Genomic DNA, 230,686 nt, shown 5'->3' on the forward strand with positions numbered 1-230,686 from the left:
GTTGTGCTGACCGATCAGGACGGCCAGAGCGCCAATGATGTCCTGTCGGTGAAGATCGTCGATGACGTCCCCGAGGCCATGGCCGATACGGACAGTGCCATCGAAGGTGGCATTGCGGACGGCAATGTACTGACAGGCTCGGGCGGTTCGGACGCGAACGCGACGGATGGTTCCGCCGACATTCAGGGTGCGGATGGCGCGGTGGTAACATCCATCGTGGCCACCACGGCGGGCGGCAGTGCAACGAATGTGGGCACCAACACCCTGATCAACGGCCAGTATGGCACGCTTACGATCTCCTCTGACGGCTCATACAGCTACCAGTCCATACCGGGCGCTGTTGCGAGCGGTACGGTTCAGGACGTCTTCACTTACACGATCACCGATGCCGACGGTGATCCGTCCACCACAACGCTGACAATCAATGTCAACGACAGTGGTCTGGCGACGCCCGACTACACGGTCACGGTCAATGAAGCGGCGCTGGATCTCAACAAGGACGGTGACGATCTTGTCCCGGGAACGGTGACCGGTTCACTGCCGGGCTCCACCGACGAGACCTCCGGCGACACGGCCTCCGCGACCAGTGGTACCGGGCCCTATACCTACGCCCTGCAGACCGGCGGCAATGCGGTGACGGCAGGCACCTATGGGTCGATCCAGGTCAACAGCGACGGCACCTATACCTACACGCTGAGTTCGAACTATCTGAACGCGACCGCTGATGACGGGGTTCAGACCATCAGCGGAGCCGAGAGCTTCACTTATGTTGCCACCGATGCATTCGGCAACACAACGACCGGCACGATCACCATCGACATCATTGATGATGTGCCGAAGGCCGAGGCCGCAGCCGGCGAGGCAGCATCGGTTGTACTCGATGAATCCGATGGCAGCGGCTCTGGCACGGACGGGATCAACCCCGGTCAGATTCAGGCCGGTGTCATCCAGAGCCTGTTCGCCACTCCGGAATTCGGGGCAGATGGTGCCGGCTCGGTGGCCTATTCGCTATCCGCGACCGACAATGCGCTGACCGGCCTTTGGCTGACAGGCCAGTCGGGTGCGGCGAATGAGATCAGGATGGTGAAACTCTCCGACACCGTCTACGAAGGTCGCGCCGGCGGGACCGGCGGCACGCTCGCCTTCACGGTCTCCATCAATGGCGCGACGGGCGCAGTCACGGTAACCCAGCACGAGACCCTTGAGCACAATGTCGATGGCGGCCCCGGTGCTGCGCATGACGATGCGCTCTTCATCGGTGGTGCTGCAGCCATTTCGGTTGTCCAGACGGTGACGGATGCCGATGGCGACACGGCCACGGCGACAAGCGCCAGTGCGCTTTCGATCCGGTTCGATGACGATGGGCCGACGGTTATCGTCCCCGAAGATGCGGTTCTGAGCAACTCGGCCGGGACACCACAGGTCTTCGACCTGGATCTGGACGGGTCTGTCATCGACAATTACGGAGCCGACGGTGCCGGCACGGTGCGGTTCACGGTCACCGAGGGGCAGGACAGCGGCCTGACCTCCGGCGGTCAGCCCATCACCTACCATCTTTCCGGAGACGGCACGGTTCTCACTGGCAAGATCGGCGGCGCGGGCGGAACCACCGTTTTCACGGTCACGCTTGACCCGGCAAACGGCACCTATTCGGTGGACATGAATGGGTCGGTCGACAGCCAGTCCTTCGTTGATTTCAATGACGGCGGTTACGATTTCAAAGGCGGAAACGAGCCATGGGCCGGCTTCTTTACCTCTGCCGATGACGCAAGCTCCGATCTACTTCTGACGCCGATTCCGGCGACTTCGTTCAATCCGGGAAACAGCGGCGGGACGATGAACACCAACGCCAACAACGGGGGTGTTGGAACAGGAGGCAGCGTCGGCAACGGGGAGGGAGTCCGTCTGGACTTCGTGACCGACCTTGGCGGCAACAATGCGGGTACGGGCGATTATTCGGTTCCCGGAAACCAAGACCATACCTTCGATGGGCATTACACGACCAACGGCGCATCCATCGACTTCACTGGAATAAGTGGTGGCTCCGGCCAGTCCACCGTCCTTTTCCGTGCGTTTGACGACGACGACACCGGTCCGGTCGCCACTCAGGTTGGCGATGGCAGCCCGGACGACATCACCGCGGTTGCAATATCGTACGGTGGTCAAACCGTGTTTGTCACGCCCGGCACTGCCCAACCGGTCACGGTGGGCGGGCACAACTTCATGGTCAATTTCGTCAACAATGGCGGGGTCCAGGAGGTGACGGTTGCTGGCGTCGTCAACAACACCTCGATCGCGACCTACACGGCAGATGGCTATAACAGTCTCGAAGCGCACTGGAGCGGCGGGCAACCGTTCAAGGTGGGCAATTTTGGCACCTCTGTCGTCAGCACCGACCCGGTCGACTTCAGCCTCCCGATCGAAATCGTAGATGGTGACGGCGATACGGCGGCAGCCCAGATCGACATTCACCTCGAGCCGGACGCACCCCCGACGGTGAGCGTGACGGATGGTGAAGTCGATGAAGCGGGGCTTCCTGCGGGGTCTGAGGCCGGGACCGCGAGCATCACGGATACAGGTAGCATTTCCATAGCGCTTGGCAGTGGCGACGCTCTCTCCGTGCTTGAGGTTCAAAACGCAAATGGCGACTGGATCGACGTCACGGCCGCAACGACCGGCAGCCCGGTGGATGTGGTCGGAGCCAATGGGACGTTGACGGTAACGTCTGATGGAGCGGGAAACTACTCCTGGGCCTATGAACTCGACCAGAACTCGCTCGACCATCCACAGAACCCGAACACCGGTACATCTGAAGGTGTCTCCGATGATTTCCGTATACGGGCGACGGACGACGATGGCGATGTTTCCGCCGTTGACACCCTGAACGTATCGATCCTTGACGACGGACCGACGGCGAAGCCTGACACGGCCAGTCTGACCCTCGGAACCGAGAGCTTCAACATCGCTTTCGTGCTCGATTTCAGCGGCAGCGTGAGCAACAGTGAACTGGATCAGATGCTCGATGCCGTGAAGGCCGCCGGACAGGCATTTTTCAGCGGCACGACGGGTGACGTACAGATCGAGCTGGTTGCCTTTTCGTCGAGCGCGTTGTCCGCCCCGGGACCTTTCACCGACTATGCATCGTTTGCTGCGCAGATTGACGACTGGAATCCTGCTGAAGGCGGGTCGCGGCCCTATAATGGCGGCACCGATTTCACCGCGGCCATTCAGGAAACGATGGCGACCTATACGCCACTGGACGACTACAACAATCAGGTCTTCTTCCTCAGTGATGGCAATCCGAACGAGCAGATCGGCGCCGGCGGACATTCTCTGCTTGGCAGCACTCAGACCGACTGGAACAACTTTGTCCAGGACAATGACGTGACGGTTCAGACGGTCGGTATTGGCAACAATATCGATGTCGAGCAGCTCCAGGATGTGGATGAAGCGGACGGTGACAACACGGTCGTTTCGGTCTCCAATTTCGACGATCTTGTCGACGCGCTTCTCGACCTGGCCAATCAGGTGAGCGTTTCCGGCAATGTCCTTTTGGGTGATGACAATGCCGCCGGCGGAAGCGACGATGACGGTTTCGGAGCGGATGGCGGGCGCATCCATTCGATCACGGTTGATGGAGTGACTTACACCTATGATCCCGGCACCGATCAGATCGCGAATGATGGTGGTGAACCGGTTCAGACGGGCAGTGACCTGCAGGTCGATACGCCGCTGGGCGGGGTACTTGAATTCGATTTTGATACAGGAGCGTGGGATTATCAGGCTGGGTCGGGCACGACGACTGGAACCGACGTTTTTAACTATGTGATCATCGACGGTGATGGTGATACGTCGACCACCCAATTGACGGTGAACGTCTTGCCCCCACCCGAAATTGTTAGTGATCTCGTCTTGACGAACATCACCGACTATTCCGCGATCAGCATTCCGACCCAGGCGTTGCTCTACAACGATGACGGCAAAGGCGCGCCGCTCCATGTTGCGGCGGTCGACAATGCGCAGGATGGAAGCGTGAGTTTGCCGGATGACGTGGTCTTCACACCCTCGAATACACCGGCTTCGTTTGTTGATGAAGATTTCAGCGCCGGGCTGGGCGGGTTCACATATGAGGACAATCACTACGCGGACCAATATTATCAGGCGACTGGGAGCGACGCGTCTGGCCAGAGGGAGACGGGCGGCATAGCCAACAACGGTGCGTTGGCCCTGTCCCTTGGTGGGAACAGTGGCACTGACCGCAACAATATGAACGGTGCATTTGTACGTACTTTCGATCTCGCCAACACGACAACGGTGACGGTCACGTTCGATTATTATGCCCTTCTATCGCGGCAGACAGACAGCGGGAATGATGTCTGGGTTCTCGCTGATATTGATGGCACAGCGTTCGGCACGGGTGGAAAAGTCAATGAACTGACCGGCTCTGGTTCGGATAACACTCACCAGTCTACGGGTTGGCAAACCTTCTCAACGACAATAACCCTGTCGCCCGGCCAACACACACTCTCTCTCGGCGGGCTGATGACGTCGAAGGAACGAAGCAATGAGTATGCCGATGTCTACTTCGATAACGTCAGTGTTGAATACGACCCGACTCCGGCCTTCTCCAGCGGCGGGTTCGATTATACCGCCTCAACGGGAGAGGTCTCGGTTGATGGCCATGTAACGGTCACGGGGGTATCGGGCAGCGTCATCACCGGAACCAGTGCAGATGAGGTTCTTGTCGGCAATGACAGCGGTTCGACGCTGCTCGGCATGGGGGGTGACGACGCCCTTATCGGTGGTGCCGGAGACGACGAACTCATCGGCGGCGAAGGTGCGGACCTGCTTATCGGCGGGGAAGGACAGGACACCTATCTGCTCGCAGACATCGACGACGCCGAGGACACGGTCGTGATCGATCAGTCGGCGCTGGCTGCGCTCGATCCGGATGCGATCATCGGCTTCGGATCGGAGGATGTCGTGGACCTGACAGAGCTTGTCGCGATTGGTCCGGGGGAAAATGTCGCCGACTATGTGAGGCTCAACCCCGGCAACACAACCGAGCTGCAGGTGGATGCCGACGGAACGGCCGGGTCGGAAAACTGGGTGACGGTCGCCACATTCGATGTGCCGCAGACACCCTCTACGATCAAGATCCTCTATGAGGATGATGGCAGTGACAATTCGGGTACGGTCTGAGGCAATGCGCTTGTTTGATAAGCCGGCGGGAAAGGTGTAGTTTTCCGGCTAAAGCAATTTCATGAAGGTGGAATCCGGTTTTCCGTTTGGAATTGCGTGAAAGCCGGCAGTTGGACCGCTTCAGCTGGCTCGTTAGACGCTGAAGGATCCGGGTAACACACCACAGGCGAGAATCGCCGAGGGGGACCTATGAGAAAGCTTACTTTGGGATTTGCCGTGATTGCAGTAACTGTTCTGGCTGGGCCGGCGCAGGCCGCTGATCTTTCAGTCGGCGGGTATTGCCCGGTGGCCCAAAACGCCCGGCTCCTTTCCATTCAGAGCAATGCTTCACTGACGGATGAGGTCATCCGCCTGATGGATGAGGCCGTGGCCGTTGCAGATAGCCCGCAATGGATCAATTCGGGACGCCCCGCCTTCGTCTGGGCATCCGAAGCCAAGGTCGCCTGTGGCAAGGCTTATGGCTATCTGCAATCCGAATATCGGGACGGGGATTATCTGAACAAATGCGAGTGCTTTCATGCCCGCATGGTTCGCTACATGTATTGATCCTGTTGATCCGGCTCCTAGATGAATTTGACACGAGACCTGCGCTCTGAGCACCATGCAAACGGGCACTTTTCCATGAGACTGGCGCGGGCAGTGGCGGCCCTGAGTGTCGCGCTTGCCTTTGCAGCCTGCCAGTCTTCGGGAGTTGATGACGCGCTGAAGGTGGAAGACGCCAGCGTCTCTCCTTCCGCCGCGGGCGTCGAAACGGTCGGCTCCGGACCAGTGACTATCGGCCTGGTGACAAACCTTGCCGGCGCGGCCCGCGCCTCGGAGCGTGACTACCGAGACGGCGCCAAGCTTGCCGCCGAGCAGCTTGGCGGTGATCAGGTTACACTTGCTGTTTACACGGCCCGGCCCAATGCTGCCGATACGAAGAAGGCCGTCGAGACCCTGATTGAACGCGGCGCCAGGATCATTATCGGCCCCTCTCAGGCGAACCTCCTGAGTGCTGTCCCGGCGGGCGGCACCACTCCACCGGTTATTGCGCTGGTGTCAAACGGGATGCCGCGCAAGACGGGTTTTTTTGCGTTCATGTCGGATGAAGTGGATAGCAGCATCGAAGCCGCAGCTTACGCAATCGGGGCCGGCCGCAGAAACATCGCTGTCGTGCACCCAGCCAACGCGGACCGGGCAACGCTGGAAAGGCTGCAGGCAGGCATCAAGGCGGAAGGCGGCAACATTGTCGCAAATGTGCCTGTCGCAACGAACTCCACGAGTGAATTGGCGGGCAAAGCTGCACGGCTTCAGGCAGCCGATGCTCTTGTCCTTGCACCCGGTTTGAAGGCACCGGCAGCCACTTTGGCCGCGCTGCGAGCAACTGGCGCTCTGCGAGAGAACGCGCTTGTCCTTTCAACGCCGCAACTGCCGCCTGGCCCCGCGGTCGCGGGTGTACTCATGTGCCGCGTCGATCAGCTCGCGGTCGGGAACCTCACGGAGAGTTTCAGAAGCAGGTATGGCAGGGCGATGAGCAGGGACGCGGCCTATGGGTTCGATGCCGCAGCCCTCGCCATCGGCATTGCCAGAGCCAGAGGCGCTGCTGGTTTGACGGTTTCCACCCTGACCGCAAAATCCGGTTTTCGTGGTCTGCTCGGTTCATTCCGCTTCACCGCCTCCGGAGCGGTGGAGCGCAATTGCTCCATTTATCGCGTCGAGGGCAGTGCTTTCAAATTGCAGGATCCTGCTCCCGAAGGCTTCTGATCTTGCATTCTTCTTGGTCTATACCTGAATGGGCCTTGGCTTTCGCCGAAAACCCCGCTTAAATGACCTTTGGGAGTGAACTGGTTGAAGCTTTCGGCTGGCTGGCGCGGTCGCAGGCTAACGCGGGAGGCGTGGCTTGGCGGTTTCTGTTCTCGTTGTCGGCAAATGCGCTGCGCCGGGTGCGCGGACGCGGCGCCTCATCGGGTGCCTCAACTGGCGTAGGCGCCATCCAACTTCATACAGCCTATCAGATCTTTTCGTGTTGACGCTGTCTCTGCTTCGTCAACCCACGACCGGATTGTCGTGCACCTTCGCTCATTCATCTGAAGGAGCAGGACGCATCGCAACCTAGGACGCTGTTTCGCATCCGCGGAATGAGCCCGAGGCAAGGGAGGAATACATGACCGAAATCTCGATGACCGTGAACGGCAGGGCGGCGCGCGCCTCTGTGCCGGACAATACGCTTTTGGTGGATTTCCTGCGCGAGCATCTTCGCCTGACCGGCACGCATGTGGGCTGTGACACGAGCCAGTGCGGGGCCTGTGTGGTTCACGTCAACGGGCGGGCGGTGAAGAGTTGCACAATGCTTGCGGCTTCCGCCGAAGGCGCGGATGTCACGACCATCGAGGGGCTGGCCAATGGCGAACTCCATCCCATGCAGGCGGCGTTCAAGGAGAATCACGGCCTGCAATGCGGCTTCTGCACGCCGGGCATGATCATGTCGGCGACCGATATGGTGGCCCGGTACCGGGCAGCCGGAAAGGAGCTCACCGAAGAAGCGATCCGTCACGAGCTGGAAGGCAATATCTGCCGCTGCACCGGCTATCACAATATCGTCAGGGCCATTCAGGATGGCGCGGCGAAGATGACTGCGAGCTAAGGGAGGAAACGAGATGAGCGAACAAGGCATCGGCGCCCGGGTCCTCCGAAAGGAAGACAAGCGCTTCATCACCGGCAAGGGCCGGTACACCGACGACATCCGCAACGAACGGCAGGCCTATGCGGCCTTCGTGCGCAGCCCGCACGCGCACGCAAAGGTCAAGTCCATCGACAGCGCGGAAGCGGAGAAGATGGACGGTGTGATTGCTGTCCTCAACGGTAAGCAATTGACGGATGATGGTATTGGCAATCTCATCTGCGGCTGGGCGGTGAACTCGAAGGACGGCAGCCCCATGAACATGGGAGCGTGGTCCGCACTCGCCACCGACAAGGTGCGCTATGTGGGCGATGCCGTGGTTCTCGTCGTGGCCGAAACGCAGGCCCAGGCACGCGCTGCTGCCGAAGCCGTGGAGGTCGATTATGAAGAACTCCCGGCAGTCGTGCATGCGGTCGATGCGCTGAAAGGTGGTGCACCGCAGGTTCATGAGAATGCGCCCGGAAACCTCATCTTCGACTGGGGTCTGGGCGAAGAGGCAGCCGTCGACAAGGCGCTTGCCGGTGCCGCGCACGTTACCGAGATGAAGATCGTCAACAACCGCCTGTCGCCAAATCCGATGGAACCGCGTTCGGCGATTGCCACCTATGACGAGGCGGAAGACCACTATACGCTCTACACCACCAGCCAGAACCCGCATGTGGCGAGACTGGTGCTCTCCGCCTTTTATCAGGTCGCGCCAGAGCACAAGCTGCGCGTCATCGCCCCCGATGTCGGCGGCGGCTTCGGCTCCAAGATCTACATCTACCCTGAAGAGATCGCCTGTCTCTGGGCCTCCATGAAAGCCAGGCGTTCGGTCAAATGGACATCGACGAGGTCAGAGGCTTTCCTCACCGATGCGCATGGCCGCGATCACGTCTCCACGGCCAAGATCGGCTTTGATGCACAAAACCGCATCGTCGGTCTGAAGGTCGACACCATCGCCAATCTCGGCGCCTATATGTCGCTCTTTTCTTCGGCGGTGCCGACCTATCTCTATGCGACCCTGCTCTCGGGCCAGTACGACATCGCCAACATCTACTGCAATGTGCGCACGGTCTACACCAACACCGCGCCCGTCGATGCCTATCGCGGCGCAGGCCGTCCCGAAGCATGCTACCTTGTCGAGCGCATCATGGAGACGGCGGCACGCGAACTGGGTGTCGATCCGGCCGAGCTGCGCCGCATCAACTTCATCCGCCAGTTCCCGCATGAGACCCCTGTCATCATGACCTATGATGCAGGCGACTTTGCCGGCAATCTCGATCAGGCGCTGGAGGCGGCTGATTACAAGGGCTTCCCCGCCCGGCGCGCGGAAGCCGCCAAACGTGGAAAGCTGCGCGGCATCGGGCTTGCCTCCTATATCGAGGCCTGCGGCATCGCGCCTTCAGCAGCCGTCGGTTCGCTGGGCGCGGGCGTCGGCCTGTGGGAGAGCGCGGAGGTGCGGGTCAATCCTGTCGGTACGATCGAGGTCCTGACCGGCAGCCACAGTCACGGGCAGGGGCACGAAACCACCTTCGCCCAGGTGGTGGCGGAGCGGTTCGGTTTGCCCATCGACAACATCCAGATCGTGCATGGCGACACCGACAAGGTGCAATTCGGCATGGGCACTTACGGCTCGCGTTCCGGCCCGGTGGGCATGTCGGCCATCGTCAAGGCGCTCGACAAGGTGGAGGCCAAGGTCAGGAAAATCGCAGCCCACGTACTTGAGGTCTCCGAAGACGATCTCGTCATCGAGAATGGCGAGGTGAAGGTGGCAGGCACTGACCGGGCGATGGCCTGGCACGAGGTTGGCCTCGCGGCCTACACCGCCCACAATCTGCCCGCCGGGATGGAGCCGGGGCTGAAAGAGGGCGCGTTCTACGATCCCGCGAACTTCACCTTCCCTGCCGGCACCTATGTCTGCGAGGTGGAGGTGGACCCCGAAACGGGCGAGACGAAAATCGTCCAGTTCGTCGCCTCGGATGATTTCGGCACCATCATCAACCCGATGATCGTGGAGGGGCAGGTTCATGGTGGCATTGCACAGGGTGTCGGCCAGGCGATGCTTGAAAACGTGGTCTATGACGACGACGGCCAGCTCCTGTCGGCGAGTTACATGGACTACACCATGCCGCGCGCCGACAATGTGCCGAGCTTCGCCATTCACCACCATTCCACCAAGAGCCCGTCAAACCCGCTAGGCATGAAAGGCTGCGGCGAGGCGGGTGCCATTGGCACACCGCCGGCGGTCATCAACGCCATCACGGATGCGATCGGCAACAACGATCTCCAGATGCCGGCCACGCCGCCGCGCGTATGGGCCGCGTTGCAGGCCGCTTCGGCAAAGATCGCGGCAGAATAGGGAGGCCCACCATGTATGATGTAACCTATCACCGTGCCGCAAGCGTCGACGATGCGGCGGCTAAATTCTCTGCCGCCTCCGACGGGCAGTTGCTTGCCGGCGGTCAGACCCTGCTTCCGACCATGAAGCACCGGCTTGCGGCGCCTTCGGATCTCATCGACCTGCGTGGCATTGCCGATCTTGTCGGGGTGAAGGTCTCGGGCCACAAGGTCACCATCGGTGCCATGACCACCCATGCGGCGGTTGCCGAAAATGCCGAACTTGCAAAGGTCTGTCCGGCTATCGTCAAGCTGGCCGGCGGCATCGGCGATCCGGCGGTTCGCCATCAGGGAACCATTGGCGGCTCCATCGCCAACAACGATCCGGCGGCAGACTATCCGGCGGGTCTTCTGGCGCTCGCAGCCACGATCCACACAAACCGGCGCGAGATTGCCGCGGGTGATTTCTTCACCGGGCTTTTCTCCACGGCGCTAGATGAGGGCGAGATCATCACCGCTGTCAGCTTCGAGGCACCAGAGGCCTGCGGCTACGCAAAGTTCCCCAACCCTGCCTCGCGCTACGCGATGACCGGGGTCTTCGTCTCCAAAGGCGGCGGCGCTGTGCGCGTTGCAGTCACGGGAGCCGGATCGGATGGCGTGTTTCGCCATGAAGGGCTGGAACAGGCGCTGTCGAAGGACTGGTCGGCCGCGGCGGTGGACGGGGTGAAAATCTCGGCTGAGGGACTCATGTCCGACATCCATTGCGATGCTGCCTATCGCGCCAATCTGATCCGGGCGATGGCCAAACGCGCGCTCGCCTGAACAGTGAGCGAGCACATCAAAGCCCGGGCGCAATCCGCCCGGGCTTTGTCCTGGGAAGCAGGGATTGTTGAGCTCGGTTCAGCGCTTCATCAGGTCGATGGCCGCTGCCGCGATGGTCTTCACCGCCGTTGGAATACACGCCTCGTCCAGGTCGAAATCGCTACGATGGAGCATCGTCTTTCGGTCCTTGAGACGCGAGCCGATTCTCAGATGCGCGCTCGGCACACGGGTCGAAAACTCCGCGTAATCCTCACTGCCCATGGAGCCCTGTGGCAGTTCGATCACCTTATCGTCGCCGATCATGCCGCGCGTGGTTTCAAGCACGGGGTGCAGGATGTCGGGATCGTTAACCACAGGTGGAACACCGATCAGGAAAGTCGGCTCGCAGGTCACGCGATGGGTTAGCGCAATGCCTGCACAGACCCGCTCGATGGCGGCTTTCACTGCCTCGCGCACGGCGGGGTTCTGACTGCGTGTCGTGCCTTCAAGCGTCACACTGTCGGGAATCTGGTTGCGCGCCGATCCGCCCTTGATCGAGCCGATGGTCACTACCGCCGCTTCCAGCGGGGCGATCTCCCGGGCAACAATCGTCTGAAGTGAAGAGACGAAATAGCCGGCGGCAACGATGGGGTCGACCGCCAGATGCGGGTGCGCACCATGGCCCGACTGGCCGGTAATGGTGATGTCGAACGGGTCCGTGGAAGCGAAGGCCGTCTTGGGATGATAGCCGATCGTGCCGCCGTCGATCAGCGGCCAGTTGTGGTAGCCGAGCATGATGTCGGGTTCGACCCACTCGAACAGGCCGTCCTCCAGCATGGCGCGCGCGCCGCCCAGCCCTTCCTCCGCCGGCTGAAACACCATCAGAGCCCGGCCCGGCAGAGCATCTGAAAGGCGTGCCAGCACTTCGCTCACACCAAGCGCAATGGCCGTGTGCGCGTCGTGCCCACAGGCGTGCATCTTGCCGGGGTTGCGCGATTTGTATTCAGGCGAAGCGGTTTCCTCAATCGGCAGCGCGTCCATGTCGCCACGAATTCCGATCGTCTTGCCGTTGCCCTGTCCGATGGTGGCTGCAACACCGGTCTTGCCGAAGCCGGAGCGATGATCGACCCCCAGACGCGTCAGTTCCCGCATCACCAGTGCCGAGGTTTCGTATTCCTCAAAGCCGAGCTCCGGGTTGGCATGGAGCTGCCGGCGGATTTCGATCAGGCGCGGTGTGATCTCGGCTGTGATCTCTTCAATGCGCGCGCGCAGGTTTTGCTCTTCACTCATGGCTGGGCAGCAGTCCTCGATAAGTAAAAAATGGCCGGCGCAGCCTGTCAGGGCCACGCCGGCAGTTGTCGTCAGGGGATCGGCTATTCCTTGCCGATTGCGACGATCTGCTTGTAGACGTCTTCGCCCCAGACACCCTTGCCCAGGTTGTCACGCACGGACTGCGTGGCTTCCATGAAAGGCGTCTTGTCGGGATGGGTGACCGTCACGCCGGCCGCTTCCATCTCGGCGATGTACTTCTTGGTCTGGTCCGGCATCAGCTCGTTGATTTTGGCGGTCGAGGCGTCATTGGCCTTCTGGAGAAGTGCCTGGTCTTCCTCCGAAAGTCCCTGCCAGAACTGATCGCTGATGACCACATAAGCGGGCTTGTTGATGTAATCGACCATCGCCACGCCCTTCTGCACCTCGAAGAACTTCTGTGCGTAGATCGTTTCGATCGGGTTTTCCTGCCCGTCCACGATGCCGGTCTGCAGGGCGGTATAAACTTCTGCGAAGGCCATCGGGGTGGGGTTCGCGCCAAGAGCCCGCAGCGATTCCACATAGTAGTCGCGTTCCGGCGCGCGCAGTTTCAGGCCGCTCAGATCGTCCATGGAGTTGATGACCACATTGGCGCTGATCTGGCGCGGGCTGCGGGGCATGAAGCCGAGCATCCGCACCTGACGTTCGGCAGTTAGACGCTCGTTCCATTCCTTGCCGAAATCCGTATCGAGCACTTTCTTGTAGTTGTCGATACCGTTCATCAGATAGGGCAGGGCGAGGTATTCGATTTCCTTGAGACCGGGGTCTCCGCTTGCCAGCATCTGCGTCGAGCCAAGCGCCATCTGTGCATAAACCTCACGCGGGGTGCCGAGCTGGTCCCCGGGGAAGATCGTCACCGTGTGGTCGGAGTTTTCCTCCACCACACGCTTGAACTCCATGGCGCCTTCATACTGCGCTTCGCCCGGTTGGGCCCAGAGCGCATAGCGGATTTCGTCCGCCTCTGCGCTGGCTGTCGCCAGAAGAACGGCGCTGAGTGCGAGTGCTTTCATCTTCATGCTGCATACTCCCCTTTTGATTTCGCTTTTGTGGATGAAGAAACGGACCGCATGTGCTCGACAAAGTCCGAGCAAAACGTCACCAGGTGATCGACGAAACGGGCGCCCTTGTCAGCCGAAGAGCGAGAGGCGTCACCGCCGGCAATCCCGTTGGAGCAGTGATCGTCCACATTGACCGGCAGGCCGATCTCCGTGCCCTGAAAGCGCACCGCGGCAAGCCCGGCAGTGGGCAGGTCGATCATCTTTCCGAACTGGGCATCGATCTCCACGGCATCCATGCGGGTCAGATCCGGGAAAAGGTGCAGATAGACCGAGGTGATGGGGTCGCCGCCATGGGCAAACGCCTTCTTTCCGAACTCGCCATGCACCTCTTTCCAGAGGGAATCGGGAATCGAACGCCACAGATTGATGCAGGGAACCAGAACGTCATGCTCTCGGCGGACCGCGCGCGTTACCTGATCGATCAGCGGCGCATTACCACTGTGGCCGTTGACGATCACAAGCTTCGTGAGCCCATGGTCGAGAAAATTGTCGAGCATGTCGCGTAGCGTGGCACGGAATGCATCGGCTGAAAGCGCGATGCCGCCCGGTACCGAGCGGAAATACTCCGCATATCCAAAGGGCATGGTGGGTGCCGCAATGGCTCCGCTTTTTTCCGCCACGCGACTGGCGATTTCACGCGTCAGCATGAAGTCGCCCATCGGCACCATCGGCCCCTGGATTTCCTGCGAGCCGAGCGGGATGAGGATCACCGGATCCTCGCCCATACGCTCCTGGAATTCCAGAAAGGTCATGTCCTCCAGGAGGTGCTTGTTCGCGGTACTCATTGATGTATGGACTCCAAAGTCATTGAACGCTCAGTTTCCGAACACGAGGTTGGGAATGAAAAGGCTGATCTGCGGGAACAGGACCAGCAGCACGACCGCGGTGAAAAGCGGGATGTAGAAGGGCAACATCGCCTTCACCATCTGGCCGTGGGAGATCTTCGCGATGTCCTGTGCGATGAACATCAGCACACCCACGGGCGGCGTCGCGCCACCGATGATAAGGCTGAAGACCATCAGCACGCCGAAATGCACCGGATCGATGCCGAACTGCAGGATCACCGGAACGAGGATCGGCGTCAGCACGATCTCGGCGGAGGAGGCGACCATGAGAAGCCCGACGCCGAGAAGCATGGCAACGATCACGAAAAGCGCGATCACCGGATTCTCCGAGATGGTGGAGATGCCGTCGGCGATGGCCAGCGGCACCTGCTCGCGCACCATGATCCACGAGAAGGCCGAAGCCACGGCGATGATGGAGAGAATGCGTGCCGTTCCAAGCGCCGTGTTCTGAATGGCGCCCCAGATGTCGGCGGCCTTCACATTGCGGTAGAAGAGGCTGAGAAGCAGGCCGTAAAGCACGGCAACTGCCGCCGCCTCGGTGGGCGAGAATATGCCGAACAGAATGCCCGCCACGATGATGACCGGGAAGAGTATGGCCGGTCCGCCGCCCTTGATGGCGGTTGCCAGCTCCGGCAACGTCGCCCGCTCATAACGGGGGAATTCCCGTTTGCGCGCATAAAAATATGTGAACAGCATCTGCGTTCCGATGATCACGAAACCCGGCAGGATTCCGGCGAGAAGCAATCGCCCGATCGAGACATTGGCGAGAGTGCCGTAGATCACGAGTGCGACGCTGGGCGGGATCATCGGCCCGACCATGGAGGAGGCAACGGTCACCGCGGCGGAGAACGGCGCGGGATAGCCTTCCTTCTTCATGGCCGGAATCAGCACGGAGCCGAGCGCTGTCGTGTCGGCGGTTGGAGAACCCGACATTCCCGAAAAGATCAGGCTGGCAAAGATGTTGACCTGGGCAAGACCGCCATGGATGTGCCCGACCAGCGCCTTCGCCATGGCAATGATGCGGTCGGTCAGCTTGCAGGCATTCATCAGTTCCCCGGCGAGAAAGAAGAACGGGATCGCCAGAATGAGGAAGGAATTGATGGAGGCCGTCATGCGCTGGGTCAGAAGCGCCAGATTGATGTCGGCAAAGAAGAAATACACCATGGAGGATATGCCGATGGAAAACACCAGCGGCAGCCCCATGAACAGAAGGACCAGAAGAAGTCCGATAATCGAGATGGTCAGCATTGTGGGGTCCGCGGATCACATGGGGTCTTCATGGCCATAGGCCGGGTCGGTCTGGCGATGCATCGGCCGGACATAGACGATGCGCCCGATGATCGCCGCGATCATCAACACGGCGCCCACCGTTGCAGCCAGTCGCACCACGCCCGCAGGAAGCGGCAGGGCGGAGAGGTCCTGCATATTCTCAAGGATCACCAGCTTCACGCTGGTCCATCCCAGAATTGCAAGAAAGCCAATGGAGAGGATCGCGTTGATGTAGCGCACGATCGTGCGCAACCCTTTGGGCAACATCAGATAAAACACATCTACATTGAGATGCCGGCCATCCCAGCAAACGGCCGCCGCTCCGATGAACGCGATCCACACGATCAGCAGTTTCGCGAGTTCTTCGCTCCACACGAGTGGTGCGTTGAAGAAATACCGCAGGAAGATCTGAAGCAGCGTCACGCTCACGACGATGATGAGCAGAACGCCAACAGCGATCCTCAGCGGACGCACCAGGTCCATTGGTTTATGGTCTTTCACAGGGGTCCCCATTCTCTTTTTCAGTTACGGAAGCATGGGCAAATATTGGTTGTCCAATATATTTATCGACGCTATTTTTCTGTTTTGAATATTAATCGGGCATTGTGATGCAGTCACTCGGCGCAATCGAGTTTCGCCATCTACGCTATTTCATGCGGGTCGCGCAGGAACTGCATTTCGGCAGAGCAGCCGAAATGCTGGGCGTTTCGCAGGCACCTCTCAGCCAGCAGATTCGCCAACTGGAAGAGCGTCTTGGTGTCAGGCTGTTCGACCGCACCACCCGCAGCGTGACGCTCACACCGGCCGGCCGGGTTCTGTTTGAAAAGGCGCAACAGGTTTTGGTCTCGCTGGAAGAGGGGATCCGCGAAACGCAGGCAGCGGGCGGCCTTTCCTCCGGTCGCCTGCGCATCGCCGCCGTTTATGTAGGCCTCTACAATTTCATGTCGAAAGCGATGCGTGAGTTCAGCCGGCGCAATCCTTCTGTCCTTCTTGACATGCAGATCCACACCACGGAAGAGCAGCTCGCCCTTTTGAAGGACCGCAAAATCGACGTGGCTTTTGTGCGTCCTCCGCGCACGGCCTCCGGCATCGCCTATCGGGAGATTTACCGGGAGGGTTTCGTCGCCGTGCTTCCGGCGGAATCCCACCTTGCCTCCCGCGAGAACCTCGAAGTCGAGGATCTGCGCAACGAGAATTTCATTACCTATTCTTCGATTGTCGGCGTCAGTTATCAGGATGTGGTTCTGCAGCACTGCCGAAAGGCGGGATTCGTACCGAAAGTGGTGCAGGAGGTCAGCCACACCATGACGGTCGTTGCCATGGCGTCAGCCGGCATCGGTGTCGGGATCGTTCCGGCCTGGGTGGTTATGACGCCAATGGAGAATGTGGTTTACCGGGAGCTTCCGAAACTGCCCAGGGCCGTCTCACTCGTCATCGCATGGCGCGAAGACAGCATGAACCCCTTCGTGCGGGATTTCGTGCAATGCACACTTGCCGCCGTGGGTGAAATTGGCCACTGACGTCGCCCGTGCGCTCATATGCCCGGCGCAGGGCTGGATGGAACAGAGCCTGTGTTGTCGACGTATGAAGAAGCTTGCACAGGGTCGGACATGATCCGATTGCGGCCCGCCTGCTTGGCACCATAAAGATGACGATCCGCCCGCATGAGAAGCGTTGCAAGATCGTCGTCGGGATTCTTCAGGGCGATGCCGAAACTTGCCGAAAGCCGGACATCCTGCCGGTGGATCGAATGCACATCGGACGAAAGTGCGCTGCGCAATCGCTCGGCCAGATCTCGCGCGCCGGCGATGTCCGTATGCGGCAGAAGCAGCGCAAACTCCTCGCCGCCGATCCGGCCGACAATGTCGCTTGCGCGCGCGCATTTCCGCAGCATCCCTCCAAACGCCTTGAGGGCTGCATCCCCGACATGATGGCCGAGCGTGTCATTGATCTGCTTGAAATGATCCAGGTCGCAGACGATGAGGGCAAGCGGCGCCCTGCGCCGTGACTTCACGTGGCAGTCTGCCTGCTCTTCAAAACCGCGGCGGTTCAACACGCCCGTCAGCCCGTCCAAATCCCGGTCCTGCCGCAATTCGTTCATCACGTCGGTCAGGATTGTGGCGAGGACCGTCAGGGCAAGCGCTGCCCCCATGACGGAAAGCGAAAGTTGCAGCGTCTGCCAGAACAGTGAGTCGCCCGGAGCCATGGCCAGCGTAGGCAGAGAGCGTTTTGCCGTCAGCAGCGTTCGCGGAAAGAAATGCAAAGCAAATGCGAGCAGCACCCAAAAGAGAATATGATCGGCTCTTCCGGTGTTGCGGGTTGGCAGGATGCGCAGCGCAACCACGAGGAGAACGGCACCGTAGCTGAAGTTTTGCACATAGATCCGCGCCAGCAGATTGGGCTGAACATAGGCGAAATACCACAACGAAATCATGATTGCGGCGGTCAGGGCGATTCCTGCCACGAACCCGAGCCGCTTGCTGGCGCGGCGTAACATGCCTTCGCTCGCCAGTACCACGGCCAGCGTGTAGAGAACCCCGGAGAAGAGCGCATTCGGCCCGATTCCCGACGGCCATTGCAGGACCTGGGAAAGCATGGCGACACCGAACAGAGCGCAGGCGGCGGCGAGAATGACTGAGTGCAGGTGACGTCTGTCCACCCACCACACCCATATGAAACCGATTGCAAACACGAGCATGATTGTCGGACCGATCAGTCCGTTCATGCTGATCGCGGGGCTATTTTCCATGGGGATATCCAGCATGCTGCGAAGCGCCTCGCCATGGGCTCTGCGCTTAAAGTCCCTTCACGGTTTCCCTAATGTCAGATTCACAACAAAGGTTGAAGAGCTGTCGGTGACGCACCTCAGTGTTGTTGCCAAGGCGCGCAAACCACCTGCACCAACGGCTGATTTCCTGAGGCCATTGGCCTGTCAGCCCTGTTGGGTTAGTGCAGCTTTGCCAAATACGTCGGGGCAGGAAGTGGCATGGTAGATTATTTGATTCTTGCAGTTGCCGCGTTCTTCGCCGGTACGCTGAACACGGTGGCCGGCGGTGGAACGTTCCTCACTTTCCCGGCACTCGTCTATGCCGGTGTTCCGGTTGTGGCCGCGAATGCCACCAGCGCCGTAGCCGTGTTCCCGGGCTATCTGGGCGGCGCACTCGGGTTTCGATCCGAAATCGCTGCTTTCGAGCGTTCGCGCCTTTTGCGCATCGCAGGGCTAACGGCCCTCGGTGGGCTGGTCGGCTCGCTTCTGCTTCTTGTGTCCTCCAATGAGGCGTTCTCGCTTGTGGTGCCATTCCTGCTGGCGATCGCCACGCTCACCTTCGCCTTCGGCAATAATATTCAAAGCGTCGCCCGCCGTTTCGGCAGCGGAACGGGGGAGGGCCGGTTCAGCGCGATCCTCGTTGCGATCTATGGCGGCTATTTCAATGGCGGTCTGGGCATCGTTCTTCTGGCGCTGTTCTCGCTTTGGGGCATGCGCGATCTAAATACGATGAACGGACTGAAAAACGGTTTGTCCTTCATCCTCTCGGCCATTTCCGTGGCAACATTCGCGCTTGCCGGCATCGTCGCCTGGCCGCAGGCGCTGGTCATGATGGTTGGGGCCACGATCGGCGGCTATGCGGGCGCACCACTTGCCCGCGCGCTGCCGGCCTCCGTGGTCCGCGCGGTGGTCATCATCGTCGGAACGGTGATGAGCCTGATCTTCTTTGCAAGGTTGTTTTAGGGCTTGCAGCAGCGGCCGGTTTATTTATTCAACCAAGCCTTGCTTTTGACGCAATCTGCATCTATATCTTGCTCATCGAAATTGCTGTTGAACTTTGTTTTGCGCTGCCAAGCGCCCCTACGATCTTCCCTCAAATTCGAACTCTCTGGTGCACGGCCGCTGCCGGCATCAATTCCCTATGACGATTTGAAAGGAAAATCGTATGACTATTGGTACCGTAAAGTTCTTCAATGCCACCAAAGGTTTTGGTTTCATTGCTCCTGACAATGGCGACAATGATGTTTTCGTCCATATCTCTGCCGTCGAACGCGCCGGGATGCAGAACATCGTTGAAGGTCAGAAGCTGAGCTTCGACGTTGTGCAGGACCGCAAGTCCGGCAAGAGCGCTGCAGACAATCTGCAGGCAGCATAGTTTTCATCTCTGCGACGTGACCACGGATGTACTGGCACGGCGCATCGAGATGATCAGGAAGGTCGGGTTAGCGCCCGGCCTTTTTTTGTCGGATGCGCGAAAGACATCCATTCAGATCCGGCCCGCTGAGCCGGAGGTGTTTATTTCCTTGCGGTCACCCCAGACCATGTGCCCGCCGCCAATGTCGTACGGGGTATGCCGCGGCGGAACATAGTCCAGCCCATGCACGGGGCTCGGCAGATCCTCGGCCTTTTCCATAAAGGCGCGGCGGGGGCGTGACGGGTCGGCCACCGGCACCGCCGCCATCAGCTTCTTCGTGTAATCATGCTGCGGGTTCTCAAATATCTGCGACCGGCTGCCCATCTCCACAAAGCGCCCCATATACATCACCGCCACACGGTGGCTGATCTGTTCCACCACGGCCATATCGTGCGAGATGAAGAGATAGGACATTCCCGTCTCGTTCTGGATATCCTGCAAAAGATCGAGCACCTGCGCCTGGATCGAAACGTCCAGGGCGGCCACCGATTCATCCGCCACGATCAGTTTTGGCGAGAGGGATAGCGCCCGGGCGATGCAAATGCGCTGGCGCTGACCACCGGAGAATTCATGCGGATAGCGCCGCATCTGATCGGTCGAAAGCCCGACGCGCTTGAAGAGATAGGCAACCCGGTCTTCCAGCTCACTGCCGCTTGCCAGTCCGTGAATTTGCAGCGGTTCAGCCACCAGATCGCCGACGCGCATACGCGGATCGAGCGAGGCATAGGGATCCTGAAAGATCATCTGCACGTCACGCAGCACCGGTCGCATGGCGCGTGGTCCAAGCCCGTACGTCGGTCGGCCACCAACGCGGATATCGCCCTGCCAGGGGATCAGGTTCAAAAGAGCCTTCCCGGTGGTTGACTTGCCGCAGCCCGATTCCCCCACCAGAGAAAGCGTCTCGCCCGGCATGATGTCGAAGGAGACACCCTCCACCGCATGCACGCGCTGCACCGGGCGTTGCAGGATGCCGCCCTTGATATCGAAGCGTACGGTAAGGTCTTTCACGGAAACCAGCGGTTCGGCGGTAAGCGGCTTTTCTGGCCCTGTTCCGGGGCGGGCCGCCACGCGTTTTGGCTCCGTGGTGCCGGTCATCTCTCCCAACCGAGGCACGGCAGCAAGAAGCTCACTTGTATAAGCGTGCTCGGGCTTTGAGAAAATCACACTGGCGGGGCTGTGCTCCACCATGCGCCCATGCTGCATCACCAGCACGTCGTCGGCCATCTCCGCCACCACGCCCATATCATGCGTGATCATGATCACGGAGATGCCGAGATCCGCCTGAAGCTTGCGGATCAGCGCCAGTATCTGCGCCTGCACGGTCACGTCCAGCGCCGTGGTTGGTTCGTCGGCAATCAGGATCTGCGGGCTTTGCGCCAGCGCCATGGCGATCACGACGCGCTGGCGCATGCCACCCGAAAGCTCGTGCGGATATTGCTTGAGCCGCCGCTCCGGCTCGGGAATCTGCACCTGGTCGAGCAATTCAAGCGCGCGGGACCGGATGGTACTGTCCGAAAGCCCGCCATGAGCGGAAATCGCTCCCGAAAGTTGCTTTCCCACGGAGAGCACAGGGTTGAGTGAGGTCATCGGCTCCTGAAAGATCATGCCGATATGACGACCGCGCACCTGCCGCATTTCGGCTTCGGAGAGGGCGAGGATGTCGCGCCCTGCCAGACTGGCCGTCCCTGCCGAGACGCGCGCCATGGGCTTTGGCAGAAGCTGCATCAGCGAGAGCGCGGTCATGGATTTGCCCGACCCGCTTTCGCCTGCGATACAGAGTGTCTTACCGCTTTCCAGCGTGAAGGACAGGTCGTCGACGACCGTGCGCGCGCCGCTCGGTGTGGCCACCTGCACGGTGAGCCCGCTTACCTCCAGAAGTCCTGTGCCTGCTGTCATGTTCATGGCGCGCGCTTTGGTCATTCGGTCCTTCTCACGAAAAGACAACACGTGGGAAGTAGAACGAGACCACCCAGTTGGGCTGGTCGACGATCTCGCTGATGCGCAGGTCGCCGCAGACCGAACACAGCATGTAAGCGTCTTCGGGCGAGAGCCCGCGCGTGGCGCACAGAAGGTCGATCATGCCGGAAAGGGCGGCCCGCGCCCCCTCCATGAGGTCGGAGCCGATGCCGGTCGTCACCTCATAGCCTTCCGCATCCAGATGCCGCGTCACTGGCCCCGGCGTGGTGAAGCGCGGCATGGCAAGGTTTGCGCCCTTCACCACGTCCAGCTTCACCGCCACGTTCATCTGGCTTTCGATGGCCGTGCCGCACACTTCGCCATCGCCCTGTGCGGCGTGGGTATCGCCGATGGAGAACAGCGCCCCCTCCACCTCGACCGGCAGATAGAGCGTGGTGCCCGCTGCCAGATCGCGAATGTCGAGATTGCCTCCCATGCGCCGGGGCGGCACCACCGAGTGCAGACCCGGCTCCGCCGGTGCCAGCCCGATGGTTCCGGCAAAGGGTTTCAGCGGCACACGGCCATGCTTGCCAAAGGCCGCCGGCTCAAGGCTTGCCGCGTCATAGTTCCACAGCGTTAGCGCCGGGTCCTTGAACTGGTCCGCCAGGAGCCCGAAACCCGGAATGTTCGCCGTCCAGCCGAAGCCGGACGGTTTGAACGAGAGGATTTCCACTTTTAGTGCATCGCCCGGCTTGGCCCCTTCCACATAGATGGGGCCGTTGACCGGGTTGACCTTGGAGAAATCCAGCGTGGCGATATCGTCCACGGTGCTGTCGGGCGAAAAGTGGCCGGAGCCGGAATCGAGACACTCGAATTCCAGCGTCGAGCCCGGCGTCACCCTTTCGGCGGGCGGGATCGAATGATCCCACCCAAAATGGTGATGGCGCCCGTGAATGGTGTAGTCGCAGTTACTGCACATCTTTGGCAAAAACCTCGTCATAGTGGACGGGAATGTGCACCGGATCGACGAACAGCTTGTCGTCGCCGCCGATGCGTTCAGAGCGGATAGTGAAGCGCTCTTCGTTGAAGATCGGCGCCCAGGGGGCGTCTTCCATCACCTTCAGATAGATGTCGCGCCACATGGCCTCGCGCTCGCCGGCCTTTTCCGGGTCGACCATGGCATCGGCGTCCTTCGCCATGGCATCGAGATCCTCGTTGCAATACCAGGCCCAGTTCCAGCCGCCCGGCACCGCGCCGTCGCAGCCGAGGATTGGACCGTAGAAGTTGGACGGATCAGGGAAGTCGGCAATCCACGCCATGCCGCCCGACCAGATCATCGGGGCCTGGTCTTCTTCGCCGCCAGCGGCAATCACATTGGCCTGCGCCAGCGACTTGATGGAGGCATTGATGCCGATGGCCTTCAGATCCTGCTGGATCGCCTGCGCGATACGCGGCTGCGGGTCGGTGTTCATGACGTAGAGTTCGGTCTCGAACCCGTCGGCAAGCCCGGCCTCGGCCAGAAGCGCCTTTGCCGCTTCCGGATCATAGGCATAGCCCTCATAATCCTTGGCATAGCCCGGCATGGAGGGCGGCAGAGGCTGGTTGGCGGCAACGGCGCGGCCATTGATGATGCGCAGGATGCGGTCCTTGTTGATGGCCATGTTCACGGCCTTGCGCACTTCCGGCTTGTCGAAGGGCTCCATCTTCACATTCATGGTCACATAGCCGGTGTGAAGCTGGCCGCCCTGAATGATCAGATCCTTGAATTTGGGGTCGTTCTTCACCTCGATGAACTTTGCCGGCGGAATGCCGTCGCCCGGCACGTCCACTTCACCGTTCTGCAGGCGCAGGAGGGCCACAACCGGCTCCTGACCCACCTCAAAAATAATCTGGTCGAGCTTCGGCACGCCGGGGTTCCAGTAGTCTTCGAAGCGCTCGAAGACGAGGCGCTGGCCGAGCGTCCATTCCGCCAGCCTGAACGCGCCGGAGCCGACGGGATGCTTGCCGAAGTCCGCACCGTGTTTTTCGACTTCTTCCTTCGGCACCACATGGGCGAAGTTGAGCGCCAGCACATGCAGGAAGGTCGCATCAGGCCGCGAGAGCTCGAACTTGATGGTGTGATCGTCCACCACGGTGATGCCCGATAGCCCGTCCGCATCGCCGCTGGAGGCTTCTTCAAAGCCCTTGATGGAACCGAAGAAGCCGGCACCGGGGCTCTGGGTCTTAGGGTTCACCGTGCGCTCAATGGAGTATTTCACATCCTCGGCGGTCAGGTCGCGGCCATTGTGGAATTTCACGCCGTCACGCAGCTTGAAGGTGAAGACCGTTCCGTCGTCGGAAATCTCATAGGATTCGGCGATCTCCGGGCGCAGCTCGGTGGTGCCGGGCACATAATCCATCAGCCCGTCGAACAGCGATTTGATCATCGACCAGTTCTGCCAGTCATAGCCGATGGCCGGATCGAGCGTGGAGACGTCATCCTTGTAGGTCACGGTCATGGAGCCGCCCTGCTTGATATCCTGCGCAAAAGCAGGGGCCAGCATGGCGGAGGTGGAAAGGGCAGCGGCGGCAACGCCGGCCAGAAGCAGATTTCTCATCTCAAGTGTTCCTTTCTCTGGTGCTGCACATTTTGTTGGTCCTGCATCAGCGCAGCTTGATGCGCGGGTCGATCAACGGAGTGATCAGATCGGCAAGCAGATTGCCGAGCACGATGGCGCAGGCCGAAACCAGCGTGACGCCCATGATGATCGGTATGTCGACGCGCTGGATTGCCTGCCAGGCGAGCTGGCCGATGCCCGGCCAGCCAAACACGCTTTCCACCACCACAATGCCCGACATGAAGAGCCCGATGTCGATGCCGATCATGGCGATGATGGGCAGGATGGCGTTGGGCAGCGCATGGCCGAAAAGAACTCTTGCGCGGGTCAGACCGGTGGCGCGCGCAGTGCGAATATAGTCCTGGCGCAGAACGTCGATCAGCGACGAACGCATCATGCGCGAATACCAGCCGGCCCCCAGAAAGCCGAGCGTGATGGAGGGCAGGATGAGATGTGCGAAGGTGCCGTAGCCGCCGATGGGGAACCAGCCGAGTTTCACCGCAAACACGTAGAGCAGCAGAATGCCGATCACGAATTGCGGGGCCGAAACACCCACGAAAGAGGCGATCATTAGCGTGTCGTCGGTGCGCGAGCCGCGCTTCAGCGCTGCCACCACGCCCATGGTCAGGCCCAGAACGAGTTCGCAGAAGATCGCACCCACCATCAAAAGAAGGCTTGCGGGCAGGCGGGAAGCAATGAGTTCGGAAACTTCTGTCTTTTGCAGATAGGAGCGGCCGAGATCCCCGTTCAAAAGTCCGCCGAGATAGCGCAGATATTGCTCATAAAAGGGGAGGTTCAGCCCAAGCTGTTCGCGGATGTTCTCCACCGTCGCAGCGGTCGCGCTGCGGCCGGCGATCTGGCGCGCGGGGTCGGCTGGCACGAGATAGAGCAGCACGAAGGTCACGAAGCTGATGCCGAGCAGGATCAGCGCGGTCTGGATCAGGCGGCGGGCGACATAGGCAAGCATCAGTGGCGCCCCTGCTGTGTCGGGTCGAGAATGTCGCGCAGCGCGTCACCCACAAGGTTGAAGGCCAGTGCCAGCGCGAGGATGGCAACGCCCGGAATGAAGACGAGCCAGGGCGCGGAGGTGAAATAGGTCTGGTTCTCGAAGATGATGTTGCCCCAGGAGGGAATGGGCGGCTGAACGCCGATGCCGAGGAAGGAAAGCGTTGCCTCCAGAAGCACGGTGGTGGCGATCCCGAGCGTCGCCCACACGATGATCGTGGAGAGCAGGTGCGGCAGGATATGGCGGAACAGGATGCGGCCTGCGCCTGCACCCATAGCGCGTTCGGCCACCACGAAATCGCGTTCGGCGATGGAGCGTGTCTCGGTATAGGTCACGCGTGCGATCTGCACCCAGTTCACCATGGCGATCACCATTGCGACAATCCACAGGCTTGGGCTGAAAATCGCCGCCAGAACGATAGCCAGAAGCAGCGCCGGAAAAGCCATCATCAGATCGGTGAAGCGCATCAGCACCGTGTCGACCCAGCCGCGAAAATAGCCGGCCGATATGCCCACCGCGGAGCCGATCACCACGGCGATGCCATTGGCCACCACGCCGATGATCAGCGATGTCTGCGCGCCATAGATCAGGCGGCTGAAGAGATCGCGTCCCACGAGATCGGTGCCGAACCAGAACTGCGCATTGGGGGGCAGCGGTGCACCCTCGATGGTCAGCCCTTCGAAAAATTGCTCATAGGGATTGTAGGGTGCAAGCCACGGCGCAAAGACTGCGGCCAGAACCACCACCGCGATGATGATGAGCCCTGTCAGCGCCAGAGGCCGGCGCAGGAGACGCATCACTACCGAAGGCGTTTCGGCCCCGGTGTTCTTTTCAGCGAGTGTTTGTGACATTCGTCCGTCCGTCTGTGTCGAAGCCGGCCACCACGCCACCGGCGGCTTTCTCGATCGAACGTCGCTCTGCCATGGCGGTCCTGCGAAGATGGTTGTAGGCGGTTTCGGCATCGCAATTGTGCTTCAGCATCAGTATGGCCGTCGCCTCGGCCACAACCTGCCTTTGGGCGAGCTGCTCCTTCAGTCGGGCAATCTCTTCCGTCTGTGCGGTGCGCCGCAGAAACCCCTGGCTTGCCACCACAAGCGCGCTGTAAAGTCCGGCGCTGCCGATGGGCTTCAAGAGCTGAGCATCCGCGCCCTGGCCAATCGTCCATGCGATGCGGCCCGGGGCTTCGGAGCCGATCAGTGCAATGATCGGCATGGGCGCCAGCCCCGGTGCCCAGGGAAACTGCTCGTCATAACCCATATCGGCATCGATCAGGAGCACATTGAAATCGCGCATCGCCCCGCTCTCTTCCAGCGTCGGCCAGGCCTGTTCGGCCGCGATGCCGATACGGGCGCATTGGGCGGACAGCGCGTCCACATTCTGGTGCGGCCGGTGCAGGATCAGCGCCCGCCAGCCGACGAAATTGGGCGTATGTGCAAGGGCCGGGCTCATCGCACCACCCTTAGCTGCCGCGCATCGGCGGCGGTGCCCGCATAGAGCCGGTCAAGCGGCGTTGCGGTCAGGAACGGGTCGGGCGCAATGGCCTCTGGGCAATAGTGAACGATTTCGAAATCGCCGTCGGTGCGTGTGCGGCCTATATGGGCGAAAAGGCTCACATGATTGGTTGCGCGGTCGACGCGCAAAGACCCCAGCGGTGTTATGGTCTGGTGGTTTCTTGCTGCTTCCAGAACACCCTGTGCGTCGTCGCTGCCTGTCTTGCGGATCGCCTCGGCGATCGTTACCACGGCCGCATAGGCCTGCACGAAAAATGCGTCTGCCACCTGTGTCGGATTTTCGGCCTTCATGCGGGCGGCAAACCGATCATTTTCCTCGCTTGCCAGCGCCCGGAAATAGCTTGAAACCGTATAGTGCCCGGCGGCATCGACTCCCAGCCGCACTGTTTCGTTTTCACACAGATTGCAGCTCACCACAGGGCAGTTTTCCGGCAGGAAAGCCGGATCCTCCTGTCCGAGCGCCCGATAGGCGGCGAGGAAGGCATAGGAGGAATTGCCAATCAGATTGTTGAGAATGAAGTCCGGACGTTTCTCGCGGATTTCATCGATGAGATGTCCAATGTCATCATCGCCAATCGGCACGTAGCGCTCGCCCAATACGCTGCCGCCCGAACGGGTCAGAACGTCACGGGCAATGCGGTTGGTTTCCCATCCCCAGATATAATTCGCGCCTGTCAGGAAGCCGCGACCGCCGAAGCGTGGAACAATGTAATCGAGCAGTGGCACGAGCTGCTGGTTGGCGCAGGCTGCGATGTAGACAAGGTTTTCCGAGACCTCGAAACCCTCATAGACACAAGGGTACCAGAGCAGCGCGTCGAGCTTTTCGACGACGGGGATCACCTCCTTGCGGCTCCATGATGTGGTGCAGCCGACAATGTGCTGCGCGCCCGTCTGACGGATGAGATCGCGGCAAAGCTCCGCGTAGCGGTCAGCATTCCCCTTCGGGTCTGCGTGGTGGGCTTCGAGCTGGAAAGGGTAGGTGTCATCGGCGTTGATGTCGGCCACAGCCGCCAGAGCGCCAAAATAGCCCTGCTCGGCCGGGCGGCTGTAGCCACCGGAACGCGAAAACAGGACGCCGATCGGATAAGTTTTCACACTCGTTCCCCAAAACGCAAAGGGCCCCGACGGGAACAACAATATTCCCGGCGAGGCCCAGATGCCAAAATCTTATTATCGCTCAAGCCTAGCTGGCGAAACGAAACTGTCAAGCCATCCGGCATGATCATTTTATCTCCCGTCATGAACGCGCTCAGAGCGGGACTGCACGGCAGCAAGAACCTATTTCACGCTTCTCAATGATAATTTATTGACAAAATGTCTGGAAATGTTTTCTTTTACTGGCAGGGCCGCTCACGAAAGCGCGGAATTCATGCGACTGCCACCCATCTGGTCTAAAGACTAGGGCCAGGCGCAACCGGGTTCAATGGGTTTTTCGGCCTGTCCTTCAGATGGGAGTATCTATGCCGCAGCTCGGACAGGACACGTTACTGGATATTCGTTCGCTGGCCGTGGCCTTCGGCTCGAACCGCGTTGTCGATGATCTGAGCTTCAGGGTTGCTCCCGGTCGCACGCTTGCCATTGTGGGCGAATCCGGTTCCGGAAAATCGGTCACCTCGCTCTCCATCATGCGGCTGATCGACCACATGAACGGCACCATCGTCAACGGAGAGATCCTGTTCGACGGCGGCAACGGCCCGGTCGATCTTGCGAAGGCCTCGATCGACACCATGCGCCGGGTACGGGGCAAGGACATCGCCATGATTTTCCAGGAGCCGATGACCTCGCTCAACCCGGTTTTCACCATTGGCGATCAGATCGCCGAAGTGTTGATGCTGCACGAGGGCGTTTCGAGGAAAGAGGCGCTGCGGCAGGCGGGTGACCTTCTGGAAATGGTCCGCCTGCCCGATGCTCGCGCGCTTCTGTCGCGTTATCCGCACCAGCTTTCGGGCGGTATGCGCCAGCGCGTGATGATCGCCATGGCGCTCGCCTGCAAGCCCAAACTCCTGATCGCGGACGAGCCCACCACCGCACTCGATGTCACCATTCAGGCGCAGATCCTCTCGATCATCCGCGACCTTCAGGAAAAGCTCGGCATGGCCGTCATCTTCATCACGCACGACATGGGCGTGGTGGCCGAGGTCGCCGATGATGTGGTTGTCATGTGGCGCGGCAACAAGGTCGAGGAAGGCCCGGTCGAGCAGGTATTTGCCAGCCCGCAGCATGCCTATACGCAGACCCTTCTCTCCGCTGTTCCAACACTCGGTTCGATGAAGGGCGAGAAATATCCCAAGCGTCTGCCTGTTGCCGTCATGGATGGCGAAACGCCCCGCCTCGTGGGCGAGGAGCACCTGCAGGATACCGCCCGCTACGACCAGTCCCCGATCCTGAGTCTGAAGAACCTTGAAACCCGCTTCGATATAAAGAGGGGCTTCTTCGGCGGGGTCTCCCACCGCGTCCACGCGGTCGAAAAGGTCAGTCTCGATATCTGGCCCGGCGAGACCCTTTCGCTGGTAGGCGAATCCGGCTCCGGCAAATCCACCATCGGGCGCACCATCCAGCAGCTACAGGCGGCCACTGGCGGTGAAATCTATTTCGAGGGCAGGGCCATTTCCGCCATGTCGTCGGCCGAGCGCCATAGCCTGCGCCAGAAGGTGCAGTATGTCTTTCAGGACCCTTTCGCTTCGCTTGATCCGCGCCGCACTGCCGGCTTTTCAATTGCCGAGCCCATCCTCACGCATGGTTTGATCGACGGTGCCGCGGCCCGTCAGAAGCGCGTTGAGGAACTGCTTGAACGCGTCGGCCTCAGGCCCGAACACGCCCGTCGCTACCCGCATGAGTTCTCCGGCGGCCAGCGCCAGCGCATCTGTATCGCCCGCGCGCTCGCCTCGCGTCCGAAACTCATCATCGCCGATGAGGCGCTTTCAGCGCTCGATGTTTCGGTTCAGGCGCAGATCATCAACCTGATGATGGAGCTTCAGGCCGATGAGGGGCTCTCCTATCTCTTCATCAGCCATGACATGGCGGTGGTGGAAAAGGTCAGCCATCGCGTTGCCGTGCTCTATCTCGGCCAGATCGTCGAAGCGGGCTCGCGCGAGGCCGTTTTCGAGCGCGCCACGCACCCCTACACGAAGAAACTGCTCTCGGCCGTTCCCGTCGCCGACCCGACAAAGCGGCCCGACCGGCCCATGCTCGAAGGCGAAATTCCAAGCCCGGTTCGCCGGGTGGGCGACGAGCCGGAAATCAAACCTCTGGTGGAGATCGCGCCCGACCATCTGGTCGCACGTGACGCCACAGGCTGATCACTGGAACACAAACGCAAAAGAAACGGAGGACTTTTCATGACATTCGGCAAAACACGCGGCGCATTGCTGGCCGCCGTGCTGGCGGCGCTGCCGTTCGGCGCGATGCCGGCGCAGGCCGCAGGCACGCTCACCATTTCTTCCCCGCAGGATCCGGGAAGCTGGGATCCGATCGACACCTTCCTGGTGAACTGGTCGTCCGTCGCCACCAACATCTATGACGGTCTGGTCTATCGCGGTCCCGACACAAAGATCGTGCCTGCACTGGCCACCGAGTGGGACGTGCTCGACGAGGGCAAGCGCATCCGCTTCAAGCTGCGTGAAGGCGTCAAGTTTCACAATGGCGAGGATTTCAACGCCGAGGCCGTGAAATTCACCTTCGACCGCCTGCTCGGCGAAGAAGGCAAAAAGGGCCCGCAGCGCTCCAACTACGCCGTGATCGAAAAGGTCGAGATCGTTGACGATTTCACGGTCGATCTGGTTCTGACCCAGCCCGATCCGGTTCTCATTACGAAGCTCGCCGGCTACGGCGCAATGATCGTGCCGCCAAAATACGTCACCGAGAACGAAGAAGACTTCGTCAACGCAAATCCCGTTGGCACCGGCCCGTTCAAGATGACCTCCTATGAGCCGAAGGTCGGCGTGAAGCTTGAGGCCTTCGCCGATCACTGGGGCGGCGCACCGAAGCTCGACGCCGTCGAGTACCGCTTCATCTCGGAGCCGGCCACCGCCGTTGCCGAGCTGCAGGCCGGCCGTGTCGACATCGTCATCCCGCCGACCATCCCGATCTCCATGGTTCCCACCATCGAGGCTGACGACAAGCTCGAAATCGTTTCCGTCACCAGCCCGACGGTCTATGCCCTGCGCTTCAACACCGGTAACGGCATCACCGCCGATGAGCGAGTGCGCAAGGCCATGATCATGGCGGTCGACCGCAAGGCCATCATCGACGCCGTTCTCGGCGGTCAGGCCAAGCAGATCGCATCCTTCCAGTCGGAACTGTCCTTCGGCTATGACCCGGAAATGGAGCCGCTGCCGTTCGATCAGGCAAAGGCCAGGGAGCTTTTGAAGGAAGCAGGCGTTGCTGCCGGCGCACCGGTCCAGATCGACATTCGCGGCAATGACGCCACCTTCGGTGAAGTCACGCAGGCGGTTGCGAGCTACCTGCAGATGGTTGGTCTCAACGCCACTATCAAGCCGTATGAGACCAACGTCCTGCTCAACGACATCATCCCGCAGGGCAAGACCGGCGAGATGTTCCAGCAGAGCTGGGGCGGCTGGACGCTCGATTACGACAACACCGCTTACCTGATGTACCACACGGGCGAGCGCTGGAACCCGTATGACAGCGACAAGGAGCTCGATGCGCTTCTGGAATCGCAGCGCCCGATGATCGACGCTGAAAAGCGCGAGAAAGTGCTGCAGGAGATCGCCCGTTACGCGGCCGATCGCGCGCTCGAAATGCCGCTCTACAACCTCAATGCGATTTACGGCGTCAACAAGCGGGTGAAGAACTTCATCGCACCGCCGGACAGCCGCATGCGCCTCAACGAGGTTGAAGTCGAATAGTCCTCCCAGGACGTGAATGTCGGGGGCGGCCCGTGCCGCCCCCGAGCCCGTGAACTTTGCGCGAGCGCGCAGAACCTATCCCGGAGGCTCTGGTGGCCAGTTTTCTTCTCAAACGCATCCTGCAGGCGGTGTTCGTCGTTTTCGTCGTCACCCTTACGGTGTCGTTCGCCATCCGGCTGACCGGTGATCCGGCGCTCATGCTCTCCCAGGGTGCGGGCAGCGTCACGGAAGAAGATCTGGCGAATATCCGTCAGGCGCTCGGCCTCAACGAGCCATTCATCGCCCAGTACTGGGATTTCATCAAAGGTCTGTTCGTCGGCGATTTCGGCCGCAGCTTCCTCGGAGGCACCTCGGTATCCCTGCTCATTTCCAAGGCTTTGCCGGCCACGCTGGCACTGGCCTTTTCCTCCTTGCTGGTGTCCATCGCGATTTCCATCCCGCTCGGCATCCACGCGGCGGTCAACAAGGGCAGGACCGCCGATCAGGTGATCCGCATCCTGTCTCTGGTCGGGCTTTCCTTTCCGAATTTCTGGCTCGCCATCATGCTCGTCCTGGTGTTCTCGATTATGCTGCAATGGCTGCCGCCATCAGGCATGAGCGGGTTTGCCAGCTTCATCATGCCGGCAGTCACCATGGGTGTCATTCTCACCGCCACCAATGTGCGCCTGGTGCGCACGGCCATGCTTGAGACGCTGCGTTCGCAGTATATCCAGGTCGCCCGTGCAAAAGGCCTGAGCGAGAGCAAGGTGCTCTACAAGCATGCGCTCAGAAACTGCGCCATTCCGCTGATCACCTATTTCGGCCTCCAGTTCGGCGGCCTTCTGGGCGGCATTGTCGTCATTGAGCGCGTGTTCAACTGGCCGGGCCTCGGCACGCTCGCCTTCGATGCGGTGGCCGGACGTGACTATCCGGTCCTGCAGGCGGTCATCACCGTGCTTTCGCTGCTCATCATCGGCGTCAACCTTTTGGTCGACATCGCCTATGGGCTGGTCGATCCGCGCATCCGCAACCGATAGGAAAGGACGCAATCATGGCACAGGCTGTTTCGCGTTTGCGTCACTTCAAGAACATCGAGTTTATTCTCGGCATCCTTCTTGCCGGAACGATGACGCTTTTGGTCCTGCTTTCACCGCTGCTCTTTCCGGATGGCGGCGAGCAGATCAACCTGACGGCACGTCTCACAAAACCCTTCACCGACTGGGCGCACATTCTGGGCACCGATCCGCTGGGCCGCGATGTGCTGGCGCGTGTGATAACCGGCGGCAAGATTTCGCTTCTGGTCGGCTTCACCTCCGTTGCCGGCGCCGTGGTAATCGGCGTCGTCATGGGGCTGATCTCGGGCTACTACCGCGGCTTCTGGGACATGCTTGTCATGCGCTTTGCCGATGTGCAGCTGGCGCTCCCCTTCATCCTTCTTGCAATCACCTTCATTGCCATTGTCGGCGGCGGCATCACCAACACGATCATCCTGCTCATCGTGTCGCAGTGGGTGCAGTATGCCCGCCTTGTGCGCGGCTCCGTCCTGTCGCTCAACGACCGTGAGTTCATCCATGCCGCCAAGGCCATCGGCGTGCCGGATTTCAAGATACTGTTCCAGCACCTTCTGCCGAACCTCGCCGGGCCCGTCATCGTTCTGATGACGCTCAACGTCGCCACCAACATTCTTCTGGAAAGCTCGCTAACCTTCCTTGGCCTCGGTGTCGATCCGACGATCCCTAGCTGGGGGGGCATGCTGGCCGATGGCCGCACCTATCTGCAGAACGCCTGGTGGGTCAGCGTCTTTCCGGGGCTTGCAATCCTCTTCACCGTGCTCGGCCTGAACCTTCTTGGCGACTGGCTGCGCGATCTTCTCGATCCAACAGGACGCACAGAAACATGACCGCGATCTTCGAAAAGACCTTCGACCGCACGCTCGACCGTCTGCTCGCCGACTACGCCACAGAAGCATGGCGCGGCGCCGAGCTGGAGGCATGGCTTTTCGAGGATGAGGCCGCGCGCCGCGCCGCCGAAAAGCGTTTCGAGGCAGCGGGCGTCACCGCCCGGCTGCACAGCGCCTACAAGCCTCTCGTCCACTTCTTTCTCGAAGAAGCGCCAGCCTCCCATACACGCATCGCCATCACCTATCCGGTCAGCTCTGCCGCGCCCGCGCAGCGTTTCCTTTTGGAAGCCTATCCGCTGGCCGGCATGGTGGACGAAGCGGAGATCGCTTTCACCCCGGCTCCGGTCGATGGCCCGCACGAATATGGCGTCGAGATCACGGCCGTGGATGGAACCGTTTCCCATCACAAGGTCTTCGCGCCGAACCGGTTTGCCGAAGATCACATTGGCGAAAAGCTTCTCTCGCCCTGTGGCTGGCTGCGCCTGCGCCATCCCGATGGTCGCGTCGTTGACGAGGCGCTCGCAACCGATTTCGAGCGCCTCTTTCACGAAACGATTGCCGCCATCGATGCGTATCCATGGGGTGAGGACGAGCCATTTTTCGACGCGCTTCACATCAGTGTTTCCATGCCGGGTGCGGACCGGCGGTTGCCGGTCGGCGAAGAGGCGATCAGCCTGCACGAAGCGCTGCACGAGGACTTCTATTTCTCGCTGCTTGAACTCTTCCAGAAGAAGTCGGGCCGCAAGCTTGGTTCGCGCGGGCTTCAGCCCGGCCAGATCATCCCTGTGATTGCTACTGGCGAAGGCGCGATCACCGTCAAGGTCGAAACCCGGCCGCTCACCACCGAACCCGCCCTTTGGCCGGCGCAGCCGCTGCACCAGGCCGTGGGGCCGTTCTCCGTCTCGATGGTCGCCGAGACGCTTGAAAAGATTGGCGGCGAGGCGTTCGAGGTGGCTTCGCGGTCCGGCCGCGCTGTTCCGGCGCGCCATGTGCGCGGAACCGATCACCCGATCATGCTGAGCGGTGGGCAGCATCCCAACGAGATTTCCGGCGTTGCCGGCGCGCTGCGCGGCGCATCGCTCTTGGCCGAGCGCGAGGAAGCGCATTTCACGGTGTCGCCGCTGGAAAACCCGGACGGCTATGCGCTTCATTATGCGCTGTGTCAGAGCCAGCCGCACCACATGCACCACGCCGCCCGCTACACCGCGCTTGGCGATGATCTGGAGTATCGCGAAGCCGAACCCCTTTATGAAAAAGCCATTCGCCGCGAAGCTTTTTCACGCACGAAGGCGGCGCTCCACGTCAATCTGCACGGCTATCCCTCGCATGAGTGGACACGACCGCTGACGGGCTACATTCCGCGTGGTTTCGAGATGTGGACGGTGCCGAAGGGCTTTTTTCTGGTCGCCCGTCACAAGCCCGGGTGGGCCGAGCGCACGCGTCGACTGATTGAAAAGGTGACGGCTGAACTGGCGAAGGTGCCGGGGCTGGCTGCTTTCAACGCGGCGCAGATAAGGCTTTATGAGATCCACGCCGGAACGCTTCAGTTCGAGGTCTTGAACGGCTTCCCGATCACCATCACGGAGGTCGACCGCCACGACGCGCCGATGACGCTCATCACCGAATATCCGGATGAGACGGTCTATGGTGATGCGTTTCGGCTGGCCCATGAAGCGCAGACCCAAACGGTGATCGCCGCCTATGACGCGCTTCAGGAAATGATGGCGGAGAGCCTGATAGTTTAGAGCATCGGACCGAAAAGTGGAATCCGGTTTTCGGATTATTCCGATGCTCCAACTATAGACTACCTAGATCGTCCTTTGTGCGTCCGGATGGACGCATGGCGATCTAGGCCTGATCGGCCTTCTTGGCCGCCGCCTCGCTGTGCCAGGCGTGGTCGATGGAGCCTTCCTCGGCCTTGTGGAAATATTGCGAGCAGACGAGCCAGCCCTTGAGCGGGCGCAAAAGCGCCATGCAGCTCAGGATCGTCAATGGCACGGTCGTGAAAACGTGGACCCAAAGCGGCAGTTCGAATGCCATCTGGAACCACACCCCGAAGGCGAGCGCGGGAACGGCGGCTATGGTCATGGCGAAGAAGGCTGGACCGTCGGCCGGATCGGCGAAGGAGTAGTCGAGCCCGCAGACCTCGCAGCTTTTCGCCAGCTGGAGATAGCCTTTGAAGATGTGACCCTGCTGGCATTGCGGGCAGCGGCCAAGGGTCCCCGTCAGCATCGGGTTGTCGGTGGGTGTATACTGGGCGTTCTTCATCGCGGCCTCTCCATTTCAGGGTGCAGTCTCATCGAAAGAAGACTGCGTGGCCATGTGACAATTCAGCTTGCGACAAAATTGCCGAAAAGTCCCGGAAATTCCGGAATTTTAGGTAAAACGCTTTCGTTTTCCGGAAAACGACGTGTTTTTACGTCAAAAGATTTTGCCCGTGAAAATCGTCCTTCGCGGCCTCCGCTTCGGTCTTGATGAAGTCCGTCAGCATCCGAATGCGCGGTGTGTGCGCGACGTCCTGATGGGCGATGCACCAGTAGTAGCGTTCGAGATGAATCTCTTTTGGTATGACCGGAACAAGATCGGGGTAGTGGCGTGCCATGAAGTTCGGCATCACGCACAGCCCCAGCCCTTTTCGCGTGGCGGCAAGCTGCGCGTGAATGCTGGAGCTTTGGTAAAAGGCACGAACGCCCGGCAATATCTCCCGATGGTAATCGAGGCCCGGCGTGAAAATCATGTCTTCGATGTAGCCGATGATGCGGTGGGAGGCCAGATCGGATTTGCGCCGCACCGGCGGGTGCTTTTCCAGATAGTCGCGGGTGCCATACAGAAACAGGCGGTACATGGTGATTTTTTCATAGTGATGTGAGCCCGCCCGATTGGTGGACAGGGTCACCGACATGTCCGCCTCGCGGCGTGACAGTGAGACGATCTGCTGGATGATGAGGAGCTCGATCGACAGGGAGGGCAGGGAGCGCGCCAGATCGGGCAGGCGGTCGGCAAGAAAGAAATTGCCGAACCCTTCCAGCGTGCTGATGCGCACGACACCGCTGACGGAGGTTGCGTCACCGGCAAGTTCGCTCTGCACATAAGACGCCTCGCGCTCGATCACCTCGGCCCGCTCGACCATCTTTTCGCCGGCCGCTGTCAGGAGGTAACCGCGGGGGTTGCGCTCGAAGAGCCGTGTCCCCAGCGCCTGCTCAAGCCTGTCGATGCGACGTGAAACCGTAGCGTGATTGGTTCTGAGCTTGCGCGCCGCCGCAGAAAGCTGGCCCGTCCGCGCGACAGCAAGGAAATATTGGAGGTCGTCCCAGGAAAATGGTCGCATCGATCTGTACGTTTTTGCACCGTGTTTGTGCAAAAATAGAGAGTTGTGTGCGGAAAGGTCAATGCTATGACTATAGGCATGGTCGTGCATGAGGGAAGGGAGGCCCGGTTCGCACCGGCTTCACCATCCAGATTGATCATGCCGATTTTCCTGCAGGGTGGCGTGCGGAGGAGCACGAACGCGCCTTGCGGATCTGGATAGCCGCTGCCACGCGTCTCGTGCTGGCCAGGGTTCACCGTTTTGGGAGGAAAGATCGATTATGAAAATTCTTGCGCTTGCATCCATGGCCCTCATGACGGCCACCGCCATTCCCGCCATGGCCCAGGTTTCCGATGAAAAGGTGAAGATCGGCATCCTGAACGACCAGTCGGGCGTCTATGCCGACTTTGGCGGAAAATGGTCCTACGAGGCCGCGTTGATGGCGGTTGAGGACTTCGGCGGCACCGTTCTCGACAAGCCCATTGAGGTGATCACCGCCGATCATCAGAACAAGCCCGATATCGCCTCCAACATCGCCCGTCAGTGGTATGACACTGAAGAGGTGGACGCGATCATGGAGCTGACCACCTCTTCGGTGGCGCTGGCCGTGCAGGGGATCTCGAAAGAGAAGAAGAAAATCAACATGGTCACCGGCGCGGCGACCACGGAACTGACCGGCGCGCAGTGCTCGCCCTACGGTTTCCACTGGGCCTATGACACGCATGCGCTGGCCGTCGGCACAGGCGGCGCGCTGGTGGAACAGGGTGGTGACACCTGGTTCTTCCTGACCGCGGACTATGCCTTCGGTTACTCTCTGGAAGAGCAGACCGGCAATTTCGCCAAGTCCAAGGGCGGTGAAATCCTTGGAGCCGTGCGGCATCCGCTTGCCACCACCGACTTCTCCTCCTTCCTGCTTCAGGCGCAGGCCTCGGGCGCGAAGGTGATCGGTCTGGCCAATGCCGGTCTCGACACGGCAAATGCGATCAAGCAGGCCGCCGAATTCGGCATCGTGGCTGGCGGGCAGCGCCTTGCGGCTCTTCTGTTCACACTGGCTGAAGTTCATGGTCTTGGCCTTGAAGCCGCGCAGGGACTGACGCTGACGGAAGGCTTCTACTGGGATCGCGACGATGAATCGCGCGAGTTCGCCCGCCGTTACTACGAACGCACCGAGCGGATGCCCAACATGATCCAGGCCGGCACTTATTCCGCAGTGATGCAGTATCTTAAGGCCATCAAGGAAGCCGGTACGGACGAGACGGAAGCGGTCGCTGCAAAGCTGCATGAGATGAAGGTCAACGACCTCTTCGCCCGCGACGCGACGGTGGGTGCCAATGGGCGTCTGCTCAACGACATGTATCTGATGGAAGTCAAGGCGCCTGCCGACAGCAAGGAACCGTGGGACTATTACAACGTCCTTGCCACCATTCCTGGCGAGGAAGCCTATATCAAACCGTCTGAAAGCGGCTGCTCCCTGGTCAGCCAGTGACGGGGGCTGTCATGACGAAAGCGCCGGTTTCCGGCGCCGCCAATGATGCAGAGCCGCGGGTGGTGCTTACCGCCCGCGGTCTGCGGCGCGATTTTGCCGGGTTCGTTGCCGTCAAGAATGTCGATCTCGACGTGCACCATGCGAAAATTCATGCGCTGATCGGCCCGAATGGGGCCGGCAAGACGACGGTTTTCAATCTTCTGACCAAGTTTCTGGCACCCAGTGCGGGCCGCATCGAGCTCATGGGGCGCGACATAACCCACACTCCGCCGGCCAAGGTGGCGCGGATGGGGCTGGTGCGGTCGTTCCAGATCTCGGCGATCTTCCCGCATCTGAGTGTGCTCGACAATGTGCGGGTCGCGTTGCAGCGTCCGGGCGGGCTTGGCTATCAGTTCTGGCGCTCGCTGGGCAGCCTTGACCTCCTGACGCCCCGCGCGGAACAATTGCTGGAGACAGTCGGGCTTCAAAACGAACGCAACAGGATGGCGGGCGATCTCTCCTATGGCCGCAAGCGCGTTCTGGAAATCGCCACCACGCTGGCGCTCGACCCGAAAGTGCTTCTGCTCGACGAGCCAATGGCGGGCATGGGCCATGAGGATGTGGAGACGGTCGCCGACATCATTCGCGATGTTGCGAAGGATCGGGCGGTTCTCATGGTCGAGCACAATCTCAAGGTTGTCGCCGATCTATGCGACTGGATCACGGTTCTCCAGCGTGGCGAGATCATCGCTGCCGGCGATTATGCCACGGTGAGCCAGGATGAACAGGTGAAGGTGGCCTATATGGGGACTGCCCATGACGCATGAGCATGGCAAAAAGCCGCTTCTTTCCGTCCGCGATCTGCATGCCTGGTATGGCGAGAGTCATGCGTTGCACGGCGTGAACCTCGACGTGGCGGAGGGCGAAACCGTTACATTGCTTGGCCGCAACGGCGTCGGCAAGACGACGACGCTGCGCGCGATCATGGGCATTATCCGCAAGCGCAAGGGCATGATCGACTTTGCCGGTCAGGACCTGATGAACACACCGCTTCACCGCACGGCGCATGCGGGGCTCGGCTTCGTGCCTGAGGAGCGCGGCATCTTTGCTACGCTTTCGGTGGACGAGAACCTGCTTCTGCCGCCTGTTGTCTCTGACGGGGGCATGAGCATTGACGAAATCTTCGAGCTCTTCCCCAATCTGAAGGAACGGCGCAACAGCCAGGGCACAAAGCTTTCCGGCGGCGAACAGCAGATGCTGGCCATTGCCCGCATGCTGCGCACCGGCGTGAAGCTGCTTCTGCTCGATGAACCGACCGAAGGCCTCGCACCGGTGATCGTGGAGCGCATCGGCGAGGTGTTGGCAACGCTCAAGGCGCGCGGCATGACGATCCTGCTGGTTGAACAGAATTTCCGTTTTGCCAGCCGCGTCGCCGACCGTTTCTACCTGATGGAGCACGGCCAGATAACGGCCGATTTCCCGGCATCCGAGCTGGAACAGCGCATGGAGGAATTGCACGAGGTGATTGGAGTTTGATGACATGACCATGATCTTCGGAATCCCGATCCAGGCCTTTCTCGGCCAATTGCTGGTCGGTCTCATCAACGGCTCGTTCTATGCGATGCTGAGCCTCGGGCTCGCCATCATCTTCGGCCTTTTGCGGGTGATCAATTTTGCCCATGGCGCGCAGTACATGCTGGGTGCCTTTGTCGGCTATCTGCTTCTGGCGCATCTGGGCATCGGCTATTGGCCGGCGCTCATCCTCGTGCCTCTGCTCGTGGGGCTGAGCGGCATGGCAATCGAGAAGGTTGCGCTGTCGCGGCTCTACAATGTGGATCCGCTTTACGGTCTACTCTTCACCTTCGGGCTGGCGCTGGTTCTGGAAGGCGCGTTCCGCTATTTCTATGGCGTTTCGGGGCAATCCTACACACCGCCGCCGCAGCTTTCCGGCGGCACCAATCTTGGCTTCATGTTCCTGCCCAATTATCGCGGCTGGGTGGTGGTGGCGTCGCTCATTATCTGTATCGGCACCTGGCTCCTGATCGAAAAGACCAAGCTTGGCGCCTATCTGCGCGCGGCGACCGAAAACCCGACCCTTGTTCAGGCCTTCGGCGTCAACGTTCCGCTGCTTCTGACGCTGACCTATGGCATCGGCTCGGCACTCGCGGGCCTCGCCGGCATCATGGCCGCGCCGGTCTATCAGGTGAGCCCGCTGATGGGGTCGAACCTGATCATCGTGGTGTTTGCCGTTGTGGTGGTGGGCGGCATGGGCTCGATTCTGGGCGCCATCGTGACCGGCTACATGCTCGGGCTCGCCGAAGGGCTCACAAAGGTGTTTTATCCGGAAGCCTCAAACATCGTGATCTTCGTGATCATGGCGATCGTGCTTCTGGTGCGGCCTGCCGGACTGTTCGGGAAGGATGCGTGACATGGCGGACATGACAACCACCGGCATTGATCGGCAGACCCGCGCCCGCACCGAATGGCTTCTTGTGGGGCTGGGGATTGCCGCGCTGATCGCAGCACCCTTCTTCCTCTATCCTGTCTTTCTGATGAAGATGCTGTGCTTTGCGCTCTTTGCGGCAGCCTTCAACCTGCTGCTTGGCTATACGGGCCTGCTTTCCTTTGGCCATGCGGCCTTCTTCGGCGGGGCGGCCTATTTTACTGCCCATGCCGTGAAGGAGTGGGGCTGGACGCCGGAATTCGGCGTGTTGCTCGGCGTGTTTGGCGCGGCGGTACTGGGGCTGATCATCGGCTTTTTCGCCATCCGGCGGCAGGGCATCTATTTTGCCATGATCACGCTGGCGCTGGCGCAGATGTTCTATTTCTTCTGCGTTCAGGCCCCCTTCACCAAGGGCGAAGACGGCATTCAGGGCGTTCCGCGCGGCCATCTCTTCGGCTTCATCGATCTCAGCGTGCCGCTCAACATGTATTTCTTCGTGCTGGGCGGGTTCCTGATCGGCGTGTTTGCCGTCTGGCGCATCGTGCATTCGCCCTTCGGCATGATCCTGAAATCGATCCGCGAGAACGAAAACCGCGCGACCTCGCTCGGCTACAGTGTGGCCCGCTACAAGCTGGCGGCGTTCGTGATGTCGGCAACGCTGGCGGGGCTGGCCGGCGCGATGAAGGCGCTGGTGTTCCAGTTTGCAACGCTGACGGATGTAACCTGGCAGATGTCTGGCGAGGTGATCCTGATGACGCTTCTGGGCGGCATCGGCACTATGCTCGGGCCGATTGTCGGTGCGGGGCTGGTGGTGACGCTTCAGAACTATCTCGCCACGTCGGAGTTTCCGGTGACGGTGATAACCGGCGCGATCTTCATGATCTGCGTGCTTCTGTTCCGTCGCGGCATTGTCGGTGAAATCCTCGCGCGGTTTTCGCGCGGGGAGGACGATGCCCGCTGACCGCCATGACGGAGACATATGACTATATTGTCGTCGGCGCTGGCACGGCGGGGTGCCTTCTGGCCAACCGCCTGTCCGCCGATCCCACGATCTCGGTGCTGCTTCTGGAGGCAGGGGGCAAGGACAATTACGCCTGGGTGCATATTCCGGTCGGCTATCTTTATTGCATTTCCAACCCGCGCACGGACTGGTGTTTCACGACAGAGAACGAACCGGGACTGGGCGGGCGCTCTCTCGCCTATCCGCGCGGAAAGCTGCTGGGCGGCTGCTCCTCCATCAATGGCATGATCTACATGCGGGGGCAGGCGCGTGATTATGACCGCTGGCGGCAAATGGGCTGCACCGGCTGGGCCTGGGACGACGTACTGCCCTTCTTCAAGAAGCCCGAAGACTACTACCGGGGCGCCGACGACATGCATGGCGCCGGCGGCGAGTGGCGTGTGGAAGAGGCGCGCGTGCGCTGGGACATTCTGGATGCGTTTCAGGATGCGGCCGAAGCGCTCGGCATTCCAAAGGTTGACGATTTCAACCGCGGTGACAATGAGGGGTCGTCCTATTTTCGTGTGAACCAGCGCAGCGGCATACGCTGGAATGCCTCGAAAGCCTTTCTCAAGCCAGTGCGGCACCGGCAGAACCTGCGGGTTGAGACAGGTGCACATGTGCGCCGGCTCATCGTTGAGGAGGGGCGTGTCACGGGCGTCGCCTATGAGCAGAACGGCGCGGCGCGCGAGGCGCATTGCCGGGCCGAGGTCGTTCTGTCGGCGGGCGCAATCGGCTCGCCGCACATTCTCGAACTGTCGGGCATCGGGCGCGGGGATGTCTTGCAGGCAGCCGGCATCCCGGTTGTTTTCGAGCAGAGTTCGGTGGGCGAAAACCTGCAGGACCATCTGCAATTGCGGTGCGCCTACAGGGTTTCGGGCATTCGTACGCTCAACGAACAGGCAAGCAGGCTGACCGGCAAGGCAGCGATTGCGCTGGAATATCTGCTGAAACGGTCGGGGCCCATGTCCATGGCGCCAAGTCAGCTTGGCCTTTTCACACGCTCCGACGAGACACGCGAAACGGCCAATCTGCAATATCACGTGCAGCCGCTCTCGCTCGACAAGTTTGGCGATCCGGTTCACCCCTTTCCGGCGTTCACGGCAAGCGTGTGCAACCTGCGGCCCGACAGCCGGGGCTCGGTGCATCTGACCTCGAAGGATTTCCGGAAACAGCCGGCCATCCGGCCCAATTATCTAGCGACCGAGAGCGACAGGCAGGTGGCTGTCGATGCGATCCGTTTGACGCGGCGTATTGTTGCGCAGCCGGCCCTGCAGCGCTATCGGCCCGAAGAGTTCAAGCCGGGTCCAAACTACCAGAGCGAGGAAGAACTCGTGGAGGCGGCGGGCCAGATCGGCACGACGATCTTCCATCCCGTCGGCACCTGCCGGATGGGGGCGGATGAGGAGGCGGTGGTCGATCCACGGCTTCGAATGCGTGGCCTGAGAGGCTTACGGATCGCCGATGCGTCTGTGATGCCTGCCATCGTTTCTGGCAACACGAATTCGCCGACGCTCATGATTGCGGAGAAGGCGGCGTCGATGATCCTTGAGGATGCGGGTAGGCGAAGGTTGTGATCTGGCCAGGACGATTGCCTGTTGACTCGGTGAGAGCTGACGATTATTGAAAATCGTCAGGATTAAAATGATGAAACAGACCGCCCGTACCCGCACCGATCCGGAAGAGACCCGCAGCCGCATTCTGGAAGTGGCCGAGAATTTCTTCCGCAGCATCGGTTATCAGAAGACTTCCGTTGCCGATATCGCGGCGGAAGTGGGCATGAGTCCGGCCAATGTCTACCGGTTCTTTCCCTCAAAAGGTGCGATCAATGAATGCATATGCGGGCGGATCGTCGAGGAAGTGGCGGAAATCGCCTTTTCCATCGCGCGGACCAGTGCACCCGCGCCGGAGAAGCTGTCGCGGCTTCTGACGGCGATCCACGAGCATCACAAGGTGACGCTGATCAAGGAAAAGCGGACGCATGAGATGGTCGCGGTGGCGATGCAGGAAAACTGGGCGATCATCAAGGCGCATATCGAGCGCGTCACCACGATTATCGAGGGAATCATCCGCGAGGGAGTCGAGGTCGGAGAGTTCGAAGTTGAAGACCCGGCAGAGGCGGCGCGCTGTGTGAAGACAGCGTTTGTGCCGTTCTTCCATCCTCTGTTGATCGAACATTGCATACAGCACGGCGAAGACACCGAGCTGGGGCTGCGCGAGCAGTTGCGTTTTATCCTGAAGGCACTGGGCAAGCGTACTTAGGCTGACGTTGCATGGCGAACCACGCTTGCTGCGCGCAAATTGTGATGAATATTGAGAATCATCAGTTAACAATATTTACAAGGTAGGGCGCCATGCCGCTTACGACGATGAATAGGGTTGTTCTTCTGGGCGCGGTGGCGCTCTCGCTCGCAGCCTGTCAGGATCAGGAAGTGGCCGAGCGTCCCGACCCGGTCGTGCGGGTGGCGACGGTGCATCTTTCTCCGCTTGCCGAAACACGCACCTACACGGGCACGATCGTGCCGCGCACAGAAGTGGCCGAGGCCTTTCGTGTCGGCGGCAAGGTGGCGGACCGGCGTGTGGATGTGGGAGACGTGGTGAAGGCCGGCGAGGTTCTGGCGCGGCTCGATCCGCTGGACCTCAACCTGCAACTGGAACAACAACGCGCCGCGCTGACGGCAGCGCGCGCAAGCCTCACAAAGGCCGAGACCGATCTCGAACGGGCGCGCAAACTTTTCAAGCGCGGGCATGTGACCCAGGCGGCGCTCGATGCACAGGCGCTGGTGGTCGACGAAACGCGATCGCGCTTTGAGCAGGCCCAGCGCGCTGTCGCCCTTGCTGAAAACCAGATGGGCTATGCCGAGCTCACCGCATCCGCCGACGGTGTGGTGAGCGCCGTGGGCGTGGAGGCAGGCCAGGTGATCTCACCGGGGCAGATGGTGGTGAGCGTGGCACAGCTCGACGAGAAGGAGGTCGAGGTATCGATCCCCGAAAGCCGGCTTTCCGATCTGGAAGGTTCCACCGCTGAAGTGTCGCTGTGGGCCGGCGGCGGGGTTTATGCCGCAAAGGTGCGCGAGATCGCGCCGGAGGCCAACGGCACGAGCCGGACCTATCCGGTGCGTTTTTCCGTGCCGGAGGCGGACGAGACTGTCCGGCTCGGGATGACCGCCACCGTTTCACTCACCAAAGGAGATCCGTCACCGGTCGCTCGCATACCGATGACGGCGGTTCTCGACGATGGCCGGGGTCCGGTCGTGTTCGTAGTCGATCCCCCCTCGAACGAACTCAAACGCCGCCCGGTCGTCGTCGGGGCCTATCAGTCGCGCAACGCGATCATTGCCGAGGGCCTCGAGGATGGCGACAGGATCGTCACGCTCGGTGTTCAGAAACTGCAGGAAGGCGAGCGCGTGAGGCTCGCCGAAATCCAGTCTGCCAGCGCCGACTGACCGGGGGCCATCATGCAGCGTTTCAACCTTTCGCAGTGGGCCGTCACCCACCAGACGCTCGTCCTGTTTCTGATAATCGTTCTCTCTCTGGGTGGGGCCTATTCCTATGCGCGGCTTGGTCGCGCGGAGGATCCGAGCTTTACGATCAAGGTCATGGTGGTGAATGCCATCTGGCCGGGCGCAACAGCCGAGGAGGTGCAGCGGCAGGTCGCCGACCCGATCGAGAAGACGCTGCAGGAAGTGCCCTATTTCGACAAGGTGCGCACCTATTCCAAACCCGGTTCCACCTTCATGCAGGTGCAGCTGGAGGACACGACGCCGCCGGGCGAGGTGGCCGATATCTGGTATCAGATCCGCAAGCGCGTCGGCGATATTCGTGCCTCTCTGCCGCAGGGCGTGATCGGCCCGTTCTTCAATGATGAATTCGGCGATGTGGACAGCGCGCTCTACATGCTGACCGGCGATGGCGCGACGATGCGCGATCTGAAGGACGCGGCCGAAGACATCCGCCAGCGGCTTTTGCGGGTGCCGGATGTGGAGAAGGTTCGCTTCTACGGCGATCAGGATGAGCGCATCTTTGTCGAATTTTCCCATTCCAAGCTTGCTACGCTGGGCATCGACCCGCAGGTGATCTTTAATTCCATCGCGGCACAGAATGCGGTGACGCCCTCGGGCGAGATCGAGACGGCGTCCGACCGGGTCTTCCTGCGTGTGGAAGGCGCGCTCAAGGGTGTGGAGGCCGTGGCCTCGGTGCCTGTTGCCGTAAACGGCACCGTCTTCCGCCTTGGCGATATCGCCGATGTGCGGCGCGGCTATGAAGACCCGCCGAGCTTTACCGCGCGCCACGAAGGGCAGCAGGCACTCGCCATCGGTGTGGTTATGGCCGAGGGCGCAAACATCCTCACGCTGGGTGAAAATCTCGATCAGGCCATGAGCGGGATCAGGGCCGATCTTCCGGTCGGTCTGGAACTCGACATGATCGCCAACCAGCCGGAGGTGGTTCAGGATTCGGTCGGTGAGTTCATCAAGGTGTTTCTGGAAGCGCTTGCCGTGGTTCTGGCAGTGAGTTTTCTCTCGCTCGGTTGGCGCACCGGTATCGTTGTGGCGTTGGCGGTGCCGCTGGTGCTGGCCATCGTCATGATTGTGCTCGACATTCTGGGCATGAGCCTGGAGCGCATCACACTTGGCGCGCTCATCATCGCGCTCGGTCTCATGGTGGATGACGCGATCATCGCCGTCGAAATGATGGTGGTGAAGATGGAGCAGGGCTATGACCGGCTGAAAGCGGCGACCTTCGCCTGGACGTCGACGGCCTTTCCCATGCTGACGGGAACGCTGGTGACGGCGGCGGGCTTTCTGCCTGTCGGCTTTGCGCAGTCGACAGCGGGCGAATATGCCGGCGGCATCTTCTGGGTTGTCGGCATTGCGCTGGTGGCGTCGTGGTTCGTGGCGGTGATCTTCACGCCCTATATCGGCGTCAAGCTGCTGCCCGACTTCCACAAGCACGGTACTGCGGTGGCCGAGGGTGGGCAACACCATGATATCTATGACACACGCCTCTACAATGGGCTTCGCCGGATCGTGGAATGGTGTGTGTCCTGGCGCTGGGTGGTCATTGCAGCGGTGGTCGGGCTTTTTGCGGTCTCGATCTGGTCTTTCGGATTTGTCCAGCAACAGTTCTTCCCGACCTCGCCACGCCCCGAACTGATGGTGGAAATCCGCCTCCCGGAAGGCGCGCCGATCAAGGCCACCGAAGCCTCTGCCCGCGTGATGGAAGAGGTGATTGCGGCGGACGAGGAAGTGCTGACCTACTCCACCTATACGGGCGCCGGCGCGCCGCGCTGGTTCCTTGCCTCGAACCCGGAGCTGCCAAAGCCGAACTATGCAATCATCGTGATGTACACGGAAGACGCGGCGGCGCGCGACCGGGTCAAGGAACGGCTTCAGACCTATATCGACGAAGGCGGCCTGCCCGAAGCGCGGGTGCGTGTCACGGAACTCGTGTTCGGTCCGCCCGTGGGCTTCCCCGTTCAGTTCCGTGTCATCGGCCCGGACCCACTGGAAGTGCGTCGCATCGCCTACGAGGTGCGCGACGTGATGGCGCAGAACCCCAATGCGCTTGATCCCAATCTGGACTGGAACGAGCAGGCGAAATCCATCCGGCTCGAGGTCGATCAGGATCGTGCGCGGGCTCTTGGCCTGACGCCGCAGGATATCGGCCGCACGCTTCAGACACTGCTTTCAGGCCTGACGGTGACATCGGTTCGCGATGGCATCGAACAGGTGGATGTGGTGGCGCGCGCAGTGGAGAGCGAAAGGCTCGATATCGAGCATCTGGGCGACCTGACGATTGCCACGCGCGGCGGAGCGCCGGTGCCTCTGTCGCAGGTGGCCAGGGTGGTTTATGGGCATGAGGAGCCGATCCTCTGGCGGCAGAACCGTGACATGATGATCACGGTGCGTGCGGATGTGCCTGCCGGGGTGCAGCCGCCGGATGTTTCCTCGCAGATCTGGCCGACCTTGAAGCCGCTGATGGAAAACCTGCCGGTGGGCTACCGCATCGAAATGGGGGGCGCCATCGAGGAGAGCGCCAAGGCCAATGCAGCTCTGTTCGAGGTGTTTCCGGTCATGGTGCTGGCCATGCTTACGATCCTGATGATCCAGTTGCAGAGCTTTTCACGGCTCGCCCTCGTCTTTGCTACGGCACCACTCGGTCTCATCGGTGCGGCGTTCGGGCTGTTGATTTTTAATCAGCCCTTCGGCTTCGTTGCCCTGCTTGGGCTGATCGCGCTCGCCGGGATGATCATGCGCAACACGGTCATTCTGGTCGACCAGATCAAGGCGGATCTTGAAGACGGGTCGCCAGAATGGACGGCAATCATCGAAGCGACGGTGCGCCGCACACGCCCGGTGGTTCTGACGGCGTTGGCCGCCATCCTCGCCATGGTGCCGCTTTCGAGCAATGTGTTCTGGGGGCCGATGGCATTTGCCATCATGGGCGGCCTCACGGCTGCAACGGTCCTGACTATCCTGTTCGTGCCGGCGCTTTACGCCGCATTCTACCGGGTGAGGCGACCGGAGGAGGAACAGGATTCCGATATCGGTGCGTCACTTCAGGACACAGAACGACTCGCGCTGCCTCAGGCCGCCGAGTAACGAAAGGCGGCGGAATTCACTGCTCGCGTTCCGCCGCCTTTCGAATTTTCGCTCAGTCTTCGCCCGGCTTTTCACGCCTGCCAGGAGATTTCCGGTTTTTCGCGCCATGCGAAGCGCGTCAGATGATCGTCGATCACGTTCTGGGCGCGGGCGAGCTCTTCGTCCGTTTTGGCGTTGCACTCGATGGTGAGTGCTGCTTCATCTGCACGCATGATGCAGTCACCGAACGGGAAATCCACCTTGCCCCGCGATGTATCAAAGTCGACGCTCACCTTGTGAGCGAAATGCTTGCAAAGCTGCTGCAGATATTTTGACGCATTTTCCGTCGTCACGACGGCTTTGGATTGCAGCATGAGAAATGTCTCCGGAAAAATGTTGCCGAAACTGTCTGGTCGATTGCCCATACAGATAAGTTGATTAAGATAATCATATTTGCTAACCGACATGCTGACAAGGGTGTTGTCGACCGGCCAGACGATGGGCGTCAGGCACCTCCTTGCATTTTCTGGGACATTTGGAGCGTGTCGATGATTTCAAACTTACCGTCACTTGCCGGGCGTTTCCTGGCTTCCGCCATCGCGGTTGCGGCCTTCCTGCCGGGTTATGCCAATTCAGGAGAGGTCACTGTTCAACATGCTCAAGGTGAAACCGTTTTGCAGGACACGCCCAGGAAGGTCCTGACATTCGATCTCGCCGCGCTGGATACGCTCGATGCGCTGGGCGTTGAGGTGGCGGGCGTTCCAAGCGCGCTGATCCCCGCCTATCTGTCCAGATATGAGGGTGAAGATTACGCAAAGATCGGTTCCCTCTTCGAACCTGACTTCGAGGCGGTGAATGCGGCGAGCCCGGATCTCATCATTGTGGCAGGCCGGTCCGCCCCGCAATACGAGGCGCTGTCGAAGATCGCTCCGACCATCGACCTGACCATCAAGCCCGACAACTTTCTGAAAGGGGCTCAGGAGAATGCACGTAAACTGGGCACGATTTTCGAGAAGGAAGAAGCGGCGGAGGCGCTGATCGGCAAGCTCGACACATCGGTCGCTGCGTTGCAGCAGACCGCAAAAGATGCCGGAAAAGGCCTGATCATTCTTACCAATGGAGGCAAGGTTTCGGCCTATGGCCCCGGCTCGCGTTTCGGCTGGCTGCATGACGATCTCGGTATTGCGCCTGCCGTTGAGGATGTGGAGGCGGCCACGCACGGCGAAGCTGTTTCGTTTGAATTCATCCTCAAGACAAATCCGGACTGGCTTTTCGTGGTCGACCGCGATTCGGCGGTCGGAAATGACGGCCAGTCGGCGAAACAAACGCTCGACAACGAACTCGTTGCCGCAACCACCGCCGCAAAGGAAGGCAATATCTATTACGCCGACGCGGTTCGCTGGTATCTCGTTGGCGGCGGCATGACTGCCCTCCAGGCAGAAGTCGACGCGATCACCAGGGCACTGAGCGCAGCCGACTGACCGGACCATGCAAGCCGCCGCCAGCATGACCGTTCGAGTTCGCCCCGCCGCCGGCCTGATGCTGGCGGTGGGATGCGTTCTTGTTCTGGCAGCCATCAGCCTGTTCGTCGGGGTGGCCGACATGCCGCTCGGTGACCTCATTTCCGGTGATGGCAGCGCGCAGGCCATCCAGCTGCTTCTCGTAAGCCGCATACCCCGCACGGTGGCGCTGGTGCTTTCAGGCATGTCGATGGGCGTCGCCGCACTCATCATGCAGATGCTGTTTCGCAATCGCTTCGTGGAGCCCACGACCACCGGCACGGTTGAAGCTGCAAGTCTTGGCCTGCTGGTGGTGGCGCTGCTCGCGCCGGGCCTGCCAGTATTCTACAAGATGGTTGTGGCTTCGGGCTTTGCGCTGGGCACGACTTTCCTGTTTCTGCGCCTGGTCTCGAAAATCCCGGCTGGTTCCAGTTTGGTCGTGCCGCTTCTGGGATTGATGTTCGGCGGTGTCATCAATGCAGTCACGACCTTTTTTGCCTACCGCTACGACCTGCTTCAATCACTCGCGACATGGACAAATGGCGATTTCTCCGGTGTGCTGCGCGGGCGTTATGAACTGCTTTTCATCGCCGGGGGGCTCGCAGTCCTGTCCTATCTGGCGGCAGACCGGTTCACCGTGGCAGGGCTGGGCGAGAGCTTTACCCGCAATCTCGGCCTGAATTACGGGCGCATAGTTGCGTCAGGCCTGGCGATCGTTTCGATGGTATCGGCCGCCGCGGTTGTGACGGCGGGAACCGTACCGTTTCTGGGGCTCATCGTAGCCAATCTCGTCAGCATGGCGGTGGGCGATAATCTGCGCCGCGCCCTGCCATGGGTTGCCGTCTCAGGGGCGGGGTTTCTTCTCGCATGTGACATCATCGGGCGCGTGGTGCGTTTTCCCTATGAAATCCCGGTCGGTACGGTCGCGGGCGTTCTCGGCTCCGGCATTTTCCTGTTCCTCCTCCTTCGCCGGCGGGCGCGCTTTGGCTAAAACTCCCCCATGGCAAAGGCCTCGTCTGGCGCTCGCTCTCCTCGGTTTCACCGCTGCTGCAGCGATGGCAGCCTTCATGACCGTCGGCGCAAAAGGCAACTGGGACTTCGTGCTGCCGTTTCGCGGCGGAAAGCTGCTTGGCCTCGTTCTGGTCGCCTACGCGGTGGCGACGGCGACCGTACTGTTTCAGACCATCACACAGAACCGGATACTGACACCGGCGGTGATGGGGTTCGATTCGCTCTATGTGGCGCTCCAGACAGCACTCGTTTTTTTTCTCGGTACACGGGATCTGGCGATCATAGACATGCGCCCCCGTTTCGTTCTGGAGACGATGCTCATGGTGGCCATGTCGATGGCGCTGTTTCACTGGCTTTTTCTTTCCCGTCGGCGCAGCCTGCATCTTGTGGTGCTGGCGGGTCTGGTGTTCGGCGTGTTCTTCCGCAGCCTCTCACACATGATGCAGCGCATTCTCGATCCCAATGAGTTCATAGCCCTGCAGGACATGTTGTTCGCCAGCTTCAACACGATCGATACGCAGTTGCTGGCGGTCTCTTCGGTGATCGTGCTGGTGACAGCCTGGGTGAGCCGCCGGCTGCTGGCGAAGCTCGATGTTTTGATGCTGGGACGTGATACGGCGGTCAACCTGGGCATCGATTACCAGCGCGTGGTGATGATGCTGTTCGCGGTGATCGCCGTTCTGGTTTCCGTTTCCACTGCGCTGGTCGGGCCGGTTACTTTCTTCGGGCTTCTGGTGGCAAGCCTTGCCTATCAGGCGGTGGGCACGGACCGGCATGAATACACGCTGCCAGCGGCAACGCTGATCGCCATCATCGCGCTGGTGGGCGGGCAAACCGTGATGGAGCGCGTGTTCGGTTTCGACACTGCGCTGAGCGTCATTATCGAGTTTACCGGCGGCATTGCCTTCATGCTGTTGCTCTACCGGAATCTGAACCGATGATCGAAATCCACAATCTCACCAAGTGCTATGATGAAGCGACGGTTGTCGACGATGTCAGCCTGAAGCTGCCGGAGAGCGGCATCACCGCGATTGTCGGCCCGAACGGAGCCGGAAAATCGACGCTTCTGTCCATGATGGCGCGGCTGATCGCGCCCACGGCGGGGCGGGTTCTTGTCGATGGGCTCGACGTGCAGGAAACACCAGGCGCGGTGCTTGCCAAGCGGCTGGCAATCCTCAAGCAGAACAATCAGGTCAACATGCGTCTGACGGTGAGCGAGCTTGTCGCCTTCGGGCGGTTTCCGCATTCAGGTGGCCGCCCGACGGTGGAGGACAAGCGGCATATCGACGAGGCGATCGCCTATCTGGGGCTCAATGAGTTGCGAGACCGGTTTCTGGACGAGTTATCGGGGGGGCAGCGCCAGCGCGCCTTCGTGGCCATGGTGCTGGCGCAGGACACGAAATATGTGCTGCTCGACGAACCGCTAAACAGCCTCGACATGAAGCACGCGGCCGCGATGATGAAGCTGCTGCGGCGGACCGCCGACGAGCTCGCGAAATCGATCACCGTGGTGATCCACGACATCAATTTTGCCTCCATCTATGCCGACCATGTGGTGGCGATGCGCGACGGGCGCGTGATGCTTGAGGGCGGGGCGGTCGATCTCATGCAGGAACTGGTTCTCAAGGACATTTACGACACGGTCGTGAAGGTGCGAGAGGTCGACGGGCACCGGTTGGGGCTGCACTATCTCTGAGGGAAGCCGCTATCTGGCATTGCTGCCGCGAACGGATTTGCGCCAGGACATGGGCGCTGCCAAACGGATGACGCGCGTTTCGCCATCTCCTTCGTCTTCGGCCAGCCAGTCCACGGCGGAAGAGGCAATTTCCCCTATCGGTTGCCGGAAGGTGGTGAGCTGATAGCTGTCCCAGCTGGACTGCGGAATATCGTCAAAGCCGATCACCGAGAGATCGTCCGGTATCGAAAGAGAAAAGCGGTGACGGGCAGCGTCCATCACCCCGCAGGCGATCAGGTCTGTTGTGCAGAAAATGGCGTCCGGCCTGTCCGGCAGCACGAGCAGGCGTTCGCCCAGTGCCAGACCGCTCTCATATCCGGTCGGGCCGAAACGCTCGCAGGTCACAGACAGTCCGCGTCGGTGTGCTTCAGCGAGAAACCCTTCCTCCCGTGCGACAAGACTGGGTGTGCCGGCATTGGATGTCGCCACCGCCAGCGTTCGGCAGCCGGCTCTGAGAAACGAGGTGAGCGCCAGGCGGGCTGCGTCGGCGTCGTTGAGGCGTATCTGGATAGATCGCGAATGTGCGTCGTCACGGTTAATGAGGACGAGGCGAAGCCCGTTACGATGGCACAGGTCGCTGATGGATTTGTCGGGCATGCCTGACAGAACGATCGCTGCCTCCGCGCGATAGCGGATCGCCTGTTGCAGGGCCATGTCCACGCTTCTGTCCGAGCGATCCGTGTTGATGAGGATGGCGACCCGGCCAACGGCCTGAAGGCGCTCGGTCAGGGCGCGGAGAAGCTCGGAGCGGTAGGGTGTGGCCAGATCCGCCCCCACCACGGCGACGATCCCTGTCTTCTGGCTTATGAGGCCTCTGGCAAGGTGATTGACCTGATACCCGAGCGCCTCGGCGGCAGCGATGACCTTGCTGCGCGTCTCCTCTGAAACGCTCGCACCAGGTGTGAAGGTGCGTGAAACGGCAGCGCGGGAAACCCCGGCCCGGGCCGCAACATCCTTGGCACTGACGGAAGCCTTTCGAACCGGCACGTTTGCTCCTGACGGTGTGTTTGTTGCTCGGATCATAAACGGATTGCACAGCTGTTCAATCAGAACGTTAGTATCAAATTACCTTGCCTTATGAAATTTTTATATCACGACCATTGACAGCTCCTTCAAGTCGGAAGAACATTGCACACGTGTGCAAAATAAATCCGATAAGCACCAAGGGAGGGTTTCATGAAGAAAAACTATCTGGCGACGGTGGCGCTGGCGGCAGGTTCCGTTCTGGCGTCGCAGGCCGTGGCGAATGCGGACGAGTTGAATCTGATCTGCTCGGCTGATGTGGTCATCTGTGAACTGCTCGTCGAAAAGTTCGAGGCCGAGCACGATATCGACGTTTCCATGGTGCGGCTGTCTTCCGGCGAGGCCTATGCGAAAGTGCGCGCGGAAGCGCGCAATCCGAAGACGGATATCTGGTGGGGAGGAACCGGCGATCCGCATCTTCAGGCGGCGGCCGACGGGCTAACCATGGCCTACAAGTCGCCAATGCTGGATGAGCTCCTGCCGTGGGCGGTCAAGCAGGCCGAGAGTGCCGACTACAAGACCGTTGGCGTTTATTCCGGCGCGCTTGGCTGGGGCTACAACAAGGAATTTCTGGCCGACAAGGGCATCGAGCCGCCCAAATGCTGGGCGGATCTGCTGAACCCGGCGCTGAAGGGTGAAATCCAGGTGGCGAACCCGAACTCCTCGGGCACGGCCTACACTGCGCTTGCCACGCTCGTCCAGCTCATGGGCGAAGACGAGGCATTCGAGTTCCTCAAGAAGATGAACGATAATGTGTCGCAATACACCAAGTCGGGCTCTGCGCCGGTGAAGGCGGCTGCTCGCGGCGAAACCGGGATCGGCATCGTCTTCATGCATGATGCGGTCGCCCAGGCGGTCGAGGGCTTTCCCATCGGTGTGGTCGCGCCCTGCGAGGGAACGGGTTACGAGATCGGCTCCATGTCGATCGTCAACCGTGCACGCAACGAAGAGGCTGCCAAGACATGGTATGACTGGGTGCTGAAGGCGGATGTGCAGTCGCTCCTGAAGGATGCCAAGTCGTTCCAGATCCCGTCAAATGCCTCTGCAGAGGTTCCGGAGGAATCGCCGAGCCTCGATGAGGTCAAGCTGATCGACTACGACTTCGTGACCTATGGCAGCTCGGACAAGCGAAAAGCGCTGCTTGAGCGTTGGGATCGCGAGATTGGTGCCATTGCCAACTGATCCAGCGCTCGCAAGCCTCGGGTTTCATCGGGGGTGAAGCCCGAGGCGCCCCTCACGGACAGGACTGCACATGATGACGCGCGAAAACCGTCGGCTCGACGTGACGTTCGGGCTTGGCCTTGCCGCTATTTGTCTTCTGCCATGGTATCGGGTTGAGGGCGGGTTTTTCTCACTGCAGTGGGTGGGGGAGATGGCAGGCGAGCCGGACCTCTATCCCGGCCTGTTGCAACTCTTTACGGGTCGTTCCTGGCTCCTGATCGCTTTCATCCTGTTCGCGGCAGCAATTGCAACACGGATTGCCATGCCCGCCGGAAAGCTGCGCGGCGGGCGACTGGCGCTGATCGGTGCAGTCGGTACCGGATTCATGATCCTGCAGGGGCTTGCCATCACGCTGTGGGGGTGGGCCTGGGGCGTGAGCGAAACGCTGTTCGGGCCCCTTGATCCGGGGCAACCGGCCTTTGGCGCGGGCGCGGTCATTCTCTCGCTGGGCTTTCTGGCCCTCATCGCCTACGGACTGGCCGAACGCGGCGCGATGAAGGGAGACGCCTTCACGGTCGGCTCCATCATCCTGCTGATCGCACTGGTGGGCGTTTTCGTCTTCTATCCGATCATCTCCATGCTTGTCGGCTCCTTCCAGGATTTCGACGGCTCCTTCAACCCGAACGGCTTCATCCGAAACATGCAGGATCCGGCTATCTGGAGCCTTGACTGCGTGGTCGGCGGGGCGCGGTGCGGCGTGGCCTGGCGAACGCTCTTTCTGGCGGTGATGACGGCAACCGCCTCAACAGCGCTTGGCCTTGCCTTCGCGCTGGTGGCAACCCGCACGGGCTTTCCCGCAAAGAAGGGCCTCAGGCTTCTCACGGTTTTGCCCATCATCACGCCGCCCTTCGTCATCGGTCTTGCTCTGACCATGATGCTCGGCCGTTCGGGGCTCGTGACCGGATGGATCGAGGCGTTTACGGGCATCGAGCTGGGGCGCTGGCTTTATGGCCTGACCGGCATCTGGATCGCGCAGGTGCTTTCCTTCACGCCCATTTCCTTCCTCGTTCTCATCGGTGTGGTGGAAGGCGTGAGCCCCTCCATGGAGGAGGCCTCGCAGACATTGCGGGCAGGGCGCTGGCGCACCTTCCGCAAGGTCTCTCTGCCGCTGATGGCGCCGGGGCTCGCCAACGCCTTCCTGATCGGCTTCATCGAGAGCATGGCGGATTTCGGCAATCCGCTGGTGCTGGGCGGAAGCCACGGGGTTCTCTCGACCGAGATATTCTTCGCCGTGGTCGGCGCGCAGACAGATCCGTCGCGCGCGGCGGTGCTCGCGATCATTCTTCTGACCTTCACGCTTTCCGCCTTCCTCTTGCAGAGGGTCTGGCTCGCCGGGCGCAATTTCGCAACGGTGACGGGCAAGGGAGATTCAGGCAAACACGCCGCCTTGCCCGGTCCACTCGTCGCCCTGCTTTATGCAATCGTGGTGCCGTGGATTATCTTCACGCTTGCGGTCTATGGCATGATCATTTTCGGCGGCTTCGTTACCACCTGGGGCCTCGATCACACGCTGACGCTGGAGCATTATGCGCGCGGCTTCTCGGTTGAGTGGCGCGAAGGGGCGCTGGCCTGGACCGGCGTTGCCTGGGACAGTTTCTGGACAACGATGGAAATCGCACTGATCGCCGCACCTTTGACGGCAGCCGTCGGGCTGCTGACGGCCTATCTCATCGTGCGGCAGAACTTCTTTGGCAGAAACGCCTTCGAGTTCGCGCTGATGATGAGTTTCGCCATTCCCGGAACCGTCATCGGCATCAGCTACATCATGGCGTTTAACCTGCCACCCATCGAAATGACGGGCACGGCGCTGATCCTGATTGCCTGCTTTGTGTTCCGCAACATGCCCGTGGGCGTGCGCGGCGGTGTGGCGGCGATGAGCCAGCTCGACAAAAGCCTCGATGAGGCCTCGATCACGCTGGGAGCAGGGAGCCCGCGCACGATCCGCCGGGTGATCCTGCCACTGCTTCGCCCGGCGATCATGGCGGCACTGGTTTACTCCTTTGTGCGCGCCATCACCTCGATCAGCGCCGTCATCTTCCTGGTGAGCGCCAAATACAACATGGCAACGGCCTATATCGTGGGGCTGGTGGAGAATGGCGAATACGGCATCGCCATCGCTTACTCCTCGGTTCTCATCCTTGTCATGATCACCGTGATAGGCGGGTTCCAGCTTCTTGTCGGCGAGCGCCGGTTGAGACGGGAAAACGCAGTCAGTCGCCCGGCCGCGAAGAAACGCGCCCAATCCAGCCTGGAGGCAAAGGCATGAGCAATTCGCAACGCGGTTCCGTCCGTTTTCGCAATGTGCGCAAGACTTTCGGTTCGTTCACGGCCATCCACGATCTCGATCTGGTGATCGAGCCGGGCACACTGGTGACGCTTCTGGGCCCCTCTGGCTGTGGCAAGACAACGACGCTACGCATGCTGGCCGGGCTGGAGACGCCAAGTGCCGGCACGATCGAGATCGGCGGGCATGATGTGACGCGTCTGCCGGCCAATGAGCGCGATGTGGCCATGGTGTTTCAGTCCTATGCGCTGTTCCCGCATATGAGCGTGCTCGACAATGTGGCCTACGGGCTGGAGGCCGGCGGCCAGTCGAAGGCCGAAGCGCGGGAGAATGCGCATGCGGGGCTTGCGCTCGTCGGTCTCGAAGGGTTTGGCGCACGCCTGCCGGCGGAGCTTTCCGGCGGGCAGCAGCAGCGCGTCGCCGTTGCCCGCGCGCTGGTGCTGGAGCCGCAGGTGCTTCTGCTCGACGAGCCCTTGTCCAACCTCGACGCCAGGCTTCGCCGCCGTGTCCGCACCGAAATCCGCGAGCTGCAGCAGCGGCTCGGCTTCACCGCCGTCTATGTGACGCATGATCAGGAAGAGGCGCTGGCCGTTTCCGACCGGATTGTGGTTATGGAGGGCGGGCGCATCGCGCAGGAAGGGCCGCCGCGCGAACTTTATGAGGAGCCGGCCTCCGAGTTCATTGCCGACTTCATGGGCGAGGCCAATGTGCTCGCCTGCGAGGTGCTGGACATTGCGGAGGGCCGCGCGACGGTTCAGGTGGGCGGCCTGCAGCACACGCTGCCGACACGGAAGGCGGCACGTCCCGGCCCGGCAAAACTGGCCGTCAGGGCAAATGCCATTCGCCTTGAGGCGGGCGGGGATGCCAGCCTGCCCGGCCGGATTCAGAGCTCGGCCTATCTCGGCGACCATGTCGAATATGAGGTGGAACTCGCATCCGGAACAATCTTCGTCGTCGACAATGCGACCACCGACCCCTTGCCGCCTGCGACCGAGGTTTCCATCGGCTTTCGCGATCGTGGCATAGCCTTGATAACAGCATGACAACGACCATTCAGGAGAACCGCGTGTCCCTTTCCGATACCGACCTTGCCGAACGGCTGGGTTTTGCCGAAACCATGGCAAAGGCTGCGGGGGCAGCCGCCCTCGACTATTTCACACGGCGCGATGAACTGGTCATCGAGACCAAGCGCAACCCGCAGGACCTGGTTTCCGAGGCCGACAAGAAGGTCGAAGAGCTGATCCGCGCCGAGATTGCGAAGCACTTTTCCAGTGATGGCGTGCTTGGCGAGGAGTACGGGCTGACCGAAGGCACAAGCGGCCTGACCTGGGTGATCGATCCGATCGACGGCACGAGCGCCTTCCTGAACGGCATGCCGAACTGGTGTGTTTCGGTCGGTGCCGCGATTGATGGCGAACCGGTGCTCGGCGTCATTGTCGCGCCCTGCTTCGACGAGTGCTACAGCGCCCGCCGTGGCGGTGGGGCGACGCTCAACGGAAAGCCGATCCGTGTTGCGGACCAGCTCAATCTTCGCAACGGCGTGGTGGGGCTTGGCTCCAATGATCGCGTCGAGCCGGCTGCTGCCGCGCGCATTGTGGAAAACCTTTTCGAGATCGGCGGAACGTTCATCCGCAACGGTTCGGGTGCGTTGATGCTTGCCTATGTGGCCGCGGGGCGGCTGGTCGGCTATGCGGAGCCGAGCATGAATGCCTGGGACTGCATGGCAGGTTACTGCCTTGTCAGCGAGGCCGGCGGCACGGTTCTGCCATTTCCGCGCGATGGCTTCCACGCACCGGCGCGCGTGCTCGCGGCCACCGGCGGCAGCTATGCCGAACTGGAGCAGATCTCGGCTATCGCCCAGAGCTGACGCACTTACCAGCCGGCAAAGCGTTCCAGCAATTGCGGGTCCACCTTGCCGGCTTCCACGTCGCTCAGAGCCTGATCCAGAATGGCGATCCCGCGCAGGGCTTCATCCTCGCTCATGTTCAGGGGCGGGGTGAATTCCAGAACGTTGGAATTGAGGCCCACATAGTAGATGACGAGGCCGAGCTGGAAGGCGCGGTAGACGGTGAGCGCCGTCTGCTCGATGGCGGGCGTGCGGGCTTCGCGGTCACTGACAAGCTCGACGCCGATGGCAAGCCCGTGGCCGCGCACATGGCCGATGAGGGGGTGCTTTTCCTGCAACGCGCGCAGGGCGGAAAGCATCGTGTCGCCGACCTTTGCGGCGTTGGCGACCAGATTTTCGCGCTCGATGGTTTCCAGCACGGCGAGGCCCGCGGCGGCACAGACCGGATTGCCATGCAGGGTCTGGAAGGAAAAGGTCGAGGCGTGGTTCATGATGGCTTCGGGGCCGACGACCGCCGAGATGGGCAGCCCGCCGCCAAGCCCCTTGCCGAACACGACGATGTCGGGCTCGATGCCGCTGTGTTCGAACGCGTGAAGGCGTCCGGTGCGGGCGAGGCCCACCTTCACCTCGTCGCAGACAAGCAGAATGCCATGCTTGCGGCAGAGCCTCTCGATTTCCCTGAAATAACCCGGCGGCGGCACCAGCATTCCGCCATCCGACTGGATCGGCTCGATGAAGAAGGCCGCCACTTCCTGCGGTGAGACGGAGGTGGCGAAAAGCTCTTCAATATGGGCGAGCGCTGCCTTCGATGCGGCTTCCGGGCTGCCCGAGGCATAGGAATCCGGATAGGGGACGAGGCTGAGGCCAGCAGCCTTTTCGATACCGCCCTGTGCGGGGTGCCCGGAAATAGCCACCGACCCGACCGTGCCACCGTGATAGGCACCCTTGAAGGAGATGATGCGCGGCCGGCCGGTTGCCGCAACCACCGCGCGGGCGACGGTTTCGTTCGCGTCCGAGCCCGAATGGCCGAACCAGACACGGCCGGCGGCGCGCTTCGGCACCAGCGAGAGCAGCTTCTCGGCAAGGAGGACGCTGGGCTCGTTGGCGGTGGAGAGATAGCTGGCTCCGGCCTGGTCGGACAGCGCCCGGTTGACGGCCTCGGCGAGTGCGGGGTGGCCGTGGCCGAGGCTGGCCGCCCCCCAGGAGGCGGCGAAATCGAGAAGGTTGCGTCCATCATCGCCGCGCAGCATCGAGCCCTTGCCGCCCGTCACCGCCTGCGGGAAAAAGCGCAGATGAGCGAGCGTGGAAACGCTGCGGCTTTCGCGTTCGTAGAGACCGGTCATTCTGGTTCTCCCCCCTGGGCGGCTGATCAGTAGACGGCTTCGTAGCGCGCGCAGCGTTCCGCCTCGGAGAGATCGGCGGTTTGTGCAAGCTCGCCGCGCTTGTGCTTGAGGTAGACGTCGAGCGCTTCCGCGCCAATCCACTCGGCCACGCGCGGGTTTCGTTCGAGGCGATCCAGCGCTTCACCGAGCGACTGCGGCAGACGTACCAAGCCGCGCTCGGCAAGCGTTGCTGCCGGCAGTTCGGAGAGGTCTTCTTCCGTGACCTGCGGTGCGGCAAGGCCTTCTTCAATGCCCTGTGCACCGGCGTGGGCAAGCGCTGCGAGAACCAGATAGGGGGAGGCTGTTGCATCGGCTGCCCGATACTCGAAATTATACTGTTTTGCGGCACTTTCCGCACTGGCGCTCGTCACCGGGCAGATGCGCACGGCGGCCTCGCGGTCGTGATAGCCCAGATTGTTGAAGGCTGCGCTCCAGCGGTGCGGCGTGAGGCGTGTGTACGAAATGGCCGAAGGTGCGGTCAGCGCGACAATGCTGTCCATATATTTTAGGATGCCAGCGATGAAGGAGCCGGTTTTTTCAGCCATGCCCCACGGTACGTCCGGGTCGTAGGTGGCGGGTGCGCCGTTTTCATCGACGAAGCTCATATGCACATGGACGCCATTGCCGACGCCGGCGGGATCGCGGATGGGCACGAAGGTTACAGGCTCGCCCATGCGCTCGCCGACAAGCTTTGTGACCGCACGCACCTTGACGGCGGTGTCCGCGGCGGTAACGCCGAGATCGGGCCCGTTGGTGACCTCGAACTGGTCGGCGCCATATTCTTTCAGGAAGGTGTCCGGCTTTACACCGGCCACTTCCAGCGCGGCCATGACCGTTTCGCCGAACGCGCGGTGCTTGCCGAAGCTGGCCAGACCGAAGGCTTCGCCAGGGCCCTGTGATGGATTGCGGGACTGAAATTCGTGCTCGAAGGCCGCGACAAGACGCAGGCCGGAGACATCTTCGAGCCGCTTCAGCGCGGTTTTCAGAATGGAGCGTGTGCAGCAGCTCCATGGATCGCCCTCAAGATGGAGGATGTCGCCGAGCACGAAGCGCTCGACGGGGCCCCCATCTTCGAGATCGAGCGTGACGGCCGTGTCGGCATCCGGCACGAGGATCAGATCGCCAAAGGAGCCGAAGGGGCTCTCGGCAATTGTGTCGAAGCAGGTGATCTGTACATTGGTGGGCGTCCAGCCGACGCCCTGGCGGAAGCGCTTTTCCAATTCCTTCAATGGAAAGGCCTTGCCGCGCGTCACGCCGGAAAAGTCCGAAGTGGCGGCAAACATCAAGGGATTACTGATCATCGTCGCGTGCTCCATGATCGAAGCGGAGCGAGTCCCAGGCTTCGATGCGTTTGCGGGTTTTGTCCCAGTTCGTTTCGGCAATGCGGGTCAGCATCGCCTCCATCAGCACCATGGCGCCGGAATAGCTGTCCCAGACGGTGCCGCTTTCGATGGGGGTGGCGAAGACCTCATTGGCGTGATTGGCGGCGGGCGACATCCACTTGTCGGTCAGGACAACGATCTGGACGCCGCTCTGCGCCTTGGCGCGCCGGGCAAGCTCGGCCAGATTGCGCTGGTAACGGCGATAATCCACCATGAACAGCACGTCTTTCGAACGCATGCGCAGCATGTATTCCGGCCAGATTTCCGGGTCCGCCGGCAGGTGGAAGACACCGCTGCGCACCTGGCGCAGATGGCGCGAGACGTAGAGCGCGATGGCATCGCTGATGCGCCCGCCGATCAGATAGATGTTGCGCTTTTCATCGCCAAGAAGATCGCAGACGCGCTCGAACTGCGCGCTGGTGATTGCGGATGCCGATGCCGAGATAAGGTTGACGGCGCGGGAGACGAAGTCTTCGAGAAAGTCTCCCTGAATGGGGCGGTCGCCCACATGGAGATCGAGCGGAGAGCGGTTCGCCTGCCGTATCTCGTCGATCAGATGACGCTGGAAATCCTGATAGCCCTGAAAGCCGAGCTTGGTGACGAAACGCGAGATCGAGGGCGGCGAGGTGCCGGTCTTGTTCGCGAGATCCTGGATCGTGTCCAGGCCCGCATAGGGATAGTCAAGCAACAGCGCGGTGCACAGCTTCCTTTCGGTCGCCGTGAGCTCGCTCGACAGGTTCTCCAGCCTTTGTCTGACTTGCATCGAAATCCCCTCCCAACGAAACAGACGATTTTGAAAATCATAAGTCAATATGAAAATTTCTGGTTGACTATGAAAAAATAATATCAAAGCTAGAGGAGGGGAGCAAAAGGGGAATTCATGTTCACGTCATCGCGCCAGCATTTCATTGCCGCCGCTCTCGCCATTATCGTTCTGGCGGTGGCGGGGGTTGTCGTTGCCGGTCTCTTCGGCGCTGCCGCCGAGCGCGTGCTGACGGTTTTCTTCATTTCGCTGATCGCGGTGACAGGCATCGGCGTCTATAGCGGCAATAGCGGTATCCTGAGTTTCGGTCATGTGGCCTTCATGGGCATCGGCGCCTATGTGTCGGGCCTTCTGACACTGCCGGCGGGATTGAAGATGGCGACGCTGCGGGGGCTGCCGGACTGGCTTGCGGCCACTGAGCTCTCGCTCATTCCCGCCATTGTCGTCGCGGTTCTGGTGACGGCGGTGATTGCGCTTCTGATCGGCATTGCCATCGGCAGGCTGGAAGGGTCGGCGGCGTCGATTGCGACGCTCGGCCTTCTGGTGATCGTGCATGGCGTGATCATCGGCTGGCGCGACGTGACGCGCGGCGCGCAGTCCTTTTTCGGCGTTCCGCGCGACACGACGCTGATCATCGCCGCGGTGGCCTGCGTGATCGCGCTGATCGCGGCGCGCTGGTATCGCGATTCCCTTTCGGGTCTACGCTTGAGGGCGGGCCGTGAGAACGCCATCGCGGCCAAGGCCGTGGGCATCAATGTGCAGCGCGAACGCCTCGTGTCATGGGTTCTGAGTGCCGCCATCATGGCGCTCTCGGGCGCGCTGATCGCCCATTTTCTGGGCGCTTTCAGTCCCAAAAAGTTCTATTTCCACGACACGTTCCTGCTTCTGGCGATGCTGATCGTCGGTGGTATGACCACCGTGACGGGCGCCATCTCTGGCACGATCCTGATCACGGTTATCACCGAAATCCTGCGCCGCTTTGAAAGCGGTCTTTCCATTGGCGGTTTCGAGCTGCCTGCCGTGTTCGGCACGACACAGATCGGTATTGGCCTGCTCATCCTGTTTGCCATGTTCCGCATGTCGGAAGGCGTGATGGGGCTCAAGGAATGGGAAGAGCGCGCTTTCCCGTTCAGGCCGAAGCGAGGTCGGGCCGAAGCGCTCGGCAAACGCACGAGCGACGACCTTCTGAAGGTCGAGCATGTTTCGATGCAGTTTGGCGGTCTGCGAGCGGTGGACGATGTGAGCATCTCCGTCAATCCGGGCGAAATTCTGGGCCTCATCGGCCCCAACGGCTCTGGCAAGACGACGCTTCTGAACATCATCTCCGGCGTACTGAAGCCGACCGAAGGCGATGTGGTGCTGGGTTCGAAATCGCTCACCGGCGTGGCATCGGAGAAGATTGCCGACGCCGGCATTGCCCGCACATTCCAGAACATTCGCCTATTCCCGACGCTGACCGTCTATCAGAACGTTCTGGCGGCGGCCCTTTCCACCCATGGCGGAAAGAATGCGGAGGAGCGGGCCGGTGCCGCACTCGCGCGCCTCGGCATCGAGGAACGCGCCGGCGAGGATGCTGGAACACTCTCCTATGGTGAGCAGCGCCGGGTGGAGATTGCGCGCGCACTTGCCTGCGAACCGACGCTGCTTCTGCTCGATGAACCGGCTGCCGGCATGAACCGCGAAGAGACCGACGATCTGATCGAACGGCTGAAGGTGCTATCGGCCGATCTGGGACTGGGCGTCGTGCTTGTCGACCACGATCTGAAGCTGATCAACGAACTGTGCGACCGCATTGTCGTGCTCAACGAAGGAAAGCTCATTGCGGATGGCGCCCCGGCTGCCATTCGGGAGAACCCGGCGGTCATCGAGGCATATCTCGGGCCGGGCAAGGCCGCCTGACAAACGAACAAACAAGAAAGAGGGAACTGACATGAACAAACTGCTCATATCCACACTTCTCGCCAGTGCGATGGCGTTTCCGGCTGCGGCAGAAACGCTGCGCGTCGGTGTCGCAACCGCACAGACCGGCGCACTCGCACCCTTTGATACGCCCGTGATCGATGGCATCCACATCGCCGTCGACGAGATCAACGAAGCCGGCGGCATCGACGGCAAGATCAAGATCGAGCTTCTGGAAAAGGATGTGCGTTCCGACGCGGCGCAGACCTCCATTGCCACCCAGGAACTGGTGGATGAGGGCGTTTCCGTGATCGTGCTGCCTTGCGATGCCGATCCGGCGCTTGCCGCCATTGGCGTTGTAACCGAAGCGCAGATCCCGGCCATTTCCACCTGCGCCTCCTCACCCACCCTGCCGCAGATCGGCGGCGACTACATGTTCGCCAACTTCCCCGGCGACAATGTGCAGGCAACGGTTTCGGCCAAATGGGCCTATGACGAGGGCCACCGCAGCGCCTACATCATCTATTCGCCCGACACGCAATACACGACCATGCCGCTCTACTTCGCCGAAGTGTTCGAGAAGCTTGGCGGCAAGATGCTGGGCGAGGACACGCACACGATCGGCCAGCAGGATTTCTCGGCCATCGCGACCCGCATCGCTGCGCTCGACCCGCAGCCCGACGTGATCATGACCTCGACCTATGAGCCGGATTTCCCCTCCATGCTGAAGGCGCTGCGCGCAGCCGGTGTGGAAAGCCAGATCATCGGTTCCGACGGCATCGACAGCCCGACCACCTTCTCGCTGGGTGCGGTGGCCGAAGGTCTCGTCTTCACCACGGCAGGTCATCCGACCGAGGGCAGCCCGCTTGAAGCCTTCAACAAGACATTCGAAGAGGTGAACGGCAAGGCACCGGAAACCGTGTTCAACGCGGTTGGCTACGACCTCATCAAAGTCATCGAGGCAGCGGTGATCGCGGCAGACGGTTCCACCGACGCACAGACGCTGCGCGACGCGATCGCCAATCTGGAGAACGTGCAGGGCGCAACGAGCATGATCACCTACAAGGGTACGGATGGCATGCCGCTGCGCGAGGTGAGCCTGATCCGCGTGAAGGATGGCGGACGTGAGCTGATCGGCCAGCCGACGCCGGACGCCTCGCTCATCCCCGAACCCCGCGTTCAGTGAGGTAGGACACGTGTCTGCGCTACTGACAGTCCAGTCGCTTCAGGTTCAATACGGTGCCGTCAATGCGGTGCGCGGTATCGATCTGGAGGTGCGTGAAGGCGAAATCATCGCGCTTCTGGGCGCCAATGGCGCGGGCAAGTCCTCGACGCTCAATGCGCTGGTCGGTCTGGCACCGGCCAGCGCCGGAAAAATCACCTTCAAGGGGCAGGACGTGACCGGCAGCGCGCCGGAACGTTTCGCCTCCCTTGGCATGACGTTGTCGCCCGAAGGGCGGCGGGTCTTTGGAACGCTCAGCGTGCAGGAAAACCTGCTCATGGGCGCTTATTCCATGCGGGACAAGGGCGAGATCAAGACAGCCTGGGAACGGGTCTTCGACCTTTTTCCGATCCTGCGGGAACGCCGTGAGCAGTTTGCTGGAACGCTTTCGGGCGGCCAGCAACAGATGCTGGCCGTTGGCCGCGCATTGATGAGCAATCCGCGTCTTCTCCTACTTGACGAACCGTCGCTGGGGCTCGCGCCGAAAATCGTCGAGCAGGTTTTCGAGCTGATCAGCGTTCTGCGCAAGCAGGGCGTCACGCTAATGGTCGTCGAGCAGAATGTATCGATGGCGCTCGAAATCGCGGATCGCGGATACGTGATGGCCAGCGGCCGCATCGCGGCTTCCGGTACGGCGGCCGAACTGCGCAACTCCGACACGCTGCAAGCTGCCTATCTGGGGGCCGATTAATGGATCTGTTTCTACAGCAAACCGTCAATGCCTTCGCATTGGGCGGCACTTATGCGCTGCTTGCGCTGGGCCTTGCCATGGTCTTTTCCACCATGGGGCTGATCAACTTCGCCCATGGCGAGTTGATGACGATTGCCGGCTACATTCTGATGGCCTGCGGGCTGGCGGGCGTCCCATTTGCGTTCTCCATTCTTTTGGCGATTGCGGCTGCGGTTCTGGCGGCAATTGTGATGGAACGTATTGCCTTCAGGCCTGTCAGAAACGCGTCCGGTGCGACCATGCTGGTGACGAGTTTCGCGGTCTCGATGATCTTGCAGGTTCTGTTTCAGAACTTCATTTCCGCGCGCTCGCAGGCCGTTCTGGTGCCGGAAATCCTGTCGGAAAGCGTGCGCTTCGGTGGGCTGGTGATCGGCGTCAACAAGATTGCTGCCATCGTCACCACAATCGTGATGCTGATCTTCCTCGATCGCTTCATGAAGCATCATCGCATCGGCATCGCCATGCGGGCGGCAGCGGAAGATTTTTCGGTTGCGCGCCTCATGGGTATACGCGCCAACACGGTGATTGCCGGTGCGTTCGCGCTGTCGGGCTTTCTGGCCGGCGTTGCTGCCGTGCTCTGGGTCAGCCAGCGCGCCTCGGTCGATCCGCTGATGGGATTCACACCGGTTCTCAAAGCTTTCATCGCCGCGATTCTGGGTGGTCTCGGATCGCTGCGCGGCGCCGTGGCCGGCGGCTTCCTGCTTGGTTTCATTGAAATCTATCTGGCCGCCTACCTGCCGTCCGGCATGCAGGAGTTCCGCGATCCCATCGCCCTTTGCCTGGTCGTTCTCGTGCTGATCTTCCGCCCGAACGGCCTTATCCCGTCGCCAGCCCTCAAGGCGGAGAAAGTATGAGCCTTCAAACATCTGTCGGGGAGAGCGCGCGACTCCTGTCGCCGCTCGACCCGGATCCAGTCACCATCATGCATGGCGAGAGCCGTTTTCCGGTTCTGCTGGTCTGCGAACATGCGGGCCAGATCGTCCCGCAGGCATTGCAAGGTCTGGGAATGCAGGCTGACGCGCTTAATGCGCATATCGGCTGGGATATCGGTGCAGCCGAGGTTACCCGGCTGCTCGCCGACAGGATTGGCGCAACTGCCGTGCTGCAAAGCTACAGCCGGCTGGTAATTGACTGCAACCGCCCGCCGCAAGCCCCGGACGCGATGCCGGAGGTGAGCGATGGCGTGCCGGTGCCGGGAAACCGGGGCGTGACGCAAGAAGAGCGCGCGATGCGCAGGCGGGAGATTTTCGACCCTTTCAACGCTGCCGTGAAAGAACTCCGCAGCCAGCCGCATTGCCGGGCGATCCTTTCGATCCACAGTTTCAACCCGCAGCTTCGCGATGGGGTGAACCGGCCCTGGGAAATCAGTTTCCTTTACCGCAAGGACACCGCGACATCCGAGCGCCTGCGGCAACTCGTGCTGGAGAATGCGCCGAACCTGACCATTGGCATGAACGAGCCCTACCAGATAGACGATGAGTCGGACTGGTTTGTGCCGCGCCATGGGGAAGAAAGCGGCCTGCCGCACAGCCTCATTGAAATTCGCAACGACCTCATTGCAGATGCCGCCGGACAGGCAGAATGGGCAAAGCTCATGGCCGCCGTCGTGCATCGCTTCGTAACGGAGTTATAGACATGGAACTCACGCGCAACGTTCCCATCGAGCCTGCTCAGGCCGCGATCCTTTATGTGGATGTGCAGAATTTCAGCGCCAAGAAGAAGGGCGCGGAGTTTGTCGATCTCGACGAAAAGACGCTGAGCGAGAAATATGGCTGGTATTTCGACCGGCTTGAGGGTGAGGTGATCCCGCGCATGCAGAAGCTGCAAGCGGCATGCCGCAAGGCAGGCGTGGAGGTGATGTACACCACAATCGAAAGCCTGACGCTCGATGGGCGCGACCGCAGCCTCGATTACAAGATCACCGGTTTCAATGTGCCGAAGGGCTCCTGGGACGGCAAGGTGATCGACGAGATTGCGCCGGGCGAAGACGAGATCGTGTTGCCGAAATCCTCTTCGTCCGTCTTCGTCTCCACCCATATCGACTACATTCTTCGAAACCTTGGTGTGAAGCAGCTCATCATCTGCGGGCTGATCACCGATCAATGCGTGGAGAGCGCCATTCGCGATGCCTGCGATCTGGGCTATCTGGTGACGCAGGTGACGGATGCCTGCCTCACCTACAGCCAGGAGCGTCACGACAACTCGCTGCGCACCATCAAGGGCTATTGTCGGCAGGTGACGACGGAAGAGCTGATCGCGGAGCTATCCTAGATCAGGAGTTCCCAACGACCCCGGAAGTGGTCTAGATCGCTTCATGAATGACACGGCCGGAAACGGCACGCGGGAGGGTTATGCATGACCGCAATTCTCGATACGGTTCCGCGCTTTTCTGTGGAAGAGGCGGCAGGGCTCCTCAAAGATGTCTATGGCATTGATGGCGCGTTCTCGGCTTTGGCGAGCGAACGGGACCAGAATTTCAAGGTGAAAACGCCGGAAGGCGCGTTCATCTTCAAGATCGTCAATGCGGCGGAGCCGGTCGAGGAGAGCGATTTCCAGACAGCGCTTCTAAAGCACATTCAATCCGCTGCGCCTGACCTGCCGGTGCCGCAGCTTCTTCCGACGCTGAAGGGCGATGCTCTGGGGTATGTCGAAGCCGCAGCCGGTGCGACGCACCGGCTGCGGCTCGTGAGCTGGATCGAGGGCACGCCGCTTGCCGAAGTGCCGCGCAGCGAAGCGGCCATGGAAAGCCTCGGCGAACTGCTTGGCCGGTTCAACAACGCGCTTTCCGGCTTCATGCACCCCGGCGCTGTGCGGGCGCTCGACTGGGATCTGCGCCTTGCCGGCAACAGCCGCGCGCGGCTTGACCATATCCGCGATGCGGACGATCGGGCGCTTGCGGAGCGTTTCATCGCGCGGTTTGAGACCGATGTGCTGCCTCGGCTTTCGCGCCTGCGCGGCGGGGTGATCCACAATGACGCCAATGACTGGAACGTGCTGGTCGACCCGGAGGATCACACGAAGATCTGCGGCCTGATCGATTTCGGCGATGCGCTTTACAGCGTGCTGATCTGCGAGGTGGCGATTGCCGGCGCCTATGGCGCGCTCGACTGCGACGATCCGCTGGGCGCCATCGGCGCGCTGGCGGCGGGTTTCCATGCGCAATATCCGCTGCTGGAAGACGAAATCGACCTCCTGTTCGATCTCGTTGCCATGCGGCTTGTGACTTCGGTGACGATCTCGGCGAGCCGCCAGTCGGAAGTGGCCGACAATCCCTATCTTGCTGTCAGCGAGAAGCCGGCCTGGGATCTTCTGCGCCGGCTGGGGGCGATGGACCCGCGCTTTGCGACGGCCATCCTCCGAAATGCCTGCGGCTTTGAGGCCATGCCGGGTGCGCGGGCGGTGACAAGCTGGCTTGCGAAAAACCGTCGCCGTTTTGCGCCGGTGCTTTCGCGACCGGCTGCGAGCTATCCGACTGCCCATGTGCCGCTTGGCGACCGGAACGATCCAATCGCCATCGCCTCCGCCGAGGAGCGGCCAGACGAGGCGCAGGCGCTCTGGGAAGAGGCGGTGGGCGATGCGAGACGCATTCTGGGCATCGGCCCGTGGGGCGAAGATCGCGGGGTCTATACGAGCGAGATTTTCGAATCCCGACTGATCAGCGGCACCCGCCGCACGCGCCATCTGGGGCTCGACCTCTTCCTGCCGGCTGGCACCGCCCTTTATGTGCCGCTTGAGGCAACCGTGCGCGAGGTGAGCATAGAGCCGGCGCGGCTTGGCTATGGCGCGGTGATGGTTCTGGAGCATGCGCCGGAGAATGGTCCGCCCTTCCTGTCGCTGTGGGGGCACCTTGCCCATGAGGTGGTGGACCGGCTGAAGGTGGGCGACCGGGTCGAGGCCGGCGCGTTCCTGGCGCATATGGGCGGGCCGAAGGAGAATGGCGGCTGGATGCCGCATCTGCATCTGCAGATTGCCTGCGACACGACGATGAGCGCCGACGACATTCTGGGCGTCGGCGAGACGCGCTATCTGGAAACATGGGGCGAGCTTTTCCCCGACGCCAGCGATTTTGCCGGGCTCGTGGCGGTTGATGCGGGCCGGCTTTCCAAGGCCGAGATCGTGGAAAAACGGCAGTCTCTGCTCCTGCCAAACCTGTCGATTTCCTATGAGGAGCCGATCAAGTTCGTGAAGGGCGAGGGCGTCTGGCTCATCGACGACCGGGGCCGCGCCTATCTCGACTGCTTCAACAATGTCTGCCATCTCGGCCACTGTCACCCGGCGGTTGTGGAGGCGCTGGCTCGGCAGGCGGCGACGCTCAACACCAACACGCGTTATCTGCACGACAACATCGTCGCCTATGCGGAGCGGCTGACGGCGACCATGCCGGAAGAACTGGGCATCGCGGCCTTCGTGAATTCGGGTTCGGAGGCAAACAGCCTGGCGCTGCGCATGATGCGGGCACATACGGGCCGGGAGAACGCCATCGTTCTCGACTGGTCCTATCACGGCACCACGCAGGAACTGGTGGATCTCAGTCCCTACAAGTTTCGCCGCAAGGGCGGGCAGGGACCGAAGCCGCATGTGCATGTGGCCGAATTGCCGGATGCCTACCGCGCACCGTCCGACTGGCCACAGGAGGAACTGGCGAAGCGCTTCGCGGCAAGCGTTGCCGGCCAGATCGACGCCATGGCGGCGAAGGGTGAGGCGCCGGGCTTCTTCATCGCTGAATCCATCCCCAGCGTTGCCGGGCAGGTATTCATGCCCGAAGGCTATCTGGAGGAAGTCTACCGCATGGTGCGGGCCGCAGGCGGCATCTGCATCGCCGACGAGGTGCAGGTGGGCTTTGGCCGCGTCGGCAACCACTGGTGGGCGTTTGAAACACAGGGCGTGGTGCCCGACATCGCCACGGTGGGCAAGCCCATCGGCAACGGCCATCCGATGGGTGCGCTGGTGGTGCGGCGCGAGATCGCCGAAAGCTTCCACAATGGCATGGAGTATTTCAACACGTTCGGCGGCAATCCTGTCTCCTGCGCGGTGGGTCTTGCAGTGATCGACACGATTGAGCGCGACGGTCTCAGGCAGAATGCGGCGGAAATCGGTGCCTATCTCAAGGCAGGCTTCATTGAGCTTCAGCATCGCTATCCCGTGATCGGCGATGTGCGCGGCATGGGTCTGTTCCTCGGCATCGAGCTTGTCGAAGACCGCGAGACGAAGATGCCGGCCACGGCAGCAGCACGCGCCATCTGCAACGAGGCGCGGGCGCGCGGCGTGTTGATGGGCACGGAAGGCCCCTATGACAACGTGCTGAAGATGCGCCCATCGATGATCTTCTCAAGAGCCAATGCGGACCACCTTCTGGGAGTTCTGGAAGAGAGTTTCGAGGCGGTGGCGAGGGCAGGCTGAGTCCCTCGGACGCCGGGTGAAACGCTGCGTGAACGCAAGGCTGATCCGTGATATGGTCAGGGTGTGCATGTTGACATAAAGATATCTTTATGTGATGCACCCTGTAATTCTATCAAGGATGAAAAGCGTCGCCCATGTCGTCTATCGATGAACTGTTTGGTCCCGTTGGCGAAAAGCCGGATGGATCGGAAATCTTCGCCGCGCTGCACAAGGCTGCGGGCGAGCGCATCCTCATCCTTGACGGTGCGATGGGCACGCAGATCCAGGGGCTGGGCTTCGACGAGGACCACTTCCGCGGTGACCGCTTCATCGGCTGCGCCTGCCACCAGCAGGGCAACAACGACCTGCTGAACCTGACGCAGCCAAAGGCGATCGAGGAAGAACACTTCCGCTATGCGATGGCGGGCGCGGACATTCTTGAAACCAACACATTCTCCTCAACGACCATTGCCCAGGCCGATTACGGCATGGAGGAGATGGTCTATGAGCTCAACCGCGACGGTGCGCGCCTTGCCCGCCGTGCAGCCAGGCGCGCCGAAGAGAAGGACGGTGTGCGCCGCTTCGTGGCAGGCGCACTCGGACCAACCAACCGCACCGCTTCCATCTCGCCGGATGTGAACAATCCCGGCTACCGCGCCGTCACCTTCGATGATCTGCGCACCGCCTATGGCGAACAGCTTCGCGGGTTACTCGATGGCGGCGCGGACATCGTGCTGATCGAGACCATCTTCGACACGCTCAATGCAAAAGCGGCGATCTTTGCCTGTGAGGAAATCTTTGCCGAGCGCGGTGTGCGCCTTCCGGTGATGATCTCCGGCACGATCACCGATCTTTCGGGCCGTACGCTTTCCGGCCAGACGCCGACGGCCTTCTGGCATTCGGTGCGCCACGCCAAGCCGATTACCATCGGTCTGAACTGTGCGCTGGGGGCCGCTGCCATGCGCCCGCATCTGGCAGAGCTTTCGGGCGTGGCCGACACGCTGATCTGCGCATATCCGAATGCTGGCCTCCCAAACGCCTTCGGCCAGTATGACGAAAGCCCGGAGATGATGGCCGAGCAGGTCGAGGAGTTTGCGCGCGAAGGGCTGATCAATGTGGTTGGCGGCTGCTGCGGCTCGACGCCCGAGCACATTGCCGCGATCCGCGACGCGGTGGCGAACCATCCGCCGCGCGAAATTCCCGAGCGTGCACCCTTGATGCGCCTTTCGGGGCTGGAGCCCTTCACGCTCACCGACGACATTCCCTTCGTCAATGTGGGTGAGCGCACCAATGTCACGGGTTCGGCGAAATTCCGAAAGCTCATCACTGCCGGTGATTACGCGACCGCGCTCGACGTGGCGCGCAACCAGGTGGAAGGCGGCGCGCAGATTATCGACGTCAACATGGACGAGGGGCTGATCGACTCCACGAAGGCCATGGTCGAGTTCCTGAACCTCGTGGCGGCGGAGCCGGATATTGCGCGTGTTCCGGTGATGATCGACTCCTCCAAATGGGAGGTGATCGAGGCTGGTCTGAAATGCGTGCAGGGCAAGGCCGTGGTCAACTCCATCTCGCTCAAGGAAGGTGAGGAGGCGTTCCTGCATCAGGCCAATCTGTGCCGCATGTATGGTGCGGCGATGGTCGTGATGGCTTTTGATGAAACCGGCCAGGCCGACACCAGGGCCCGCAAGGTGGAGATCTGCACCCGCGCCTACAAGCTCCTGACTGAGAAGGCCGGTGTTGCCCCCGAAGACATCATCTTCGATCCGAACGTGTTCGCGGTCGCCACCGGCATCGAGGAGCACGACAATTACGGCGTCGACTTCATCGAGGCAACGCGGGAGATCACTCAGACCCTGCCGCATGTCCATATCTCGGGCGGCGTGTCGAACCTCTCCTTCTCGTTCCGCGGCAATGAGCCCGTACGCGAAGCGATGCACGCGGTTTTCCTCTATCACGCCATTCAGGCGGGCATGGACATGGGCATCGTCAATGCCGGCCAGCTTGCCGTCTATGACACCATTGATCCAGAGCTGCGCGAGGCCTGTGAGGACGTGGTGCTCAACCGCGAGCCGAAGGCGGGCGGCACGGCGACGGAGCGGATGCTCGATATCGCTGAACGCTATCGTGGCACTGGAGGCCGCGAAGCGAAGGAAAAGGATCTTTCCTGGCGCGAGCTGCCGGTTGATAAGCGGCTGGAACATGCACTGGTAAACGGCATCACCGAGTATATCGACGCGGACACAGAAGAAGCGCGGCAGAAAGCAGAGCGCCCGCTCCATGTGATCGAAGGTCCGCTGATGGCGGGCATGAACGTGGTCGGCGACCTGTTCGGCGCAGGCAAGATGTTCCTGCCGCAGGTTGTGAAGTCCGCGCGGGTGATGAAACAGGCCGTCGCTCTTCTGCTTCCCTATATGGAAGAGGAGAAACGGGCCAATGGCGGGGGCGAGCGCGAGAGCGCCGGCAGGATCCTGATGGCGACGGTGAAGGGCGATGTGCACGACATCGGCAAGAACATCGTCGGCGTCGTTTTGGCCTGCAACAACTACGAGATTATCGATCTGGGCGTGATGGTGCCGGCTGCAAAGATCCTGGAGACCGCACGCGAAGAGAAGGTCGACATCATCGGTCTGTCTGGTCTCATCACCCCGTCGCTCGACGAGATGGTGCATGTGGCGGCCGAAATGGAGCGCCAGGGGTTCGATATCCCGCTTCTGATCGGTGGCGCGACGACCAGTCGGGTGCACACGGCGGTGAAGATCCACCCGAGCTATGAGCGCGGGCAGGCGGTTCATGTAAACGATGCGAGCCGTGCGGTGGGCGTCGTCTCAAACCTGCTTTCGGCGGAGACGCGCGACGGTTTTGTTGCAAATCTGCGCGAGGAATATCGCAAGGTGACGGAAGCGCATGAACGCTCCGAGCGTGACAAGCAGCGCCTGCCGATCGACAAGGCCCGCGCCAATCCGCACAGGATCGACTGGGCGGCGTACACGCCGCCGAAGCCGAGCTTCACCGGCACGAAGGTTTTCGAAAACTGGGATCTGGAAGAGCTTGCGCGCTATATCGACTGGACACCCTTCTTCCAGACCTGGGAGATGAAGGGACGGTACCCGAAAATTCTCGAAGACGAGAAGCAGGGTGAGGCCGCGCGGCAGCTCTTCGCCGACGCGCAGGCCATGCTGAAGAAGATCATCGACGAAAAGTGGTTCGTGCCGCGCGCCGTGATCGGGTTCTGGCCGGCCAATGCCGTGGGCGATGACGTGCGCCTCTTCACCGACGAGACGCGGGAAGAGGAGCTTGCTTCTTTCTTCACCTTGCGCCAGCAGCTCACCAAGCGTGGCAACAAGCCGAATGTTGCCTTGTCGGATTTCGTCGCTCCGGTAGACAGCGGGAAGTCTGACTGGATCGGCGGTTTTGTGGTGACGGCGGGCATCGAGGAAGTGGCGATTGCCGAGCGTTTCGAGCGGGCGAATGACGACTACAACTCGATCCTCGTAAAGGCTCTGGCCGACCGGTTCGCGGAAGCCTTTGCCGAACGCATGCATGAGAAAGTGCGCAAGGAGTTCTGGGCTTATGCGGGTGATGAAACCTTCACGCCCGAGGACCTGATCGCCGAACCCTATGCGGGTATTCGCCCGGCACCGGGCTATCCGGCGCAGCCGGATCACACGGAGAAGGTGACGCTCTTCAAGCTTCTCGATGCGGAGAAGAATGCGGGCGTGAAGCTGACCGAAAGCATGGCCATGTGGCCGGGTTCATCTGTTTCGGGGCTCTATTTCTCGCATCCGGAAAGCTATTATTTCGGGGTTGCCAAGGTCGAGCGCGATCAGGTGGAAGACTATGCGGCCCGCAAGGGCATGGAGGTCGCGGAGGTGGAGCGCTGGCTTGGGCCGGTGCTGAATTATCTCCCATCTTCTTATTCGGAAGCTGCCGAATAAACCCGCACTACCGGCATGGGTGCGCAAAAGGGACCACAGAGAGGCACACACACGCTTGCGCGTGGCTGCATTCATTCACGCGGGTGAGTGAGACGGCGCGTTCCCGGCCGGGCATGATTTCCTGCGATCTGCTCTGCTTCTGAAACAAAAGGAGCAGGCGGGGGCTTTTAGCTGGCGGCTGAGCCTCCCGCCTGCCGGGGCAGCCCCTTCCAAAAATATGAGAAGAGGCAAGGTGTAGCGTCTGGCTCGAGAAAATCGCTCAGACACGTTCAAAGTGATCTGAGGTCGTACGGCCCAACTCTGGAAGCCGTTGCGATCTCAGACCGCATTCTTATGCATTTTGCGGGGATGGTAGATTGATACCACGCTGCGGGGCAGTGGGGGTGTGGCTTCTGTGGCTACGACCTGTCTCAAATCTGAAACAGGTCGGGTCTGAAATTGTCAGTTGCCACGACCTATTCCCAGCCGTGCCATTTTGCGATGCATGGTTGCACGGGATATTCCGAGCTGACGTGCTGCTTCCGAAACATTGCCTCCGGTGCTGAGAAGCGTTCGCTGCAACGCACTCCGCTCCGCGTCCGCCAGGGCAGGAACAGCAGGCCGCTCCGGGGCATCGTAGAGGTCGCGTGCGAAAATTGGTCTCGAGATGGGGCCGGGCGGCAGGTCGAGCATGGCCCGGGCGGTCCGCGTCGCACCGATAACCAGATCGTGGCGATCAACCGCGATAAGCGCTGTCGTGTCTGCTACGGGCAAAAGCATGATCCGTGCCTGCGGATAGGCCAGCCGAAAGGCTTCTGCCTCGATGCGGCGTGCCGCGTCTCCAACGGCCGTCGCGATCAGATGAAGAACTCCTTCCGTCAAGTCAGCGCGGCACGAAGAGACATCAAGCGCACCCGCAAGTTGTCCTTCATGATCGTAGACAGGCGCCGTGGTGCAGGAGAGGAGCGTATTGCGCGAATGGAAATGCTGGTCGAGGTGTATAGTCAGCGCCCGGCGTTCCGCCAGGCATGTGCCGATGCCGTTAGTTCCCTCGACCTGCTCGCTCCAGACATTGCCTGTCCACAGCCCCCATCGCTGAAACGTGTCATCATCGCCTGCCGCGCTGCGCCGCTCGACGGGAATGCCTTTCTGGTTGGCGAGTAGCACACAATAGCCGGAACTGCCCACGGCGAGAAAGAGCTGATCCAATGAGGCCTGCGCGGACCGGATCAACGGTTCGCATCGAGCGCGGGCCGCAGCAAGTTCGAAATCCGAAATCCGTTCTGGCCCGCGCCTTTGAGCCGGATCTAGCCGGTGTAGGCGAAACGAGCGCTGCCACGAGGCGACCAGAGCAGATTTTGCTGCATGGTCCGAATCCACCGCGGCCAGCACCCGGTCTGCATGAAAAATCACGCCCCGTCCATTCATGGTATTCCTCCCCATGACCCGTCGGCGCCCTCCACGCCATTTCAGTTGCCGGGCCCGCTGCTGATCATGGTTGAAGTTTCGTTGCTGGAGCCGATCTGTCAATACGACCTTTAGAGAGAATGAGTAAGCGACTTTGTGGAGGCAGCGGATGTAGGGCCGTGCAGAGCGCTCGCCGGTGTTCTCGCCCGCACGCCCGAATGTTTTTTCTTCCGTGCATTTGGTGTGTTGGATGCTTGCGCGGGAGCGACTATTCTGCCTGAGGCATTCCAGTTCCTGCCCCTCTCAGACAAACGGATCTCCTATGCATGATATCGGACTGAAAATCGCGCTAATCGGCGTGATGGGCATGGGCGCGCAATGGCTCGCCTGGCGACTACGTTTGCCCGCTATCGTGCTTTTGCTGCTTGCCGGTGTTCTCGCTGGTCCAGCCACCGGATTTGTGAATCCGGCGGAGGATTTCGGCACGATTTACCGTCCGCTCGTCTCGCTCGCCGTCGCAATCATTCTATTCGAGGGCGGGCTCACGCTGAATTTCAAGGAGATCAGCGAAACCTCCACGGCGGTGCGGCGCATCATCATTTTCGGCGGTCCGCTCGTCTGGGTGATGACCGCGCTTTCCGCTCACTATATTGGTGGCCTCTCATGGCCGACGGCTGTGGTGCTCGGTGCCATCCTGGTGGTGACGGGGCCGACCGTTATCACACCGCTCCTGCGCCAGGCGCAGCTTGCTGCGCGACCGGCATCGCTGCTCAAGTGGGAGGCTATCGTCAACGACCCGATCGGAGCTCTTTTCGCGGTTGTTGCTTTTGAGGTCATTCTGGTTCTGATCGGGCAGCATCAGGGCGGTAGCCTCGCCTATGTGGTGGTGGCTGCATTTGCTGTTGCGGTTGTCGGCGGCTATGTGGCGGCGCGGGCCATTCACTGGGCGTTCGTGCGCGGCGTTGTGCCGGAATTCCTGAAAGCGCCCATCCTGCTCGCCACAGTGCTGTTGGCCTATGCGCTGACCAATCTGGTTCTTGAGGAGGCGGGCCTCCTGACGGTGACGGTCATGGGCATCGTGCTCGCAAACACGCGCATTGCCAGCCTTGCCGAAATGCGGCGGTTCAAGGAGACCATCACTGTCTTCCTCGTCTCGGGCATATTTATCCTTCTGACCGCCTCGCTCACGATCGATGACTTCAAAAGTCTCGACTGGCGGGCAGCGATGTTTGTGGCGTCGCTCCTCTTTGTCGTGCGCCCACTGGCAATCATGACCGCTACGACTGGGTCCGGCGCGACACTTGCGGAGCGCACGCTTTCAAGCTGGATTGCGCCGCGCGGTGTGGTGGCTGTCGCCGTGTCTGGCCTGTTCGGCGGGGCACTCGCAGATGCGGGCATTGCCGATGCGAACCGCATGGTGGCATTCACCTTCGCCGTGGTTGTCACCACAATCGTGCTGCATGGTTTCACGCTCGGCCCGTTGGCCTCGCTGCTGAAACTGAAAAGCGCCGAAAAGCCCGGTCTGCTCATCGCCGGCGGACCGAGATGGGCCATTGATCTGGCGCGAAAGCTGCGCGAGATGGACGTGCCGGTCATGATTGCTGATCCCAACTGGAACCATATTGCTGAGGCGCGCCTATCCGAGGTCCCCGTATTCTACGGGGATATCCTGTCGGAAGAAGCGCATCACAGTATTGATCCGAAACGATTTTCCACCCTGATCGCGGTGACCGACAACGATGCTTACAATTCACTCGTCTGCACGGATTTCGCACCGGAACTTGGCCGGTCGCATGTCTATCAGCTCGGGCGCGGGGCCGATCAGTCGAAACGGATGTCGCTCAATTTCACCCTTGGCGGCCGCCCGCTCACAGACGAGGGCGTGGATTTCCGCACCCTGCGTGAGCGGCATTGGCAGGGCTGGACCTTCCAGGCCACGAAGCTGACCGACGAGTTTGATTATGATGCCTATCTGAAAAGCCGAGCGGATGACACGATCGTGCTTCTGTGGGTGAAACCGTCGGGTAAACTGGTTTTTGCCGCCGGTACCACTGGGGCGCCATCGACCGACGATCGTGTGGTCAGTTTCACGCCGGCAAAGGACCGCCGGGCAGGCGGTAACGGCGGAGTGTCCCCTGAGGAAAAAGGGTGAGCACAATGTGGGCGGCACCGCAGTAAAATCGCGTGCCGCATCAGAAAACGGATCAGGCTTCGGGTCTTGAAGCGATCCAGACTGCCACTGCCCCCATAGCCGCTGCAAGTGCCAGCGCGAGCAGCGGGCTGGGGCTGTAGAGAAGGACGAACAGTCCAAGACCGATGGCCATGCCGGCTGCAGCGAGGATTTTCGCGCGTCGCGGGATAACGCCCCGGTCGCGCCAGTCGCGCAGAACAGGTCCGAACCTGGGGTGTTCAAGCAATCTGCGTTCGAGTGACGGTGAAGAGCGAGCAAAAAACCATGCGGCAAGAATGAGGAAGATCGTGGTCGGCATGATCGGTACGAACGCGCCGACGAAAGCAAGGCCCAGCATCATGAACCCCAACGCCATCAGGATGATCCGCTTTGCACTCCGGAATGCCGGCGCGATCTTCAAGATTTGAGCTCCATCCAACATCATGATGCGGTTAGTGGTGTTTGTGCCTGCACGGACCGTATTCATTGAAACACGCGCACGGAAACACGCGCACGACAAGAGCCCGCCGCTCTGAAATCTCGTCGTCTCAGGAATGCAGTATGGAATAGAATGCGGCGGTCAACGGATTGATTTGTGAAGAAGTGGTGCCCAGGGGCGGAATCGAACCACCGACACGCGGATTTTCAGTCCGCTGCTCTACCAACTGAGCTACCTGGGCAAACCCTGCTTCACGATGCCGGGGCAGAGATTTCTGCGAGCAGTGGCGGGGTTGGTTCTCCGCCGGAAGCGCGTGGGTTATAGCACGAGATTTTCCGCTGACAAGCGCCCTTCGGTCGATTTGCAGGGACTTTTTTCAAAACCCGCGCGAACCCTCATGTTCGCCACGAAAGAAGGCGCTTTTCAAGCTTGCCGATCAGCCACGCAATGATAAGGCCGATGACGGAGAGAAGTGCCACGCCGGCAATGAGCTGATCGAGCGCAAAAAGCGCTCCGGCCATCAGGATATAGGCCCCGACGCCGAATTCAGCGCCAATCATCTCCGCCGCCACAAGCAGAACAATGGCGATGGAAGCCGAGATGCGAAAGCCCGACAGGATGGCGGGCATCGCGCCCGGCACGATGATCTTGCGCACGATGGACAGCCACGACATGCCGAAGGACTGGCCCATTCGGATGAGAGTCCGGTCCACATTGTCGACCCCACCATAGGTGGCGATCACGGTGGGGAAGAAGGTGCCGAACAGGATGGTCGCGACCTTGGAACCTTCGCCAATGCCGAACCAGATGATGAAGAGCGGCAGAAGCGCAATCTTTGGAATCGGGAAAAGCGCGGAGACCAGCGGCAGAAGCCCGGCGCGGGCAAGCGAAAAGAGGCCGATGAAAAGGCCGACGGCAATGCCAAGCAGGCTGCCCAGCGTCCAGCCGACGATCAGTCGGTAAAGGCTCGCGCCCAGATGCTTCCACAACATGCCGGTCTGGAAGAGATCGATCAGCGCACCGAACGCTTCGGATGGAGCCGGCAGCGCAATCGGGCTGATGAAGCCTGAACGCGAGCCGAGTTCCCAGACCGCCAGAATGACGAGGAAAACAATTGGCGCGACGGGGCCGAGCGAGCGATGAACGAAACCGCCGCCCCGGAATGGAACCGGACGCTGACCACCTGTTTCAGGCGCTGCGGCATGGCTGGCAGGCACGTCGCGCGTTGCATCATGCGACATCGGAAATCTCCCGGTCGGCTTCGCGTGCTTCCTCGCGCATGATCTCCCAGACGCGGCGCTGGAGGGTTTCGAGCTCTGCCAGCCGGTCGGCACGTTCAGCGAGCGGCATGTCGATTTCGACCACGTCGCGGATACGCCCCGGCCGACGAGACAGAACGATGATGCGGCGGCCCAGACGCACGGCCTCGTTGAGGTTGTGCGTCACGTAGCAGGCGGAAAACCGCTCGCGGGTCCACAACGCTACGAGATCGTCCATCAGGAGTTCGCGTGTCTGGCTGTCGAGCGCGGAAAGCGGTTCGTCCATCAGCATGATGGCCGGCTTGACGGCGAGCGCCCGGGCAATCGCCACCCGCTGCTTCATGCCGCCGGAAAGCTGGCGCGGTAGCGCCTTTGCGAAGTCGGAAAGACTGGTGCGCGCGAGCACATCGGCGATTATGGCCTGCCGCTCGGCTGCGGCGATGCCATGATCTTCCAGTACGAGGCTGACATTGCCTTCCACGCTGCGCCAGGGAAGAAGGGCGAAATCCTGAAAGATGTAGGTCAGCGGATTGAGCGAGCCTTCCGGCTCCGGGCCGGAAAGAAGCGCTTCGCCCGCATCCGGCTTTTCCAGTCCACCGGCGATGCGCAGAAGCGTGGACTTGCCGCAGCCCGAGGGACCGACAATGCAGACGATCTCTCCATCATCCACCGTAAGCGAGATGTCGTCGAGGACGGTCCTGCCGCCATAGTGATGGGTAATGTTCCTGAGAAGAAGCTGCATCGGCTCAAAGAATGCCGCCCCGGGCGGGCCGGGGCGGTTTCGCTGTTAGCGGGTTTCCACGAAGCTGGTGTCAACCAGCTTTTCCATCGTCACGCCTTCGGGCACGAGGCCTTCGGACTTGAACCACTCAAGCTGATCCTCGACGCTGGCGACGCTGAGGGCTGCCCCTTCATTGATGCGCATCGCGCCGGCACGAATGCGCGGATCGGCCTTTTCGAGCGGCTGGTCGGAATAGACGTATTTGTGGATCATCGCGACGATGGCAGCCGTGTCTTCCTCGCTCATGGTCTTGTCGACGAGGGCGGCGTTATAGTCGCTGATCCCCTCGGAAAGGCCGGCGAGGAAGCGCTCGACCAGATCCTTCTTTTCGGTTGCATTTTTTGTCGAGGTGAAGACCGTGGTGACCTGATAATTGTCGATGTAATCAGACACTTTGCCGATCTCCACCACTTCCGGCCCCTTGGTGAGTGCGCCGGCGATGTTGGGAACGATGGACCATGCATCGATCTGGCCGCTCTTGAGCGAGGCGATGATGGCCGGCACTTTCTGCAGCGGCTTCACCTGGATTTCCGCACGGTCAAAGCCTTCCTTGTCGGCGATCTTGTGCGCCATGTAGTGGAAGGAGGAGCCGGGGGTGGTGATGCCGTAGGTGTGGCCCTTCAGATCGGCGGGCGTCTTCACGCCGGCGTCATATGCGGCCCTGGAAGCGAGGATCTTCTGGCCTTCGACATCCGGCGTTTCCTGCAAGGCACCGCCGATGACCTTGATTACGCCCTTGTCGGCAAGGCTGATCAGGCCACCGGAAATGGCTGTCATGCCGAAATCGACATCGCCTGAAGCGATGGCAACAGCCATGGGCTGCGCGGCCTGGAAGGACACGAACTCGACATCGAGATCCTGCGCTTCGAAATAGCCTTTCGCCTCGGCAATGATGCTGGGGGAATGGGATGTGAGCGAAAGAATGCCGACATTGATCTTGTCTGCCGCCTGCGACGGCAGCGCAAATCCGGCAATTGCGGTGGAAAGGGCAAGTGCGCCGAGCGCACGGCGGGTGATGGCAGTCATGGGGACCTCTCGGAATGTCTTCGACCAATGCTATTTGCACAGGCGGCGGACCGGAGCAAGCAAATGGGACGACAAGAAGGCCTAAAGATTTTGTGAAATTGTTTTATATCAGAGCCTTACGAGGGGTTGGCGCAGAGTGAGGGGCCGGACGCAAAGCGCGTTTCACGAGCGTTTGCACCGCACGCCCTCTGGTTGACATGCAAGGTGCCCGTCCTCTCCCTCGTGATCTTATAGCTTGACCATAGGATCCATGCCGTAGCTGTGGCGACGGCAAAGGCGTGGAAAATGAAGCGCTTCTTTTTGAGAGGCTGCGATTTAACCTTGGCGTTTTGGCATGGATCCTCGGGTCGCGCCCGAGGAAAACGAAGGAGCGGGGAGGGAGGGGGGATTATCGGGCTGTGCCTAAAGACGCGCATCCATCTCTGCGCGGATGCGCTTTGCGGCTTCCTCTTTCACCGGGCCGTAGCCGCGGATCTGCATCGGCAATGCGAGGGTCTCGGCGAGTTCTGCCGCATTGCCGGCGTCGAGTTTTGAAAGCGCATTTTCCACATGCGCCTCGTACCAGTCGATCAGCTCGCGCTCCATGCGTCGCTCGGCGGTGTAGCCGAACGGATCGAAGGCTGTGCCGCGCAGACGTTTCATGCGGGCGAGGATGCGGAAAGGCAGACGCACCCAGGGGCCGAATTCGCGCTTGAGCGGCCGTCCGCGCGCGTCATTGCCGGAAGCAAGAAAGGGCGGGGCGAGATGGTGAACGATGCGATAGTCGCCTTCGAACTCGTCTGCGATGCGGGCAGAAAACCCCGTTTCCGTGTGCAGGCGCGCGACCTCGTATTCATCCTTGTAGGCCATCAGCTTGAAGAGAGAGCGGGCGACGGCCCGGCTGACGGCATCGCTGCCCAGCGGAGCCTCGACATTACGCACGCGATCCACGAAACGGCGGTAGCGCGTGGCATAGGCGACATCCTGATAGTCAGTCAGGAAGGCCTCGCGGCGGGTGATGATCTCATCGAGCGTTCCGTCAGTCTGCGGCTTGGGGTCGAATAGCTCCTTCAGCGCGTCCGGCCTGTCGGCGGCGAGCCGACCGATGAGGAAGGCGCGGTGGTTTTTCTCGATGGCGACGCCGTTGAGCACGATGGCCTGGGTGAGCGCATTGAGCGAGACCGGCACGAGGCCCTTCTGCCAGGCGAAGCCAAGCATCATCACATTGGCGAACACCGTGTCGCCCATGAGCTTTTCGGAAAGACGGTTGGCGTCCATGGCTGCGAGCGCACCCTTGCCCGTCACGCCTTCGATGGCGGCGAGCCGCTGGTCGACGCGAAGGCTTGCATCGCGCTTGCGCACGATGTCGCCGGTGGGCATTTCGGCAAGGTTCACCACCGCGCGCATGCCGGGACGGTAGCTGGCCGATGCCTTGGGGGAGGACGACACGACAATGTCGCAGCCGATCAGGGCGTCGGCAGCGCCCCGGTCGATGCGCACCTGATGAATGGCGTCGGGTGATGACGCCAGCCGGACATAGGAGAGCACCGGCCCGAATTTTTGCGCAAAGCCGGTGAAATCAAGCACGCTGGAACCGCGTCCTTCCAGATGCGCAGCCATGGTGATGAGCGCGCCGACGGTGACGACACCGGTGCCGCCAACACCGGTGATCATCAGGTCGAAGGGAGTGTCGAGTGCCGGAAGTTCCGGATCGGGGAGGTCGGCGGCAAGCCGTGTCAGGTCGATCTCCATGCCGGAGCGCTTTTTGCGGGTAGCACCCTCGACGGTGACGAAGCTCGGGCAGAAGCCGTTCACGCAGGAGAAGTCCTTGTTGCAGGACGACTGGTTGATCTTGCGCTTGGTGCCGAACTCGGTTTCGAGCGGTTCGACGGAGAGGCAGTTGGATTCCACCGAACAGTCGCCGCAACCCTCGCAGACGAGGTCGTTGATGACGACGAATTTTTTCGGGTCTTCCATCTGGCCGCGCTTGCGGCGGCGGCGCTTTTCGGTTGCGCAGGTCTGCTCATAGATGAGGACCGAGACGCCCTTCACCTCGCGCAGCTCACGCTGGACGGCGTCCATCTCGCGGCGGTGATGGATGGTGGTGCCGGCGGGCAACTCGCCGGGCTGGAACTTTTCCGGCGTGTCGGAGACGAGCGCGATGCGCTCCACACCTTCGGCGCGTGAGGAATGCGCGATGGCCTGCACGCTGACGGGACCGTCGACCGGCTGACCGCCGGTCATGGCAACGGCGTCGTTGTAGAGGATCTTGAAGGTAATGTTGGCCTTTGCTGCAATCGCCTGCCTGACGGCCATCGAACCCGAATGATACCACGTGCCTTCGCCGAGATTCTGGAAGACGTGGTTCTTGCCGGTAAAGAGCGAGGAAGCTGCCCAGTTCACGCCCTCGCCACCCATCTGGATCAGCGAGGTGGTTTCGCGGTCCATCCAGCTTGCCATGAAATGACAGCCGATGCCGGCCAGCGCCTGTGAACCCTCTGGCACCTTGGTCGAGGTGTTGTGCGGGCAGCCGGAGCAGAAATAGGGGGTGCGGGTCGCACCTTCCACCTGAAGCGAGATGGCGGGTGTGGCGAGGATCTTTTCGGCGCGGGCGATGAAGCCGCTGCCGGGGAAGATGCCTTCGAGCCGCCTTGCGACGATGGGCAGAAGCAGGCGCGGCGAGAGCTCGCCGGTCCATGGCACGAGCCGTTCGCCATTCTCATCGCGCTTGCCCACCATGGCGTGCGGCTTGTGGCCGGGCCAGTCGTAGAAATATTCCTTGAACTGGCTTTCGACGATGCCGCGCTTTTCCTCGATGACGAGGACTTCCTGCTTGTCTTTCACGAAGTCGAGTGCTGCGCGGCGGGCGAGCGGCCACACCATGCCGACCTTGTAAATGTCGATGCCGAGCTGCCGGCATTCGCCCTCGCCGATGCCCAGAAGGCGTAGCGCCTCCATCAGGTCGAGATGCGCCTTGCCGGTGGTGACGATGCCGAAGCGGGCATCCTTTACGTCGTATATGTGGCGGTCGATGGGATTGGCTTCGGCAAACGCCAGAACGGCGTGCTTCTTCGCCTCCATGCGCTCCTCGATCTGCGGCCCGGGAAGGTCCGGCCAGCGATAGTGGAGCCCGCCGGGCGGCGGGGTAAAATCGGGTGTGGCAAATACGCGAGGGGTGGGAATGTCGACGGAGGCTGCCGATTCCACGGTTTCCGAAATGGCCTTGAAACCGACCCACATGCCCGAGAAGCGCGACAGCGCGTAGCCATATTCGGCAAAGGCCAGATATTCCGAAACGTTCGCCGGATTGAGCGTGGGCATGAACCATGCCATGAAAGCCACGTCTGACTGGTGCGGCATGGAGGAAGAAACGCAGCCATGATCGTCGCCGGCAACCACCAGAACGCCGCCGTGGGGCGATGAGCCATAGGCGTTGCCGTGCTTCAGCGCATCGCCCGAGCGGTCGACGCCGGGGCCCTTGCCGTACCAGAGGCCGAAGACGCCCTCGACTTCGCGCTTCGGATTGGTTTCCACCTGCTGGCTGCCGAGAACGGCGGTGGCTGCGAGATCCTCATTGACGGCGGGGAGGAATTCGATCCGGGCGGCGTCGAGCCGGTCCTTCGCCCTCCATAACTCCAGATCGAGCGCGCCGAGCGGCGATCCGCGATAGCCGGAGATGAAACCTGCCGTGTTGAGGCCGCTCGCGCGGTCGCGGCGTGCCTGATCGAGCACGGCGCGCACGAGCGCCTGCGTGCCGGTCATGAAGACGCGGCCCTTTTCCTGGGTATAGCGGTCCTCGAGCTGATAGCGCGCGAGTTCGCCGGCCTTGGGTTGGACGGTCATGCAATTCCTCCGGTGCAGACTGGAAGAATTCTAAACCGGGGGCGATGGAAAATTGTGCCAGATTTGGCGTTTGAAATATGGTTTCTGGTGGAATTATCCGATAACGTCGGATTAAACGAATAATTATTCGGGATTTCAGATAATGGCTGAAAAGCTGACCGAGCAGGACAAGCGGCTTCTGGACGCCCTGCAGGAGAACTGCCGGCTCTCCAACCAGGAGCTCGCGGAACGGGCGGGCATGTCGGCTTCTGCCTGCTGGCGGCGGGTGAAGGCGCTGGAGGAGGCGGGGCTGGTCTCGCAATATGCAGCTCTGCTCGACATCGAGAAGGCGGGGCTCGGGTTTCAGGCCATCGTGCATGTCTCGCTGACGCGGCATGACCACCGGCATGTGGATACGTTCATCGCCGAAACGCGGCGGCGGCCCGAGGTGCTTGACTGTTATTCCACCACGGGTGAGGCGGATTATCATCTGCGCGTCGTGTGCCGCGACCTGGCTGCCTACAATCGCTTCCTGGAGGATTTTCTGTTTCGCCTGCCGGGCATCGCCAATGTACGGACCAATCTGATCCTGAAGGACATCAAGAAGAACAGTCCTGTTCCGGTGCAGCTTAAGGCCAATTGACAATCGGCGTTCGGTCACCTCCTTTTCGGTCGCCAAACGAGGAGGACATCGGATGACGAATGTGGCGCTTACCGGGCTTGCGCGCGATCTGGAACAGCGGGCGGAGGACGGTCGGCCAGTGCGTATCGGCCTGATCGGCTGCGGCGAGATGGGCACCGACATCGTCACGCAGGTGGCGCGCATGAAGGGCATCGAGGTGGCGGCAATCGCCGACACGCGGCCTGAACGCGCGGCAAGGGCCATCGAGATTGCCGGACGTGCTGCCGAAAGCGCTGTCGAGGCGACGACGTCTGGCGCGATCGCCGACGCGATCCGGGCAGGTAAGACGGCGCTTTGCGGCGATTCGCTGATGGTGGCGCAGAACGATCTGGTGGACGTGGTGATCGACGCCACCGGCAAGCCGGCGGTGGGCGCGGAGATCGGGCTTTCGGCGATGGAGGCCGGCAAGCATCTCGTCATGATGAATGTCGAGGCCGACGTGACCATCGGCGCTTATCTTAAGCGTGAGGCGGCGCGGCTGGGCGTGACCTATTCGCTGGGCGCGGGCGACGAGCCGTCTTCCTGCATGGAGCTGATCGAGTTCGTCTCGGCCATGGGGCATGACATCGTTGCCGCCGGCAAGGGCAAGAACAACCCGCTCAATGTGGATGCCGTGCCGGACGACTATGCCGAGGAAGCGGAACGGCGCAACATGAATGTGCGCATGCTGGTCGAGTTCGTCGACGGTTCCAAGACGATGGTGGAGATGGCGGCCATCGCCAACGCCACGGGTCTTGTGCCGGACAGGCCGGGCATGCATGGCCCGGCGGCAAGCCGCGAGGAGCTTTCAAGCGTTCTCTGCCCGATTGCCGATGGCGGCGTGCTCTCGAAAAAGGGCTGTGTCGACTTCACGGTTGGCAAGGGTGTCGCGCCGGGCGTGTTCGTGGTGGCGGAGATGGATCATCCGCGCCTGCGCGAGCGCATGAACGATCTGAAGCTGGGCGCAGGGCCGTATTACACCTTTTTCCGGCCCTATCATCTGACCTCGCTGGAAGTGCCGCTCACCTGCGCCCGCGCCGTGCTCTACAACAAGGCGGACATGGTGCCGCTCGACAGGCCGGTTGCGGAAGTCTGTGCCGTGGCGAAGAAGGATCTCGCCCCGGGCGACCGGCTCGACGCGATCGGCGAATACAGCTACCGGGCGTGGATCATGAGGACCGATGAAGCGCGCGCGGCAAAGGCGGTGCCCTGTGGGCTGCTTGAGGGCGGCACGGTGACCGCCCCGGTGAAGAAGGGCGCGCTTCTCACCCATGCGAATGTCGCGCCCGACGCGGCTTCGCGGCTGGTGGCGCTCAGGGCGCGGCAGGATGCGATGGTGTTCGGCGAAGAGTGATGCGTGGCGAGCGCCAGAGCCTGCGTCGATCCTCTACTTCCCCAGTTCGATTGAGCGCTTTTTCGCAGCGTCGACGGCGTTGCTCACAAGATCAAGCAGCCGGTTTTCATCCATGAAAACGGAGAGCGCGGCGGCGGTGGTGCCGTTGGGGCTCGTCACCTGCTCGCGCAATTTGCCGGGCTCATCGTCGCTTTCCTTCGCAAGCGAGGCCGCACCATAGACGGTCTGCATGGCGAGAAGCTTCGCGGTTTCCTTCGGCAGGCCGGCCTTCTCACCGGCGGCAGTCAGGCATTCGATGAAGTGGAAGATGTAAGCCGGGCCGGAGCCGGAAACGGCGGTGACGGCGTCCATCAGCTCTTCATTGTCGATGGTGGTGACCGCGCCGCTGGTTGCAAGCAGTTCCTCGGCGAAGGTTTTCGCCTCGGCGGTCACATTGCGGTTGGAGAAGAGCGCCATCATGCCCTTGCCGATGGCGGCGGGCGTGTTGGGCATGCAGCGCATGATTGCGGCGTGGCGGCCGAGAATTTCCTCGAACGTGGCTGTTCCCGTGCCGGCAAGAACGCTGACGAATGTGGCCTTGTCGGCAAAGCGGGCATAGGCCGGAGCGACATCGCGGATGACCTGCGGCTTGACGGCAAAGACGATCATGTCGGCACCTGCGTCAAGCTCTTCCACGCTTTCTGCGACCGTGACACCCAGCGCCGCGGCGCGGGCGCGCAGTCCCTCGTTCGGCTCTATGACGGTGGCGTCTTTCGAGGCCAGCTTGCCCGCAGCGATCCAGCCCTTCAGCATGGCATAACCCATATTGCCGCAGCCGACGAGGATGACCGATTTGCCCATGAAACTTCTCCCTTGATGACGGCAAAGGAATGCCGCGTGAAGGCAGGGAATGCAATGGGGAAGCGTGCCTAGGTGCCGAACCTGCGGCCTGCGTCCAGCGCGAGACCGCGTCCGACGGAGCCGAACATGTCGCCTTCGACAACGGACGCAGCGGGCAGCATGCGCAGGACATTCTCGCGCAGGAGCGGGATGGCCGAGGAACCGCCGGTGAGGAAGAGGGCGGTGATCTGTTCGGACGCGATGCCGGCATGGACAAGGGTTTCCGAAACCGCTTTCTGAACCCGATCGACGGTGGTGGAGATGGCGTCGTTCAACTGGTCGCGGGTGACCGGCAGGTCGAGTGTCTCGTCGGTCAGTTGCAGGTTGATGGCGCTTTCGGTTTCGTCCGTGAGCGCAATCTTTGCCCGTTCCACCGCGCCGACCGCTGCATGGCCCTGCCGGTTGGCGACCACGTCGATCATCCGCTCGACCAGATCGGGCCGCGCCGCCTCATAGCGGATCTGCTTCAGATCGGTCATGGACCTGTTGGTGTAGAGCATGTGAATGCGTTGCCAGGTGGCGAGATCGTTGAAATAGCCCGCGGGCAGAAAGCGTTTGCCGTCTTTTGTCTGCGTGCGATAGCCGAATTCCGGCATCAGGCGGGCGAGGCTTAAAAGCCGGTCGAAATCCGTACCGCCGATATGAACGCCATGGTTTGCGAGAATATCATCCTTGCGGTCGGCCCGTTTCGCACGGTCGGAGGAGACGCGAACGATGGAAAAGTCGGACGTGCCACCGCCGATATCGACGATCAGCGCCAGTTCCTCGCCCGTAACCTGCTGCTCATAGTCGAGGGCAGCGGCAATAGGCTCGAACTGAAACTCGATATGGGCGAAGCCGCGGCGCTGCGCGGCCTTTTCCAGTTCGTCCTGCGCGTGGCGGTCGGCTTCCGGATTGTCATCGACAAACTGAACCGGGCGCCCGAGCACGATGTTGTCCACCGGTCCGCCGAGATGGTTTTCCAGATTGTCTTTCAGGAAATGCAGAAACGAGCCGATAATGTCGGAAAAGGCGATGGAATGGGCCTTTATGCGCGTTTTCTCGTGAATGAGGGATGAGCCCAGAACGCTCTTGAGCGCGCGCAGGAGGCGGCCTTCCACGTTCTCCGTATAGCGGCTGACGGCGCCGCGCCCGAAATAGGTGCGGTCGTCCTCGAAACTGAAGAATACCGCGCTCGGCATAGTGACCTCGCCCGCTTCGAGCGCGACGAGGCGGGGTTCGCCGTTCTCCATGAAACCGACTGTGGAATTCGACGTGCCGAAGTCGATGCCGCCGCTGAGCGCTCGCATGGGACTATCCTTGCCGGAATGTGGATCGATTGGGGGAGGGGAGCGATACACAATCGGCGGCGGGAAGTCGACCGTCTGATGCGTTAATTCTTCTCCGGTTCGCGATACTGCTCATTGGCATAGCCGAATTCGGCCATCACGCGGCCGAGCCCCACATAGACGGGGTACATGGCGGTCGAGACGGAGCCTGTTGCAGCAAGGCGAAGCGCGCCGCGAAATGGCGCGGCGGCAAGCAGCGCGAGGCTCTTTGCAAAGACGCGCAGCTTTCCGAACACCTGGTCCCTCCGCTTCTTTTTCTCTACCAGGGTGGAGATGACGCCGTTTCTCAGGGCCCGGGCGCGGATCCAGTCCCGCTCAACGCGGCGTTCGGGCACGATCTCCTGTGTCTCGGCCTCGGCAGACCAGGCAAGGCGGAAGCCTTTCTGGCGCGCTCGGCTGAGAAAATCCGAATCCCCGCCACCCATGAAATTGAACCGAAGATCGAGAAAGGGCCGCGGCATCGCCTCCAGAACCCGTCGCGACACGAGCAGATTGCCGGATGAGAAAAGCGCCGGAACGGGGCCAGTCTCATCATAGGGTGGGGCGAAGACCGGGTGAGTCGCCCAGCGTTCATGCGCGGGCTTTGCGAAGACCGGCACCTGAGGGCCGCCGACGACGTCCGCCTCGAAGCGCTCGGCGGTAGAACAGAGATTTTCCAGCCAGTGCGGAGAGGCCAGTTCGTCATCGTCGATGACGGCGAGATGACGGAAATTCGGGAACTCGGTCAGAGCCGTTTCCCAGCCGGCATTGTAGGCACAGCAATTGCCACGTTCATGTGCGATGATCACGAGGCCATTGAAGGTTCCATCGGCAAAAAGCGGTGTCGCGGCCTCGGCGCCGGCTCGTTCCTCAGCCTCATTCTCCATGACAATCACGGCAAACGGGCGCTCCGTTGCCTGCGAGGCCAGCGAGTGGAGCGTGTTCAGAAGCTGGTCCGGCCGCTTGAAGGTGGGAACTGTGACGACGCACGCTATGGATTGCGCGTCAAGCGAGGGCGTACGCGCCACGATTGAAACCGCTCTGCCTGTTTTTTCCTGCGCCACAATCCCGCCACGCGCTGCTGATTCGTGCTCTATAAGCGGTGGAGGCAATTAAGGCGGCGTTAAATACGGCGGGTTTTTGCGGTGGGGAACTGTTGATTTGCCAGCGAAAATCGACTGGCGATGCCATTCCTTAATCAAGAGTTCATTGCTCTTTGAAAAAAACGTCCCAAACAGGAATAGTGCATGCATCTGGTCTTTGCGACATCCATCGTTCCCGACGGGACACCGAAAAGTGGATATGAGATTGCCAACGCGGCCATTCTCGATGCACTCGCGCGCGCAGGTTGCCGGATGTCGGTGATGGGATTTGCCTGGAAGGGACGTGCGGGGCAGACCACGACCGAAGAGACATCGGTGCTTGGAGAACTGGACCCGCGCACGGAAGCGGCCAGTGGAATGACCAAGCTCGGCTGGCTCATCAAAGCGATGATGAAAGGCATGACATTTTCATCCGCCAAGATGCTGCTCGTCTCACCCGGAGAGGTCCGCGCAGCATTGGACAAGCTTGGGCCGGTCGATGGCGTGATCTTCAACTCCGTACAGTTTGCCGGAGCGTTTCGCCAGGTCTTTGGCGATTTGCCGTCCATTTATGTGGCGCACAATGTGGAGCATCTCTCCGCACAGCAAAGTGCGGCCGCCGCGCGGGGCTTCGTTGGAGGCTTCATGTTTCGCCGTGAGGCACGCCTTCTCAAAACGCTGGAAGCGGAACTGTGCGCACAGGCGCGTTTCGTCTATACGCTGTCGGAAGAGGACCGCCAGCTTCTGGGAGTGGCCGACGAGAATCGCTCAGCAGTGCTGCCGCTGGTGGCCCATGAGCCGGCGGCTTTTTCCGCGGGTCCACGCCAGACGAGCTATGATGCTGCCTTGATCGGCACCTGGAGCTGGGCGCCGAACCGGATCGGTCTCGACTGGTTCCTGGAAGAGGTGGTGCCGCATCTTCCCGAGAGCTTTCGCATCGCCGTCGCGGGCGATGCACCGGCAGAGCTCGCGCAGAGACACCAGCGGGTGACGTTTGTCGGGCGTGTCCCCGACGCGGTGGAATTCGTACGCAGCGGCAAGGTGGTGCCTTTGATCAGCCGCGCCGGCACGGGGGTCCAGCTCAAGACCATCGAGACGTTCGAGCTCGGCCTGCCAAGCGTGGCGACGCAGAGTGCGCTGCGGGGTATCTCCCATAAACCTCAGAACTGCATTGTGGCCGATGATCCCCGCACCTTCGCGGAAGCGCTGGTGCGCGCGGTAGGCGACCCGGTCGATCTTGACGGGGGAAGATTTCATGACGCACAGCGCAAGGCACTGGACACGGCCATTCTTCGTGGGCTTGATGAAGCTGGCTTCAACCGGCGGGATGCAGCCGCATGAATGTGGCGACGACGAAAACCGTGCACGCAACCCATTCGCGGCGCGATATACTGGGTACGGAAGTGGCAGTCATCGGCCGTGAAGGCGCGATGGCTTTGCTGTCGGAAAAGATCGCGACCCGTCAATTTATGCCCGTCACCTTTCTCAACGCACACAATGCGAATGTGACCATCGCGGATGCGGGCTTTCGTGCGATCCTGCCGAGGTTTCTCGTGCTGGCGGATGGCATCGGTGTCGATCTGGCCTCGAGAATTCTTTTCGGTGAGCCGTTCCCCGACAATCTTAACGGCACCGATTTCGTTCCTGCGTTTTTCCGCAGTCACAAGGACAGGCTCAAGATCGCCCTGCTCGGTGCGCGACGTGAAAACGCGCTCGCGGCTGTCGGGAAACTGGCTGAACAGGCGCCACAGCACGATTTCGTGTTCCTGCATGATGGCTACTTCAACGCCCAGCAGGAAGAGGCCATTCTTGCCCAACTCGAAGAGATGCGCCCGGACGTGCTGCTTGTGGCCATGGGCGTGCCGCGCCAGGAGTTGTGGATCGCCGGTCATATCCGGCCAGAACACTGCACGGTGCCGATTGCCGTCGGTGCATTGTTCGATTTTCTGAGCGGAGCCGTGCCGCGCGCGCCGCTCTGGATGCGGCGACTGAGGCTGGAATGGCTCTTTCGTCTCGGGCTGGAGCCGCGCCGTCTGTGGCGCCGCTACGTGGTGGGCAACCCCATCTTTCTTCTAAGGGTCTTCCGACAGAAGTTCCGGAGCAAGCGGGGCGGAGCATAACCATGGCCGGTGGGCGCAGCGCGGCGATCGTGACGCCAAGTTATGCAGGCGACTTCGATCGTTGTCGGCTTCTCTGCGAATCGATGGATCGTTTTGTTACCGGATATGACCGCCACTATCTGCTTGTGGCGGGACACGATGTCAGGCGTTTTCGAGCGTTTGAATCGGAACGGCGGGTGGTGGTGGACGAGCGCGATCTCCTGCCTCCCTGGCTTCACGCGGTGCGCGACCCCACGGTGCTCTTCAAGCGTCATATATGGCTGAGCACACGGCTGGCGCCCCTTCGTGGCTGGCACGTGCAGCAATTGCGGCGGATCGCCTTTGCCGAAAAAGCGGAACATGAGGTGCTGGTTTACTGCGATTCCGATGTCGTGTTCCTCAAACCTTTCGATTGCAGCACGTTCTGGCGGGGTGAACAGGTGCGGCTTTACCGTCGCGACGGGGGGATGAACGCGCTGGTCGATCTTGGCCATCGCCAATGGTCGGCAAATGCGGGGCAGGCGCTCGGTTTGCCTGCGGGTCAAAAGACAGAGCACGACTACATCACAACGCTGATCTCGTGGCGACGTGACAGTGTTGTGAGCATGCTGCGCCATATCGAAACCCTGCATGACAAGCCCTGGATCCGTGCGGTGGCTGCGGATCGGCGCTTCTCCGAATGCATTCTCTACGGTCGCTATGTAGACGAGGTGCTTGCAGGCAGCGGGCATTTTCACGACGACCGCGCGCTGTGTCATGTGCTCTGGTTCGGGCGTGAACTCGACACTGGTGGCCTGGAGGATCTTGTCGCCGAGATGAAGTCCTATCAGGTAGCGATCGGCATTCAGTCTTTCATCGAGACCGATCTCGAGCCACTGCGCCGGATGATCGGCTGAAGCCAATCAGACACGCTTGGCCGGCCTTGCCAGTGCGCGATAGGTCAGCACCATCGACAACAGATAGAGAACGGCAAAAACCGCGTTCAGCGACAGGATGATGTCGCCGGTTTCGGAGCACGACTTCAGCACCATCGAGAGCAGGGCGGCCTTGGCAGCTGCCAGCACGCCGAGATTGACCGCGCGAAGGAAAGTCTGTCCGCGGGCGAAAAGAAGATCGGCCTGATATTCGGTCAGGTTTCGCAGGCCCGGAACCGCGAGCGCCAGGATGACAAGAGGCGCGGCCTCAGCCACATTGTTGCCGAGCAGGGTCGGGTAGAATGCGAGGATCGTCGCCATCGTCGCGAGGGCAAGGACCGACACCGCGAAGACGCCACCCTCTATGCCCAGACGCAACGCCCAGCTCCTCAGCATCTCCGGGGACCGCATCATGCGCTGCACGAGCAGCATGGAGAAGGAGCGGACCGGGATTGCAGTGAGATCGACCAGTCGCATGATGATCGCATAAATGCCCGCAAGCGTTGGGTTGCCCAGCGCCAGAACGAGGAGCTTGTCGAGTTCCATCTGAAGATAGAAAAGCACCTCCGCTCCGGCGACATAAAGCGCGTCGGGAAGTCGGCGCAGATAGAGCGCGGTTTGCAGCCGCAGACGTTGCCGGGGACAGTAGAACAGCAAGGCAAAGACGAGTGCGGCGCCGTTGGCGGCCAGATAGAACACGGTCCAGCTCAACAGGTCGTGGCTTGCATGAAATGTGAACAGAAAGGCGGCAAGCGCGCGAATGGCGATACTGACAATGAGGATCGTTGCGGCGCGGCCGAAGCGGTTGAGACCATTGTTGACGACGATCACGGTCTCCGTCAGTCGCCAGGCGACGGCCTCGGAGACGATGACCAGTGCGAAGGGAAGTACCCGCAGGTCGCCGGCGAAGAACACCAGATACAGTGCCGTGCTGGCGAGCCCGATGAGCGGCAGCGATGCAAGCGCCAGCACAAGGAAACCTGCGGCGTAGGTTCCCAGAAGCCGAGGCTTCACGGTGGCGATGCGATAAAGCGTGGCGGTGAAGCCCAGTGCAAGGATCCGCCCCACCATCACACCGGCAGCGGATGCCGTGGCGAAGAGGCCGAAATCGGCAATCGTCAGACTGTTTGCCAGAATGACAAAATAGGCGAGAGAAAAGACCAACCGCCCCGCCGACCCGCTGATCGCCGCAAGATAGTCGCGCAGAACCTGTCGCTGGCTGGATATGATGTTACGGAATGAAATGAGAGGACCCCGGATCGCCTGGTTTCGACATGCGGTTTTCGGCGACACTATCCAACAAAACTTAATGCGCTGTTCCGTGGTTTCCCACGCCGGCAAAAAACCTGTTTCGAAATGCTTACCGTTAACTCTTTGTTACCCGTGCCTCTTTAGCTTGGGTTAACATAATCGCGGGCTTATGCGCCCGCTCCCCGTTCATGAGCGAGAGCTGCGCGTACAATGTTCGACGCCGACAATCCAAGCAAGAAAAGGCCTCGGAGCGGTGGGCAGGTGCGTTCGCTGCTGTCGATACAGGCTCCGGAGGATGAGCCGGTGGAACCGAAGCGGCAGAAGCAGATTTCGGCGCGCAGGGATCGCGGCGGCGGATCGCTCCTCTCTCGCTCACAGGAGCCCCATGATGCTCAGGAGACACGGCGGGAAAGAGCAGCTTCAGCGGACGCGTATCTGCGCCGGGCTGAAGCACACAGACACGCGACGGACCCTGAGGCGCGCGCGGAAGTAAAACGGCAGCCTGCGGCGCGTACTGAAGCAGCGCAGCCGCGAAAGCCATCCCTGCGCAAGCGGCTGCTCGACCGGTTTTTCCCACTGCCTGAGGTGGAGCCTTCTCCGCCAGAGCGCCCACGGGCCGAGAGCAGGCGCCATCCGCTGTCAGGACCGGCGACACGAAGCTTCACGCCCGGGAATGAGGAGCCTCTCCGCGCGCAGGAGCACCGCCGGCGGGCACCCCGAGCGCATCGCCGACCATCAGATGAACAGGTGTGGCGGCCATTGATTGATCCCGTGCAGGTGATCGGCGGGATCCTGCGCGCCAAATGGCTGATCCTCCTGACCACGATCATCGGCGCGGTGATTGGTGTGATGATCGCCCTTTCAACGCCGAAAATGTACTATGCCGCCACGCAGCTTCTGCTCGACCCGCGCGATCTGCAGATCGTTGAGCGCGAACTCACGCGCGGAGGTCTACCCTCCGATGCAACACTGGCGCTCATCGAAAACCAGGTCGCAGTCATTACCTCCGGCAATGTTCTTTCCAGGGTGGTGGATGAGCTCGACCTGGCTGATGATCCGGAATTCAACGGCGCGGGCAGTGGCAGTGTTCTGAGCCTGTTGTTGAGCCCGCGCGCGCTGATCTCGGCACTGATCAACGGCAACGATGATGATGGAGGGTCGGCGCGGCATACGATTGCAGTCGAAAATCTCTTCGAGGCTCTTGATGTTGGCCGCAACGCAAAAACATTCATCATCACCATCGGCGCGACCACAAAGGACGCCGAAAAATCTGCGTTGATCGCATCGACCACGCGGGATGTTTTCCTCTCCACCTATGGCGAATTGCAGTCGGCCACGGCAGGCCGCGCCAACCGCGATATTACCGATCAGCTCCAGTCATTGCGCAGGGAAGTCGAACAAGCCGAGCGCGAAGTCGCAGAATTCAAGGCCAAGAACGACATAGTCGATGCGCAGGGGCGTCTGATCACCGATGAAGAGATCCTGCGTCTCAACGAGCAACTCTCGGCCGCGCGGGCGCGTACATCCGAGTTGAATGCGCGTGCCGCGGCTGCCCGGTCGCTGGATGTGGAGACGGTGCTCGGCGGCGCTCTGCCGGAGCAGGTGGCCTCGCCGGTGATGACGGAACTGCTTGCTCAGTACGCGAGCCTGAAGCAACAGGCGGGTCGGCTGGCGGTGCGGTTCGGTCCTCGCCATCCCGACCGGCAGGCCGTCGACGCGGAACTGGCCGGCGCACGCGATGAGATCGCACGCGAGCTGCGCCGTGTGGTGGCCTCCAATCAGGTGGAATTGCAGCGTGCGGTCCAGCTCGAACAGGATCTCTCCGGTCAGTTGGCGCGGCTCAAGGTGCAGAAGGGAAACCTGGAATCAGAGCGGGTGACGCTTCGCGAACTCGAACGCGAGGCGAATGCCAAGCGATCAGTTTACGAAGCTCTGCTGTTGAGAGCGCGTGAGACCGGCCAGCAGGAGCGCCTGAACACGGCGAATGTGAGCGTGATTTCGCAGGCCGTTCCGCCGCTCGACCCGACCGGTCCCTCCCGTTCCTCGATCGCGATGGCAGGCATGATCCTGGGTTTCATGTTCGGCGTCGGGCTTGGCGCGATGGGAGGCGCAATTCGCAGCCTGCGTGAGAACATGGCTGAAAGGCAGGCATATGATCATGGCGGCTGGAGCGGCAACCAGGATGTCGACGAAGGCGATCCTGAGCCTGACCCCAATCCGCCGGGAGGTGGCACACGCCGGCGCGATATTGAAGAACGCAGCCGTCGAAACACCGCCTCACAGGAAAATCCGCAGGATTGGCGCGCGCGTTCGAACGAACGCTATGCGAAGGCGCAGGCGAGCCATGATTGGGAGGACGACGAGGCGTTTGTTGACGCGTTCGATACCGATGACGGCGAGAAACTCGTCGAGCGGATGAAGGACCGGTCGCGGAAGCGTGCTCAGCCCGAGCCCGAGCCCCAGTCCGAGCCCCAGTCCGAGCCCGCGTCGAAAGTTCAGACCGTGGCCGCATCTGCTTTCCATCCCGCATGGCCGGCAGCGCAGATGGCCATGCACCCCGGCATGATGGTCCCCGGGCCGATGCCGATGATGCAGCCGATGCAGCAGATGCCGCAGGTGGTGGGAATGCCGATGATGCAGCCCTATCCGGTGTGGCATCAGGCTCCTGTTCCGTTTCATCCCGGCTTCGGGCTCATGCCTCAGCAAGCGCCGGAACGGGTCAACGACGAGGATGAAGGCAGTGAGCGCTTCGATGAAATCCACGACCGTCTCAAGGCTGTACGCCGCGAAGTGGATGCGCTGACAGCACGGCGGTCAAACAGGCATCGTTACTGACCTGAAAACACCGCCTTTCCCAATAACGTCAGGGAACGGCGCTGTGACGGGATTGCGGTTCTGTCTTTTCCCCATTATGCGGGCTCATATGCGTTCCTCGTCGCTTGATGAGGCAAACCGTATCCCTTGAAATCTGCACCGGGGAATGACATGGCCGAAATCATCGACGGAAAAGCCCTCGCAGAAGATGTGGTGGCGAAGGTCAAGACCGAGACCGCCAGGCTCGCTGAGACCGGGGTGACGCCGGGGCTCGCCGTGGTGATCGTCGGTGAGGATCCGGCCAGCCAGGTCTATGTCGCCTCCAAATCGCGCCGCGCGAAGGAATGCGGGTTTCATTCGGTACAGCATTCGCTGCCGGAAGAGACCAGCGAGGAAGAGCTGGTGGCGCTGGTCGAGGATCTCAATGCCGATCCGGCGATCCATGGCATTCTGGTGCAGCTCCCCCTGCCGAAGCATATCGATGAGGGTCGCATCATCCAGACCATCGACCCCGATAAGGATGTTGATGGCTTCCATTTCATCAATGTGGGTCGCCTTGGCACGGGCGCGCTCGGCAGTGCCTTTGTGCCCTGCACACCGGCCGGTGCGATGCTGATGCTGGAACGGGTCCGTGGCCGGGATCTTTCCGGGCTGTCGGCGGTGGTGATCGGACGCTCCAACATCGTTGGCAAGCCGATGGCGAACCTGCTTCTGGCCGCCAACGCCACGGTGACGATCGCCCATAGCCGAACGAAGGACCTTCCCGCGCTTGCAAGGACCGCCGACATTCTGGTGGCAGCGGTCGGACGCCCTGAAATGGTCAGGGGGGACTGGGTGAAACCCGGCGCCACGGTGATCGACGTGGGCATCAACCGCATCCCCGCTCCGGAAAAGGGCGAGGGGAAGACCCGGCTTGTCGGCGATGTTGCCTTTGCCGAGGCGAAGGAAAATGCCGGCACCATAACGCCGGTGCCCGGTGGCGTCGGGCCAATGACAATCGCCATGCTGATGGCCAACACGCTGACCTCGGCATTCCGCAAGGCGGGGCTTGAGCCTCCTGCTTTCTAGGGTCGGGACCCAAATCTGGATCATCAGCCATGTCTTTCCTGCCGGACCAGCCTGCTTTACAACAAGTGCTCATGGGTGAGGCGCGGCAGGATACCCGGCAGTTTGCCTTTCTGCTGGTGGACAGGTTTTCGATGTTTTCGCTGGCGGCGGCCATCGACACGGTCCGCTCGGCCAATCGTCTCCTGGGACGCGATGTCTATAGCTGGGTCACCGTTTCCGCTGACGGCGAAGCGGTGATGGCCTCCAACGGACTTCCGATCAAGATCGACTATGCGATCGCCGATCTGCCACCAGTCGACATTCTGTTTGTGTGTGTGGGGCTGACGACGGAGTTTCCAGGCAAGAGCACGGTGCTGGCGGGCTTGCGTTCGCTCGGACGGCGCGGTGCAGCACTTGGCGCGCTGGCGGCCGGCTCCTACCTTCTGGCCGAGGCCGGGCAGCTTGAGGGACATCGCTGCACGATCCACTGGGAAAACCGGGCTTCCTTCATGGAGCGGTTTCCGGAGATCGAATGCACCGGAAATGTCTACGAGATCGATCGCAAACGCTATACCTGTGCCGGGGTGACGACATCGATCGACCTGATGCTGGAAATCGTTCGCAACGATCTGGGTGTGGAACTGGCCAACGAGGTGGCCAACCAGTTTCAGCACGAGCGCATCCGCTCGCCGGGCGATCGCCAGCGGACCGGACCGGAGCGCGACCTCACCGGCAAGTCGGAAAAGCTGAAGAAGATTGTCGAACTGATGGCCGACAATCTGGACGAGCCTTATTCTGCGGTTCAGCTCGCAAGAGCTGCCAGCCTTTCGGTGCGGCAGGTGGAACGGCTTTTTCTGCGGCATCTGGGCATGACGCCGGGTCGCTATTACATGCGGCTGAGGCTGGAGCGGGCGCGCGAACTTCTGCGCCAGACCAACATGGCGATCCTCGACGTGGCGATTGCCACGGGTTTCACCTCGCACTCCTATTTTGCGCAAAGCTACCGCCAGCAGTTCGGGCGACCGCCCTCCGAAGAGCGGCGCACCACCTATTGAGTGCGTTTGGCGGCTGGATTTGATGATTGTGCCTGGCGCTCGGTGCCTTCGGTCAAGCCGGCTGCCAACTTTCGCAGAGCTACAATGTCGGGCTCGTGCGAACCTTCAGAGTCGGCGCGGGCCATGAAATCCTCCGCAAGGGCTGCCGCGGGTGTTGCGAAAACGTCCGGAGCGATGCTGGCAAGCGAGGCAAGGCCTCGCAGCAATGCCTGTTGAACATCAGGTGCTGCAGTAGCCGCTTCGTAGGAAATCGGCCGAAAGGCCTCGTCCAGCAAATGCTCCGGGCCGACCGATACAAAGCGAATGCGCGGATAGGGTGGATCCGTCCTTTCCTTCCCTCTCTCCTTGAGCGCCCAGTCGGCCAGAAGGCGTGTCTGCACGGTAAGCACGTGGTTGGCGGTGGAGGGATCGTTGACCCCGGGCGAAAGGGCTCGCCGCGCCACATCGGCCAGAACGAGAAAGCCGAAACCGGGATCGGAATCGAACGTGCGCTCCTCACCGATGATGAAATCGCCACGGATGGCTTTCAGCACTGCCTCATCCCCTTCACCGACGACCACGGCAATGACTGCAGCATGGTCGACATAGTCTCCGGGCCGGACACGCACATGGATGACAAGGCCCTTGTCTTCCGCCAGATCCTGAAGCGCATGGGGATCAAAATGCTGCACGAAACCGACACCCCCCGCTTGAACCTCATGCCCGACGGGTGAGCCTTCGCCCTCACTGCAGCCATAGAGCCCATCCCGGCCAAGTCGATTGAGAGCCTGGCGGGTGGCATCTTCGAGACGGCTCGTCATTTCCACCACGCGGCCCACGACCGAGATTTCGCGCACCCAGCGGATCAGCGCCCAGACAACGGCGAAGACGACAAGGAGGGTGGCGATGAACAGGATCAGGCGCCCGCCCAGCGTGTAGATGCCGCTCGACAGGCCGATAATGCCGATGATGGAGAAGAGAAAAGCGCCGATGAACACGGAAATCGTGGTGCGCGCGGCGCGGTTGCCCGAGAAAAGGGGGACGGCGCGCGGCGAGCCGGTCTGCGCGGCGCTTGTCAGCAGATTGACCAGCGTGGACAGCGCAAACACGGCCACCGTGAGCATGCTCGACGCGACGATGCCGAGAATGTTGCGCAGGGCATCGGCCGAAACGGTGATCGGGATCGCGCTTTCTTCAAGGCCATCAGGGAAGAAACCGGCGGAAAGATAGGCGAGTGCAACCACGATCAATGCCGTCACGCAAAAAAGTGCCGGCAGGAACCACAGGGCCCGCGAAAATCGTCTGAATAGAAACCAGTATCCGTTCACCGCCCCCTCCGATCAAAGAAAAAATGCACGGCCATAGCGGTTGGTTCCAGATCAGAAAACCGCGGCCCCCTGATCGGCGCGCCCTGCAAGCTGGCGGAAGCCGGCGAAAAGCTCGCGCCCCATGCCGAACCCGTTGGCCGAAAGGTCCGGGTTGGCACTTTCGCGCGCGGCGAGTTCGTCCGCGTCGATAAGCACTTCGATCGTGCCCTTCTCGGCATCGAGGCGCATCGGGTCGCCGTCACGCAGCTTGCCGATCATGCCGCCGTCGAGCGCTTCAGGCGTGACGTGGATGGCTGCCGGCACCTTGCCGGAGGCGCCAGACATGCGGCCATCGGTGACAAGCGCGATGCGCCGGCCACGATCTTGCAACACGCCAAGGGCCGGTGTGAGCTTGTGGAGCTCGGGCATGCCATTGGCCTTGGGTCCCTGGAAGCGGATGACGGCGATGAAATCGCGGTCGAGCTTGCCGGCCTTGAACGCCTCCTGCATCTCGTCCTGCGAATGGAAGATGATGGCCGGCGCCTCAATGAGACGGTGCTCGGGTTTCACGGCGGAAATCTTGATGATGGATTTGCCGAGATTGCCAGACAGGACCCGGATGCCACCGGTCTGCTGGAAAGGTTTGGCCGCAGTGGCGAGCACCTTTTCGTTGCCGCTGGTGGCGGGCGCGGGAATGCGCGCGACAGTGCCATCATTGGCAAGCTTCGCCTCGACCGTGTAAGGCCGCAGACCTTCGCCCCAGATGGTGCGCACATCTTCATGCAAATAGCCGTCGTCGAGCAGCTCGCGGATCAGAAAGCCCATGCCGCCCGCGGCGTTGAAATGGTTCACGTCGGCCAGCCCATTGGGATAGACGCGCGCAAGAAGCGGCACGTGGTCGGAGATTTCGGCGATGTCGTCCCAGGTGAGCCTGATGCCGGCTGCCGCCGCCATGGCGACCAGATGCATGGTGTGGTTGGTGGAGCCGCCGGTGGCATTGAGCCCCACCACGCCATTGACGATGGAGCGCTCGTCGATCATGCGGCCAACGGGGGTGAATTCGTTTCCGAGCGCTGTGATGGCGAGCGCCCGTTTGGCCGCTTCCTTCGTCAGGGCGTCGCGCAGGGGCGTGTTGGGGTTGATGAAGGAGGAGCCGGGCGTGTGCAGGCCCATGATCTCCATCAGCATCTGGTTGGAGTTGGCGGTGCCGTAGAAGGTGCAGGTGCCGGGTCCATGATAGGATTTGGATTCCGCTTCAAGCAGGGCCGCGCGGTCGACCTTGCCCTCGGCATAAAGCTGGCGGATACGGGCCTTTTCGTCATTGGGCAGACCGGAGGTCATGGGCCCGGCGGGGATGAAGACTGCGGGCAGATGGCCGAAGGTGAGCGCGGCGATAACCAGGCCCGGCACGATCTTGTCGCAGACGCCGAGATAGACGGCGGCATCGAACATGTTGTGCGACAGGCCGACTGCGGCAGCCATGGCGATGACATCGCGCGAAAAGAGCGAGAGCTCCATGCCCGGCTGGCCCTGCGTGACGCCGTCGCACATCGCCGGCACCCCGCCAGCCACCTGCGCCACACCGCCGGCGGCCCGCGCGGCTTCCTTGATCATGTTGGGATAGGGCTCGAAAGGCTGATGCGCCGAGAGCATGTCGTTATAGGCGGTGATGATGCCGAGATTGGGGACCCGGTCGCCGGAAAGCGCCGCCTTGTCGGTCGGGCCGCAGGCCGCGAACCCATGGGCGAGGTTTCCGCAGGAGAGAACGGAGCGATGAACTGCCTGTTCGCTCGCCTGGTCCAGACGCTCCAGATAGGCTTCGCGGCTGGCGCGCGAACGCTCGCGGATGCGGGCTGTGACGGCTTCGATTTCGGGTCTGGCGGTCATGGCGTTGCGTCCTGTTCTTGAAGTGGTTCCGCGCCTCAGCTCTGGCTGGCGGGCGCCCAGAAAATCCGGGCAGGGTGTTTTGCAGCAGCGAGCACCGCGCTGATGGGTGAAGCCGGGCCGGGTTGCATTGCGAGCGCTCCTTCAAGCGTCTCGCGCTTGTCGTCACCCTCGATATGGAGAGCAACGAAACGCGCACCGGCAATGCGATTCATGGAGAGGGTCAGGCGCGGCTCCCCGGCACTTTCGGAAGAGACGGGGAGCACATCCGCCCCTTCCGCCGGTTTGAGCAGCGTCTCAATGGTGGTGGCATCAGGGAAGAATGACGCAGTGTGCCGGTCATTGCCCATGCCGAGCACCACGACATCAAGCGGTGCCGGAATTTCCGCGATCGCGCCTGCCGCTTTCTCTGCCGCCGCGGCAATGCTCTCTGCCTCATGGTAGAGGCCAATAAAGGCGGCGCGAGCGGCCTTGTTCTGCAAAAGATGCTGGGCGACCAGCCGGGCATTGGAACGCGGCGAATCCGCTGGAACGAAGCGTTCGTCCACGAGGGTGACTGTGACCTTGTCCCACGGGATGTCGCGTCGCGACAGATGATCGAAAAAGAGCGCCGGTGTGCGTCCTCCGGAGACGGCGATGGTGGCGTCCCCCCGCTCCCTGACGGCAGCGGCGAGCTTTTCGGCAACAGTGGACGAAAGATCTTCCGCCAGCGCTTCGGGCGAGGCGAATTCATGCCATTTGCAGTCCACCATGGTCAGGTGCTCTCATGCCAGGTGCGGCCATCGCGCTCGATCAGCGCAATGGAGGAGGACGGTCCCCATGTGCCTGCCGTGTATCCCTGCGCGGGCTGCTCGTTGTCTTCCCATGCGGCGATGATCGGGTCGATCCAGCGCCATGCCGCTTCCACCTCGTCGCGGCGCATGAACAGGGTCTGGTTGCCACGGATCACATCCATGATGAGCCGCTCATAGGCATCCGGATTCCGCACGCTGAAGGATTCGGCAAAGCTCATGTCGAGTGGCACATGGCGCAGGCGCATGCCGCCGGGACCGGGATCCTTGATCATGATCCACTGTTTCACGCCCTCATCCGGCTGCAGGCGGATGACGAGCTGATTGGCAAAGACCTTGCCGGCGCCATCCTCGAAGATGGAATGCGGGATCGGCTTGAACTCAATGACGATTTCCGAAACGCGGGTGGCGAGCCGCTTGCCGGTGCGCAGATAGAAAGGCACGCCCGCCCAGCGCCAGTTCTCGATCTCGGCCTTGATGGCGACGAAGGTTTCGGTGTTGCTCTCACCGCTCTCAAGCTCTTCCGTATAGCCTTTTACCGCGCCGCCATTCGAAGCCCCGGCGCGATACTGTCCTCGCACGGTCGCCTTTTCCGCGCTTGCGGTGGTGATGGGCTTCAGCGCCCGCAGCACTTTCAGCTTTTCGTCGCGCACCGTATCGGCGTCCATCGAGGCGGGGGCTTCCATGGCGACGAGGCAGAGAAGCTGGAGGATGTGGTTCTGCACCATGTCGCGCAGCGCGCCGGCCTTGTCGTAATAGCCCGCGCGGCCTTCGAGGCCGACGGATTCGGCCACCGTGATCTGCACATGGTCGATATGGGCGGAGTTCCAGAGCGGTTCGTAGAGCGCATTCGCAAAGCGCAGCGCCATCAGGTTCTGCACCGTCTCCTTGCCGAGATAATGGTCGATGCGGAAGACGTTCTGCTCGTCGAAGACGCGGGCGATGGCGTCGTTCAGTTCGTGCGCGGAGGCGAGCGAGCGGCCGATCGGCTTTTCAACGATCACGCGAGCCGTGTCTGTCGACAGGCCATGCTTGTCCACCTGTCCGACAATGTCGTCAAAAAGGCTTGGCGCGACAGCCATGTAGAAGGCGCGCACGCTCTTGCTGTCACCGACTTCGGTTTTGAGGTCGGCAAAGCCTTCTCCCGATTTCGCATCCGCCGGCACATAGGAAAGCCGAGCCAGAAAATGCTTGAGCTCCTTCGGCTCGATATCGTCCTTGGCGACATGCTCGCGGATCGCCTTTTCGGCAAAGGTGCGAAACTCTTCATCGGAGAGTCTGGTGCGCGAGGAACCGATGATGCGGGTCGGATCGGTGAACTGTCCCGCCCGCTGGCGCTGATAGAGCGCCGGCAGCAGCTTGCGTTCGGAGAGGTCGCCCGTGGCGCCGAACACCACGAGATCGAAAGGTTCGACCGGAATTGTCTGGCTGGTCATGGTTTCTCCGTCTGCGTCCGAACAGGTTGCCGTTGCTATAGTCTAATCGATTTAAGAAAGCCAGATGGGATTCCGTCGCACGCGCGTATCGAGGCTGAGCCAAGCCTGCATAACCATTTGTGCCTTGACATGTCTTCGCATGGCGGGTTTCCCATGGTTCCCTTCGCGAGCATAGGCTTGCGCACTGACATTACAAACCGGAGCGGCACGGATGGGAACCCATTTTTCGCGCAGCGTGGCCGAGGGCCGCGCATTCATGCAGTTCATCGACGGGCGTGCGGTTGATTCGCTCTCGGGTGAGCGCATCGACGTTCGCTGCCCGTCCGACGGCAAGGTTTTCGCATCCATTCCCGCATCGAATGAGGCGGATGTCGATCTTGCGGTGAAAGCGGCCCGCAAGGCCTTTGACGAGGGGCCATGGAGCCGCATGCCGGCGGTGGAGCGCGGGCGCTGCCTGACACGGCTTTTCCATCTGGTTGAGAAGCACGGCGAGGAACTGGCAGCACTCGAATCGCGCGACACCGGCAAGCCGATCCGCCAGGGCAAGGCCGATGTGACGGCCACCATGCGCTATTACGAGTTTTACGGCGGCGCGGCCGACAAGATCCACGGCGACACAATCCCGTTTCTCGACGGCTACACGGCGCTGACCCTGCGCGAGCCGCATGGCGTGGTGGTGGGCATCACGCCGTGGAACTACCCGATGCAGATTCTCGCCCGCGTTGTGGGCGCGGCCCTTGCCATGGGCAATACGCTGGTGGTGAAGCCCGCCGAGGATGCCTCGCTGACCACGATCCGCATTGCCGAGCTGGCGCATGAAGCGGGCATTCCCGAAGGCGTGTTCAACGTCATCACCGGCTACGGCCGCAGCGCTGGTGCCGCCCTTTCCGCGCATCCGCTGGTGGACTATGTGACCTTCACCGGATCGCCGATGACCGGTACGGCAATCCAGCAGGCAGCCGCCGTGAACAATCGCGGCGTGACCATGGAACTCGGCGGCAAATCTCCGCAGATCGTGTTCGCGGATGCAGATATCGAGGCGGCGCTTCCGGTGCTCGTCAACGCCATTGTCCAGAATGGCGGGCAGACCTGCTCGGCCGGCAGTCGCGTGCTGATCGAAAAGCCGGTCTATGAGAAGGTTGCTTCGGCACTGGCCGAGCGCTTCTCAAAGCTGGTCGCCGGCCCGCATGATGCTGATCTCGACATCGGCCCGCTGGTTAACCCGGCGCAGCGCGACAAGGTTTCCGGTTTCATCGCGGCAGCAAAGGAAGCCGGCATCCCGCTTCTGGCAGAGGGCACGGTGCATCCCGACGCTCCTGAAGGCGGCTATTATCAGGCGCCGGCACTCTTCGGCGCGGTCGACCCGAAGGCTGCACTTGCGCAGGAGGAGGTGTTCGGCCCGGTTCTTTCGCTCTTCCCGTTCGAGGACGAGGCGGAAGCGGTCCGCCTTGCCAACGACACGGAATTCGGCCTCGTGGCCGGCGTATGGACCCGCGACGGCGCGCGCCAGCACCGCGTGGCCAAGCGCGTGCGCGCCGGGCAGGTCTTCGTCAATGGCTATGGCGCGGGCGGTGGCATCGAGCTGCCCTTTGGCGGGTTCAAGAAATCCGGCCATGGACGCGAGAAGGGTTTTGAAGCCCTGTTCGACATGTCCGCCACAAAGACAATCGTTTTCAACCACGGCTAACACTGACAGGAAATTTCGAAATGGCACGACTTGAAGGCAAGGTCGCCGTCATCACCGGCGCGGCGTCCGGTTTTGGCGCTGGAATGGCAAAGCGTTTCGCCGAGGAAGGCGCGAAGGTCATCGTTGCCGATCTGAACGCGAAGGGCGCTGAGAAAATCGCCAGCGAGATTGGCGACGCTGCGCTGCCAGTTACCGCCGATGTTTCCATGAAGGCCGATGTGGACGCGATGGTGGATGCCGCCATGCAGGCCCATGGCCGACTCGACATCATGGTCAACAATGCGGGCTACACCCATCGCAATGGTCCGATGCTCGAGGTCGATGAGGAGACCTTCGATCTCATCACCGCCGTCAACATGAAGGCGATCTATCACGCCGCACAGGCCGTGGTGCCGATCATGGACAGGCAGGGCGGCGGCTCGATCATCACCACCGCTTCGACGGCGGGGCTGCGCCCGCGTCCGGGTCTCACCTGGTACAATGCCTCGAAGGGCTGGGCAATCACCGCGACCAAGTCGATGGCCGTGGAGCTCGCTCCGCAGAACATCCGTGTGAACTGTCTTTGCCCGGTTGCGGGCGAAACCGGGATGCTCGATCAGTTCATGGGTGAAGACACGCCGGAAAAGCGTGCGCAGTTCCGTGCATCCATTCCGCTTGGCCGGCTTTCCACACCGCTCGACATCGCCAATGCTGCACTATGGCTTGCTTCCGATGAAGCGGAATTCATCACCGGTGTTGCGCTGGAAGTGGATGGCGGGCGCTGCATCTGAACATGCGGGCTTGAAAAGGGATTCCGCAAACTGGGGAACCAGATCTCTCATTCGGAATTCCTTATTGTCGGTTCATTCAACGGGGCGCGATTGAGATGTTCAGCGTCCGCAGGCAGGGGGCACATGCATGACCTATGAGCAGATTTTTCTTTTCAGTCTGCTGGGTGTCGTCTTTGCATTCCTTGTCTGGGGTCGCATTCGCTATGATCTGGTTGCCTTCGCGGCGCTGATCATTGCGGTTGTGGCGGGTGTTGTGGATGCGCATGACGCATTCATGGGCTTCGGTCACGAGGCGGTGGTGATCATCGCGCTGGTGCTGATCGTCTCGCGCGCGATGATGAACGCGGGTGCCGTGGAGCTGATCGCCCGCTTCGTGCTGTCATCAGGGCGTTCCCTTTCGACGCATATCGGCTTCATGTCGGTCATCGGGGCGGGGCTTTCGGCCGTCATCAACAATGTGGCCGCGCTGGTCATGCTGATGACGCTCGACATAGAGGCGGCGAAAAAGGCAAAGCGCCCGGTTTCGCAATCGCTCATGCCACTTTCATTTGCGACGATCCTCGGCGGCATGATCACGCTGATCGGCACACCGCCCAACATCGTCATTGCGGAGTTTCGCGGGCGGGCGCTGGGCGAATCCTTTTCCATGTTCGATTTTTCGCCAGTGGGGCTGGTTTGCGCCATAGTCGGGATTGCGTTCGTGACAACGGTCGGGTGGCGGCTGATTCCTGATACGGGGCAGGCTGCCGTTGGAGAAGACGGTGCGGCAGGGCTTTTCGTCGCCGAAGCGGGGGTCAAGGAAAAGTCGAACTTTATCGGCAAGGCGGTCAGCGAACTTTATCCGCTTGCCGATGAGCATGATGTGACGGTTCTGGGTCTGGTGCGGCGCGGCAAGCGTCTGCCGGGATTCGCTGCGGGCGAGGAATTGCGCAAAAGCGATCACGTCATTCTCGAAGGCGATCCGAAATCCATAGAAGCCTTCATCGGCGCTGCCGGCCTCGATGCGCCGGGTTCTGAAGAACATGGTGGAATTCGCGGCAAGTCTCTGGTGCTGGTGGAAGCCATCGTTCCCGACAGCGCCCATATGGTGGGGCGCACCGCGAACGATCTGCGGCTGCTTTATCGCCGTGGCGTGACGCTGCTGGGTGTCTCGCGTCAGGGGCGTCGGTTTCGCGAACGAGTGCGCAAGCTCGTCATCAAGCCGGGCGACGTGGTGCTTCTTCTGGGGCCTGAAAGCCGGGTCAATGACGCAGCCGACTGGCTGGGTGTGCTTCCGCTGGCTGAAAAGAGCCACACGGTAATCCAGCGCGGAAAGGCACTGTTTGCTGTTGGCGTTTTCGCTGCGGCGGTGGCGCTTTCCGTGATGGGGTTGATGCCGCTTGCCGTGGCGCTCGCCGGTGCCGTCGCCATCTATGCGCTTTTTAATGTGGTCGGGGCGCGCGAAGTCTATGAATCGGTGGAATGGCCGGTGATCGTGCTTCTGGCATCGCTCATTCCGCTTGGGCTGGCGCTCGAGGATTCCGGCGGTACCAAGCTGATTGCCGATTCCATTCTTTCGCTGACTGGCGCACTGCCCGCCTGGGCGATCCTTGCGATCCTGATGATCGTGACGATGACGCTTTCGGATTTTTTGAACAATGTGGCGACGGCGCTGATTGCTGCTCCCGTGGGGCTTTCCATCGCGCAGGGGCTGGACGTTTCGCCGGACCCGTTTCTGATGGGGGTCGCCGTGGCCGCGTCCTGCGCGTTCCTCACGCCCATCGGACACAAGAACAACACGATCATCATGGGGCCGGGCGGCTATCGTTTCGGAGACTACTGGCGCATGGGCCTGCCGCTGGAAGTGCTGATCATTGCGGTGTCGGTACCGGCGATCCTGTTCTTCTGGCCGTTGTAGCGCGGTGAGCAGCGGTGTCCGTTGTGCGTGGTTCGACAAGCTCACCATGAGGGAGGGTAGAGACCTGTTGATAGCATCGCGCAGCACGTCATTCTTGCAAGCGCCTACATCCCTCATGGTGAGCTTGTCGAACCACGCACAGCATCAATGCAACGGGAGTTTCGAGCCTAAAGCCGATCGCGCAGGGCGTACCAGTTGAGGGCCAGGAACATCAGGATCGGGCGCAGGCGCCGTCCGCCGGGGAAGGCCGGTATCCTGAGGTCCTCGAAGAGGCGCAGCCGGTCGCGGTTTCCGCACACGGTTTCGGCATAGAGCCTGCCGACGAAGTTCGAGAGCATGACGCCATGGCCCGAATAACCGCCAGCGGAGATCACGTTGGGCATGACCTCGCGCACGTAGGGTTTTCTGGGCATAGTGATGCCCACATAACCACCCCATGCATGGGTGAGCTCCACATCGCTCAGGGCCGGATAAAGCTCTGCGATCTGGCGGCGGATGTGCTGGTGGATCGCCTTGTCTTCACCGGGAGCATAGATCTCGCGCCCACCGAAGAGCAGCCGGCCATCGGAAGATCGCCGGAAATAGCGCACCACAAAACGGGAATCGTCCGCCGCCTCGCCTCCCGGCAGGACCGGGCTGTCATCGCCGAGCGGGGGTGTCGCACCGATGAAGGAGCCGATGGGCATGACATGCGCCGCACTTTTCGGTTCCAGGTCGCCGCCATAGGCGTTGGTGGCGATCAGGCATTTCTCCGCAGTGATCGTGCCGCTGGGAGTCTCGATGCGAAGACCGCCTGCATCTGAGGAAATCCGCGTGGCTGGTGTTTTCTCGAAGAGCTGTGCGCCAGCCTCTGCCGCCACGCGCGCTGTGCCGACCACCAGTTTGAGTGGGTGGATGTGGCCTGTGCCGGTGTCGCGGGTTCCGCCGAAATAGCGTGTGGAGCCAAGGCGTCGGGCGGTCTCGGCCTCGTCCATATAGGTGATGTGCTGATAGCCGAAGCGGTCGCGCATGATATCTGCGTGCCGACGGTATTCCTCAAGATAGCGCCTCTTGTGAACCACCGACAGCTGGCCGGGCCGATAGTCGATCTCAATGGCGTTGGCAGAAGCGAAGTCGAGCAGATGCGCCTTGGCCTCTTCGGCGAGATCAAACAGGGCTTTTGCGCGGGTCAAGCCGAGTTCTGCTTCCAGCTCCTCGGCCCAGGCGCGCTGGCCTGTGCCGAGCTGTCCGCCATTGCGGCCTGATGCGCCGTCACCGAAACGGTGCGCCTCGATCAGAGCAACATTGACGCCCGCCTTGGCGAGATGCGCCGCAGCGGAAAGGCCGGTGAACCCACCACCGATGATGGCAACATCGACGCGGCGGTTGCCATCAAGTGCCGGATATTCGGGACGCACGCCAACGGTCGCTTCATACCACGAGAGGCCGGGCGATATGGGCGACTGGTAGGCCATCGGTTCGCCTAAACGTTGAGCAGCAGGTATTCGCGCTCCCACGGGCTGATGACCTTCATGAAGGTCTCGAACTCGGCCCGCTTGATCGCCGCGAAGGTGGAGACGAAGGGCGCACCGAGCATCTCCCTCAGGCTTTCGTCATCCTCAAACAGGGCAACGGCTTCCAGAAGGCCGCGTGGTAGTTCGATCTCGTCCTGATTAACTGCGGTGCCGGCGGGGGCATCGGGCTTGTTCTTTTCCAGAATGCCGACAAGGCCGCAGGCAAGCGAAGCCGCCAGTGCCAGATAGGGGTTGGCGTCCGAGGAGGGGATGCGGTTTTCAACGCGCCTGGCGGCGGGATCGGAACGTGGCACACGGAAGGCCGTTGTGCGGTTGTCATAGCCCCAGCGTGTATTGACGGGAACCGCGGTGCCCTGGGTGAGGCGACGATAGGAGTTGACATAGGGCGCGAGCATGATGAGCGCATTGGGGATATGTCTTTGCAACCCGCCGATGAAATGGCGGAACGTGTCCGTCTCTTCGCCCTTTTCATCGGAAAAGACATTCTGGCCGGTATCGAGCGACACCACCGACTGGTGGATGTGCATGGCAGAACCCGGCTGGTTCTGGATCGGCTTCGCCATAAAGGTGGCGTAGGTATCGTGCTTCAACGCCGCCTCACGAATGGTGCGCTTGAACATGAAGACCTGATCGGCAAGCTCTATCGGGTCGCCATGGCGCAGATTGATCTCGAGCTGGCCGGCACCTTCCTCATGGATCAGCGTATCGATCTCCAGACCCTGACCCTCGGAGAAGTGATAGATGTCATCGATCAGCTCGTCGAATTCGTTGACGCCGGCGATTGAATAGCCCTGACCGCCACCGATGGGCCGGCCGGAGCGCCCGACCGGAGGCGTGAGCGGATAGTCGGGATCAGGGTTCTTGTCGACCAGGTAGAACTCGATTTCGGGGGCGACGATGGGCTTCAGGCCGTGCCTGGCATACTCGGCCACCACGCGTTTCAACACATTGCGCGGGCTGAAGGCAACATCGCGCCCGTCCTGGTGCACGAGGTCGCAGATGACCTGCGCGGTGGGGTCGGTTTCCCATGGCACACAGGAGAGGGTGGAAAGATCCGGTACGAGTTTCAGGTCGCCGTCATCTTCTGGATAGACAAAGTCACCGCTGTTTTCCGGGTATTCGCCGGATATCGTGGTCATGAAGACTGCCGAAGGCAGCGCAAGCGACGTATTGGATGTGAATTTCTTGGACGGCATCATCTTGCCGCGGGCAACGCCGGCCTGATCGGGGGTGATGCACTCGATGTCCTCGATGCCGCGCGATTCCAGCCAGGCCGTGGCCTGCTTCCAGTCCTTCACACCGCGAAGGTTCTTCAGAAATGCGGGCGCGCGTACGGATTCACCTCGACCGGCGCGGCGGGCTAGCTTCTTCCTGTCAGGCATCAATCACCAGGGATTATTGTTTGGATGCCGGAGTATAGACTTGGGTCTGAAGGAAAGGGAAGGGCCCAGTCTCACGGTTGAACAGCGGTCAACAGGCGCTGAATGACTGGTTGCAGCGCCTCTTGTGTCACCGGTCGGACAACCTGCGCATCTACATGATCAGCCCGCGGAGACGCGTCGAGGCGGGACGGGATGATGGTGATGACAAGAGGAAGCCGGCGCGGCGAGACGCTCCTGTGCCGTTGCAGATGCAGGAACAGCGTGTCCGTCATCTGCAGCTGCGCATCAATGTCGACGATCACGAGACCCGGACGGGAAAGCGGCGATGCTGCTGACAAAATGCGGCGCGCTTCCACCGGCTCCATTGCCTGAACCTTCAGATAGGCGCGCTGGGCAATCCGCGAAAGAACGATCCGATTGACTGGAGAAGCAGCGACCACCAGAGCCTGCGTCGGGTCGGCAACACAGGTCCCTGCCGCTGCGCCTTCCGTGTCGGCTGAGAGCCGGTCGATTGCCTCTTTCTGTGCCATTAGACGTTCGCCCGTCAAGTGGAATGCGGAATTCAATGCCCGGTTGAGTAGTGAGGGAGATAATTATTACTGTAGTTGCTAAGTCAAGTTAAAAATACGTCAGGATTAACATGTTCTTGTTTCGTCGTTTGGAACCGCACGGCCATCGGTTAAGCAGCGAAATCCATATCAAAAATTGAAGCATTATATTGTTTGATCATGGCGGGCGGACATCGTCCGTCAGAATAAAAAGCGCCCGCGCAGGAGACCTTGCGCGGGCGCTCGACTGGAGGTCGTCAGGCCGGTGTCAGGAGCCGGCCAGACGATTGGTGACGATGACCGGCACCAAAAGGTCGCCCCAGTTTCCCTCCCCGCCATGATGGCGTGCTGAGCGGACCAGTTCCACGGACACACCGGAATCGACCGCTTTCATGACCGACTGGTTGAGCCTGTGCAGATCGTTCGCCACCATGCGGATCAAAGCCTGCTGGTCGGATGACATGGCGCTCGCCTGTTCCTCCGCTCGTTCCTTGACGCGGGTGTTCGGTGTCATTTCCGTTCTCCTTTCCCGGCCCTTTCGGCCGTTGGGTTATTCCGCCGCCGGGCGGAATTGGGCAGTTTCGGTGGATTCCTGCATGGCGGTCGTCGAAGACTGGCCGCCGGTGATGGCCATGGACACGGCATCGAAATAGCCGGTGCCCACTTCGCGCTGGTGCTTGGTGGCGGTGTAGCCATTGGCTTCCGCCGCGAACTCTGCTTCCTGCAGCTCCGAGTAGGCCGCCATCTGGCGTTCCTTGTAGCCGCGCGCCAGCTCGAACATGCCAAAATTGAGCTGGTGGAAGCCGGCCAGCGTGATGAACTGAAACTTGTAGCCCATGGCTCCCAGCTCACGCTGGAACCTTGCAATGGTTGCGTCGTCCAGGTTCTTCTTCCAGTTGAAGGATGGCGAGCAATTGTAGGCAAGCAGCTTGCCCGGATAGGCCCGGTGCACGCCCTCGGCAAATTTGCGCGCCTGCTCCAGATCCGGCTTCGAGGTTTCGCACCAGATCAGATCCGTGTGCGGCGCATAGGCGATGGCGCGGGCGATGCAGGCATCGAGCCCGTTCTTCACGCGATAGAAGCCTTCGACCGTGCGGCCGGCCTCGTAATCGACGAAAGGCTGGTCGCGCTCATCGATGTCGGAGGTCAGAAGCTTTGCCGCCTCGGCATCGGTGCGGGCGATGACCAGGCTCGGCACGCCCATGACGTCGGCTGCCAGCCGCGCGGCATCCAGATTGCGGATGTGCTGGGCCGTCGGGATCAGAACCTTGCCGCCCAGATGGCCGCACTTCTTTTCGGAGGCAAGCTGGTCCTCGAAGTGGACGCCCGCCGCACCTGCCTCGATATAGGCCTTCATCAGTTCGAAGGCGTTGAGCGGACCGCCGAAGCCGGCTTCGGCATCGGCAACGATCGGCGCGAACCATGTGTCGACCGACAGGCCCTTGCCTTCCGCCGTCTCGATCTGGTCGGCGCGCTGAAGTGTGCGGTTGATGCGCTTGGCAAGCTCCGGACCCGCATTGGCGGGGTAAAGCGACTGGTCCGGATACATGGCCGAGGCGGTGTTGGCATCGGCTGCCACCTGCCAGCCGGAGAGGTAGATCGCCTTCAGGCCGGCGCGGACCATTTGCATCGCCTGATTGCCTGAGAGCGCGCCCAGCGCGTTGACGAAGTCCTCTTCGTGGATGAGCTTCCAGAGACGCTTCGCGCCTTCCTCGGCGAGCGTGTGACGGATGGCGACAGAGCCGCGCAGGCGCTGCACATCCTGCGGCGTGTAGGGGCGCTCGATGCCGTCGAAGCGGCCTTCCGCTGCGCCAGGAACAAGGTTGTAAAAATCCGTCATTATTGCCTCCGTACAGGATCTGTTTCGCTGGCGGAGCTTCTTGGCAGGGTGCCTTGGGGCTCCGATTTCGTTACAGGATTTACATTGCGGCGCAGCGAAAGCGGAGAGAAAACCGGATTTTCGTCGAAATATTCGTGTCAGCATGTCTGGAATTTGACAGAGCGGGCGTGTAAATTTGTAAATTATGTAAGGACTGGGTTGTGCAGAAGTTTTGTAAAGACGTGTAAAGCGGTGTCCGTTCCAGCATGGACCCTCGGGCTTGACACGAGGGTCCATGCCGGAACGGTCGCGTGTCGCCGGGGACGCGGAGAACAACGGGATTCGATCATGGCCAACCAGAAGATATTCGCCGGGCCGCGCATCAGGCGCATTCGCACAGCAAAGGGGTTGACCCAGACGGCCATGGCCGAAGGTCTGGGCATCTCGCCGTCTTATCTGAACCTGATCGAGCGCAACCAGCGGCCGCTCACGGTCTCGCTCATCTTGAAACTCGCATCCGTCTACAAGGTCGATCCCGATGAATTACAGGGTGGGGCGGGTCTGTCGCTGGCCGCGCTGCGCGAGGTGTTCTCCGATCCGCTTCTGGCCGGCGAACTGCCTGGCGAGCAGGAACTGGTGGATGTGTCCGAGGCTGCACCCAATGCAGCGACCGCGCTTGTAAAACTCTACCGCGCCTACCGCGAGCAGGCGGATCGCATGTCGGATCTTTCAGAGATGCTGGCGCGCGAAGGACGCACCACGGCAATCTCTGCGACACGTCTGCCGATTGACGAGGTGCGCGAGACCTTCGAGCGGCACGCAAACCATTTTGCCTCAATAGAAGAAGAGGCCGAGAGCTTTCACAAGTTGATCGCGCCGGCCGACGATCTTTCCGGCGCGATCCGGCGCTGGCTGAAACAGGAGCACGGCATCGTGGTGCGGCTTCTGCCGGTTGCGACCATGCCGAACTGGCGCCGGCGCTACGACCGGCACTCGCAGCGGCTCTTCATCTCTGAACGCCTTTCGCCGGCTGATCAGCTTCGCGAGATTGCCATGGAAGCATGCCTTCTGCGTATGTCGGTCGCGATCGCCGCGGAGATCGAGGGGTTAAAGCTGTCAAGCAATGAAGCAAGGCGTCTGGCGCGCTTCGAGCTCGGTCGCTATGCCGCGCATGCACTGATGATGCCGTATCACGCGTTCCTCTCGGCTGCGGAACGCGCACGCTACGACGTGGATGTGTTGAAATCGCGCTTCGGCGTGTCATTCGAGCAGGCGGCCAACCGGCTTACGACGCTCGCGCGGCCGGGTGCTTCGGGCGTACCCTTCTTCATGCTTGAGGTCGACCATGCGGGCAACCGTTTTCGCAAGGCGGGCGCGCTGGGCTTTCCGCAGGCGCGCTTCGGCGGCGGGTGCCCGAAACTTGCCGTCCATGCAGCATTCGCGCAGCCGGGGCAGGTGCTGGTCGAGGCGGTGGAAATGCCCGATGGCGCCGAATTCCTGACGGTCGCACGCACGCTGGAGGGGCCGCAGGGCGCTTTTGCCGAACGCCCGCGCCGGACGGCGCTTCTGCTGGGGTGCGATCTCGGATTTCGTGAGAGTGTGGTTTATGGCGATGCGCTGCCGGGTGCGCCGGGCAAGGCGGGAAGCGCGCCGACCCATGCGCTCACGCCGGTTGGGCCGGCCTGCCGTCTGTGCGAACGGGCGGGCTGCCTTGCCCGTGCCGAGCCGCCGGTGACAAGGCCGCTCGGGCTCGACGAAATGGTGACGGGTCTGAGCGCCTTCGATTTTCAGTGACGCGGTCAGGCGATGTCGAGCACGACATTGCCGACAACGTCGCCGCGTTCCACGGCTTCATGCGCCTTGACGATGTCGCGCAGGGCGAAGCGCTCGCCGATCGAATGTTTGAGCGCGTTTTTCTCAAGCATGGCTGTGAGTTGGCCGATCGCGGTCTCTCGCTCCCGCGCGAGCAGTTCATAGACCACAAAGACCTGCAGCGTCAGGCTGTTCCACAGCAATGTGGGAAACGAGACGGGTATGTCTCCGGCAAGGCTGGAACCATAGCAGACGATCTTGCCGTGGGGCGCCAGCGCGCCATTCGAGATGATCGCGGTGGTGGAATAGAGGTCCATATCAATGAGACCGTCCACACCCTTGCCTGTGGTAAGCCCTTTCACCGTGGCGGCCACGTCCTTGGCCTTGTAGTCGATCACGAAATCCGCGCCCGCGGCGCGGGCGTGGGCGGCACGACCGGGCGAGGCGGTGGCGATAACCCGCGCGCCGCGGGCTTTGGCGACCTGGGTGGCATAATGCCCCACCGAAGAGCCGGCGCCGGTGACGAGAATTGTCTTGGCCTTGACGGTCTCGAAGAGATTGACGGCATGCATGGCTGTCAGCGCGGGTATGCCAAGACAGGCGCCTGTCGCGTAGTCGACATTCGCGGGCAGCGGGACCGCCTGCGCTTCCGGCAGCACGATCGCCTCGGCAGCCGTGCCGAAGGGGCGTCGCCACTGGCCGTTCCAAACCCAGACACGCTGGCCGACGCGACCGTGATCCACGCCAGGCCCGACGGCGTCGATATCGCCTGCGCCATCGCTATGCGGAATGACGCGCTCGGCATTCAGAGGCCGGCCACGTCGCGCTTTTACATCGGACGGGTTGACGCCCGAGGTAACAAGCCGGACACGCACCTCGCCGGGCCCGGGCGCGGGAAGGGGCATGTCGCCCAGTTCCAGAACATCGCGCGCCGCGCCGTTGCGCTCATACCATGCTGCTCTCACTGCTCGCTCCCGCCCTGACACCTGCCGCGGGTCCGCCCGCTCCAGCCATTGACAAGGTTCGAAATTCCGGCGCAGGCTTTGTCATCCGCAACCATGACACAGGCCAGTCTTGAACCGCCCCGAAACGAATATCGATACAGAGGTTAAGCCCAGTCCTGCCGTTTCGCCAGAAGCTCGCGACGAAATTTCAACAGAAGTTGACCCTGCCTGTGGAGATTTCATCTCCGCCGATCATGAGGCCGAATACCGCGCCTTTGTCGAGGAGCATCCGGATCTGGAGGCGGTTGAGTTTCTGATTGTCGATCCCAACGGGATCATCCGCGGCAAATGGGCGCCCGGCGACAGCCTCAAAAAGGCGTTTCAGGAAGGGGTGAACTTTCCCATGTCGCTGCACGGCCTCGATGTGTGGGGGCGCGAGGTGGAGGAAACAGGGCTCCACATCGAAACCGGAGACAAGGACGGCTATTGCCGGGCAACGCGTGGGTCGCTTGCGATCGTCCCGTGGGCCAGGCGCAAGACAGCGCAGGTTCTGCTCCAGACCTTCACGCCGGAGGGGGAGCCCTTCATGGCGGATTCACGCCAGGTGCTGAAGCACAAGGTGGCGGAAGCAAATGCGAAGGGGTTCTTTCCGGTCGCGGCGTTTGAGCTGGAATTCTATCTGCTCGATCCGGAAAAGCAGGATCCCGCCGGCATGCCCACCCCCCTTGGCGCTGGCGAGGGGCCAGACCGGCTGCGCATGTACGGGCTCGACGATCTGGCGGAAAACGCAGCACTCTTCGACATGATACGCGACGCCGCCGACGCTCAGAACCTGCCGATCGACACGATCATCAAGGAGGCAGCACCCGGCCAGTTCGAGGTCAATCTGAAGCACCGGGCGGACCCTTTGCGAGCGGCGGATGATGTCATCCTTCTGCGTCGCATCGTGATGGGCTGCGCGCGCGAGCACGGACTGACCGCCACCTTCATGGCCAAACCCTTCATCGATCATGCGGGCAACGGCATGCATGTGCATACATCTATGCTCGATGCAGACGGGCAGAACGTGTTTGCCGGCGAGACGGGCCGTGAACGATTACTGTCGGCGGTGGCCGGTCTGATCGACAGCATGCCCGAATCGCTCATTCTCTACATCAATACATGGAATGGGTTCCGGCGCATCACGCCGGGATCCTATGCACCCACCCATGCGGTCTGGGCGGAAAACAACCGCTCGGTGGCCTTGCGAATTCCAGTTTCGACCGAGGAAAACAGACGCGTCGAGCACAGAATTTCCGGTGCGGATGCCAATCCGTATCTTGTCATGGCGGCGATTATCCAGGGCATGATTGAGGGGATCGAAGCGGGCGCGCAGCCGCCACCGCCGGTGGAAGGCAGCGCCTATGACGAAAGGGCGGATATCGGGAGAGAACTGCCCGACGACATGGATGACGCGCTGCAGCTTGCTCTGAAAAGCCGCTTCATCGATCGGGCGCTCGGTCCGCTTCTGGCGAAAGTCTATCGCGATCTGAAACGCGCTGAAATCGTCGCCTTCTGGAGTGAGATCACACCGCTGGAGCGCACCACTTATCTCTGAGCGCAAACAGAAATTTGCCGCTTGTCGCATCCCTGAAACGACAATAGGGTTGATGAAAACATGCGGGTGTCGGCGGCGATTTGTCTGCCGGCAAAATCAGTCCCCTGGGGAGAATTTCCATGCTGCGTAAAACCCTTCTAGCCTCCTGCGTTTCCCTTGCCGCGCTCTCTGTTTCGATGACGGCGAATGCGCAGGATCGTGTCGTCAATGTCTACAACTGGTCGGACTATATCGATGATTCCATCCTCGAGGATTTTACCGAGGAAACGGGCATCAAGGTTGTCTATGACGTCTACGATTCCAACGAGATCCTGGAAACCAAGCTGCTCGCGGGCGGTTCGGGCTATGACGTCGTCGTGCCGTCGGGCGAGTTTCTCGGCCGGCAGATCAGCGCAGGCGTCTTCCAGAAGCTCGACAAGGACAAGCTCCCTAACCTTTCCAACATGTGGGACATGATCAACGACCGCGTGGCGGTCTATGATCCGGGCAACGAATATTCCATTAACTATATGTGGGGCACGACAGGCGTCGGCTACAATGTCGGCAAGGCCGAAGAGATCCTCGGCACCTCCAAGGTCGATACCTGGGATGTGATGTTCACGCCGGAACTGGCGGCGAAGTTCAAGGATTGCGGCATCTATATGCTGGATTCAGCCAGTGAGGTGGTGCGCTCGGCCCTGATTTATCTCGGCCTCGACCCCAATGCGCCATCTTCGGACGATCTTGCCAAGGCGGAAGAGCTGCTTCTTTCGGTTCGCCCCTTTGTACGCAAGTTCCATTCCTCCGAATATATCAATGGTCTCGCCAATGGCGACATCTGCCTGGCGCTCGGCTATTCGGGTGACATTTTCCAGGCCCGCGACCGTGCGGCGGAAGCCGATCAGGGCGTAACCGTGGGCTATGCGATCCCCAAGGAAGGTGCTCTTCTCTGGTTTGACCAGATGGCCATTCCGGCCGACGCAAAGAACGTGGAAGAGGCGCACGAGTTCCTCAACTACATCATGCGTCCCGATGTGATCGCCAAGGCGTCCAACTATGTCGTCTATGCCAATGGCAACAAGGCCGCGCAGGCAGAGATGGACGAAGAAGTCGTGGGCGACCCGGCTGTCTATCCCGACGAGGCGACCATGGAGAAGCTGCAGGCGCCGCTCCCCTATGACATGCGCACTCAGCGGCAGGTGACGCGTATGTGGACCAAGGTGGTGACCGGCCAGTAGGCGGTTTCAGGGCAGGGGACGCCGATGAAGTCGCTCGGCAGCACACGTCGCAGCTTCGCACCCTGGGCCGATCCCCAGGCGAAGCCGTATATCTCGTTCGAGAATGTCACCAAGACGTTCGGCGATTTCACGGCGGTCGATGACCTGTCCCTCAGCATCTACGAGCGCGAGTTCTTCGCGCTCCTGGGCGCTTCGGGCTGCGGAAAGACCACGCTTCTGCGCATGCTGGCGGGGTTCGAGCAGCCCACTTCCGGCCGCATCTTCCTTGACGGGCAGGACCTTTCGGGCATTCCCCCGCACAGGCGGCCGGTCAACATGATGTTTCAGTCCTATGCGCTTTTTCCGCATATGACGGTGGAAAAGAACATCGCCTTTGGCCTGAAGCAGGATCGCATGCCGGCCGACGAGATCGCCGACCGGGTTGCTGCCATGCTGAAACTGGTGAAGCTTGAGCCCTTTGCCAAGCGCAAGCCGCATCAGCTATCGGGCGGTCAGCGCCAGCGTGTGGCGCTCGCCCGATCGCTCGCCAAACGGCCCAAGCTCTTACTTCTGGACGAGCCCCTTGGCGCGCTCGACAAGAAGTTGCGCGAGGAGACGCAGTTCGAACTGGTCGATCTGCAATATGATCTTGGCCTCACCTTCATGGTCGTTACCCACGATCAGGAAGAGGCCATGACGATGGCTGACCGCATTGCCGTGATGGACAGGGGCAAGGTCATTCAGGTGGCCACCCCAGCGGAGATCTACGAGGCACCGAACTCGCGCTTCGTTGCTGATTTCGTCGGCTCCATCAACATGTTCGAGGGAACCGTCACTGCATCCGACGGCGAGAGTGCGCGCATAGCCGATGCATCGGGGTTCGAGCTTTCGGTGCTCAATGGCGCGGGCGCCGAGAAGGGTGCGAATGTGTGGTTCGCCGTCCGGCCCGAGAAGATCGATATTTCCCGCAACCGACCGGAAGGTGCGATCAACGCGGTTGAGGGAGAGGTCTGGGACATCGCCTATCTCGGCGACATGACCATTCACCACGTCAAGCTGGATGACGGCCGTATCGTAAAGGCAAGCAGCATCAACCGAAGTCGTGCGGTGGATGATGTGCTGACATGGCATGACCGCGCCTGGATATCTTTTCCGGCCGATGCCGGCGTCGTGCTGACGCGGTAGCTCACGATGGCGCGTTTCGTCTCAGCAATCGCCGCCCGTTTCGTTATCGCGCTGGCCTATCTGTGGCTGCTTGTCTTCTTCCTTGCGCCCTTTCTGATCGTCTTCAAGATTTCGCTTTCGGAACCGGCACTCGCCATGCCGCCTTATCAGCCGGTTTTCGACCTTTTCGCCGGATTTTCGGCGTTTTTCGAGAAACTCCGCGCGCTTTCGTTCAGCAATTATCTTTGGCTGTTCGATGATCCGCTTTATGTGAATGCCTATCTTTCGAGCATCTGGATCGCCACGGTTTCGACCCTGATCACGCTGGCCGTGGGTTATCCCATCGCCTATGGCATGGCGCGTGCACCGGCCTCGATCAGGCCGACGCTCCTCATGCTGGTGATCCTGCCTTTCTGGACCAGCTTCCTGATCCGCGTTTATGCGTGGATCGGCATCCTGAAACCGGAGGGGCTTCTCAATCAGTTCCTGATGTTCCTGGGGCTGATCGACGAGCCGCTCGTCATACTCAACACCACGACGGCCATCTATATCGGCATTGTCTATTCCTATCTGCCCTTCATGGTGCTGCCGCTCTATTCGACGCTGGAAAAAATGGACGGATCGCTGATCGAGGCAGCGCGTGACCTCGGTTGCCCGCCCATGGCCGCGTTCTGGAAAGTGACGTTCCCCATGTCGCTGCCCGGCGTGGTGGCCGGCTGCATGCTGGTGTTCATCCCGGCGGTGGGCGAATTCGTCATTCCCGATCTGCTCGGCGGATCGAGGACCCTGATGATCGGCAAGACACTCTGGACCGAGTTCTTCAACAATCGCGACTGGCCGGTATCCTCTGCCGTCGCGGTGATCCTGCTTTTGATCCTGATCGTGCCGATCATGCTCTTCCAGCGCTCACAGGCGCGCTCACGCGAGGCGGGGAATTAGCCATGGCCGGAAGCTGGGGACGTTTCAACATCGTGTCGCTGGTGCTGGGCTTTGCCTTTCTGTACCTGCCGATCCTTCTTCTGGTGATCTATTCCTTCAACGAGTCGCGTCTCGTCACGGTGTGGGCTGGCTTCTCGACGAAATGGTATGTGGAGCTTTTCTCAAATCGGGGCCTGATGGACGCCGCCTGGGTGACGGCGCGGGTCGCCTTCCTGTCGGCCACGGTGGCAACCGTGCTCGGCACGATGGCGGCCATTGCCCTGACGCGCTATACGCGGTTTCGTGGGCGGCTTCTTTTCTCCGGCATGGTGTTTGCACCGCTCGTCATGCCGGAAGTCATCACCGGCCTGTCGCTTCTGCTTCTGTTCGTGGCGATCAATTTCGATCGCGGGTTTTTCACGGTCACAATCGCGCATATCACTTTTTCCATGTGCTTTGTTGCGGTGGTGGTTCAATCCCGCCTGATGAGCTTTGATCAGTCCTTGGAAGAGGCCGCGCTCGATCTTGGTGCAACGCCGGCGAAAGCGTTTTTCCAGGTCACACTGCCTGTAATTCTGCCGGCGGTGATTTCGGGCTGGATGCTGGCTTTCACTTTGTCACTTGATGATCTTGTGATTGCGAGCTTCACATCCGGCCCTGGTGCAACGACGCTGCCCATGAAGATTTACAGCCAGGTACGGCTCGGCGTTACACCGGAGATCAATGCGGTCTGTACCATTTTGATCGGGATTGTGGCGCTGGGCGTCATCGCCGCCTCGATCGTCACCAAGCGGCAGGAAGTTCAGCGGCGCCGCGACGAGCAGGCGGCCATAAGAGTGGCTGGCTGAGCCAGGCGCAGGCCGGCTATTCGATCAGAAACGGTGCGATGAAGGGTGCGTTCCAGGAGCCGCCGACGAAGAAGGTTTCGCGCGGTCCCTGATCCGGAGTGTCTTCTTCTGCGGCAGTCTCCCCGCTGGAAGGAGTTTCTCGCGGCATAATGCTTCCGGAAAGGGCAATGCCCCGGCCTGCAAACGGAACCAGCCCGCCAAGCGTGATCTTTTCTCCGGTGGTCAGGCGCGCTTCCGCAGTGTCGATCCACGCAATGCCACCTGCCAGAGTGGCCTTCAAATCCGCACCCTCGATGGCTAGTTCGCCATCGGCGATATCCTGCAAGGGGAAAAAGCTGCCCTTGTCATTGTGCTCCCGAAAGGTCTCGAGATTGAGGCCGACAATGCTGCCCTTACCGAAGCTCGCCGATATGGAGCCGTCGGATGTCTCCAGAACCTCATTGAGCGTTTCGCCATGTCCTTTGAGGAAAACCGAGAACGAACCCTTGGCTTTCGGCATGAACGCCGTGAAATGAAGCTTCTCCCCCATCAGCCCGCCGTCGATGTTCTCGGCCGCAATGCGAAGCTCGGCATGATCTCGGCCCTCAACATTGTCGAGGCGGACACCGAGCTGAAGCATGCCTCCGAAAGCCGTGGCGTCGGAAATATCGAGGCTCACCAGCCCGTCGCGAACCTGCGCGGTCGCGGCCACATCGCTCATCGATACGGATCCGGCGGATGCCTGCGTAGCCGACAGGCGAAGATCAAAATTGAGATCATGGGCCCAGGAAGCCGCAACAGCCTGCGCCGGTGCGTCGGGTTCGGGCGCAAGGGTTTTCAAAAGCGTGCCGAGATCAAGTGCGTTGAAGGCAAGCGTACCGGAAATGGTCGGGCGCGGATCATTGAACGCCACATCGAAAACACCGGTCGCGTTGCTGTCCCCCAGGCTGAACTCGGTGGTTTCGAACTTGATGCGCTTGGCATCGCCTATGATGGTGCTGCGAAGTTTCGCGGCCTTGATCGTGCTGCCCGGCCAGTCCTCGAGCAGCGTCCATTCCAGCACACGCTGAAGAGAGGGAGCCGAGCTTTCCAGAGTGCCGTTGACGAAGGCGTTGTCGACCAGATCGGCTTCGCCCTTGAAGGAAAGCGTCAGCGGCGCGCTTTTTAGCGAAAGCGAAAGAGCGGTCTTGCCGCCTGCGAGCAAAAAGAGAGGCTCGTCGGTCGAGGCGTCGATGGAGAGGCTTTCGCCATGCCAGATACCTCTGGCAGACAGGTTGGCCGCGCGGTTGAGGGCGGGCCAGTTGAAGGTCCCGGTAAGGCCGCTCAGAAAGGGCGGTTTGTTGGCTCCGTTGAGCGCGATAACCCGACCATCCTCGACTTCAACCATCGCAAAACTGTCGTTCGGCAGTGCACTCTTGTCAGGCGTCGCGGGATTGGCGACAAGCAGTTCACGGGCCATCTCCACAGACTGTGCGAGCTTACCCCAATTGGGTATGGTCGGAACGCGCATGACGCCATCCGTATCGTCAAGCCGCAGCACGGGCCTCACGAGCCGGATCTTGGTGAATACGACCTTGCCGCGCAGGGCTGCTAGTGCGGAAAGGTCGATCTCGACACGCTCGGCTTCCATAACGGGCGCGCCATCGTTGTTCCAGTCCGACAGGACAACATCGTTGAGCACTGCGCTGAAGGAAGGCCACACACGGATTTGAGGGGCGTCGTCCAGCCGAATGCGATATCCGCTCCAGGCACTGAGCTGCTGGGCCACGCTGTCACGCACAATCTGCGTGGAGGCCAGGATTGGCAGGCAAACGACCACCAACACCGCGATCACGGCGGCGATCAAAAGAGCCCAAATGCTTTTCTTCATTGCCGACGAGGGCATGGAACCTCATCCTCGACGTTCCGCCCGGCGACTTTGCGGCCAGACTGAACGCTGTCAACTTGGTGGCCGGGAATGCCACGACATAGCTATGCCGGCAAACCGACTTCACAGCTCTTTACGGGTTTAAACATGACGTATGGCAATTCAAGGACTTGTCGCGTCGTGGAAAGGTATTGCACCGCTTTCTGCAACGCCTGGCCGGGTTTGATGCACGATACGGGAATTGTTTCCGAACAGGCCATTGCCGTTCCGGGGCGGAAATGCATAAGAAGAGCAAACGCCTGGAGGGCAGCGAGGAGGAAAGAATGAGGGCAACGGAGCCACTTTGGACACCATCTCAGGGGCGGAAGACCGAAGCGCCGGTCTCGGCTTTCGCCAGACAAGCGGAGAAGGTGGCTGGCCGTAACCTGACCGACTACGATGCGCTCCATGCCTGGTCCATAGAGGACCGTGAAGCGTTCTGGTCTCTCGTCTGGGATTTTTGCGGTGTTATCGGCGACAAGGGCGCGCGCATTCTGGAAAACGGAGACCGAATGCCGGGAGCTTCATTTTTCCCGGATGCGCGGCTGAACTATGCCGAGAATCTGTTGCGCAGGTCGGGCAGTGATGACGCGGTGGTCTTTCGTGGCGAAGACAGGGTCGAGCGCCGGCTCTCCTGGGATGCTCTGCGCGCGCAGGTGTCGCGCCTCCAGCAGCTCTTTCGCGACCGGGGGCTGAAAGCCGGCGACCGCGTGGCGGCGATGATGCCCAACATGCCCGAAACGCTCGCGGCGATGCTTGCTGCCACGTCGCTTGGTGCCGTGTGGTCGTCCTGCTCGCCCGATTTCGGCATTCAGGGTGTTCTCGACCGGTTCGGTCAGATCGAGCCAACCATTTTCATCGCGCCCGACGGCTACTGGTATGGCGGTAAATCTTTTGATGTTTCAGACAAGATTGCTGCGGTCCTCGACAAACTGCCGAGCGTGAAGCTGGCATTGATCGTCGACTATCTGGGTCATGCGGAAGAGTCCGCTGCAAAGATCGGCAAGGCCGAGGCTTACGGCAAGGCTGTGGAGCGCTATGAGGATGGTGAGCTTGCATTTGAGCGCCTCCCATTTTCGCACCCGCTTTACATCCTGTTTTCATCCGGCACGACCGGTGTCCCGAAATGCATTATCCATTCGGCGGGCGGTACGCTTCTTCAGCATTTGAAGGAGCACCGTCTCCATGCCGGGCTAAAGCCCGGCGACCGCTTGTTCTATTTCACCACTTGCGGCTGGATGATGTGGAACTGGCTGATGAGCGGGCTGGCGTCTGAGGCCACTCTATTGCTTTACGACGGGTCTCCGTTCCATCCGGACGGTAATGTGCTCTTCGATTATGCCGATGCCGAACGCATGACCTATTTCGGCACGTCTGCCAAGTTCATCGATGCGGTGCGCAAGGCCGGCTTGGAGCCAATGGAAACCCACGATCTTTCGACTGTCGAGACGATATCGTCGACCGGCTCGCCCCTAGCGCCGGAGAACTTCGCCTTTGTCTATGAAGGTATCAAGAAAGACATCCATCTCGCCTCGATCTCGGGCGGGACAGACATCGTCTCCTGCTTTGTGCTCGGTGTGCCCACCTTGCCGGTCTGGGTCGGCGAAATTCAGGCGGCGGGGCTGGGTATGGCTGTCGAGGTCTGGGACGATGAAGGGCGACCCCTTGAAATGGGCAAGGGCGAACTCGTCTGTACCCGCGCCTTTCCGGCCATGCCGATCGGATTCTGGAACGACCCGCAGGACGAAAAATACCATGCAGCCTATTTCGACCGCTTCGACAATGTGTGGTGCCACGGCGACTTTGCCGAATGGACGGAGCATGGCGGCATTGTCATTCATGGCCGTTCCGACGCGACGCTGAACCCCGGCGGCGTGCGCATCGGCACGGCGGAGATCTACAATCAGGTCGAGCAGTTGCCGGAAATCCTGGAGGCGATTTGCATCGGACAGGAGTGGGAAGACGATGTGCGCGTTGTCCTTTTCGTGCGGCTGGCCGAAGGCGTGAGGCTCGACGAGGCGCTGGAAAAGACGATCCGCACCAAGATCAGAACAGGGGCAAGCCCGCGTCACGTGCCGGCACGCATTGTGGCAGTGGCGGACATCCCACGCACGAAATCCGGCAAAATAACCGAGCTTGCCGTGCGCGACATCGTTCACGGACGCTCTGTGAAGAACAGGGAAGCGCTCGCCAACCCCGAAGCGCTCGATCTTTACCGCGATATTCCCGAGCTACGCGCCTGAACCCGGCTTGACATGGTAAACAAATGGTAACGCCGAAATTTACCGAGACTTCACAAGTGGTACATTTCGGTAAATTTCTCTGCGAGTCGGTAAGGTTCTGTTAAGGGTTTGCCCGCGATAGTGTCGGCTAACTTGACGAGCCGGACACAGGTTCCGACTGTTCATGCAGATGTTCGCCAAGCCCCGTTTTTGACAGCATTCAAGATCCTTCAGGCGCCCTTTCCCGGGCGCTTTTTTTTTTGCCCGGATTTCTCTCCGCCCATACGGGCGCAACAATGGATCAATTCAGCTTCCTGATAGGGGGTCAGGTGTTGTGGTCGCGCATGAGCGGGCGCGACAGAAGAATGACCGGCACAATGGCCGTGGCGATGATGAGGAGCGCGGCGACTGCGCCGTCTTCCACGACGCCGCGAGACGCATTTTCATAAACATGCGTTGCGAGCGTACGGAAGCCGAAGGGACGCAGCAGAATGGTCGCCGAAAGCTCTTTCACCGTGTCCACAAAGACGAGGATGGCTGCCGTCAGAATAGCAGGTTTCAGAAGCGGCAGGAGAATGGTCAGAGCGCTCTGGTTTGCTGTCTTGCCTAGGCTGCGCGCAGCCTGATCCAGATTGGGTGGTAGCTTTTCCAGCCCCGAGCGAACCGCGCTTTCAGCCAGCGCCAGAAAACGGATCGTGCAGGCGATGACAATGGAAGCCGCAGTCCCGGTCAGGAAAAGGCCGGTGGAAAAGCCGCCATAGGTGCGTGCGGCGTTGTCGATCGTATTGTCGATAGCAGCGAGAGAGAGAAGCAGACCAAGGCCGAGGATCGTGCCGGGCAGGGCATATCCGATCGAAGCAAGCCGCACCAGCGCCATCGTGTAGGGCGAGCGCGAGAGGCGCATGGCATTGAGAAGCAGTAGCGCGATGACGACGGTCGCGATCGCGGTGATGCCGGCCACCGTAACGCTGGTCAGGAACGCCTGCAGAACCTGTGGATCCGCAAACTGGTAGAGCCGCTTCGAGACGTAGCGGCCAAAAACGAAAAGCGGCACGCCGAAGCCCGACAGGATGGGCAGGATGAGAGCGCCGGTGGCGAGACCGCCTTTGAAACCGGGAAGCGGCAGACGGGGTGGGCGCGCATGCATCTGGGTGCCGCGGGCGCTGTGAAAACGTTGCTTGCGCCGCGCCCATTGTTCGGCTGTCAGAAGCAGAAACACGATTACCAGCATCACGGAAGCGATCTGGGCGGCCCCTTCGAGGCTCCCGCGATTGAGCCAGGTGGCGTAGACAGAGAGCGTGAGCGTGCGAACGCCGAGATACTCCACCGCGCCAATGTCGTTTAGTGTTTCCATCATGACCAGCGCCAGGCCGGCGACGATGGCCGGGCGGGCGACAGGCAACAGGATGCGGAAGAAGACGCGCGCCGGCCGCGCGCCCAGCGTGCGCGCCACATCGGCAATGTTTCGTCCCTGCATGAGGAAGACGACGCGGGCGGTGAGATAGACATAGGGAAAGGTGACAGACGTCACCACAAGAGCCGCGCCCCAGGTGGAGCGGATGTCGGGAAACCAGTAGTCGCGCGCGCTTTCGAAGCCGAAGACGGCGCGGAGCGCTGTCTGCAAGGGGCCGACATAGTGAAAGAACTCGCCAAAGGCGTAGGCAGCCAGATAGGTGGGAACCGCGAGCGGCAGCACCAGTGCCCATGAGAGAAGCCGGCGCAGCGGAAACTCGTAGCCGACCACCAGCCAGGCCGATCCGACACCGATAACCGCCGTGCCGATGGCGACAAGTCCAAGCAGAACGAGTGTCGTGCCAAGCGATTGTGGCAAGACGTAGCGCAGGAGGTGAGGCCAGGCTTCTCCCGATCCGGAAAGCGCGACGAAGAGGATCGTGGCGACAGGAAGCATGACCGCCAGCGCGATCATGAGACTGCCGAGCCGCGCGACACCGTGCTTCTCTCCCCGAACGCGGGGAAAGCGGTGTTCACGAAGGGGAGCTGTCGGCGCTGGCTGGAGGGTCATGGCAACAGAGGCGATATGGCGGCGGGTTTACCCGCAAAAGCAAAAAGCCGGGCCCCGCAAAGGACCCGGCTTTTGCGTCTTAAAGATGGATCAGCTGGCCGGACCGTCATCGAGACCGACGCGATCGACCATCTCGGAAGCCGCCTTGCGGTTCTTTGCGATCTCGGCGAGCGGCAGGCTGTCCGGCTTGATCTTGCCGAAGGACTGCACGGTTTCAGAAACCGTGGCACCGGGAAGAACCGGATACTCATAGTTGGTCTCGGCATAGATCGACTGCGCTTCGGCGCTGCCCAGGAAGCGCATCAGCTCCAGCGCTTTGTCGCGATTCGGCGCATGCTTCGCCATGGCCATGCCGGAAATGTTGACGTGGGTGCCCCGATCTTCCGAATTTGGGAAGAGGACCTTCATCGAAGCGGCCCAGTCCTTCTGCTCCGGCTCTTTCTCATTGTTGATCATGAGGCCGACGTAATAGGTGTTGCCGATGCCCAGATCGCATTCACCGGCATAGATCGCCTGCGCCTGCGCCCGGTCGTTGCCGCTCGGCTTGCGTGCGAGATTGGCCTTGAGGCCCTTCATCCACTCCTCCGCCTTCTCCTCGCCGTGATGGGCGATCATGGAGGCGAACAGGGCGATGTTGTAATTGTGCTGGCCGCTGCGCATGCAGATCTTGCCCTTCCACTTGGGATCGGCAAGCTCTTCATAGGTGATGGTGTCCTGCTCGACGCGCTCCTTGGAGGCGTAGACAACGCGGCCGCGCGTGGTGACACCGAACCAGTGCCCCTCCGGATCGCGGAACTCGGACGGAATTTCGGAATTGACGGTCTCGTCCTCGACGGGCTGCGTGATGCCCTTTTCCTTGGCGTTCATCAGGCGACCAATATCGACGGTCAGGATGACATCTGCCGGCGAGTTGGAGCCTTCCGCCGCAATGCGATCTTCAAGTCCCTTGTCCAGAAACAGGACTTCGGTCTCGATCCCGGTCTTCTCGGTGAAAGCGTCCAGCAGCGGCTGGATGAGGAAGGGCTGGCGGTAGGAATAGATGTTCACCGTTCCCTCGGCCTGGGCCGCAGGCAGAGTGGTGGCAAGCGTTCCTGCTGCAACGAGCGCGGCAAGACCGGCGCGGGCAGCGATCAGTTTGTTTGTCAGCATTGGTGTCTCCAAACCTGTGGGATTAAAGGTCCCAGGGAATGCGCAGCGATTGCTCCGCAATGCGGGGACATCTCGCGGAAAAAACATCGTGCGTCAAGAAAAATACAAACAATATCATTAGTTTAGAAATATTCTAAACTGCAAATGTCATCTTTTCTGACCGGAGGTTCAGTCGGCGAGAACACGCGTCGGCGGGAAAGAAACCTCAACCAGCGTTCCTTCACCTGGCACGGAATTGATGGCAAAGGCGGCACGATTGGCTTCCACCATTGCGCGGGTCAGCGGCAGACCGAGACCGGTGCCGTCACCGCGCTTGCGCTTCAAGCTGTTGATTTGCTTGAAAGGTTTCAGCGCCTCTTCGACCTCTGCGGGGCTCATGCCAATGCCAGTATCACGCACGCGAATGACGACCGAGCCGTCCGAGCTGTAAGCCGTCGATATGATCACTTGTCCACCGGCGGGCGTATAGCGCACCGCATTGGACAGAAGATTGAGCGCGATCTGGCGAACGCTGCGCGGATCGGCCACCACATCCGGCAGATTGGAGGCGAAGCTCGAACGAATGATGACACGCTCGCGATTGGCTTGCGGCTGCATCATGGCCACGGTTTCGCCGAGCACATCGTTCAGGGACACGGCCTCATAGTGCATTTCCTGCTCGCCGGCCTCGATCTTGGAAATGTCGAGCAGATCGTTGACGAGGTCGAGCACATGATTGCCCGAACGATTGATATCCTGCAGATAGTCGCGGTAGCGGTCATTGCCGATCGGGCCGAATTTCTCATCGAGCATCAACTCTGAAAAGCCGATGATGGCGTTCAGCGGTGTGCGGACCTCGTGGCTGACGCGCGCCAGAAATTCGGTTTTTTGCGAGGAAGCGCGTTCGGCCTCGGCGCGCGCCTGGGTCAACTCCTCCGCCGCGCGTTTCCACTGCGTGACATCGCGCAGCACGGCGCAGAACCCGCTGCTGTGGGGCAGGCGCCCGATCGTCATGAAGAGCGGGATGAAGCGTCCCTGCGCCTCGCGTCCGATCACCTCCAGACCATCGTTGAGAACACTGGCAACGCCGTTGTCAGAAAGGCTTTCAAGATGCGCGCGCACAGCTCCCTGACTCTCGATGGCAAACAATGCGGTAAAGGGTTTACCGGTCACGTCCTGGGCGTCAAAGCCGAAAAGGGCTTCCGCCGGCCGGTTGGTGGAGCGGACATTGCCGTCATTATCGATGACAACCACGCCATCCGTCGCCGTGTCGACGATCGCCCGCATCTCGGCCAGATGCATCTGTAGCTCGGCTGTTTGCGCTTCGAGCTCGGCGTCGTTCACCGCCTCAGCCTGGGTATCAGCCGCGCTGGTCTCTGCCGTTGCGGCAGAAGCGTTCATCTCGCTTTCGATTGGCTGTATCGCGAGAAGGAGGGCCTTCCCACCGCGCCAGGGAACGGATTGCAGATGCGCATGTACATCGTGCTCGTCCCCTTGAGCGGTCCGAATTATCAACGCCTGGGCATCGGTTGGGGACTGTGAAACCTCGTAGCTTTCCGGGAAAAGCGCGTCGAGGCCACCGCTTTCCTCAAGCGCATTCAGATCCGGATAACCGGTCAGGTCGAAAAACGCCTTGTTGGCGTAATGGAGCCTGTCTCCCGCATGAATGAGGATCGGCAACGGCAGCCCGGCCAGCAACCCGGGGCTGTTCTCGTCACTGTCTGCCGGCATCGTGTAAAATGCAGAGGGCAGGATTGCCGGCGATGCCGTCGGAGCGGGAGGTGGATTGTCGGCTTCCGCGGTCTCCAGATCGGCTATATCATCTGTCGCCGCTGCCACAGGCTCTTGTTGATCTGGTGCGGTGTCTACCGCGCTTCCAGTGTCGGAAGCAGCGGCCGTCTCGACCGGGGCGCTTTCCGACACCGGTTCAATCCCCTCCGGGGAAGCTTCGTCTGCAGGCGTGTCACGCTTCTCGACATTCCCTTCTGCAAGACTTTCCTGGCGCAAACGCGCACCGATCTCCCGGAAGGCCGTGGTTTCCGTTGGGGACAATCCGCCTTCCGAAACCGATGGAGTGCGGTGTTCGGCAAGGCGGATGATCTTCACCTGCTCGGGTGGCGCTACGTCCGTTTCCTGCGCGGGCTGGATTGTTGTAGGAACCTCGGCTTCCACGTCGGAACTGACGGGTTGCGCCAGGGCGCTTGCCGGCTCTTCGTCTTCGTGCGGCACTGGCTCCTGGCTCTCTTCCGGCGTGGCAGGCTCCGTCGCAGTAAATTCTGCCTCATCGCGCGAGGGCAGGGGCGCGCCGGGTGCGAGTACGAGACCAATCCCCTCAGGGTCTGTCACCGCGTCGTTCATACGCGCCAGACCGAACCCGTGAAAGCCTTCGAAAATGCGGCCACGACCATAAATGGGAAGGGCGGCCAGATCGACGGGAACCTTGAGGTCGGTGCCTTCAACAGGCCACATCACAGTTCGCCCCGACCAGGTGTCGCGACGTTCCAGCAGCGCCGAAATTCGCCCTTCGGGGTCAAGCCCGAACGCATTGGACACTTCGCGGAACCGGCGGCCCATGACATCGGCTGCCGCCGGGCCGACAGCCTCGGCGAAAGCATCGGACAAGGCGGTGAAACGGCCTTCCGCGTCCGTGCGCCAGGCAAAGCGGACCGTGCCCCTGGGCCGCTCGACAGGCGCTGCCGCAGCTGAAGCTTCCGCCTCGTCTTCGACAGGGGCGACGGCAACGTTTTCTACATTGGCCGGCGTCTCTTCCGTCTCTGGGTCGTCGTCGATGTCTTGGCCGTCAGCCTTTGGGGGCGGCGACATTGGAGGCGTGGTCGGCGTGAGACCGAACTCCCTCACCTGCGACAAGGGCTCGGGACCGTTCGTCGATGAATATCCGGCATGGGTAACATCCGGCTGGGTGGACGGTGCATCTTCGCCAGAGAAAACCAGTTCCGGAGCCGAAGGCTCGTCCTGCTGCAGGGGGGCGTTCTGCTCATCGACGACCACGAGCAGATGCCAGGCTGGTTCATCAGTGAGCTTGGCGAAGGCGGCGGGGCGGCGGCGCGCGCCACCTTCCACCATTCGCTTGACCAGCCGGTCTTTCTCATCGCGCACTTCCGCGACGAGCGCACGCAGCGTCTCGCGTTCAATGCCAAGCGCCTCAAAATTGTTGGAAGCGGCCGCGATGAAACCATGTTCATCGACGAGAGCGGCAAACTGGTCGGCCGCGTCGAAGCCCTGCACCGCGGCTGCCGCGCGGAAACTGTCGTCGCGCATGCGGGTCGAGCTTGCCTTGCACGCGAGCAATATGGCCGCCTCGCCGCCGGGCAACACGATCGTGGACGCGCTCAGATTAACGATCGGAGATCTGACACCGCGCCCAAGGCGGGTAGCGACGGCGCGTTCCCCGGAAATTCTCGGAAAGCCCGGTGTTGCGGAGATCTGGCGCCGGATTGTCGTGGCCAGGCCGCTTTCGGCGCCGATGGCTTCATCGATGTTGCGATGGCCGATCAGCGCTGCCCCGGGGCCGTTCGCCCAGATTACCGTGTCGAGTGCGGTGGTGAGGATGAGCAGGGCATCGCCAGCGGCAAAGCGTTCACGCACCTGATCCAAAACCGCAATATCAACAAAGGAATATGAGACAGACGCCATTCAAACGAGCCAGACAATTTTCTTCACGCGGGCCGGCCGGAGATTCGCAGGGCACGGCAATCGCAACGGTTCAAACAGCATCGGGCTGCCATCCTCAACCGCAGAACGCGGCATCCCGACAACGACGTTAACACCTTATTAATAAAAGCATGTGGCCGCGAGGTCCACAAATGCCTGGGGCCCGTTGCCACGAATTCTATCTGATTGGTTAACCGCGCAGGGTTATGAATGCTGCATCGCAACAGAAATGTTGCAATGCACAATAAGCGGTGCTATATAGGGGTCATGAATTGTCGGGCGGGTGTCAACCAGACGGAGACCGCCATGAACGAGAACCAAAGGAACTTGGATATGACCAAGACCACGCAGAAAGACAACGGAACGGTCGAGTTCCCAACGTTTGACGCGACGCAGGCGAGCGAGCAGTTTCGCGCCTTCGCTGAAAAGAGCGCCGAGCAGACGAAAGAAGTCTATGCCCGCATGAAGGTGAATGCTGAAGAGACCCAGAAGGCTCTCGAGGCTACCTTCGAAAACGCGAAATCGGCTGGCAATGAGTTTACCTCCAAGTCGATTGCCGCGCTGCGCGAGGGCACCGAAGCCAATCTGGCCCATCTTGAGGCTCTGGCTGGCGCCCGTTCCTTCGCCGAACTTATCGAGATGCAGAGCAACTTCATGCGCAAGCGTATGGAAGTCGCTGTGGATCAGATGAAGGACTTCCAGGCCACCTCGCAGAAGTCGGCCGAAACGGTTGCGAAGCCGATGAAGGATGTCTTCGAAAAAACAGTCAAGGAACTGCGCGTCGCCTGAGGCGTTTAGCGCTAAAGAAAGTCCGGCAGCGCACTCCTCCTCCCGTCGCTGCCGAGTGGGTCCGAAACCTCCTCCCTTCGGTCCCTTGTGAAAAAGACCGGGATCCTCCCCCCGGTCTTTTTTCTTTTGTTCTTTTGGCTTGAAAAAGCGATCATTTGCCCGTATTGACGCGGACGCCGGTCACCGGTCGTGTGTACCGGACGTGTGCGGTTGTAGCTCAGTTGGTTAGAGCGCAGGATTGTGGCTCCTGAGGTCGGTGGTTCGAATCCACCCAACCGTACCATTTCTCAAAAATCCTTCCGCTCCTTTTCTTCCGCGCTACACGTGAATGGCTGTTTTGGCGTAAAGGCTGGCTTGTCAGGCATTGACGGTCTACGCCTTTTTATCATTTGCCGATCGCTGATGGTTCTCCCAGACTATCCCATGCCTTAAGCAGGGAGGTTGAGATGGGCGTTCTGGTCGACGCGAGATTCTGGACAATGGCCACGAACCAGATGTGGTTGAGTTTTCCGCCACCCGATCAGCCGATTTCAAACCAGCAGCTTGCTGAAATCCTGGAGATCGGCTGTCAAACCTTTTCGGAGGTGTTGGCCGATCCGGAATACGCGCGGGATCTGGAAGAGGTGGTCGCCCTGCGCGGCACGGTGGACACCGAAGCGCCCGGATGGCTCGAGGATTTCCGTGGGTTCTTCGAGAGATTTGCCCAACGCGAGCGTGCGCTTCTCGTCCAATCCCAGATGGAAGAGCAGGTGGCTGTCAGACTTCTTGCGACGCTCCGGGAGATCGTTGCGCATACCGCCGACACGGAGCGATGGATTGCCGAAACCGAAGATCTGGACCGTTTGTTCAGGGTCTCCAGAGAGATCTGCTGCGGCTATGCTGAGAGGGCGCGGAATGACGCGATCCGGGCCTCGCCGGAAGAGCGCAAAAAATTAGCAGATGATGCGATTGAACTGGTTGGGGCTGGCGCGATGATCGCCATAAACACGGCCGCGTGGGAAGCCACGTCCGTGATCGGCGGCAGCCTGATGATTATCGGCGTCGCGCGCCGGCGCTTCTAGGGACAAATTCTGGTCATTCGGCTGGGCAGAGCCGTGTACCGCGGGCGGCGGTTGTGGGAACACGGAGACAGGGATGAGAGATCTTTTTCGACTGTCGCGTTACCATTGGCTGGCACTGTTTCTGGCAATGTCCCTGTGTGCCTTCGCCACAGCTTTTTTGTCATTTCAGCTTGTCAACATCGCCATGGCAAATCTGGATTTCATCCTGAAACACGGCCTGATGGGCATTGCGGATGGCGGTCTCCTGCAGTTTCTTTCGATTCTTGCGAGGGGACTGCTGATCGTGATCTTCTATTTCTGCTTCAAGGGCATGGAAGCGGAACTGCTGCAGAGATGGCGAAGTATCGGTCGTCGCTGAACCGTTCGAGGGGCGGCGCTTTCAGGCCGCCAAGGCGATTTCGACGCGGTTGCGGCCCGCTTCCTTGGCGCGGTAGAGTGCCATGTCTGCGCGTTTGAAGGCAGTCGTGAACGCTTCGGATTCAGTGCTGCCATCGCTTGCGTACAGGCCAATGCTCACACTCAGTGTGATGTCCAGCTTACCCTCGTGGCGATAGGGGGTGCCGGCGACGGCCTTGCGAAGCCGCTCACCAAGGCCGAACGCGCGTTTGGCGTCGTGCGAGGGTAGAACCAGGGCGATCTCCTCGCCGCCGTACCGTGCCACCAGATCCGTCTTGCGCACATTCGAGCGAACAAGAACGGCAAGATGCTGCAAAACCTTGTCGCCGACATCGTGTCCATGCGCATCGTTGATCTGCTTGAAATGATCGATATCGATAAGCATCAGTGCACAGGCATCGCCCTGCTGGTTGGCGGTCTCCATCAGGTCCGGGCCTCGCAGATCGAAGGCGCGTCGGTTTGCGAGGCGTGTCAGGGAATCCGTTGAAGCTTCCTGGCTAAGGACGCTCTCGCGTTCGAACTGTCGCTTCTGTCGATCAACGATGCCCCCGACGATCATCGTGCCCAGAATGTTCATGACCAGCATGACGGGACCGACCTTCTTCAATATTCCCATCGCGGTTTCAAACGGCAGAAGAAACATCGAGACCAGCGAAGCAGCGCAGAAGAGACCGAGCATCGCGAAGGAAAAGAGGCCATTTCGCCGGCCTTTGAAATAAAGGGCGAAAGCGATGCCGGCACTCGCGCACATCAATATGCCGACACCGCCGGGAAGCGCGCCGGCCCCACCCAGCCACAACCGGTAAGAAAAAGCGGCGAGTGTGGTGACGGCGACGGCGAGCCATCCACCAAAGGTCATCGCGAGAATGACGAACGCATTGCGCAGATCGAAGATAATTCCGGGGGCGACTTCGACCGGCAGCATCATTGAGCCGACGGCACCGGCACCGAAAACAAACGCAACCAGCGTGTGACGTACACCCGGTGTAGGGCAACTGCGAAGGACAATATCGTAAAACAATGCAGCGATAGCCGCGATCCCCAAATTCTGCAATACGCCGGAAACCAACAGCGCTGTCGTCATCATACCGTCCTCATTCTGCCGGAACGGTAGGCCTTCAAGGTTTCCATGGGGTAAAGGAAGCGGGACCCTTTCACAGGCCTCCTGCATGATTGCTAGAAGAGGCTGCCCTGGCCCTTCGGCCCATCCCCGGGAGCTTTGCTTTTCTTTGCGCTCGCTGCGGCCTTGCGGCCATCGCTGGCGGCGACGGCACGTGCCATGCCGTCGGCGAACTGGATTTGCAGTTCGAGGCCGGGCTGGATGTCGCTCGCACGTTTCAGCGGTAGATCATCGGGCCCCCGCACCAGCGCAAACCCACGCTCCAGTACACCTTCGTGAGACAGAGACCTGGCAAGCCGCATGGCCTGATCCGCGCTGGCGTGCCCCTGCTTCAAAACCAGATCGACCTGTGTGTCCGCGCGCCGTCCCGTCTGAACAAGGCGATCTCGCCAGTGGGCGATACGCTGGTTGAGCGCAAGGGGAGTCACGCGAGCCGCATCGCGGTCGAAGCGCGTTCGCTGGGCCCGGACCAGTGCGAGAAAAACACCCGGCAGCCGCTCGCGGGAGACACTTGTGCGTCGCCTCGCCTCGCTCAAACGGCGTTCTAGAGTCGCGGGCGAAAGGCGCAGGCTGTTGAAAGCAATACGCTTGCGCTGTGTCGCTGCCGACAGGGCACGACCGAGGCGCCCCGCCGCCTCGTCAAAGCGCCGCCGGGGCAGGGCGAGCAATTGGTCCGGCGAAGGCAGGGCGCGTGAAAGCGCCCGCAAGGCCTGTCGTTTGCGATCTCCTTCACGGGAAATCGCACCTTTGAGACGTGCTGAAAGACGTGCCAGCGATGCTTCCAGTTCCGCCCTCACCGGCACCGCCATTTCCGCAGCACCCGTGGGTGTGGGCGCGCGCCTATCGGCGACGAGGTCAATCAGCGTCCAGTCCGTTTCGTGACCGACAGCGGAGATGACCGGTATATCGGAAGCGGCAACGGCTCGCACCACCGCTTCGTCGTTGAAGCCCCACAGATCCTCAAGACTGCCACCGCCACGCGCGACAATCAGAAGGTCCGGCCGGGACAGAGGGCCTTCCTCGGGCAATGCATTGAAGCCGGCCACGGCGTTCGACACTTCATCCCCCGTGGTTTCTCCCTGCACGCGCACGGGCCAGACCATGACGTGCACGGGAAAGCGGTCGGAAATCCGGTGGATGATATCGCGGATGACAGCGCCGGTGGGCGAGGTGACCACGCCGATGACACGCGGCATGAAGGGCAGCGGCTTCTTGCGGCTGTCGTCGAACAGCCCTTCGGCAGCAAGCTTCTTCTTCCGCTCTTCCAGAAGCGCCATCAGCGCGCCGGCGCCAGCCGGCTCGATGCTGTCGATGACAATCTGGTATTTCGAAGAGCCCGGATAGGTGGTGAGCTTGCCGGTGGCGATGATCTCCAGACCCTCCTGCGGGAGGAATTTGAGCTTGGAGAAAACACCGCGCCAGATGACGGCTTCGATCCGCGCGCGGTCGTCCTTGAGCGCAAAATAGGCGTGGCCGGAAGAATGCGGACCGCGATAGCCGGAAACTTCACCGCGCACACGCACATGGCCGAACGCATCTTCCACGGTGCGTTTCAGCGCACCGGAAATCTCGCTGACGGAAAATTCCGCGACATTGCTCTGCGAATCGGCTGGGCGGGATGTGTTCATGGTACGGAATTGAGACGGGCCGCACCCGCAGGGTCAAGCCCGCGGGGCAAATCAATCCACATGCTCTCCTACCAGCCGTGCAACACCTGCCCGGGCCGCAGGCGCTTGCTGCGCGAATTGAGGAACGCGCCCTGAAAGTCGAAGCTGCCGCTTTCTTCAATGAATGCCGGGACGGAGAGGTTGTCGAGGCTCTCGCTGATATGCCGTGCGAGCGCATCGATGATCTCCACCTGCCCGGTATGACCGCGCATCAGCCCGATATGGCAATCGGGCAGGGGCTTGAAACCATCGGCCTCGCCCAAAACACGCATGCCGGGCCGCAGAGCGCATTCCGGCAAGACAGAGACCGCGAGGCCGGAAAGAACGGCAGTGGCAATGACCGTGGCCGAAAAACTGGTGAAGAGTACGCGATACTGCCGGCCTTCCTCCTCCAGCGCTGCGCAGGCGGTGCGTCGCCACAGGCAGTTGGGCCGTCCGAACGCCATAGGCAGCACCTCGCGTTCGTGCACCGTGTGGTTTGCCGAGCTCACCCAAAGCACCGGCTCTCGCCGAACTGGCTCCGAACCACCCTTGGAATCGTCATGGGTCACAAGCGCCAGGTCAAGGTTTCCGCGCCTGATGTGCTCGACAAGATTGGTCGTGGGTTCGCACGCAACAGACAGTTCGACACGTGGATTGGAGCGGGAAAAGCGCGCCATGATCTCGGGCAGGAAGCGGTCGGCATAATCGTCCGGCGTGCCGATCCGGATATGGCCCTCCAGGCTGGCATCATCGAAGGCCGCCAGCGTCTCGCGGTTGAGGCGTAACATGCGGCGCGCATAGGTCAGCAGCCGCTCGCCTTCTTCTGTCAACCGGTTGGTCCGGCCATCCTTCTGAAAAAGCGCCTTGCCGATCCGCTCTTCAAGACGGCGCATCTGCATGGAGACTGCCGACTGGGTGCGGTGTACTTCCTCGGCCGCGCGGGTGAAGCTTCCCGTGTCGGCAATTGCGATGAATGTCGAAAGCTGGTCGAGGTCGAGCGGGGCAGCCATGGCAAAACCTATCATAGATGTTGATAATAAAGATTAGAAACATTCGTTCGACTAATCAATAACAGTTTGTCAGTTTGCAACCGTTCACGAGACGGGCCCGTCGGTTTCATCGGGATGCCCGCTCATCATTTTCGTTCAAGACACAAAGGATCAGAACGATGACCCGCGCCGAGACCCAGACCTTCGCCATGACCGCTGTTGAGCAGCCGGCCGGCGTGGTGCGCGCGATCACGGTGTCTATTCTGGCCAAAGCAACGAATTACTGGCGGGCGCGAACCGCGATGCGACATCTCTCGGAAATGTCCGACTGGCAGCTCGCCGACATCGGTCTGACGCGAAGCGACGTGGACATGGTGGCCCTGAGGGCCCCGCGAAAGCTCGCAACGCAAGCCTTGCAGGAAATCGCATATGAACGCGCGCGAATGGCGGCGCTCCACGGCGGGACTGCTCCGAAGAAATGACAGCCGCGAAAACCTGACAGCACAGAGATTTTTCTCCCTATGCAGGCATGACTCCCGCAAGGCCGGTTCCCCCCGGCAGCCTGCACATTGCCCGGTCCTCTGGACCGGGCTTTTTTATTGAACGGAGTGGAATGAAAGGATCGATCAGGCGGGGTCGCCGTCTTCCTCATCGACCGCGCGACCGGGGATCGCGTAGCTGCCCGAAAGCCAGCGATTGAGATCCACATCCTTGCAGCGTTTCGAGCAGAACGGATAAAATGCGCGTTCCGAAGGCTTGTTACATTCAGGGCAGGGGCGTTTCGGACGAAGCGGTGTGATTTTCTCAGACAGGTTCTGGTTCATTCTAACGAGCTCCGGCACCCGAAAGCCAGTTGAAATGGACCTTGTATCCCTCCGCCACCAGCAGATTGACAGTCTCGTAAAGCGGCAGGCCCACTACATTGGAGTACGAGCCCACAAGTTTGACCACGAAAGTTCCGGCCAGCCCCTGAATGGCGTAACCCCCTGCCTTCCCGCGCCACTCGCCGGACGCCAGATAGCTTTCGAGTTCCTCATGCGAGAGACGCTTGAAGCGGACGCGCGTTTCGACAAGGCGCTGGCGCACCTTCCCCGAAGGTGTGATGACGCAAAGCCCCGTGTAGACACGATGCGTGCGCCCGGAAAGAAGTTGCAGGCAGTTGGAGGCCTCGTCCACCATCTCGGCCTTGGGCAGAATGCGGCGCCCGACAGCGACCACCGTGTCCGCGGCCAGCAGATAGCAACCTTCCGCTTCACCATCTTTCTTGAGGCGTTCGTATGCCTTCTCTGCCTTGCCGAGTGCGAGGCGTTTGGCAAGTGAGCGGGGGTGCTCGCTCTTGAGCGGCGTTTCGTCAATGTTTGCAGGAGCAAGGCGATCAGGTTCGAGGCCGGCCTGCTGCAGGAGCTCGACGCGGCGGGGTGAGCCGGAAGCCAGCACGAGTTTCTGCAGTGCGCTCATTGCTATTTCACCGACCGCATCGGTTTCTATTTGAAGCGGTAGGTGATGCGACCCTTGGTAAGGTCATAGGGCGTCATCTCGACGAGCACCTTGTCACCCGTCAGAACGCGAATGCGGTTCTTCCGCATGCGCCCGGCAGTGTGGGCAATGATCTCGTGTTCGTTTTCCAGTTTGACGCGAAACATCGCGTTGGGCAGCAGTTCGGTGACCACGCCTGGAAACTCCAGGACTTCTTCCTTTGGCATCCGTTACCTTCAGCTTGTTAAAGATTTTCCCGGTCGACGACCGGAATTTGGCGCGGAACCTAGCTCATTCATCACTCTTTGTGAACAAGCCAAACCCCGGCAAACGCCAATTTGTGTCGGTTTTGTTTCATGTTTCAAAGCGCTGCGCAATGGATGCGGCCAACCGGTCGCGCACATCCCGGTATGCGGCGATGATCTGATCGCGCGTACCGCTGACAACGGTGGGGTCCATTGTCGGCCAGTATTCGACATCCGCCGCGATCGTGCGGGTCATATCGAGCGCGCGGTGATGGGCCTCCGGCGACAGGGTGATGATCAGGTCGAAATTGGTGTCGGCCAGCTCCTCGATGGATTGCGGCTGGCGCTCGCCGAGTGAAATCCCTTGTTCATCCAGAACCGCATCGACAAAGGGATCGCGCTCGCCGGCGCGGAGGCCCGCCGAGGCCAGAAACACGCTGCCCGGCAGCAAATGACGCGCCAGAGCTTCTGCCATGGGCGACCGGATCGCGTTCATACCGCACAAAAACAGCACCGACTGCGGCGCACGCGGTTTGTCTGCGGCGCCGGGGTTCACGGTCGCGCTCCCATGGATGCGGCCCCGATGCCACGTGTCAGCCCCGCCAATGCAGCACGCAAACCAGTGTGAAAAGCCGCCGAGCTGTATCGAAGTCCACCTCGATCTTGTCTTTCAGGCGGTCCATCAGCGTTTGCGATCCCTCGTTGTGCAGACCGCGTCGTCCCATATCAATCGCCTCGATCTGACTGGGTGTCGCGCTGCGGATGGCATCGTAATAGCTTTCGCAGATCAGAAAATAGTCTTTGACGATGCGGCGAAACGGAGTGAGCGAGAGAATGTGTGTGACCACCGCTTCGTCATTCTCCCGCGAAATGGCGAAAACGAGTCTGGCCTCAACGAGCGACAATTTCAGCTTGTAAGGTCCCTGGCCGGTGTCGCCGACCGGCTTGAAACTGTTTTCCTCGACGAGGTCGAAAATGGCCACTGCACGTTCATGCTCGATATCCGGTGTGCCGCGGCCAACGGACTCATCGAGTTCGACATCGATCAAACGTGCCGTATCGGAGTCCTGACAAGCCATGTCAGACGTCGTGTCTTGGTCGGCTTGGCGTCTCCCACGCCGCGCCGAGGTCGGTCAGTCGTGCTTCAATGCATTCGACATCGAGCCGCAATGCGGCATCGCCGGAAAAGATCAGCTCGACGACGCCGGCCGGAGCCTGCCCGGATGGGATGAAGTTAAGCGCCAGAAGAGACAGAACGTCGGCGGAGCGGCCGCGGTCGATACCTGCCGCGCGCACATGCAGCACCCTGTCAAAGTGGACAATGCAGCGACGGCGTTCATGCGGCGTCTTGCGCAGGAAGCTGCGTTTGGTTTCATTTTCCCACACAAACCGGTTGCAGGCGACGGCAAACCGCCGGTTCGAGGGCTCGAAAGCCAGATCGCCGACCTTAATGACGGCATCCTGCAAATGTGCGGACAGGATACCCAGATCGACATCGTCGAGCGCTACGAGCTTGAGAAAATCCATGACCATTGCGCCCGTCAGGTTCAGCTTGAGATACGCTCGACCGCAGCACCGCAGGCGGAGAGTTTCTCCTCCAGCCGTTCGAAACCCCGATCCAGATGATAAACCCGGTTTACTTCCGTCTGTCCCTCTGCGGCAAGGGCGGCAATCACGAGAGAGACGGATGCGCGCAGATCGGTTGCCATAACCGGGGCGCCGCGCAGTTGCGAAACGCCGTCAACGACCGCGGTCTGGCCGGAAAGAGAGATCTTCGCGCCGAGGCGCGCCAGTTCCTGCACATGCATGAACCGGTTTTCGAAAATGGTTTCGGTGATGTGCGAGCGCCCGTTGGCCATCGTCATGAGCCCCATGAACTGCGCCTGCAGATCGGTGGGGAAACCGGGGAAGGGCTGGGTTGTGATGTCAACGGGGTTGATGCCGCCGCCATTGCGCCGCACGCGGATGCCGGTGTTGGTGCGGGTGATCTCGGCACCTGTCTGCTCCAGAGTTCCCAGTGCTGATTCCAGAAGATCTGCCTGCGCGCCTTCCAGCATCACGTCGCCGCCGGTCATCGCCACGGCCATCGCATAGGTACCGGTCTCGATCCGATCGGGAATGACCCGGTGGCGCGCACCCGAAAGGCTCGACACGCCATCGATCCTGATCGTGTCCGTCCCGGCGCCTGAAATTTTTGCACCCATGGCATTGAGGCAGTCGGCCAGGTTGACGATTTCGGGTTCGCGCGCCGCGTTTTCCAGAACGGTCTCACCCTTTGCGAGCGCGGCAGCCATCATCAGGACATGCGTGGCGCCAACCGAAACCTTTGGGAACACGTAGCGACTGCCGATGAGACCGTTCCTGGCCTTCGCATGCACATAGCCCTGCTCGATCTCGATCTCGGCACCCAGCGCGCGCAGGCCGTCGATGAAGAGATCGACGGGACGTGTGCCGATGGCGCAGCCGCCGGGCAGCGAAACACGCGCCTCGCCCATGCGCGCCAGAAGCGGGCCGATGACCCAGAAGCTCGCGCGCATTTTCGAGACGAGTTCATAGGGCGCGACAGTGTCAACAATGCTGCGCGCGGTGAAATGAATGGTGCGCGAATAACCCTTCTGCTGGTTTTCGCGGCGGCCATTCACCGAATAGTCGACACCGTGATTTCCGAGAATGCGGATCAGGCTCTCCACATCCGCCAGATGCGGTACATTATCGAGCGTCAGCGTGTCATCGGTCAGCAGCGACGCGATCATGAGCGGCAGGGCGGCGTTCTTGGCGCCCGATATGGGCAGCGTGCCGTTAAGCGCGTTGCCGCCGGTTATGCGTATGCGATCCATCCGTTCTCACTTTCCGGGCGCATTTCCCGATGTCGTCCGTGTTTTTCGGAGTGTCCCCGACTTGCCAGAATGCGCCGATTGCCTTGCGGTATCGTAAAGGCCGCTTCTGATGCGGCGGGCGCTGGATGCGATACCGCGAAGCAGTTGTTGCAAGATGTATTCGTTTCAAATGGTCCTAAAACATGGCCGCGCGCGGCGCAAGGCGGTGATTGCAGGATGCGGGTAGGCTATTTGTCGGTATCTGTTGCATCCGGACCCAGCCCGTCGGGACGCTGGTCGGCTTCTCCCTGACGACGCGAACGCGCCTGTGCCTTTCGGCGGGCGAGATTGGCACGCAACTGGGCGGCAAGGCGCTTCTTGCGCTCCTCGTCAGCTTTTCCACCGGGGGATGAAGCATCTGGCTTTCTGGCTTTGCTCAAGTGAAACTCCATGGAGAACCGGGCTGCAATCCTACCCCACCGTCCGGGCGCTGCAAGCAGCGCATCGGCTGACGCCGTGACGATTTTCACAGCCATGTATCAAACTGAGCAAATGAATGCGAATGTGAGCTTGCGCAATGCCGATCATTGTGGCAGAAGTCCGCCGCATCACAAGGGTGGGCAGCGATCCTGCCCGTGCGTGATCGGGACGCCCGCGGATGGCCCGCTCTTCAAGCGTCCTTCGTTTCGGCGCTGCTGCCGTAGCTCAGGGGTAGAGCACTCCCTTGGTAAGGGAGAGGTCGAGAGTTCAAATCTCTCCGGCAGCACCAGTCCTCCATCATCCACTAACGGGCTCCTGTATGTTGCCGGTCGCTTCGGGGGCGATTGTCGCCGTTGTCGTGCTTCAGTCCGTAACGTTTACCCGTTGAAACACCAGAGAATATTGCCAAGACCGCTGTTCTCATCAGGATAAGCCCGGTTCGGTCGGCATTCGATCATGAGCGGCGGTGCCCGCAGGCGGCGCCTTCTGTTCGGCGAAGCGACTGGCAATCGACTATTCGCTACAGGAGCGCGAGATGAAGATTGTGCCGTGGGTGCCCAGGGCGGGGAGCGGGCAGCTCAAAAGCGCCGGCCGAAAACGGTCGGCAAAAAATTGGATCAAATCTTCGGGAGCCAGAACCCTGGGTCGCTGGCCTCTTATGCTGGCGACAAATCTGCTTGGTTTGCGCGGTGCTTCGAGATTGCTCGGCGTCGCGATGATTACCACCGTGAACGTCGCCCCGGCTGAAGCACAGGTACAGCGTAGCTTTCTCAATTTGGGATTCGAGTCTCCCAGTATTAACTGCAATTTCGCTTATGCGCCCGACAATTACGTTTCTGGGTGGTCGACCACGCATGCTGTAGCGGATGCAAATTGTGGCTACCCTAGAGGGCGTCTGATCGAGCTCTGGAAGAGCAACTTCCAAGGTGTTCCATCGCGCTCTGGCAGACAGCATGCGGAACTCAATGCACACCGGCCATCCCGAATCTACCAGACGGTATGTTTGCTAGAGGGGGACGAGATCAATTGGCGATTCAGCCATCGAGGTCTATCGGGCAGGGATGTGATGGCTTTCAGTATTGGCACTACCCAGCGGGTTGTCCAAGCAGCAACAAACAATTTAGGCGTTGGCAGTCACAGCAACTGCGGCAGCGGCAGTTCGATCAGTGGTGCCACGTGCAGCTCCGTTAAAGTAGGAACTTGGAGAGACTATACGGGCAATTTCACTTGGAGTGGAGCAACGAGTCTACAGCAGTTCGGTTTCACTTCAATTTCTGCGTCTGGCGGAAATCTGGGAACTGGTAATCACATCGATGAAATCCAGCTTGGTATTCTTCCATTCCTTGAATTTGCGCAAAGCGAGACCCGGAATGCCGAAAGTGGAGCGTCATCGAACCTCCCGAAATTGGCGGTCAGCGGGTATCTGCGTGCACCGCTTTCTGTCACAGTGAACGTGGTTGGTGGAACGGCTGTGCTTGGTGATGATTTCACGACACCGGGTGGCGGTACAAGCTTCACGGTTTCAATTCCCGCCGGCACCTATACAGCAGAGCAATTCGATCTCGGTGTAAGTGTTATCGAAGATGATTTATCCGAGGATGACGAGACAATCGAATTCGAGCTCACCGAGAACTCTGATTACATCTTAAGCGGCACACAGACCTGCGGCGATGAGCCCTTTGCGAAAAGTACGCACACAATCCAGGAGGAGAAACTTGAGGTCACCAATGTTGCCACGCTCAACGATCTCAATGGAAATGGCGTGCCTGATCCCGGTGAGACCGTCTCCTATGTCTTCGCCGTCACCAATACCGGTTCGGTTGATCTGACCGGAGTAACAATGGCTGCGCCACTGCCGGGGGTGCCGGTATCCGGCGGGCCCATCAACCTTGCTGCAGGTGCCACGGATAGCTCGACGTTCACGGCGGACTACACGCTGACCCAGGCGGACCTGGATGCTGGAATCTTGGAAAATCAGGCGAAGGTATCGGCAACGGTTCCGACCACGGGGCTTGCCGTCGAGGACCTCTCCGACGACCCGGCAAACGCAGCGAACGTGGACCTGGAAGACGACGGTGACCCGGATGATATAACCATTCTCGAGCTTATTGCCGCCGGGGAACACACCCTGGAGAAAAGTGCGGTCCTGATCGATACCAATGGCAATGGTCGTCCCGATCTCGGAGAGACGCTCGAATATACTTTCGCTGTTAAAAATACTGGCAATGTCACTCTTTCCAACATTGAGGTCACGGATGAAAAAGCCGAGGTCTCGGGCAGCCCGATCACGACGCTGGCCCCGGGGCTGACGGATTCGAGCGTGAAAGGGACTTACACGGTCACGCAGGCGGACATCGACGCAGGGCAGGTGGACAACAGCGCCCACTCGGAAGGGTCGGACCCCCGCGGCGATCCGGTAAATGCGACGTCCTCCCCGCCGGGTGGCAGTCCGGGCGACAAGACGGTGACACCGCTCGAGCAGACCAGTGATATGGATCTTGTAAAGAATGCCGAGCATCAGGATGCCGACAATGATGGTGTGATCGATATTGGCGAGACGATCCTCTACACGTTCGCGGTCAAGAACACGGGCAATGTCACGCTGACCGACGTGACTGTCGAGGATGATAAGGTTGAGGTTGAGGGCGGTCCGCTGCCAAGCCTTGAACCGGATGCGGAAGATACGACGACCTTCACGGGCTCCTATGTCGTGACCCAGGAAGATGCTGACGCCGGTACGATAGAGAACGTTGCAAAGGGCAAGGCAAAGAACCCGAAGGGCGAAGAGGTGATCGTCGACTCACAGCCCCCTGGCGGGGAGCCGGGTGGCGCCACCGAGCTCGAAATTCCGAGCAATCCCGGGATGAGCTTCTCGAAATCAGCGTCGTTCGACCTTGCCGACGATACGAATGGCAATGGTTTTCCCGACGCGGGTGAACTGGTTCGGTATGTGTTCAACATCGAAAATACGGGCAATGTGACAATCTCGAACATCGTCGTCGATGACCCGCTGGCGAACACGAGCGGCGGACCGATAACAGCTCTCGGCTCGGGCCAAAGCGATAGCGAGACGATTTCAGGAACGCATGTGCTTACTCAGGACGAAGTCGACGCCGGTGAGACCACGAACCAGGCAATCGCACGCGGTGAGACGCCCAAGGGTCTGCCCGTGACTGATTTTTCTGACGATCCAGAGAATATGGAGGACCACGACGCAGACGGCGACGATGATCCAGACGATCCCACAGTGCTTCAATTGCCGCAGAAACTGTCGCTAGCAGCTGAGAAAACCGGCACATTTCGCGGGACGCGAGGCGGGTTGGCGCAGCCTGGTGATACAATTCACTATGAGCTAACAGTAACGAATGACGGCAATGTCACTGCATCTGATGTAGAACCGCACGACCCAGGCCCGAAGTTCAATGGCAGGCAGGGAACTGGTTCGCTTTCAGCTTTCACACCTGCCACTGCCGCGATCCCGCCGGGCGAAAGCAAGACGTTTGCCGCGATTTACACGTTGACGGCCGAAGACATTGCCAATGCTCAGGATGTTGAGGATGGGGTTCAGAATTCGGCAAAAGCGACAGGCTTCGGTCCGAAGGGGGATGAAACGACGTCGCAGGAGGCTACCGCAGTTCTCAATCTTCCGGGCTATCTCATCAGCAAGACGGCCGATTCACCAGAGGTCCAGCGCGGTGGCCGCGTCCGCTATGTGATCCGCGCTCAGGGAGTAGGATTCGATGCACCCAGCGTGGTCAACATTGTGGACGAGATACCCATCGCATTTGCGTATATTTCTGGCTCGGCCATGCTCGGAGACGCCGCGTTGACTCCCAAGATCGACGGTCGGCAGCTCACCTTCGAGAGCATTACGCTTAATCCGGATGAAGAGGTTGAGATTGCGATGGATCTCCGCGCGACTGCAGCGGCGAAACCCGACACCTATATCAACCGGGCCTGGGTACAGGATGCTGACGGGCAGAGGGTCTCGCGTGTCGCAACAGCCGAGGTCGAGATCGTGCCGGATCCGCTTTTCGATTGCGGTGACCTGCTCGGAAAAATCTTTGATGACAAGAACCGCAATGGCTACCAGGACAGGGGGGAGCCCGGTCTGCCAGGTGTCCGGGTCGCAACCGTCAAGGGGCTCCTTGTCACATCGGACGATGAAGGCCGTTTCCACGTTGCATGTGCGGACCTTCCCGATCAGCGCATCGGAACCAACTATATCCTGAAGCTCGATCCGCGATCACTTCCCTCCGGATATCGTATCACGACGGAGAATCCCCGAACCGTGCGCCTTTCTGCCGGCAAGGCGTCTGAGTTTCTCTTTGGGGCTTCCATCAGCCGGGTCGTACGGCTTGAGCTTACGGAGGATGCGTTTGAACCTGGAGAGAAAGAGCTGAAACCGGAGTGGCGCATGCGTGTCGATCAGTTGATCAACCTGCTCGACAAAGAGCCCTCCGTACTACGGCTGTCTTATGCCGGCGAAACGGATCGCCTGGCCAAGCGGCGATTGGCTGCCGTACGCGGTCTTATCTCTGCGGAGTGGCGCAATATCGGCTCACGCTACAGGCTCGAGATCGAGACACGCCTGCTGTCGCCACGGAAGGAATGACTGCGTGAACGAGGAAGGACGAATTGATCCTGTACCGTAGTTCACCAGTACAAGCTTGACGCATCGAGCATCGAGGTATAATTGTTACTCATGGCTCACGCTTCAGGATCAATTCGTCCGGTTTCTCGACCGACGCCCGATTTCACCGACCCGGCTTACTGGCAGGGCACAATCAAGATGTCGCTCTCCAAGTTCTTCGTTCTGAGCGTTTTGCATCACAGGCCCATGCATGGGTATGAGGTCGTCCAGGCCGTCGAGAAAACGACCAATGGCTGTTGCAGCCCCACGGAGGGCACGGTCTATCCCATGCTCAACGAGTTTGAGGCCGGGGGGTATCTCTCCGCCAGACGCGAGATCGTGCAGGGCAGGGAACGGAAGATCTACACCTTGACCAACAAGGGACGCGAGGCGTTCCAGATCGCTGTTGCGGCATGGCTCGAAGCCACTGACTGCATTCTCGCCGGCAAGGCATCAGCCGAGGCCCTGAAACGCTCACAAAAAACACCGTGAATCCCATGCGGTTCATTTTGCCTCTATACATCGCCCATCAAGGTATCGAGGATCAATGCCTTGATGGAGGTGGTAAAGACATTGCCTCCCTCCCTCTCAACCCTTTGTCGAAAGAACGCAGATAATGAGACTACGCACGCTTCCCGCCCCCGATTCACTACCTGCACTTGATCGTGACTATGCATTTGAGAGACCGGCAAACGGGTTATCGGTAGGGCAGCAGGAACCGCCCCGCATCCTGCTGTTATATGGATCCTTGCGCAATCGCTCCTACTCCCGCCTCGTTGTGGAGGAGGCAGCGCGCCTTGTGCGCTTTTTCGGCGGAGAGCCGCGCATATTCGACCCCTCCGATCTTCCTCTCCCCGATCAGGTGGCCGGCGATGACCACCCGGCGGTGCGCGAGCTGCGCGAGCACGCCATGTGGTCGGAAGGCCAGATCTGGTGCAGCCCTGAAAGGCATGGCCAGATCACTGGCGTCATGAAGACGCAGATCGATCACCTTCCGCTGAAGATGGGTGGGATGCGGCCAACCCAGGGGCGAACACTTGCTGTCATGCAGGTTTCGGGCGGATCGCAATCCTTCAACGCCGTAAACACGCTGCGTTTGCTTGGGCGATGGATGCGCATGTTCACCATCCCCAACCAGTCGAGCGTGGCGAAAGCATTCCAGGAGTTTGACGAAAACGGTCGGATGCTTCCGTCCAGCTATTATGAGCGTATCGTTGATGTGGTTGAGGAGCTCATGCGATTCACAGTTCTTCTGCGCCCGCATGTTGAGCTTTTGACCGATCGCTATTCGGAGCGCAAGCAAAGCGGGCGGACCCCCGTTGATGAAAAACATGATCTGTCGGCTATTGCCGTGGCCCCGCAGATGACAAAGACCGGCACATGACAAATCGGCGCCGGTCGAGGAACCTGTGGTTCCTCACCCTGCCGCGGCTTCTCTTCCCGTGATGAAAGCGGGGAGGCCTCGCGTGCCCTTTTCTAGGGCATGTTCAACGCAATATTCACCGCAACGTTCCAGGCACGGGGAGGGCACCAGCCAACGGCATTGAAGATCACCCGTATCCAGTTTGCTCTGGATATGAAGGGGCGGAAACTGGTACGCCGCGAAGAGCGGTCTTCCCACCCGGTCATCCGGAACCCGTGGATGGGATCGCGTGAATGTTCGAGGCAAGTAGCGAGCGGGTCAGATCGCATGAACCTGTCAAAAGCCCTGCATATGCCCTGCGAGGAGAGATCGGACAGGGCCCGTGGACGGCGTGTCGATGTCGGCGGATACAGTCTGAACAGTCTCCGTCTCGTTGCCGAACGGCCGGACCTCGCGCCGCTCGTTTTCATTCATGGGGCAAGCACGAGTCTGCTTGACCCGCTCTATGCGTTTCGTCCGGTGCTGGAGGGCCGTGCGCATCTCCTGTTTGTTGACCGGCCCGGCCATGGTCTGTCCGATCGCGGACCGGATGCAAACATTATGCCGGATGCACAGGGGGATGCGATTGCAAGGCTCATGGAACTGCGCGGGTTCGACCGGGCCATTGTTATCGGCCACTCGTATGGTGGTGCAGTGGCTGCCGCGATGACGCTCGATCACCCGGAAAGGGTTATCGGTACCCTGTTCCTCGCACCTGCTCTCTATCCCTGGCCCGGAGGCGTCGCCTGGTACTATAATCTTGCAGCAACGCGCTTTCTCGGCGCTGCATTCTGCCAGCTTGTCGTTCCCTGGGCAGGACGCCTTGCGATGAAGGCGGCAGCACGCGGCGTCTTCTCTCCCGATCCGATGCCGAACGATTATCTGGAGGCAACGCGCGCTGCGGAGGCTCTCGCGCCCGCAGTCTTTCGTCACAATGCGCGCGAGATCAGTGCACTTCTGGCGTGGACGGAACGCACCCATCACCGCTACAGGATGATTGAAGCACCTACAGCCATCATTACCGGGTCGAGGGATGATATTGTCTCACCGGAGCTCCACTCGTGGCGCCTTTCCCGTGAGTTGCTCCAGACAGAGCTCTCCGTCGTTGACGGTCTCGGACACAAGCCGGATATTCATGCTACCGAACTGGTGGTTGCGGCCATTGAAAAGCTGGCGGGCAGCGCCCACGGCCAGCGCGTCGGCAAAGGTCCGTAAGGAGGCTGCCGGGAAAGAAAAGGCCCGCAACCGATCCGGCAGCGGGCCTTGGTGATCCTGTGTGGTGAACCGCGCCCTACTTGCGCAGTTCCGCCTCGATCTTGTCGAGCGCCTCGGCCTTGCCCATGCCGGTCAGAAAGGCGAGCGTCACGATGGACGGCACGCCAAGGTCCGAAGGCAGCTGCGTGGTCGAAACGATCAGATCCACGCCGTTCAGTTCAGAGCGCACTTCCGTGGCCTTGCACTGGCGGGGGTCGATGGTGATGCCGCGTTCCTTCATGGCCTCGGTTACCGCGTTGGCAACCACTGTCGAGGTGGCGATGCCGGTGCCGCAGGCAAACAGGACGGTCTTCTTGCTCATGGGTCTCTCCCGATCAATTGGGCACCAGAGCGGCCCACCGTTTCATAGAAACGCGCTCCGCTCCAACTGCCCGTTTTCCCGCATTTGTGCGGACGTCAGGTGATTCCACCTGACTGCAAAATGCTCTATTTCAGAACCGCAGCGACATCATCAAGCGACGATGCCTCCATGAGGCCGGAAATCGCTTCCTCGCTCTGGATGGTCGCCATGATTTCCTGCAGCATTTCGATCTGACGGTCCTTGTCGTTAAGCGCCATCAGGAAGACGAGGCCCACTTCCACTGCCTCATCCGGATCTTCCATATTTGCGAAAGTCACCGGATTCTTGAGCGTGGCAAGCGCGATGCCTGGCTTCACGACATGCTCCGGATCCGTGTGCGGCACCGCAACGTTCACCGCGTGACCGAGCGGAAGTCCGGTCGGCATCGCGGCCTCGCGGGCAAGAACCGCATCAGCGAAACTGTCTTTCACGTAGCCGGCTGCTTTGAGTTTGCCGGCGAGCAGTCGAATGACAGCCTCGCGGCTATCGGTATCGACCCCGAGGACAATCGCCTCGGGATCGATGTGGTTCATAAGGGCTTCAGCCATTCACTAACCTATTCAGCCTTCTTGTGCAGTGGTTTCATCGTCTTCCGCGCCCGCTGCCCGCTCCCAGGCCAGCGTGTTGCGGCGATAGAGCCAGAAGCAGGCCGCGATGATGGCGGCGAGCACACCCAGCCCGGCAGCGCCCAGGTTCCGGATTGCTGCGATAACCACGTAGGAAATCCACAGGAAGCCGTCGACCACCGAGGTGATCTGAACCGCGTTCTCAGGCATTTCGAAGCCCGAATCCACGGCAGCGCTGGTAAACAGAGGTGCGAGCGCGTTGGCCACATAGAAACCGGCGGCGAGCGTCACCGTGCCGACGATCACCATGCGGAACACGTTGCCGCGCAAGAGTGGAGCGGTCATGGCGACGATGAACGGAATGACCGCCAGGTCGGCAAACAGGATCACGCGGTTGCCCGGCAGGACGATCGACAGGATGATGGCGATCGGCACCAGGATGAGCGAAGCGGAAATGGCCGCCGGATGACCGATCAGGATCGCTGAATCGAGACCAACCAGAAGTTCCCGGTCACCGGTGCGCTTGCGCACGAATTCCTGTGCTGCTTCCGAAACCGGCAGCAGGCCTTCCATAAGGATCTTCACCATGCGCGGCAGAAGCAGCATCACGGCTGCGAGCGTCATACCCGTCTGCAGAACCTTGGACAGGACCACGCCGAAATCGCCGGCGTTGTAGTAGGCGACAACGCCCAGCACGAGACCGATGATCAGGCCGAGAACAACAGGCTCACCGAATACGCCGAACCGGCGCTCGATGGTTTCGGTCGAGATGTTCACCTTGTTGATGCCGGGAATGCGCTCGATGATCCAGTTGATCACGATGGCGATCGGCAGGATCTGTGCAGAGGCCAGATGCGGGACCGAAACGCCCGGAATGCCGTAGAACTTCTGAACGGCACGTGCCGACCAGTCGGCGAACAGCAGCGAAAGTGCTGCCATCAGGGCTGCAACGACGAGGCCGTAAGCGAGGCTGCCTGTGGCTGCCACGGCAAGCGAACCGATAAAGGCGAAGTGCCAGAAGTTCCAGACGTCGACGTTGAGCGTGCGGGTCATGCGCGTCAGAAGAAGCGCGATGTTGACGGCAATGCCGATCGGAATCACCCACAGCCCCACCGAAGAGCCAAAGGCGATCGCGGCAGCCGAGGGCCAGCCTACATCGACGATGTCGCGCTGAATGCCCGTATTGGTGACGATGGCCTGCGCCACGTCGCCGATGGATCCGAGCATCAGGCCGAGAACCAGATTGATACCGATGAATGCCACGCCGATGGTGACGGCAGCACGGAATGCCTTGCCGATCTTGGCCCCCAGCACTGCGGCAATGACAAAAATGACGATGGGCAACAGAACCGTTGCGCCGAGCGTATCCACGGCCGCTTTAAGGCCGCTCAGGAATGTGTCCATTTTCCTCCCCCTGAATTCCTGTTCAGAACCATTCTCGATCAGAACATTTGTTTCTCAAAATAGACGCAAGTTTATGGCTTGCCGCCACTTGGCTGTCAATCGGCGAATGCATCGGAAAAAAAGCGCAACGAAGCGGAAAAATGCACTTCCTGATTTCCCCATAAGTGCACTTCCGTAGAAACTACAACCATAAGACGAAAGCAAGCGGATGGGGCAAACGATGCTCTCTGATCAAAACACCTTCAAGCCGGTTTCTCATGCTGGCGCAGCCGTACCCCCACCGTAACGCGAAGAACAGGAACACGCTTCACGCACCTTGTGAAGCGACCGCCAAAGCCGGCCCTCCCGCCCCCCGGGTCGGCTTTCTCCCAAAGCCTTGCCTCGCTTCCTGGAAGTGTAGGTGAGGCTTTGGGACCCTCCATGCAATGGCCCGAGTGTTTTGCGTGACGCGCCCAACTCACCGGAATAGCCGTGCCTGCAAAACCGCTGATCGACCACGATACCATTTACCTTCTCCTCGACGAGATGGCCGAGCTCGGATATTCGAGTGCGGAAGTCGACATCATGTTGGTGCGGCAAGGGGCCGTGGATCTGGATGTTCTTCGGGAATGCAAGAGCAATCATCCGGCTTTCAACGGTGCTACCCGAAAGAAGCTGCGCCTTTTGCGCTTCAGGCGCTAACAGGCAAAGCGTCAGGCATTTCCCGTTTCAGTCAAGATGCCCCACCAGAACCCGTACCTGCCTGTATGACACCGAAACCTTGCCTACGTCTCCGTGGACGCGGATCACTCGGCGAGGGGGTGGACAAAAGAGAATGCGGCCGGGCCTCTAGTGGCACAGCCGCATTCCTTTCGGTTGTGGAGAGGCCCGGTGGCGGAGAGGCTCAATCCTGGGTGCTGTTTGCCGCCACCGTGGCATCGGTCTGATATTTGGCGAGGGCCCCTTCATAGCCGAACAGGGCGGCTGCCACACTCGCTGCGGTCGTTTCCGCCAGCGCTGCCTTTGATGCTGGCCTGAAGGCCTCTTTCACCAGAGAGGAGACCTGGACTTCACGAGAGGCGGAATCGAGCAAATGCCAATAGACCCGTACCTCATCCGCCTCCAGCTGAACGCTGGTCAGCAGTTCGTATACGTCACTTTCCGGCCCATACATCGACCTGACCCCGGAGACCACGCTTTCAAGCTTTTCATGCGGGCGTACGCCGACGGAGCGGATGGCCCTTTCCCTGCCGACATTCAGCCAAATAGCATCGTTGAGCATCTCCGCGAACTGGTTGGCGTCAGCGTTTGCCTGGCTGGTTCTCGCGGTGTCGAGCACGAGCACTGCAGCCGTCCCGCGATCAGCGCGGGTTGGCGTATCCAGCCAGAGCGGTGCTGTCGCTGTCAGCAAGAGGGCGAAGGCCGTAGCCAGTCCCGCTCCCGCTAGCAGCGAATGCGATCTGGAAAAATGATGCGGAGCAAGTGCAGCGAACGGATTCATTGGGCCGCGTTTTTCGAAGATCGGAACGTAGGCGCCCAGCGGTATGGATATGTGGATCGGGTCCGACTTGCCGGGGCCGGCATAGTATTCACGCAGAGATTTCCGCAGTTGCCCCGCGGCGATCCTGACAATCGGGTCCACTGTCGCATCGAAACTGGCGTCCCTTCCGAAAACGTCCACCGCAATCGTAAACGCCTTTATTCGGTCTGCCCGTCCCGCGAGCGTTTCCTCCACCACAAAGCGCAGGAAGCGTCTGTTGCGGTCGGATGCCCTGAACTCCGAATTCCGAAGCAGCGCCTCCAGGACTGCTGTCTGCTCTTCTTTGGTTCCACCTCCTTCTGATGATGTGGCCTTCAATTCCTCCTTTCCTTCATGTGTCGTCACCCCGTTCCTGTGTGTTTCAGCCTGGTATTTCTGCAGCATTGTCTCTCGCTTTTCGCAAGTTTGGAGAGCCGTGGGCTCGACTGAAGCGCGATGCGCCCGGCTCTCCTCAATCTGTGTCTTCGTTGTGTACGCAACAGGAGCGCCAGTCGGTCCTTCGGCAAACGGCAGAAATCTCCAGAAACCGGAGATTGCCGTTGGAAAGCGAAGCCAGCCCATCGCAATCGGCGGCCCTTTCCGTAAGGGCCGGTGGCTCTGGCTCGAACAGACAGCACAAGGAACGCAAAACTGATTAGAATTTTCGTGGGCGATACGGTTATCGCCTACGCTTCAAACAAGCATTCTGCTAGGCTTATGAACAAGTAAGCCTCGCGCCGAAGGGATTGCACACGCCACATTTACCCGAGCGTTCCCGGGGCATTTCAAGTGACGACAAGACAGGCGGATGTCGAGCCATTGCCGCCGCGCGACAAGCAGAACCGTTAACGCATGGCCGCAGAAGCACAACAGCGAGAGGGGAGCGGTTGAAATGAATGGACCCTGTAAAGAATGGCGCGCCCGAAAGGATTCGAACCTCTGACCCCCAGATTCGTAGTCTGGTGCTCTATCCAGCTGAGCTACGGGCGCGTGGTCGCCTGAGCGACCGTCGAAGCGGTCATCGCTGCCGCCGACCGCGGTTAACTAGCGAGTGCGGCGCAGAATTGCAAGCGCTATTGAAGGAATTTTCTCGATATCTGCACAGGCTGTCCTGCCGCACTGCCAATGCCTCAGACCGGCGGGAGCGCTTCGGGGATGCTGATGGCGAAAACCGTATGCCCCCCAATGCTTTCCACCAGTTCCAAAGCCCCGCCATGTGCTCTCACAAGTTCCTGGGCGATCGCCAGGCCAAGCCCTGTTCCACCACTCTTGGCAGAGCCGCGAAACGGAGCGAACAGGTTCTCACGCGCCTTTTGCGGCAGGCCGGGCCCGGTGTCGCTCACATAAATGCGTGCGGCACGACCCGAGCGTTCGGCAGAGACCGTCAGACGCTTGACAACGGACGGGTCGTTGTCGCCGGCCATTGCCTGCACGGCATTTCTGCACAGGTTTGAAAGCACGCGGAAAAGATGCTCAGAATCGGCGCTGACCTCGAAGTCCCGATCCACCGCATTGGCAAATTCGATCTGGCTGTCGGCTTCAAGAGGCAGAACGTTGCGCACCTCTTCGACCAGCGCATGCAGGCGCAACCGGCGGCGACTGGGCGGCGCCTCCTGTGTCCGGCCGTAATTCAGGACACCCTCCGAATAGGTCACGGCGCGGTCGAGGGTGCGCAACAGGCGAGGTGTGAGGGTTTTCACGGCCGGGTCGTCAATCGTGCTCAACCGGTCGGAGATGAGATGCGCGGAAGCCAGCATGTTGCGCATGTCATGGTTGATCTTGGAGACGGCGAGCCCGAGATCGGCCAGGCGTTTCTGCTCACCCAGCGTTTTCTGCAGGGCCGTCTGCATGCGCGCGAGTTCGCGCTCGGCCACACCGATCTCGTCGCCACGCACCTCTGGCGTAATGATTCGGCGCGGATCGTCGGGCGCTGCGGCGAAGGACAGCATGGACTGCGTCATGCCGCGAATGGGGCGGATCATGATCCGGTTGATGGCATAAAAGACCAGCGTCGCGGTGAAGAGTGAAATGATCAGCGAGAGAAACGCCACATTACGCGCATAGGTCAGCATTGCATTCCTGAGATCCGTATCGGGTATCAGGATTTCAAAAATCTTGCCCGTGTCGCCCACCTTTCCGAAGATGCGAAAAACGCGATCACCGCCGAAGAACAGCGTGGAGAAGGTTTGGGCGATTGCGTCAGGCGGCGTTATTGCATCGACGTCGATGTGCTCGTCCACCGCCGGGGGCATGTCGGTAACGACCAGAATCCGCGAAACGTCGGCATCGCGCACGGCAATCGCCTTCACCCCCGTTGCCATAAGGAGTTCGTCACGGATATCGGGCGCAAGGGCCTCATCCTCGCCTTCCATGAGAATGATGCTGACGGCGGCTGCGTTCTCCAGCCGCTGTTGCATCCACTGCATCCCGAAATTGGCCACCGAAGGAATGAAAATCAGCACTTCGGCGATCATCACAAATAGCACGGTCAGCACCAGAAGCTTGGTCGAAAGCCCGCGCGTGAGCGGAACGGAGCCCGTCTCATGCGGATGTTCGCTGATGTCGCCCGCTATTTTCTCTGCCATCGCTCAGCGTTTTCCGGGGCCGCTTCCGGCTGTTGTTCTCACGCAGCCCAAAGCATTAATTAGCCGAAACGGCGCAGAAACCGCACTACCGCGCGGACCAGAGGCTTGCGTGTCGCTTCCGTGAAATACGTGATCGCGGCCCGTTTGCCAATCTCGGTCATGGTTGGGTAGGGGGCCACGTATCCGGCGATATCACGCACACCGAGTTTTCGAGAGATCGCGAGCGCCCAGAAATTGATCATCTCGCCTGCATTGGCACCCACGATGGATGCGCCGAGAATGCGGCCTTTGCGATCGGTTACGAGCTTGATCAGCCCCTCTGTCTTGCGTTCAGCCTGCGCGCGGTCATTCTCGGCATAGGGCCAGCGCAAAACGCTGATATTGCGATGGTTTTTGCGTGCTTCGCTCTCGGTCAGTCCCACATGAGCGATTTCGGGATCTGTGTAGGTGGCCCAGGGGATGATGGCGCGATTCTCGCGGGCAGGGAGGCGAAAGAGCAGGGCGCGGATCACCAGTCCGGCGTGATAGCCGGCCACATGGGTAAACTGGAGCCCACCCGCCACGTCGCCAATCGCGTAGACGCGGCGATTGCTGGTGCGCAGTTTGCTGGAAATCTTGATGCCACGCCGGTCGTGCTCGATTCCGGCTCGGTCAAGCTTCAGCGACGCGATATTGGGTGTGCGGCCTGCGGCAATCAGAAGATGGGAGCCATCGATGCTGTGGTTTCCATCTGCATCTTCGAGGTGTACGCGCACGCCCGAGCGCCCACGCTTCTCAACCCGCGTCACCTTTGTGTGCTCGAGCACGTTAACGCCTTCGGAGCGGATGTTTTGCAGTGCAATGGCGGTCAGTTCGGGGTCGTCTTTACCCAGCGCGGTCAGCGCTTCCACAACGGTCACCTCACTGCCCAGGCGACAGTGCGCCTGCGCCAGCTCCATGCCGATGGGGCCACCGCCGACAATGATGAGATGTGCGGGCCTGCGGGTCTGGGAGAAAATCGTCTCATTGGTAAGGAATGGAACATCCTCAAGGCCGGCTATGGGGGGAACGAGCGGCGATGATCCTGTAGCAATGACGAAGCGACGGGCGCGGATCTCGTGACTGCCGGCGATCACCGTACGATGATCCTTGAAGGAAGCTTCTTCCTGGATCACCTGCACACCCAGTGCAGTAAACCGCTCAACGGAATCGTTGGGCGCTATCGCGGCGATGGTCGCTTCCACATGCTTCATCACCTGGCGGAAGTTGACATCCGCCTCGGTGGGGGCGATGCCGAAGGCCGCGCCGCTTTCCATCAGGTGGGCCTGCTTGCCGGCGGCGATCAGCGCTTTGGAGGGCACACAGCCATAATTAAGGCAGTCGCCACCCATCTTGCCCCGCTCGACAAGCACAACGGGTACACCAAAGGCGGCTGCGGCGGCTGCGACGCTCAGGCCGCCGGAGCCAGCTCCGATCACGCAGATATCGGGAGTGAGAAGGGTCATTCAGGCAATCTCTTGGTTGTTGGCAATCAGGCGACCGGCGCAGTTTTTTCACCGCCACCGGTATGGCGGCGACCAGCGCCAGCGCGGCAAAGGCGAAGGTGAGTTGCGGCGTTACCAGATCGCCGAGTGTCACCTCGCGTCCGGCTTCGGCTGCGGCAACAATCACGCTGTCCAGCCCGTGGCCGAGATAGGCATAGGCGAAGGTGCCTGGCAGAATGCCGAGAAAGGTGGCCGTTGCATAGGTGCGCAACGGTACATTGAACAGTGCCGGCGCGATGTTGACGACCCAGAACGGGAACACCGGGGCGAGCCTCAGCACCAGGAGATAGTTGAAGGCGTCCTCCTCGAACCCCTTCGCCATGCGCGACACGCGACCGCCGATTTTCTGCGCCAAAACACCCGAAAGTGCACCGCGGGCCGCCAGAAAGACCGCCGAGGCACCGATGGTGGCCGCAATCGCCACAAGCGCGCCGCCGAGAAGCCATCCGAAGAGGAAGCCAGCAAACAGCGTCAGTATGGAAGCGGCAGGAAAGGAGAAAGCGACGGCCGTGGCGTAAAGAACCGCAAAGCCGAGGGGCGCTAACAACGGGTTTTGCACGACAAAGCCACGTAAAAAGCCGCGGCTTTCGGAAAGGAACTCGAGCGACAGATATTGATGCAGCCCGAGGCCGTAACCACCGGCAAGGCCTGCGAACACGATCAACAGTGGAAGAAAGCGCTTCACAGGCGAGGGCTTTGCATTCGCGTGATGATCATTTCCGGTTGTCTGCATCATCGTCATCTTTCAAGGTCTCCGCCGCCGCTTATCCATTTTGGTGCAGCAACAGGCCGTACATGCGTGTTGCGACCTGTCCGTGCAACGAAAGATGCGTTGCCTCACCGCCTTTTGAGCCGCGGTCGCATCGATATCACCGAACCGTGAATGGCACAGACAACAAAAAGCCCGCTCGAAAGCGGGCTTTCAGGAGGGGCAGGGTTTGCGTCAGGCTTTTGCCCGTTCCAGCGAGAGAGCGCCGGGCCCAAAGGCAGCAAGCACGAGAAGGCCGCCAGCCATAGAGAGGTTCTTCATGAACATGATGCTCTGCATCTGATCTGCAAAGTCGAAATGAGCGATGACACCGGAAGCGACGCTGAAAAGCGCGAGGAGAATTGCCGCGATGCGCGTCTGAAAACCGACGACGATGGCAAGGCCGCCAACGAGCTCGAGGAGGGCGACGATCCAGGCCGTCACGATCGGCAGGGGCAGGCCCATGCTGCCGAAATAGCCGGCGGTGCCACCGATATTGGTGATCTTACCGAAACCGGAGACGATGAAGATGACCGCGATCAGTATCCGGCCGACGAGAACGAGTGCATTCTGGGACATTGCTGGGTTTCCTGTGAGAAGTGATTTTCTTCGGTCAGGCATATACCGCGGAGAATTGTGTAGAAAAACTGCCCCATTGGTTACACTGTGTCGTCAAAACAAGAGACAATAAACGAAATCCAGCGGCCTGAAGGAAGTCCTTCTCCGGGCCGCTGGGTGCTCTGAAATGTAACGGTCAGGCCGGCGCGATCATTTTTTCCGGGCGCACAAGCCGGTCATAATCCTCTTCGGAGACAAGACCGCTCCTGAGTGCTTCCTCACGCAGCGTGGTGCCGTTCTTGTGTGCCGCCTTGGCAATGGCTGCTGCGTTGTCATAGCCGATCGCCGGTGCGAGCGCAGTCACCAGCATCAGCGAGCGCTGCATGAGGTCGGCGATACGGGTCTCGTCCGCCTCGATGCCCTTTACGCAATTGTCGGCGAAGGAGCGCATCGCATCGGTCAGAATGCGGATCGACTGCAGGACGGCATTGGCGACAACCGGCTTGAACACGTTGAGCTCGAAATGACCCTGGCTGGCGGCGATGCTGACGGTCGTCTGGTTGCCCATCACCTGGGTGGCGACCATGGTCAGCGCTTCGGCCTGCGTCGGGTTGACCTTGCCCGGCATGATAGAGGAGCCCGGCTCGTTTTCCGGCAGCTTCAGTTCGCCAAGGCCCGAACGCGGGCCTGAGCCCAGAAAACGGATGTCGTTGGCAATTTTGAAGAGATCGGCGGCAAGCGCATTCAGCATGCCGTGGAAGGCGTTCAGCGCACCATGGCTGGCAAGCGCCTCGAACTTGTTTTCGGCGGTGCGGAAGGGCAGGCCGGTGATCGTAGCGACCTTTGCGGCGAACGCCTTGTCGAACCCGACCGGTGCGTTGAGGCCCGTGCCGACTGCAGTGCCGCCCTGTGCGAGCGCGTAGACGTCGTTCAGGCTCTCTTCGATGCGCCTGGCACCCAGTTTGAGGGCCGCCACATAACCCGAAAACTCCTGGCCAAGCGTGAGCGGTGTGGCATCCTGCGTATGGGTGCGGCCGATCTTGACGATACCGTCAAACGCCTGGGCTTTCTCTTCCAGCGCCTCGGTCAGATACTGCAGCGCCGGCAAAAGCTCTTCAGCCGCCTCGCGGCCGGCCGCGATATGCATGGCGGTGGGGAAAGTGTCGTTGGAGGATTGCCCCATATTGACGTGATCATTGGGGTGGACCGGCTTCTTGGAACCCATTTCGCCACCCAGGATCTCGATGGCCCGGTTGGAGATCACCTCATTGGTGTTCATGTTGGACTGGGTGCCGGAACCGGTTTGCCAGACGGAGAGCGGAAAATGATCGTCGAGCTTTCCGGCAACAACTTCCTTGGCCGCCTCGATCATTGCTTCGCCGATCTTCCGGTCAAGTTTGCCCATTTCCAGGTTCGCCTCTGCGGCAGCCTGCTTGACGATGCCGAGCGCCCGCACCAGGGGAACGGGCATCTTCTCCGTGCCGATCTTGAAATTGCCCAGAGACCGTTGAGTCTGCGCGCCCCAATAGCGGTCTGCAGCAACCTCCAGAGGGCCGAATGTATCTGTCTCGGTGCGGGTCTTGGACATGCGATCGTGCTCCCTTGTCATTTCGCGCGTCGGGCAGTGGAGACGGCTTGAACAGGCCTGCTGCTTCTACCCGAAAAGTGCTGCCGTTTAATGGCGCGGGCGAGGGGATTTGGCAATAGGTTGCGCATCATGACCCTGGTCGTACAGGCTCGTTCGAAAAACTGTTCATTGCACTCCTTTCCGGCATTGAACTATCACAGGCGATATGGAGCGCCGTCTGCCATCGGCTCGCCAATTCGACGAAAACTGTCTTTCCGGGGGGTAGCGTGTTCAAAGGTTTGGCAAATGCACAGGCGATGCGGACCGCAGGGCCCCCGTTCGCCGCGGCAGTGTTGATCGCAGCAGAACATTTCGGCCTCGTACAAGAAACCGACATACTCTTTTCTGCGCTGGCCGGACTGTTTCTCGTGGCGACCGTGTTTTCATCGGTGCATTTCGCCGAGGTTATCTCCGTGCGCATAGGCCAGCCCTTCGGCTCGGTGCTGCTGGCGATCGCCGTTACCGTGATCGAAGCTTCCCTCATCATTTCGATGATGCTTTCGCCCTCGGAGGGGGATCCGACGGTGGCGCGGGACACGGTATTCTCCACAGTCATGCTGGTTCTGAATGGTGTTGTCGGTCTCTGCCTCCTCGCCGGGGGGCTACGTCATCATCAGCAATCGTTCCAAAGCCAGGGAGCGGTCGCTGCCTTCAGCGTCCTGGGTACCCTCGCAACGCTGACGCTGATTCTGCCCAATTTCACCCTGGCCGTTGAAGGACCGTATTATTCGACCGTTCAACTGATCTTCGTGACGGTCGTTTCGCTCTTGCTCTACGGGCTGTTCCTGTTTGTCCAGACCGTGCGCCACCGGGGAGATTTTCTGGACATTGCGGCAGCCGATACAGCTCTCCATAGAAAGCCTGGCGGTGGAGAAACCGCCTGGGCCGGTCTCATGCTGGCCATATCGCTGCTGATGGTCATTGTTCTGGCCGAGGCCCTGGCTCCCGGTATCGAGAAGGGGGTGTCGGCGGTTGGGCTGGCGGAGTCTTTTGTCGGATTGGTCATCGCCGCCGTGGTGCTGTTGCCTGAGGGCGTGACGGCGCTGCGCGCTGCCGCCTCCAACCGGCTTCAAACGAGCATGAACGTGGCAACCGGTTCTGCATTGGCCAGTGTCGGTCTGTCGATTCCCACGATCGCCATTGCCTCGCTTGTTCTCGGTGAGCCGATCACGCTCGGGCTCGATCCGGAGCACATTGTGCTTCTGGTCCTGTCGCTCTTCGTCGGCATGCTGACCTTGGCCACGGGGCGCACCACCATTATGCAGGGTGCGGTCCATCTGGTGGTGTTCTTCTGCTTTCTGCTTCTGGCTGCGGTTCCCTGACCAGACCCGATGATATCAATCCATGAAAAAGGGCGCTCCCGAAAGGAGCGCCCTCAATTTTCAAGCGATGCGTGGCTGGCTTAGAAGCCCATGCCACCCATGCCGCCCATGCCACCCATGTCGGGAGCACCGGCCGGAGCATCCTTCTTCGGAAGCTCGGCGACCATGGCTTCGGTGGTGACGAGCAGGCCGGCAACCGAAGCGGCGTCCTGCAGCGCGGTGCGGACAACCTTCATCGGGTCGACGATGCCCATGGCGATCATGTCGCCATATTCACCGGTCTGGGCGTTGTAGCCGAAGGTGACACCCTCATTCTCGAGGATCTTGCCGGCAACGATCGAAGCCTCGGCGCCCGCATTCGTGGCGATCTGGCGAACCGGAGCCTGAATGGCGCGGCGGATGATGTTGATGCCGGCGTCCTGATCGGGATTGTCGCCTTTCGCCTTGATCTGGGCAGAAGCACGCAGAAGCGCGGTGCCACCACCAGGCACGATGCCTTCTTCCACAGCAGCGCGGGTTGCGTTAAGCGCGTCGTCGACGCGGTCCTTGCGCTCCTTCACTTCCACTTCGGTGGAGCCACCGACGCGGATCACGGCAACGCCGCCAGCGAGCTTGGCAAGACGCTCCTGCAGCTTCTCGCGGTCGTAATCGGAAGAAGTCTCTTCGATCTGCTGCTTGATCTGGGCAACGCGGCCTTCGATCTCGGACTTCTGGCCTGCACCGTCGACGATGGTGGTGTTCTCTTTGGTGATGGACACCTTCTTCGCACGGCCGAGCATGTCGAGCGTGACGTTCTCAAGCTTGATGCCGAGGTCTTCGGAGATGACCTGGCCGCCGGTGAGGATAGCGATGTCCTCAAGCATGGCCTTGCGGCGATCGCCGAAGCCCGGAGCCTTGACGGCAGCGATCTTCAGACCACCGCGCAGCTTGTTGACGACGAGCGTGGCGAGAGCCTCGCCTTCCACGTCCTCGGCAATGATGAGGAGCGGTTTGGAAGACTGAACCACCGATTCCAGAACCGGCAGCATGGCCTGCAGGTTGGAAAGCTTCTTCTCGTGGAGCAGGATATATGCATCCTCGAGCTCGGCGACCATCTTCTCCGGGTTCGTGACGAAGTACGGGGAGAGATAGCCGCGGTCGAACTGCATGCCCTCGACCACTTCGAGCTCGGTCTCGGCGGTCTTGGCTTCCTCGACGGTGATGACACCCTCGTTGCCGACCTTCTGCATGGCCTCGGCGATCATCTCGCCGATTTCCTTCTCACCATTCGCGGAGATCGTGCCGACCTGGGCAACCTCTGCGGAGGTGTTGATCTTCTTGGTGGAAGAGGAGAGGTACTCGACGACGTCGGCAACAGCCTTGTCGATGCCGCGCTTCAGATCCATCGGGTTCATGCCGGCGGCAACGGCCTTGGCGCCTTCCTGAACGATCGCCTGGGCCAGAACCGTGGCGGTCGTGGTGCCGTCACCGGCGATGTCGTTGGTCTTGGAAGCGACCTCGCGCACCATCTGTGCGCCCATGTTCTCGAACTTGTCCTCAAGCTCGATTTCCTTCGCGACCGTTACACCGTCCTTGGTGATGCGCGGTGCGCCGAAGGACTTGTCGATGACGACGTTGCGGCCTTTCGGGCCGAGGGTCACCTTCACCGCATCGGCGAGGATGTTCACACCCTTGAGCATGCGCTCACGCGCGTCGCGGGAGAATTTTACGTCTTTTGCAGCCATATTTCTCTAGCTCCTGAGCTTCTTGAGAAACTCTGTTACCGTTTTGATGTGGTGGCGTGGGATCAGCCGATGACGCCCATGATGTCGGATTCCTTCATGATCAGGAGATCCTCGCCATTGAGCTTGACTTCGGTGCCCGACCACTTGCCGAAGAGCACGCGGTCGCCAGCCTTGACGTCCAGCGGGACGAGCTTGCCCGCCTCGTCGCGCGCGCCGGAACCGACTGCTACGATTTCGCCTTCCTGCGGCTTCTCTTTGGCGGTGTCGGGAATGATGATGCCACCTGCCGTCTTTTCTTCAGACTCGACCCGGCGGACGACCACACGGTCATGAAGCGGGCGAAAGTTCGTGTTGGCCATGTTCTCTGAACCCTTGATTCGGATGATGAATTAGGCTTTTCCTCCGTCCGGCGGGTGCCGGACTTGTCGTTAGCACTCGCCTGAGGAGAGTGCTAACGTGACTTTGAGATAGTGAGCGCCCATTTCGGAGTCAAGATTTTCGTGCAGCGAACAGCGCACATTTTTTTGCCGTGGCCGCCAGATTTCCGTGATTGCCGATGAAAAGCTGCCCCGGTTTCAGCTGGGTCTGATGAAAGCCTGCCGCTTCGTTTCAACCGCAGCGCGGCAACAGCAGCCCTCGATATGATCGTTGACGAGCCCCATCGCCTGCATGAAGGCATAGACAGTCGTGGGTCCCACGAAAGACCAGCCCCGCTTCTTCAGGTCCTTTGAAATACGGGTGGATATGGCGGTGGTCGGATTGGCCGTCAGTGTTTTGTAGTCGACGGGGTCAGGGCGCTCGTGCGGTTGCGGCTCGTGGCGCCAGAAATAGCGCGCGAGCGATCCTTCCTGCTCGCACAATTCGATTGCGCGTTGAGCATTGTTGATGGTGGAACGGATTTTGCCGCCATGGCGTACAATCCCCGCATTGCCGAGAAGACGGTCCACATCCTTTTCGGTAAATCGCGCCACACGCTCGAAATCGAAACCGTCGAAAGCCTCGCGGAAGTTCTCCCGCTTGCGCAGGATGGTTAGCCAGGAGAGCCCCGACTGAAATCCCTCAAGACAGATTTTCTCGAAAAGCCGGTGATCGTCCGACACCGGATGCCCCCACTCATTGTCATGATAGTCGAGATAATCCGGCAACTCACCGGGCCAGAAGCAGCGGGTCTTGCCATCGGAACCCACGATCAGGCCGGTTTTTTCTTCGCTCATATGTCCAAACTTCCTTGGTTAATGTCAAATCAGCCGGGTTTAGCGATATGTTCACCAGCTTTTTGAACGCGCCGGTAACCACACCAGATGGTTTTTTTGAAACATGGCATTTTACGGAAGCTGATTCACTATTCGGTTGCAGCTTCGAGTCAGCATCCTGACACGGTCAGGCGCATAAGGTGCGTTTGCCCTTCGCCGCCGCCCGGTCTCGAATCTGGTTTCGAGAACGTGTGGTCTGTTTGATCTGTGACGAATGGTAGAGAGAAGTTTATCATGAAGTCGATGTTGTTTGCGGCCGGCATTGTGACCGCGCTGCTTTCTTCCTGGGGGGCGCTGGCCCAGGATCGATATGTGGAACCGCCGCCGGTTCTCGTCAGTCCTGACCTTTCCGCTCCCTGGGTGATGCAGTTGCGCCGCGCGCCGGTGCGAGGGCAGCATCGCGTCGAGCAGCCTACGGAATATCAGGCTTACCAACGCGCTCGAAACGCGCACGGTCGCAACAGCGCGCGTCGGGATTACCGGCCTCGTCATCAGATGCAGCCCCGCCCCACCCCACAGGCACAGCCCACGCAGAGGGTCTCGTTCGTACCGCGGGCGCGTGAGCCGTTCCCCCTGAATGAACGCTCCTGGCGGATGAGTGATCCCAAATGGCTGCCGCAGGTCGTTGACTACGAGACCGATCAGGCTCCCGGCACGATTATCGTCGATACCAGCCAGCGCTTCTTGTTCCTGGTCATGAAGGGAGGCAAGGCGAAGCGCTACGGCGTTGGTGTCGGCAAGGAAGGGTTTGGCTGGACCGGGACGGAAAAGATCACCAACAAGCGCAAATGGCCGTCCTGGCACCCGCCCGAGGAAATGATTGAACGCGAGAAAGCGAAGGGCCGGATCCTGCCGGTAAAGATGGAGGGTGGCCCAGCCAACCCTCTCGGGGCGCGCGCCCTGTATCTTGGATCGACTCTCTATCGTATCCACGGCACCAATGCGCCCTGGACCATCGGTCGCGCGGTGTCTTCCGGTTGCATCCGGATGCGCAACGAGGATGTGGTTGACCTTTATGATCGTACCCCGGTCGGCACCAAAGTGGTGGTGAAGTGACCGGATGAGCGGGGGATGCCCGGCAGGGGGACTGCCGGGTAAAACGGAGAAGGGCGATGCTTGGGGGAGCATCGCCCTTTTCTCATTCCGCGGCGGCCATCGACGGCGCCTGTCGTTTTTCGGTTGCCACTATATCGGGTAGAGCTGTGGGCTTCGGCCCGCCAAAGGCCCAGTCGAGCAGCTCCACGGTATGCACGATAGGGGTATTCGTGCCTGATCTGATCTGGGTCATGCAGCCGATATTGCCGGTGGCAATGAGCGCTGCCGCGGTCGCATCGATGTTTTTGACCTTGCGATCACGCAGGCGCGCTGCGATTTCCGGCTGCAGAATGTTGTAGGTGCCGGCCGAGCCGCAGCACAAATGTCCCTCGCGCGGCTCACGCACCACAAACCCGGCCCTGTGCAGCAGTTCGCGTGGTTCGCGGCTGATCTTTTGGCCGTGCTGCATGGAACACGCGGAGTGATAGGCAACCGTTATGCCTGGTTCGACAACCGGCTCCGGCAGATCGAGCGTTGCAAGATATTCCGTGATGTCCCTGGCAAGTGCAGCCACCCGGGCCGCCTTCCCGGCATAGTCAGGATCAAGCCGCAGCATGTGGCCATAATCCTTGACCGTGGTGCCGCATCCCGACGCTGTGATGATGATGGCGTCCAGCCCACCATTCTCGATTTCGCGCATCCAGGCATCCACGTTGCGTCGCGCGGCTTCCAGCGCCGGGTCTTCCTTGCCCATGTGGTGTACCAGTGCCCCGCAGCAGCCTTCGCCCTCCGGGTTCTGCACGGTTTCGATCCCGAGCCGGGCGAGAAGCCGAACCGTCGCGGCATTGATACCCGGATCGAGCACGGATTGGGCACATCCCGTCAGCAGCGCGACACGCCCGCGCTTGGCCACTGCAAGGCTCACGCGCTCGTTTGCCGCATGGGGCAGACTGTCGGGCGCAAGCTCGAGCATCGCGGCAACAGGGCGCAAGGCTGGAATTTTGCGGAACAGGCCGGAAAACGGGCGTCCGACGCGGGCGAGTTTCAGAGCTGCGCGGAAACGGCCGGGATAGGGCAGAATTTGCGCCAGCACCGATCGCACCAGGCGATCGAGTAATGGTCTGCGATAGGTCTTTTCTATATGCGCGCGGGCGTGATCGACGAGATGCATGTAATTCACGCCCGAAGGGCACGTGGTCATGCAGGCGAGGCAGGAAAGGCAGCGGTCGACATGGGTGACAGTCTCCCGGTCTGCCGCCCTGCCGTTTTCCAGCATGTCCTTGATGAGATAGATACGCCCGCGCGGGCTGTCGAGCTCATTGCCGAGCGTCACATAGGTTGGGCAGGTGGCCGTGCAGAAGCCGCAATGCACGCATTTGCGCAGGATCGATTCCGCCTCCGCAATCTGCGGATCGGAAAGCTGCTCTGAAGTGAAATTGGTCTGCACGGCGCCTCTTCTAGATCAGCCAGCTTTGCGGGTTCTTGATGGGCTCTCTGCGTCCAACGGCCTGCAGGCCGATCACGCACCGCACAACGGCCCATATGGCGAGGGCGATCATCAGCAGAAAGCCGATGCCGACAATCATCAACAATGCCGAGACGAAACCGAGCAGCAGGCCGATCCAGAACGTGCGAATTGCCCAGGTATAGTGCGTCTCGAGCCAGCCGCTGACCTTGCCTCGATTCATGTAGGCAAGGACGATGCCCACCAGGGCGGATATGCCGATGACGAAACCTACCAGATAAAGGATATAGATGACTTGAATGTTGGTTGGCCCAGGCTCGAGCCAGCCATCGGTCTTGCGGGTTTCATCGGGTTGATTCTGCATATCACTCATGGGTTTGCCCTCTGTTGTTCCGGCGGCAATCTATCACGGCTTCAAGCGAATGCCATGCGTGCGGGGTTCAATAGACCTTTGGGGTCAAATTGCTCCTTCAGGCGCGAGGAGAGGGCGGCAAGAGCGGGCGGTTGGGGCTCGAAGACAGGCGTTGCTGCACGCACGGCAAGCGGTGCACGCACCAGTGTCGCGTGCCCGCCTCCAAGATGAGCGATCATCTTTCGCAGAATTTCCGCCTCGGGGTCGGCTTCCATCCGCATCCAGATCAGCCCCCCCTGCCAGTCGTAATAGACATTGGCGCCGGCCGCCCGGCGGAAGGCGTCGACAAGCTCGTGGCCGCGCGACGGCGTGACCGAAACGCGCCATACCGGCGCCGGCGTACCGTCGGCAAAGGGATGACAGTCGCGAATTTCGCGCCAGAGCCTCCGCGAAAGCGTTTTCTCAATTGTTTCGGCGCTTCCGTAGTCATGCAGGAGCCGTGACAGGAGATCGATCCGATAGGCGACGGAAGGGCCGAAACCCTCCACCCGCAGCACGGTCTGGCTGCCACCGGAAAACCCGCCGCTGATAAAGCGGCCCACCACGCCTTCGGGCAGGTGCGCGGCACCCGAAACCTCGGCGCTCGATCCCATGGCGATGGCCATGGCCTGTGTTGCCGTCGCATCGTCCAGTCCGGCGATGGAGAATGTTGTCTCCGTCTCGGCTGCCGGCAGCACCTTCATGGTGATGTCGGTTGCCACCGCCAGCGTACCCCATGAGCCCGCGAGCCCCTTGGAAAGATCGTAGCCGGTGACGTTTTTCACCACGCGCCCGCCCGACTTGAAGCTCTCGCCACGGCCAGAAACCGCGTGAATACCAAGCACGTGATCCCGCGCGGCTCCGGCCTTCAGTCGTCGGGGACCCGACAAATTGGCCGCAAGCAGCCCGCCCAGCGTGCCGCGCTCCGGTTCCCCGCCAAGCAACGGGCCGTAATCCATGGGTTCGAAGGCAAACTCCTGATTGTGCTCGCGCAGAAGCGTCTCGATTTCGGAAACTGGCGTTCCCGCACGGGCAGAGAGCACCAGTTCTTCCGGCTCATAAAGCGTGATGCCGGCCAGTCTCGACAGATCGAGCGTGTGCTCGGTCTGGAGCGGTTGACCGATGCCGCGCTTCGAACCGTGGCCGAAAATTTCGAGCGGGGTTTCTTCAGAAACCGCCCACTGGATGGTTTCCAGAACCTCTTCAGCGGTGTTGGGAAGGAATTCGGTCACGATGTCTCATTCTCATTAAGGAAGCTGTGTCCGCGTGGGGAGAGCCGGTAACCAACGTCCAGGCTTTCGGTCAGTCCAAGCTCCTTCAGTTTGCGTACATCGCGCTTGAAGCCAAGCTTCTCCATATCCAATCTGGCGGCGAGCTCGGCGGCTGCAGTCGCAGGGTTTTCCGCGATCAGGGAGAGGACGTGAAGATGATGCCCTTCGTGCCGGGCGGCCCGGTCCCAGCGCCTGAATCGGTCCTGAATTGTCTGGCGTTCGTGGGCAGAGAGCTTGGACGCGGCGCGCAGTGCAACTCTGCGGTCAGCCTCGATTCCGTTAAGTTCGATGCGGAAAAGCAGACGTTCCGCGCTGTCGCGCAAGCTGCCCTTCAGTTCGGAAAGCGAGGTAAAACCGGCACGGCGTGCGCATTCATCATCCAGCGAGGCTTCATCGAAAGCTTCGACGCGTCCGATACGGACTTCGCCCAGAGCCGTGCGAAGTCGGGTGCCAGCTTTCACGGTGGGGCGCTTCCAGCGGCGAAAGGCAAGGGTAACCTCGCCGCGCGCGATGCCTTCGAGTATGGCGCGTTTGAACAGCACGTTCAAAACCGCTCCAGCTCGGGAAACGGCACCTGACCGCGATGAATGTGCATCCGGCCAAGTTCGGCGCAGCGGTGTAGTTGCGGGAACACTTTGCCGGGATTGAGCAGGTGGTTCGGATCGAAAGCGCATTTCACGCGGATCTGCTGGTTCAGATCGTCTTCGGTGAACATTTCAGGCATCAGGTCGCGCTTTTCCACGCCCACCCCATGCTCCCCGGTCAGAACGCCGCCCACTTCCACGCACAGACGCAGAATGTCGGCGCCGAAATCCTCGGCCTTTTCCAGCTCGCCCGGCTTGTTCGCATCATAAAGAATGAGCGGATGGAGATTGCCGTCGCCGGCATGAAACACGTTGGCGACGCGCAGCCCGTATTTTTCCGAGAGCGCGCGCATACCGGCCAGAACACGTGGCAATTGCTTGCGCGGGATGGTGCCATCCATGCAGTAATAGTCTGGCGAAATGCGTCCCACCGCCGGGAAGGCGGCCTTGCGCCCGGCCCAGAACACGGCGCGTTCTTCATCCGATGTCGAGGCCCGGCTGGTGGTGGCGCCGTTCCGGCGCGCGATTGCCTCAACCCGATCGATCAGATGGTCGACCTCGGCCTGCGGCCCGTCCAGTTCAACGATCAGCAGAGCCTCCACGTCGAGCGGATAGCCGGCATGAACGAAATCCTCCGCAGCGCGGATGGCAGGGCCGTCCATCATTTCCATGCCGCCTGGAATGATGCCCGCACCGATGATCTCGGCAACGCACTGGCCCGCTTCCTCGCTCGATGGAAAGCCGATCAACAGGGCGCGCGCCGTCTCCGGCTTCTGCAAGATGCGCACGGTCACCTCGGTCACCACGCCAAGCAGGCCTTCCGAGCCGGTCATCAGGCCCAGCAAATCATAGCCTTCGGCGTCCAGATGTCTGCCGCCGAGCCGGATGACATCGCCATTCATCAGCACCATCTCGATGCCCAGAACATTGTTGGCGGTGAGCCCGTATTTCAGGCAGTGCACGCCACCGGAATTCTCAGCCACATTGCCGCCGATGGAGCAGGCGATCTGCGACGAGGGGTCGGGCGCATAATAAAAGCCCTCCTGCTCGACTGCATGGGTGATGCCCAGATTGGTGACGCCTGGCTGCGCGACCACGGCACGGTTCGGATAGTCGATGTCGAGGATGCGGTTGAAGCGGCTCATCACCAGGAGTACTGCGTCTTCGAGTGGCAGCGCACCGCCGGAAAGCGAGGTGCCCGAGCCGCGCGGTACGACGCGGATATCTCGCTCATGGCAATATTTCAGGATGCGTGACACCTGCGCCGTCGTTTCAGGCAAGACGACGACTAGCGGCATCTGGCGATAGGCGGTCAACCCGTCGCTCTCGAAGGCGCGCATTTCGTTTTCCGTGTCCACCACGCCTTCACCGGGAACGATGATGCGCATGTCGGCGACGATATCGGCGCGTTTCTTCAGGGTTGCCGCATTGGCCTGCGGCATTTTCAGGCCGGACATCAGAACTCCCTCACTGGTTCAATCTGTTTACCAGTGTATTCGCAGTTCTGTAAATGCTGCTTGGAAAGCGGGCCTGCGTCAATCCGCCTCGGTGCCGGTAATGGTGTCCTCGCGGGCATGGTGGCGGCGGATGCGGCGCACCAGAAGCCAGATGCACAGAACGGCTACGGGGACGGCGGCCGCGGTGATCACCTCGCTAGACAGACCGGGCAGGGCGGGTTTTGCCCCTTTGGCCACATAGCCCACCAGCCCCACCACATAGTAGGAGATGGCGGCCACGGAGAGGCCTTCGACCGTCTGTTGCAGGCGCAATTGCAGCTGTGCGCGGCGGTTCATCGAGGCGAGCAGGTCGCGGTTCTGCCGTTCCACTTCCACGTCCACCCAGCTTCTGAGCAGGTTTGCCGCACGCGTGAGCTTGCGCGATAGATTGGCCTGGCGTTCTTCCACCGAACGGCAGGTGCGCATGGCGGGTGCCACGCGGCGCTGCAGAAACGCCGTCCATGTTTCATAACCCGCCATGGGTGCCTCGTTCAGCATTTCCAGCCGCTCCTCGACAATACCGTGATAGGCGCGACTTGCGCCAAAACGATAGAGGCTGGCGGCGGCATCGGCCTCCAGATCGGCTGCGAGCTCCGTCAATTCACTCAAAAGGGCGTGACTGTCGTGCTTCTCGCGCTGGCGCATGCGTGCTGTCAGTGCCGCGAGCTGATCTTCCATGCGCCGCAGACGCGGCGAAAGGGATTGCGCCAGCGGCAGGCCGAGCATGGCAAGCGTGCGGTAGGTTTCGATGTCGATCAGGCGCTGCGAGAGGGCGCCGATACGGGCCGGCGCCAGATCCTTTTCAAGGATGAGAATCCGGGTTAGCCCGTCGCCATCCTGCCGGAAGTCGGTGGCAACGGCGGCGCGTCCACCCTCAACCACCGAATAGCCCAGGCTTGCCGGATCGAACGCGCGGATCAGCTTTTCCGTCGCGCTCGTCCATTTGCGGATCTCCACCCGCGTGCCCGATATGGCGGTGCCGGGCGGGCTGAAACCATTACCGAAGGGCGATTCTTCGAGCGGTTTTCCGGTGCGCGGCGAGATAGGGCAGTCCCATTGATAGCTGGAAAACTCTGTATGCCTTTCCCAGCGTAGCGTCCCCTTTCCCCATTTCATAGTGTGGTGGCGCGCATTGGCCTGTGGTGGCGCGACACCGAGCCTGCGCGAAAGATCGGCAAGCACGGCCTGGTCGACCGCAGAGCCGCCTTCGGTCATGAAGGAGAGCTGGATGATCAGTCGTGGCGCTTCCAGAAGGGCATGGGGCCGCGCATGCACTTCACCCAGCGCTCCTGCGCGCCCGTCATGGGCCGGGAACCCCATGACGCTGCCGGTCACCAGGGTTGTGAAAGGCTTTTCTTGTGTCTTGTCTGCGTCAGTCGCGACAAGCAGTTCCCCATTATTCTGGCTCATTGTGCCTTGCCGTCTGCATCAGGATGGACCTTTCCCGAGTATGCTATCGGCTTTGCGCGGGGTGCAATGCATGAAGACGGTTGGCTGCCGCGCTGATCATTGGGCAAATAAATTGACCAGTTCTGCAAACTCGCGCTAGTCTAAGGCTACAGATGCAGGAATGACGGGAACGGCAAAGGCCGGTGGAAGCAGTCTTCTCCAGAATTGAGCATGCCCGCACGGCGGACGGCGTTGTCCGGCAGATCGAGACGCTGATCCTCGAAGGCGTTCTGCGCGATGGTGACCGCTTGCCCGGTGAGCGTGATCTCGCCCGCCAGCTGGATATCTCCCGCCCCATCCTGCGAGAGGCTCTGAAAACGCTAGAGGAGCGCGGCCTGATCACCACCCGCCACGGCGGCGGAACCTATGTGGCCGACATTATCGGTCAGGTGTTCACCAAGCCCGTGCGTGAACTGATCGCCACGCACCGCAAGGCCACCGCCGATTATCTGGAATATCGCCGCGAGATGGAGGCCGTCGCCGCCGAGTTCGCGGCCAGGCGCGCAACGCCGGAAGATCTCGTTCTGCTCAACGGTATCATGTCGCGGATGGACGAGGCCCACGCTGCGGAGGATTTCGAGGCGGAAGCGGCCTGCGACGTGGAGTTTCACAATGCGGTTGGCGAATGCGCGCACAATATCGTGCTGCTGCACACGCTGCGTGCCTGTTACCGGCTTCTGGCCGATGGTGTCTTTCTCAACCGGGCCCGCATCTATGAACTGCCCGATGCGCGTGACACGCTCCTTGCCCAGCACCGCGCGATCCATGCGGCAATTGCCGCCGGCGACCCTGAAGCGGCCCGGGCGGCTGCGATCGCGCATATCGATTTTGTCGAAAAGGCTACCTTTCACGCCGAACGCACGGACGACTGGCAGCGCATCTCGCGTCTCCGGCTTCATCAGCGCGGCGGGGAGACCATGCAGCAATGAGCGAGCGAACCGGCTCTGCCGAGAATTTCAAGCCAGCGAAAGAAGAACCGTTGAAAGAAGAAAGCACCTCACCCAAGCGCGTCGGCCTTTTCGTCACCTGCCTGGTGGACCTGTTCCGGCCGAGCGTTGGTTTTGCCGCCGTCAAGCTGCTGGAGGAGGCGGGCTGCACCGTCGAGGTGCCCATGGCGCAGACCTGCTGCGGCCAGCCAGCCTATAATTCCGGCGACCGGGAAGATGCTGCAGCCATAGCGCGCCAGACCATGGAGGCTTTCGAGGAGTTCGACTATGTCGTTGCGCCATCGGGCTCATGCGCGGGCATGCTCAAGAAGCATTACCCGTCGCTTCTGAAGGGAACACCCTTCGAAGCGCGCGCCGAGGCTTTTTCCGGTCGTGTGCACGAGTTGGTGAGCTTTCTGGTGGATGTGCTGGGCGTGACAGGGGTGCCGGCCCGCCATGAGGGCAGTGTCACCTATCACGATTCCTGCTCCGGCCTGCGCGAGCTTGGCATTGAAAAGCAGCCGCGAAAGCTCCTGTCATCGGTGGAGGGGCTGGAACTCAGGGAAATGCAGAATTCCGATGTCTGCTGCGGCTTCGGCGGCACGTTCTGCGTGAAATATCCCGACATTTCCAACAAGATCGTCGAGGAAAAGACGGCGAGCATCGAAAAAGCAGGGGCGGCTACGCTGCTCGCGGGTGATCTCGGCTGCCTCATGAACATGGCTGGCAAGCTGCATCGGCAGGGCAGCAGTGTCGAAGTTCGCCATGTGGCCGAGGTTCTTGCCGGCATGACCGACAAGCCGGCTATAGGCGGGGGAGGGCGCTGATGGAAATCCAGTCTCCACAGTTCAGGGAAAAAGCGCGCAAGGCGATTGCCGATGAGCAATTGCAGCGCGCCATGGGCAAAGCGAAGATCGGTTTCGTCGGCAAGCGAAAGAAGGCGGTCGACGCACTGCCGGAGTTCGAGGATCTTCGCTCTTCGGCCCGTGCGATCAAGGATCACACGCTCGAACATCTCGATCTCTATCTGGAAGCCTATGAGCGCAAGGTGATTGCCTCGGGTGGCCAGGTGCACTGGGCCGAAACGGCCGAGGATGCCCGACAGGCGGTTCTCGGTATCTGCCGCGCGGCGGGCGCACGTACCGTCACCAAGGGCAAGTCGATGATCACCGAGGAGATCGCGCTCAACGATTTCCTTGAGAAGGAAGGTGTCCGTCCGGTCGAAACCGATCTCGGCGAGTACATCATCCAGCTGCGCGGCGAGCATCCAAGCCACATCATCGGCCCGGCCCTGCATTTGAACAAGGAACAGGTAGAGGAGGATTTTCGCCGCGTTCATACCGAGCTCCCGGCCGGGCGTGATCTCTCGCAGCCCGAATCCCTTCTCGGTGAAGCACGGCACATCCTGCGCCCGCAATACTTTCAGGCCGATGTGGGCATCACCGGCGCGAATTTCCTTGTCGCCGAAACGGGCACCTCAATCATCGTCACCAATGAGGGCAATGGCGATCTCACGCAGACCCTGCCGCGCGTCCATATCGTCGTTGCGTCCATCGAAAAGGTCGTACCGACGCTGGAGGATGCGAGCCAGATCCTGCGTGTGCTGGCCCGCTCGGCAACCGGTCAGGACATGAGCGTCTACACCACGCTCTCCACCGGTCCACGCCGCCCGGGTGATCCCGACGGTCCGGACGAATATCACGTCATCCTGCTCGACAATGGCCGCTCTTCCATGCTCGGCACGGAGTTTCACGAGATGCTGCGCTGCATCCGCTGCGGCGCGTGCATGAACCATTGTCCCGTCTATCATGCTGTCGGCGGTCATGCCTATGGCTGGGTCTATCCGGGACCGATGGGCTCGGTGCTGACGCCTTCGCTGGTCGGCGTCGACAAGGCGGGGCACCTGCCCAACGCCTCCACCTTCTGCGGGCGCTGCGAATCCGTCTGTCCCATGCAGATCCCGCTGCCGCGCATGATGCGGCACTGGCGCGAGCGTGAGTTCGAGCGCGGGCTCAATCCGGCGACGCAGCGTTTCGGTCTCGGTTTCTGGGCCTTCTTCGCCCGCCGGCCAGGGCTCTATCGTCTTGCCACGTCGATGGCGATTCCGGCGCTTTCCGGCCTTGCAGGGCGGGAGCGGTGGTTCCGGTCGCTGCCCTTTGCCGGCGGCTGGACGCGCCACCGCGATCTTCCAGCGCCTGAGAGCCGCACCTTCATGCAGCAGTGGCGTGATCGCGAGGCCCTGAAACAGAGAGGGAAGATGGCATGAGCGGTCGCGAGGCAATCCTGGGAAAGCTGCGGGCGGCAGCGTCCGTTTCCACCGACGACGGTGCACGGCGCGAAGCCGTTGAAAAGCGCCTTGCAAAGACGCCGCGCGGGCTCATTCCGGCCCGCGGACAGGTGGAAGGTAAGGAGCGCATTGCTCTTTTCTGTCGCATGGCGGAGGCCGTTACGGCCACGGTGGAGCGGGTTAAAACCGCCGATGATGTACCGAAATCTGTGACCCATTATCTACGCTCGAAGAATCTGGCCCCCTCCGTTCGCATGGGAGACGACAGGCGTCTGAAGCGCATGGACTGGGCAAGTCAGAAGTCGCTTGAGGTGAAACGCGGACGGGCCGAACCTGAAGATGAAGTCGGCGTGAGTCACGCATTCGCCGCCGTTGCTGAAACGGGCACGGTCGCTCTGCCATCGGGCAAGGACAATCCGACCACCGTCAACTTCGTGCCCGATCACCACATCATCGTCATTGACGCGAAGGACATTGCCGGTGATCTTGAAACGGTGATTTCCCGCCTCAGGCGCAAATATGGCAGAGGTGACATGCCAAGACTGCTGAACCTCATCACCGGGCCATCGCGCTCCGGCGACATCGAGCAGACCATGCTGCTCGGGGCGCACGGGCCGCGCGCGCTGCATCTCATCGTCGTAGACGGGTGAGGGATGGCCGCCGGGGTCTCATATGATGAGGCTTCGACGCCCAACGGCCTGCGCCTCTACGCGGTCGGAGACATTCACGGCCGGCACGATCTGCTGGCCGCGATGCATGCGCGGCTCATGGAGGAAATCCTTCATGACCGCCCCGCCGACTGGCGCATCGTCTACCTTGGAGACTATGTTGATCGCGGTGCCAATTCACGCGGCGTGATCGAGTATCTCGCCAATCTGCGCGAGCGCGACCCGCGCGTCATCACGCTTGCCGGAAATCACGATCTGGGCTTTCTCGATTTCCTGTCGAACCCCGACCCCTTCGGCCTGTTCGCGTGCAATGGCGGTTTCGAGACGGCGCTTTCCTATGGCGTCGAGATCGATCTGACATCGCGAGAGAGGATGATGCCGGGCCACGCGGCGCTCGTTCGCGCAGTGCCGCGGCGCCACAGGGCGTTTCTGGCCACGCTGCCCTATTCAGTCTCGTTCGGGGATTTCTTCTTCTGCCACGCAGGCGTCCGGCCGGGCGTCGCCCTCGAAGCCCAGTCGGCGGACGATCTCATCTGGATCAGACACGAGTTCCATGCATTTGGGGGGCTTCATCCCAAATTGATCGTGCATGGTCACACGCCCGTGGACGCGCCGGAACTCCTTAAGAACCGCATAAACCTTGACACTGGCGCATGGCACAGTGACCGGTTGACGGCACTCAGGATGGAGGGTCGGGAAAAGAAGTTGATCGAGGTCGCCTGTTGATAGCGGGTGACCTGATGGCACGAAAGCCTGTAGCTACTCGATGGCGGCAGAAATGCCGTAACCGTCCACGGGGTGGTGATCACCGGAAGCACCGGCCGAAAGAAGCCTTGCACCGATCAGCGTGAAGGCTGAGACAGTGATGAGAAACACGACAGTTGCACGCCCGATTGTCATTCGACCAAAAGTCCCTTGAAGGTCAGCAAGCGCGGCTCCCCGTGCCGCGCAGGCTGCAATAAACACAAACAGCTTAAGATTGAAACAATTTATGTGCCAATACCCACATTGTTTATGACGAACACCGGAAAACGTGGGAATGACCATGTCTCTGCAAAACCGCGTATCTCCATTCGGTCAGGTTGTTGCAACTCAGGCGCGCGGCCTTTTCACCGGCAATCGCGGTGTGATCCATGATCCCGATACGAAAACGCTCCTGCGCCGCCGCTGGACGACCAGGGCCTGGATTGTCTGCGTCTGCGAATTCCGGGGCCGCCGACGTGAGGTCATGGGGCGGAACAGCCCGACAGGCAGGGCGGGATGGACAGAGCTCTTCTTTCTAGATGAGGTGACCGCCCTTGCGGCGGGCCACCGCCCCTGCTTCTTCTGCCGGCGCGAGGCGGCAACGGATTTCTTGACCTGCGTGCGCGAAGTGAAGAAAGATCAGGCGTTGAAGGCCCCCGATCTCGACTCAACTCTCCATGGGCAGAGGCTCGCCGTTACGGGCAGAACACAACCCATCGCTGCAGAGGCGCTGCCGGACCTGCCCGACGGTTCCGTGATCGCATTCGGAGAGCGGGCTTGTGCACTTCGCGGTGGGGCGCTGTATGAGTGGAGTTTTGCGGGCTACGGAAGTACCCTTTCACCGGAAAAGATCCCGCCGGTTGTTCAGCTGCTGACGCCGGCCTTGACCGTCTCCGCGCTGCGCCAGGGCTATTCACCGGTCTGGCACGCAAGCATAGGCTCTTGACGCGTCGACATTGATCCACCATCAGACCGGCATGCGTGCGAACTATAAACTGCAGCGGCTGTTCATCGATGCCGCCCTCTCTGCCGGTGCCGAGGTGGAAACCAGCCGGGAACAGGCTCACTACCTGACCAATGTCCTGCGCATGCGCGAAGGCGGCGAAGTGCTCGTTTTCAACGGGCGCGACGGCGAGTGGCATGCCGAAGTGGTCGAGGCCAAACGCAAGGCGGTGCGTCTGCGCATGACCACTCAGGCGCGGCCCCAGACGCCTCATCCCGACCTTCTCTACTGCTTTGCTCCCCTGAAGAAGGGGCGGCTCGACTATCTTGTGCAGAAGGCTGTTGAAATGGGGGCCGGGCGTCTGCAACCCGTCATCACCCAGCACACGCAGGTGGCAAAACCCGGCACCCAGCGCCTCGAAGCCAATGTCATGGAAGCAGCCGAACAGTGCGGCATATTGGCCGTGCCGGAGGTACTCGAACCGCTAAAGCTTGATCGTCTTCTGGCCGATTGGGAACCCGATCGTCGTCTGATCTTCTGCGATGAGGATGCCGCAACCAACAATCCGATGCCGGCGCTTGCGACGGTGCGGGAAAAGAAGCTTGCGCTTCTCGTTGGTCCGGAGGGCGGGTTTTCCGAAGCCGAGCGTGCGCAGCTGCGCGCTTTGCCCTTCGTGACACCCATTCCGCTCGGGCCCCGCATCCTGCGGGCCGATACGGCAGCGGTGGCGGCTCTTGCCGTCATCCAGGCGAGCGCTGGCGACTGGGGTTGAGGTTTTCACATCAAGTTTGGTTGACGCTACAATCAGCAATTCTTACTTGAAGCGAATTGTTTGCATGTCCATCAGTTCATGGTGGTTTGCTCTGGCATTTTGCAGTCACGTGGCATCAGGTGACGTTCGCACAAATGCGAATTCGAGAAGGTAGGGCGTCCTTCTGCGTTCAGGCGGACGCATGGCGCTCTAGGAGGACGTATATGGCCCGTGACACAACTGACAATCGTCCGATCGAACGGGTCGATGAACTTGTCGCCGATCTCGCCAAAGGCTGTAAGCCGAAGGATAAATGGCGCATCGGCACCGAGCACGAAAAATTCCCCTTCTATGTCGATGGCAACCGGCCCGTTCCCTATGAGGGCGAGCGCGGCATCAAGGCAGTCCTTCAGGGCATGCAGCGCGTTCTCGGGTGGGATGCCATCAATGATGATGGCAACATCATCGGTCTGGTCGAACCGACCGGGCAGGGCGCCATCTCGCTCGAACCGGGTGGGCAGTTCGAACTCTCCGGTGCGCCGCTCGAAACGCTTCACCAGACTTGCCGCGAGGGCAACGCCCATCTGGCGCAACTGCGCGAGATTGCCGAGCCGCTCGGCATCCGCTTCCTGGGCCTCGGGGGCAGTCCGAAATGGACGCTCGCCGAAACGCCGCAAATGCCGAAATCGCGCTACCGGATCATGACCGCCTACATGCCGAAGGTCGGCACGCAGGGCCTCGACATGATGTACCGCACCTGCACGATCCAGGTGAACCTCGACTTCGAGACCGAAGCGGACATGCGCCGCAAGATGCAGGTTGCGCAGCGCCTGCAGCCGCTTTCCACCGCGCTCTTTGCAAATTCCCCCTTCACCGGCGGGCGGCTGAACGGTTACCAGTCCTGGCGCGGCGACATCTGGCGCGACACGGACAATCAACGCTCGGGCCTTCTGCCTTTTGCATTTTCCGAGCGCTTCGGCTTCGCCGATTATGTGGAATGGGCGCTGGATGTGCCGATGTATTTCATCATCCGCGACGGTCGGTATCACGACTGCACCCACATCACCTTCCGCCAGTTCATGGAAGGCGCGCTCAAGGGTGAGGTAACTGACGGCCTGCCAACCATCGGCGACTGGTCCAATCATCTCTCGACGCTCTTCCCCGATGTGCGTCTCAAGCGATTTCTTGAGATGCGCGGCGCCGATGGCGGCCGGTGGCGGCGCATCTGCGCGCTGCCGGCCTTCTGGGTGGGGCTGCTCTATGATCAGGCAGCACTCGACGCCGCTCACGACCTCACGGCCGACTGGTCGTTCGAGGAGGTGGATGCCATGCGCAACGCAGTGCCGAAAGAGGGGCTGGCCACGCGCTTCCGCAATCACGAGCTGCGTGACATTGCCCGCGAGGTTCTGGCCATTTCGCGCAAGGGGCTTTCCGCCCGCAAGCGTCTCAATCCGGAAGGCTATGACGAGGCAAGCTTCCTGAGTCCGCTGGACGAGATCGTCGCGCGCGGAACCACCAGCGCGGAAGAACTCGCCAATGCCTTCAACACCCGCTGGGACAGATCGATCGAGCCGGTATTCCTCGAACAGGCCTATTAGGCATCCGCTCAAGGCAGCGAAGACAAAGCGGATTTGTCGGGTTATCTTTCTGAAACATTGGTCCGATAATTGCTCGGCGACGATTGAATGAAGGAGAAAACCCATGCTTCCGCTCTTCGAGATGCTCAACAATGCCGGTCAGGGGCATGGCGTGGATCAGCTCGCCAGGCAGTTTGGCATTTCGCAGGCACAGGCGCAGGAAGCCATGGAGGCGCTCCTGCCGGCTTTCAGTCAGGGGCTGAAGCGCAACGCGGCCGATCCCTACGGTGCCGGTAATTTTCTTGGTGCGCTCGCCTCGGGTCAGCACGCAAAATATTTCGAGGATGCCGCCAACGCTTTCTCGCCGCAGGGTGTGGCCGAGGGCAACGGCATTCTGGGCCACTTGTTCGGCTCCAAGGATGTGAGCCGCGCCGTCGCAAGCCACGCCGCACAGGCAACCGGGCTCGGCCAGGACATGCTGAAGCAGATGCTTCCCGTGCTCGCTTCCATGCTCATGGGCGGCCTGTTCAAACAGTCCACCGGTCAGATACAGGGCGCGCAGCCGCGTCAGGCGCAGGCCAGCGGTGGTGGCATGCTTGGCGACCTCATGGAGCAGATGATGCGCCAGATGGGCCAACAGCAGCCCGGCGCTCAGCCGCGTGGGCGCGCGCCATCGGGCATGAGCCCGTCCGACAACCCACTCGGCCAGATACTGGAAGGCATGTTTGGTGGTGGTGGTGGTGGTTCCACCGGGCGCGGCGCTCCCTCTGGCGGTCAGGGCAACAACCCTCTGGGGGAAATCTTCGACCAGTTCCTGCGCGGCGGGCAGGGTGCCGGGCAACCTGAACCGCAGAGCCGCCGCGCACCGCAGCCCGAGCCGGAAGCCAATCCGGGTGGCCGCCCCCGCAATCCCTATGACGACCTGTTCGGCCAGATGTTCGAGACCGGCCGCAAGACGCGTGACGACTATGAGCGCGGCGTGGAAAACATCTTCGAGCAGTTCCGGCAGGGGATGGAACGCCGCCGGTAGGCCTTGCGCCACAGCCGTTTTCCTGTTGTGCAAGGCAGGTCTCCGCCTTTTCCGTTGCCTTCGTGCGCGCTAGCATCAGGCCTTCTTCAGGGAGATGAACCCGGATGTATTGCCCACCCGCCTTTCGAGAGGAAGAGCTGCCCGCACTTCATGAACTGATGCGGGCGGCGCGGCTTGCCAATGTGGTGACCTCTGGTGCGAATGGACTTCATGCAAGCCCTCTGCCGCTGTTTCTTGATGAGACCGAAGGCCCTTATGGCACGCTCTATGGCCATCTCGCCCGCGCCAACGAGCAATGGAAGGACACGCCGATTGGCGAGGCGCTCGCCATCTTTATGGGTCCCGACGCGTATGTGACCCCATCCTGGTATGCCTCCAAGAAAGAGCATGGGAAGGTCGTCCCTACCTGGAATTATACCGTGGTTCAGGCGCGGGGACCGATTGAATTCTTCGATGACGAGGCTCGGCTTCGTGGGGTGGTTGAGCGCCTGACGACCCTTCACGAAACGGGTCGCGCGGAAATCTGGTCTGTCTCGGATGCGCCTGAAAAGTTCATCATGGGCCAGTTGCGCGGGATCGTCGGGCTACGTCTTCCCATCACGAACCTCGAAGGCAAGCGCAAGATGAGCCAGAATCGCAGCGCCGCTGACAGGGCGGGTGTCGCTGCCGGGCTGGCGGCGAGCGCCCATCCGGCGGAAAGAGCAGTGGCTGCGGAGATTCCACAGGATTGACGACGGTTTCCCGGGCAGGGTGAGACCCCTTGCCGCGATGGCCGCGCATTCGCGCCGTTTTGATTGACTCTGCGCATCCATGCTCCTATAAGCCCGGCCACGCTTGGGCCTTGTGTCCGGCGGCGCGTATCCGTGCCTTCGGTCCAGCCCGTAAAGCAAAGCTCCTGTTCATTGAAACAGAATTAAGAAGGGCCGCACTCCGCGGTATTAAAACAAATGAAGCGTACATATCAGCCTTCCAAGATCGTCCGTAAACGCCGGCACGGTTTCCGTGCGCGCATGGCCACCAAGGGCGGCCGTCGCGTGATCGCAGCCCGCCGCAATCGCGGCCGCAAGCGGCTGTCCGCATAAGGTCTGGAGGCGAGGCCGGAAAGATGACGGACCGGCCAGCCGTCCCACCCCCGGCGCGCCTTAAGAAGCGTGCCGAGTTTCTGGCCGTCCGTCGCGGTGAAAAGCGACGCGGGCGGCTTTTTCTGCTGGAAGTGCTCGACCGCGGCGACAAGGACCCGCCACGGCTTGGCATTACGGTGACCAGGAAGGTCGGCAACGCAGTCGTTCGAAACCGCGTGCGCCGGCGGCTCAAGGAAGCCTGCCGCCTCCATGCGGTGCACGACATGGCCGCCGGCAAGGATTATGTGATCGTGGCGCGGCGTTCTGTGCTTGACGCGCCGTTCGCCTCCCTGAAAGACGAGCTTTCCCGTCGCATCGGAGAACCCGATGCCGGGCGTGGAAAGGGCAAGGACATCGATGGATAACAATCGCAATTTTCTCATCACGATCGCGCTGTCCGTGTTGATCCTGACGCTCTGGCAGGTGTTCTACATGAACCCCCGGATCGAAGAACAGCGCCAGGCGGCCCAGATCGAAGAACGGCAGGCGGCAGAAACGGCCCCGGCCGCAACGTCTTCGAGCGGTGAGAACAGCGATATACCGGCGCCTTCAAGCGGTGAGGGTGCCGTGCCTGGCTCGGCCAACCCATCGGCTGCGCCGCTTGACCGCGCCGCGGCCGTTGCCGGTAGCGCGCGTGTGAAGATCGAAACGCCGCGCATTTCCGGTTCCATCAATCTGACGGGCGCGCGTCTCGATGACCTTCTCCTCAAGGACTACCGGGTGACCGTCGAGAAGGATTCACCCAACATTCAGCTTCTGAACCCCTCGACCGGTCCTGACGGCTACTATGTCGAGACGGGTTATGTGGGTGGTGAGGCGGCCGGCACCTTGCCCGGTCCTTCGACCGAGTGGACGCTTGCCGAAGGCGACACCCTCACCCCTTCGAGCCCTGTCACGTTGTCCTTCACCAATGAGAAGGGCCTGACCTTCAAGCGCACCTTCTCGGTGGACGAGAACTACATGTTCACGGTTTCCGACACGGTGGAAAACGCTTCTGGCGCTGCCGTCGCACTGCGCAATTATGGCCGCACCACCCGCATCGGAACGCCAAAAACCTCCGGCATCTACATCCTGCATGAAGGCCTGATCGGCGTGACCGGCGAGGAAGGCCTGCAGGAAATCGACTATTCGGATGTCGAAGAGGAAAAGCGCATTACGCCGGCGAAATCCTCTGACGGCTGGCTGGGCATCACCGACAAATACTGGGCGGTGACCATGGTCCCGCAGAATGGCCGCGAATTCCAGCCGCGCTACACCTATTCGGGCGATGGCAAGCCGCGCTACCAGGCCGACTATCTGACTGACGAGATCACGGTTGCCGATGGCGCTTCCGCCACCAGCGAATTGATGGTCTTTGCCGGTGCCAAGGAGGTCAATGTCGTTGACGCCTACGAAGACGACCGCGGCATTCGCCAGTTCGAGCTTTTGATCGACTGGGGCTGGTTCTACTTCATCACCAAGCCGATGTTCTATCTCATCGACTGGCTATTCAAGCTGCTCGGCAATTTCGGCGTCGCCATCCTTGCCACCACGGTTGTCGTAAAACTCATCTTCTTCCCGCTCGCCAACAAGTCCTACAAGTCCATGGCGAACATGAAGAAGGTCCAGCCTGCAATGATGGAAATCCGCGAGAAATATGCGGATGACAAGATGAAGCAGCAGCAGGCGATGATGGAGCTCTACAAGAAAGAGAAGATCAATCCGATCGCTGGCTGCTGGCCAATCCTGATCCAGATCCCGGTCTTCTTTGCGCTCTATAAGGTTCTCTACGTCACCATCGAAATGCGCCATGCGCCGTTCTTCGGCTGGATCCAGGACCTTTCGGCCCCCGATCCGACGTCTATCTTCAACCTGTTCGGCCTTCTGCCTTATGATGTGCCGGCCTTCCTGCTGATTGGCGTCTGGCCGCTGATCATGGGCATTACCATGTTCCTGCAGATGCGCATGAACCCGACACCGCCCGATCCCACACAGGCGATGATCTTCAACTGGATGCCAGTAGTCTTCACCTTCATGCTGGCCACATTCCCGGCCGGTCTGGTGATTTACTGGGCCTGGAACAACTTCCTCTCGATCGTTCAGCAGGGTGTGATCATGAAGCGCCAGGGCGCCAAGATCGAGCTTTGGGACAATCTGGCTGGTCTGTTCAAGAAAAAGCCGAAGCCGGCTGAATAGTCTGAATTGAAGGAAAGGGCCTGCGAAAGCGGGCCTTTTTCGCATGCGCGCCCATTTTTTAAAGTGCATTCTCACGTCGCCGCCCTGGCAGAAAATGTCTGGAACCATGCGCCTGCCTCTGACGCGATGCAGGGAATTGGGTACTCTCGCATCGAACGGAGAGATTGCCATGACTGACAGACTTGTTTTCGCATTTGTATTTCTCGCCACGCTCGGCGCCGGTGTCATGGCAGGGTTTTTCTTCACATTCTCAAACACGGTGATGCAGGCCCTTGGGCGGATTCAGGTTCCGGCAGGCATTCAGGCGATGCAGGCCATCAATATCACCGTGCTCAATCCATTCTTCTTCGCAGCGTTCTTCGGCACGGCGTTGCTGGGGATCCTGCTTTGCGTTCTCTACCTGCTCGGGCTGGTGCCTTCCGGCGGCATCTGGTTGCTTGCTGGCGGAATTGCTTACGTGATGGGTACCTTTCTTGTGACCGTCATCTTCAACGTGCCCATGAACGAGGCCTTGGCAAAAATTGATCCGGCCTCAACGCAAGGGGCGGAACTGTGGCGTGATTATCTCTCCCGGTGGGTGATGTGGAACCATGTGCGCGCGCTGACCTCTCTGGCCGCGCTTGCAAGCTATGCGATGGCGCTGGTTCAGCGCTTGTGATTGCCGTCCCCACGCATTTCCGCTAAAGACGCTTCTGCACCAGGGGAGATGCATCGATGATCAATTAAGGGGACCGAAGAGCACACCGCCGGGACTTGAGGTCCGGCCCTTTGCCGTTTGACGGAGGCGGTGGGTAATTCCCCTGTTTTGATCAAGGAGGTCCCCATGCACGGACCTGATCCTGCAACGCCATATCCGATGGCGGGCTTTCCCCGAACCGTTTTTCTCAAGAACTTCATCACCCGGCCGAACATCGAAGTCGGAGATTTTTCCTATTACGACGATCCCCTGGCGGCCGAGCGTTTCGAGGACCGGAATGTCCTCTATCATTTCGACTTTCTCGGCGACCGGCTGGTAATCGGTAAATTCGTCGCGATCGCCCACGGCGCCACATTCGTGATGAACGGAGCCAACCATCTGATGACCGGTTTCTCCACCTTCCCGTTCAATATCTTCGGCAATGGCTGGGAGGAGGGTTTTGATGGCCAGCTCTATCTGGAGCATAGCCGGGGCGACACCATCGTCGGCAACGATGTGTGGATCGGGCGGCAGGCGCAGATCATGCCAGGCGTCACTATTGGAGATGGAGCGGTGATCGGGGCTCACGCCGTCGTTGCCTCCGATATTCCGCCTTACGCCATCGCCGTGGGCAATCCGGCGCGCGTTCTGCGCCTGCGCTTCGCGCCCGAGACGGTCGCAGCCCTCGTCAGGATCGGCTGGTGGAACTGGCCGATGGACAAGATAAGCCGCAACCTTTCTGCCATACGCGGCGCTGATCTGGATGCCCTTGAAAATGCTGTCTGACAGGATGGCCCGGCGGCATCATTAAACTTGACATTTTTGGTATAGTATTGTCTGTGTCTCCGGCCGTCCCGTTCATCATGGGCGGCTGGAGGCCGAGAGGTAATTGTCATGATGCATCTGAGCCCGATTGAGGAATTTGCGTCTCATCATGCCTGTGAGGCTGAGGAACTTGAGCGGTACCGTGGCAAATTCCTGCGCGTGGAGCGGCTGCGGTCCAAGGTTCAGGCGACAAAACGGGCAGCCGCCGAGAGCCTTTCGCGGGCGAATGAGGCGCCGGAGCCGCATGACGGCAGCAACATGATCTTCGTTGCTCTCTTCGACACCCATTGTCGGGACCGCGAAGCGCTCTTTGAGGCGATGAGGGAGCTCGACGAGGCGTGCGGTGAATTGCACGTGATGACGGGCGGCATGAAAGCGGTTGAGGGATGCATGCGCGGTCCTTCTGCACACTTACAAGGACTGACTGGCACCGATGAGCGAGTTTGAACGCCGCCGCCGACAGGCGGAAACACATCTGAAGCTCCAGATGATGAAGGAAATGAGCGAGGTCATGCGCCGGACTGGCCTGCCGCCGATGGCTGTGATGCGCGAAGCCGCGCGCGCCGTTGGACACATCTATCGTGAAACGGCGGAAGCGCATTGCGAACCGTCCTGCTGTCCCTGTGGATGGTGCCCGCAGGAAGCCATGGACCTCGAACGCCTCGGCGAGGCTTTGCGCGAAGCCAGCCGCAGTTCCCGCTCAACGCATCTCAGTGTAATGCAGGTTCTCGGCAGGGCCTGAGTGGTCTTTGGAACACGGTTTCATCATCAGCGCAGTTGACAAATGCTCCGTCAGTCTTGATGCCGTCATTTGAACGGTAATGGAGATGATGGCGTGAACGCTTCACACGATGGCGCAGCCGCCGGCAAGGCGCAGATTGATCGCGGGATCTTCCTGCGTCCGTGGGTTTTTCTGCGCGGCGCGCCGGCCATGAAATTTCTGCCCCCGGAAGGTCCGCCCGAGGTGGCTTTCGCCGGTCGCTCGAATGTGGGCAAATCATCGCTCATCAATGCGTTGATCGTTCAGCGTGGTTTGGCCCGCACATCCAACACGCCCGGCCGCACCCAGGAGCTCAACTTCTTCGTTCCCGATGGATACACAGGTGCCGATGGCGATCTTCCGCCCATGGCGATCATCGACATGCCGGGCTACGGCTTCGCCAAAGCGCCCAAGGCGCAGGTCGACGCCTGGACAGAAATGGTTTTTGACTATCTCAGGGGCCGTGTCACGCTGAAGCGTGTCTTCCTGCTGATTGATGCGCGCCATGGCATCAAGAAGAATGACGAGGAGGTCATGGACCTGCTCGACAAGGCGGCGGTTTCCTACCAGGTGGTGCTGACAAAGATCGACAAGATCAAGCCGCCTGCGGTGGAAAAGCTGCTTGCCGCGACGGAAGTGCAACTGAAGAAGCGTGCGGCCGCTTTTCCGGAGATTGTCGCAACCTCATCGGAAAAAGGTCAAGGCGTGGATGAGTTGCGTGATGCCATCGCCCGCGCCGTAACCGACGGCTGAATGCCAAATCCCTAGCTTGGCATTGTGGCGCCCGGTTTGAACGTCAAGGCGATGCCGTTGATACAGTGGCGCTTGCCGGTCGGCGGAGGGCCATCTTCGAAGATGTGTCCCTGGTGGCCGCCGCAGCGCCGGCAATGGCATTCTGTCCGGGTCATGAAGAGTGAGTTGTCCGGCTTGGTGCCGATGGCATCCGGCAGCGCTTCCCAGAAGCTCGGCCATCCGGTGCCTGAATCATATTTCGCCTCGGATGAGTAGAGCGGCAGGTCGCAGCCGGCGCAGTGAAAGAGTCCGGCACGCTTTTCATTGTTGAGCGGGCTGGTGAAGGCACGTTCCGTCGCCTCCTGCCGCAGCACGGCAAATTGCTGGTCGCTAAGGATCGAGCGCCATTCTTCTTCACTCTTTGTGATCTCGAAGGTTTCAGCCATGGCGCTGCCGCCGGGCCGGTCGCGTAGCACAATCGCTCCGCCGGTCAGTGCTGCCAGCGCGCCAGCCGTGCCATAAAGAAAGTTGCGGCGTTTCATTGAATAGCTCCTTCGCACTGTTGGCTCGCATCGCCTTGCGCGGACGGTAAGTCCGCTGGGCGATCACCTCAAAGTCAAGTCCGTGTGAGGTACAAGGGGCGGCACTGCGCCACCCCTTGCGGTTCCGAAAGCCCCCGGTCGGAACCTGTCTGGTTTTTGCTTTCGCAGCTCAGCTCTTCGGCAGAAGCACCGTGTCGATCACGTGGATGACCCCGTTCGACTGATCGACATCGGCAATGGTCACGGTTGCGACATTGCCGTTCTCGTCGGTCAGCGTGATCTTGTCGCCGTCCATCTTGGCTTCCAGCATGCAGCCGCCGACTGTCTTGACCGGGTGGTTGCCGCCGTCATCGGAGATCATCTTGCCAATGGCGCTGGACATGGCTTCGGTTGCAACCACGTGGCAGGTCAGAACCGTGGTAAGCGTTTCCTTGTTCTCAGGCTTCAAAAGCGTGTCGACCGTGCCATCGGGCAGTTTCTCGAATGCGGCATTGGTGGGAGCGAACACGGTGAAAGGCCCTTCACCAGAAAGCGTTTCGACCAGGCCGGCAGCCTTCACGGCAGCCACCAGTGTGGTGTGATCCTTTGAATTGACCGCGTTTTCAACGATCGTCTTGTCTGCATACATCGCCGCGCCGCCAACCATCGGGTTTTCGGCAAGAGCCGTGCCCGTGAAAGCGAGAGCAATCGAACCAGCGAGAATGGAAGCAGTGAACTTGTGCATGTTAGAACTCCTCGGGTCATTTGTGGGGCTGCCATTCTGGCTGGCCCGTTTTGGGAACATGAGGAGACACGGAGAGGCACTCCGGGAAGTTTCAAAAAAATCCGATTATTTTTCGGAGAGCCGAAATCAGATGTCGCGCAAATCGCCAAGTGCGACCACTGGCCCGGTGGGCGTGCCGTCCGGCGAACCGCCCAGCGGTTCCGTGGTGATGGCAAATACGGCGCCTGCATCGATGGCGGCGCCAAGCGCTTCGCTCAGCGCCACATGAACGCTCGACCCGACCGGAATGACCCCGAGAGAGACCGGGGGGTTGTCACCCTCGATGGCCCAGAGCTCGAAATCTCGACCATCGGGTCGCGCGCCGGAAACATGCGAGAGCGCAACGTCACGCTTGGTGCTGTCATAGACCGCGAGATAACGCACATCGGTGTCGTCATGTGCAAGCGAGGCGACGAAACGCTGCTCCTGAAGCGGCTGATTGCCGAATGGCAGGTTCGTGTAAGTGAGGCCGACATAAGCGGCGAGAGCCACAAGCGCGACCATGGCAGCGCCGCGCCAGAAGGCAAGGCTCGACCACAGGTCGGGTCTTTCCGCAGCGGTCCCCGCGCCGAAAAGCCGCGTGTCGATGATGGATTTCGCGTTTGCCGGAGGTTCCACCTTCTCATAGGCGTCCGCCATCGGCGCAAGCCGCGTCTCCCAGTCTTCCACCAGCCGCGCAAAACCGGCTTCCGTCTCGATGCGGCGCGCGGCCGCCGCACGCTCTTCGGCTGCAAGCACACCGAGCACATATTCGGCAGCGACAAGATCGTCGTCGCGCCTTTCCGGTCCGTGTTCGTCTGCCACCGTCATCGTTCCAGGCATTCCCTGAGCTTCAAGAGGCTGCGCCGCAGCCAGGTTCGCATCGTGTTGAGCGGCACATCGAAATGGGCCGCAAGTTCGGCGTAGCTGTCACCGTTGAGATAGGCTCCGCGCACCGCCATTGCGCGGTCGGTTTCCAGTTCGCCGAGGCAGGCATCGATCCGCCGGCGATCGCTGCCGGCTTGAGCCAGGCTTTCCGGGCTCGGCTTCGGGTCGGCGATGGCCTGCGCCTCATCCAGTTCCGCGGCAGGCGCCTTGCGCGCCCTCAGCCTGTCGATCGCGTGATTGCGCGCCACCGCAACCAGCCAGGTTATGGGGCTGAGATCCGTCGCGGCAAACCGGTCCGCCTTGGTCCATATCTTTACATAGACGTCCTGCAGCGCCTCCTCGGCCTCCGCCCTGTCCTTCAAGACACGCAGGCAGACACCGAAGAGTTTCGCACTCGTGTGGCGATAAAGAAGATCAAACGCCGCACGCTCCTTGAGCGCGGTACGGAAAATCAGCTTCGTTATCTCGTCCGGGGTCATTATGGGAGACTAAGCGCAAACGGGAGGTCAGAAAAGGCGTAGAAGGATGAGAGTTAGAGCGCTGCGACGCAAAGGCAAGCCTGCCCGCAATCGGCAAAAGCAGCTTTTTGTCCGCTGACCAGCAAGATCGTTTCACTTGCAGCGAAAAATGCTTTAAGAAACCGCCGTTTTGACTTTGGGGAACAACGCGATGACGGACATGACGGAAACTGCTGAAGCCCAGGCCCGCTTTCTTTCGGCGGCACTGCCTTACATGCAGCGTTATGAAAACAAGACCATCGTCGTGAAATATGGCGGCCACGCCATGGGCGATGCGGCGCTTGGCCAGGCGTTCGCCCGCGACATCGCGCTCCTGAAGCAGTCCGGCGTCAGCCCCATCGTTGTTCATGGCGGCGGCCCGCAGATCGCGGCCATGCTCAAGAAGATGGGCATCGAATCGAAATTCGAGGGCGGCCTGCGCGTCACCGACGAAAAAACCGTCGAGATCGTCGAGATGGTTTTGGCCGGCTCCATCAACAAGGAAATCGTGGCGCTCATCAATGCCGAGGGTGAATGGGCCATTGGCCTGTGCGGCAAGGATGGCAACATGGTCTTTGCCGATAAGGCGCACAAGACCGTGGTCGATCCCGATTCCAATATCGAGCGCGTGCTCGATCTCGGTTTCGTCGGCGAGCCGGTGGAGGTCGACCGCACGCTGCTAGATCTCCTCGCCCATTCCGAGATGATCCCCGTCATCGCCCCGGTGGCGCCCGGCCGTGACGGCCACACCTACAACATCAATGCAGACACCTTTGCCGGCGCCATCGCTGGTGCCGTTCGCGCCACGCGCCTCCTTTTCCTCACCGATGTGCCGGGCGTGCTCGACAGGGACAAGAAGCTGATCGACGAGCTGACGGTCGCCGAAGCCCGCGCCCTCATCAAGGATGGCACGATATCCGGTGGCATGATCCCCAAGGTCGAGACCTGCATTCAGGCCATCGAGCGCGGTGTGGAAGGCGTTGTCATTCTGAACGGCAAAACTCCGCATGCTGTGCTTCTTGAGCTTTTCACCGAGCATGGCGCAGGAACGCTGATCGTGCCGTAAGGGTGAGTTTTCGATAAAAGCGAAAACACGCTTGACCTGGAGTTCGCTACAGAAAGTAGATGCATATGTGCACACAATGGAGATGCACATATGCAAAAGCATACCATCATCGAACGTTTCCTTGAGGCGCTTAAGGCAAGCGACGTCGAGAGAGCCTGCGCCTTTATGGCTAAGGGTGCGGTGCAGCCCGGGCAGGAGGTCGCATGAAGATTGGCGAAGTCGCAAGACGCACCGGTCTGAGCATCGACACGCTGCGCTATTATGAGAAGCTTGGTCTCATCGATCCGCCCTGGCGGCAGGGTGGTCAGCGTGCCTATGACGAAAACATCATCGCATGGCTGAAATTCATCAAATTGTTGAAAGCCACCGGCATGCCGCTTGCCGATGTGGAGACCTATGCGCGTCTACGTCGTGAGGGCGAGCGTAGCTCTGCTCAGCGCCGCGAGATGCTGGAACATCAGCGCATGGTGGTGTTGGCGAAGATCGATGAACTTAAGGCATGTGTCGAACTGCTCGACTACAAGATCATCAACTATGCCGAAATCGAAGCGCGCCACCGCGCCGAGGACGGCCTCAAGGAACAGACTTATGACCACTGAGAACACGATTGGGAGTGAGGCAGCGCTGTCCGCCTTCGAACAGGGGCGCAAGATTGCGGCACAGCTTAATCCCGAGCTCGAAACGATTTTGGCCCAGCGCTATGATGATGCTCTGCCGGGGTTTGCGGAAACGCTCATCGAAAGCGCCTATGGCCGCTTCTATGCTCGCGAGGGTCTCGACTTGAAAACACGCCAGCTTGCCACTGTAGCGGCGTTGACTGCGCTTGGCGGGCAGACGGCCCCGCAACTCAGGATCAACATCGAACATGCGCTTGCGGCGGGTGCTGCCGAACGCGAGATACTGGAAGTCATTCTGCAGATGGCAGCGTATGGCGGCTGGCCGGCGGCTATCAACGGTCTCAATGCAGCACTTGGACTCTTTGCAGAACGAGCAGGTTCGTCACAGGCATCCGCTTGGGATGGGCAGTAGTCCTATAAAAGCACAAGCAGTACAATCCCCGCGACGATCAGCAGGCAGCCTGCCACTTCCGTGCGGTTGATGTGCTCGCGGAAGAAGAAAACGGAGGAGGCGAAGGTGAAGATCATTTCGATCTGCGCCAGCGCCTTCACCACTGCAGCCTGTTGTAGCGTCATGGCGCTGAACCAGCCGAGCGAAGCCGCCGCGCCAACGAAACCGACAAACAGTGACGGTTTCCATGCTTCTGCAATTCGGCCGACTTCGGCGCGGTCGCGCCACAGCATCCAGATGAGCATGATCACGGTTTGAAAGGTGATCGTCACGGCCAGCGTCGTGGTCGCCTGCATCAGGTAATTGGGCCCGCCCAGCGAAAGCGATGCTCCGCGATAGGCGACGGCTGTTATGCCGAACAGCGTGCCCGAGGCCAATCCGATCAGTGCTGTCCGGCTGATGAGCGAGCGGAACAGGTTGCCCCAGCTCATCGGCACACGCGCCACCGAGATGAGCATCACGCCGATTACCGTGACGGCGATGGCGACCAGCGCTCCGAACCCGGCCACCTCTCCCAGAAGAACAAGCCCGAAGATCGCGGCCTGGGCCGGCTCGGTGCGTGAATAGGCGGTGCCAACCGCAAAATTGCGGAAGGAGAAGAGATAGATAAGGAGGAACTGCGCGGAGATCTGACCCAGCCCGCCGAGCAGCGTCCAGATGAGAAACGTCGCGTGAAGTTCGGGGAATTCATAACCGGCAGCAAAGTGTAGCGCGAGCCACAGGACCAGCACGAACGGCATGCCGAATCCGAAGCGAACGAACGTCGCTCCGGTCGTGCCCATGACGCCTTTAAGGTGCTTTTGCCCGACGGAACGCAGGTTCTGCAGGAAGGCTGCGGCAATGGTGATGGGTATCCACAATTCCATGCTGCGTCTTTTGCAATCCAGGCGTCAAACGCGCAAGAGCGCAGTTCGGTCAAAGTGGTATACCAGTTCGGGCTACCGGAATGGAAGTGGCCGTTCGGCATCCGCCGGGTAATGAAGGCAGGGGTCGAGGCTTACATGATCGGTATCGATCTGGTTCAGCGTCCCGCTCAGCACCACGCGATCGCCCGCTCTGTAATCATTGATCTCATAGGTTATGCACACCACTTCAGGGTCCGGCGCGGCGCAGGTCAGCATGTAGCCCAGCGTGCCGTCGTGCTCCACGGCGCGTAGTTCGCCCACGACGTCGATGGTGACCCACTCATCGCTTTGGGCGTCGAGGGCTGCGAGCCTGTCGCGCAATTGTGCGCACGTCGCTTCGAAGCTCGGTTCAGGCTGGGCGAGAACCGCTGTGGTGAAAGCAAACACCGGAAGAGGAAGGCACAGATGGTGCAATCGGTACATGGTTGTCATCTTCGAGTTGCGATGGCGGCACGTTTCTTTTGCATCGTGGCTTTTGTTTGAAGCGGAAAAGCCTGCTGGACGATTGCGATGAACCGGTCGGCTCTGGCATAACGGAAGCATGACAAACCGACCCGCTCCCAATCGTTTCGCCCATGTCACCGACTGGGTGTTTGATCTCGACAACACGCTTTATCCGCATCATAGCAATCTGTTTTCGCAGATCGATGTGAAGATGACGGCTTACGTGTCCGAACTTCTCCAGATGGAGCCAGACAAAGCACGGACGCTCCAGAAAGACCTCTACCGGGAGCACGGTACGACGCTCAATGGTCTGATGAAGCGTTACGACATCGACCCCGACGAGTTCCTCGAGAAGGTGCATGACATCGACTATTCGTGGCTCGACCCCGATCCGAGGCTTGGCGCTGCCATTCGCGCTTTGCCGGGCCGCAAGTTCATCTTCACCAATGGTGATCGCGGCCACGCGGAACGTGCGGCGCGGCAGCTCGGCGTTCTCGACCATTTTGACGACATTTTCGACATCGTTGCCGCCGGGCTTCTCCCGAAACCGGCTGCCGCCACCTATGACAAGTTTGTCGCCTTGCATCGGGTGGCGGGCGAAAACGCTGTCATGTTCGAGGATCTGGCGCGCAATCTGGCCGTGCCGAAGAGGCTGGGCATGACCACGGTTCTGGTCGTGCCCAACAATTTCGAGCCGACTTTTACCGAGATATGGGAGCAGGACCCCAACGAGGAAGACGATGTCGACTTCGTCACCGATAACCTCGCGGAGTTTCTCGAAACGGCGATGAAGGCCTGACGCCAATGCGGCGTTTTACATCTTTTGAAGCGCGCATCGACTCCGTTGCGCATCGCGTTCTCGACAGGTTGCCTGCACAGGGCCCGGCTGGCGCGCTGGTTGAGTTCGCCGTATTCGGATTGAAGCAGGCATGGGCCTGCCTTTTTGGCGGGTTGCTGCTCGCGCTGATCATTGCAACACATTATCTGTGGCCGCAGAATGCCGTCCTGGCACGCTACGATTTCCTGTTTCTTGCAGCGCTTGCCATACAGGTGCTCATGCTGGCCGGCGGTCTTGAGCAACCGTCTGAAGCGAAGGTCATCCTTATTTTTCACGTGGTCGGCACGGTGATGGAGGTCTTCAAAACCTCAGCTGGCTCGTGGATCTATCCGGAAGAGAGCGTCTTTCGCGTCGCCGCAGTGCCGCTCTTCTCGGGTTTCATGTATGCCGCCGTGGGATCCTACCTCGCGCGCATCAGCCGGATTTTCGACATGCGCTATACCCGATATCCGGCTTTCTGGATGACATTGGTGCTCGCTGCAGCGATCTATGTGAACTTTTTCGCCCATCACTACACGGTCGATATGCGTTATGGTCTCTTTGCAGCCACGGCGCTGCTTTTCGCACGCACCACGGTGCACTACCGCGTGTTCCGGTTTCGCCACAGAATGCCGTTGTTGCTTGGGTTTCTGCTGGTGGCGCTGTTTATCTGGTTTGCAGAGAACATCGGCACCTGGTCCCGTGCCTGGATCTACCCGGATCAGTCCGGTGGATGGACGCCGGTTTCCATTTCCAAACTGGGCGCGTGGTATCTCCTGATGATCATTTCCTTCGTTCTGGTGTCGGTGGTTCATCGTCCGCGAACACCGGAAGAATGCCGGTTGCTGGATGGTCGGCCAAGCGCCGGTCAGGCCGACGCTGCCCTTTGAGGTGAAACCACCTCCAGGTGTCAGTGGCTATGACCCGTACCGGACGTCTTGCCGCGAGCCGGGCCTGCCATAAGCTCCAGATCGATCGTTCCCGCTTTTTCGAATTGCAGCGTCAGCGGTATGGACTCGCCCTCCTGAAAACCCTTCTCCACCTGCATGAACATCACGTGGAGGCCGCCAGGCTCCAGCGTCACCGTCTCGCCGGCAGGTATCGTCAGGCCTCCTTTGACAGGACGCATGACCATCACGTCATTGTTCATTTCCATACTGTGCACCTCTACCTTGCCTGCGCGTGGGGAGGTCAGCGACAGGAGCCGGTCATCGCCTGCGCCGGTATTTTCGATCACCATATAACCGCCGCCTGAAGGCTGACCGGGTAGCATGGCCCGCACCCTGGCGTCAGCGATCTTCAGGTCGCCGGCCTCGACGACGTGGCCGGTCTGATGGTCCATGGCCGGCGCTGCGATGGCCGAGGCAAGCAGGGGGAATGCGGCAACCGCCGCGAGGAGAATGTTTGAGCGCATGGTTCTGCCTTTCATGACTGAGCTTTGAACTACCGGAAACCCGGGCTTGGAAAGATCAGACAAGGGCAGGGGGAGCGCGAATGGCGTGTGCTGTCGCGCTGGCGGGGGKGGTGGAAACGCGGTTGCCCCAACAGGGGGCAATGGCGTCGCTTCCGTGCCATATGGGCAGGGCCAGCACTGCGATTTGCGGTGAGGCCGATGAAAATTGGTAGCCGCACGCATGGCCACTTACACATAGCGGGCATTGAGACGCGCGCGGATGCTCGCGACTGTCATCGGATGCCGTGCCGATCCCGTAGGTCGTACAAATGACGAAGCCATGGGAGACCGGTGCAGTCGCAGCCAGGGCCAGCGGCTGCAGCAGCCCCATTAGCAGCGAGATAATGCCAACCGCCGCGAAAAGCTTTGCATCGCGGCGCAGGCTCTCAAACCAGCTTTTGTTACCCGGCCATTGCGTCATCCACGAATGCCTAGCCGATTGCTGGCCGTGCCGCCAGTACCGCCGGCTGCGGCATGGGAGCTCAGAGCTCGTAGAACTCGGCGATCTTGGCCCAGGCTTCTTCTGCCGTGTCGACAAAGGTGATCAGTTCGTCATCACCGGGAGAAATCGTACCCTGTTCGGCCAGGAAGGCCAGATCGATCGCACCTTCCCAGAACTCCTTGCCAAACAGAACCACCGGTACCCGCTCCATGCGCCCGGTCTGAATAAGCGTCAGGGTTTCGAACAGTTCGTCCATCGTGCCGAAGCCACCGGGGAACACGGCAACCGCCTTCGCCCGCATCATGAAGTGCATCTTGCGGATGGCAAAGTAGTGGAAGTTGAAGCAGAGCTCCGGCGTCACATAAAGGTTTGGCGCCTGCTCATGCGGCAACACGATGTTGAGGCCGATGGAGGGCGCGCCGCAATCGGCAGCACCACGATTGCCGGCTTCCATCACGCCCGGTCCACCGCCTGTCACCACCACATATTCGCGGTAATAGGATTTGGCCGATTCTTCCGAGCAAAGCCGCGCGAAATTGCGGGCTTCCTGATAGTAGCGGCTGTTCTTTTCGAGGTTCTTTTTCTGCGTCTCGTTCTTGGCCGCCCAGGCCTCTCCTCCGGGCTCGGGCAGGCGCGCGCCGCCGAAAAGGATTACGGTGGAGCGAATGCCGCGCTCGGCAAGCACCATTTCCGGCTTCAGAAGTTCCAGTTGCAGGCGCACCGGGCGCAATTCGCGCCGCGTCATGAAGTCTTCGTCGTCCCAGGCAAGACGATAGGTTTCCGCGCGTGTTTGCGGTGTGTCGGGCACTTGCCGCGAACGGCGCAGATCCTCATCGGAATGCGGTAGAGGCGTCCAGCCGTTCTCGTCTTTCGAATCCATCGTCATTTATCCGTCCTTTGGCGCGTCCCCGCGCGATCCCGAGATTGACCCCCAGTGACGCTTCGCATAGTTTCCGCGCCGACCTGGGTCATTTTCCCAAACTATGGCTGAGCCTTTAACAGCTTGTTCAATGGAGCCGCAAGCATGACGAGTATCGATGTCGCCGCGCTGGAAACAACAATCGAAAAGGCATTCGACGAGCGCGACGGCGTTTCGACCGACACACGCGGCGAGATTCGCGACGCGGTGGAAGCCGCGCTGCACCTGCTCGACAGTGGCAAGGCGCGGGTTGCCGAGCGTCAGGCAGATGGCTCCTGGAAAGTAAACCAGTGGCTGAAGAAGGCTGTGCTTCTTTCTTTCCGCCTGAACCCGATGCAGGTCATCAAGGGCGGACCGGGTGATGCCGTCTGGTGGGACAAGGTGGCGTCGAAATTCGATGGCTGGAGCGCAAACGAGTTCGAGAAGGCCGGCTTCCGCGCCGTGCCAAACGCCGTTGTGCGTCACTCGGCCTATGTCGCGCCCGGCGTCGTGCTGATGCCGTCCTTCGTTAATCTGGGCGCCTATGTGGGCGAGGGCACCATGGTCGACACCTGGGCCACCGTCGGCTCCTGCGCCCAGATCGGCAGGAATGTGCATCTTTCCGGCGGTGTCGGCATCGGCGGCGTTCTGGAGCCCATGCAGGCCGGCCCCACCATCATCGAGGACCACTGCTTCATCGGCGCGCGCTCCGAAGTGGTTGAAGGCTGCATCGTGCGCGAAGGCTCGGTGCTGGGCATGGGCGTCTATATCGGAAAATCCACCAAGATCGTCGACCGCGCCACGGGCGAGATCTTCTACGGCGAAGTTCCGCCCTACTCGGTGGTCGTCGCCGGTACCATGCCTGGTAAAAACGTACCGGGCGAGAACTGGGGCCCGAGCCTCTACTGCGCCGTGATCGTCAAGCGCGTCGATGAGAAGACCCGCTCCAAGACGTCGATCAACGAACTCCTGCGCGACTGACGAGCGGCGGAGAAGCGCAATGCCCAAGGGACAGATAGCCTGGCTGTTTTTCGGCTTTTCCGGAAGGGTGAGCCGCGCCGCCTTTTTCCTGGCGGGCATGCTTCTGGCTGTCCTGCAGGCCTTCGCGCTCTATCGTTTCACCCTGGCGCCGGAAGGCAGCGGCGCCAGCGGCATGTGGGCGCTGCTTTTCTGGGGCCTCTTCTTCGTTTCGGTCTTTTCCTCGGTGGCGCTCGGCGTCAAGCGTCTGCATGATTTCGGCAAGCCCGGCATTTTTGCTGTCGCGCTCTTTATCCCGATGGTGTCGATCCTCGCCTTCATCGTGCTGTGCCTCTATCCGGGCGATGCGGGCGCAAACGAATATGGCGATCGGACAAACGCGCCGAAGCAATAGAAGGTTTGCCGCGTGACAGGCACGTCCTGTTGGATTATCCCTTGCGCATGACACTGCCGACCGATCCCGCCGCAAACCTTGCCGAACTCATTCGCTGCCCTTCCGTCACACCGGTGGAAGGTCAGGCGCTTTCCGTGCTTCAGGGCATGTTGAAAGCGCTCGACTGCACCGTCGAACGCCCGGTCTTCTCCGAAGAAGGCACGCCCGACATCGAAAATCTCTATGGCAAGCTCGCGGGCGAGGGCCCGCATCTCATGTTTGCCGGTCATACCGATGTCGTGCCGCCGGGCGATGAGAGCGCCTGGAGACATCCGCCCTTTGCCGCCGCCATTGCAGATGGCCAGATGTATGGCCGGGGCGCCGTGGACATGAAGGGCGGCATCGCCTGTTTCGTTGCCGCACTCGCGCGCTATGTGGAAGCCCACGGCAAGCCGAAAGGCTCCGTTTCCTTCCTCATCACCGGCGACGAGGAAGGCCCGGCGCTTAACGGCACGGTCAAGCTTCTCGAATGGGCCGCGGAGCGTGGCGAAAAATGGGACGCCTCGATTGTCGGCGAACCCACAAATCCGGACCGGCTCGGCGACATGATCAAGATCGGCCGGCGTGGTTCGCTCACCGGTCGCATCACCGTCAATGGCCGTCAGGGGCACGTCGCCTATCCGCACCGGGCAGACAATCCGGTGCCGGGCCTCATGCAGCTGCTTGAAGCGCTGCTTGAGACGCCTTTCGATGAAGGCACGGCGGATTTTCAGCCAAGCAATCTGGAAGTCACCACGGTCGATGTGGGCAACACAGCCACCAACGTCATCCCGGCCAGGGCCACGGCGGTCTTCAACATCCGCTTCAATGACACGTGGAGCGTTGAAAGCCTGCAGGCCGAAATCCACAACCGTCTCGACCGTGCCGCAGCGGAAAACCGTCTGCGCAGGGGCGCTGAACAGCCGGTCGAATTCGACATCGACTGGCTTGGCCGCCCGAGCCCCGTTTTCCTGACGCGGGACGAAAAACTGATCGAGACCCTGTCGGTTTCGATCGAGTCCGTGGTCGGGTCGCGTCCACAACTCTCCACCTCCGGCGGCACGTCCGATGCACGCTTCATCAAGGATTATTGCCCCGTCGTGGAGTTTGGTCTTGTCGGCCAGACCATGCACATGGTCGATGAACGGGTGGCACTGTCCGACCTCGAAACCCTGACGCAGATCTATCTGCGCTTCCTTGAAGACTGGTTTGCCTGACGATGCCCTCATTCGCCGAGATCCAGCAGTATCTTGCCGGTGTCTGGCGCATGATGATGGGGCGCTCCGAAGGCCTGCGCCTGCTCGATCTGTCGGCAGACGGCTTCTGGAACTCGTTCTTCGCCATCCTTGTTGCCTTTCCGCCAATGGTCGTTGGGTGGGCTGCGATCTCTAACGAGCTGGCTGGCGTTGAGATTTTCGCCTCCCGCTTCTCGCTGTTCACACGCTTGATGATGACGGATCTCGCCACCTGGATCGTGCCCTATGCCATCCTGGCGCTTGCCGCGCGCCCGGCCGGCATTGCCGACCGGTTTGTGCATTACGTGGTGGCAAACAACTGGGCGTCGGCGCTGTTCGCCTGGGTCACGCTCCCGGCCATGCTCATGCGGCTGCTTTTCCCCGAGGCCGCGGATCTTGCAAATCTTGTCACCTTCCTGATCTTCCTTGCAACGATGGTTCTCTCCTGGCGGCTCACAAACGTCGCCATCGGCAAAGGACCGGCTGTCGCCACAGCCGTCTTCGCAGCCATGTTCGCGGCCTCGCTTGCCGTTCTGTTCACTTTTGAAGGATTGCTTGGGCTCACACGCGCCGGATAGGGCGAAGCTGGCAGCGGCTCGCAGTCAAGCCCACGGGCGTTCAGTAATCCACGCGCGTCAGGTATAGCCCATGCGGCGGGGCAACCGGGCCGCATGCCTTGCGGTCGCGGGCCTCCAGCGCCCGGGTCACATCGTCCGCGCTCCAGCCGCCTTCGCCCACCCGTTTCAGCGTGCCGGCAAAGGAGCGCACCTGATTGTGCAGGAAGGAACGGGCCGAGGCGCGGATTTCAACGAATTCCCCGTTGCGCGCCACCTCCAGCTTTTCCAGCGTCTTGATCGGGCTCTTCGCCTGGCACTGGGCCGCGCGGAACGTGGTGAAATCATGGGTTCCAACCAGCCGCTGCGCGGCCTCATGCATAGCCTCTGCATCGAGCGGTGCCGCCACATGCCAGGCATGGGCGCGGTCAACGGTCAATGGTGGGCGGCGGTTGTGAATGCGGTAGAGATAGTGCCGCGCCCTGGCGGAAAACCGGGCGTCGAAATCATCTGGCACCTGCGCGGCCTCGATCACCGCAACCGTTTCCTCGGCCATTGCAAGATGCGCGTTGATTGCGTTCTGCACGGTGCGCGCTGTCCAGTCGCGCGAAAGGTTGAAATGCGCCACCTGCGCCAGCGCATGAACACCTGTATCGGTGCGTCCGGCACCGAAAAGCGTTACCTCTTCACCGGAAAAGGCGGCAATGGCATTCTCAATTGCCGCCTGCACCGAATGGTGTTTGGCCTGCCGCTGCCAGCCGAAATAGGGTCCGCCATCATACTCGATGTCGATGCGGAAGCGCGCCATGGTCAGAGCCCGCCAAAGGCTGAAGCATAAACGAGTTTTCCTGTGCTGGGTGCGTCATCACCCCAGCGCACCGCCTGCAGTGCCTCGCACTGATACGCGCTCTCGAACTTTGCGGCATCTTCATGCCGATAGCCGAAACGGCCATAATAAGCAGGCTCGCCCAGAACAACAGACAGCGTTTCGCCGGTGGTGATCAAACGCCGATGGGCCTCCTCGACAAGCCGCGCAGCGATACCCTGTCGCTGGTGGGTGGGCGAAACGGCAAGCGGGGCGAGTGCCACGGCGGGAAAGCGGGTGTCGCCGTTCACGACATGAAGGCGCGAGAAGAGCACATGACCGCACACCACGCCTTCAGTTTCAGCCACGAGCGAGAGAACCACGTCGCCATCAGCATGCAACGACTGAACGAGACCCGCCTCGCCATCGCCATCAAAGGCGGTGCATAGCAGGGCATGAACCGCGTCGCGGTCGGCAATGGTTTCGATACGAATGTTCATTGCGCTCATGGAAGTACGGTTCCTTTTTCCAGATTGACACCGCGCAGGAAATCCTGGGCCTGCATCGGTTTGCCGCCGGCGCGTTGCACGCTGGTCAGTCGCACTGCGCCATCGCCGCAGGCGATCGTCAGCTGTTCATCCAGCACTTCACCCGGCGCGCCTTCGCTCTTGCCGATCTCCGCACGCAAAAGTTTGACGCGCTCGGGCTTGCCGCCGAAGGTCATCTCGCACCATGCACCGGGAAAGGGCGAAAGCCCGCGAATGTGATCGTGCACCGCGCGTGCCGGGCGGGTCCAGTCGGCGCGGGTTTCGTCCTTCAGGATCTTTTTGGCATAGGTCGCGCCCTCGTCGGGTTGCGGTGTCAGCGTCAATGTTCCCTTTTCGAGCGCGTCCATGGCTTCGACCATAAGGGAAGCACCCGCATCCTTCAGAACATCATGCAGTTCGCCCCCGGTCATATCGGAGGTGATGGCCACGCGCGTTGTCATGGCAACGGGACCGGTGTCGAGGCCTTCGTCCATTTTCATCACCATCATGCCGGTCTCGGTATCGCCGGCCATGATCGCACGCTGGATGGGGGCAGCACCCCGCCAGCGGGGGAGAAGCGAGGCGTGTCCGTTGAAACAGCCGAGCCGCGTTCCGTCCAGAATGGGTTTGGGTAGAAGAAGCCCGTAGGCCACCACGATGGCGGCATCCGCATCGAGTGCAGAAAATGCGGCCTGCTCGTCCTCAGCCTTGAGCGATTTCGGGGTTCGAACCTCGATGCCGAGCGCTTCTGCGGCCTGATGAACGGGCGATTTGGTGAGTTCCAGTCCACGCCGTCCGGCAGGTCGCGGCGGCTGCGAGTAGACGGCGACGATCTCGTGCCCGGCCTCAGCCAGCGCCTGAAGGGTGGCAACGGAGAAATCCGGAGTGCCCATGAAGATGAGACGAAGTGCCATGCCGCGTGTCCGATGCGTCCAGTCAGTCAAACGAGCGCACCCGCGCTCTTGCGGTGCTTGAAGCGGATTTATCCACTTCCGGTCAAGCCCTGCTGGGCCAATTGCCTCACCTGGCGGGAGTGGGTTAGCCGACCATGCGCGCTGGCGGGCGATCCTTGGCAAGCTTCCTGAACTTGCGCACCACCATGTCGCGCTTGAGCTTCGACAGATAATCGATGAACAAAACACCATTCAGGTGGTCGATCTCGTGCTGAAGGCAGGTGGCGAGCAGACCGTTGGCCTCGACGCTCTGTTGCTTTCCGTCGAGATCGAAATAATTGACGGTCACACCGGCAGGACGTTCCACCTCCGCATAGTAGTCAGGGATGGAAAGGCAGCCTTCCTCGTGCACGTTGCGCGCATCGGTGCTCGCGACGATCTCGGGATTGATCACCACCATGGGTGCAGGCTCTTCGTCCTTTTCCGAAACATCGATCACCAGCATGCGCAATGGTTCACCCACCTGGATGGCGGCAAGGCCGATGCCTGGCGCGTCATACATGGTTGCCAGCATGTCGTTGGCAAATGTGCGCAATTGATCATCAAAGCGCTCGACCGGCTTGGAGGTTTCACGCAGGATCGGGTCGGGAAGAAGAACTAGCGGTCTAATCGTCATGGCGTTCAGGTAAGCCCTGCCTGTGAGAACGTCAATACAGAACACTTGTTCACGTTTTGGTCTTATGATGGTATCACGAATCGTCTAGAGTGCCGGCCATGAATGAGATGTCCGATATTTTTGCCACGCCCGTGGCGCAGTTCGGGGCCAGCACGTTTACGCTTGGCCAGCTCCTGCTTGCCGGCGGTTTCCTGCTTTTTGCGCTGATGATCGCGCTTGTTACCGGGCTGTGGCGCGCGGCGCGCGCCCGCGCGGTGGCGGCGGCAGAGGCCGCCCAGCACGCCCGCGAGGCGGAGGCACGCATGGCCGAGCTCACCCGGGCACAGGCCGAGCTTCAGGGGCGTATGGGCTCGATTGCCGAAGTCTTCGGCAGCAGGCAGGCGGAATTGACCAAGGCCCTTTCAGAGCGGCTCGATGGCATGAGTTCGCGGCTTGGCCAGTCCATCACCGAGCAGACCAAGTCGACCCATGAAAATCTCGCAAAGCTGCAGGAGCGGCTGGCGGTCATCGACACGGCACAGAACAACATTCAGTCGCTCGCCGGCCAGGTGGTCCAGCTTCAGCAGATCCTCTCCAACAAGCAGACGCGCGGCGCCTTTGGCCAGTCGCGTATGGAGGCGATCATTGCCGACGGTCTGCCGCACACGGCCTATGAATTCCAGGCGACGCTTTCCAATGGCAGCCGGCCCGACTGTATCGTCAAGATGCCCAATGATGCGCCATCACTGGTGATCGATGCCAAATTCCCGCTGGAGGCATGGAATGCCATCCGTGCGGCATCCGAAGGCGAGGGCGGTTCGCCCGAAGCCCGAAAAGCCGCCGAATCGGCGTTTCGCCGGGATGTGGAGGTGCATATCAAGGCGATCTCGGAAAAGTATCTCCTGACCGGCGAGACGCAGGACACGGCCTTCATGTTCGTGCCGTCGGAATCGATTTTCGCCGAAATCCACGAGAATTTCGAAAACCTTGTCCAAAGGGCGCACCGGGCACGGGTGGTGATTGTTTCGCCTTCGCTCCTGATGCTTTCGATTCAGGTCATTCAGGCCGTTCTGAAGGATGCGCGCATGCGCGAGCAGGCACATTTGATCCAGGCCGAAGTGGTGCGTCTCATGGAGGATGTCGGCCGGCTCGATGACCGGGTTCGCAAGCTGCAAACCCATTTTATGCAGGCGAACAAGGACATCGACATGATCCTCACCTCGACCGACAAGGTCACCAAGCGCGGGGCTAAGATCGAGGCGCTGGAGCTGGGCGCGGGCGAGACCGAGAAGTCCGGTGGAAGTGACAACCGCCTCGCTCCCAAGAAGCCGAACGACGAGGGCGGACCGGGATCCGGCCAGTTGCGGCTGCGCGTGGTTGACGAATAGTTCGAATATTTTCGAAATAGTATTGACCGTCTCTGAGTGCACGCGTAGACGCCTGCAGATGGAACATGAGACAGCCTCCAGCCAGCTTGAAGCGCTGGGCAATGCCATTCGCCTCCGCATCTACCGCATGCTGGTGCGCGCGGGTGGTGAAGGCATGCCCGTCGGTGCGCTTCAGGAGCGCTTGTCCATGCCGGCCTCCACGCTTTCGCATCATTGCAAGAAGCTTCTGGAGACCGGGTTGATCACGCGTGAACGGCGCGGCACCACGCTGATCTGCCGCGCGCATTACCCTGCCATGCATGCCTTGATCGGGTATCTGGCCGATGAGTGCTGTGCCGACAGCACCACCAGTTCAACCCGGGGAGAGCACTGATCATGGTGCAGGCGTTGACCGCTGAACCTGGTTACCGGCGCATGATCACGGCGCTCGGCATTGCCCAGATCTGCTCCTGGGGCTCGGTTTTCTACAGTTTCCCGCTCATCGCAGAAGCAATGCGCCTTGATCTCGGCTGGTCAAAGCCGCTTCTTTACGGGGGAGCCACGGCGGGTCTGGTTCTGGCTGCACTCGCTGCCTATCCGGTTGGTGCAGCGATCGACCGGGGGCAGGGCCGATGGGTCATGAGTGGCGCGTCGCTCATGGCCGGGCTGCTTTATCTTCTATGGTCGCAGATCGACAGTGTCGCCATGTTCTATGTGGTTGTCCCGCTGCTTGGAGCGCTACAGGCGGCAACACTCTATGAACCGGCCTTCGCTGTGCTCGCCCGCCGGGTCGGTGCACTGGAGGCGCGGCGAGCAATCACCGCGCTCACACTGTGGGGTGGCTTCGCCAGCACCGTATTTGTGCCTTTGGTTCAATGGCTTATCGACACGCTTGACTGGCGCGGCGCGCTGATGGTGCTCGGCGCCATCAACGCCTTTGTCTGCGCCAGCCTCTATTTCGCGGTGATCGACCCCACAAAAGACCGGCCGAAAGAGCCGGCAAGGGACACCGGAACGCCCGAACTTGCCGGTCGCGCTGCCGTTTCCTGGGCCTTTCGCCAGCCGGTCTTCTGGGCGCTGGTGCTTTTTCTCGTGCTTTATGCCGGCGTTTTCTCAAGCCTGAGCTTTCACCTTTACCCGCTTCTCCTCGAACGTGGATTGAGCGCCGGTGAAGTCGTCAGCATCGTCGCCGTCATCGGTCCGGCGCAGGTTGCGGGCCGTATCGCCATCTGGACCTTCACTCCGAAAGCCCCCGTGCGCCGGATCGGCGCGATCATGGTGGGCGTATTTCCGCTGGTCCTCATCGGCTACGCTTTCGCGCCGCCACATATGCTCGTGATTGCTGCCATTGCCGCCTGCTATGGCGCTGCCAATGGCATGATGACAATCGTGCGCGGGCTGGCCGTGCCGGAAATGCTGAGCCGCGAGGCCTATGGCGCGATCAACGGCGCGCTCATAACCCCGTCCCGAATGGTGGAGGCGATTGCGCCGCTGGGCGTTGCCGCTCTCTGGGCGGCAAGTGGCGGCTACGACCTCTATCTGATGCTCGCCTTCGCTGCCACACTGGTCATGGTCGGTGCGTTCTGGACCGCGTCATTCATGGCGCGGCCGAAATTCCCGAAAACGGTCTGAAACCGGAGAATTCCGCTTCGTTTGGCAGGTTTTTTCGGAATTCGCCCTGAAATTCCGAAAAAACAACTCAGCCTGAAAACCGTGCCTTCAGCGCTTCAAGTGCTTCCGCATCCGCCGCCGGCCGGTCCCCGAACGCGGTCACGAGACAAGCCTCGGATCGCAGGATTACACCGTCGTCAAGTACCTTCAGATGGTTCGCCTCAAGCGTCGATCCGGTCGAGGTGATGTCGACGATCACGTCGGCCGATCCGGCCGCCGGAGCGCCTTCGGTCGCGCCGAGGCTTTCCACGATCCGGTAGACCTGAATGCCGTGCTTCTGGGAGAAGAACTGCTGGGTCAGCCGCCAGTATTTCGTGGCGATCCTGAGCCGGCGTCCGTGCCGGTGTCGAAAGTCGGCGGCAACATCGTCGAGATCGGCCATGGTCGAAACGTCGAACCAGACCTCCGGAACTGCGACCACCACATCGGCGCGGCCAAAGCCGAGCCTCGCGGCAATTTCCACCCTGCGTTCCCAGTCGGGAATGGTCTCGCGCACCAGGTCCTCGCCGGTCACGCCGAGATCGACCGTACCGCGCTCCAGTTCGCGCGCAATTTCGGAGGCCGAGAGAAAGGCGATCTCGACACCGTCCACGCCTTCAAGCCTCGCGCGATAGCGGCGGTCGTTCTCCGGCAGATGCACGGTCAGACCGGCCTTTTCGAGCTGTGCCAGAGCGTTTTCCTTGAGGCGACCCTTGGAGGGCAGGGCGAGGGTGATGCTCATGCCGCCGTCTCCCTGAGTGCCGCAACGCGATCGAGCCAGATGGAAAAGCCGACGCCGGGAATGGGCGTCTCCGCACCCAGAAGGGTCAGAAGCCGGTCATAGCGCCCACCGCCAGCCAACACCGTGCCTGTGGGAGAGGCGATCTCGAACACGAACCCGGTGTAATAATCGAGCGGACGGCCGAAGCCGGCATCATAGGTTAGCGCCTCAAGCGGCAGGCCCTCGTCAGAAATCCGCTCAGCGCGGGCGGCGAAGGTTTCGACCGCATCATCGAGGATCAGCCCGTTGTCGGCGGCGAAAGCAGAAAGCCGCTCGCCGGCCTCGGCCAATGGTGTGCGCATGGCGACGAATGCCTTCAGCGCGCTCATTGCCTCATCCGTCAAACGCACACTGCGCAGTTCCGCCTTCTCGATGAGCCGCCGGGAAATCTCCTGCGGCGTGCGTCCGGCTGTGGGTGAAAGGCCTGTCTCTTCCATGACCACGCTGACATGTTCGGCAAGGGCGGCCTCGTCGCCACGCGCCACAAGACCGGCAACGGCGCGTGGCAGATTGGAAGCGGTCTGCGGGTTGGCCAGATCGTCGAGGGCTGCCTGCAGAAGCTTTTGCGAGCCGAAAGCGCGGGTCAGGCGCATCTGCCAGCCGCGTGGCAGGCCAAGGGCCGAAAGCACCGCCTCGAACACGGCCTGATCGCCCAGCGTGACGGATAGCGCGTGGCCCGGCAGAACACGCGTCAAAAGCGCATGTGCATCGGCCAGCGAGCGCGCATCCGCGCCGGCGCGGTCGCTCGCACCAAGATCCTCGATGCCCGCCTGAAAGAACTCGGCTCCGCCCTCGCGCTGCTGACGGAAAACCTCGCCCAGATACGCGTAGCGCTGCGGGGTCGCCGCGCGCTTGTCGATATGGTCGCGGCAGACGGGAATCGTGAACTCGGGTCTGAGGCAGAGATTGGCGCCGGTCTCGCTCTCCGTCAGGAAGATGCGGCGGCGCAGATCCTCACCCGCCATGTCCAGAAACGGATCGGCGGGCTGGATGATGGCGATGTCGGTCAGCACCGCCTCGCGTTCGGCAAAGAGCGCGAAGATGTCGTCGGCAAAATCGGGTGTGCGCAGGGTCATGACTTGGATGCTTCGGCCTGTGCTGCAAGCATCCTGCGCACTGTCTCGACGAGTTCGCCTTCGCTGACGGTCAGCTGCGCCACGCGGGCCTCGCGCCATTCCTCATTGCTTTCGATCTCGGCGGACAGCTTCTTGCCCTCGATCAGATCCTTGATCTGCACCTCGCCATTGGCGCGCTCGTCCGCACCCTGGATGATGGCAAGCGGCGAACCGCGACGGTCGGCGTATTTGAGCTGGTTGCCGAACTTCTTCCAGTTGCCCTGATACATCTCGGCGCGAATGCCGGCGGTGCGCAGCGCCTGCGTGAACTGCTGGTATTTCGCCATTGCCTCGGTGTCGCCGTCCATGACGGTGACGAGGACCGGCGGCAGGACGGGATCCTGACCGAGCTTGCCGAGATTCTTGAGCGCGGTCGCCAGACGCGACACGCCGATGGAAAAGCCCGTTGCCGGAACCGGCTGGCCACGGAAGCGCGAGACGAGCCCGTCATACCGCCCGCCACCGCCAACGGAGCCAAAGCGCACGATCTCGCCCTTCTCATTGGGGATTTCGGCGGTCAGCTCGGCCTCGAAAACGGGGCCGGTGTAGTATTCAAGGCCACGCACGACGGAGGGGTCGATGAGGATGCGAGCCTCATCGTAGCCGGCCGCTCGGCAGAGGTTTTCGATTTGCGCGAGTTCTGAAACACCGGCCTGAAAGGTCTCATTGTCGAGCTGGTCAGTCTTGCCATCGACATAGTCGAGAACGATCTGGGCATTCGCTTCACCCAGCCCCGCACCCTTAGTAAAATCGCCTTCGCCTTCCTTGCCGCCGTCCCAGCGGCCTTCGCCCAGAAGGAGCTTCACGCCTTCAGGGCCAAACTTGTCCAGCTTGTCGATGGCGCGCAGGACGGTGAGCTTCTGCGCCTCGTCAGTGACGCCGATGGCCTCCATCACGCCGTCGAGCACCTTGCGGTTGTTGACGCGGATCACATAGTCGCCGCGGGCAATGCCCAGCGCTTCCATGACATCGGCCATCATCATGCACATCTCGGCATCGGCGGCCACGCCCGGCGCCCCCACCGTGTCGGCGTCGAACTGCATGAACTGGCGGAAACGGCCCGGTCCCGGCTTCTCGTTGCGGAACACATAGCCCGCCCGGTAGGTGCGGTAGGGAAGCTGGATATCGTTAAAGTTCTCGGCCACGTGACGCGCCAGCGGGGCGGTCAGGTCGTAGCGTAGCGAGAGCCACTGCTCATCATCGTCCTGAACGGAGAACACGCCCTCGTTCGGCCGGTCCTGATCGGGCAGGAATTTGCCGAGCGCGTCGGTATATTCGAAAATGGGCGTCTCGACCGGGTCGAAACCATAGCGCTCATAGACCTCGCGGATCTTTGCGCACATCTCGTCCACGGCGCGAATGTCGCCTGCATGGCGGTCGACAAAGCCGCGTGGGAGCCTCGCCCGGGTCTTGTCAGCCTTTTTAGCCATGTCGAAATCCGTCCGTGAAAAGAAGAAAACCGCGCCCCGAAAGGGGGCGCGGCTGTCCTAGCCGATCATGGTCGAAGCGGCAAGGCCGAAGCGGGAAGCCCCCCGGCGTCAGCCGACGATACGAAGGTTGGAAAGCTCGTCGCCAATGGCCTTGAAGGCGTCGTCCAGATCGCCGCCGGTGGCGTTCCAGAAGAGTTTCACCGGCTTGCCGTTTCCGTCCTTGCGCGTGCGCGAGTCGGAAGAGCAGGCCTTCAGGGCATCGATCTGCTTCTTCTCGGTGGAATCGCGGCTGTCGAGATCGAGCGCGACCGTCATCACGATGATGTTGTCGCTCTTCGCATTCTCACAGATGGCGCTCATATGACTGGTCATTGCCGCCGAGTAGTTGCTGTTGGAGTAGTTGTATTCGCTGACACCGGTAGCGCCCTTGAAAAGGCGGCTTTCACCGGCGCGATTTCTCACATAGCCATAATTGGAATAGATCGACTTGTTGCCGGCAAGGTCGTTGCCACCCGAGCGGTAGTAGGTGCCCGAATAGCTTTGGGCGGTGATGCTGGTGGGCGTGTAATAGGTGTTCGCGCCGTCGGTCAGGACGATGACCACCTTGTCGTTGCCCTTCTCATTGTCAGGTCGGCCCTCGGTGAAAGGTGCGCGGCCGGAAACCACCCGCCAACCCCAGGCAAGACCTTCGGTTACATTGGTTGCGCCACCGGCATCCATATCGTCGATGGCGGCATTGATCTTGTTCAGACCTTCGGTTTTGCCAACATCGGTCAACGGGGTGACCGGCTTGGTGCTGCAACTCGCATTCGGGCCCTCGTTGATGCCCATGCTGCCTGTTTCATAGGGGGTGAAATATTTCGGCATATAGGCCTGGTCATAGGCGGCGGAGGTCGAGCCGCTGGTAAAATCGTCCCACCAGTTGTTGTTGGCCGGACGCCAGCTTGAATCGGTCTGGTCCGTTTCATCCGGTGCGAACATCGGGACGAAAAGGCTCTTCGGATTGCTGCTGTCGGGCGCATCGTCATTGATGTTCAGCGGATAGGGGCGCATTTCCACGCAACCGGCCCAATTGGTAAAGCGGTCATATGTCGTGGTTTTTGTCTCAACCCATCCCCAGCTCCGGCAGGAGCCGTTGTTTCGATAGCGGGTGCATTCATAGTTCCATTCAGACGTAGTGCCTGAAATGCGCTTCATCTGGTCGTAGAGCGTAAAACGGGTGACCTTCTGGCCTTCCTCGTCTCCCCAGCCGCTGCCACGCTTGTAATAGACGCCGCCTGACTGTTCGACGCGCTTGTTCGGATCGGCCGCCTTCATCGTCGACCAGTCGAAATTCTCATGATGAACGGGCGACACGCCGTCCGTGTCCATCCAGCTTGCACTGGCGTTGTCCGGGCCCACATTCACGGATGCCGCGAACGGCACGACGCCGAACTGCACGGGCTTCTGGATCTGTTTCATCTGCGCGCCCTCGGCGGCGATGGTCTTCACCAGTTCCTTCGCGGCCTTCTTCAGGATTGTCAGACGCTTCTCGAACGATCCGGTCGACGTGTAGTCCATCGATCCGGAATTATCGAGCACGAGTGCCACTTCCAGCGTGTTCTTGAGGCGAATTTCGCTCTGAGCGCGGAAGTCGATCTTCGTTTCCTCATCGATGGCTTCTTTTCGCAGCTTCTGAAACACCGGATAGAATATCGGCGCATATTTCAGCTCCGCCTCAAGCTTCAGTGTGCCGCCACCGGTGTTCTGATTGGGCAGTGTGATGAGCAGTTTCGTGTTCTCGGGTTTTACGTTGCCGAGATTGGCCTCGAAGAAATCCTTCGCGTAGGCCTTGGCTTCTTCGTCGCTCGCTCCCTGGGTGAGGTAACGGGCAGTGGCGATGCCTGCGGCATCGAGCGCATTCAGCGTCATCTGCCGCTGTCGGGAAATCTGGCTGTAGTCCACCACGAGGGCGGCAACCCCCATGATCGGCGCCATGACGAGCGCCGTCATCATGGCAAAATTGCCGCGACGGTCATGCGCGAATTTCCTGAACATCTGTGCCACCCCACTAAAGGTACTGGTCCAAAATCCCCCTGAAGTGCTTAACCGGTCGTAACCGGTGCGATCGCGGATGCTTTCTTGGTTCTCATGAGGTTAACCCCTTGTCTCAAATGCCCTGCACTTTGACCGGGGTGATAAAACCGGGTGACAGGAAAGCCAGCATCCGATAATTCCGGGCCTGAGCCCTTCTCACCGCACTTCAAATATCCGAGACAACCTGTCCCCCATGCCTCAAGCTCCGCAGATCATCGATACGCTCGACCGCCTCACCGGTTCTTACGACGCCGTCCTTTGCGATGTGTGGGGCGTGGTTCACAACGGTGTCACCGTTTTCCCCGAGGCCTGCGCCGCCCTTTCACGGGCGCGGGCTGCCGGCAAGGCGGTTGTTCTCATCACCAACTCCCCACGCCCGCATCAGGGCGTGGAAGAGCAACTCGGGGCATTGGGAGTTCCCGGCGATGCATGGGATCGTGTCGTGACCTCCGGCGATGTGACACGCGACCTGATCCGCACCGCACCACGGCGTCTCTTCCATATCGGGCCTGATCGGGATCAGGCGATTTTCGACGGGATCGACGTGGATCTGGTGGAGGATTTCGAAGCCTCGGGCGTCGTCTGCACCGGCCTGTTCGACGATGAAAACGAGACGCCGGAAGATTATGCGGAGATGCTGCAGCGCCTCAGAATGCGCGACCTGCCGTTTATCTGCGCCAACCCCGACATCATCGTCGAGCGTGGCGACCGTCACATCTGGTGCGCCGGTGCGCTGGCGCGCGATTACGGGCTTCTTGGCGGGCGCACGCTGATTGCCGGCAAGCCGCACCGCCCGATCTATGAGGCAGCGTTCGAGGCGGCCGCCGAGATCATGGGAAGCGAACTGGCGCGCGAAAAGGCGCTCGCCATCGGCGATGGCGTGCTGACCGACGTGAAAGGCGCCGACCAGTATGGCATCGATGTCCTGTTCGTGACCGACGGCATTCACGCGCGCGAATATGGCAATGGCGAAGGGCCGGAGCCTGACCGACTTGCGGCGTTTCTCAAAACCCATGGCCACAATCCCGTGGCGGCCATTCCGCGTCTCAGATAGGGTGCGCGCGTGGCCGGACCGATCAAGCGCATTGCAGATCTGATCGAAATGCCCGCCCCGCTTCGCGGCGGTGTGGTGGCCATCGGCAATTTTGATGGCGTGCATCGCGGCCACCAGTCCGTGCTGGAGCCGGCACTTGAGATTGCCCGGCGCGACAACGTTCCCGCTCTCGTGCTCACCTTCGAACCGCATCCGCGTCAGGTCTTCCGGCCGGATGTCCCGCTTTTTCGCCTCACGCCGGCCCCCATGAAGGCAGCGCTTCTTGGGGCGCTTGGCTTCGATGCGGTTGTCGAGCAGCAGTTCGACCGCGCATTCTTCGGTCTCTCGCCGCAGGACTTCGTGCAGTCCGTTCTGGTCGAGGGGCTTGGCATCACCCATGTGGTGACGGGTTTCGACTTTCATTTCGGAAAGAACCGCGGTGGCACGCCCGAGCTTCTCAAGGCGGCCGGACGGGAACACGGTTTTGGCGTGACCGTGGTGGACGCCTATGCCGATGAGGGCGGGGCGGTGATTTCCTCAAGCCGCATTCGCGGACTTCTGGGCAAGGGCGATGTGGCGGAGGCCACGGGCCTTTTGGGCTATCGCTATACGGTAGAGGCCGAGGTGACCGGTGGCCAGAAGCTCGGCCGCACGCTGGGTTTCCCGACAGCCAATATGGCGTTGCCACCTGAAACCGGCCTCAGCCACGGTATCTACGCCGTGCGTTTTCGTCGGGCCGATGGCAGGCTCTACAACGGCGTGGCGAGTTTTGGCCGCCGCCCGACCGTGACGGAAGAGGGCGCGCCGCTTCTGGAAACCTTCCTGTTTGATTTTGACGGTGATCTCTATGGGGAGGTCTGTTCGGTCTCGCTGTTTTCCTTTCTGCGCGGCGAGGAGAAATTCGACGGGCTCGAAGCACTCGTTGCCCAGATGAAGAGCGACGAGGCAGAAGCCCGCGCCCTGCTGGCCGAAGTGAAACCCATGTCCGCCCTCGATCTGACGCTTGCGTTCGACGGGCTGGCCGCGTGAGGCCAATCGCCTCTTTATTCTTGTCGCAGCGTCGGCTAAAAGCCGTTCCCATGATGACACGCGCCGGTTTCATACCGATTGCCATACGAATTATTGGCCCGGCCTTCCGTGCGGCCTGAGTGCTGCGGAAGGTCCGGGTTGTTGCCGCGCGTCACACGCGCTTTTTCCGAATTCCGATAATGGCTATGGCAGGGCCATCGCAGGCTTTGCCCATCTCACGGCGAGAACATGACCGATACGTCCGAAAAGATCGACTATTCCAAGACCCTCAACCTGCCGCAGACCGAGTTTCCCATGCGCGCGGGACTGCCGAAGAAAGAGCCCGAGATCGTCGCCCGCTGGCAGGAGATGGATCTTTACCGCCTGCTGCGCGAGGACGCGGCGGGGCGCGAAAAATTCGTGCTCCATGACGGTCCGCCCTATGCCAATGGCAACATCCATATCGGACACGCGCTGAACAAGGTTTTGAAGGACATCATCACGCGCTCCTTCCAGATGCGCGGCTATGATGCCAATTACGTGCCGGGCTGGGACTGCCACGGCCTGCCCATTGAATGGAAGATCGAGGAACAGTACCGCGCCAGGGGCAAGAATAAGGACGAGGTTCCGGTCAACGAATTCCGCCAGGAATGCCGCGAGTTCGCCAGCCACTGGATCAGGGTTCAGTCGGAAGAGTTTTTGCGGCTGGGTATCGAGGGCGACTTCAAGAACCCCTACACGACGATGAACTTCCACGCCGAGGCGCGGATCGCCGGCGAGCTTTTGAAGTTCGCCATGTCCGGCCAGCTCTACCGCGGCTCCAAGCCGGTGATGTGGAGCGTGGTGGAGCGCACGGCACTCGCCGAGGCGGAAGTGGAATACCAGGATGTCGAAAGCGACATGATCTGGGTGAAGTTTCCGGTGGTGGAAGGCGAACTCTCTGATGCCTTTGTTGTGATCTGGACGACCACGCCATGGACAATCCCCGGCAACCGCGCCATCGCCTATTCGCCGCGCATCTCGTATGGCCTCTACGAGGTCACGGCGGCGGAGAACGATTTTGGTCCTCAGGCAGGCGAAAAGCTGATTTTCGCTGATGCGCTGGCGGGAGAGTCTTTCGCCAAGGCGAAGCTTGAACACAAGCGCCTGCGCGATGTTTCAGCCGATGAACTCGGTGCCATCACCTGCGCACACCCCCTCAAGGGCCTCGGCGGCGGGTATGATTTCACCGTGCCGCTTCTCGCCGGCGATCACGTGACCGACGATGCCGGTACGGGCTTCGTCCACACCGCCCCCGGCCACGGTCGCGAGGACTTTGATGCCTGGATGGATGCAGCCCGCGATCTTGCGGCACGCGGCATCGATCCGGCCATCCCCTTCACCGTGGACGATGCCGGCTACTTCACCAAGGACGCGCCAGGTTTCGGTCCCGACCGCGAGGGCGGGGCCGCACGCGTCATCGACGACAAGGGCAAAAAGGGCGACGCCAACAAGGCCGTCATCGAGGCGCTCATCGCGCGCGACATGCTTTTCGCGCGTGGCCGCCTGAAGCACTCCTATCCGCATTCTTGGCGGTCGAAAAAGCCGGTCATCTTCCGCAACACGCCGCAATGGTTCGTCTATATGGACAAGGACCTTGGCGACGCTTCAACGCTGCGTTCGCGTGCGCTTAAGGCCATTGACGAGACCCGCTTCGTGCCGGCGGCCGGTCAGTCGCGCCTGCGCGCCATGATCGCCGATCGGCCCGACTGGGTGCTCTCGCGCCAGCGGGCCTGGGGCGTGCCGATCTGCGTCTTTGCCGATGAAGACGGCAATGTGCTGCAGGACGAGGCGGTCAACCAGCGGATCCTGGAAGCTTTTGAGGCCGAGGGCGCGGATGCATGGTTTGCCGAAGGCGCGCGCGAGCGTTTTCTGGGCGAGCGCGCTGGCGAGCCGTGGCAGCAGGTCATGGACATTCTCGATGTGTGGTTCGATTCCGGCTCCACCCACACCTTTACGCTGGAAGACCGGCCAGACCTGAAGTGGCCCGCCGATGTCTATCTCGAAGGCTCCGACCAGCATCGCGGCTGGTTCCACTCCTCGCTTCTGGAAAGCTGCGCGACGCGGGGCAGGGCGCCTTACGACACCGTGATCACCCATGGTTTCACCATGGCGGAAGACGGTCGCAAGATGTCGAAATCGCTCGGCAACCAGACCTTTCCGCAGGATATCATGAACCAGTCGGGGGCCGACATTCTGCGCCTGTGGGTCGCCACCACCGATTACTGGGAAGACCAGCGGCTCGGCAAGGCGATCATCCAGACCAATGTCGATGCCTATCGCAAGCTCAGAAACACCATCCGCTGGATGCTCGGCACGCTGGCGCATGACACGGGTGAAACCGTGCCGCTGGCCGACATGCCGGAGCTGGAGCGCCTCATGCTCCACCGTCTGGCCGAGCTCGATGAGCTGGTGCGCAAGGGTTATGACAATTTCGACTTCAAGCGCATCATCCGCTCGCTGCTCGATTTCATGGTGGTCGAACTCTCCGCATTTTATTTCGATGTTCGCAAGGACGCGCTTTATTGTGATGCGCCTTCGAGCACGCGCCGCAAGGCATCGCTCCAGGTGGTACGAACCCTGTTCGACTGCGTGGTGACATGGCTCGCACCCATGCTGCCTTTCACCATGGAAGAGGCATGGCTTGAGCGTCATCCCGATGCGCGTTCGGTGCACCTGGAGCAATTCCCCGCCGTGCCACAGGAATGGCGCGATGCGGAGCTCGCCGAGAAATGGCGGAAAATCCGGCAGGTGCGCCGCGTCGTCACCGGCGCGCTGGAGATTGAGCGCAAGGAAAAGACCATCGGCTCCTCGCTTGAGGCCGCTCCGGTGGTTTATGTGAACGATGACGGGCTGCAGAAGGCGATCGCCGACCGCGACATGGCCGAAATCTGCATCACCTCCGGCATCGATATCCGCCACGAGGCGCCGCCGGCTAGTGCCTTCACACTCGATGAGGTGCCGGGCGTCGGCGTTGTCTTTGCCCGCGCCACGGGCGAGAAGTGCGCGCGTTCATGGCGCTATACGGATGATGTGGGCTCCGATCCCGAGTTTCCGGATGTGTCGGCACGCGATGCGGCTGCCCTGCGTGAACTCAGGGCGCTCGGCCGATTGTGATTGGCGGGTGAGGGAAGCTTCGGCACTGCCGATTGCTTCCCGTCGCCTCCTTCGCTACAAATGCCGCCAGGTTAAGGATGCCACGTTGTCGCCGGATTCGTGCGCGACAGCGTGATGTGAGTTTCCCGAGGTCCTGGACAGCGGGACGATAAGCAGAATGCAGCACCCGTTTCAGCCGCATTCTGGGAGAGAGGTAGCAGTGAATAGAACGGGTACCACAACATCGCGTCGTTCCGTGCGCATGGTTGCGGCTTCGGGCACATTGTGCCTCTCGGCCGTTCTTTTGTCCGGGTGCGTTGGTGCGCCGACCTACGGAACCGGCAAAACCGCAGATCAGCAGCTTCTGGAAGATGTTACCGGCGTTTTGTCGCTTGGTCCGAAGGACAAGCCCCGCGTTGAATACAAGCCGCGCGCGGGCATTGTCATGCCTTCTTCACGCGAGGTTCTGCCGCCACCGCAGGAAGATGTTGCCGCCGCTGGAAACCCGGCCTGGCCCGAATCGCCGGAAGAGCGCCTTGCGCGGATCCGCGCGGAAGCGACCGAAAACCAGAACAATCCGTTCTACAGATCCCCCGTTGAGCGCGATATCGGCGTGAATGCTCGCGGTGAAGATGGCTTTGTGAACCCGGAAATGGCCAAGAAGCAGCGTGAAGAATACTTCAAGCGCCGTGCGGCCAGCACACAGGGCAGCCCGACCACGCGCCGGTATCTTAGCGAGCCGCCGGTTACCTATCGCCAGCCCGCCGAGACAGCTCCCACGGGTGAACTCGGCGAGGACGAGGCCAAGAAGGCGCGGGCGGCGAAGCGCGCAGCTCAGAAAGACGGCGGCGGTTTCGATCTGCGCCGCCTGTGGCCTTGGGGTTCCTGATAGGGTTTGACGTGAAAAGCGGGCCCGTTGCCCGCTTTTTTAACGCTGCAGTCTGAAAAAGTCCTTCAACAGCACAGCCGCCTCTGCTTCGCCTATGCCCGGGTAGACATCCGGGGCATGATGGCACGTGCGTTGCGTGTAGAAGCGGGCACCGTTGGTCACCGCGCCACCTTTCTCATCGCCGGCGCCAAAATAGAGCCGGCGGATACGCGCGAATGAGATCGCCGCGGCGCACATGGCGCATGGTTCGAGCGTGACATAGAGATCAGCACCGACAAGACGCTCCGAATCCAGACGTGCGCAAGCCTCCCGGATCGCCACGATTTCCGCATGCGCCGTCGGGTCGTTGCATTCCCGGGTGCGGTTGCCGGCGCGCGCGATCACCTTTCCTTCATGCACGATCACCGCACCGACCGGCACCTCGCCGCGGGCTGCGGCAAGACGCGCTTCTTCGAGTGCTTCATCCATGAAGCTCGTGTAGTTCGCTTTCGTCGGTCTCATCACACTTTTTTGCTCGCAACTGGCGATGCGAATTGATACCTAGAACGCCATGCGTCCGGAAGGCCGCATAATGGACGATCAATCATGTCTTTTCCGCATTTCTGCGTATGCAGGTGATTCCACCTGACTGCAAAATGCTTTAGTCGCCTCTATAGCATCGGGTGCGACTTCGGAATCGACTTTCCTGCAGTCCGATCTCTGATTTAAAACACTGGAGTGGTTCCGGCGCACGGGGCGCAACGCGGAATCCCAGGGCAAAAGGCCATCATGACCAAAGACCGACCCAACGACATCAAGCGGGAAACGAAGCCGGGCAAGGGGAAGGATGCGTCCCCGAAGGAGGCTGACAAGGCGGGTGGCGAGCGCATTGCCAAGCGCCTGGCGCGCGCAGGTGTTGCCTCGCGCCGCGATGCCGAAGCAATGATCGAGGCAGGTCGCGTCAGCGTCAACGGCAAGGTGCTGGTTTCTCCGGCCTTCAATGTGAGCGCCTCCGACCGGATACTGGTCGACGGAGAGCCGCTGCCTGCGGTTGAGCGCACGCGGCTCTTTCTCTTCCACAAGCCCGGTGGTGTGGTTACCACAAACCGTGACCCGGAAGGACGCAAGACCATCTTCGACGTTTTGCCGGAAGGTTTGCCGCGCCTGATTACGGTGGGGCGTCTCGACATCAACACGGAAGGTCTCATCGTCCTGACCAATGATGGCGGGCTGGCACGCGCGCTGGAACTGCCGGAAACCGGCTGGTTGCGCCGTTATCGGGTGCGTGTCCACGGCAAGGTCGATGCGACGGCGCTCGAAAGCCTCAAGGATGGCATCGCTGTCGATGGGGTCTTCTACGGTGCTATCGAAGCCACACTCGACCGGGAGCAGGGGAGCAATGCCTGGCTGACACTCGGTCTGCGCGAAGGCAAGAACCGCGAGGTCAAGAATGTGCTCGGGGCGCTGGGCCTTGAGGTTACCCGCCTGATCCGCATCTCCTACGGGCCCTTTCAACTTGGGACGCTGGGGGAGGGCGAGGTGCAGGAGGTCAAGGGCCGCACCCTGCGTGATCAGCTTGGCGAGCGCCTGATCGAAAAGGCGGGCGCCAATTTTGATGCGCCTATCGTGAACCCGTTTTCCAACAAACCGGTCCGTGCAGAACGCAAGCCGCGTGAAGGTGAGGCTGCCGAAAAACAGGGCGGCCGCGAGCGCGAGGGTGGCAAGACCTTTGTCAAGAACCGCAAGCGCGACCGAGAGGAAAAGCGTGAGGCCGCGCGCGACCGTCTCCAGACGACGCGGCCCGGTCGCCGTGAAGACGATCGTGGGCCCCGCCAGAATCGTGGCAGCCATGTCTGGATGGCGCCCGGCGCCCGCCCACAGGGAAAACGCAAGCAGGTCGCTGCCGAAACGGAGACGGATGAGCGTTCGCAGACAGCGCGCAAACCGCGCCGGGAAGGCGGAGCACAGACACGGGGTGACAAGCCGTTTCGTCCGCGCGGCGACAAGCCTTTTGACCGGGATCGTCCAGAGCGCGGCGAGCGTGGTGACAACAGACCGCGTTTTTCAAAAGGGGACAAGCCTGAGGCCGATGCGCGCGAGAAAAGACCTTTCCGTTCACGCGACGATCGCCCGGCTTCCGGTGACAAGCCTCGTTTCTCGAAGAGCGGCAGGCCGAGTGGGAAACCTGCTGGAAAGCCGGGGGGCAAACCGGGAGCAGGCAAGAGTTTCGGCAAACCCGGGGGCAAGCCTTCGGGAAAACCTGCGGGCCGCTTTTCGGGCAAGCCGGGCGGCGCGTCGCGCCCCGGCAAAAGCCGCCCCGGTGGCCGAAAACCCGGCAAGCCGGGCGGGGAAGGCTGACCCATGCGCATCGTCGGTGGGGAGTTTCGCGGCCGCACACTGGCTACGCCAAAGTCGGACTCGATCCGGCCGACCACAGACCGCACTCGCCAGGCGCTGTTCAACATTTTCGAGCATCGCTACGCAGGGCGACTTGAGAATGCACGCGTGCTTGATCTTTTTGCCGGCACGGGCGCTCTCGGGCTCGAGGCGCTTTCGCGCGGCTCATCCTTTGCGCTCTTCATCGAAGAGGCCGCCGCCGCCCGCGCCCTGATCCGCACCAATGTGGAAAATCTTGGTCTTCAGGGGCGCAGCAAGATCTTCCGCCGCGATGCGACGCGGATCGGCGAGGTGGGGACGATACAGCCCTTCGATGTTGTTCTGGCCGACCCTCCCTATGGCAGGGGCTTTGGCGAAAAGGCGCTGGCTGCCGCGCTGGAAGGGGGATGGTTGGCGCCCGGCGCGCTGGTGATGGTCGAGGAAGCTGCAGGCTCGCCGTTCGAGCCACCGGAGGGCTTTCGGCTCATCGAACGGCGTGAATACGGTATATCCTGCGCAACCTTTGTCGAGTGCGCCTGAGTTTCGTCACTTTTGCGCCGATAGCTTTGCCTTGTCATGAGCTCGTGGCATTGTGCGCGGGCGCACCATTAAACCGTACAGGGCCTTGTCCATGAGAAATCCCATAGCGAGTGTCGCTCTGAGCGCGGCATTCGCGATCATCCTTGCCGTCGCGGCGCCGTCCATAGCCCCCGCGCAGGAAGCTGAGGACGACACCGCCGTTTCCAGTTTCACCTTAGAGAACGGCCTTGAGGTCGTCGTTATCCCGGACCATCGGGCGCCTGTCGTCACGCACATGCTCTGGTACAAGGTGGGCAGCGCCGATGAGGAACCCGGCAAGTCCGGCATTGCTCATTTTTTCGAACACCTGATGTTCAAGGGAACGAGCACCTATCCCTCCGGCGAATTCTCAGCGACGATTGCCGCCGTGGGCGGCAGCGAAAATGCCTTCACCTCCTATGACTACACGGCCTATTACCAGCAGATCGCTCCGTCCGAACTACCGGACATGATGCGGTTCGAGGCGGACCGGATGCGCAATCTGGTTCTCTCGGAGGAAAACATCGAGACCGAACGTCAGGTGGTGCTCGAAGAGCGGCGCCAGCGCACCGACAACGTTCCCTCTTCAATCCTGTCGGAAGAACTCAACGCAACGCTCTACCAGAACCATCCCTATGGCATTCCGGTCATTGGCTGGCAGCAGGAGATCGAGGCACTCACCCATGAGGATCTGAAAAGCTTCTACGATCGTTTTTATACGCCCAACAACGCCGTGCTGGTGGTGGCGGGCGATGTGAACGCCGATCAGGTGCGTGCCATGGCCAAAGAGACCTATGGCAAGATCGCCCGTGGCCCGGATCTGCCGCCGCGCGCCCGCCCGATGGAGCCCGATCAGAAGACCGCGCGCGATGTTACATTCCGCGATCCGCGCGTCACCGTGCCCAACATGTCGATCAACTGGTATGTGCCTTCCGCACGCAGAGCCGAGAAGGGCGAGTTCGAGGCGCTTGCCATTCTTTCGGAGGTTCTGGGCGAGGGGCTGCGCAGCCGGCTCTATCAGGAACTTGTCGTCAAGCAGGGGATCGCATCCAGCGCCGGCAGCTATCTGCAGGGTGCCGCGTATGATTACTCTGCCTTGGTCATCTATGGTGAGCCTCGTGGCGAGGCTGATCTCGAGACGGTAGAGGCGGCGCTTGTCTCCCAGATCGAGAAAATCAAAAGCGAAGGCATCACACAAAAGGAACTGGACACGGCACGTACAAAGATCCTGCGTGACCAGATTTTCATGCGCGACAGCCAGGTGCGCAGTGCCAACCTATTCGGCGCGGTCCTGGCAACGGGGGGTACGGTCGAGGACATCACCGGCCTGCCGGAGCGGCTTCAAGCGGTCACTGTCGAGGCCGTTAAGGCGGTTGCCAACCGCTATCTCGACATGGACCACGCCGTGAAAGGCTATCTCCTTCCAGAAGAGGGAGACCGCTCGTGAACCAGAAATCGAACTTTCACCCAGGTGCCTTTATGCGCAGTTTCCTCAATTCCGGGGCGCTGCTCGCGCTCATCCTTATTGTCCTTCCGGCTCAGGCCGCGGTTAAGATTCAGGATGTGACTTCGCAAAAAGGCATCGAAGCCTGGCTGGTGGAGGATCACTCCCTGCCCATCATCACCTTCCAGTTTTCCTTCAAGAGCGGGTCTGCTCAGGACCCCGAAGGCAAGGAAGGCTTGGCCAATCTCATGACCGGCCTGTTCGACGAAGGCGCGGGCGATCTCGATTCCGATGCGTTTCAGCTGAAGCTGGAAGAGCTTGGCGCCGAAATGTCATTTCGCACCAGTTCGGATGAAATCTCCGGCCAGGTGCGCATGCTTGCCGAGAACAGCGATGAGGTTCTCGACCTGGTGAGGCTTGCGCTCACCAGTCCGCGCTTCGATGCAGATCCCGTGGAACGCATCCGCAGCCAGATCGCCGTCGGCATCCGCGCCGATGAACGCGATCCGCGCAAACAGGGTGCGCTCAAACTCGCCGAGGCACTGTACGGCGAACATCCATACGCTCACCCCGACGAGGGTACGCTCGAAAGCCTGTCGAACATTTCTCCGGAAGACCTGAAAGCCTTCCACGCCCGCGTCTTCGCCCGTTCAAACCTCACAATCGGCGTGGTGGGTGCAATCGATGCCGAACGCCTGGCAGGCGTTCTCGACACGGTGTTCGGGGATCTGCCTGAAGAAGCCGAGCTCAACCCCGTTGCCGACATCGAGCCGAAACTCGGCCAGGAAATCCGCATCGACTATCCCCTCCCGCAGGCCACGCTCCAGCTTGTCTATCCCGGTGTCGAACGCGACGCCCCGGAATTCTTCTCGGCCTATCTGCTCAACCAGGTCCTCGGTGGCGGGGTGTTTTCCTCGCGTCTGTTCAACGAGGTGCGCGAGAAGCGCGGACTTGCCTATGGCGCGTCCTCCTATCTTCACAGTCGAGACCACGCCCAGTCGCTTGCCATCCAGACGGCCACCGCCGCCGAACGGGCAGGCGAGACGCTTACGGTGATCAAGGATGTGGTCGCGGGCCTGCGCGACGAGGGCCCCACGCGAGAGGAACTCGAGGCGGCCAAGACCTACGTCATCGGCTCCTACGCGATCAACAACCTGGACTCCTCCACGGCCATCGCCCGCACGCTGGTCGGCATGCAGCAGGACGATCTGGGGATTGATTATATCGAACGGCGCGCCGATCTTATCAATGCTGTCACGCTGGACGATGTGAAGGATATCGCGAATCGTCTTCTTTCGCAGGAACCGGCACTGCTGGTGATCGGCCCCGCAGAGCAGGCCCAGAACGGAGGCTAGCGGATGGAAACTGCGTTGGCGAACGATGAGATGAGAGACACGGCTTCAACCGGCGGACCAAGCTTCGCGCTTGCGCTCGGCGGTGGAGGAGCGCGGGGTCTGGCGCACATCCATATCATCGAGACCCTCAATGAACTGGGCATCACGCCGACCGTCATCGCCGGTTCCTCCATCGGCGCCCTGATGGGCGCAGGCTTTGCCGCCGGCATCAGCGGCAAGGACATTCACGCGCATGCCCGCGCGATTCTGGGAAGCCGTACGGAAGTGGCGAGCCGCCTCTGGAAAGCCAGACCCGGAAATTTCGCCGAGATGATGGAAGGCGGGTTCCGCTTCGGCCAGTTCAATGCCGAACGCATCATCAGCGCCTTCCTGCCAGAAGGTGTCCCGCAGACCTTTGAGGAGTTGAAGATCCCGCTGCGAGTAACGGCCACGGATTACTTCCGCCACGAGCTGGCCGTGCTTGAAAACGGAGCCTTGGCGGAAGCTCTTGCAGCCTCGGCCGCCATTCCCGCGGTCTTCCGTCCCGTGGAGCGGGGCGGGCGCACCCTGATCGATGGCGGCATCTACAACCCCGTGCCCTTCGATCTGGTCGAGGGCAGGGCCGACATATTGATTGCCATCGACGTGGTTGGCGCTCCGAATGATACCGGTGGCAAGCCTCCGACCTCCATCGAGCTCATGTTCGGCGCGAGTCAGCTCATGATGCAGTCGATCATTGCCATGAAGCTGGAGCACGGGCGGCCCGATATTCTCATTCGCCCGGCCGTTTCACGCTTTCGCGTGCTCGATTTCATGAAGATCGACGCGATTCTGGCTGAAACAGAAGCCATTCGCGACGAGTTGAAACGGGCGATCGACGCCGCTGTGAGCGACCACGAAAAGGCGCGGGTGTAGTCGGCGTCAGCCAACCGGTTCGTCATCCTGGTTAATACGCTGGCTCTCTCGCTTCGGCTTGATCAGCGGTTCCGGGGTGACCGGGCGCACACGCATCTTGTCATTGCCGGCGTAAATGCCTTCAACGGACTGGATCGCCAGCCGCTCCTCGTCGCGCCGGCGCACATCCTCGACGATCTCGCTGGCAATTTCCTCGCTGGTGCCCAGCGCCTGCAGGGTTTTGCCGCCGAAGAGCAAGGCGGATTCCACCGTCTCGCGCAATTCATACTCCACATCGCGATTGCGCAGGGAAAGCGTGTGCGCGCGGTCGTAGGAACGTACATAAAGGCGCACATGGGGATATTCGTCGCGGATCAGGTTGACGATCTGGTCTGTTGCCGTCACGCCATTGGTGCATACGGCCACGATCTTGGCGTTGCGGATGCCCGCAGCCTCCAGAACCTCCATGCGACGCCCGTCCCCGAAATAGATGCGAAAGCCGAAACGCTCGGCCGCGCGCACACGATCGGCCGAATGATCGATGATGGTCACCTCTGTTCCCCCGGAGAGCAAAACCTGCGAAACCATTTGCCCGAAACGGGAGAAGCCGATCATCATCACATCGGCGCCCGCACCTTCGAAATCTTCATCCATCTCTTCTGTCGGTTCGGTGCGGATCAGCATTTCGCCAAGCCGCACGGAGAGCGGCGTCAACGCCATCGAGACGGTGACGATGGCAATAAGCAGCGAGGCGGTGGACTGCGGAAAGATGAAGGCGGAGGCCGCCGCGGTGAACAGGACAAAGCCGAACTCGCCGCCTTGCGGCAAAAGGGCCGCGACACGCACGGCGCAATTGTGATCGCTGCCGAAGCCTCGGCTGATGCCATAGAGAATGGCTGCCTTCACCAGCATGAGGATCGGCACGGCAACGAGAATGGAAAGCCAGTTCTCGAGCACGATTCTCAGATCGAGCGAAAGGCCGATGGCCAAGAAGAACAAGCCAAGAAGAATACCGCGGAACGGCTCGATATCGGCTTCCAGCTCGTGCCGGAAAGAGGATTCAGCGAGAAGAACACCGGCGATGAAGGCCCCGAGCGCCATGGAAAGCCCTGCCATTTGCATGATGGTGGCCGACCCCAGAACCACGAGCAGAGCTGCAGCGATCATGACCTCCTTCGCGCCCGTGTTGGCGATGATGCGAAAGAGCGGATTCAGCAGGTAGCGACCGGCAACAATAAGCGCGATCACGCTGGCTATCGCGAGCGCAAACCTTTCGAGGCTGATGGTGTCCGCCCCTTCTCCACCGGGGGAGAGCAGTGGAACCAGCGCCAGAAGCGGAGCGATGGCGAGGTCCTGAAACAGCAGGATGGAGAAGGATGTCTGCCCGTATCGGCTGTTGAGTGCGCCCTGCGATTCGAGTGTCTGTACCGAGAATGCGGTGGACGACAGGGCAAGGCCGAAACCGACGACAAAGGCCGCGCCGTAGGACATGTCCGTCAGAAGCAGCGTAAGTGCGGCAAGGGCAAGGCCCGTAACCAACACCTGGATCAGTCCCATACCGAATATGCTGCGCCGCATGGCCCAAAGACGTGCCGGTTTGAGTTCAAGTCCGATGATGAAGAGCAGCAGCACCACACCGAGTTCCGCCACGTGCAGCAATTCCTCTCCATCCGAAATGAGCAGGAGAACGGGACCTATGGCGATGCCGGCGGCAAGATAACCGAGGATTGTGCCAAGCCCTATGCGGGCGAACAGTGGCGCGGCGATCACTGCGCCACCCAGGAGGAGCAGCGGTTCGTAGTAGAGCGGTGCAGCAGTTTCGACGGCCATCGGGGCTCCGGGATATTCTGGGGCGGATCTGGGGAATCTCAGCTTACCATTGCACATGCGCGCTGCGAATCATAAATGGATCAGACCGGTAATCCCGACGCGCGACCAGATTCCAGCCAGGATTGTGATGACAGATCAGAATGAAAAGAAGCAATTGACCGAGCGAGTCGTTGCGCTTGTGGAAGCTGCGAAGCGGGCCGGCGCCGATGCTTCCGATGCGGTGGTGGTGCGCGCGCGATCCAGAAGTGTGTCGGTGCGCCTGGGCAAAGTCGAGGGAACGGAGGCGTCTGAAAGTGATGACATGTCGCTGCGGGTCTTTGTCGG

The 230,686-nt window shown here is 60.9% G+C and carries 201 protein-coding genes and 4 tRNA genes (1 of these 205 cut by a window edge); 111 read left to right on the forward strand and 94 right to left on the reverse strand.

The window, feature by feature from the left end; all coding sequences use genetic code 11:
- The 6 genes from HF949_RS06095 to HF949_RS06120 all read left to right on the forward strand — a co-directional run.
- Window positions 1–5,202 (forward strand): beta strand repeat-containing protein (locus HF949_RS06095; protein ID WP_292899053.1); only part of this gene is annotated, 5,202 nt, incomplete at its 5' end.
- 189 nt (window positions 5,203–5,391) lie between these two features.
- On the forward strand, window positions 5,392–5,748 hold the full coding sequence (locus HF949_RS06100) for a hypothetical protein (protein WP_292899055.1): 357 nt from the start codon (window positions 5,392–5,394) through the stop codon (window positions 5,746–5,748).
- Between the two features lie 75 nt (window positions 5,749–5,823).
- Window positions 5,824–6,945, forward strand: a complete 1,122-nt coding sequence (locus tag HF949_RS06105) for an ABC transporter substrate-binding protein (RefSeq protein ID WP_292899057.1) — start codon at window positions 5,824–5,826, stop codon at window positions 6,943–6,945.
- A gap of 400 nt (window positions 6,946–7,345) precedes the next feature.
- Complete coding sequence (locus tag HF949_RS06110) at window positions 7,346–7,825, forward strand: (2Fe-2S)-binding protein (RefSeq protein WP_292899059.1); 480 nt, start codon at window positions 7,346–7,348, stop codon at window positions 7,823–7,825.
- Between the two features lie 13 nt (window positions 7,826–7,838).
- Window positions 7,839–10,202 (forward strand): xanthine dehydrogenase family protein molybdopterin-binding subunit, encoded by a 2,364-nt coding sequence (locus HF949_RS06115; RefSeq protein ID WP_292899061.1) that lies wholly within the window; start codon window positions 7,839–7,841, stop codon window positions 10,200–10,202.
- Between the two features lie 11 nt (window positions 10,203–10,213).
- The gene (locus HF949_RS06120) at window positions 10,214–11,002 is read left to right on the forward strand and encodes an FAD binding domain-containing protein (protein WP_292899063.1); all 789 of its coding nucleotides are present in this window, start codon (window positions 10,214–10,216) and stop codon (window positions 11,000–11,002) included.
- Between the two features lie 78 nt (window positions 11,003–11,080).
- On the opposite strand, the gene HF949_RS06125 is transcribed toward HF949_RS06120, so the two are convergent.
- The 5 genes from HF949_RS06125 to HF949_RS06145 all read right to left on the reverse strand — a co-directional run bounded on the left by HF949_RS06125 (window position 11,081) and on the right by HF949_RS06145 (window position 15,962).
- Window positions 11,081–12,271 (reverse strand): M20 metallopeptidase family protein, encoded by a 1,191-nt coding sequence (locus HF949_RS06125; protein ID WP_292899065.1) that lies wholly within the window; start codon window positions 12,269–12,271, stop codon window positions 11,081–11,083.
- An 83-nt stretch (window positions 12,272–12,354) separates the two neighbouring features.
- Complete coding sequence (locus tag HF949_RS06130; protein ID WP_292899067.1) at window positions 12,355–13,305, reverse strand: TRAP transporter substrate-binding protein; 951 nt, start codon at window positions 13,303–13,305, stop codon at window positions 12,355–12,357.
- Window positions 13,302–14,132 (reverse strand): creatininase family protein, encoded by an 831-nt coding sequence (locus HF949_RS06135; RefSeq protein WP_292899069.1) that lies wholly within the window; start codon window positions 14,130–14,132, stop codon window positions 13,302–13,304. Before HF949_RS06135 ends, HF949_RS06130 begins: the two co-directional genes overlap by 4 nt.
- A 30-nt stretch (window positions 14,133–14,162) precedes the next feature.
- Window positions 14,163–15,440 carry a TRAP transporter large permease gene (locus tag HF949_RS06140; RefSeq protein WP_292899071.1) on the reverse strand — a complete coding sequence of 426 codons (1,278 nt, stop codon included), beginning with the start codon at window positions 15,438–15,440 and terminating at the stop codon, window positions 14,163–14,165.
- Window positions 15,441–15,455: 15 nt separating this feature from the next.
- A complete protein-coding gene (locus HF949_RS06145) occupies window positions 15,456–15,962 on the reverse strand; it encodes a TRAP transporter small permease (RefSeq protein WP_292899074.1) in 507 nt (168 codons plus the stop codon).
- Window positions 15,963–16,069: 107 nt separating this feature from the next.
- Between HF949_RS06145 and HF949_RS06150 the strand changes: the two genes are divergently transcribed.
- Window positions 16,070–16,981 carry a LysR family transcriptional regulator gene (locus HF949_RS06150; protein ID WP_292899076.1) on the forward strand — a complete coding sequence of 304 codons (912 nt, stop codon included), beginning with the start codon at window positions 16,070–16,072 and terminating at the stop codon, window positions 16,979–16,981.
- 14 nt (window positions 16,982–16,995) lie between these two features.
- Here the strand turns inward: HF949_RS06150 and HF949_RS06155 are convergent, their stop codons facing one another.
- Window positions 16,996–18,210: a GGDEF domain-containing protein gene (locus tag HF949_RS06155; protein ID WP_292899078.1), complete on the reverse strand. Its 1,215-nt coding sequence runs from the start codon at window positions 18,208–18,210 to the stop codon at window positions 16,996–16,998.
- Between the two features lie 237 nt (window positions 18,211–18,447).
- On the opposite strand from HF949_RS06155, the gene HF949_RS06160 reads away from it, so the two are divergent.
- Both HF949_RS06160 and HF949_RS06165 read left to right on the forward strand, forming a co-directional pair.
- Entirely contained in the window at window positions 18,448–19,191 is a 744-nt protein-coding gene (locus tag HF949_RS06160; RefSeq protein WP_292899079.1) for a sulfite exporter TauE/SafE family protein, read from the forward strand.
- A gap of 202 nt (window positions 19,192–19,393) precedes the next feature.
- The gene (locus HF949_RS06165) at window positions 19,394–19,603 is read left to right on the forward strand and encodes a cold-shock protein (RefSeq protein WP_292899080.1); all 210 of its coding nucleotides are present in this window, start codon (window positions 19,394–19,396) and stop codon (window positions 19,601–19,603) included.
- 111 nt (window positions 19,604–19,714) lie between these two features.
- Here HF949_RS06165 and HF949_RS06170 read toward each other — a convergent pair whose 3' ends face one another.
- Genes HF949_RS06170 through HF949_RS06200 form a run of 7 tightly spaced genes read right to left on the reverse strand, consistent with a single transcriptional unit; the run spans window position 19,715 to window position 27,747 of the window.
- Window positions 19,715–21,562, reverse strand: coding sequence for an ABC transporter ATP-binding protein (locus HF949_RS06170; protein ID WP_441338387.1), 1,848 nt, complete (start codon window positions 21,560–21,562; stop codon window positions 19,715–19,717).
- A gap of 10 nt (window positions 21,563–21,572) precedes the next feature.
- Window positions 21,573–22,517, reverse strand: coding sequence for an acetamidase/formamidase family protein (locus HF949_RS06175; RefSeq protein ID WP_292899081.1), 945 nt, complete (start codon window positions 22,515–22,517; stop codon window positions 21,573–21,575).
- On the reverse strand, window positions 22,507–24,135 hold the full coding sequence (locus HF949_RS06180) for an ABC transporter substrate-binding protein (RefSeq protein ID WP_292899083.1): 1,629 nt from the start codon (window positions 24,133–24,135) through the stop codon (window positions 22,507–22,509). The genes HF949_RS06175 and HF949_RS06180 overlap by 11 nt, the downstream gene beginning before the upstream one ends.
- Window positions 24,136–24,181: 46 nt before the next feature.
- On the reverse strand, window positions 24,182–25,102 hold the full coding sequence (locus tag HF949_RS06185; protein WP_292899085.1) for an ABC transporter permease: 921 nt from the start codon (window positions 25,100–25,102) through the stop codon (window positions 24,182–24,184).
- Window positions 25,102–25,992, reverse strand: a complete 891-nt coding sequence (locus tag HF949_RS06190; RefSeq protein ID WP_292899087.1) for an ABC transporter permease — start codon at window positions 25,990–25,992, stop codon at window positions 25,102–25,104. The genes HF949_RS06185 and HF949_RS06190 overlap by 1 nt, the downstream gene beginning before the upstream one ends.
- Window positions 25,973–26,590, reverse strand: coding sequence for an ANTAR domain-containing response regulator (locus tag HF949_RS06195; RefSeq protein WP_292899088.1), 618 nt, complete (start codon window positions 26,588–26,590; stop codon window positions 25,973–25,975). The genes HF949_RS06190 and HF949_RS06195 overlap by 20 nt, the downstream gene beginning before the upstream one ends.
- On the reverse strand, window positions 26,587–27,747 hold the full coding sequence (locus HF949_RS06200; protein WP_292899090.1) for a transporter substrate-binding domain-containing protein: 1,161 nt from the start codon (window positions 27,745–27,747) through the stop codon (window positions 26,587–26,589). Before HF949_RS06200 ends, HF949_RS06195 begins: the two co-directional genes overlap by 4 nt.
- Before the next feature lie 365 nt (window positions 27,748–28,112).
- Between HF949_RS06200 and HF949_RS06205 the strand changes: the two genes are divergently transcribed.
- The 5 genes from HF949_RS06205 to HF949_RS06225 all read left to right on the forward strand — a co-directional run bounded on the left by HF949_RS06205 (window position 28,113) and on the right by HF949_RS06225 (window position 35,144).
- On the forward strand, window positions 28,113–29,951 hold the full coding sequence (locus HF949_RS06205; RefSeq protein WP_292899092.1) for an ABC transporter ATP-binding protein: 1,839 nt from the start codon (window positions 28,113–28,115) through the stop codon (window positions 29,949–29,951).
- A gap of 39 nt (window positions 29,952–29,990) precedes the next feature.
- Complete coding sequence (locus HF949_RS06210; RefSeq protein WP_292899093.1) at window positions 29,991–31,520, forward strand: ABC transporter substrate-binding protein; 1,530 nt, start codon at window positions 29,991–29,993, stop codon at window positions 31,518–31,520.
- 92 nt (window positions 31,521–31,612) lie between these two features.
- Window positions 31,613–32,536, forward strand: coding sequence for an ABC transporter permease (locus HF949_RS06215; RefSeq protein ID WP_292899095.1), 924 nt, complete (start codon window positions 31,613–31,615; stop codon window positions 32,534–32,536).
- A 14-nt stretch (window positions 32,537–32,550) separates the two neighbouring features.
- The gene (locus HF949_RS06220; RefSeq protein ID WP_292899097.1) at window positions 32,551–33,399 is read left to right on the forward strand and encodes an ABC transporter permease; all 849 of its coding nucleotides are present in this window, start codon (window positions 32,551–32,553) and stop codon (window positions 33,397–33,399) included.
- Window positions 33,396–35,144: a peptidase M14 gene (locus HF949_RS06225; RefSeq protein ID WP_292899099.1), complete on the forward strand. Its 1,749-nt coding sequence runs from the start codon at window positions 33,396–33,398 to the stop codon at window positions 35,142–35,144. Before HF949_RS06220 ends, HF949_RS06225 begins: the two co-directional genes overlap by 4 nt.
- A 103-nt stretch (window positions 35,145–35,247) precedes the next feature.
- Here the strand turns inward: HF949_RS06225 and HF949_RS06230 are convergent, their stop codons facing one another.
- Window positions 35,248–35,667 carry a DUF983 domain-containing protein gene (locus HF949_RS06230; RefSeq protein WP_292899101.1) on the reverse strand — a complete coding sequence of 140 codons (420 nt, stop codon included), beginning with the start codon at window positions 35,665–35,667 and terminating at the stop codon, window positions 35,248–35,250.
- Between the two features lie 148 nt (window positions 35,668–35,815).
- On the reverse strand, window positions 35,816–36,727 hold the full coding sequence (locus HF949_RS06235; RefSeq protein ID WP_292899103.1) for a LysR family transcriptional regulator: 912 nt from the start codon (window positions 36,725–36,727) through the stop codon (window positions 35,816–35,818).
- A gap of 259 nt (window positions 36,728–36,986) precedes the next feature.
- Between HF949_RS06235 and HF949_RS06240 the strand changes: the two genes are divergently transcribed.
- The 9 genes from HF949_RS06240 (at window position 36,987) to HF949_RS06280 (ending at window position 48,216) form a co-directional block, all read left to right on the forward strand.
- Window positions 36,987–38,192 (forward strand): ABC transporter substrate-binding protein, encoded by a 1,206-nt coding sequence (locus HF949_RS06240; RefSeq protein WP_292899105.1) that lies wholly within the window; start codon window positions 36,987–36,989, stop codon window positions 38,190–38,192.
- Between the two features lie 11 nt (window positions 38,193–38,203).
- Entirely contained in the window at window positions 38,204–38,998 is a 795-nt protein-coding gene (locus tag HF949_RS06245) for an ABC transporter ATP-binding protein (RefSeq protein WP_292899107.1), read from the forward strand.
- A complete protein-coding gene (locus tag HF949_RS06250) occupies window positions 38,988–39,707 on the forward strand; it encodes an ABC transporter ATP-binding protein (protein ID WP_292899109.1) in 720 nt (239 codons plus the stop codon). The genes HF949_RS06245 and HF949_RS06250 overlap by 11 nt, the downstream gene beginning before the upstream one ends.
- 4 nt (window positions 39,708–39,711) lie before the next feature.
- The gene (locus tag HF949_RS06255) at window positions 39,712–40,599 is read left to right on the forward strand and encodes a branched-chain amino acid ABC transporter permease (RefSeq protein WP_229447981.1); all 888 of its coding nucleotides are present in this window, start codon (window positions 39,712–39,714) and stop codon (window positions 40,597–40,599) included.
- Window position 40,600: 1 nt separating this feature from the next.
- The gene (locus HF949_RS06260; RefSeq protein ID WP_404933772.1) at window positions 40,601–41,575 is read left to right on the forward strand and encodes a branched-chain amino acid ABC transporter permease; all 975 of its coding nucleotides are present in this window, start codon (window positions 40,601–40,603) and stop codon (window positions 41,573–41,575) included.
- 5 nt (window positions 41,576–41,580) lie between these two features.
- A complete protein-coding gene (locus tag HF949_RS06265) occupies window positions 41,581–43,191 on the forward strand; it encodes a GMC family oxidoreductase (RefSeq protein WP_292899112.1) in 1,611 nt (536 codons plus the stop codon).
- Between the two features lie 70 nt (window positions 43,192–43,261).
- On the forward strand, window positions 43,262–43,876 hold the full coding sequence (locus HF949_RS06270; protein WP_292900026.1) for a TetR family transcriptional regulator: 615 nt from the start codon (window positions 43,262–43,264) through the stop codon (window positions 43,874–43,876).
- 92 nt (window positions 43,877–43,968) lie between these two features.
- Entirely contained in the window at window positions 43,969–45,060 is a 1,092-nt protein-coding gene (locus HF949_RS06275; protein WP_292899114.1) for an efflux RND transporter periplasmic adaptor subunit, read from the forward strand.
- Window positions 45,061–45,072: 12 nt separating this feature from the next.
- The gene (locus HF949_RS06280; protein WP_292899116.1) at window positions 45,073–48,216 is read left to right on the forward strand and encodes an efflux RND transporter permease subunit; all 3,144 of its coding nucleotides are present in this window, start codon (window positions 45,073–45,075) and stop codon (window positions 48,214–48,216) included.
- 71 nt (window positions 48,217–48,287) lie between these two features.
- On the opposite strand, the gene HF949_RS06285 is transcribed toward HF949_RS06280, so the two are convergent.
- Window positions 48,288–48,569, reverse strand: a complete 282-nt coding sequence (locus HF949_RS06285) for a DUF2218 domain-containing protein (RefSeq protein WP_292899118.1) — start codon at window positions 48,567–48,569, stop codon at window positions 48,288–48,290.
- A gap of 174 nt (window positions 48,570–48,743) precedes the next feature.
- On the opposite strand from HF949_RS06285, the gene HF949_RS06290 reads away from it, so the two are divergent.
- The 4 genes from HF949_RS06290 to HF949_RS06305 are packed head-to-tail and all read left to right on the forward strand — an operon-like array spanning window position 48,744 to window position 52,401.
- On the forward strand, window positions 48,744–49,676 hold the full coding sequence (locus tag HF949_RS06290; RefSeq protein WP_292899120.1) for a siderophore ABC transporter substrate-binding protein: 933 nt from the start codon (window positions 48,744–48,746) through the stop codon (window positions 49,674–49,676).
- 25 nt (window positions 49,677–49,701) lie between these two features.
- Window positions 49,702–50,685, forward strand: coding sequence for an ABC transporter permease (locus HF949_RS06295; protein WP_292899122.1), 984 nt, complete (start codon window positions 49,702–49,704; stop codon window positions 50,683–50,685).
- On the forward strand, window positions 50,678–51,646 hold the full coding sequence (locus tag HF949_RS06300) for an iron chelate uptake ABC transporter family permease subunit (RefSeq protein WP_292899124.1): 969 nt from the start codon (window positions 50,678–50,680) through the stop codon (window positions 51,644–51,646). Before HF949_RS06295 ends, HF949_RS06300 begins: the two co-directional genes overlap by 8 nt.
- Window positions 51,643–52,401, forward strand: a complete 759-nt coding sequence (locus HF949_RS06305; protein WP_292899126.1) for an iron ABC transporter ATP-binding protein — start codon at window positions 51,643–51,645, stop codon at window positions 52,399–52,401. The genes HF949_RS06300 and HF949_RS06305 overlap by 4 nt, the downstream gene beginning before the upstream one ends.
- A 9-nt stretch (window positions 52,402–52,410) precedes the next feature.
- Here the strand turns inward: HF949_RS06305 and HF949_RS06310 are convergent, their stop codons facing one another.
- Window positions 52,411–53,463, reverse strand: coding sequence for a LacI family DNA-binding transcriptional regulator (locus HF949_RS06310; protein ID WP_441338388.1), 1,053 nt, complete (start codon window positions 53,461–53,463; stop codon window positions 52,411–52,413).
- Window positions 53,464–53,616: 153 nt separating this feature from the next.
- Between HF949_RS06310 and HF949_RS06315 the strand changes: the two genes are divergently transcribed.
- From HF949_RS06315 to HF949_RS06330, 4 genes are all read left to right on the forward strand, one after another.
- Window positions 53,617–54,645, forward strand: coding sequence for an ABC transporter substrate-binding protein (locus HF949_RS06315; RefSeq protein WP_292899130.1), 1,029 nt, complete (start codon window positions 53,617–53,619; stop codon window positions 54,643–54,645).
- 73 nt (window positions 54,646–54,718) lie between these two features.
- The gene (locus tag HF949_RS06320) at window positions 54,719–56,950 is read left to right on the forward strand and encodes an ABC transporter permease (RefSeq protein WP_292900027.1); all 2,232 of its coding nucleotides are present in this window, start codon (window positions 54,719–54,721) and stop codon (window positions 56,948–56,950) included.
- Window positions 56,947–58,011, forward strand: a complete 1,065-nt coding sequence (locus HF949_RS06325; protein ID WP_292899132.1) for an ABC transporter ATP-binding protein — start codon at window positions 56,947–56,949, stop codon at window positions 58,009–58,011. Before HF949_RS06320 ends, HF949_RS06325 begins: the two co-directional genes overlap by 4 nt.
- Window positions 58,008–58,835, forward strand: coding sequence for an inositol monophosphatase family protein (locus tag HF949_RS06330; RefSeq protein ID WP_292899134.1), 828 nt, complete (start codon window positions 58,008–58,010; stop codon window positions 58,833–58,835). Before HF949_RS06325 ends, HF949_RS06330 begins: the two co-directional genes overlap by 4 nt.
- 5 nt (window positions 58,836–58,840) lie before the next feature.
- Here the strand turns inward: HF949_RS06330 and HF949_RS06335 are convergent, their stop codons facing one another.
- From HF949_RS06335 to HF949_RS06345, 3 genes are read right to left on the reverse strand one after another with little or no spacing between them, the layout of a single operon-like run.
- Entirely contained in the window at window positions 58,841–60,157 is a 1,317-nt protein-coding gene (locus HF949_RS06335; RefSeq protein WP_292899136.1) for an aspartate aminotransferase family protein, read from the reverse strand.
- Between the two features lie 26 nt (window positions 60,158–60,183).
- Window positions 60,184–61,497 (reverse strand): glutamine synthetase family protein, encoded by a 1,314-nt coding sequence (locus HF949_RS06340; protein ID WP_292899138.1) that lies wholly within the window; start codon window positions 61,495–61,497, stop codon window positions 60,184–60,186.
- Window positions 61,487–62,341, reverse strand: a complete 855-nt coding sequence (locus HF949_RS06345; protein ID WP_292899140.1) for a MurR/RpiR family transcriptional regulator — start codon at window positions 62,339–62,341, stop codon at window positions 61,487–61,489. The genes HF949_RS06340 and HF949_RS06345 overlap by 11 nt, the downstream gene beginning before the upstream one ends.
- Before the next feature lie 117 nt (window positions 62,342–62,458).
- Here HF949_RS06345 and HF949_RS06350 point away from each other — a divergent pair, with 117 nt between their 5' ends.
- The 8 genes from HF949_RS06350 (at window position 62,459) to metH (ending at window position 75,509) form a co-directional block, all read left to right on the forward strand.
- A complete protein-coding gene (locus tag HF949_RS06350) occupies window positions 62,459–64,240 on the forward strand; it encodes a branched-chain amino acid ABC transporter ATP-binding protein/permease (protein WP_292899141.1) in 1,782 nt (593 codons plus the stop codon).
- 31 nt (window positions 64,241–64,271) lie between these two features.
- Window positions 64,272–65,426, forward strand: a complete 1,155-nt coding sequence (locus tag HF949_RS06355; protein WP_292899142.1) for an ABC transporter substrate-binding protein — start codon at window positions 64,272–64,274, stop codon at window positions 65,424–65,426.
- Between the two features lie 10 nt (window positions 65,427–65,436).
- Entirely contained in the window at window positions 65,437–66,153 is a 717-nt protein-coding gene (locus HF949_RS06360) for an ABC transporter ATP-binding protein (protein ID WP_292899143.1), read from the forward strand.
- Complete coding sequence (locus HF949_RS06365; RefSeq protein ID WP_007006903.1) at window positions 66,153–67,046, forward strand: branched-chain amino acid ABC transporter permease; 894 nt, start codon at window positions 66,153–66,155, stop codon at window positions 67,044–67,046. Before HF949_RS06360 ends, HF949_RS06365 begins: the two co-directional genes overlap by 1 nt.
- Window positions 67,043–67,825 (forward strand): N-formylglutamate amidohydrolase, encoded by a 783-nt coding sequence (locus tag HF949_RS06370; protein ID WP_292899145.1) that lies wholly within the window; start codon window positions 67,043–67,045, stop codon window positions 67,823–67,825. Before HF949_RS06365 ends, HF949_RS06370 begins: the two co-directional genes overlap by 4 nt.
- 2 nt (window positions 67,826–67,827) lie before the next feature.
- The gene (locus HF949_RS06375; RefSeq protein ID WP_292899146.1) at window positions 67,828–68,463 is read left to right on the forward strand and encodes an isochorismatase family cysteine hydrolase; all 636 of its coding nucleotides are present in this window, start codon (window positions 67,828–67,830) and stop codon (window positions 68,461–68,463) included.
- An 84-nt stretch (window positions 68,464–68,547) separates the two neighbouring features.
- A complete protein-coding gene (locus HF949_RS06380) occupies window positions 68,548–71,592 on the forward strand; it encodes an aminotransferase class III-fold pyridoxal phosphate-dependent enzyme (protein WP_292899148.1) in 3,045 nt (1,014 codons plus the stop codon).
- Between the two features lie 134 nt (window positions 71,593–71,726).
- Window positions 71,727–75,509 (forward strand): methionine synthase, encoded by a 3,783-nt coding sequence (gene metH / locus HF949_RS06385; RefSeq protein WP_292899150.1) that lies wholly within the window; start codon window positions 71,727–71,729, stop codon window positions 75,507–75,509.
- Between the two features lie 441 nt (window positions 75,510–75,950).
- On the opposite strand, the gene HF949_RS06390 is transcribed toward metH, so the two are convergent.
- A complete protein-coding gene (locus HF949_RS06390; protein WP_292899152.1) occupies window positions 75,951–76,916 on the reverse strand; it encodes a helix-turn-helix domain-containing protein in 966 nt (321 codons plus the stop codon).
- Window positions 76,917–77,217: 301 nt separating this feature from the next.
- Here HF949_RS06390 and HF949_RS06395 point away from each other — a divergent pair, with 301 nt between their 5' ends.
- Window positions 77,218–79,047 carry a cation:proton antiporter gene (locus HF949_RS06395; protein WP_292899154.1) on the forward strand — a complete coding sequence of 610 codons (1,830 nt, stop codon included), beginning with the start codon at window positions 77,218–77,220 and terminating at the stop codon, window positions 79,045–79,047.
- A 52-nt stretch (window positions 79,048–79,099) separates the two neighbouring features.
- Here HF949_RS06395 and HF949_RS06400 read toward each other — a convergent pair whose 3' ends face one another.
- From HF949_RS06400 to HF949_RS06425, 6 genes are all read right to left on the reverse strand, one after another.
- Window positions 79,100–79,441: a YbaN family protein gene (locus HF949_RS06400; protein WP_366931309.1), complete on the reverse strand. Its 342-nt coding sequence runs from the start codon at window positions 79,439–79,441 to the stop codon at window positions 79,100–79,102.
- Between the two features lie 228 nt (window positions 79,442–79,669).
- Window positions 79,670–79,745 (reverse strand) — tRNA-Phe (locus HF949_RS06405).
- Window positions 79,746–79,899: 154 nt separating this feature from the next.
- Window positions 79,900–80,745, reverse strand: coding sequence for an ABC transporter permease (locus tag HF949_RS06410; protein ID WP_292899156.1), 846 nt, complete (start codon window positions 80,743–80,745; stop codon window positions 79,900–79,902).
- Window positions 80,735–81,505 carry an ABC transporter ATP-binding protein gene (locus HF949_RS06415; RefSeq protein WP_292899157.1) on the reverse strand — a complete coding sequence of 257 codons (771 nt, stop codon included), beginning with the start codon at window positions 81,503–81,505 and terminating at the stop codon, window positions 80,735–80,737. Before HF949_RS06415 ends, HF949_RS06410 begins: the two co-directional genes overlap by 11 nt.
- Window positions 81,506–81,550: 45 nt before the next feature.
- Complete coding sequence (locus tag HF949_RS06420; protein WP_292899158.1) at window positions 81,551–82,570, reverse strand: ABC transporter substrate-binding protein; 1,020 nt, start codon at window positions 82,568–82,570, stop codon at window positions 81,551–81,553.
- A 402-nt stretch (window positions 82,571–82,972) separates the two neighbouring features.
- Window positions 82,973–86,392, reverse strand: coding sequence for an indolepyruvate ferredoxin oxidoreductase family protein (locus HF949_RS06425; RefSeq protein ID WP_292899159.1), 3,420 nt, complete (start codon window positions 86,390–86,392; stop codon window positions 82,973–82,975).
- A 142-nt stretch (window positions 86,393–86,534) separates the two neighbouring features.
- On the opposite strand from HF949_RS06425, the gene HF949_RS06430 reads away from it, so the two are divergent.
- Together HF949_RS06430 and HF949_RS06435 are read left to right on the forward strand one after the other, a co-directional pair.
- Window positions 86,535–87,014, forward strand: coding sequence for an Lrp/AsnC family transcriptional regulator (locus tag HF949_RS06430; RefSeq protein ID WP_292899161.1), 480 nt, complete (start codon window positions 86,535–86,537; stop codon window positions 87,012–87,014).
- 52 nt (window positions 87,015–87,066) lie between these two features.
- Window positions 87,067–88,386 (forward strand): NAD(P)H-dependent oxidoreductase, encoded by a 1,320-nt coding sequence (locus HF949_RS06435; RefSeq protein ID WP_292899162.1) that lies wholly within the window; start codon window positions 87,067–87,069, stop codon window positions 88,384–88,386.
- Window positions 88,387–88,419: 33 nt separating this feature from the next.
- Here HF949_RS06435 and proC read toward each other — a convergent pair whose 3' ends face one another.
- The 3 genes from proC to HF949_RS06450 form a co-directional block, all read right to left on the reverse strand.
- Window positions 88,420–89,226, reverse strand: a complete 807-nt coding sequence (gene proC / locus HF949_RS06440) for a pyrroline-5-carboxylate reductase (RefSeq protein ID WP_292899164.1) — start codon at window positions 89,224–89,226, stop codon at window positions 88,420–88,422.
- Between the two features lie 68 nt (window positions 89,227–89,294).
- Window positions 89,295–90,554, reverse strand: a complete 1,260-nt coding sequence (locus HF949_RS06445; RefSeq protein WP_292899166.1) for an Hsp70 family protein — start codon at window positions 90,552–90,554, stop codon at window positions 89,295–89,297.
- Window positions 90,555–90,637: 83 nt separating this feature from the next.
- Window positions 90,638–91,603 (reverse strand): glycosyltransferase family 2 protein, encoded by a 966-nt coding sequence (locus tag HF949_RS06450; RefSeq protein WP_441338401.1) that lies wholly within the window; start codon window positions 91,601–91,603, stop codon window positions 90,638–90,640.
- A 216-nt stretch (window positions 91,604–91,819) separates the two neighbouring features.
- Here HF949_RS06450 and HF949_RS06455 point away from each other — a divergent pair, with 216 nt between their 5' ends.
- From HF949_RS06455 to HF949_RS06465, 3 genes are read left to right on the forward strand one after another with little or no spacing between them, the layout of a single operon-like run.
- Window positions 91,820–92,995: a glycosyltransferase family 4 protein gene (locus tag HF949_RS06455; protein ID WP_292899167.1), complete on the forward strand. Its 1,176-nt coding sequence runs from the start codon at window positions 91,820–91,822 to the stop codon at window positions 92,993–92,995.
- Window positions 92,992–93,774 carry a WecB/TagA/CpsF family glycosyltransferase gene (locus HF949_RS06460; protein WP_292899169.1) on the forward strand — a complete coding sequence of 261 codons (783 nt, stop codon included), beginning with the start codon at window positions 92,992–92,994 and terminating at the stop codon, window positions 93,772–93,774. The genes HF949_RS06455 and HF949_RS06460 overlap by 4 nt, the downstream gene beginning before the upstream one ends.
- Before the next feature lie 2 nt (window positions 93,775–93,776).
- Entirely contained in the window at window positions 93,777–94,649 is an 873-nt protein-coding gene (locus tag HF949_RS06465) for a DUF6492 family protein (protein ID WP_292899170.1), read from the forward strand.
- A 6-nt stretch (window positions 94,650–94,655) separates the two neighbouring features.
- Here the strand turns inward: HF949_RS06465 and HF949_RS06470 are convergent, their stop codons facing one another.
- Window positions 94,656–95,894 carry a lipopolysaccharide biosynthesis protein gene (locus HF949_RS06470; RefSeq protein WP_292900033.1) on the reverse strand — a complete coding sequence of 413 codons (1,239 nt, stop codon included), beginning with the start codon at window positions 95,892–95,894 and terminating at the stop codon, window positions 94,656–94,658.
- A 234-nt stretch (window positions 95,895–96,128) separates the two neighbouring features.
- Here HF949_RS06470 and HF949_RS06475 point away from each other — a divergent pair, with 234 nt between their 5' ends.
- From HF949_RS06475 to HF949_RS06485, 3 genes are all read left to right on the forward strand, one after another.
- Entirely contained in the window at window positions 96,129–98,753 is a 2,625-nt protein-coding gene (locus HF949_RS06475; protein WP_441338389.1) for a GumC family protein, read from the forward strand.
- 150 nt (window positions 98,754–98,903) lie between these two features.
- Window positions 98,904–99,800 (forward strand): bifunctional methylenetetrahydrofolate dehydrogenase/methenyltetrahydrofolate cyclohydrolase FolD, encoded by an 897-nt coding sequence (folD, locus tag HF949_RS06480; protein WP_292899174.1) that lies wholly within the window; start codon window positions 98,904–98,906, stop codon window positions 99,798–99,800.
- 71 nt (window positions 99,801–99,871) lie between these two features.
- The gene (locus HF949_RS06485; RefSeq protein WP_292900035.1) at window positions 99,872–100,834 is read left to right on the forward strand and encodes a GlxA family transcriptional regulator; all 963 of its coding nucleotides are present in this window, start codon (window positions 99,872–99,874) and stop codon (window positions 100,832–100,834) included.
- On the opposite strand, the gene HF949_RS06490 is transcribed toward HF949_RS06485, so the two are convergent.
- Genes HF949_RS06490 through zwf form a run of 4 tightly spaced genes read right to left on the reverse strand, consistent with a single transcriptional unit; the run spans window position 100,828 to window position 106,231 of the window.
- The gene (locus HF949_RS06490; RefSeq protein WP_292899176.1) at window positions 100,828–102,141 is read right to left on the reverse strand and encodes a DUF2254 domain-containing protein; all 1,314 of its coding nucleotides are present in this window, start codon (window positions 102,139–102,141) and stop codon (window positions 100,828–100,830) included. The two genes, HF949_RS06485 and HF949_RS06490, sit on opposite strands and share 7 nt — an antisense overlap.
- Before the next feature lie 51 nt (window positions 102,142–102,192).
- Window positions 102,193–104,007, reverse strand: a complete 1,815-nt coding sequence (gene edd, locus HF949_RS06495) for a phosphogluconate dehydratase (RefSeq protein WP_292899178.1) — start codon at window positions 104,005–104,007, stop codon at window positions 102,193–102,195.
- A 35-nt stretch (window positions 104,008–104,042) separates the two neighbouring features.
- Window positions 104,043–104,756, reverse strand: a complete 714-nt coding sequence (gene pgl, locus HF949_RS06500; RefSeq protein ID WP_292899180.1) for a 6-phosphogluconolactonase — start codon at window positions 104,754–104,756, stop codon at window positions 104,043–104,045.
- 2 nt (window positions 104,757–104,758) lie between these two features.
- Window positions 104,759–106,231, reverse strand: a complete 1,473-nt coding sequence (zwf, locus tag HF949_RS06505) for a glucose-6-phosphate dehydrogenase (RefSeq protein ID WP_292899182.1) — start codon at window positions 106,229–106,231, stop codon at window positions 104,759–104,761.
- 211 nt (window positions 106,232–106,442) lie between these two features.
- Between zwf and HF949_RS06510 the strand changes: the two genes are divergently transcribed.
- From HF949_RS06510 to HF949_RS06520, 3 genes are all read left to right on the forward strand, one after another.
- The gene (locus HF949_RS06510) at window positions 106,443–107,918 is read left to right on the forward strand and encodes an aldehyde dehydrogenase family protein (protein ID WP_292899184.1); all 1,476 of its coding nucleotides are present in this window, start codon (window positions 106,443–106,445) and stop codon (window positions 107,916–107,918) included.
- A gap of 20 nt (window positions 107,919–107,938) precedes the next feature.
- Entirely contained in the window at window positions 107,939–108,688 is a 750-nt protein-coding gene (locus HF949_RS06515) for an SDR family oxidoreductase (protein WP_292899186.1), read from the forward strand.
- A gap of 127 nt (window positions 108,689–108,815) precedes the next feature.
- A complete protein-coding gene (locus HF949_RS06520) occupies window positions 108,816–110,585 on the forward strand; it encodes an SLC13 family permease (RefSeq protein ID WP_292899188.1) in 1,770 nt (589 codons plus the stop codon).
- Between the two features lie 167 nt (window positions 110,586–110,752).
- Here HF949_RS06520 and HF949_RS06525 read toward each other — a convergent pair whose 3' ends face one another.
- From HF949_RS06525 to aceA, 5 genes are all read right to left on the reverse strand, one after another.
- Window positions 110,753–112,039: an NAD(P)/FAD-dependent oxidoreductase gene (locus HF949_RS06525; protein WP_292899190.1), complete on the reverse strand. Its 1,287-nt coding sequence runs from the start codon at window positions 112,037–112,039 to the stop codon at window positions 110,753–110,755.
- Window positions 112,040–112,047: 8 nt separating this feature from the next.
- On the reverse strand, window positions 112,048–113,481 hold the full coding sequence (locus HF949_RS06530) for a glutamine synthetase family protein (protein WP_292899192.1): 1,434 nt from the start codon (window positions 113,479–113,481) through the stop codon (window positions 112,048–112,050).
- Between the two features lie 71 nt (window positions 113,482–113,552).
- Window positions 113,553–114,011 carry a response regulator gene (locus HF949_RS06535; protein ID WP_292899194.1) on the reverse strand — a complete coding sequence of 153 codons (459 nt, stop codon included), beginning with the start codon at window positions 114,009–114,011 and terminating at the stop codon, window positions 113,553–113,555.
- 286 nt (window positions 114,012–114,297) lie between these two features.
- Window positions 114,298–114,543 carry an SMc00767 family acetate metabolism repressor gene (locus HF949_RS06540; protein ID WP_292899196.1) on the reverse strand — a complete coding sequence of 82 codons (246 nt, stop codon included), beginning with the start codon at window positions 114,541–114,543 and terminating at the stop codon, window positions 114,298–114,300.
- A gap of 36 nt (window positions 114,544–114,579) precedes the next feature.
- Complete coding sequence (aceA, locus tag HF949_RS06545; RefSeq protein WP_292899198.1) at window positions 114,580–115,869, reverse strand: isocitrate lyase; 1,290 nt, start codon at window positions 115,867–115,869, stop codon at window positions 114,580–114,582.
- A 327-nt stretch (window positions 115,870–116,196) separates the two neighbouring features.
- Here aceA and HF949_RS06550 point away from each other — a divergent pair, with 327 nt between their 5' ends.
- The gene (locus tag HF949_RS06550; protein WP_292899200.1) at window positions 116,197–117,642 is read left to right on the forward strand and encodes a helix-turn-helix domain-containing protein; all 1,446 of its coding nucleotides are present in this window, start codon (window positions 116,197–116,199) and stop codon (window positions 117,640–117,642) included.
- Between the two features lie 5 nt (window positions 117,643–117,647).
- Here HF949_RS06550 and HF949_RS06555 read toward each other — a convergent pair whose 3' ends face one another.
- Window positions 117,648–118,625: an NADPH:quinone reductase gene (locus HF949_RS06555; protein WP_292899201.1), complete on the reverse strand. Its 978-nt coding sequence runs from the start codon at window positions 118,623–118,625 to the stop codon at window positions 117,648–117,650.
- 109 nt (window positions 118,626–118,734) lie between these two features.
- Between HF949_RS06555 and HF949_RS06560 the strand changes: the two genes are divergently transcribed.
- The 5 genes from HF949_RS06560 (at window position 118,735) to HF949_RS06580 (ending at window position 124,327) form a co-directional block, all read left to right on the forward strand.
- Complete coding sequence (locus HF949_RS06560) at window positions 118,735–120,201, forward strand: glutamine synthetase family protein (protein WP_292899203.1); 1,467 nt, start codon at window positions 118,735–118,737, stop codon at window positions 120,199–120,201.
- Window positions 120,202–120,320: 119 nt separating this feature from the next.
- Window positions 120,321–121,418, forward strand: a complete 1,098-nt coding sequence (locus tag HF949_RS06565) for a polyamine ABC transporter substrate-binding protein (RefSeq protein ID WP_292899205.1) — start codon at window positions 120,321–120,323, stop codon at window positions 121,416–121,418.
- A gap of 24 nt (window positions 121,419–121,442) precedes the next feature.
- Window positions 121,443–122,582, forward strand: a complete 1,140-nt coding sequence (locus HF949_RS06570) for an ABC transporter ATP-binding protein (protein WP_292899207.1) — start codon at window positions 121,443–121,445, stop codon at window positions 122,580–122,582.
- Between the two features lie 6 nt (window positions 122,583–122,588).
- Entirely contained in the window at window positions 122,589–123,500 is a 912-nt protein-coding gene (locus tag HF949_RS06575; RefSeq protein WP_292899209.1) for an ABC transporter permease subunit, read from the forward strand.
- A 2-nt stretch (window positions 123,501–123,502) separates the two neighbouring features.
- A complete protein-coding gene (locus HF949_RS06580) occupies window positions 123,503–124,327 on the forward strand; it encodes an ABC transporter permease (protein WP_292899211.1) in 825 nt (274 codons plus the stop codon).
- A gap of 16 nt (window positions 124,328–124,343) precedes the next feature.
- On the opposite strand, the gene HF949_RS06585 is transcribed toward HF949_RS06580, so the two are convergent.
- Window positions 124,344–126,191, reverse strand: coding sequence for an AsmA family protein (locus tag HF949_RS06585; protein ID WP_292899213.1), 1,848 nt, complete (start codon window positions 126,189–126,191; stop codon window positions 124,344–124,346).
- 305 nt (window positions 126,192–126,496) lie between these two features.
- Between HF949_RS06585 and HF949_RS06590 the strand changes: the two genes are divergently transcribed.
- Complete coding sequence (locus tag HF949_RS06590) at window positions 126,497–128,455, forward strand: acetoacetate--CoA ligase (RefSeq protein WP_292899215.1); 1,959 nt, start codon at window positions 126,497–126,499, stop codon at window positions 128,453–128,455.
- Window positions 128,456–128,759: 304 nt separating this feature from the next.
- Here HF949_RS06590 and HF949_RS06595 read toward each other — a convergent pair whose 3' ends face one another.
- From HF949_RS06595 to HF949_RS06605, 3 genes are all read right to left on the reverse strand, one after another.
- On the reverse strand, window positions 128,760–130,457 hold the full coding sequence (locus HF949_RS06595) for an ABC transporter permease (RefSeq protein WP_292899217.1): 1,698 nt from the start codon (window positions 130,455–130,457) through the stop codon (window positions 128,760–128,762).
- A 90-nt stretch (window positions 130,458–130,547) separates the two neighbouring features.
- The gene (locus HF949_RS06600) at window positions 130,548–131,606 is read right to left on the reverse strand and encodes a Fe(3+) ABC transporter substrate-binding protein (protein WP_404933724.1); all 1,059 of its coding nucleotides are present in this window, start codon (window positions 131,604–131,606) and stop codon (window positions 130,548–130,550) included.
- A gap of 168 nt (window positions 131,607–131,774) precedes the next feature.
- Window positions 131,775–135,239 (reverse strand): PAS domain S-box protein, encoded by a 3,465-nt coding sequence (locus HF949_RS06605; RefSeq protein WP_292899219.1) that lies wholly within the window; start codon window positions 135,237–135,239, stop codon window positions 131,775–131,777.
- 351 nt (window positions 135,240–135,590) lie between these two features.
- On the opposite strand from HF949_RS06605, the gene HF949_RS06610 reads away from it, so the two are divergent.
- The 4 genes from HF949_RS06610 to HF949_RS06625 all read left to right on the forward strand — a co-directional run bounded on the left by HF949_RS06610 (window position 135,591) and on the right by HF949_RS06625 (window position 137,465).
- Window positions 135,591–136,046 carry a phasin gene (locus tag HF949_RS06610; protein WP_292899221.1) on the forward strand — a complete coding sequence of 152 codons (456 nt, stop codon included), beginning with the start codon at window positions 135,591–135,593 and terminating at the stop codon, window positions 136,044–136,046.
- 206 nt (window positions 136,047–136,252) lie between these two features.
- Window positions 136,253–136,329: transfer RNA gene (locus HF949_RS06615), tRNA-His, on the forward strand.
- A gap of 163 nt (window positions 136,330–136,492) precedes the next feature.
- On the forward strand, window positions 136,493–137,107 hold the full coding sequence (locus HF949_RS06620) for a hypothetical protein (protein WP_292899223.1): 615 nt from the start codon (window positions 136,493–136,495) through the stop codon (window positions 137,105–137,107).
- A 73-nt stretch (window positions 137,108–137,180) separates the two neighbouring features.
- A complete protein-coding gene (locus HF949_RS06625) occupies window positions 137,181–137,465 on the forward strand; it encodes a hypothetical protein (protein ID WP_292899224.1) in 285 nt (94 codons plus the stop codon).
- Between the two features lie 21 nt (window positions 137,466–137,486).
- Here HF949_RS06625 and HF949_RS06630 read toward each other — a convergent pair whose 3' ends face one another.
- The 3 genes from HF949_RS06630 to HF949_RS06640 form a co-directional block, all read right to left on the reverse strand.
- Window positions 137,487–138,590, reverse strand: a complete 1,104-nt coding sequence (locus tag HF949_RS06630) for a diguanylate cyclase (RefSeq protein WP_292899226.1) — start codon at window positions 138,588–138,590, stop codon at window positions 137,487–137,489.
- An 89-nt stretch (window positions 138,591–138,679) separates the two neighbouring features.
- The gene (gene xseA / locus HF949_RS06635; protein WP_292899228.1) at window positions 138,680–140,251 is read right to left on the reverse strand and encodes an exodeoxyribonuclease VII large subunit; all 1,572 of its coding nucleotides are present in this window, start codon (window positions 140,249–140,251) and stop codon (window positions 138,680–138,682) included.
- A 68-nt stretch (window positions 140,252–140,319) separates the two neighbouring features.
- Window positions 140,320–141,282: a LysR substrate-binding domain-containing protein gene (locus HF949_RS06640; RefSeq protein WP_292899229.1), complete on the reverse strand. Its 963-nt coding sequence runs from the start codon at window positions 141,280–141,282 to the stop codon at window positions 140,320–140,322.
- A gap of 158 nt (window positions 141,283–141,440) precedes the next feature.
- Between HF949_RS06640 and HF949_RS06645 the strand changes: the two genes are divergently transcribed.
- The gene (locus HF949_RS06645; protein ID WP_292899230.1) at window positions 141,441–141,743 is read left to right on the forward strand and encodes a DUF1127 domain-containing protein; all 303 of its coding nucleotides are present in this window, start codon (window positions 141,441–141,443) and stop codon (window positions 141,741–141,743) included.
- A gap of 144 nt (window positions 141,744–141,887) precedes the next feature.
- Here HF949_RS06645 and yacG read toward each other — a convergent pair whose 3' ends face one another.
- From yacG to HF949_RS06685, 8 genes are all read right to left on the reverse strand, one after another.
- Entirely contained in the window at window positions 141,888–142,085 is a 198-nt protein-coding gene (yacG, locus tag HF949_RS06650; protein ID WP_292899232.1) for a DNA gyrase inhibitor YacG, read from the reverse strand.
- 1 nt (window position 142,086) lies between these two features.
- Window positions 142,087–142,719, reverse strand: a complete 633-nt coding sequence (locus HF949_RS06655; RefSeq protein WP_292899234.1) for a Maf-like protein — start codon at window positions 142,717–142,719, stop codon at window positions 142,087–142,089.
- Between the two features lie 26 nt (window positions 142,720–142,745).
- Window positions 142,746–142,964, reverse strand: coding sequence for a translation initiation factor IF-1 (gene infA / locus HF949_RS06660; RefSeq protein WP_006200926.1), 219 nt, complete (start codon window positions 142,962–142,964; stop codon window positions 142,746–142,748).
- A gap of 127 nt (window positions 142,965–143,091) precedes the next feature.
- Entirely contained in the window at window positions 143,092–143,538 is a 447-nt protein-coding gene (locus HF949_RS06665) for an arsenate-mycothiol transferase ArsC (RefSeq protein ID WP_292899236.1), read from the reverse strand.
- A 37-nt stretch (window positions 143,539–143,575) separates the two neighbouring features.
- A complete protein-coding gene (locus tag HF949_RS06670; RefSeq protein WP_292899238.1) occupies window positions 143,576–144,061 on the reverse strand; it encodes a UPF0262 family protein in 486 nt (161 codons plus the stop codon).
- Window position 144,062: 1 nt separating this feature from the next.
- On the reverse strand, window positions 144,063–144,509 hold the full coding sequence (locus HF949_RS06675; RefSeq protein WP_292899240.1) for a DUF2948 family protein: 447 nt from the start codon (window positions 144,507–144,509) through the stop codon (window positions 144,063–144,065).
- 20 nt (window positions 144,510–144,529) lie between these two features.
- Window positions 144,530–145,819: a UDP-N-acetylglucosamine 1-carboxyvinyltransferase gene (gene murA, locus HF949_RS06680; RefSeq protein ID WP_292899242.1), complete on the reverse strand. Its 1,290-nt coding sequence runs from the start codon at window positions 145,817–145,819 to the stop codon at window positions 144,530–144,532.
- Window positions 145,820–146,046: 227 nt separating this feature from the next.
- The gene (locus tag HF949_RS06685; RefSeq protein WP_292900039.1) at window positions 146,047–146,250 is read right to left on the reverse strand and encodes a hypothetical protein; all 204 of its coding nucleotides are present in this window, start codon (window positions 146,248–146,250) and stop codon (window positions 146,047–146,049) included.
- A gap of 242 nt (window positions 146,251–146,492) precedes the next feature.
- Here HF949_RS06685 and HF949_RS06690 point away from each other — a divergent pair.
- From HF949_RS06690 to HF949_RS06710, 5 genes are all read left to right on the forward strand, one after another.
- Window positions 146,493–146,567, forward strand: a tRNA-Thr gene (locus HF949_RS06690).
- Window positions 146,568–146,813: 246 nt separating this feature from the next.
- Window positions 146,814–150,893 (forward strand): DUF11 domain-containing protein, encoded by a 4,080-nt coding sequence (locus HF949_RS06695; protein WP_292899244.1) that lies wholly within the window; start codon window positions 146,814–146,816, stop codon window positions 150,891–150,893.
- 90 nt (window positions 150,894–150,983) lie between these two features.
- Window positions 150,984–151,403 (forward strand): PadR family transcriptional regulator, encoded by a 420-nt coding sequence (locus HF949_RS06700; RefSeq protein WP_292899246.1) that lies wholly within the window; start codon window positions 150,984–150,986, stop codon window positions 151,401–151,403.
- 124 nt (window positions 151,404–151,527) lie between these two features.
- Window positions 151,528–152,295, forward strand: a complete 768-nt coding sequence (gene arsH, locus HF949_RS06705) for an arsenical resistance protein ArsH (RefSeq protein WP_292899248.1) — start codon at window positions 151,528–151,530, stop codon at window positions 152,293–152,295.
- A gap of 306 nt (window positions 152,296–152,601) precedes the next feature.
- Window positions 152,602–153,528 (forward strand): alpha/beta fold hydrolase, encoded by a 927-nt coding sequence (locus HF949_RS06710; RefSeq protein ID WP_292899250.1) that lies wholly within the window; start codon window positions 152,602–152,604, stop codon window positions 153,526–153,528.
- A 76-nt stretch (window positions 153,529–153,604) separates the two neighbouring features.
- Here the strand turns inward: HF949_RS06710 and HF949_RS06715 are convergent, their stop codons facing one another.
- The 3 genes from HF949_RS06715 to HF949_RS06725 all read right to left on the reverse strand — a co-directional run bounded on the left by HF949_RS06715 (window position 153,605) and on the right by HF949_RS06725 (window position 155,898).
- The gene (locus HF949_RS06715; RefSeq protein ID WP_292899252.1) at window positions 153,605–153,889 is read right to left on the reverse strand and encodes a PTS sugar transporter subunit IIB; all 285 of its coding nucleotides are present in this window, start codon (window positions 153,887–153,889) and stop codon (window positions 153,605–153,607) included.
- 125 nt (window positions 153,890–154,014) lie between these two features.
- Window positions 154,015–154,476 (reverse strand): PTS sugar transporter subunit IIA, encoded by a 462-nt coding sequence (locus HF949_RS06720; protein ID WP_292899254.1) that lies wholly within the window; start codon window positions 154,474–154,476, stop codon window positions 154,015–154,017.
- A 12-nt stretch (window positions 154,477–154,488) separates the two neighbouring features.
- Window positions 154,489–155,898 (reverse strand): PTS galactitol transporter subunit IIC, encoded by a 1,410-nt coding sequence (locus tag HF949_RS06725; RefSeq protein WP_292899256.1) that lies wholly within the window; start codon window positions 155,896–155,898, stop codon window positions 154,489–154,491.
- Window positions 155,899–156,369: 471 nt separating this feature from the next.
- Between HF949_RS06725 and HF949_RS06730 the strand changes: the two genes are divergently transcribed.
- Window positions 156,370–156,579 (forward strand): hypothetical protein, encoded by a 210-nt coding sequence (locus tag HF949_RS06730; RefSeq protein WP_292899258.1) that lies wholly within the window; start codon window positions 156,370–156,372, stop codon window positions 156,577–156,579.
- 202 nt (window positions 156,580–156,781) lie between these two features.
- Here HF949_RS06730 and HF949_RS06735 read toward each other — a convergent pair whose 3' ends face one another.
- From HF949_RS06735 to fumC, 7 genes are all read right to left on the reverse strand, one after another.
- On the reverse strand, window positions 156,782–157,801 hold the full coding sequence (locus tag HF949_RS06735; RefSeq protein WP_292899260.1) for a hypothetical protein: 1,020 nt from the start codon (window positions 157,799–157,801) through the stop codon (window positions 156,782–156,784).
- Window positions 157,802–158,309: 508 nt separating this feature from the next.
- Window positions 158,310–158,386 (reverse strand) — tRNA-Arg (locus HF949_RS06740).
- 140 nt (window positions 158,387–158,526) lie between these two features.
- On the reverse strand, window positions 158,527–159,981 hold the full coding sequence (locus HF949_RS06745) for a sensor histidine kinase (RefSeq protein ID WP_292899262.1): 1,455 nt from the start codon (window positions 159,979–159,981) through the stop codon (window positions 158,527–158,529).
- Window positions 159,982–160,040: 59 nt separating this feature from the next.
- Window positions 160,041–161,438 (reverse strand): dihydrolipoyl dehydrogenase family protein, encoded by a 1,398-nt coding sequence (locus HF949_RS06750; RefSeq protein WP_292900041.1) that lies wholly within the window; start codon window positions 161,436–161,438, stop codon window positions 160,041–160,043.
- The gene (locus HF949_RS06755; protein ID WP_292899264.1) at window positions 161,332–162,246 is read right to left on the reverse strand and encodes a TVP38/TMEM64 family protein; all 915 of its coding nucleotides are present in this window, start codon (window positions 162,244–162,246) and stop codon (window positions 161,332–161,334) included. Before HF949_RS06755 ends, HF949_RS06750 begins: the two co-directional genes overlap by 107 nt.
- Window positions 162,247–162,447: 201 nt before the next feature.
- Window positions 162,448–162,831 carry a DoxX family protein gene (locus tag HF949_RS06760; protein ID WP_292899266.1) on the reverse strand — a complete coding sequence of 128 codons (384 nt, stop codon included), beginning with the start codon at window positions 162,829–162,831 and terminating at the stop codon, window positions 162,448–162,450.
- A 175-nt stretch (window positions 162,832–163,006) separates the two neighbouring features.
- Window positions 163,007–164,398: a class II fumarate hydratase gene (gene fumC, locus HF949_RS06765; RefSeq protein WP_292899268.1), complete on the reverse strand. Its 1,392-nt coding sequence runs from the start codon at window positions 164,396–164,398 to the stop codon at window positions 163,007–163,009.
- A gap of 296 nt (window positions 164,399–164,694) precedes the next feature.
- On the opposite strand from fumC, the gene HF949_RS06770 reads away from it, so the two are divergent.
- On the forward strand, window positions 164,695–165,759 hold the full coding sequence (locus HF949_RS06770; RefSeq protein ID WP_404934995.1) for a calcium:proton antiporter: 1,065 nt from the start codon (window positions 164,695–164,697) through the stop codon (window positions 165,757–165,759).
- A gap of 80 nt (window positions 165,760–165,839) precedes the next feature.
- Here HF949_RS06770 and groL read toward each other — a convergent pair whose 3' ends face one another.
- The 3 genes from groL to HF949_RS06785 all read right to left on the reverse strand — a co-directional run bounded on the left by groL (window position 165,840) and on the right by HF949_RS06785 (window position 168,697).
- Window positions 165,840–167,483 carry a chaperonin GroEL gene (gene groL, locus HF949_RS06775; protein WP_292899272.1) on the reverse strand — a complete coding sequence of 548 codons (1,644 nt, stop codon included), beginning with the start codon at window positions 167,481–167,483 and terminating at the stop codon, window positions 165,840–165,842.
- Between the two features lie 62 nt (window positions 167,484–167,545).
- Window positions 167,546–167,842, reverse strand: coding sequence for a co-chaperone GroES (gene groES, locus HF949_RS06780; RefSeq protein WP_007009707.1), 297 nt, complete (start codon window positions 167,840–167,842; stop codon window positions 167,546–167,548).
- A 216-nt stretch (window positions 167,843–168,058) separates the two neighbouring features.
- Window positions 168,059–168,697: a DNA-3-methyladenine glycosylase I gene (locus HF949_RS06785; RefSeq protein ID WP_292899273.1), complete on the reverse strand. Its 639-nt coding sequence runs from the start codon at window positions 168,695–168,697 to the stop codon at window positions 168,059–168,061.
- A gap of 273 nt (window positions 168,698–168,970) precedes the next feature.
- On the opposite strand from HF949_RS06785, the gene HF949_RS06790 reads away from it, so the two are divergent.
- Window positions 168,971–169,792, forward strand: a complete 822-nt coding sequence (locus HF949_RS06790; protein WP_292899274.1) for a L,D-transpeptidase — start codon at window positions 168,971–168,973, stop codon at window positions 169,790–169,792.
- Between the two features lie 82 nt (window positions 169,793–169,874).
- Here HF949_RS06790 and glcF read toward each other — a convergent pair whose 3' ends face one another.
- From glcF to HF949_RS06820, 6 genes are all read right to left on the reverse strand, one after another.
- Complete coding sequence (glcF, locus tag HF949_RS06795; protein ID WP_292899276.1) at window positions 169,875–171,218, reverse strand: glycolate oxidase subunit GlcF; 1,344 nt, start codon at window positions 171,216–171,218, stop codon at window positions 169,875–169,877.
- Window positions 171,219–171,228: 10 nt separating this feature from the next.
- A complete protein-coding gene (locus tag HF949_RS06800; protein WP_292899278.1) occupies window positions 171,229–171,609 on the reverse strand; it encodes a DUF4870 family protein in 381 nt (126 codons plus the stop codon).
- A 41-nt stretch (window positions 171,610–171,650) separates the two neighbouring features.
- A complete protein-coding gene (locus HF949_RS06805) occupies window positions 171,651–172,859 on the reverse strand; it encodes an FAD-binding protein (protein WP_292899280.1) in 1,209 nt (402 codons plus the stop codon).
- The gene (locus tag HF949_RS06810; protein ID WP_292899282.1) at window positions 172,856–173,440 is read right to left on the reverse strand and encodes an ASCH domain-containing protein; all 585 of its coding nucleotides are present in this window, start codon (window positions 173,438–173,440) and stop codon (window positions 172,856–172,858) included. Before HF949_RS06810 ends, HF949_RS06805 begins: the two co-directional genes overlap by 4 nt.
- A gap of 2 nt (window positions 173,441–173,442) precedes the next feature.
- Window positions 173,443–174,939 carry an FAD-linked oxidase C-terminal domain-containing protein gene (locus HF949_RS06815; RefSeq protein WP_292899283.1) on the reverse strand — a complete coding sequence of 499 codons (1,497 nt, stop codon included), beginning with the start codon at window positions 174,937–174,939 and terminating at the stop codon, window positions 173,443–173,445.
- A 78-nt stretch (window positions 174,940–175,017) separates the two neighbouring features.
- On the reverse strand, window positions 175,018–176,298 hold the full coding sequence (locus HF949_RS06820; protein ID WP_292900043.1) for a DUF3422 family protein: 1,281 nt from the start codon (window positions 176,296–176,298) through the stop codon (window positions 175,018–175,020).
- A 272-nt stretch (window positions 176,299–176,570) separates the two neighbouring features.
- Here HF949_RS06820 and HF949_RS06825 point away from each other — a divergent pair, with 272 nt between their 5' ends.
- The 5 genes from HF949_RS06825 to HF949_RS06845 are packed head-to-tail and all read left to right on the forward strand — an operon-like array spanning window position 176,571 to window position 181,034.
- Window positions 176,571–177,356, forward strand: coding sequence for an FCD domain-containing protein (locus HF949_RS06825; RefSeq protein ID WP_292899285.1), 786 nt, complete (start codon window positions 176,571–176,573; stop codon window positions 177,354–177,356).
- A gap of 50 nt (window positions 177,357–177,406) precedes the next feature.
- The gene (locus tag HF949_RS06830; protein WP_441338402.1) at window positions 177,407–178,180 is read left to right on the forward strand and encodes a (Fe-S)-binding protein; all 774 of its coding nucleotides are present in this window, start codon (window positions 177,407–177,409) and stop codon (window positions 178,178–178,180) included.
- On the forward strand, window positions 178,180–179,619 hold the full coding sequence (locus tag HF949_RS06835) for a LutB/LldF family L-lactate oxidation iron-sulfur protein (protein ID WP_292899289.1): 1,440 nt from the start codon (window positions 178,180–178,182) through the stop codon (window positions 179,617–179,619). The genes HF949_RS06830 and HF949_RS06835 overlap by 1 nt, the downstream gene beginning before the upstream one ends.
- The gene (locus tag HF949_RS06840) at window positions 179,616–180,290 is read left to right on the forward strand and encodes a LutC/YkgG family protein (protein ID WP_292899291.1); all 675 of its coding nucleotides are present in this window, start codon (window positions 179,616–179,618) and stop codon (window positions 180,288–180,290) included. The genes HF949_RS06835 and HF949_RS06840 overlap by 4 nt, the downstream gene beginning before the upstream one ends.
- Before the next feature lie 3 nt (window positions 180,291–180,293).
- Window positions 180,294–181,034 (forward strand): metallophosphoesterase, encoded by a 741-nt coding sequence (locus tag HF949_RS06845; protein ID WP_292899293.1) that lies wholly within the window; start codon window positions 180,294–180,296, stop codon window positions 181,032–181,034.
- 33 nt (window positions 181,035–181,067) lie between these two features.
- On the opposite strand, the gene HF949_RS06850 is transcribed toward HF949_RS06845, so the two are convergent.
- Window positions 181,068–181,208: a hypothetical protein gene (locus HF949_RS06850; protein ID WP_292899295.1), complete on the reverse strand. Its 141-nt coding sequence runs from the start codon at window positions 181,206–181,208 to the stop codon at window positions 181,068–181,070.
- Window positions 181,209–181,353: 145 nt separating this feature from the next.
- Between HF949_RS06850 and HF949_RS06855 the strand changes: the two genes are divergently transcribed.
- From HF949_RS06855 to yihA, 13 genes are all read left to right on the forward strand, one after another.
- A complete protein-coding gene (locus HF949_RS06855; RefSeq protein WP_292900045.1) occupies window positions 181,354–181,998 on the forward strand; it encodes a hypothetical protein in 645 nt (214 codons plus the stop codon).
- A gap of 31 nt (window positions 181,999–182,029) precedes the next feature.
- A complete protein-coding gene (locus tag HF949_RS06860; protein ID WP_292899297.1) occupies window positions 182,030–182,767 on the forward strand; it encodes a 16S rRNA (uracil(1498)-N(3))-methyltransferase in 738 nt (245 codons plus the stop codon).
- Window positions 182,768–182,970: 203 nt separating this feature from the next.
- Entirely contained in the window at window positions 182,971–184,344 is a 1,374-nt protein-coding gene (locus tag HF949_RS06865; protein WP_292899299.1) for a glutamate--cysteine ligase, read from the forward strand.
- Between the two features lie 103 nt (window positions 184,345–184,447).
- Window positions 184,448–185,353, forward strand: a complete 906-nt coding sequence (locus HF949_RS06870; RefSeq protein WP_292899301.1) for a DUF937 domain-containing protein — start codon at window positions 184,448–184,450, stop codon at window positions 185,351–185,353.
- A 104-nt stretch (window positions 185,354–185,457) separates the two neighbouring features.
- Window positions 185,458–186,084, forward strand: coding sequence for an FMN-binding negative transcriptional regulator (locus HF949_RS06875; protein WP_292899303.1), 627 nt, complete (start codon window positions 185,458–185,460; stop codon window positions 186,082–186,084).
- A gap of 216 nt (window positions 186,085–186,300) precedes the next feature.
- Window positions 186,301–186,435, forward strand: coding sequence for a 50S ribosomal protein L34 (gene rpmH / locus HF949_RS06880; protein ID WP_007009688.1), 135 nt, complete (start codon window positions 186,301–186,303; stop codon window positions 186,433–186,435).
- A 23-nt stretch (window positions 186,436–186,458) separates the two neighbouring features.
- Window positions 186,459–186,839, forward strand: coding sequence for a ribonuclease P protein component (gene rnpA, locus HF949_RS06885; protein WP_292899306.1), 381 nt, complete (start codon window positions 186,459–186,461; stop codon window positions 186,837–186,839).
- Entirely contained in the window at window positions 186,832–188,649 is a 1,818-nt protein-coding gene (gene yidC, locus HF949_RS06890; protein ID WP_292899308.1) for a membrane protein insertase YidC, read from the forward strand. Before rnpA ends, yidC begins: the two co-directional genes overlap by 8 nt.
- A gap of 43 nt (window positions 188,650–188,692) precedes the next feature.
- A complete protein-coding gene (locus tag HF949_RS06895) occupies window positions 188,693–189,307 on the forward strand; it encodes an anthrone oxygenase family protein (RefSeq protein WP_292899309.1) in 615 nt (204 codons plus the stop codon).
- 150 nt (window positions 189,308–189,457) lie between these two features.
- Window positions 189,458–190,111 carry a CatB-related O-acetyltransferase gene (locus HF949_RS06900; protein ID WP_404934991.1) on the forward strand — a complete coding sequence of 218 codons (654 nt, stop codon included), beginning with the start codon at window positions 189,458–189,460 and terminating at the stop codon, window positions 190,109–190,111.
- Window positions 190,112–190,219: 108 nt separating this feature from the next.
- Window positions 190,220–190,597, forward strand: a complete 378-nt coding sequence (locus tag HF949_RS06905) for a hypothetical protein (RefSeq protein WP_292899311.1) — start codon at window positions 190,220–190,222, stop codon at window positions 190,595–190,597.
- Entirely contained in the window at window positions 190,584–190,892 is a 309-nt protein-coding gene (locus HF949_RS06910; RefSeq protein WP_292899312.1) for a hypothetical protein, read from the forward strand. Before HF949_RS06905 ends, HF949_RS06910 begins: the two co-directional genes overlap by 14 nt.
- Window positions 190,893–190,985: 93 nt before the next feature.
- Window positions 190,986–191,663 (forward strand): ribosome biogenesis GTP-binding protein YihA/YsxC, encoded by a 678-nt coding sequence (gene yihA / locus HF949_RS06915; protein ID WP_292899314.1) that lies wholly within the window; start codon window positions 190,986–190,988, stop codon window positions 191,661–191,663.
- Window positions 191,664–191,674: 11 nt separating this feature from the next.
- Here the strand turns inward: yihA and msrB are convergent, their stop codons facing one another.
- The 4 genes from msrB to HF949_RS06935 form a co-directional block, all read right to left on the reverse strand.
- Entirely contained in the window at window positions 191,675–192,184 is a 510-nt protein-coding gene (gene msrB, locus HF949_RS06920) for a peptide-methionine (R)-S-oxide reductase MsrB (protein WP_292899316.1), read from the reverse strand.
- Between the two features lie 169 nt (window positions 192,185–192,353).
- Window positions 192,354–192,908 carry a fasciclin domain-containing protein gene (locus tag HF949_RS06925; RefSeq protein WP_292899318.1) on the reverse strand — a complete coding sequence of 185 codons (555 nt, stop codon included), beginning with the start codon at window positions 192,906–192,908 and terminating at the stop codon, window positions 192,354–192,356.
- Between the two features lie 126 nt (window positions 192,909–193,034).
- Entirely contained in the window at window positions 193,035–193,757 is a 723-nt protein-coding gene (locus tag HF949_RS06930) for an anti-sigma factor (RefSeq protein WP_292900047.1), read from the reverse strand.
- Entirely contained in the window at window positions 193,754–194,293 is a 540-nt protein-coding gene (locus HF949_RS06935; protein WP_292899320.1) for a sigma-70 family RNA polymerase sigma factor, read from the reverse strand. The genes HF949_RS06930 and HF949_RS06935 overlap by 4 nt, the downstream gene beginning before the upstream one ends.
- Before the next feature lie 190 nt (window positions 194,294–194,483).
- On the opposite strand from HF949_RS06935, the gene argB reads away from it, so the two are divergent.
- The 3 genes from argB (at window position 194,484) to HF949_RS06950 (ending at window position 196,406) form a co-directional block, all read left to right on the forward strand.
- A complete protein-coding gene (argB, locus tag HF949_RS06940; protein ID WP_292899322.1) occupies window positions 194,484–195,377 on the forward strand; it encodes an acetylglutamate kinase in 894 nt (297 codons plus the stop codon).
- A gap of 203 nt (window positions 195,378–195,580) precedes the next feature.
- Window positions 195,581–195,976 carry a MerR family transcriptional regulator gene (locus HF949_RS06945; protein WP_292899324.1) on the forward strand — a complete coding sequence of 132 codons (396 nt, stop codon included), beginning with the start codon at window positions 195,581–195,583 and terminating at the stop codon, window positions 195,974–195,976.
- Window positions 195,966–196,406: a carboxymuconolactone decarboxylase family protein gene (locus HF949_RS06950; RefSeq protein ID WP_292899326.1), complete on the forward strand. Its 441-nt coding sequence runs from the start codon at window positions 195,966–195,968 to the stop codon at window positions 196,404–196,406. Before HF949_RS06945 ends, HF949_RS06950 begins: the two co-directional genes overlap by 11 nt.
- Before the next feature lie 2 nt (window positions 196,407–196,408).
- On the opposite strand, the gene HF949_RS06955 is transcribed toward HF949_RS06950, so the two are convergent.
- Both HF949_RS06955 and HF949_RS06960 read right to left on the reverse strand, forming a co-directional pair.
- Window positions 196,409–197,311 carry a DMT family transporter gene (locus tag HF949_RS06955; protein ID WP_292899328.1) on the reverse strand — a complete coding sequence of 301 codons (903 nt, stop codon included), beginning with the start codon at window positions 197,309–197,311 and terminating at the stop codon, window positions 196,409–196,411.
- A 72-nt stretch (window positions 197,312–197,383) separates the two neighbouring features.
- A complete protein-coding gene (locus tag HF949_RS06960) occupies window positions 197,384–197,773 on the reverse strand; it encodes a hypothetical protein (protein WP_292899329.1) in 390 nt (129 codons plus the stop codon).
- A gap of 118 nt (window positions 197,774–197,891) precedes the next feature.
- Between HF949_RS06960 and HF949_RS06965 the strand changes: the two genes are divergently transcribed.
- The gene (locus HF949_RS06965; RefSeq protein ID WP_292899331.1) at window positions 197,892–198,593 is read left to right on the forward strand and encodes a pyrimidine 5'-nucleotidase; all 702 of its coding nucleotides are present in this window, start codon (window positions 197,892–197,894) and stop codon (window positions 198,591–198,593) included.
- A 5-nt stretch (window positions 198,594–198,598) separates the two neighbouring features.
- Complete coding sequence (locus tag HF949_RS06970; RefSeq protein WP_292899333.1) at window positions 198,599–199,501, forward strand: DUF817 domain-containing protein; 903 nt, start codon at window positions 198,599–198,601, stop codon at window positions 199,499–199,501.
- Between the two features lie 20 nt (window positions 199,502–199,521).
- On the opposite strand, the gene HF949_RS06975 is transcribed toward HF949_RS06970, so the two are convergent.
- The gene (locus tag HF949_RS06975; RefSeq protein ID WP_292899335.1) at window positions 199,522–200,040 is read right to left on the reverse strand and encodes a copper chaperone PCu(A)C; all 519 of its coding nucleotides are present in this window, start codon (window positions 200,038–200,040) and stop codon (window positions 199,522–199,524) included.
- Window positions 200,041–200,546: 506 nt separating this feature from the next.
- Window positions 200,547–201,386 carry an LOG family protein gene (locus HF949_RS06980; protein WP_292900049.1) on the reverse strand — a complete coding sequence of 280 codons (840 nt, stop codon included), beginning with the start codon at window positions 201,384–201,386 and terminating at the stop codon, window positions 200,547–200,549.
- A gap of 144 nt (window positions 201,387–201,530) precedes the next feature.
- On the opposite strand from HF949_RS06980, the gene dapD reads away from it, so the two are divergent.
- From dapD to HF949_RS07000, 4 genes are read left to right on the forward strand one after another with little or no spacing between them, the layout of a single operon-like run.
- Complete coding sequence (gene dapD / locus HF949_RS06985; protein ID WP_292899337.1) at window positions 201,531–202,385, forward strand: 2,3,4,5-tetrahydropyridine-2,6-dicarboxylate N-succinyltransferase; 855 nt, start codon at window positions 201,531–201,533, stop codon at window positions 202,383–202,385.
- A 19-nt stretch (window positions 202,386–202,404) separates the two neighbouring features.
- The gene (locus tag HF949_RS06990) at window positions 202,405–202,776 is read left to right on the forward strand and encodes a DUF805 domain-containing protein (protein WP_229447817.1); all 372 of its coding nucleotides are present in this window, start codon (window positions 202,405–202,407) and stop codon (window positions 202,774–202,776) included.
- A 47-nt stretch (window positions 202,777–202,823) separates the two neighbouring features.
- Window positions 202,824–204,011 (forward strand): succinyl-diaminopimelate desuccinylase, encoded by a 1,188-nt coding sequence (dapE, locus tag HF949_RS06995; protein ID WP_292899340.1) that lies wholly within the window; start codon window positions 202,824–202,826, stop codon window positions 204,009–204,011.
- Between the two features lie 2 nt (window positions 204,012–204,013).
- Window positions 204,014–204,607, forward strand: a complete 594-nt coding sequence (locus tag HF949_RS07000) for a transporter (RefSeq protein ID WP_292899342.1) — start codon at window positions 204,014–204,016, stop codon at window positions 204,605–204,607.
- Window positions 204,608–204,647: 40 nt separating this feature from the next.
- On the opposite strand, the gene truA is transcribed toward HF949_RS07000, so the two are convergent.
- From truA to def, 4 genes are all read right to left on the reverse strand, one after another.
- Entirely contained in the window at window positions 204,648–205,391 is a 744-nt protein-coding gene (gene truA / locus HF949_RS07005) for a tRNA pseudouridine(38-40) synthase TruA (protein WP_292899344.1), read from the reverse strand.
- Between the two features lie 2 nt (window positions 205,392–205,393).
- Entirely contained in the window at window positions 205,394–205,897 is a 504-nt protein-coding gene (locus HF949_RS07010) for a GNAT family N-acetyltransferase (protein ID WP_292899346.1), read from the reverse strand.
- Window positions 205,894–206,829: a methionyl-tRNA formyltransferase gene (fmt, locus tag HF949_RS07015; protein WP_292899348.1), complete on the reverse strand. Its 936-nt coding sequence runs from the start codon at window positions 206,827–206,829 to the stop codon at window positions 205,894–205,896. The genes HF949_RS07010 and fmt overlap by 4 nt, the downstream gene beginning before the upstream one ends.
- 124 nt (window positions 206,830–206,953) lie before the next feature.
- The gene (gene def, locus HF949_RS07020) at window positions 206,954–207,484 is read right to left on the reverse strand and encodes a peptide deformylase (protein ID WP_292899350.1); all 531 of its coding nucleotides are present in this window, start codon (window positions 207,482–207,484) and stop codon (window positions 206,954–206,956) included.
- Between the two features lie 98 nt (window positions 207,485–207,582).
- Between def and HF949_RS07025 the strand changes: the two genes are divergently transcribed.
- From HF949_RS07025 to HF949_RS07035, 3 genes are read left to right on the forward strand one after another with little or no spacing between them, the layout of a single operon-like run.
- On the forward strand, window positions 207,583–208,851 hold the full coding sequence (locus HF949_RS07025; RefSeq protein WP_292899352.1) for a DNA recombination protein RmuC: 1,269 nt from the start codon (window positions 207,583–207,585) through the stop codon (window positions 208,849–208,851).
- 58 nt (window positions 208,852–208,909) lie between these two features.
- Window positions 208,910–209,224 (forward strand): ArsR/SmtB family transcription factor, encoded by a 315-nt coding sequence (locus tag HF949_RS07030; protein WP_292899354.1) that lies wholly within the window; start codon window positions 208,910–208,912, stop codon window positions 209,222–209,224.
- 2 nt (window positions 209,225–209,226) lie between these two features.
- Complete coding sequence (locus tag HF949_RS07035; protein WP_292899357.1) at window positions 209,227–210,462, forward strand: MFS transporter; 1,236 nt, start codon at window positions 209,227–209,229, stop codon at window positions 210,460–210,462.
- Between the two features lie 67 nt (window positions 210,463–210,529).
- Here the strand turns inward: HF949_RS07035 and hisG are convergent, their stop codons facing one another.
- The 4 genes from hisG to HF949_RS07055 all read right to left on the reverse strand — a co-directional run bounded on the left by hisG (window position 210,530) and on the right by HF949_RS07055 (window position 215,843).
- Window positions 210,530–211,222: an ATP phosphoribosyltransferase gene (gene hisG, locus HF949_RS07040; RefSeq protein WP_292899359.1), complete on the reverse strand. Its 693-nt coding sequence runs from the start codon at window positions 211,220–211,222 to the stop codon at window positions 210,530–210,532.
- The gene (locus HF949_RS07045) at window positions 211,219–212,337 is read right to left on the reverse strand and encodes an ATP phosphoribosyltransferase regulatory subunit (protein ID WP_292899361.1); all 1,119 of its coding nucleotides are present in this window, start codon (window positions 212,335–212,337) and stop codon (window positions 211,219–211,221) included. Before HF949_RS07045 ends, hisG begins: the two co-directional genes overlap by 4 nt.
- The gene (gene hisS, locus HF949_RS07050) at window positions 212,334–213,806 is read right to left on the reverse strand and encodes a histidine--tRNA ligase (RefSeq protein ID WP_292899363.1); all 1,473 of its coding nucleotides are present in this window, start codon (window positions 213,804–213,806) and stop codon (window positions 212,334–212,336) included. Before hisS ends, HF949_RS07045 begins: the two co-directional genes overlap by 4 nt.
- 108 nt (window positions 213,807–213,914) lie before the next feature.
- Entirely contained in the window at window positions 213,915–215,843 is a 1,929-nt protein-coding gene (locus HF949_RS07055) for a pilus assembly protein TadG-related protein (RefSeq protein ID WP_292899365.1), read from the reverse strand.
- Window positions 215,844–216,075: 232 nt separating this feature from the next.
- On the opposite strand from HF949_RS07055, the gene HF949_RS07060 reads away from it, so the two are divergent.
- From HF949_RS07060 to HF949_RS07075, 4 genes are all read left to right on the forward strand, one after another.
- Window positions 216,076–216,936: a TIGR01459 family HAD-type hydrolase gene (locus HF949_RS07060; RefSeq protein ID WP_292899367.1), complete on the forward strand. Its 861-nt coding sequence runs from the start codon at window positions 216,076–216,078 to the stop codon at window positions 216,934–216,936.
- A 48-nt stretch (window positions 216,937–216,984) separates the two neighbouring features.
- The gene (locus HF949_RS07065; RefSeq protein WP_292900051.1) at window positions 216,985–217,944 is read left to right on the forward strand and encodes a bifunctional riboflavin kinase/FAD synthetase; all 960 of its coding nucleotides are present in this window, start codon (window positions 216,985–216,987) and stop codon (window positions 217,942–217,944) included.
- Between the two features lie 228 nt (window positions 217,945–218,172).
- Window positions 218,173–221,079 (forward strand): isoleucine--tRNA ligase, encoded by a 2,907-nt coding sequence (gene ileS / locus HF949_RS07070; RefSeq protein ID WP_292899369.1) that lies wholly within the window; start codon window positions 218,173–218,175, stop codon window positions 221,077–221,079.
- Window positions 221,080–221,278: 199 nt separating this feature from the next.
- The gene (locus tag HF949_RS07075; RefSeq protein ID WP_292899371.1) at window positions 221,279–221,947 is read left to right on the forward strand and encodes a hypothetical protein; all 669 of its coding nucleotides are present in this window, start codon (window positions 221,279–221,281) and stop codon (window positions 221,945–221,947) included.
- A gap of 39 nt (window positions 221,948–221,986) precedes the next feature.
- On the opposite strand, the gene HF949_RS07080 is transcribed toward HF949_RS07075, so the two are convergent.
- Window positions 221,987–222,448, reverse strand: a complete 462-nt coding sequence (locus HF949_RS07080; RefSeq protein ID WP_292899373.1) for a nucleoside deaminase — start codon at window positions 222,446–222,448, stop codon at window positions 221,987–221,989.
- 267 nt (window positions 222,449–222,715) lie between these two features.
- Here HF949_RS07080 and HF949_RS07085 point away from each other — a divergent pair, with 267 nt between their 5' ends.
- The 5 genes from HF949_RS07085 to HF949_RS07105 all read left to right on the forward strand — a co-directional run bounded on the left by HF949_RS07085 (window position 222,716) and on the right by HF949_RS07105 (window position 228,553).
- Window positions 222,716–224,284 (forward strand): pseudouridine synthase, encoded by a 1,569-nt coding sequence (locus HF949_RS07085; protein ID WP_292899375.1) that lies wholly within the window; start codon window positions 222,716–222,718, stop codon window positions 224,282–224,284.
- 3 nt (window positions 224,285–224,287) lie between these two features.
- Window positions 224,288–224,842 (forward strand): 16S rRNA (guanine(966)-N(2))-methyltransferase RsmD, encoded by a 555-nt coding sequence (gene rsmD, locus HF949_RS07090; protein WP_292899377.1) that lies wholly within the window; start codon window positions 224,288–224,290, stop codon window positions 224,840–224,842.
- A 91-nt stretch (window positions 224,843–224,933) separates the two neighbouring features.
- The gene (locus tag HF949_RS07095; RefSeq protein ID WP_292899379.1) at window positions 224,934–226,307 is read left to right on the forward strand and encodes a M16 family metallopeptidase; all 1,374 of its coding nucleotides are present in this window, start codon (window positions 224,934–224,936) and stop codon (window positions 226,305–226,307) included.
- On the forward strand, window positions 226,304–227,659 hold the full coding sequence (locus HF949_RS07100) for a M16 family metallopeptidase (RefSeq protein WP_292899381.1): 1,356 nt from the start codon (window positions 226,304–226,306) through the stop codon (window positions 227,657–227,659). The genes HF949_RS07095 and HF949_RS07100 overlap by 4 nt, the downstream gene beginning before the upstream one ends.
- A 3-nt stretch (window positions 227,660–227,662) precedes the next feature.
- Window positions 227,663–228,553, forward strand: a complete 891-nt coding sequence (locus HF949_RS07105; protein ID WP_292899383.1) for a patatin-like phospholipase family protein — start codon at window positions 227,663–227,665, stop codon at window positions 228,551–228,553.
- A 6-nt stretch (window positions 228,554–228,559) separates the two neighbouring features.
- Here the strand turns inward: HF949_RS07105 and HF949_RS07110 are convergent, their stop codons facing one another.
- A complete protein-coding gene (locus HF949_RS07110; protein WP_292899385.1) occupies window positions 228,560–230,362 on the reverse strand; it encodes a monovalent cation:proton antiporter-2 (CPA2) family protein in 1,803 nt (600 codons plus the stop codon).
- 127 nt (window positions 230,363–230,489) lie between these two features.
- Between HF949_RS07110 and HF949_RS07115 the strand changes: the two genes are divergently transcribed.
- On the forward strand, window positions 230,490–230,686 hold the beginning of the coding sequence (locus tag HF949_RS07115) for a TldD/PmbA family protein (protein ID WP_292899387.1). The gene runs 1,150 nt beyond the window's last position; 197 of the gene's 1,347 nt are visible here — the first part of the coding sequence; it begins with the start codon at window positions 230,490–230,492; its stop codon lies beyond the right edge, outside the window.

The sequence above is a fragment of the Nitratireductor sp. genome (genome assembly GCF_017794765.1).
Classification (GTDB): domain Bacteria; phylum Pseudomonadota; class Alphaproteobacteria; order Rhizobiales; family Rhizobiaceae; genus Nitratireductor.

Coding starts and splice junctions, on each gene's coding strand:
- HF949_RS06100 (WP_292899055.1), top strand. CDS start 5,392: ATGAGAAAGCTTACTTTGGGATTTGCCGTGATTGCAGTAACTGTTCTG.
- HF949_RS06105 (WP_292899057.1), top strand. CDS start 5,824: ATGAGACTGGCGCGGGCAGTGGCGGCCCTGAGTGTCGCGCTTGCCTTT.
- HF949_RS06110 (WP_292899059.1), top strand. CDS start 7,346: ATGACCGAAATCTCGATGACCGTGAACGGCAGGGCGGCGCGCGCCTCT.
- HF949_RS06115 (WP_292899061.1), top strand. CDS start 7,839: ATGAGCGAACAAGGCATCGGCGCCCGGGTCCTCCGAAAGGAAGACAAG.
- HF949_RS06120 (WP_292899063.1), top strand. CDS start 10,214: ATGTATGATGTAACCTATCACCGTGCCGCAAGCGTCGACGATGCGGCG.
- HF949_RS06125 (WP_292899065.1), bottom strand. CDS start 12,271: ATGAGTGAAGAGCAAAACCTGCGCGCGCGCATTGAAGAGATCACAGCC.
- HF949_RS06130 (WP_292899067.1), bottom strand. CDS start 13,305: ATGAAGATGAAAGCACTCGCACTCAGCGCCGTTCTTCTGGCGACAGCC.
- HF949_RS06135 (WP_292899069.1), bottom strand. CDS start 14,132: ATGAGTACCGCGAACAAGCACCTCCTGGAGGACATGACCTTTCTGGAA.
- HF949_RS06140 (WP_292899071.1), bottom strand. CDS start 15,440: ATGCTGACCATCTCGATTATCGGACTTCTTCTGGTCCTTCTGTTCATG.
- HF949_RS06150 (WP_292899076.1), top strand. CDS start 16,070: ATGCAGTCACTCGGCGCAATCGAGTTTCGCCATCTACGCTATTTCATG.
- HF949_RS06155 (WP_292899078.1), bottom strand. CDS start 18,210: ATGGAAAATAGCCCCGCGATCAGCATGAACGGACTGATCGGTCCGACA.
- HF949_RS06160 (WP_292899079.1), top strand. CDS start 18,448: ATGGTAGATTATTTGATTCTTGCAGTTGCCGCGTTCTTCGCCGGTACG.
- HF949_RS06165 (WP_292899080.1), top strand. CDS start 19,394: ATGACTATTGGTACCGTAAAGTTCTTCAATGCCACCAAAGGTTTTGGT.
- HF949_RS06170 (WP_441338387.1), bottom strand. CDS start 21,562: ATGACCAAAGCGCGCGCCATGAACATGACAGCAGGCACAGGACTTCTG.
- HF949_RS06175 (WP_292899081.1), bottom strand. CDS start 22,517: ATGTGCAGTAACTGCGACTACACCATTCACGGGCGCCATCACCATTTT.
- HF949_RS06180 (WP_292899083.1), bottom strand. CDS start 24,135: ATGAGAAATCTGCTTCTGGCCGGCGTTGCCGCCGCTGCCCTTTCCACC.
- HF949_RS06185 (WP_292899085.1), bottom strand. CDS start 25,102: ATGCTTGCCTATGTCGCCCGCCGCCTGATCCAGACCGCGCTGATCCTG.
- HF949_RS06190 (WP_292899087.1), bottom strand. CDS start 25,992: ATGTCACAAACACTCGCTGAAAAGAACACCGGGGCCGAAACGCCTTCG.
- HF949_RS06195 (WP_292899088.1), bottom strand. CDS start 26,590: ATGAGCCCGGCCCTTGCACATACGCCCAATTTCGTCGGCTGGCGGGCG.
- HF949_RS06205 (WP_292899092.1), top strand. CDS start 28,113: ATGCCGCAGCTCGGACAGGACACGTTACTGGATATTCGTTCGCTGGCC.
- HF949_RS06210 (WP_292899093.1), top strand. CDS start 29,991: ATGACATTCGGCAAAACACGCGGCGCATTGCTGGCCGCCGTGCTGGCG.
- HF949_RS06220 (WP_292899097.1), top strand. CDS start 32,551: ATGGCACAGGCTGTTTCGCGTTTGCGTCACTTCAAGAACATCGAGTTT.
- HF949_RS06225 (WP_292899099.1), top strand. CDS start 33,396: ATGACCGCGATCTTCGAAAAGACCTTCGACCGCACGCTCGACCGTCTG.
- HF949_RS06230 (WP_292899101.1), bottom strand. CDS start 35,667: ATGAAGAACGCCCAGTATACACCCACCGACAACCCGATGCTGACGGGG.
- HF949_RS06235 (WP_292899103.1), bottom strand. CDS start 36,727: ATGCGACCATTTTCCTGGGACGACCTCCAATATTTCCTTGCTGTCGCG.
- HF949_RS06240 (WP_292899105.1), top strand. CDS start 36,987: ATGAAAATTCTTGCGCTTGCATCCATGGCCCTCATGACGGCCACCGCC.
- HF949_RS06245 (WP_292899107.1), top strand. CDS start 38,204: ATGACGAAAGCGCCGGTTTCCGGCGCCGCCAATGATGCAGAGCCGCGG.
- HF949_RS06250 (WP_292899109.1), top strand. CDS start 38,988: ATGACGCATGAGCATGGCAAAAAGCCGCTTCTTTCCGTCCGCGATCTG.
- HF949_RS06255 (WP_229447981.1), top strand. CDS start 39,712: ATGACCATGATCTTCGGAATCCCGATCCAGGCCTTTCTCGGCCAATTG.
- HF949_RS06260 (WP_404933772.1), top strand. CDS start 40,601: ATGGCGGACATGACAACCACCGGCATTGATCGGCAGACCCGCGCCCGC.
- HF949_RS06265 (WP_292899112.1), top strand. CDS start 41,581: ATGACGGAGACATATGACTATATTGTCGTCGGCGCTGGCACGGCGGGG.
- HF949_RS06270 (WP_292900026.1), top strand. CDS start 43,262: ATGAAACAGACCGCCCGTACCCGCACCGATCCGGAAGAGACCCGCAGC.
- HF949_RS06275 (WP_292899114.1), top strand. CDS start 43,969: ATGCCGCTTACGACGATGAATAGGGTTGTTCTTCTGGGCGCGGTGGCG.
- HF949_RS06280 (WP_292899116.1), top strand. CDS start 45,073: ATGCAGCGTTTCAACCTTTCGCAGTGGGCCGTCACCCACCAGACGCTC.
- HF949_RS06285 (WP_292899118.1), bottom strand. CDS start 48,569: ATGCTGCAATCCAAAGCCGTCGTGACGACGGAAAATGCGTCAAAATAT.
- HF949_RS06290 (WP_292899120.1), top strand. CDS start 48,744: ATGATTTCAAACTTACCGTCACTTGCCGGGCGTTTCCTGGCTTCCGCC.
- HF949_RS06295 (WP_292899122.1), top strand. CDS start 49,702: ATGACCGTTCGAGTTCGCCCCGCCGCCGGCCTGATGCTGGCGGTGGGA.
- HF949_RS06305 (WP_292899126.1), top strand. CDS start 51,643: ATGATCGAAATCCACAATCTCACCAAGTGCTATGATGAAGCGACGGTT.
- HF949_RS06310 (WP_441338388.1), bottom strand. CDS start 53,463: ATGATCCGAGCAACAAACACACCGTCAGGAGCAAACGTGCCGGTTCGA.
- HF949_RS06315 (WP_292899130.1), top strand. CDS start 53,617: ATGAAGAAAAACTATCTGGCGACGGTGGCGCTGGCGGCAGGTTCCGTT.
- HF949_RS06320 (WP_292900027.1), top strand. CDS start 54,719: ATGACGCGCGAAAACCGTCGGCTCGACGTGACGTTCGGGCTTGGCCTT.
- HF949_RS06325 (WP_292899132.1), top strand. CDS start 56,947: ATGAGCAATTCGCAACGCGGTTCCGTCCGTTTTCGCAATGTGCGCAAG.
- HF949_RS06330 (WP_292899134.1), top strand. CDS start 58,008: ATGACAACGACCATTCAGGAGAACCGCGTGTCCCTTTCCGATACCGAC.
- HF949_RS06335 (WP_292899136.1), bottom strand. CDS start 60,157: ATGACCGGTCTCTACGAACGCGAAAGCCGCAGCGTTTCCACGCTCGCT.
- HF949_RS06340 (WP_292899138.1), bottom strand. CDS start 61,497: ATGATCAGTAATCCCTTGATGTTTGCCGCCACTTCGGACTTTTCCGGC.
- HF949_RS06345 (WP_292899140.1), bottom strand. CDS start 62,341: ATGCAAGTCAGACAAAGGCTGGAGAACCTGTCGAGCGAGCTCACGGCG.
- HF949_RS06350 (WP_292899141.1), top strand. CDS start 62,459: ATGTTCACGTCATCGCGCCAGCATTTCATTGCCGCCGCTCTCGCCATT.
- HF949_RS06355 (WP_292899142.1), top strand. CDS start 64,272: ATGAACAAACTGCTCATATCCACACTTCTCGCCAGTGCGATGGCGTTT.
- HF949_RS06365 (WP_007006903.1), top strand. CDS start 66,153: ATGGATCTGTTTCTACAGCAAACCGTCAATGCCTTCGCATTGGGCGGC.
- HF949_RS06370 (WP_292899145.1), top strand. CDS start 67,043: ATGAGCCTTCAAACATCTGTCGGGGAGAGCGCGCGACTCCTGTCGCCG.
- HF949_RS06375 (WP_292899146.1), top strand. CDS start 67,828: ATGGAACTCACGCGCAACGTTCCCATCGAGCCTGCTCAGGCCGCGATC.
- HF949_RS06380 (WP_292899148.1), top strand. CDS start 68,548: ATGACCGCAATTCTCGATACGGTTCCGCGCTTTTCTGTGGAAGAGGCG.
- metH (WP_292899150.1), top strand. CDS start 71,727: ATGTCGTCTATCGATGAACTGTTTGGTCCCGTTGGCGAAAAGCCGGAT.
- HF949_RS06390 (WP_292899152.1), bottom strand. CDS start 76,916: ATGAATGGACGGGGCGTGATTTTTCATGCAGACCGGGTGCTGGCCGCG.
- HF949_RS06395 (WP_292899154.1), top strand. CDS start 77,218: ATGCATGATATCGGACTGAAAATCGCGCTAATCGGCGTGATGGGCATG.
- HF949_RS06400 (WP_366931309.1), bottom strand. CDS start 79,441: ATGGCGTTGGGGTTCATGATGCTGGGCCTTGCTTTCGTCGGCGCGTTC.
- HF949_RS06410 (WP_292899156.1), bottom strand. CDS start 80,745: ATGTCGCATGATGCAACGCGCGACGTGCCTGCCAGCCATGCCGCAGCG.
- HF949_RS06415 (WP_292899157.1), bottom strand. CDS start 81,505: ATGCAGCTTCTTCTCAGGAACATTACCCATCACTATGGCGGCAGGACC.
- HF949_RS06420 (WP_292899158.1), bottom strand. CDS start 82,570: ATGACTGCCATCACCCGCCGTGCGCTCGGCGCACTTGCCCTTTCCACC.
- HF949_RS06425 (WP_292899159.1), bottom strand. CDS start 86,392: ATGACCGTCCAACCCAAGGCCGGCGAACTCGCGCGCTATCAGCTCGAG.
- HF949_RS06430 (WP_292899161.1), top strand. CDS start 86,535: ATGGCTGAAAAGCTGACCGAGCAGGACAAGCGGCTTCTGGACGCCCTG.
- HF949_RS06435 (WP_292899162.1), top strand. CDS start 87,067: ATGACGAATGTGGCGCTTACCGGGCTTGCGCGCGATCTGGAACAGCGG.
- proC (WP_292899164.1), bottom strand. CDS start 89,226: ATGGGCAAATCGGTCATCCTCGTCGGCTGCGGCAATATGGGTTATGCC.
- HF949_RS06445 (WP_292899166.1), bottom strand. CDS start 90,554: ATGCGAGCGCTCAGCGGCGGCATCGACTTCGGCACGTCGAATTCCACA.
- HF949_RS06455 (WP_292899167.1), top strand. CDS start 91,820: ATGCATCTGGTCTTTGCGACATCCATCGTTCCCGACGGGACACCGAAA.
- HF949_RS06460 (WP_292899169.1), top strand. CDS start 92,992: ATGAATGTGGCGACGACGAAAACCGTGCACGCAACCCATTCGCGGCGC.
- HF949_RS06465 (WP_292899170.1), top strand. CDS start 93,777: ATGGCCGGTGGGCGCAGCGCGGCGATCGTGACGCCAAGTTATGCAGGC.
- HF949_RS06475 (WP_441338389.1), top strand. CDS start 96,129: ATGTTCGACGCCGACAATCCAAGCAAGAAAAGGCCTCGGAGCGGTGGG.
- folD (WP_292899174.1), top strand. CDS start 98,904: ATGGCCGAAATCATCGACGGAAAAGCCCTCGCAGAAGATGTGGTGGCG.
- HF949_RS06485 (WP_292900035.1), top strand. CDS start 99,872: ATGGGTGAGGCGCGGCAGGATACCCGGCAGTTTGCCTTTCTGCTGGTG.
- edd (WP_292899178.1), bottom strand. CDS start 104,007: ATGACCGCCAGACCCGAAATCGAAGCCGTCACAGCCCGCATCCGCGAG.
- pgl (WP_292899180.1), bottom strand. CDS start 104,756: ATGGTGGACTGCAAATGGCATGAATTCGCCTCGCCCGAAGCGCTGGCG.
- zwf (WP_292899182.1), bottom strand. CDS start 106,231: ATGACCAGCCAGACAATTCCGGTCGAACCTTTCGATCTCGTGGTGTTC.
- HF949_RS06510 (WP_292899184.1), top strand. CDS start 106,443: ATGGGAACCCATTTTTCGCGCAGCGTGGCCGAGGGCCGCGCATTCATG.
- HF949_RS06515 (WP_292899186.1), top strand. CDS start 107,939: ATGGCACGACTTGAAGGCAAGGTCGCCGTCATCACCGGCGCGGCGTCC.
- HF949_RS06520 (WP_292899188.1), top strand. CDS start 108,816: ATGACCTATGAGCAGATTTTTCTTTTCAGTCTGCTGGGTGTCGTCTTT.
- HF949_RS06525 (WP_292899190.1), bottom strand. CDS start 112,039: ATGGCCTACCAGTCGCCCATATCGCCCGGCCTCTCGTGGTATGAAGCG.
- HF949_RS06530 (WP_292899192.1), bottom strand. CDS start 113,481: ATGCCTGACAGGAAGAAGCTAGCCCGCCGCGCCGGTCGAGGTGAATCC.
- HF949_RS06535 (WP_292899194.1), bottom strand. CDS start 114,011: ATGGCACAGAAAGAGGCAATCGACCGGCTCTCAGCCGACACGGAAGGC.
- HF949_RS06540 (WP_292899196.1), bottom strand. CDS start 114,543: ATGACACCGAACACCCGCGTCAAGGAACGAGCGGAGGAACAGGCGAGC.
- aceA (WP_292899198.1), bottom strand. CDS start 115,869: ATGACGGATTTTTACAACCTTGTTCCTGGCGCAGCGGAAGGCCGCTTC.
- HF949_RS06550 (WP_292899200.1), top strand. CDS start 116,197: ATGGCCAACCAGAAGATATTCGCCGGGCCGCGCATCAGGCGCATTCGC.
- HF949_RS06565 (WP_292899205.1), top strand. CDS start 120,321: ATGCTGCGTAAAACCCTTCTAGCCTCCTGCGTTTCCCTTGCCGCGCTC.
- HF949_RS06570 (WP_292899207.1), top strand. CDS start 121,443: ATGAAGTCGCTCGGCAGCACACGTCGCAGCTTCGCACCCTGGGCCGAT.
- HF949_RS06575 (WP_292899209.1), top strand. CDS start 122,589: ATGGCGCGTTTCGTCTCAGCAATCGCCGCCCGTTTCGTTATCGCGCTG.
- HF949_RS06580 (WP_292899211.1), top strand. CDS start 123,503: ATGGCCGGAAGCTGGGGACGTTTCAACATCGTGTCGCTGGTGCTGGGC.
- HF949_RS06585 (WP_292899213.1), bottom strand. CDS start 126,191: ATGCCCTCGTCGGCAATGAAGAAAAGCATTTGGGCTCTTTTGATCGCC.
- HF949_RS06590 (WP_292899215.1), top strand. CDS start 126,497: ATGAGGGCAACGGAGCCACTTTGGACACCATCTCAGGGGCGGAAGACC.
- HF949_RS06595 (WP_292899217.1), bottom strand. CDS start 130,457: ATGACCCTCCAGCCAGCGCCGACAGCTCCCCTTCGTGAACACCGCTTT.
- HF949_RS06600 (WP_404933724.1), bottom strand. CDS start 131,606: ATGCTGACAAACAAACTGATCGCTGCCCGCGCCGGTCTTGCCGCGCTC.
- HF949_RS06605 (WP_292899219.1), bottom strand. CDS start 135,239: ATGGCGTCTGTCTCATATTCCTTTGTTGATATTGCGGTTTTGGATCAG.
- HF949_RS06610 (WP_292899221.1), top strand. CDS start 135,591: ATGACCAAGACCACGCAGAAAGACAACGGAACGGTCGAGTTCCCAACG.
- HF949_RS06620 (WP_292899223.1), top strand. CDS start 136,493: ATGGGCGTTCTGGTCGACGCGAGATTCTGGACAATGGCCACGAACCAG.
- HF949_RS06625 (WP_292899224.1), top strand. CDS start 137,181: ATGAGAGATCTTTTTCGACTGTCGCGTTACCATTGGCTGGCACTGTTT.
- HF949_RS06630 (WP_292899226.1), bottom strand. CDS start 138,590: ATGATGACGACAGCGCTGTTGGTTTCCGGCGTATTGCAGAATTTGGGG.
- xseA (WP_292899228.1), bottom strand. CDS start 140,251: ATGAACACATCCCGCCCAGCCGATTCGCAGAGCAATGTCGCGGAATTT.
- HF949_RS06640 (WP_292899229.1), bottom strand. CDS start 141,282: ATGGCTGCCCCGCTCGACCTCGACCAGCTTTCGACATTCATCGCAATT.
- HF949_RS06645 (WP_292899230.1), top strand. CDS start 141,441: ATGACCCGCGCCGAGACCCAGACCTTCGCCATGACCGCTGTTGAGCAG.
- yacG (WP_292899232.1), bottom strand. CDS start 142,085: ATGAACCAGAACCTGTCTGAGAAAATCACACCGCTTCGTCCGAAACGC.
- HF949_RS06655 (WP_292899234.1), bottom strand. CDS start 142,719: ATGAGCGCACTGCAGAAACTCGTGCTGGCTTCCGGCTCACCCCGCCGC.
- infA (WP_006200926.1), bottom strand. CDS start 142,964: ATGCCAAAGGAAGAAGTCCTGGAGTTTCCAGGCGTGGTCACCGAACTG.
- HF949_RS06670 (WP_292899238.1), bottom strand. CDS start 144,061: ATGGCTTGTCAGGACTCCGATACGGCACGTTTGATCGATGTCGAACTC.
- HF949_RS06675 (WP_292899240.1), bottom strand. CDS start 144,509: ATGGATTTTCTCAAGCTCGTAGCGCTCGACGATGTCGATCTGGGTATC.
- murA (WP_292899242.1), bottom strand. CDS start 145,819: ATGGATCGCATACGCATAACCGGCGGCAACGCGCTTAACGGCACGCTG.
- HF949_RS06685 (WP_292900039.1), bottom strand. CDS start 146,250: ATGGAGTTTCACTTGAGCAAAGCCAGAAAGCCAGATGCTTCATCCCCC.
- HF949_RS06695 (WP_292899244.1), top strand. CDS start 146,814: ATGAAGATTGTGCCGTGGGTGCCCAGGGCGGGGAGCGGGCAGCTCAAA.
- HF949_RS06700 (WP_292899246.1), top strand. CDS start 150,984: ATGGCTCACGCTTCAGGATCAATTCGTCCGGTTTCTCGACCGACGCCC.
- arsH (WP_292899248.1), top strand. CDS start 151,528: ATGAGACTACGCACGCTTCCCGCCCCCGATTCACTACCTGCACTTGAT.
- HF949_RS06710 (WP_292899250.1), top strand. CDS start 152,602: ATGAACCTGTCAAAAGCCCTGCATATGCCCTGCGAGGAGAGATCGGAC.
- HF949_RS06715 (WP_292899252.1), bottom strand. CDS start 153,889: ATGAGCAAGAAGACCGTCCTGTTTGCCTGCGGCACCGGCATCGCCACC.
- HF949_RS06720 (WP_292899254.1), bottom strand. CDS start 154,476: ATGGCTGAAGCCCTTATGAACCACATCGATCCCGAGGCGATTGTCCTC.
- HF949_RS06725 (WP_292899256.1), bottom strand. CDS start 155,898: ATGGACACATTCCTGAGCGGCCTTAAAGCGGCCGTGGATACGCTCGGC.
- HF949_RS06735 (WP_292899260.1), bottom strand. CDS start 157,801: ATGCTGCAGAAATACCAGGCTGAAACACACAGGAACGGGGTGACGACA.
- HF949_RS06745 (WP_292899262.1), bottom strand. CDS start 159,981: ATGGCAGAGAAAATAGCGGGCGACATCAGCGAACATCCGCATGAGACG.
- HF949_RS06755 (WP_292899264.1), bottom strand. CDS start 162,246: ATGACGATGATGCAGACAACCGGAAATGATCATCACGCGAATGCAAAG.
- HF949_RS06760 (WP_292899266.1), bottom strand. CDS start 162,831: ATGTCCCAGAATGCACTCGTTCTCGTCGGCCGGATACTGATCGCGGTC.
- fumC (WP_292899268.1), bottom strand. CDS start 164,398: ATGTCCAAGACCCGCACCGAGACAGATACATTCGGCCCTCTGGAGGTT.
- HF949_RS06770 (WP_404934995.1), top strand. CDS start 164,695: ATGCGGACCGCAGGGCCCCCGTTCGCCGCGGCAGTGTTGATCGCAGCA.
- groL (WP_292899272.1), bottom strand. CDS start 167,483: ATGGCTGCAAAAGACGTAAAATTCTCCCGCGACGCGCGTGAGCGCATG.
- groES (WP_007009707.1), bottom strand. CDS start 167,842: ATGGCCAACACGAACTTTCGCCCGCTTCATGACCGTGTGGTCGTCCGC.
- HF949_RS06785 (WP_292899273.1), bottom strand. CDS start 168,697: ATGAGCGAAGAAAAAACCGGCCTGATCGTGGGTTCCGATGGCAAGACC.
- HF949_RS06790 (WP_292899274.1), top strand. CDS start 168,971: ATGAAGTCGATGTTGTTTGCGGCCGGCATTGTGACCGCGCTGCTTTCT.
- HF949_RS06800 (WP_292899278.1), bottom strand. CDS start 171,609: ATGAGTGATATGCAGAATCAACCCGATGAAACCCGCAAGACCGATGGC.
- HF949_RS06815 (WP_292899283.1), bottom strand. CDS start 174,939: ATGTCCGGCCTGAAAATGCCGCAGGCCAATGCGGCAACCCTGAAGAAA.
- HF949_RS06820 (WP_292900043.1), bottom strand. CDS start 176,298: ATGGGGTTCCCGGCCCATGACGGGCGCGCAGGAGCGCTGGGTGAAGTG.
- HF949_RS06835 (WP_292899289.1), top strand. CDS start 178,180: ATGGAAATCCAGTCTCCACAGTTCAGGGAAAAAGCGCGCAAGGCGATT.
- HF949_RS06840 (WP_292899291.1), top strand. CDS start 179,616: ATGAGCGGTCGCGAGGCAATCCTGGGAAAGCTGCGGGCGGCAGCGTCC.
- HF949_RS06845 (WP_292899293.1), top strand. CDS start 180,294: ATGGCCGCCGGGGTCTCATATGATGAGGCTTCGACGCCCAACGGCCTG.
- HF949_RS06850 (WP_292899295.1), bottom strand. CDS start 181,208: ATGACAATCGGGCGTGCAACTGTCGTGTTTCTCATCACTGTCTCAGCC.
- HF949_RS06855 (WP_292900045.1), top strand. CDS start 181,354: ATGTCTCTGCAAAACCGCGTATCTCCATTCGGTCAGGTTGTTGCAACT.
- HF949_RS06860 (WP_292899297.1), top strand. CDS start 182,030: ATGCGTGCGAACTATAAACTGCAGCGGCTGTTCATCGATGCCGCCCTC.
- HF949_RS06865 (WP_292899299.1), top strand. CDS start 182,971: ATGGCCCGTGACACAACTGACAATCGTCCGATCGAACGGGTCGATGAA.
- HF949_RS06870 (WP_292899301.1), top strand. CDS start 184,448: ATGCTTCCGCTCTTCGAGATGCTCAACAATGCCGGTCAGGGGCATGGC.
- HF949_RS06875 (WP_292899303.1), top strand. CDS start 185,458: ATGTATTGCCCACCCGCCTTTCGAGAGGAAGAGCTGCCCGCACTTCAT.
- rpmH (WP_007009688.1), top strand. CDS start 186,301: ATGAAGCGTACATATCAGCCTTCCAAGATCGTCCGTAAACGCCGGCAC.
- rnpA (WP_292899306.1), top strand. CDS start 186,459: ATGACGGACCGGCCAGCCGTCCCACCCCCGGCGCGCCTTAAGAAGCGT.
- yidC (WP_292899308.1), top strand. CDS start 186,832: ATGGATAACAATCGCAATTTTCTCATCACGATCGCGCTGTCCGTGTTG.
- HF949_RS06895 (WP_292899309.1), top strand. CDS start 188,693: ATGCGCGCCCATTTTTTAAAGTGCATTCTCACGTCGCCGCCCTGGCAG.
- HF949_RS06905 (WP_292899311.1), top strand. CDS start 190,220: ATGATGCATCTGAGCCCGATTGAGGAATTTGCGTCTCATCATGCCTGT.
- HF949_RS06910 (WP_292899312.1), top strand. CDS start 190,584: ATGAGCGAGTTTGAACGCCGCCGCCGACAGGCGGAAACACATCTGAAG.
- msrB (WP_292899316.1), bottom strand. CDS start 192,184: ATGAAACGCCGCAACTTTCTTTATGGCACGGCTGGCGCGCTGGCAGCA.
- HF949_RS06925 (WP_292899318.1), bottom strand. CDS start 192,908: ATGCACAAGTTCACTGCTTCCATTCTCGCTGGTTCGATTGCTCTCGCT.
- HF949_RS06930 (WP_292900047.1), bottom strand. CDS start 193,757: ATGACGGTGGCAGACGAACACGGACCGGAAAGGCGCGACGACGATCTT.
- HF949_RS06935 (WP_292899320.1), bottom strand. CDS start 194,293: ATGACCCCGGACGAGATAACGAAGCTGATTTTCCGTACCGCGCTCAAG.
- argB (WP_292899322.1), top strand. CDS start 194,484: ATGACGGACATGACGGAAACTGCTGAAGCCCAGGCCCGCTTTCTTTCG.
- HF949_RS06945 (WP_292899324.1), top strand. CDS start 195,581: ATGAAGATTGGCGAAGTCGCAAGACGCACCGGTCTGAGCATCGACACG.
- HF949_RS06950 (WP_292899326.1), top strand. CDS start 195,966: ATGACCACTGAGAACACGATTGGGAGTGAGGCAGCGCTGTCCGCCTTC.
- HF949_RS06955 (WP_292899328.1), bottom strand. CDS start 197,311: ATGGAATTGTGGATACCCATCACCATTGCCGCAGCCTTCCTGCAGAAC.
- HF949_RS06960 (WP_292899329.1), bottom strand. CDS start 197,773: ATGTACCGATTGCACCATCTGTGCCTTCCTCTTCCGGTGTTTGCTTTC.
- HF949_RS06965 (WP_292899331.1), top strand. CDS start 197,892: ATGACAAACCGACCCGCTCCCAATCGTTTCGCCCATGTCACCGACTGG.
- HF949_RS06970 (WP_292899333.1), top strand. CDS start 198,599: ATGCGGCGTTTTACATCTTTTGAAGCGCGCATCGACTCCGTTGCGCAT.
- HF949_RS06975 (WP_292899335.1), bottom strand. CDS start 200,040: ATGAAAGGCAGAACCATGCGCTCAAACATTCTCCTCGCGGCGGTTGCC.
- HF949_RS06980 (WP_292900049.1), bottom strand. CDS start 201,386: ATGGATTCGAAAGACGAGAACGGCTGGACGCCTCTACCGCATTCCGAT.
- dapD (WP_292899337.1), top strand. CDS start 201,531: ATGACGAGTATCGATGTCGCCGCGCTGGAAACAACAATCGAAAAGGCA.
- HF949_RS06990 (WP_229447817.1), top strand. CDS start 202,405: ATGCCCAAGGGACAGATAGCCTGGCTGTTTTTCGGCTTTTCCGGAAGG.
- dapE (WP_292899340.1), top strand. CDS start 202,824: ATGACACTGCCGACCGATCCCGCCGCAAACCTTGCCGAACTCATTCGC.
- HF949_RS07000 (WP_292899342.1), top strand. CDS start 204,014: ATGCCCTCATTCGCCGAGATCCAGCAGTATCTTGCCGGTGTCTGGCGC.
- truA (WP_292899344.1), bottom strand. CDS start 205,391: ATGGCGCGCTTCCGCATCGACATCGAGTATGATGGCGGACCCTATTTC.
- HF949_RS07010 (WP_292899346.1), bottom strand. CDS start 205,897: ATGAGCGCAATGAACATTCGTATCGAAACCATTGCCGACCGCGACGCG.
- fmt (WP_292899348.1), bottom strand. CDS start 206,829: ATGGCACTTCGTCTCATCTTCATGGGCACTCCGGATTTCTCCGTTGCC.
- def (WP_292899350.1), bottom strand. CDS start 207,484: ATGACGATTAGACCGCTAGTTCTTCTTCCCGACCCGATCCTGCGTGAA.
- HF949_RS07025 (WP_292899352.1), top strand. CDS start 207,583: ATGAATGAGATGTCCGATATTTTTGCCACGCCCGTGGCGCAGTTCGGG.
- HF949_RS07030 (WP_292899354.1), top strand. CDS start 208,910: ATGGAACATGAGACAGCCTCCAGCCAGCTTGAAGCGCTGGGCAATGCC.
- HF949_RS07035 (WP_292899357.1), top strand. CDS start 209,227: ATGGTGCAGGCGTTGACCGCTGAACCTGGTTACCGGCGCATGATCACG.
- hisG (WP_292899359.1), bottom strand. CDS start 211,222: ATGAGCATCACCCTCGCCCTGCCCTCCAAGGGTCGCCTCAAGGAAAAC.
- HF949_RS07045 (WP_292899361.1), bottom strand. CDS start 212,337: ATGACCCTGCGCACACCCGATTTTGCCGACGACATCTTCGCGCTCTTT.
- hisS (WP_292899363.1), bottom strand. CDS start 213,806: ATGGCTAAAAAGGCTGACAAGACCCGGGCGAGGCTCCCACGCGGCTTT.
- HF949_RS07055 (WP_292899365.1), bottom strand. CDS start 215,843: ATGTTCAGGAAATTCGCGCATGACCGTCGCGGCAATTTTGCCATGATG.
- HF949_RS07060 (WP_292899367.1), top strand. CDS start 216,076: ATGCCTCAAGCTCCGCAGATCATCGATACGCTCGACCGCCTCACCGGT.
- HF949_RS07065 (WP_292900051.1), top strand. CDS start 216,985: ATGCCCGCCCCGCTTCGCGGCGGTGTGGTGGCCATCGGCAATTTTGAT.
- ileS (WP_292899369.1), top strand. CDS start 218,173: ATGACCGATACGTCCGAAAAGATCGACTATTCCAAGACCCTCAACCTG.
- HF949_RS07080 (WP_292899373.1), bottom strand. CDS start 222,448: ATGAGACCGACGAAAGCGAACTACACGAGCTTCATGGATGAAGCACTC.
- HF949_RS07085 (WP_292899375.1), top strand. CDS start 222,716: ATGACCAAAGACCGACCCAACGACATCAAGCGGGAAACGAAGCCGGGC.
- rsmD (WP_292899377.1), top strand. CDS start 224,288: ATGCGCATCGTCGGTGGGGAGTTTCGCGGCCGCACACTGGCTACGCCA.
- HF949_RS07095 (WP_292899379.1), top strand. CDS start 224,934: ATGAGAAATCCCATAGCGAGTGTCGCTCTGAGCGCGGCATTCGCGATC.
- HF949_RS07105 (WP_292899383.1), top strand. CDS start 227,663: ATGGAAACTGCGTTGGCGAACGATGAGATGAGAGACACGGCTTCAACC.
- HF949_RS07110 (WP_292899385.1), bottom strand. CDS start 230,362: ATGGCCGTCGAAACTGCTGCACCGCTCTACTACGAACCGCTGCTCCTC.